This is a genomic window from Nocardia sp. NBC_01377 (assembly GCF_045040005.1).
Classification (GTDB): domain Bacteria; phylum Actinomycetota; class Actinomycetes; order Mycobacteriales; family Mycobacteriaceae; genus Nocardia; species Nocardia noduli.
Genome location: NZ_CP109566.1, coordinates 286,580 through 517,265, shown reverse-complemented (window position 1 = coordinate 517,265; position 230,686 = coordinate 286,580). Strand labels below are relative to the sequence as shown.

Below are 230,686 nucleotides of genomic sequence, written 5' to 3'. Positions count from 1 at the left end.
GCGATGGCGCGCAGCGCGCTCGCGGTGAGCGCGTGCAGTTTGGGCGCGGGCGCGCGTTCCTCGCCCGCCAGGCGTTCGGCGGTTTCCAGGATCGCGCAGGCGGTGGTGTAGCGGCCGTAGTCGTCGATGATGTCTGCGGCGAACGCCTCCATCGTCTGCACCTGGGTGACCACATCCAGCGTGCGTCCCGGATGGAGTTGCACATCGATGTAGGCGAAGGGCTCGAGTCTGGCCCCGAATCGCGACTTGGTGCGCCTTACCCCCTTGGCCACCGCTCTGACCAGGCCGTATCTGCGCGTGAGCAGCGTGACGATGCGGTCCGCCTCGCCCAGTTTGTGCTGGCGCACCACCACTGCCTCGTCCCGATACAAACGCACGGGGCCATCCTCCCACGCTGCGGCGACAACGCCCGAGAAGGGAGTGGCGGAGGGGCGATCGCTATCCGGCCCGGCTCTGGGGCCGGGCGCGGAAATGCGCGCGCTCCCCCTGTTTGCCGAACAGCGAGAGGAATTCGACCGCGTCGTCGTCGGCCGCGCCGAACCAGTGCGGCTGACGGGTGTCGAATTCGGCCGCCTCGCCGGGGACGAGGATCAGATCGTGCTCGCCGAGCACGACGCGCAGCCGCCCGTTGAGGATGTAGATCCACTCGTAACCCTCGTGGGTCTTGGGCTCGGGCTCCCTGCGGGCGCTTCCGGCCTCGATCACGATCTTGTACGCCTGGATGCCGCCCGCCCGACGGGTCAGCGGGACCATGGTCATGCCGTGGTTGGTCACCGGACGCAGGTGGATACGCGGATCACCGGTGGTCGGCGCGTCGACGAGTTCGTCGAGAGTGACCCCGTGCGCGCGGGCCAGCGGGAACAGCAGTTCCAAGGTGGGTTTGCGGGCGCCGGATTCCAGCCGCGACAGCGTGCTCACCGAGATTCCGGTACGCGTGGACAGGTCGGCCAACGTGGTCTCGCGCTGTTTGCGCAGTGCGCGCAGGCGTGGCCCGACCGCGTCCAGTGCTCGGTCGAAGTCGATATCCATGACATCCACTTTGCCATATCAGCAAAGAAGGTTGCCATCTTCGAACTATGTCACGCATGGTCGTCCCAGGAGGTGGTCCCGATGACCGATCAGTTGGAAAATAGCTATGACGTGGTGATCGTCGGTGGTGGCGCGGCGGGTTTGAACGGCGCGCTGATGCTGGGCAGGTCGCGACGTTCGGTGGTGGTGATCGATGCCGGTCGGCCCAGGAACGCACCGGCCGAAGGGGTGCACGGACTTTTGGCCCTCGACGGGATCGCGCCGTCGGAGTTGCTGGAACGCGGGCGTACGGAAGTGCGCGGCTACGGCGGGCACATCGTCGACGGTGACGTGGTCGCGGTCGAGCGGGGTGAGGAAGGTTTCACCGTGACGCTGGCCGACGGGCGCGCGGTTCGGGGGCGCAGGGTGTTGGTGGCGACCGGGCTGATCGACGAGGTCCCCGATATCCCGGGGCTGCGGCAGCGCTGGGGCAGGGATGTCGTCCACTGCCCGTACTGCCACGGATGGGAGGTCCGGGACCAGGCGATCGGGGTGCTCGGCACCGGGCCGATGTCGGTGCACCAAGCGCTGCTGTTCCGGCAGTTGAGCGCGGATGTGGTGTATTTCGGCAATGTGGCGCCGCCGACCGCCGAACAGGCCGCGCAGTTGGACGCCAGGGGTATTCGGGTGGTCGACGGCGATGTCGCGTCGGTGGAGATCGCGGACGACCGACTCGTCGGCGTTCGCCTCACCGGCGGAACGCTCGTCGCGCGTGACGCGGTGGCCGTGGCGTCCCGGATGGTCGCGCGCGCCGGATTCCTCGCTCCGCTCGGCCTGGTGCCCGTCGCCCATCCATCCGGTATGGGTGAGCACATTCCCACCGACCCGACAGGACGTACCGAGACGCCCGGGGTCTGGGTGGCGGGCAATGTCACCGATCTGTCCGCACAGGTCGGCGCTGCGGCCGCGGCGGGGGCGATGGCGGGGGCGCAGATCAATTTCGATCTGGTCAACGAGGAGATCCAGCAGGCCCTGATCCCGCAGACGTAATCGCTTTCCCGACAGTCGGATTCAGTACCGGTCGGCGCTCGGACGCACAGACCTCACAACCCTGCGCACGGCTACGACACCGGAGCATGTCAGGACTTCTGTCCCGCCAGGAGCCCGCCCACCAGCAGCATCAACGAATGCATGGCCTGGGCGCGGGCGGTTTCCTTGTCGGGGGCGTGGGCGACGATCAGCCCCGCCTCCGACACCGCGCTGAGGATGAGCTGGGCCAGGGTCCGCAGTGGGGCGTCGGCGATCAGGCCGTCGTCGCGGGCCCGCTCCAACTGGGAGACGATCAGGCCGAGGCCGTAGCGGGCTTCCAACTCGCGCCACTGTTCCCAACCGAGGACGGCGGGGGCGTCGAACAGGGCGATGCGGATCATCTCGGGCCGCTGGCAGATCCCGAGGAAGACGTCGAGTCCGACGGCGACGGAGACCAGCACGTCCTCGGTCTGCGCCGCGTCGATCGCCCGCTCGATCTCGGCGGTGTTGTCCGACTCCAACTGTTCGAGGACGGCGAGGAACAGTCCGCGCTTGTCGCCGTAGTGGTGGTGCAGCGCGCCACGGGTGACCCCGGCCTCGGCGACCAACTGCTCCGCCGAGGTACCCGCGAAGCCGCGCTCGGCGAACAGGCGGCGACCCGCCTGTTCGAGCGCGGCCCTGGTGGTGCGGGAGCGATCCTCCTGGCTACGGCGTGGCATGCAGCCGAGTGAACTCCAGAATCCGCCGGGTGAGCAACTCGGGCCGGTCTTCCGGGAGGAAGGTGTACGAGTCGTCGACGAGGGTCAGGGTCGCGTCCGGCAGGTCGCGGGCCAGGCGTTCGGCGAATTCGATCGGGAAGATCCTGTCCTCGCGCGCCCAGACCAGCAGGACCGGAACCCGGACGTCGGCGAAATGCCGCGCCGCCTCCAAGGTGTAGCGACGGCGCGCGGTGATCAGGAAGCGGCGCAGGTCTTTTCGGATCGCTGCCGAACCGCGGCTCGGCAGCAGGTAGGAATCGGCGATCTCGGGCGGCACCGGCCGCTTGGCCACCAGCCCGAAGGCCAGTGGCAGCCGATGCAGCGCCCGGATCCGCATCAATTCGGTGAACGGCCGGATCGAACCGGGGATTCGGGCCAGTACGCCGAGAGCCGTGAAGGGCTGCGGCAGGAAGGCCTCGTAACTGTCGACCGAGGCCAGCACGACGCGGCCGATACGTTCCGGCCTGCGGGTCAGCAGCACCTGGGTGATCGCTCCCCCGGTGTCGTTGGCGACCACCGTGACGTCGGTGAGGTCGAGCCGTTCCAGGAAATCGGCGAGCAGGTCGGCGAGACCGTTCGGGGTGAGATCGGCGTCGGGCACGGGGACGGTGTGCGCGCCCAGCGGCAGTGTCGGGGTCAGACAGCGATGACCGGCGGCGGCGACGGCGGGCACCACATGACGCCAGAGATCGGCGTTGACGAGCAGGCCGTGCACGAACAGCACGGGCGCGCCCGCTCCGGTGTCGTGGTGTTCGATGCGGCCGCCGGGCAGGTCGATCTCGTGGGCGGCGCCGAGCGCGGGACTGATTGCCATGGTGTTCGCCTCTCGCAGTGGTGAGCCTTCCCGGTGATTTTTACATACATACGGAATGTATGTCTATGCTCGCGCAGGTCGTGACCACAACACGGGTTCGACACGTTCCGGATACGGACGGTGCGTTTCCGGCCCGGAACGCGATAACCGATGTGGACGATTGACCAGATGCGCGCTACCGTTCACATCCACAGGCCGAACAAGGGAGATCGGATGACCGCGTCCGAACGTGGGAGGCTCATGGCGGTGCCCGCCCCCACCGACCACCCGGCAACGAGCGCCTTCGCCGCACCGCACCGGGGGCTCGCGCGATTCGCCGCCGACCTGGCCGACGGCACAAGCACCTCGACCGAGGCCGTCACGTCCGCCCTCGACCGCATCGAGGCCAGCCAGCCGACGCTCAACGCCTTCCGCGTCGTCCGGCGCGAGAAGGCGCTGGCCGAAGCCGCCGAAGCCGATCGCCGGATCGCCGCGGGCGAACGCCTTCCCCTGCTCGGCGTGCCGATCGCGGTCAAGGACGACACCGATATCGCGGGCGAGCCGACGGCATTCGGCTGCGGCGGCGAATTCGCGCCCAAGACCGAGGACGCCGAATCGGTGCGCAGACTGCGCGCGGCGGGCGCGGTGATCGTCGGCAAGACCAATACCTGCGAACTCGGCCAACTGCCCTTCACCAGCGGCGCCGCCTTCGGCCACACCCGCAATCCCTGGCACGCCGAACGCACCCCCGGCGGGTCCTCGGGCGGCTCGGCGGCGGCCGTCGCGGCCGGATTGGTCCCTGCCGCACTGGGTTCCGACGGCGCGGGCTCGGTCCGCATCCCTGCGGCGTGGACGAATCTGGTCGGCATCAAACCCCAGCGCGGGCGCATCTCCACCTGGCCGCTGCCCGAGGCGTTCCACGGCCTCACCGTCAACGGACCGCTGGCCCGCACCGTCGCCGACGCCGCGCTACTCCTCGATCTCGCGGCCGGTCCGCACGCGGGCGATCTGCACACCCCCGCGCCGGTCACCGTCTCCGAGGCCGTGGGACGCGATCCCGGCAGCCTGCGGATCGCGCTCTCCCTGCGCATCCCCTTCACCGCCACCAGAACCGCGCTGGACCCGCAGGTCGAAGCCGCGGTCCTGCGCATGGCGACGACGCTGCGCGCGCTCGGCCATTCGGTGACCGTCGCCGACCTGCACTACGGCCTCATGATCGGCGCGTCGTTCCTGCCCCGGTCCATGGCCGGAATCAGCCGGGTCTGCGACACCATGCCCGGCGCGGTGGTCGATCCGCGCACCCGCGCCAACGTCCGCTTGGGGCGGCTGTTGAACGGACCGGCGCTGTTCGCCGCCCGCCAAGCGGAACCGTTGCTGCACAGGCGAATCGGATCGTTCTTCCGCGACTACGACCTGGTGCTCGCGCCGACCACCGCCACGCCGCCGCCCCGCGCGACCGATATCGACGGCATCGGCGTGAACGACACCAACAACCTCATCACCGCCGCGTGTCCCTACACCTGGCCGTGGAACGTGCTCGGCTGGCCGAGTGTGAACATCCCCGCCGGGTTCACCGACGACGGATTGCCCATCGGCGCCCAGCTCATGGGCACCGCGAGTTCGGAACCGCTGTTGGTCTCGCTCGCGGCGCAGGTGGAATCGGAGCTGCACTGGGAACGCCGCCGCCCCGAACCCTGGTGGTGACCTAGAAGCCGAGTTTGCCCAGCTGTTTGGGATCGCGCTGCCAATCCTTGGCGACCTTCACGTGCAGATGCAGGTAGATCCGCACGCCGAGGATATGTTCGATCTGCTGGCGGGCGTTGGTGCCGACCTCCTTGAGCCTGGCACCGCCCTTGCCGATGACGATCGCCTTCTGGCTCGGGCGCTCGACGTAGAGCAGGGCGTGCACGTCGAGCATGTCCTCGTTCTCCTCGCGCGGCAGCACCTCCTCGATGACGACGGCCAGCGAATGCGGGAGTTCGTCGCGCACGCCCTCGAGCGCGGCCTCGCGGATGAGCTCGGCCATGAGGGTTTCCTCCGGCTCGTCGGTCAGCTCGCCGTCGGGGTAGAAGGCGGGACCTTCCGGCATCTTCGAGGCGATGACGTCGACGAGTACCTCGACCTGCTCACCCTTGACCGCCGAGACCGGCACCACGTCGGCGTCGGGACCGAGCAACCGGGACAGCCCGAGCAACTGGGCGGCGATCTCGTCGCGGCTCACCTTGTCGATCTTGGTGACCACGCCGAGCACGGTGGTCTTGGGCGCCATCTGCTTGATCTGCTGCACGATCCACCGATCGCCAGGACCGATCTTCTCGTCGGCCGGGATGCACAGCGCGATGACGTCGACCTCGGAGTAGGTGTCGCGCACCAGATCGTTGAGGCGCTGCCCGAGCAGGGTGCGCGGACGATGCAGGCCCGGGGTGTCGACCAGGATCAACTGCGTGTGGTCGCGGTGCACGATGCCGCGGATGGTGTGCCGCGTGGTCTGCGGACGCGAGGAGGTGATCGCGATCTTCGCACCGACAAGGGCGTTGGTCAGCGTCGACTTGCCGGTATTGGGTCTGCCGACGAAACAGACGAAACCCGAACGGAATTCGGCGGTGTCACCCGCGCGACCGTCAGCCACCCCGCACCTCGGCGGTGACCGCTGTGGCGGCTGTCGAATCGTCGGGCTCTTCGGAGTCGTCGACGATCTCGAAGACCGCGCCGTCGCGATCGGTGAACACGATCCTGGCCGCGGGCGAGACCTCGCGCACCGCACCGACACCGGCGTCGGAGAACCTTCCGCCGACCACCGCGGCCGCTTCGAACCCTTCCGCGCCGCTCGAGATCGCGGCGGCGACCGCGGATTGCAGTGCGGTCAGCCGCAACGCGTCCAGCGTCACCTCGCCCGCCGCGTAGGTGCGGCCGTCGGTATCGCGGATCGCGGCACCGCTCACGCCGCCGGTCCGCGCGAGCGCACCGCGAGCAAGAACCACCAGCTTGTTGTCCTCGGCATCCAATTCAATCATCGGTGTCTCCGTCCTCGTGACGATCGGCCGGGCTCTCCCGATCCGATCCATTGCCCTTCCGCTTGCCGTTCTTCTCGCCCGCCGCGCGCTCGTCCTCCGACTTCTCGCGCACGCGCTGCGGCGCGCGCCGCACGACGACCGTGTGCACCCGCATCCGCCCCCTGGCGTCCGCGGCGCCCTCGCCGCGCAGGACCAGTCCGTACGCGACCACCTTGGAACCGGGCAGCGGCACCCTGCCCAGTTCGTGCGCGAGCAGGCCGCCGACGGTGTCGACGTCCTCGTCCTCGATCTCCAGGCCGTACAGCTCACCCAGATCTTCCACCGACAGCCGCGCCGACACCCGGTAACGGCCCTCACCCAGATCTTCCACCGGCGGGGTCTCGTCGGTGTCGTATTCGTCGGCGATCTCCCCGACGATTTCCTCCAACACATCCTCGATGGTGACCAGACCGGCGATACCGCCGTATTCGTCCACAAGCAGCGCCATGTGATTGCGACGGCGCTGCATCTCGTCGAGCAGATCGTCGAGTGGTTTGGAATCGGGCATGAAGACGGCGGGGCGCATCACCTCGCGCACCCGCACCTTCCTGCTCCGATCCGCGTACGGCACAAGATCTTTCAGGTAGACGACACCCAGGATGTCGTCGACGTTCTCACCGATGACCGGAATACGCGAATGGCCGCTGCGCACCGCGAGCGACATCGCCTGCGACGCCGTCTTGTCCGCTTCGATCCAGACCATCTCGGTGCGCGGCACCATGACCGCGCGCGCGGCGGTGTCGCCGAGTTCGAAGACGGACTGGATCATCCGCCGCTCCTCGTCGGCCACGACGCCGCGCTCACCGGCCATCTCGACGACTTCGCGCAATTCGATCTCCGAAGCGAAGGGCCCGTTGCGAAATCCCTTACCCGGGGTGATCGCGTTACCGATGAGAATGAGCAGACGGCTGATCGGACCGAGCACCATGCCGATGAACTGCAACGGCAGCGCCGCGACGAGGGCAAGGGAATAGGCGTGCTGACGGCCCAGGGTGCGCGGGCCGACCCCGATCACGACGTAATCCACCAGCACCATCACCACGGCGGTGATCAGCAGCGCCCAATTGTCGTTCCAGATCTCGATGAGGGCCGCGGCCAGCAGCACGGTGGCGCTGATCTCGCACAGGATGCGCAGCAGCACCATGAGATTCACGTAGCGTGGACGGTCGGCGACGATGCGGCGCAGACGCACCGCGCCCGACCGCTCGGCGCGCACCATATCGTCGAGGCGGGCCGGGGAGACGGTGTTGAGGGCGGAATCGATGCCGGCGAACAAACCGCCCACCGGGACGAGCAGGCACGCGAGAAGAACGAGGGTCAGTGAACTCACGCCGGGCCCAGAGCGTCACCCGGTGTGGTGAAACCAGCCTTGCCGAGCAGACGGGCGTCGCGTTCGGCGAGTTCGGCGCGGCGATCGGCCTCGCGCAGGCTCTCGTACCACTCCTCGAGCAGCTGGGCCTGCAACGCGAACATCTCCTTCTCCTCCTCGGGCTCGGCATGGTCGTAGCCGAGCAGATGGAGGACGCCGTGCACGGTGAGCAGCGCGAGTTCGTGATCGAGCGAATGCCCGACCTTGCGCGCCTGGGTGGCCGCGAACTCGGGGCACAGCACGATATCGCCGAGCATGGACGGACCCGGTTCGGGGCTGTCGGGCCTGCCGCCCGGTTCGAGCTCGTCCATCGGGAACGACATCACGTCCGTCGGACCCGGCAGGTCCATCCAGCGCATGTGCATATCCGCCATGGTGTCGAGGTCGACGAGCACCATAGACAGTTCCGCCGCCGGGTGCACGTCCAGGCGGGCGATCACGAAACGCGCGACGCTGACCAGGCCTTCTTGGGGTACGTCGATCCCCGACTCGTTGGCGATCTCGATGCTCACCCGCACAGCCTATCGGCCGCCATCGGACCGGGTCCGCCCGCAACCCCGCCACGAACCGCACCGCGTCGAGACCCCCGCGACAACGCCGCTTCCGGCCGTACCGCGCTGGCCGTACAGACGCCGACGGCGCCCGGATGATCCGGACGCCATCGGGTACCGCGTCTTCGATTACCGCCGGTCACCGCGGCCCGCGGCACGACGCTGCGCCCGGTTTCCCGGGTAGTGCTCGCCGACGGCGGGGCGGGTATCGGATTCGAACTTCTCGTAGGCGTCGACGATATCGGAGACCAGCCGGTGCCTGACCACATCGCTGCTGGTGAGCTGGGCGAAATGGATGTCCTCGATACCGGTGAGGATCTCACTCGCCGCCCGCAGCCCGGACCTGGCGCCGGTCGGCAGATCGACCTGGGTGACGTCACCGGTCACCACGATCTTCGAGCCGAAACCGAGGCGGGTCAGGAACATCTTCATCTGCTCGGCCGTGGTGTTCTGCGCCTCGTCGAGAATGATGAAGGAATCATTCAGGGTTCGGCCTCGCATGTATGCCAGGGGCGCGACCTCGATGACACCGGCCGCCATCAGCTTCGGAATGGCCTCCGGATCCATCATGTCGTGCAGCGCGTCGTAGAGCGGGCGCAGGTATGGATCGATCTTCTCGTTGAGCGTGCCGGGCAGGAAGCCCAGCCGCTCTCCCGCCTCCACGGCGGGACGGGTCAGGATGATCCGGTTGACCTGTTTGGTCTGCAATGCCTGCACGGCCTTGGCCATGCCGAGGTAGGTCTTGCCGGTGCCCGCCGGACCGATGCCGAACACGATGGTGTTGGTGTCGATGGCATCGACGTAGCGTTTCTGGTTCAGCGTCTTGGGCCGGATAGTCTTGCCGCGCCGGGACAGGATGTCCAGGCTCAGCACCTCCGCCGGGGATTCGGAGGTTCCGTCGGTCAGCATCGACACCGTATGCCGCACCGCTTCCGGCGTCACCACCCGATTGCGGCCGGTCAGCGCGACGAGCTGCTCGATCACCCGCTCGGCCAGCGCCACGTCGGCGGCCTTGCCGGTCAGGGTGACGGAATTGCCGCGCACATGGATGTCCGCGTCGAGCAACTGCTCGAGTTCACGGAGATTCTGGTCCGCCGAACCGAGGAACGGGAACACGGATTCGGGAGCGAGTTCGATACTGGAACGCACGGTTCGCGCTGCGGGGCCCGAGCCCCCACTGTCGCCTGCACCGGTGCCTGCTGCGGGTGTGGTCGGGTCGCCGATCTCGCCTTGTGTTCTCAAAAGTGGCTATAGCCTGCTTCCTGTCTCGATCCTTCGTTGCCCAAAGTTTAACGCGCCCCACCGACACAACACAGTGAATAATCGGGTATGAGCAGCACAGGACGGGCACCCGGGCGCACACGGACGGGTTCCCGTACTCTCGACGCCGAGATTCGATCGTGAGGCTTGGCGTGCTCGTACCCTGGGACATTCGGCGCACCGTTCGGTTTCTCGCCGTGGTGCACATCCCCTGCCATCGCTGTCGCCGCGCCGCCGAACACGGACTTCGGCAGTTGGTCACCGGATTCGGCGTGAACGGGAAGTCGTGGGGTGAGATCCACACCAGAAGCGCGCTGGAATGCCGCTCCTGCGGCGCCATATCGGAGATTCCGCGGGAGTACTTCCGCCAGTTGCTCAGACGCGCGGCGGCGGCGCGGACCGCGCCGTGGGTGACGGTGACGCCCTCCCGCCGGTATCCGAACGCTCGGGGGTCTACCAGCGGGTGGTGAGCGCGCCCAACGCGCCAAGCGCCACGGCCCCGGCGGTGGAGGTACGCAGCACCGTCGGCCCCAGCAGAACCGGGGCGGCCCCGGCCTCGGTGAGCGCCGCGATCTCGGAATCGTCCAGACCGCCTTCCGGGCCGACGACGAGGATGACCTCGCTCGCCCCGGCGAACGGTAGTTCGGTGAACTTGCCCGCCCCCGATTCGTGCAGCGCGGCCACGATCGCGCCACCGGATACGGCGGTGCGGACCAGATCGACGATCTCGCGGGTCCGATGCAGATCCGCCACCTCGGGAATGTAGGGGCGACGGGACTGGCGCGCCGCCGAACGCGCGGCCGCACGCCATTTCTCCACCGCCTTGGCGGCTTTGCCCTCCCAGTTGGCGATGCAGCGGGCGGCCTGCCACGGCACGACGGTGTCGACGCCCGCCTCGGTCATCAATTCGACGGCCAGTTCCGAGCGATCCGATTTGGGTACCGCCTGGATCACCGTGACGGCGGGCGTCACCCGTTGCGCGACAGTGCGATTCAGGATCCGCAGATCGAGCCGGTCGCGCTGGGTCGCGACGACCTCGGATTCGGCGAGCAGTCCGCGTCCGTCCGACAGCGTGATCGGCTCACCCACCCGGATGCGGCGCACGGTGGCGGCGTGACGGCCTTCCTGACCGTCGAGGACCGCCACCGCGCCCGTTTCCGGGATGTCGTCCAGATAGAAGACCGTGGCGGCCAACGGGTCAGCGTCCGCTGAACGAGGCGCGCAGCCGGGCGAACAGTCCGCTGTTGTGTTCGGACTGCGCCGTCATGACCTCGGCGCGGTCGCGCTCGCGCATGCCCTTGTACTTGCGCAGCAGATCGGACTGTTTGCCGTCGAGTTTGCTCGGCACCACGATGTCGAGGTGCGCGAGCAGATCGCCGCGCGCGCCCGAACGCAGGCGCGGCATGCCGTGGCCGCGCAACACCGAGATCTCGTTGGGCTGGGTACCCGGCTGGATGGTGAGTTCGGTCGGGCCGTCGAGGATGGTGTCGATGACCACGGTGGTGCCGAGCGCGGCGTCCACCATCGGGACCCGGATCGTGCAGTGCAGGTCGTCGCCGTCGCGCACGAACACGTCGTGCGGTTGCTCGACGATCTCCACGTAGAGGTCACCCGCGTGACCGCCGCCGGGACCGACCTCGCCCTGGGCGGCCAGGCGAACCCGCATCCCGCTGGCGACACCGGCCGGAATCGGCGCGGCGATCTCCCTGCGCGCGCGCACCCGACCGTCACCACCGCATTTATGGCAGGGATCCGGGATGGTCTCACCGGCGCCGCGGCAGGTGGGGCACGGACGCGCCGTCATCACCTGACCGAGGAAGGAACGCTGCACCGACTGGACTTCGCCTGCGCCACCGCAGGTTTCGCAGCGCACCGGCTTGGAGTTGCCGTTGGTGCCCGCACCGGTGCAGACGTCGCAGAGGATCGCGGTGTCGACGGTCAGGTGTTTGGTGACGCCGACCGCGCATTCGGCGAGGCTGAGCCTGGTCCGCAACAGCGAATCGGCGCCCGCCTGCACCCGGCCGCGCGGTTTGCGCTGGCCGCCGGAGGTGTTCATCCCCCCGAAGAAGGCTTCGAAGACGTCGCCGAGACCACCGAAACCCGCACCGGAGAATCCGCCCGCGCCACCGCCGCCGGATTCCAGCGGATCACCGCCCAGGTCGACGATGCGCCGCTTCTCCGGGTCCGTCAGCACCTCGTAGGCGGTCGACACCTCCCTGAACTTGGCCTGCGCCGCCTCGTCGGGGTTGACGTCGGGATGCAGTTCACGCGCCAGCTTGCGGTAGGCGCGCTTGAGTTCCTGGTCGGTCGCGTTCTTGGCGACGCCGAGCAGTCCGTAGTAATCCCGTGCCACGTGAGTCTCTTAGTCCTTGGTCGCTCTCCACCGCCGACCTGCCGGCCGGGCGTGGGCTCATCCTTGTCTGCTCCGTTCCGACCGGATACACACGGCGGCACGAACACACACCACCGCCGTCGGCATTAGTCGGATGCACTCAACTTTATCCGGCCGGAAGTTCGAGAGTAACAGCGCCTTCGATCGACACTGTCCGGCCGTGCCCAGCGCTACCTTCACGCTACCTCGGCGGCGCCGAGATCAGCGTTCGGCCAGCACCTCGCCGATGTAGCGTGCCACGGCCGCCACCGAGGCGATCGTGCCGGGGTAGTCCATCCGCGTCGGGCCGAGTACGCCCATACCGCCGAGAATCGCGCCGGAAACGCCGTAGCCGGTCGAGACCACGGAGGTGCCGCGCATCTGCTCGACCTGGGTCTCCTCGCCGATGCGGACGGTCACCGTTCCCGGTTGCTGGGCCGCTGCCAGCAACTTGAGCACGACGACCTGTTCCTCCAACGCCTCCAGCACGTGGCGCAGCGATCCGGGAAGGCCGAAATCGGCAGCGTTGCGCGTCAGATTGGCGGTGCCGCCGAGCACGAGACGCTCCTCCGGATGTTCGACCAGGGTCTCCACCAGCACCGTCGACACTCGGATCAGTACGTCGCGCAGGGTGCGCGGGGCGTGTTCGGGAAGTTCGGCGACCGCCGCCGACGCGGCCGCGAGCCGCTTTCCGTCCATCGCGCCGCCGAGCATGCCGCGCAGCACCGCGAGATCCTCGTCGTCGATGAGCGCGCCGAGTTCGACGAGTCGCTGGTCGACGCGGCCGGTGTCGGTGATGACCACCAGCAGCAGGCGTGCCGGATTCAGCGCGACGACCTCGATGTGGCGGACCGTCGACGCGGAGGCGGTCGGATACTGCACGACGGCCACCTGCCTGGTCAGCTGCGCGAGCAGCCGCACGCCACGGCGCAGCACGTCGTCGAGGTCGACGCCCGATTCCAGGAATTCCATGATCGCCCGGCGCTCGGGACCCGAGAGGGGTTTGACCTCGGAGATCCGGTCGACGAACTGGCGATAGCCCTTGTCGGTGGGAATACGCCCCGAACTGGTGTGCGGCTGGGTGATGTAGCCCTCCGCTTCCAGCACCGCCATATCATTGCGGATGGTCGCGCTGGAGACGCCGAGATTGTGGCGGTCGACCAGGGTTTTCGACCCGATGGGCTCCTTCGTCGCCACGTAATCCGCGACGATCGCGCGTAGGACCTCGAAGCGCCGGTCCTCGGTGCTCGACATCGGGCCTACCTCCTCGCTCATCGGTGCGTCGCAGAGAAATCGACGCGCCCGGGCGGGGATTCTCGTCCGCCGATGCCCGGTTCCGTCTGAGTATCCAGTCTAGTTGCCCTTACACCAATAGCCCGATCATCGCGCGTGGGCACCTCCGGCTCCGGAGACCCGCTGCCGGGTGATCGATCGCCTCGATCACCCGGCAGCGGACCCCGGTTCTCGACTACCCGTGGCTCAGTTGCCCACGGCCAGTTCGACCACCGCGGCGACCTCGGCCGGTCGCGACACCAGGGACGCGTGCGAGGCGTCGATCTGGCCGGTGGTTGCGCCCATGCGATCGGCCATGAAGCGCTGCGAGGACGGCGGGATCACCCGGTCGCCCGCCGAGACCAGATACCAGCTCGGCGTATCCGCCCAGGACGGTGCGACGGAGGGCTCCAGATTCGCCGCGATCGCGATCGAACGCTGGTGGGCGATCATGTCGGCGGCGGTGGCGTCGCTGACGTCCTGCGCGAAGACGTCGTGGAACCGGTCCGGCGCGACGTAGCCGTCCAGGTTCTTACCCGCGATGCCCTGCGGATCGTCGACCACCGCCACTTGCAGCGCGGGCGGCAACAGCTGGCTGCCGGGGAACCGGAACGGATCGAGCGCCAGCTGGGCGACCTCACCCCGGACCGGGGCGAACGCCGCGATGTAGACCAGGGATTCGACATCGGGATCGTGGATCTGGGTGATGACGAATCCGCCGTAGGAGTGACCGACCAACACGATGGGCCCGGAGACGGTGTCGAGCGTCCGCTGTACGGCCGCCGCGTCGTAGGCGGGGCCGCGCAACGGATTCTCCGGGGTGAGGACGGTGTAACCGTCGGAGCGCAGCTGCGCCGCCACACCGTCCCAGCTCGTGGTGTCGGCGAAGGCGCCGTGCACGAGGACGATGGTCGGCTGCGGCGACGCCTGCGCGGGGGCGGCGGCGGCGAGCGCCGCGGTCAGCGACAGTGCGAGCGCGGCGAGGGTACCGCGTAGCGCTGACCCGAATTTCGTGGCGACGGTCGGCATAACAGAACTCCTCGGGTGAGTGTGTCGTGCGACGGGTGTCAGCTGCCGGGCGGGACGTCCGGCAGGTTCTTCTCCAGGAATTGCAGTGCGGTATCGGCCAATTCACGCCAGCCGTGATCCGCGGACATGGAGTGGCACCGATCGGGCAGTACGACCAGTTCGGTGACGCCGGGATTGCGACTCTGGAGTTTGTGCGCGGCGCGGACGGTGGCCACGGGCACCGTGCGATCCAGTCCACCCGCGAACATCAGCAGCGGACCGCGTTCGGCGGCGGTGTCGACCTGTGCCTCGCTGCCCGGGACGAAATTCGCCACCGCCGCCTGGAACAGCGGTTTCGCGGGTGCGGGGATCGCGTAGTCGGCGAAGAGCTGATCCGATTCCTCACGCGGTACCCCGTTGGCGAACGAACGGTGATAACTGTCCGCGCTGTGCGCCCAGGTCTTGCCGCGCAACCAGGGTTTGCCGAGCACGGGTAGCGCGCTGCGTAGTTGGGCGGGCGGCAGCGCGAGCACGCCTTTGAACTGCGCGGGCGCGATGGCGACGCAGGCGGCGGCCGATCCGGCGGCGAGCAGTTGCTGCGCGATCAGCCCGCCGAAGGAATGTCCGATCACCACCGGCGGTGTCGGCAGCGCGGCGATGAGTTCGGTGTAGTGCGCGGTGACCTCGGCGACGCCGCGATTGTTCAGCTCGTCCGGGTTCGCCCTTGTCGCCTCCGGCGTCGGTCCGTCACCGGGCCATCCGGGCGCCTGTGCGCGATATCCCGACGCGCTGAACAGTTCGACCCACGGGTCCCAGCTACTGCTGTGCATCCACAATCCGTGGATGAAGACGACCGGACGTACTCCTGACACGGACACGAAATCTCCTCGAGCTGAACTCGACCGACAATCGGACGTCGATCGAGCATAAGTCGCAGGGGGAAACGGCGTTGACTGTGCGAGACGGCTGTGACCGGAGGTACACCATCGGGAGTGACGACGTGCGGATATGTTTCGAAACGAAAATGTTCGCGTGGTCCGGCGCATTCCGAGCATTCCGCCGTGTAGGCGGGTCGGAGGTCCTGCGGGACCTTCGCGCGGCCGCTCCGAACACAAGTCGGGTCACCGCCGCGTCGCCCGGGCACAGGGAGCCTACCGGGCCTCGGGTGGCACTCCGAGGAATGTCACACCGCGCCGAACCGGAATATCCCGTGTGCCCGAACGCCTGTCGTGAGGACTAGCGCATGCTCTTGGCGTGCTTGCCCGCGAGCGCGTCGAGACCGAGCATCGCCAGCAGCGACTGGCAGTCGTCGGCGTTCTCGGAATGGCTGGCGACGGTCCTGGCGGCGATCGCACTCTGACGGGCGGTTTCCGCCTTCTCCGCGGCCCGCGCCTCGGCGAACTCGTTCTGCTCGTGGATCAGGGACATGTGACGTGCCGGTGGCATAGGACTCCTCGGGGTTGTTCGGAGCCTATACGGGTTCACCGGTACCGCATAGTGGCGCACGCCCAGAGTCGCGCACGTCGACTGCGGATATGTCACCACGCCGCGCGGTGTCCACCGGCTCCTCGCTCCCCGTTTCGAGGCTTCGCACGTCGGCGGGAACGTTACAACGTCCGGCCGGATCCGTCACGGCGACGGCTGCCACGAGCGCGGGGAGACGGGCCGGTCAGACGAGGAGGTCTCGCACGACGCCGTCGGCGAGAAGCCTGCCCGCGTCGGTGAGGATCAGGTGGGTTCCGGTGCGGCGGGCCAGGCCGTCGCGTTCGGCCCGGTCGACGGCGGGGGCGGCCTCGGGGGCGAGGTCGGCCAGTGGGAGGCCGGTGCGCAGGCGCAGGGTGAGCATGACGCGTTCGGTGTAGCGCTCGTCCTCGGTGAGGGTTTCCCAGCCCGCCGCGGGCAGGTCGCCGGTGGCCACCCGGTCGACGTAGCGGGCCGGATGTTTGACGTTCCACCACCGCACACCGCCGACGTGGCTGTGCGCGCCCGGCCCCGCGCCGAGCCAGTCGCCGCCGTCCCAATAGCCGAGGTTGTGCCTGCACCGGGCCGAATCGCCCGCCGCCCAGTTCGACACCTCGTACCAGGTGAGCCCGGCCGCGGACAGTCGCGCGTCGATGCGTTCGTAGCGGGCGGCGAGGACGTCCTCGTCGGGCGCGGGCAGTTCGCCCCGGCGCACCCGGCGGGCCAGGGCGGTGCCGTCCTCGACGATGAGCGAATACGCGGAGACGTGGTCGACGCCCGCGGCGAGGACGGCGTCGAGGCTGGCGTCCAGATCGGCGTCGGACTCACCGGGGGTGCCGTAGATCAGATCCAGGTTGACGTGGTCGAACCCCGCCGCACGCGCCTCTTTCGCCGCCGCGACCGCGCGGCCGGGGGTGTGGGTCCGATCGAGTACCGACAGCACGTGCTGGGCCGCCGACTGCATGCCGAGGGAGACGCGGGTGTATCCGGCCGCGCGGATCCGGTCGAAGAAGGCGGGTGCGGTGGATTCCGGATTCGATTCGGTGGTCACCTCCGCGCCCGGGGCGAGGGTGAAATTCGCGCGGACGGCGTCGAGTACCGAGGCGAGACCGTAGCCACCGAGCAGCGACGGGGTGCCGCCGCCGACGAAGACCGTCTCGACCGGCGGCGTCGCGCTCGGCAGGTCGCCGAACCGGGCAGCGGCCGTCGCGAGTTCGCCACGCAGACCTTCCAGCCACGACTGCGGCGAGGCCGACGTGCCCAATTCGCCCGCGGTGTAGGTGTTGAAATCGCAGTATCCGCAGCGCGTGGCGCAGAACGGCACGTGGATGTATATCCCGAACGGTCCGCCGCCGAAATCACGCAGCGCCGGGGTCGTCGGCTCGGCGTTCGTCGATGTCGCGGCGGGTGAACTCACCCCTCCAGTGTGACTGTCCCGGCGCGGGCCGCTGTTTCCGGGCGGACGTGCTGGACCGCCCGTGTGACGAAGGCGATACACCGACCGAAATCACGCCACACATCGCTTATCGGACATAACGGATGCATCACCACCCGGGTTCAGGCAAGCAACTATGACAGCCGTCACAAATAGACCCGGCGGTACAGGGCATTTCCCCCACTTTCGCGGGAAATACTGGCAGGGCGGTCGGATCGGGCGTTCGTACATGGCACAATGGGCCCCATGCGCGGATCAGGAGTACGGCTTGTGGCACGACGCCACGTCGACTTCAAGCGCGTCTGCAGTGCCAGTTGTCAGTCCGGTTGTCACCGGTAACTCAGCGGCGCGCATTCCCGGGTTTGCCCGGAATTCTCCGATATCGCATCGGTCCGCTGACACCGCGGGAGCGAGTCAGCCCCTCGCCCCTTCAGCACGGATGTACCAACACCAGCAGGAGCGACCCCCATGACGTCGAGTACCGACGCCGGTCCCAGCGATCAGTCCACGCCCGAATCCGGGCCGGGACAGCGCGCGCGTCCGGAACGTCCCGCCTCGGAGCGGCGCGTACGACCCGACCGTCCACGACGCGAGACCCCCGCGGGCCCGCGCGAGCGCACCGGGAAGCCGGTCCGCCGCCGAGCCGAGGGCCAGTGGGCGCTGGGCTATCGCGAACCGCTGAATCCGAACGAACAGTCCAAGAAGGACGACAACCCGCTCAACGTGCGGGCCCGCATCGAGAACATCTACTCGAAACAGGGTTTCGACAGTATCGACAAGGGCGATCTGCGCGGCCGCTTCCGCTGGTGGGGTCTCTACACCCAGCGTGAACAGGGTTACGACGGCACCTTCACCGGCGACGAGAACATCGACCTGCTCGAAGCCAAATACTTCATGATGCGCATCCGCTGCGACGCGGGCGCGCTCAGCGTCGAGCAGTTGCGCACCCTCGGCGGCATCTCCACCGAATTCGCCCGCGACACCGCCGACCTCTCCGACCGCGAGAACGTCCAGTACCACTGGATCGAGGTCGAGAACGTCCCGGAGATCTGGCGGCGCATCGAGGCCGTCGGCCTACAGACCACCGAAGCCTGCGGCGACTGCCCGCGCGTGGTGCTCGGATCCCCGCTCGCGGGCGAATCGCTGAACGAGATCATCGACCCGACGCCCGCGATCGATGAGATCGTGCGGCGCTACATCGGCAAGAAGGAATACTCCAACCTGCCGCGCAAGTTCAAGACCGCGATCTCGGGCCAGCAGGACGTGGTGCACGAGATCAACGACATCGCCTTCGTCGGTGTGGAACACCCCGAACACGGACCGGGCCTCGACCTGTGGGTCGGCGGCGGCCTGTCCACCAACCCGATGCTCGCGCAGCGGGTCGGCGCCTGGGTTCCGCTCGACGAGGTCGCCGATGTGTGGGAGGCGGTCGTCTCGCTCTACCGCGACTACGGCTACCGCAGACTGCGCACCAAGGCCCGCCTGAAGTTCCTGATCAAGGACTGGGGTATCGAGAAGTTCCGCGAGGTGCTGGAAGAGAAGTACCTGAAGCGCAAGCTGATCGACGGTCCCGCGCCCGAGCAGCCGTCCAAGCCGATCGACCACATCGGCGTCCAGAGGCTGCGCAACGGTCTCAACGCCGTGGGCTTCTCCCCCATCGCGGGCCGGGTCTCCGGCACCGTGCTGACGAAGGTGGCCGACGCCGTCGAGCGGATCGGCTCCGATCGCGTCCGGTTCACCCCGTACCAGAAGCTGATCGTGCTCGACGTGCCCGACGAGGCCGTCGACTCGTTGATCGCCGAACTGGAACCGCTCGGCCTACAGGGACGTCCGTCGATGTGGCGGCGAAATCTGCTGGCGTGCAGCGGTATCGAATTCTGCAAGCTGTCGTTCGTGGAGACACGGAAGCGTTCGCAGGTGCTCGCGCCCGAACTCGAGCAGCGACTGGCCGATATCAACGCCGGCCTCGACGTGCCGATCACGGTGAACATCAACGGTTGCCCCAACTCGTGCGGGCGCTCCCAGATCGCCGATATCGGGTTCAAGGGACAGCTGGTCGACGACGGCGACGGGAATCAAGTCGAGGGTTTCCAGGTTCATCTCGGCGGCAGCCTCGGACTCGACAGCGCCTTCGGGCGCAAACTGCGTCAGCACAAGGTGACCAGCGTCGAACTCGGCGACTACATCGATCGCGTGGTGCGCAATTTCGTCAAGCATCGCGAAGAGGGTGAGCGGTTCGCCCAGTGGGCCGTTCGCGCCGACGAGGCCGACCTGCGGTGAGCACGGCCGGTGTGACGGGAGATCAATTGTGACAACGAAACTCGCGCAGAAACTGTCCGAGGACGAATTGCGGGGCATCGCCGAGAGCGGAGCGGCCGAACTCGGGTCGGACGCGTCGGCGGTGGACCTGCTGCGCTGGACCGAACAGACCTTCGGCACCAGCTACATCGTCGCCTCGAATATGCAGGACGGGGTGCTGGTGCACCTGGCCGCCGAGATTCGCTCCGGCGTCGACGTGCTGTTCCTCGACACCGGCTACCACTTCGCCGAGACGATGGGCACCCGTGACGCGGTGGAAGCCGTGTACGGGGTGAACGTGGTGAACGTGACGCCGGAAGCCACGGTGGCCGAACAGGATCGACTGCTCGGTAAAGATCTCTTCGCCCGCGACGCCGCCGAATGCTGCCGCCTGCGCAAGGTGGTTCCGCTGAAGAATTCGCTCAGCGGTTACAACGCCTGGGTGACCGGGATCCGCCGGGTGGAGGCCCCCACCAGGGCCAACGCCCCGCTGATCTCCTTCGACGAAGGCTTCGGGCTGGTGAAGATCAATCCGATCGCACCGTGGTCCGACGACGAGATGCAGTCCTATATCGAACAGCACGGCATTCTCGTCAATCCCCTGGTGGAAGAGGGATATCCGTCCATCGGCTGCGCTCCGTGCACACGGAAGCCGGAGCCGGGATCCGATCCGCGAAGCGGCCGCTGGGCCGGCCTCGCCAAGACCGAATGCGGGTTGCACCAATCATGACCGGAACCATCAGCGAACGTTCACTCGGCATCAGCGAATTCGACACGCTGGCCGCTCTCGAATCCGAGTCCATCCACGTGTTCCGCGAGGTGGCCGGTGAATTCGAGCGGCCGGTGATCCTGTTCTCCGGCGGCAAGGATTCCACGGTGCTGCTGCACCTGGCCCTCAAGGCCTTCTGGCCCGCGCCGCTGCCCTTCGCCCTGCTGCACGTCGACACCGGTCACAACCTGCCCGAGGTGCTGGAATTCCGGGATCGGATCGTCGAGAAGTACGGCCTGCGACTGCATGTCGCCAAGGTCGAGGACTATCTCGCCGACGGGCGTCTCACCGAACGGCCCGACGGTATCCGCAACCCGTTGCAGACCGTTCCGCTGCTCGACGCGATCACCGAGAACCGTTTCGACGCGGTCTTCGGCGGCGGCCGTCGCGACGAGGAGCGCTCCCGCGCCAAGGAGCGGATCTTCTCGCTGCGCAACGCCTTCGGCCAGTGGGATCCCAAGCGTCAGCGTCCCGAGCTGTGGAATCTGTACAACGGCAGGCACGCGCCCGGCGAGCACGTGCGGGTCTTCCCGCTGAGCAACTGGACCGAACTCGACATCTGGCGCTACATCGCCCGCGAGGATGTCGACCTGGCCAGCATCTACTACACCCACGAGCGTCCGGTCTACCAGCGCGACGGCATGTGGATGACCCCCGGCGTCTGGGGCGGTCCCCGCGACGGTGAGGCGCTCGAGACCCGTTCGGTGCGTTACCGCACCGTCGGCGACGGATCCTCCACCGGAGCCATCCTTTCCGACGCGGGCGACAACGAGGCGATTCTCGCCGAGGTGGCCGCGTCCCGACTGACCGAGCGCGGCGCGACCCGTGGTGACGACCGGGTCTCCGAGGCCGCGATGGAAGACCGTAAGCGAGAGGGTTATTTCTGAGATGTCCGACCTATTGAGACTGGCCACCGCCGGTTCTGTCGACGACGGTAAGTCCACCCTGGTCGGACGGCTGCTCTACGACACGAAATCCGTACTCGCCGACCAGATCGACGCCGTCACCCGCGCGTCGGTGGACAAGGGTCTGGCGACCCCGGATCTCTCGTTGCTCGTCGACGGCCTGCGCGCGGAGCGGGAACAGGGCATCACCATCGATGTCGCCTACCGCTACTTCGCCACCCCCGCACGGTCTTTCGTGCTCGCGGACACCCCCGGGCATGTGCAGTACACCCGCAACACCGTCTCCGGAGCCTCCACCGCGCAATTGGTGATCCTGCTCGTCGACGCCCGCAAGGGTGTCATCGAGCAGACCCGCCGTCACGCGGCGGTGCTCGCACTGCTCGGCGTGCCCAAACTGGTTCTCGCCGTGAACAAGATCGACCTGGTCGGTCAGGACGAGCCGACCGACGAGGCCCGCACCGCGGCGCAGGCGGCCGTGTTCACCGCGATCTCCGCCGAATTCAACACCCTCACCACCGCGCTCGGCTGGACCGCCGAGGACGTACTGGAGATCCCGGTGTCGGCGCTGCACGGTGACAATGTCGCCTCGCGCTCGACCAACACCCCGTACTACGACGGCCCCTCGCTGATCGAACACCTGGAGTCGGTCCCGGTCGACGCCGACAGCACCGGCGCGCATTCCATCGGGCTGCGTTTCCCGGTGCAGTACGTCATCCGGCCGCGCACCGCGGAATACCCGGACTACCGCGGCTACGCCGGGCAGATCGCCGCCGGGTCGGTATCCCCCGGCGACGAGGTCGTCGTACTGCCCTCCGGTATCCGCACCACGGTCGCCCGCATCGACACCCCCGACGGCGAACTCGCGGTGGCCCAGCCGGGCCGCAGCGTGACGCTGATCCTGACCGACGATGTCGATATCTCGCGCGGCGACGTCATCGCCTCGGTCGCCGACGCTCCCGAACCCATCGACACCTTCGACGCCACCGTCTGCTGGCTCGGCGACAAACCGTTGCGCGCGGGCGCCCGACTGCTGCTCAAGCACGGCACCCGGACCACCCAGGTCATCGTCGGCACGCTGGTCGAACGGTTCGACGAACAGCGCCTGGCCGCCGAGCCGAGCCCGGAATCGTTGGCACTCAACGATATCGGCCTGATCTCGATCCGCGTCGCCGAGCCGATCGCGGCCGACGACTACCGAGTCAACCGCCATACCGGCAGCTTCCTGCTCATCGATCCGGCCGGCGGCAACACCCTCGGCGCCGGACTCGTCGGTGACGTGCTCAGCGCTGTCGAGGTCGGCGCCGGGGTCTGAGGTGCTCACCTCGATCGGCATCGTCACACCGGGCGCGCGAGCGTTCGGCGACGCCGCCGGGGTGGTGCGTGATGCGGCGATCCCCCGGTCGGCGCGTACCGACCGGCCCGCCCTGATCGCGGTGGCGCACGGCAGCCGTGACCCGAGATCCGCGGCGACGATGGCGGCCGTGGTCGCCGATATCGCCTCGGTTCGACCCGACATCGATGTCCGCCTCGCCTTCCTCGATCTGAGCGCGCCCTCGGTCGACCGGGTCGTCGACGCCGTTGCCGCACAGGGACATACGCACGCCGTGGTCGCCCCGCTGCTGCTGGGCAGCGCGTTCCACGCCCGAATCGACCTGCCCGCGCTGCTGGACGCGGCGCGAGCGCGGCATCCGCGGTTGCGCCTCACCCAGGCCGACGTCCTCGGACCGGACCCGCGCCTGGTCGACGCGCTACGAGATCGGGTGCGGCAGAGGCTGGATCCCGAGACTCGTCCCCGCCGTGTCGGTGTCGCGGTCGCGGCCGTCGGCTCCTCGAACGCGGCCGCCAACACGCGTACCGCCGATGTCGCACGCCGTCTGGCCGCCGACACCGGCTGGTTCACCGAAATCTGCTACGCCACCACCGAACCCACGCTCGGCGAGGCCGCCGCACGCCTGCGGGCGCGCGGCGCGGACCGGGTGCTCGTCGCCCCGTGGTTTCTCGCCCCCGGCCTGCTGACCGACCGATTGGCTTGCGCGGCAACCGATCTCGTGCACGCCGACGTCATCGGGGCGCACCCCGCGCTCATCGACATCGCCTGGGACCGCTACGACGTCGCACGGGTGGACGCCATGGCACTCACCGCCTGATCCGTCCGCGCGACTACGCGGCTCGGCGAGCCCCGCTCTTCTCAGCACCCTCGGGCGCGAACAGTTTCACCGGCCCGCCGAACGCCCGTCGATGGATTCGTGGGTCGGTCATCACCGTGATCTCGACACGAACCTTCGCTCGCCGCACCGCTTCGGCGACTCCCGAGGTCAGCGAACGCGATTCACGTTCGGCACGGTTCTCGGGAACGGACCCTGGCGACACGTCAACTTTCCGCCCGGCCGAGCAGACGATCGGCGATCGACCTCGCCGTACTCACCTTGGTTTCCGATCCCAGCTGACAGGCCATATTGGCCGCGCTGACCACGGCGTCCAGTTCGAAGGCGAGGGTGGCGGGGTCGACGGGGGGTAGTTCGCCCATGTCCCGCGCCTTGCGGATCTCCCCGGCGAGGAAGACCAGCCATTCCTCGTGGTCGGCGGCGAGGGCGTCCCGGACCGGGCCCGGCCTGCTGTCGAACTCGATCAGGGCCGCGGTGCGGAAGCAGCCGCCGGGGAACGGGGGTTCGGTGATGTGGTCGAACCATCGGTCGACGAGCGCACGCACGCGGGCCACACCGCGCGGTTCCCCGAGGCTCGGAGCGATGATCTGCTCGACGAAGACCTCGCGCGCGGCGTGCACGGCCGCGAGTTGCAGCGCTTCCTTACTGCCGAACAGGGTGGCGATACCGCTCTTGCTGATGCCGAGGTCGGTGGCGAGTCTGCCGATGCTGACCCCGTTCAGCCCTTCGACCGTCGCGACATCCGCGGCATGTCTGGCGATGGACGCCCGGGAACGCGCGCCTTTGACCAGCCGCTGATCGGTGACGTGCGGCGCGGAAGCTGATGTCGTCTCGACCATGGAGTCCATTGTCCCACCGATGCCTTGCATATATGAACGTTCGGTCGTATTTTATTGTACGAACGGTCGTACTTTTAATTGCCGCAGCATTCGCTCCCTAAGGACAGACATGGCCGAAGTGTCCACGCGGACCACCGCTCCCCCGGCGTCGAAGGCTGCCACGCGCACCCTGCTGATCGCCTGCGGCGCCGCGTTCATCGCGTTCCTCGACCTCTCCGTGGTCAATATCGCCTTCCCCTCGATCGCCCGCGACTATCCCGGCACCGCGACCACCACACTGACGTGGGTGGTCAGCGGATACTCCGTGGCCTTCGCGGCACTGCTCACCCCGGCCGGGCGCATCGCCGACACGCTGGGCCGTCGCCGCGTATTCCTCATCGCCCTGGCCGGATTCGCGCTCACGTCACTGCTGTGCGCCCTCGCCCCCACCGCGGGCTGGCTGATCGCGGGCAGGCTGCTCCAGGGCTCGACGGCGGCGCTGATGATGCCCGCGGCGCTCGGACTCGTCCTCGACAGCACTCCCAGAGAGCGGATCGGCGCGGCGATCGGCGCGTGGACCGCCGCGGGCGGATTCGCCGCCGTGGTCGGACCCGCCATCGGTGGCGCGCTGGTCGAGGTCTTCGGCTGGCGCTCGGTGTTCGTGATCAATGTGCCGGTCGCGTTGGGCCTGATCCTGCCCGCCCTTCGCATTCCGGTCTCCGACACCGGGCCACGCCGCGGGGCGATGCCCGATCCGCTCGGTACGCTCGCGGTCGCGCTCGGACTCGGCGGTCTGGTCGCCGGGGTGACCGAGGGGCAGCGCTGGGGCTGGGCCTCGGCGGGCACGATCGCCGCGCTCGGCGGGGGCGCGCTCCTGCTGCTGTTCGCCCTGTTCCGCTCGACACGTCACCCCGAACCCGCCATCGCGGTGACGCTGTGGCGCAGCGGGTCGTACGCGCTGGCCAACGCGGCCTCGTTCGTCTTCGGGGCGGCCATGTTCACCTGGCTGCTCGCCGGGCCGCTGTTCCTCGACGCCATCTGGGGCTATTCGGTCCTGGCCTCGGCGGGCGCGCTCACCATCGGCGCGGTCGCGTCGATGATCACCGCCACGGCGGCGGGCCGGGTGACCGATCCGGGTCGGCGACGCTGGGTGGGTGTCGTCGGGGCGTCGATGTTCGCCGCCTCCGCGATCTGGCTGAGCACCGACGCCTTCGGTCCGGATGCCGCGTTCTGGTCGGCATGGGTCCCGGCGGGTGTGCTCGGCGGCGGCGGGGTCGGCATCGCGGTGACCGTGCTCGGCACCGCGGCGGCGAGTGCCCTTCCGCCGCAACAGTTCGCGGCCGGTATCGGTATGAATCTGACGGCGCGTCAGGTCGGTGGCGCGTTGGGCGTCGCCGTCTTCGCGGCGATCCTGGCCGCGCACGCGGACGATCTGCTCGCCGCGTTCCACCTCGTCTTCGCGGTGTGCGCGGGTATCGCCGTGGTCGCCGCGATCATCACCGCGATCCCGTCCCGCGTCCCCGCCGGCACCGAACAGGAGTAACGATGACCGACAGTATCTTTCGCACCGAAGCCGACGATCCGATGCTGGTGCCCGCCGACGCGGCCCGCGAACTCCTCGACGGCGCGCCGTGGCGACGTTTCGCCGTCATCGGCGATTCGGTCGCACTCGGGGTAGGCGATCCCAGCCCCGGCTATCTCACCTCGGGATGGTCGGACCGGGTCGCGGCCGTACTCCGCTCGGTGAATCCCGAACTGGCCTATCTCAATACCGGCCGGGTCGGCGCGACCATCGGCGAGGTCATCGCCGAACAGCTCGGTCCCGCACTGGATTTCCGGCCCGACCTGATACACGTCACCTGCGGGGGCAACGACCTGTTCGCGCGCGGCGGCCCGGAGGAGATCCGGAAGGATCTCGATGCCCTCTTCGCGGCGTTGTCCCGCAGCGGAGCGCAGATATTCACCTTCATTCTCGCCGACGTGTGGGAGACCGAGCGGATGGCGCCGATGCGTCCGCTGCGGGACCGGATGGCCGAGTTGAACGACATCCGTGCGCGAGACGGCCCTACGCTACGACATCGCGGTCGTGGAGTTCTGGGATCACCCGTTACGGCTGCGTCCGGATCTGATGAGCGCGGACCTGATCCACTTCACGTCGAGCGGGCACGCGGTGGTGGCCGGTGAGACCGTGCGCACGCTGAGCGGGCTGTTGCCGAGTAGTACCGCCGCGAAGTGACACCCCTGTCTCGCTGAGCGCAGGGCAATCCGCGAACTCGCCGACACGCGGGTGGCACCGAGGGCTCGGTGCCACCCGCTCTTTGCGTCTACTCCGGCGCTTTACCGGTGCTCGACACACCGGTGAGCCCGACAGCGCCTGACGGCGCGCACGATCGCCGCACCCTCCGGATGCGATTTCGCCTCCCGGCACGACGGTCGGCACGTGCGAGACACAGCGCCGGTGTCACGAACGCGGCCGGATCAGGGCAGCACCTGCGGCACCACACCCGGTGCCACCGCGCCGACGAGGAGACCGATCGCGGTGCCCCACAGCGCACCGCTGGCCGCCCCGAGGATCGCGCACGGAATCAGGAGCGGGCCGCACGAAACACCCGACAGGAAGCCCGATCCGGCGGCTCCGGCCAGCGCACCCGCCGCCGCGCCGTTGACCAGCGGATCGGAATTGCGCGCCTCCGGGTTCGTCGCGACCTCCTCCAACGACAGACCACTCGCCACGGGTTCGGCGACCTGCCGCGCCACCGGCGCGGGCGCCTGGACGACCTGCCCCGGATCGGCGGCGGCGATACCGGCGAAGGCGACGACGGCCGCGATCGGCAGCACCGCCGCGATCAGTGTGCGCGCTGCGTTCCTGAAAGTCCCACGGACCATGTTGTTTCTGTTCCTCCCCGACCCCCGGCGTGAAATCCGCGCGCTCGATGAATCATCCGAGCAGTACAGAACGAAACATGTTCGATTCATACCGAGGAGCCGATTCGATGATGTATTGAGTGCCCGGACGACGTCCGCGAGCGACACTCTATCGCACAGTTTTTCCATTCACGGGCGTATAGGGGCAGCCGATCGGCAAACGATGAGATCGTCCGATTCGCCGGAATTCTCCGATGACATCTCGACATCCGACTGACACACCCTTGGTTCGTCTACCGGCATCGTAGATCGTCACCAGGTTGCCAGGACACTTACTTCCGGTCGTCCTCACTCGTGCCACCACGGCCGGGCACGCCCGACCGAGGGACCATCCCGCTCCTACGGTCAATTCGTGGCGAACAACGAAAGCGATTCCGTTTCCATTCGGCGACAGAATATTTCGGCACCGTCCTCGCGCACGCCCGGAACGGTGCGCGTAGTCCTTTGTTCGATATGTCCGAGTCAGCGTCGATACCGTTCGATCAACTCCGCACCGAGTGCCGCGAGTTCGTCCCGAACCGCCTGCGGCCCCAGGACTTCGACATCGGCGCCCCAGCCCGCCAATTGCCTGGCGACCATATTCGCGCTCGGCGCGGTCACACGCACGCGCACGCGACCGTCCTCGGCCGGTCCGTCCACTTCGCAATGCCTGCCCTGCTGATCACGCAGCACCGGGAGCAGTTCGGCGGAGACGAGCGCGGTGGCCGCGACCGCGCCGCGGCGCCGTTCCATATCCCCGACCACTTCCTCCCACGCGGTGGCCAGATCGAAATCCGCGGGCCGAGCGGCGGTTTCGTCGGTGATCACGGCATCGACCACTCGATCGACGCGGAAAGTTCGCCTGCCTCGGTCGGTCCCGGCGATCAGGTACCAGATGGCGTCCTTGTCGACCAGCCCCCACGGATCGACCAGCCACTCCGAACGCACACCGGAACGCTCGTACACCAGCCGCACCCGGCGGCGGCGCACCACCGCGCGCTGTAACAGGGTGACCACGCCGGGCCGGGTCCGGTCGTGCTGCCCCCAGCGCGCGGGGTCGACGACCACCGCTTCGGCCGCCGCTTCCGCGTCGGCGCGGAAGGTCCGCGGCAGTGCGCGCACCAGTTTGCGCAACGCGGACCGCACCTCCGGCTCCGCGCCCGCCGACGAGCCCGCCAGCAGGAACAACGCCCGCGCCTCCGGTTCGTTCAACCCGCTCAGATCGGTCCGCGCACCGCCGACCAGCGACCAGCCCCCACCCCGGCCGGGCTGCGGATATACCGGGACGCCCGCCGCGGACAGGGCCTCCAGGTCACGGCGCGCGGTGGCCACCGAGACCTCGAGTTCGGCCGCGACCTCGGCCGCGGTCACCCGACCGCGCGATTGCATCAACAACAGGGTCGCCACCAACCGGTCCGCTCGCATACCCCGATTCTTCCGGTAAAAGTGCTCATTCCGTGCACACTTTGGCTGCGATTCTTATTCCACCAGCGAGAACAACGAACCGAAGGAGCTCGACATGCTTCGTGGAATGGCGACAACCACCTACTACGCCGACGATCTGGAGGCCGCCAAGGATTGGTACAGCGAATTCCTCGGCCTAGCGCCCTACTACCACGTCCCCAACGGGTACTACGAATTCCGCCTCGGCGACTACCAGCACGAATTCGGCATCATCAACCGCGCCTACGCGCCGCCGAGCGCCCGCAACGAACCGGGCGCGGGCGGAATCGTGTACTGGCACGTCGACGATCTGGCGGCCACCTTCGAACGGCTGCTCGCCATGGGCGCGAAGGAGTACCAGCCGATCACCGCCCAGGGCGACGGCGAGGGTTTCGTGACCGCCTGCGTGGTCGACCCGTTCGGGAACACCCTCGGCATCATGTCCAATCCGCACTACCTCGAGGTGGTCGCGAAGACCGGCGGCGTGTAGACGCGAACGGCGACACCGCCCCGGCGAATCGAGGCGGGATCAGCCGGGGAACCAGCGTTCGAGCACCTTGGCGACACCGTCGTCACGGACGTCGTCGGCGACTTCGTCCGCCAGTACCTTGATCTCGTCGGGCGAGTTCCCCATCGCGACCGAATGCCCTGCCCACCTGAGCATTTCGCGATCGTTGTAGCCGTCGCCGATGGCGAGGGTGGCCTCGCGCGGGACGCACAGCGCGGTGCGGAGGCGTTCCAGCGCCCAGCCCTTGGAGACACCGCGGCGCGAGACCGTCACCCAGGGGCCGAATTCACCGTGCACCCAGCTCGCGCCGGGCACGTAGAGCGATTTCAGTTGTCGCAGCATCTCTTCCAACGAGCCGTCCGGCCACCAGCCGTTCAGCCGCGGGGTCGGCTCGCGGCTGAGTTCGCCGTGATCGACCAGCAGATAATCGCCGATCGAGAATTCCCCCGGACTGCTTCCGGTGGCCCAGGTCCCGACGCCGACCTTCTCCACCGCGAAGATCATGTCCGGGAACAACTCTCGCAGCGCTGCGACAGCCGGGGCCGGATCGAAGGATTGCACCGCGACCGGTTCGTCGCGCGCCACGTCGATGTGCACCGCGCCGTTGGAACACAGCGCGTGCCCGTCGACCAGTCCCAATTCCTCCAGGACCGGCCGCGTCGTCAGCAGCGTGCGCCCCGTCGTGACCACCACGTGCGCCCCCGCGTCGACGGCACGATGGACCGCGCCCGCCACTCGCTTACTGATCGGCGAACCGGTCTCCATCAGGGTTCCGTCCACATCCAGCGCGATCAGGCGCGGCCCTCCCCCGACAACATCCACCAGCCCATTGTGCAACGCGCATCCCCGAGTCGTCACCGGTACGAGCGCACATCGGGCGCCCACCCGCCACGGTCGCAGGCGCGGAGGGTGAAAGTGGCGGTCGGCCTGTACGAATCATCGGATGGAAGCGGGTCGCGTCGGGGAGGGATCGGGCCGGATTCGAATAGTTGCTCACCGAGCAGCGAGGGGGTTCCCCGGCAAGCCCGTCTCCCGTGTCATTGTCCGCACTCGCCTCTACCACCCCTCCCACCGCCCGCGCCGAGACAACCCGTGCCCGGTGCCATCGCCAGCGCGCACTCGCCACTCATTCCGCGACCCGCGTCGAGGCGAATCGTGCGCCACAACATCGCTTTTCGCGCGTCTCCACCCCTCGATCCGTCAGCCGTCCTGAGACAAATCCGTGCGCAGCATCATCGCCCGCGCGCGCCACCGCCACCCATGCCGCCGCGTGCCCCGCCGCCACCGGGGCCGCCGAATCCGCCGCCGAGGCCACCGTGGGAGCCGCCCACCGAGGAGGACGGGCCACCGTTGCCGACGCCGGCGGATGAGCGGCTCGACGGGCCCCCGGGGGATGCGCCGCCTCCCGGGTTTCCGGCACCCGCCGAAGTTCCCGGCCTCGATCCGCCGGGGCCGCCGCCTGCGGCTCCGCCCGGCGCTGTTCCGCCGGACGAAGCGCCCGGTGAACCGCCGACCGACGCGCCACCACCGGGGTGATGGCCTCCGGAGGCACCGCCGGGAGCTCCGGAACCCGCTCCGCCCGAATCGGATCCGGCCGAGCTCGGTCCGCCGCTGCCACCGGACGCACCGCCACCGGACGTCCCGGATCCGCCGCTGCCACCGCTGGACCCGTCACCGGATGCGCCACCCTCGGAAGGGCTGCCGCCGGACGCACCCGAACCGGCACCGCCGGAACCCGCACCGCCCGAACCCGCACTGTCGGAACCGTGCGCTCCGTTCGATGAGTCACCGTCACCGGAAGACGCACCCGACTCGCCGGAATTCTGCTGGCCGTCGCTCGCTCCGCCGCCCGAATCCGCGGCCGCGCCTGTCCCCGATGACGCTCCGCCACCGACACTTCCGGCTCCACCGGACGCACCACCGCCGCCCGTGCCCGACGGCGCGCCGCTACCCGCGCCCGAATCGGGTGCCGTCTGTGAATGCCGGGGCGTGCCGGAACTATCCGTGCTCTCGCCGGGCAGGCTCACGTGTGGGACCTGCCGCTCGTCCGGCCAGGAGATCGGCTTACCCGATACCGAACGCGCGGTGTTCAGGGCGTTGAAGGGCAACGGATTCACGAAATGTGCCGGATCGGCGTACAGCCTGCCGTCGCGCAGATGCGCGCAGCAGGACCGGGGGTCCGGGCGCGCGGCGCGACCCGATTCGGCTATCGAGGGACCCATCGGGGCGGTGCGCGCTAAAGCGGCGAGACCCGGTCCGTTGCCGACCGGTGCGGCCGTGGTCCCCGCGAGCGGAAGTCCCTGCCGGACGACCCGGTCGAGGGCGGAATCACCGTGCGGGTCGTAGAGCAGACCGTCGGCGAATATCTCTGCGCCGGGCAGGATTTCCAATACGGGGGACATGTCCTGCTCCCCGGCGCCGCCGAATACCGTCGCCGCCGACATGGCGAGCGCGGAAGCGACGGCGGCGCTGGAGAATACGCCGATCTTCGGGGTGCGATGTCCGCCGATATCGGCGGGCGCGAAGACGCGGGCGGCGAAATGCGCCGCTCCCGCCGCGCAGCACTGGCCCGGATCCGCCGACATCACCACCGGTCTGCCGAGTTCGGCGACGGTGCGGGCGACCTCGGCGGGCCTGGCCGCCCCGCCGACGACCAGGATCCGGTCGATATCGGCCATGGTGCGGCCGCTGGCGCGGACGCAGGATCGCACGAGGTCGAAGGATTTCCTGATGTGCGCGATCCGCAGATCCCGAGCGTCACGTGGCGCTATCGACGAGGCCGTGCCGTCCGGTGTGGCGCCGCGCGCGTAGCGGGCGATGATGGCGCCGAGCGGCCTGCCGCCGAATTCGTGTGAGCGCACCGGTTTTCCGACGATCGGATGGTCCGGCCAGTCCGGGCCGACGCGCACTACCGCGACGTCGAGGCTGTTGGCGCCGAGGTCGTAGACCAGGACGAACCCGGATTCGAACGGGCCGCGCTCGCGGTCGAGCCACTCGGCCGCCGCCACGGCTTCGGGGACGAGCAGAACGTCGCGCGCCCCGGATAGATCGAGCGCCTGGCGTAGCAGCGCGACCTGTTTGTCGGAGTACACCGCCGGATAGGTCGTCACGACGCCCGCGCTCGGCTCGGAGGCGGCGATGAGTTCGTTGGTCACCGCCGCGACGAGATTCGCGGGCGAGTAGATCCGCCCGCCGACGCTCACCGGCTCCGGATCGAGGCTCAGATCCGCGAATTCGGTGACGGCCGTCTCGAATCGGAGCGTGCCCCCGCCGCCGCTGTTGCCGGTGTTGTCGTAGATCAGTGCCGTGCGCCGTGTCCGCACCCACGGTCGTAGGCGTTCTCCGCTCAGCGTGGCCGATACGGAGTTCACTGAACCAATGCTGAAACCCAGCCCTGTAGTCATCGCTATCCCGTCAACGCACCGTGACCACGTCCATCACATGTCCACCCATGTGGCCGCGGTCGTCTTCCAAACAGCTCACACAGGTTAGCTGCCACTCGGTGATCAGGGATGCGATTTCGGTATGAATCCTGCGAATCCTGTTGATACGAGCATGAAGATACTGGTAGATCGGTTTCGAGCGGTGAGATCATGGCGACCGGCTCGCAGGAAAACCGATGTGCCATACCGGATTCCGCTACTTCTCAGCCATTGAATTCCGCACTCCGCAGGATTCGCAAACCGTCACGGAGTCGACGTCGGGAATAGGACAGCACGCACCGACCGGTTGGTAACCACACCATAGCTTGCCCGTCGATCTTCACGATCCGGACAGCGAGACCCGAACGATGGACGGGATCGAACGCGACATCATGTCGAGGATTCGGCCACACGGGTGGCCGGAGCCAGGCACACGAAAACCGGCACTCGTCGCCCCGGGTGCGGCACGGAATCCGGAGAGGAGAATTCCGTACCGCACCGGGACGACGAGTGCCGGTGCGTGATCAGGCGCGAGACAGCGACAGCAGTCGCCGCAGACCGCGCGCGGGCCGCAGGACGGCGCCGCTCGCGCGCACCGCGGGACGGCGAGCGCGGACCAGACTGTCGAATTCCGCCGCGCTGCCAATCGGTTCGCGCAGCAGTCCGGCGTTGAAGTCCTCGGCGAGCGCGCGCACCGTCTCCTGCGCGCAGGATTTGTTGGTGCCGATGAAGCCGGTGGGACCGCGTTTGATCCACCCGGTGACGTATCCGCCGGGAAGTACCGCGCCACCGGGCTTTTCGAGGACCCGCCCCGCGAGATTCGGGATGATCCCGGCACGGTCGTCGAACGGCATACCCGCCGACGGCACTCCTCGATAGCCCACGGAGGTCAGCACGAGTCCGGCGTCGAGACTGTCGGTGTCCCCGGTCGCGAGCGCGCCGACGCGACCGTCCTCGCCGAGGACGAGTTCGTTGCGCACCACCTCGATACCTGTCACCGCGTCGGGACCGAGGATCTCGACCGGCGAGGACAGGTAGCGCAGGACGATGCGTTTGCGTGCGCCGAAGGGCCGGTTCCGCACCGCGTGCAGCAGTTTCAGCTTCTGTTCGACCTGGTAGGGCAGTTCCACACCGTAGTCGGGCAGCTCGCCCTCGATCGCGATATCCACGTCGGCGCCGAGCAGACCGACGAATTCCGGCACGGTGAAGGCGGATTCGGCTGGACCGCGGCGGCCGAGGATCACGGCCTCCTCGATCCGGCTCGCCCGCAGGGCTCGCAGCGCGTGGGGGGCGATATCGGTCCGCGCCAGTTCTTCGGGATCCGCGGTCAGGATCCTGGCGACGTCCAGCGCCACATTGCCGTTGCCGACGATGACCGCGCGCGGGTTCGACAGGTCGAACTCGTCGGCGGCGTGGTCGGGATGGCCGTTGTACCACGCGACGAAATCGGTGGCGGAGACGCTACCGGGCAGACCTTCGCCGGGAATGCCCAGTTTCCGGTCCGACGAAGCGCCGACCGCGTAGATCACCGCATGGAAATGCGCGAGCAGTTCGTCGTGGGAGATGTGCTCGCCCACTTCGACATTCAGGTACGAACCGAATCCCGGCTGCGCCGAGATCACGTCGAACAGGCCGGCCACCTGCCGCGTTCGGCCGTGATCGGGAGCGACACCGTGCCGGGCCAGGCCGTAGGGCACCGGCAGCCGGTCGAAGACCGTCACCGAGACATCGGGCTGGGTGAGCAGTTCGTCGGCGGCGTACATCGCCGACGGTCCCGAGCCGACGATCGCCACCCGCAGCGGTTCCCCTCCCGCGTCGATCTCGGCGGCGGGCACCGGCATCGCGAGCAGCGGGCGCGGCCGGGACCGCCGATAGAAATCGGCGTTGATCTCGATGAACGGCTTCTGCTCTTCGGTCAGCTTCTTCGATGAGGTGATGGCGTCGACGGGGCACGCGCTGGCGCACGCGCCGCAGTCGACACATGCCTGCGGGTCGACATAGAGCATCTCCGCCGACAGGAAGTCGGGCTCGTCGGGCGTGGGATGGATGCAGTTGACCGGGCAGGCGTAGACGCAGGACGCGTCGCTGCAACAGGATCGGGTGACGACGTAGGGCATATCGGTGTACCGCTCAGGCTGCCTTGCCGCGCAGCGGCTCCGAGCGGTAGCGGGTGGTGTGGCCGTCGATCTTCAACAGCTTCCACACGCCGCGCGCGATGGGGTTCATCAGGCCGATATTCCTGGCCAGGGTCCGCACGTCGCCGAAGAAGTCGGCGAATTCCCGCTTGGCTTCCGGGGTTCCGTAGAACAGTTCCTTGCGGACATGGTCCGGGATGTCGAATTCCTTCCAGAACGACCGCGGCGGGGTGTAGATCGACCGGCCCAGAATCCACATGACGATCGGCATCGCGAGGGAGAGCACGAATTTATTGGCGGCGTTCTGATCCGGCACGTGCTGCTCGAGGAATTCGTGCGCGAACGAGATGTGGCGGGCTTCCTCGGCGACGTGGATCGCCATCACACCGCGCATGATCGGGTGCACTTCCTCACCGGAGCGCAGGATCGCCTTCTGGATGTGGTCGATGGGCTCCTCGCCCGCGAGCACCGCCATGAAGAACAGGTTCGGGAACAGCGCGGCCACCGGGGCGCCGAGGTACTTGAATTTCGAGACCAGCGGACCCATGCCCGGCACGTCGAGGCCGATGCGGTTCACCATCTCCTGGAACATCAGGGTGTGGTTGTGCTCCTCGATCATCTCGTGGGAGCAGTAGCGGAATTCCGGCGAGCCGTTGGGCAGCCCGAAATTATGCGTCACCATGCCGCTGATCAGGATCGACTCGAATTGCAGACCGACCTTGGCGACATTGGCCTGGCGGTACTTGCCGATGGCGATCTTCTGCTCGTCCGGGAGCGCGCGGTACCAGGGGTGGCGGCCGAGCGCGTCACCGGAGACCGGAAGGATCCAGCGATGCGGGCCCGCGTCGACGTCGAAGTCCGGGTGATCCCAGTCGATGTCCTCGAAAGGATCGAAGTGCCGGTTGACGGAGCCTTCCGACAACAGCAGCAGTTTGGATGCGTATTCCTGAGCCTTCGCCAGATCGGGATCGATGGCGGACGTCACGGCTGCGGACATCGTCGTCACTGCCTCTCCTCATGGGACCGATTTTCTGTGTCCAATAGTTACACCAACATCGAGAGGCGTCAACCCGGCTGTCACGGTGCTGCGAGGGCGATTACCACATATCCGCCGGTCAAACCCATGGTCGAGCTGCTTGCAGGGGTGTTCGCATTCAGCTAGCGCAGGCCCGAATCAGCGATTCCGGCACCGAGTCTGCGCCGACTGGTGCACTCGCGCACCCGGCTAGGAAGTGCCTTCCACACGTAATGGGTCACTCCATGTCGGAAACCCGCCCCTCTCCGCAGGCCGGGGCGTCCCTCGAGATGACGCCTCATACCGGAGGGTTGCGCCCGCACGGCCTTCACATCGATGCCCACTCCCGGCTCGAGGGCAGTCGGATACGCGGCTTCCCACACCCCGGCGACGAGGACCGAGCGCGGCACGTAGGTGGCGCCGACGAATCGGGTGACCAGTACTCACCCACTCGCATCGCTTCTACAGGCGCACCGATGTCCGGCTGCTCACCATTCGGCTCGATCGGCATGCCGAACTCGTGGACCACCCGAGCGTGTACGCCGTGAGCCCACCGCTGCGCGGGGCAATGCGTGGTGCGATTCCGCCCGCCGCCTACCGGAGGCTGCTCACGTCCGATGAAACTGTCGGAAGCGCGCGGATCGAGCAGCGGTGCCTTCCGGCATCCGGGCGGTGGCGACGACTGCCGGACTACTGCGCGGGCAGCTCCGGGATACGGGTGGCGCGCGCGTACACCGTCTCACCGTCGGCGAGGCGAAGCGCCTCGGCGTCGCCACGGGTGACCTGGGCGGCGAACAGATCGCCGGTCGCCGCGTTGCGCAGTTCGACACGCACCTCGAATCCGAGGTGCACGACGCGTTCGACGGTGGCGCGGGTGACGCCCGCCGACTCGGCGGTGCCCTCGTGTTCGGCCTGCGCCATGCTCGGGTCGCGGCCGACGCGGATGTCGTGCGGGCGCACAAGGTGGCCGTTGAGGCGGGCCACCGCGCCGAGGAACGACATCACGAATTCGTTGGCGGGGCGGTCGTAGACGTCTTCGGGACTGCCGACCTGTTCGATACGGCCCTTGTTCATCACCGCGATCCGGTCGGCGACGTCGAGCGCCTCCTCCTGGTCGTGGGTGACGAGCACGGTCGTCACGTGGACTTCCTCGTGCAACCTGCGCAGCCAGGTGCGCAGGTCGGCGCGCACCTTGGCGTCGAGCGCGCCGAAGGGCTCATCGAGCAGCAGCACCTGCGGGTCGACCGCGAGCGCGCGGGCCAGGGCCATGCGCTGACGCTGGCCGCCGGAGAGCTGGGCCGGGTAGCGGTGCTGGAAACCGTCGAGCCCGACGATGCCGAGCAATTCGTCGACCCGCTTGTTGACCTCGTTCTTGGGGCGCTTGCGGATCTTCAGGCCGAAGGCGACGTTGTCGCGCACGGTCATGTGCTTGAACGCGGCGTAGTGCTGGAAGACGAAACCGATATCGCGATTCTGCGGCGGGATGAAGGTGACATCGCGTTCGGCGATGACGACCGTGCCCGAATCCAGCGATTCGAGTCCGGCGATGGAACGCAGCAGCGTCGACTTGCCCGAGCCCGAAGGGCCGAGCAGCGCGGTCAGTTCGCCGGAGGGAATCTCCAGGGAGACGTCGTCGAGGGCGGCGAAGGAACCGTAGTTCTTCTTCGCGTTCGTCACGGTAATCATTTGGCGCCCCGCTTACGCTCGAGGAGGGTCATGAACAGAAGGACTACGAGGGCCATGCCCATCAGCAGGGTCGCGGCGGCATAGGCGCCGAAGCTGTTGTGGTCGTTGATGTAGCGGCCGTGCACCAGCAGTGTCAGGGTCTGCGACTGACCCGGCAGCGCGGAGGAGACCATGATCACCGCGCCGAATTCTCCGAGCGCTCGGGCCACGGTCAGCACCACGCCGTAGGTCAGACCCCAGCGAATCGCGGGCAGGGTGATCCGCCAGAAGGTCTGCCACCGAGACGCGCCGAGGGTGGCCGCGGCCTGCTCCTGGTCGTCGCCGATCTCGTGCAGTACCGGCTCCACCTCGCGCACCACGAAGGGCAGGGTGACGAAGATGGTCGCGATCACCATGCCCGGCAGGTTGAAGATCACCTTCAGACCCGCGTCCTCGAGACCGCCGAACCAGCCGCCCGCGCCCCACAGCAGGATGAGCGCGACGCCGACCACGACCGGCGACACCGCGAACGGCAGGTCGACGATGCCCTGGACCAGATTGCGGCCGGGGAACCTGCCTCGGACCAGGGCTATCGCGGTGACGATGCCGAACACCACATTCAGCGGCACCACGATGACCACGATGAGCAGCGACAGCTGGAAGGCCGAGATGGCGGCCGGTGTGGTGATGGAATCGAAGAACGCGCCGATACCGTCCTCGAAGGTGCGCCACAGGATGATGATCAGCGGCAGCACCAGCAGGATGAACAGATAGGCCAGCGCGACCGTGCGCAGCGAGATGCGCGTCAGCGCGGAGAGTTTCATCGGCTCGCCTGTTCCTTACGCGCGCTGCGGTCCGCGAGCAGCCGCAGTCCGAGCAGGCTCACGAACGAGATCGCCAGTAGCGCCACCGACACCGCGGCGGCGTTGATCGGGCGATCGATCTCGATCTGTTTCTGGATGTATTGCGAGGCCATCTCGGTCTTGCGCGGGATCGCGCCGCCGATCAGGACCACCGAACCGTATTCGCCGATGGCGCGGGCGAAGGCGAGACCGCCGCCGCTGATGATCGCCGGTGTCAGCGTCGGCAGCACGATGCGCCGGAACGTGGTCCAGTTGTTCGCGCCGAGTGACAGCGCGGCCTGTTCCACCTCGCGGTCGACCTCGATCAGCACCGGCTGCACCGAGCGCACCACGAACGGCAGGGTGACGAAGGCCAATGCCACGATCAGACCCGGCTGGGTCGCGTTGAGGTGGATGTCGATCGGGCTCTGCGGGCCGTAGAGCGAGAGCAGCACGATGCTGGCCACGATCGTGGGCAGCGCGAACGGCAGGTCGATCAGCGCGTTGACGATGCTCTTGCCGGGGAACTCGTCGCGGACGAGCACCCAGGCGATCAACGTGCCCATGAGCACGTTGATCAGGGCGACGACCACCGAGACGAGGATCGTGATGCGCAGCGAGTCCAGCGCGGCGGGTGCGGTGATCGCGTCCCAGAAGCCGGACCAGCCGTCTTCGAAGGAGGTCACGGTCAGCGCGGCCAGCGGCAACAGCACGATGATGCTGAGCCACAACACCGCGGTGGCGATGCCGAGCGGGCCCACCGAACCGCTGACTCGTAGCCAGGACGGCAGTCGCGGGCCGGTGCGGGCCGGCGGCGGCTTGCCTACGACGGGAGCGATGGATCCGCTCACTGTTTCGGTGTCGTCGGGATCGGGCGCAGGCTCGGTCTCGGCGGTGCTGCTATCAGTCACAGTCGTTCAGTATCCCGTGTTCGTCCGCGGCGGCCCCGGCTCCCGCGTATTCACGCGGGAGCCGGGGATCCGCCGCTCACTCCCCTGACGGCTCGGAGAACCGAGCTACTTGGTCGCCTTGTCGTAGATGACGGCGACGGAGCCGGTGTTCGGTGCGAACAGCTCCTTGTCCACGGTCTTCCAGCCACCGAGGTCGTTGATGGTCCACAGCTTCTGCGGGGTCGGGAAATCCTTGGCGAAGTCCTTGGCGACGGTCGGATCGACCGGACGGAAACCGGCCTCGGCCCAGGCCTTCTGGCCCGCCGGGGTGTAGAGGAAGTCGCGGAACGCGACGGCCTTCTCCGGGCTCTTGCTGTTCTTGAGGACGGCGACCGGGTTCTCGATCTTGAAGGTCTGCGGCGGGATCACGTGCTCGATCTTGTCGCCCTTGCGCTCGGAGAACAGCGCTTCGTTCTCGTAGCTCAGCAGCACGTCACCGGTGCCCTGGAGGAAGGTCTCGGTGGCCTCGCGACCCGACTTGGGCTGCACCTTGATGTGCTCGGGCGAAACCAGCTGGCCCAGGTAGTCCAGACCGGCCTGCGGGTTCTTGCCGCCGTCGGACTTGGCCGCGTAGGGGGCGAGCAGGTTCCACTTGGCCGAACCCGAGCTGAACGGGTTCGGGGTGACGACCTCGACGCCCGGCTCGAGCAGGTCGTCCCAGTCCTTGATGCCCTTGGGGTTGCCCGGGCGGACTACGATCGCGACAACCGAACCGAACGGGATGCCCTTGTTGGCGTCGGCGTTCCAGCTCGCGTCGACCAGACCCGCGTCGACCAGGCGGGTGATGTCGGGCTCGACCGAGAAGTTGACGACGTCGGCCTCGGCGCCGTCCTTGACCTTGCGCGACTGGTCACCCGAGGCGCCGTAGGAGCCGTTGACGACGACGTTCTTACCCGCGTCGGTCTTGTTGAACTCGGGGACGACCTTGTCGAAGCCGGGCTTGGGCACAGCGTAGGCGTACAGGTTCAGGGTGCCACCGCTCCCGTCGGCCCCACCGCCGCCCACCGTGTCACTGGCTCCACCGCCGCATGCGGTGAGGGCTGCTACCGCGACCGCGGTGAGCGCGGCGGCGACATAGCGGCGGCGCGGACCGATCCAAGATTTGCGAGACATCGGGATGAACCCTTTCCTGCGGATCGTCACCGGGACAGATGTGGTGACAGACAAAAGATGTGTCGGATAGACCTACCGCGCGAACGACGGCAGTGGCGCGACTCGGCCCCGGCGGGCCGTCGGGACGAACAGGTCTGCGAAAAGGTGCACGCCAGTCTACGGAGTAGAGGGCGCAGACATGCTCGGTCGCCGATCAGCGACAGAGAATGTCGGCGACCGCGAGGTTACCGACAGCGATCAACGCCAATTCATGGCGGACCAGCGGGACGGCACTCGAAGACACCGGCTGACTGTAGCAGAGCTTCAACCTCGAGTTCGAATTAGAAAGATTTCTGTATCAACCGTCGATTTCATCCCATGACCTGTGGCGCTGTCACGCGTCGGGGAGCGGACGACGCAGTTCCGTGACGGCGATCCTGGCCACTTCCGCGATAGCGGCGTCGACAACGGGCAGCACCGGGTCCGCGCGCGCCGCGCGGGTGAACACGGCGACCGCGACCGGATATTCGCCGGGGAACTCCACCACGGCAACCTCGTTGCGGATGACCCCGATGGTGCCGGTCTTGCCCGCCACACTCACCCCGCGATGCGGGAACGCCGAGGCGATCCGATGCGACCACGGCTGCTTGCGCATGACCGATCTCACGAAATCGGTCTGCTCGGGCGAGAGCACCGCCCCGGTCCAGATCGCGCGCAGCAGGCGCGTCATCTCCTGCGGCGTCGTCGCGCTCGTGTACGAGGGGTCGTAGGCCGAGACCGACCACGCCTCGTCGTTGTCCGCGAGCGCGGCGAAGGCCTCGGCGGTGCTGTGGGTGTCGGTATCGCGGACCAGGGTGCGGTACTGATCGGCCGTGCCACCGACCACCCGCGTCTCGGTGAGACCGACGTCGGCGAGCAGTTCCTCGACCGCGCCGAGACCGATCTCGCCGAGCAGGACATCGGCGGCCGCGTTGTCGGAGACGGTCATCATCGAGGTCGCCAGATCTCGACGGCTCATCGTCACCGGATCGCGCAGCACCGCGATACCGGTCGGCCCCGGTGTGCAGTCCGAGGGCAATACCGTGAGCCGGGCCGCCGGATCGATACGGCCCGCGTCGACCCCGCGGCAGAAGGCGACGAACAGGGGCAGTTTGTAGATCGACGCGCTGACCACCCGCGAGTGCCCGTCGACCGAGATCTCGCCGGTGGAATCGTCACATCGGCGAGCGTGCAGCCAACCCGAGCACCCCGCGTCCGCGAAAACCGCCCGTATCCGATCCTCGACCGTGTTCACCGCACCCGCTCCCGGTAGAGCACCCGGTCGACGGCGTCGGCGCTGGTCTGCGCGCCGGTGCCGCGCACCACGCGCACCCGCAACGCGATCGCCCGCGGGGCCATCCGCAGCCAGCTCACCCCCGGCGTCGACGTCGGCGGCGCGGTCGTGAAGCCGAACGCGCCACCGGCCGCGACGGCGGCGAACAGCGCGCGGTCGTCGCGCACGGTGACCATCGGCGCGTCCAGGCCGCGCTCACGCAGCAGATCGACGACGGTGTCGTAGGCGGGCGGATTCGCCGCACGCGGCGCGTGCGCGAAGGCCAACCCGGACAGCATGGGGAAATTCGGATGTTCGGCGCCGACACCGCGGTGGTCGGCGGGCGCGACCAGCCAGCGCGGCAGTTTCACGACGGGCCCGGCCTCGACGCCGTCCAGCAGGGCCGGATGTTCGACGACCGCGACATCGCACAGTCCCTCGCGCACCCTGGCCACCAGGTCGACGGTGCTGTCGACGGTGGTCGACACCGTCGCGCCCGCGCCGGACATCGTGCGCAACGCCGTCACACAGGCGGTGACCACCCGATCGGGCAGCGCCGAGGTCGCGCCCCAGTGCACCGCGCCGCGCGCGTCGGCGATCCGGTGCGATTCGGCCAGCAGTCGTGCCGCGTCGTCGACCAGGAGTCGCGCGCGCGGGAGCAGTCGAGTCCCGGCCGAGGTGAGTACCGCGCCCTGGCGGGTCCGGTGGACCAACTCGACGCCCAGATGACGTTCCAGCCGCCGCAACCCCTGCGACAGCGGCGGCTGGGTCATCTCGAGTGCGGCCGCCGCCCTGCCGAAATGCCTCTCGTCCGCGACGGCGACGAAGAAGCGGAGGTGGCGGATCAGATCCATAGGGCCATTGAACCAAGGCGGCCGGGGTCGACCGGCTCGTCACGAGAGCGGCGACCGGCACGGCGGCCGATCCATCGGCACGGGCCTGCGACGATAGCGAGGCCGACTCGTCGGGACCGTTGTGCGATATTGGCCCTCGGCCGCGTCGCGATGGTGGGCTGCGGCGGTGACTCTCTCAGTATCGGCCCGCTTCCGGCCGCGCCGTCGGCGCCTCGTCGCCGTCGCACTCGCGGTATCGACGATGGTGACCGCCGCGTGCGGTTCCGACAGCGATTCGGCGACCACCGATTCGGCGACCACCGGCCTCGCCACCACCACGATCTCCGCCGCACCGTCCTCGGCATTCGCCGAGCTCGAATCGAAAGCCGTTGCGCGACTGGGTGTTTACGCGATCGACACCGGCGACGGCCGCGTCGTCGCCTATCGCGAGGGTGAGCGCTTCCCGATGGCGTCCACCTTCAAAGGTCTCGCGTGCGGCGCACTGCTACGCGACCACCCGCTGTCGTCGGGCTTCTTCGACCAGGTGATCCACTACGCCGCGAGCGAGATCGTCGACGCCTCGCCGGAGACCTCGAAACACGTCGACACCGGGATGACCGTCGCCGCGCTGTGCGAGGCGGCCATCACGCTGTCCGACAACGCCGCGGGCAATCAACTGCTGAAACTCCTGGGCGGACCGGAGGGTTTCACCGCGTTCCTACGATCCCTCGGCGACACGACTTCCCGGCTGGACCGTTGGGAGACGGAGTTGAACACCGCGATTCCCGGCGACGAACGCGACACCACCACCGCGGCCGCGCTCACCGCCGACTACCGCGCCCTGGTGGTGGGCGATGTCCTCGCCGCACCCGAGCGCGAGCGGTTGGCGTCGTGGCTGATCGCCAACACCACCGGGGGTAAACGCATTCGCGCGGGCCTTCCCGCCGAGTGGCGGGTCGGCGACAAAACCGGTTCTCCCGCTTACGGTTCCGCGCTCGACGTCGCCGTGACCTGGCCGCCCGGACGGGCGCCGCTCGTCATCACCGTGCTGACCACCAAATCGGAGCAGCAGGCCACGGCCGACAACGCGCTGGTCGCCGAGGCGACCCGGGTCACGTTGCGGGCCATGGGATTTCCGTCGAGCGAGCGGTGAACTGGCGCTCAGATCACCGAGCCGACGTCCTGGACCACGAGATTGTCCAGCGCCCGTTCGGCCACCGCGGCGATCGTCATGGACGGGTTGCACGCGGCGGTGTTACCCGGCATGAGCGCACCGTCGAGGACGTAGAGGCCGCGCTGACCGAGCACCCGACCGTCGAGATCGCAGACCGACCCCATGCTCGCGCCGCCGAGGGGGTGCCAGGTCGAGGGGAACAGCGCATTGGTATCGATCAGTGTGCTGCCGGGACCGGCGATCGTGTTGACAGTCGGCCCGATGTGATTGACCTGGATATCGCTGTCACCCTCGTAGGGCCAGCGCAGGACCGCGTCATCGATGGCGGCGTCGTAGACGAAATTGCCTCGTCCGGTGCTGACCCCGTAGCCGACGAGGATGGTGCTCTTGGGATCCACGCCCAGCGGCGGCAGCGACGCCTGGATGACGGTGTGCGCCGCATAGGGGTCGTCGTCCCAGAGTTTGCTGCCGTAGACCACCGGGCCACCCTGTGAGGTGCCGAAATCCTGGGCGAAACTGTTCCACGCGTAGATCCTGTCGGCGTTGGAACCCCAGTTCTGACCGAGCGCGTCCGGCAGGCCGGAGATCTTGCCTTTGGCCCCGGCGCGCATCAGCAGCCTGGTGGTGTTCATGGTGCCTGCCGCCATCACCAGCGTGCCTGCCGTGATGATCTTGTTCTCCAGCACCTTGCCGGTGGTGTCGAGCCGCTCCACGAGGACGGTCCAGCGGCCATCGGCCGCGCGCTCGACATCGGTGACCTGGTGCAGGGTCTCGACCTGCACCTTGCCCGTGGCCTCCGCGGCGGCGATGTAGGTGACATCGACGGTGTGCTTGCCGCCGTTGTTCACCCCCATCGCGCCGTCGCCGTTGGTGTAGGACGCCCGCATCTCACCGCGCAGTTCGGCCAGGGCGTAGTTCCAGTCGATGGGCATCGGAATCTTCTCCAGCGGCAGCCCGACCGCGCGCACCCGTTCGGCGAAAGCGCGCGCCGCCGCGTACTGCGGGCTCGCGATCAGTTCGTCGGGCGCGGTCGCCAGGCCGAGCATCTTCGACACCCGAGGGTAGTGGACGCGGTCCATCCGCTTCCAGTCCAGTTCCTGCGGGAAGTGGGTGTTGAACACGGCCTCGTTCGGTTGCAACGACATGCCCTGGTAGACCAGTGAACCGCCGCCGACGCCGGAGGCGCACAATGTCGTCATGTTCTCGCCCGGCACCGCTTCGATCAGTCCGGTGTAGGGCTCGAACAGCAACGGGGTACCGAACAGATTCGGGCTGGATTTGTACCACAGCAGCCGTTTGTCCAGGACGGAAGCGCGGGGGAAGGTGTCGGCGTTCGGACCGGTCGGCCACCGCAGACCGCGTTCGAGCACCAGTACCTGAACGCCCGCCTGGGCCAGTCGCAGCGCGGTCACGCCACCGCCGAAGCCCGATCCGATGACGACGACGCGGTGCTCCTCGCGCGTGAGCGGGACACTGTTGACCCGAGCCGCGATACCGTTCGTCGAACCGGAATTACCGGCGGCGGCGACCATGACGCCCGCCGCGACAGCTCCGGTCAACAGTGACCGGCGCGTGATTGAAGACATGGACACACTTTCGCGAAAGGGAGCGGGCGTCCGGAAAGACCGGAAAGCGCCAAACCGAAATCAGTTTCGGCGTCTGATACCGCACCGGACAGAAGGGTGCGGGTCGGTCTGCGCGGAATCGGGCGCATCCTGTTCGTCATCGCCGTCGTGCGCGACCCCGATGATTTCGTGGAGTCCTCGGCAACCCATCCGCCCGCGATAACACGCGGCAAAATCATTGCTGGCCAAGGAGATTCCTTCCACACTGACGAAATCCGAGGTCATTACCGGACAGTAATGTCCGGTGGTTTGGTTAGTCTGCGGGAAGATAACGATTGCGTCAAGAGGCAAACCTGCCGGTTCGCACACCGGCGCGACGCTCGTCGGTATCGGCGAACCCCGATACCAGGCGGAATGCTTGCGCAGCAACATCTTCGCACCCGCGCACACTTCGGGCGAGACAGCGACAAGCTCCCTGAATCGACGCCGGGGTGAGATATTCCGCCGTGGATCGGCGCACTGCGCGAGGACTCAGCGCACCTGCGGGCAGAACTGGGTGCGGAGGAAAGTATTCAACTCCGTCGCGTTCTCCACGGTCACACCCGCCGCGATCTCGCGCGTCAGAATCGTTTCCCAGGTCTGCGCCCCCGTGGTGACGGCCCGGCAATCCATCAGTTTCGTGTACGCCAGGGCCTCGATCGCCTGGCGCGAGAGGGCGGTACCGCCCGCCGCGGCGTAATCGGTCCGGATCGCGGCCATGTACAGCAGTTGGGTGACCGTCTCGTTGACGCCCGCAGCGGCCAGTTCGGCGGAAATCGCCTGGGACGAGGGCAGTGCCACAGTGCTCGACGAACCGGCGGCGGGCCTGGACTGCGAGCCCGCGTCCGCGTCACCACAGGCCGATGTCGCGAATCCGGCCAGGAAGACGGCCGCACAACAGATGGTCGCGGCGCGTGACCGAATTATCGGCACCACACGTCCCCTCTCGCGGTGCGTTCCGCCGACAGGTTCGACGTCACGATAGAACGCACCCTAAACGCTGCGCGGAATCCTCGCGGTCGAATCGGGAGGGATTGCGAGTACCCCGGGAAGAATTCAGCGAAACGTCGTCTTCAGATAACTCGTCACGTCATCCAGGTCGGGGGTTCGGTTCACGTATCCGAGGTAGCCGTCCGGCCGGACCACGTACACGGCACTGTTCACTGCGGCGTAGACCCGAGCGAAATCCGTTCCGCTGTCCCGGATCACCGGCAATTGCATCGTCTCGACCGCCGCACCGGGCGCCGCGACGAGATAGCTGTCGAGCCGTCCGTGCGCGGCCACACACGCGGCGGCGGCCAACCGCTCCATCGCACCGAGACCGTCGAGATCGACCTCCTCGCCCGCGTAGAGCAGCAGCGTGTGCTCGGGACCGGCGAGCAACGAGAACAGATCGACGGCGAAAGCCGCGACCGCGCAGGTCAATCCGGCGGCGTCGACACCGGCGACCGCCGCCGCGAGTTTCCACGCCAGACCGTGCGCGTCCTGGATTCCGGTGTTCATCCCCTGCGCACCGGTGGGCGGATGGATGTGGGCCGCGTCGCCCGCGACGAAAACCCTGCCACGACCGTAGGTGTCGACCATCCGATGACTGATGCGGAACACCGAGGACCAGCGCAGGTTCGCGGCCGTGACCGGCTCAGGCGACAACCGGTCCAGCACCGCTTGGATATGGCGCAGTTCCGGTTTCTTCCCGCCCTCGAATCCGTGCTCGATCCGGCCCGCAGTCGGCGCGAGGGCGAGCTCGTCGGGAACCAGCATCGACACCCGGTACCTGCCGCGCCCGGGCAGCGGTATGCACACCAGCAGATCGTCGGCGCCGCCGTCGACCCGACGCGTCGACCGGATGCCGTATCCGCGCGGCTGCGACCAGTCCAGTTCCACGTCGCCGAGGCATGTACTGCTCGGCGAATGCCGCTCCCTCGAAGGACAATCCGAGTGTCTTACGGACGACACTGTGCGCGCCGTCGCAGCCGACCAGCTACCGGGCGCGCACGGCGCGCTCACCGTCGGCGTCGGCGAACACCGCCGTGACTCCGTCGCCGTCCTGTTCGAATGTGGTGAGCCGAGTGCCGCGTTCGACGGCGACACCCGCCGTCGCCAGTCGATCGCACAGAATCCGCTCGGTCAGATACTGGGGGAGCCCGACGAACCGGTACGGAATCCCCGGCGGCAGTGTCAGTTCCAGACGCGCCACCTCCGCGCCGTCGACGTAGACGATCTGTCGTCGCATCTGCTCGGCGGCGTCGAGCACCTCGCGCAGCACGCCGAGTCCTTCGAACACCTCGAGGGTGCGCGGCTGGATACCCACCGCCTTCGCGTACAGCGGCGGCTCCGACAACGCGTCGATCACCCGGCAGCGCACGCCGCGCCGGGCCAGTCCGACGGCCGCGGTCAGTCCGACCGGACCGGCGCCGACGACGATCACCTCTGTGTCGACCATGCGAAACCGCCTCGACTCGAGCATTCCCTGGGTGGAGCGGTGAGTTTACTCGGCGATATGCCGAAAGTTAGCTGAACATCCGCCGCGGCGCGGCGGCCTCCGCGCCGTGACAGGGCGCGACTCCTACCGGGGGTGGAGAACGAACCCTCTCGCGGCACGATGTCGGCGGCCCCTCGCGTCGATACGCTCGGTCACGTGCGGTCGCCGATCGGAAACACGGCGACGTGACCTGGACGAAGGCGGGCGAGGTGGGCAGGATCGACACGGGGCAGGTATTCGGACACGGCGTCATCGCGAACCTGCTGCAAGCCGGTGACCCGGACGCGGCGGAGGCGGTGGTCTTCCTGCACGGCTCACCGGGCAGTGCCGCGGATTGGACCGAATTCGTCGCGCACACCGGGGATTTCGCCCGAGCCGTGGCCTTCGACATGCCCGGATTCGGCGGCGCGCGCACCTTTCCCGGATTCGACCATCGCGTCGAAGGCGACTACCTGACCTACCTCGAGAAGGTCACCGACGGTCTCGGGATCATCCGGGCACACCTGGTCACCCACGATTTCGGGGTGCCGTGGGGATTGGCGTGGGCCGCGGCCCATCCCGACCGACTCGCCTCGCTGACACTGATGAACGCGGGCGCGATGCCGGACTACCGGTGGCACATGTACGCGCGCGTCTGGCAGACCCCGGTTCTGGGCGAACTCGTCCAGAAGGTCAGCAACCGTGCGGGTATGCGCCTGCTGCTGCGCCGCGCGAACCCCCGGCTGCCCATCGAGTTCATCGACCGGATGTACGACAACTACGACGCGCACACCCGCGCGACCGTGCTCGCCCTCTACCGGGCCGCGCGCGATCCCGCGGCCATGCTCACGCGATCCCTGGCCACGCTGCCCACCGCCGTCCCGACACTGGTGCTGTGGGGCGGCGCCGATCCGTGGCTACCCGCCCGCCACGCCCACCTCCAGTCCCAGATCTGGCCGAACAGCCGGATCGAGGTCATGCCGGGTCTCGGACACTGGCCCTTCGCCGACGATCCGGCCGCCGTCGCCGACCTGCTCCTGCCCTTCCTGCGCGAGGCTCACGGCGCCTCCGCGCCGTGAGGCCGAGGCGGGCGCCGTCCACCGCGGTCGAACCCGCGTCCGCCCCGGCCGCCGGATCGGTGCGAATCCTCGCCAAAACTACTGTGCGCGTTGAGTATCGGCGGTACCGTTGACCGAGGATCTCGGGAGAGCGGTGAGGGTGTGCCGACCTACTTCCACCTCAACAGGGGCAGACCCCTCACGCGGGGAGCCGTGCTCGGACTCGGCGACCATCCGGCGACGCGGTCGGCCTTCCCCACGGGTGTCTCCCCGCACGGCAGGCGCTACCTCACCGGGCACTTCCGCGTCGACGTCGTCGACCGGACCGGAATCACCCACGTGGTGGCCGACCGCGACACCGGCCTGGAACTGCTGTGGGACTGGGTTCGCCTGAACCGGTATCCGAACGCGCCGTCCCGGTTCCAATCGATCTTCGCCTTCGAAACCCGCGAAGACGTCACCGAATTCGTCACCCGGTACGGCGGATACGACGCCGGGTTGTGGCTGGTCGAAACCGACGTCGAAGGTTTCCGCGCCGACATGTCGCTGATGCGGGCGGGTCCGATGCAGAACTGCCTGCGATGGGCCGACCTGTACTGGTCGCAGCAGCCGCGTCCGCGGTCCGGGCGCGAAGCCGAATTCTTCGGGCGCACACTGTGGGAAGTGTTGCTGACACCACCGGTCACCGTGCTGACCAGGGTGGAACTCTGAGGGCCGCAGCCCCTCAGAGGCCGAGCGCCCGGGCCAGATGCGGCCAGGAATCGTGGAAATCGGTCTCGAACTGTCCCCAGGTGTGCGCGCCCTCGGGTCGGTCGACATGCACGGCGGCCACGCCGACATCGGCGAGTCTGCCCGCGAACGCGGCCGATCGCGGGATCGTCGGCGAGCCAATCGGTGTAGAGACTGTAGGCGCCACCGATCGGCATCACCAAGCCTGTAACCCCTCACATTTTCGAGATACCGCGCGGCGGGACCGGTGAACAAACACTCCGGCGGGGTCCTTCGACGGGTGGAGGTCGTCGGCCTCGCCAGGCAGACTGGGAGCCGACGAGAAACCAGGGACAGAGGGGGAATTCGATCCCATGATCACCAGCCCGGACCGGATCAGGACGCGCATGCCTGGAATCAGCACTCGGGCGTGGGAGCACCCCGCCGACCGGACCGCGTTGGTGACGCTGCGCTCGCTCACCGGTTTCGACTCGGTCCTGCGCACGCTGTCGGGGCTGTTGCGGGAACGTCAGCACCGATTGATGTATCTCGCCACCGCCGTCCGGGTCGACGAGCGGCAGTTCCGGTCACTGCACCAGTTGCGCGAGGACTGCGTCGGCGTTCTCGACGCGCGCACCACACCGGAGATGTTCGTCTTGCAGAGTCCCGAGGTGAACGCCTTCACCATCGGGATGGACGCGCCGTTCATCGTGCTCACCACCGGGCTGATCGACCTGATGGACACCGAGGAACTGCGTTTCGTGATCGGCCACGAACTCGGGCACGCGCTGTCGGGGCACGCGGTGTACCGGACCATGCTGATGCATCTGCTGCGGATCTCGGCCTCGATCGGCTGGATGCCGTTGGGCGGCTGGGCCTTACGCGCGATCGTCGCGGCGCTGATGGAATGGAGCCGCAAATCGGAACTGTCCGGTGACCGGGCAGGCCTGCTGTGCGGGCAGGACGTCGAAGCCTCCGTGCGGGTGCACATGAAGACGGCGGGCGGCACCTGGGTCGAGGAGATGAACCACGGGGCCTTCCTGGCCCAAGCCGACGATTACGACCGCTCCGGCGACCTGCGCGACGGAGTGCTCAAACTGCTGAACCTGGAGTTGCAGTCGCATCCGTTCTCGGTGCTGCGCGCCGCCGAACTGCGCCGCTGGATCCAGTCCGGTGAATACGACCGCATCGTCGGCAGCGACTATCCGCGCCGCGACCAGGACAGGAACGTCAGGATCAGCGACGAGGTCAAGGCCGCCGCCCGCGCCTACAAACAGAATTTCGACCAGTCCGAGGACGCGCTGGTGCGGACGGTGCGCAACCTCGGCCGCGATGTCGGCTCGGTGGTCGACAGCGTCGGTCAGGAAGTCGGCGACACGGTGACCAAGATCGGGAAACGTCTCAACGACTGGCGCGGCGGCATCAACGAGTGAGCAACCAGGCCAGGACGACCAGCACGAGCAGGCCGACCAGCGCCAACTGAACGCGCGAGCGCGGCATCAACGGGCCCCGCTCGGCGCGTGATCACGGATCTCGACGGCGGCGGGGGCCAGCATGGCCCGTTCGGCGGCGGCGATGGCCTGCGCCTCGACCCGGTCGCGGCCGATCAGACGCGAGACCGTGCGCAAGGCGCGGTCCAGCGCGAAAGCGATGGCGAAGCTGATCGGGACGATGCCGACCAGAACCACCAGGAACTGCGGCAGGAACGGCAACCCCGCGATCCAGAGCTCGAAGCCGTCCCACCAACCTGCGATGCGATGCACTCCACCAGCCTAGTCGGCGAACCTGAGGATCAGGACACGCGACCGGATCGGGCCCGCTACGGCGGAGTTCGGCGCGCGCGGTGGACGGCGAGCCCCCGGCGACTCAAGATGGGGTATGGCGTCAACCGATGATCTGACAATCGATGAGCCCGACGACCTGCCCGTGCCGAGTGTGCTGACCGGGGCCCACCACGGCGCCTTCCCTCCGATCGACGACTACGCGTTCCTGTCCGATTGCGAGACGACCTGTCTGATCGCGAGCAACGGGGCGGTCGAGTGGATGTGTGTGCCCCGCCCGGACTCCCCCAGCGTCTTCGGCGCGATCCTCGATCGCAGCGCGGGACATTTCCGGGTCGGCCCGTACGGCACCAATGTCCCCGCCGCCAGGCGTTACCTGCCCGGCGGGATGATCATGGAGACCACGTGGCAGACGGCGACCGGCTGGCTGATCGTGCGCGACGCGCTGGTGCTGGGCACCTGGCACAACAACGACCAGCGCAGCAAGACCCACCGTCGCACCCCGATGGACTGGGACGCCGAACACATGCTGCTGCGCACCGTCAAATGCGTCAACGGCACGGTGGAACTGGAGATGAGCTGCGAACCCGCCTTCGACTACCACCGCGCGCCCACGCGCTGGGAGTACACCGGCAAGGTCTACGAGGAAGCCACCGCGGTCAGGGGCGATGATCCCAGCGCCGGTCCGGCGCTGGTGCTCACCACCGACCTGCGTCTGGGCGTCGAGGGCTGCGAAGCCCGCGCGCGCACCCGCATGAAGGAGGGCGATCAGGTCTTCGTGGCGCTGACCTGGTCGGAACTGCCCGCGCCGAAAACCTTCGCGGACGCGGCCGAGAAGATGTGGGCGACCACCGAATGCTGGCGGCAGTGGATCACCCTCGGTAATTTCCCCGACCACCCGTGGCGCAACTACCTGCAACGCAGCGCGCTGACCCTCAAGGGCCTGACCTACCGGCCGACCGGCGCGCTGATGGCGGCGGCGACCACGTCGCTACCGGAAACCCCGGGTGGTCAACGCAACTGGGACTACCGCTACACCTGGGTGCGCGATTCCAGTTTCGCGCTGTGGGGTCTGTACACCCTCGGTCTCGATCGTGAGGCCGACGACTTCTTCGCCTTCCTCAACGACGCGACCACCGGCGACAACGGCGACGCGGTACCCCTCCAGGTGCTCTACGGCATCGGCGGCGAACGCGATCTCATCGAGATCGAACTGCCCCATATGCGCGGCTACGACGGCGCGCGCCCGGTCCGGATCGGCAACGGCGCCTACAACCAGAACCAGCACGACATCTGGGGCACCATGCTCGACGCGGTGTACCTGCACGTGAAATCCCGAGGTCAGGTGCCGGAGAACCTGTGGCCGCTACTGGAACGCCAAGTGCACGCGACCATCTCGCGATGGCGCGAACCCGATCGCGGCATCTGGGAGGTGCGCGGCGAACCGCAGCATTTCACCTCGTCGAAGGTGATGTGCTGGGTCGCACTGGATCGCGGCGCGAAACTGGCGGAGATGCACGGCCAGATCGAGCGCGCCACCGAGTGGTACGGGATCGCCGAGGAGATCAAGGAGGACATCCTCGCCAATGGCGTCAACTCCGAGGGCGTCTTCACCCAGGTCTACGGCGGCGACACCCTCGACGCCTCGCTGCTGCTGGTGGTACTGCTGCGATTCCTCCCGCCCGACGATCACCGGGTACGCGCCACCGTCCTGTCCATCGCGGACCGGCTCACCGAACGCGGACTCGTCCTGCGCTATCGCACCGAGACCACCGACGACGGGCTGACCGGATCCGAGGGCACCTTCACCATCTGCTCGTTCTGGCTGGTGTCGGCGCTGGTGGAGATCGGCGAGGTGCGAAGGGCACGGCATCTGTGCGAGCGGCTGCTCGGCTTCGCCAGCCCGCTGCGGCTCTACGCCGAGGAGATCGATTCGCGCAGTGGACGTCACCTCGGCAATTTCCCGCAGGCGTTCACCCATCTCGCGCTGATCAATGCCGTCACCCACGTCATCAGGGCCGAGGAGTCGCACCCCGCGGGCAATTTCCAGCCCGCCCACACACCGGCGAACCACCCGCGCTGACGCGGCTCACACGCCGATCAGCCGGTCGGCGCGATCCCGGACGCCGCGCAATTCGCCCATCTTGCCGTCGAGTTCGGCGATGCGGTCCTCGCGGCGGTCGCCGTATCTGCCCGACGCCTCCTCCGCCGCGCGCAGGGCATCGTCGGCGGTGCGCATGGTCTCAGTCGCGATATCGGTGAAATGGTCGCGCAGCGAACGTTGCATGGCGCGCAGACGATTACGCGATTCCTTGCTCACCTGGAAGATCACGTCGTCCATCAGCCGCGCGACCGCGACCTTGGCCTCGGCCCGGCGACGCTGGATGCGGTTCTTGCGGTCGTCCCACAGCGCGTTCACGCCGAGCAGCACACCCGCGCCCGCCGAATACCAGTTCACCAGCGACATACCGAGCAGGCTGGTGGCGAGACCGACCATCAGGATGCCGCCGTAGGAGCCGCGCAGACCGGACAGGAACTGCTGCGTCACGCCGGCCTTCGCGCTCTCGAGCGGTTCGAGCGGGGCGACCGAGCCGAGCACCTCCCCCGGATTCTCCAGGCGCAGATCGGCTAGTGCCGGAGTCCTGTTGTCGGCCGGGAACTTCGAGGCGACCTGCTCGCACAGTTCCACCGAGCGGTAGTGCGCCATCACGAAATTCTCTTCGACCGCCTCGCAGATCCGCGCGTCGAGATCGGTGGCGAATTCCTTCCAGCCACGGGCCGGATCGGTCTGCACGATCTCGGCTTCGGCGTCGCGCACCAGGCTTCGTAGCCGGTGGCGTAGATCGTGTTCGATATCGGCCATCAGCTCGGTACTGCCGTCGACCAGGGTGACCTGCCAGTTGGCGGTCCGCTGACGCAGCTGTTCGGCCTGATCGCGGGCCGCGCCGAGTTGTTCGGTGATCTGCGCCTTGCGACGCGGATCACGCAGCGCCTCGGCCTCGCTGTGCAGCGTCATGGCCAGGTGGTCGCTCACCAGCCGGATATCGCGGACGGCCGATTCCAACGCGACCGTATCGGCGCGCGCCACCACGTAGTCGCGCAGGTGATCGATCAGCTGCGGCATCCCCGATTCGATATCGCGCTGGTAGTTCCCGGCCCCTTGGTAGTTGCCGGACGAGGTCGCCTGCCGGTGCAGCAGCGCGGAGACCGGCGCGACCGCGAAACTCAGGCCCGCCCCGTCGAGCAGTTCCCGGTCGCGCTGCTGGATATGGGCCCAGTGCGGGTACATGTCGATCTTGTTCAACACGCAGATGACGGTCGGGCACAGCTGCCGCACCCGTTCCAGATACCCGAGTTGTTCGGCGCCGAGTTCGCGGCCCGCGTCGACCACGTACAGCACCGCGTCCGCGGCGGCGATCATCGACCAGGTGATGTGCTCGTCGACGGGGGCGCCGGGTGCGTCCATCACCACGACGCCGTCGGCCAGCAGCGGGCTCGGCTCGGTGAATTCGGCCCGGATCACGCCATCGGCGCGCAACGCGGGCTCGGGGTCGAGCGGATCGACCGGCACCCGTTCGGTGCGCCCGCCGCCGATCGATCGCACCAGCGTCGCGGTCGATCTCGATCCGTATTCGGCGATCACCGGCACGCTCAGCGCGCTGTCGGTGGCGCTGACCTGCGCCCCGACCAAGCCGTTGACCAGGGTGCTCATCCCGTTCTTCGGTTCGCCGACGACCACGAGGCGCACCCGTGGATCACCGACGCGCGCTCTGACCATGGCCAGGCGGGCGGTGAGATCGTCGCGACCCGCCGCCCGTGTCATCTCCCGCAGTTCGTCCAGGATCCGGATGAGTGGCGCCATCGCGTCCGGGTGTTTCACCGTCGCGGACTCCAGCCCGGCTGCGGCAGACAAGCCTCCTCCTAACCCTGGTCGACGATCTCGGTGAGACGGCACCTGTTGGCGTGTCCCGACGTTCGCACCGCTGTCCCGCTAGAACAACAGGTGGTGGTCCAACGTGCCGTGGACCGCGTCCGTATCGCCGTACAGTCCGGCTTCCGGTAGCAGACCGGTCGACAGGCCACTTGCGGCGAAAACCGCCGAGTGGTCCGCTTCCGGCACGAACTGTGTGGCAGTGTATCCGTGCGAAGAATCCAGCTGATCACTGACGGGCCGTCCGTTGGGAGCGACGGGCAGTGGTTTGACCGGGGTGGCCGGAGCCGGGGTCGGCAGATCGGGCGTCGGGATCTGCACCGTCGGCACATCGACGCTCGGCACATCGATATCCGCCGTCGGCAGCGGTGCCTGCGTCGGAATATTGTGCGGACTCGACGGCTGCGTCTGGGTCGGGAGCGACACGCTCGGCACCTCGGCACTCGGCACCTCGGCCGAGGGACGGGTGTGGGTCGGCGCGCTCGGCTGGGTGGTGCCCGCGCCGCCGGTGACCGTCCCCGCACCGCTACCGCCGGTGCCCGGCGTCGTCACATCGTCGTCCGGGGTGCTCGGCTGCGTCGTCGGACGGGTGGGCTGGGTGGTGACCGTCACGCTCGGCGCGGTGGTGTGGCCGTCGTGGTCGGAATCCGGCTTCGGCCGTCCACCGAGGCCCGGCGGGGTGGTGATCGTCGATCCGGGCAGCGTGACGGTGTCCGGATCCGTGGTCGTGCGGTCGGGCAGCGTCGGGCTCGGCACGGTCTGGGTGATCGTCGTCGGAACCTTGGCCACCGGCGACGGTGGCGAGTAGGTGGAATCGGCGCCTTTATCGGTCGGCGTGTGCACCACGGGGGTGGTCGGCACCGGCCGCACCGCCTGCTCGAACAGCACGGGAACCGAGGCGGCGGGCGCGGTCAGCGGCGACGGCCCCGTCGGCGCGGCGATCACGTTCGCGATCGGCGAATTGGCGGCATCGGGCTGAATGGTGGTCTGCAACGGGGTCGCGACCACCGGGGCGGCGACTGCGGCGGGCGCGGCGACGGCGGGCGGCGCGGGCGCGGGCGCGGGGGCCGACATCGCGACCGGCGCGGGGGCGACCGGAGCCGGGGCGGGCGCGACGGCCGCGGCGGGGGCCGCCGGGGCGGACAGCGGCGCCGGACCGGTCGAACCGGCGAGTCCGTTGGTGCTGCCGCCGATTCCGTGCTGATCCTGCCCGGTACGACTCGTGCCGGGCGTCGACTTGCTGTCGAGCCAATCGGACAGATTGTCGATCTGCTCACCGACATTGGTGCCCGCGGCGGTCTTGATCGACAGTTCGGCCGAGGCCTCGACCTTCATCTCGGTGGTCAGATACGCGCCGTTGGGTCCGATACCGAAATCGATCTCGAGTTCGGTGTACAGCGACATCCCCGCGTCGACACCCACGTAGACGCCGAAATCGCCGATGCCGTCGAACAGTTCGGCCGCGTCGACGGCGTCGACCGGTGTGGTGCTCGCCCACGGATTGAACGACGAATGGCCGAAACCGTACGGATTCGCGTTGCCGTCGACCGTATCGGTCAGTTCACCGACCCGATCCGGCGCGGACGCGTGATGCCTGGCGAAGTCGAACAGATCCGAACCGGGGTTCAGGAATCCGCCGGTGTCGGGCAGGCCGAATCCCAGGCCGGGCCCGGCCGAGCCGCCCACTCCGCCGCCGTCGCCCTGGCCCGCCATCCAGTCCGGCACCGTCGCTTCGGAGCCGTCGGACGACCAGGACCGCTGGTCGCTGTCGTACCCACTGGCATCGGCGTCGAGGAAGCTCGGCGCGCCGGGGAAGTTGTCGGTCCCGTACCCGACGACCGTGTCCTCTTCCGGCGACCCGAACAGCGCCGCCTGCCTGTCACCACTCGCCGCACCGGGCGACGGTGCGGCGAGGACGGTTTCGTCGTGGGAGACGATCGATGGTCGATGCGGGGCGACCGGCACCGAATTCGGTTCCGGGTCCGGGAAGGTCACCACCGGACTCGGCAGATCCGGTTCGGGGTCGTGGTTTCCGGACCAGCCGGTGCTCCAACTGTCCAGACGCTGGCCACCGGGTGTTTCGGAGGTACCGCCACTGGAGGCGATCAGCGCGCCGCCCGTGACGTAGGCGCCTGCTCGCGCCACCCGGGCGGCGCCGGTCGCGACGCGATACGCGGTATCTCCGGACGGGTCGGCAGCCTCGGCTTCGTCGCCGTCGAAGGGCAGGTCACGCGTCATGCAAGCTCCACATCTCGGTTCCAGCATCCTCACCGTGCCGGACCGACCGAGTGAAGATCACCATACGATATTTCCGGAATTCCCAGCTGTCACATTCTCGGGCAAACCTTGCCACGGCGGAAAGACGAACGGTAGCCCCATTTCCGTGGGTGTCACCATCCGGCCACCCCTGCGAATAATGGCTCTCACCAGCCACGATGAGACGCTCGGTCGGGGCCGCGCCGCCAGGGATCTTGCCCGGTGAGGCTGAGAGAATTCTGATGGTCGCCCGAGAACCGGCTGAAGATCGACATGTTCGAAGGTCGTTCCAGCCGGTCTCGCGACGCGGAGACGTGCTACTTCTTGTCTTTCGGCTTATCCGAATCGGAGGACAGCGCGGCGACGAACGCCTCCTGCGGAACCTCGACGCGACCGATGGTCTTCATCCGCTTCTTGCCCTCCTTCTGCTTCTCCAGCAGCTTGCGCTTACGGCTGATATCGCCGCCGTAGCACTTGGCGAGCACGTCCTTGCGAATGGCGCGGATATTCTCGCGGGCGATGATTTTCGAACCGATGGCCGCCTGGATCGGAACCTCGAACTGCTGGCGCGGGATGAGTTCGCGCAGTTTGGTGGTCATCTTGTGGCCGTAGGCCTGCGCGGCGTCGCGGTGCACGATCGCGCTGAACGCGTCGACGGCCTCGCCCTGCAACAGGATGTCGACCTTGACCAGCTGCGATTCCTGTTCACCCGACTCCTCGTAATCGAGGGAAGCGTAGCCGCGGGTACGCGATTTGAGCAGGTCGAAGAAGTCGAAGATGATCTCCGCCATCGGCATCGTGTAGCGCATCTCGACGCGGGTCTCGGACAGGTAGTCCATACCGCCGAGTTCGCCGCGCCTGCCCTGACACAACTCCATGATCGAACCGATGAACTCGCTCGGCGAGATGACGGTGCATTTCACCACCGGCTCGAAGACCTTGCGGATCTTGCCCTCCGGCCAGTACGACGGATTGGTGACGACATGTTCGGCGCCGTCCTCCATCTCCACCCGGTAGACCACGTTGGGCGCGGTGGAGATCAGGTCGAGGTCGAATTCGCGTTGCAACCGCTCGCGGGTGATCTCCATGTGCAGCAGTCCGAGGAAGCCACAGCGGAAACCGAAGCCGAGCGCCACCGACGTTTCCGGGGCGTAGGTCAGCGCGGCATCGTTGAGCTGCAACTTCTCCAGCGCGTCGCGCAGATCCGGATAATCCGAACCGTCGACGGGGTAGAGCCCGGAGTAGACCATCGGCCGCGGTTCGCGGTACCCGGTGAGCGCTTCGGTCGCACCGCCGCGCGCGGCTGTCACGGTGTCACCGACCTTCGACTGGCGCACATCCTTCACGCCGGTGATCAGGTAGCCGACCTCGCCGACACCCAGACCCTGGGTCGGCTTCGGCTCCGGCGACACGATGCCGATCTCGAGCAGCTCGTGGGTCGCGCCGGTGGACATCATCTTGATCTTCTCGCGCGGGGTGAGCTTGCCGTCCACCACGCGGACGTAGGTGACGACGCCGCGGTAGGTGTCGTAGACGGAGTCGAAGATCATCGCGCGGGCCGGTGCGTCGGCGTCGCCGACCGGCGCGGGCACCTGCGTGATCACATGATCCAGCAGAGCAGACACGCCGACACCGGTCTTGCCGGAGACCCGGAGGACCTCATCGGGCTCACAGCCGACCAACCGCGCCAGCTCGGCCGCGTAGCGGTCCGGGTCGGCGGCAGGCAGGTCGATCTTGTTCAGCACCGGGATGATCGTCAGTTCCTTCTCCATGGCCAGATACAGATTGGCCAGGGTCTGCGCCTCGATCCCCTGCGCGGCGTCCACCAGCAACACCGCGCCCTCGCATGCCTCCAGCGCGCGCGACACCTCGTAGGTGAAGTCGACGTGCCCGGGGGTGTCGATCAGGTGCAGCACGTAGTCGGTGCCGTCCACCTGCCACGGCAGCCGCACGTTCTGCGCCTTGATGGTGATACCGCGTTCCCGCTCGATATCCATCCGGTCCAGGTACTGGGCGCGCATCGCCCGCTCCTCGACCACACCGGTGAGTTGCAGCATCCGGTCGGCCAACGTCGACTTGCCGTGATCGATATGCGCGATGATGCAGAAGTTCCGGATCCGCGACGGATCGGTGAACGTGGTGTCGGCGAAGCTGGCGGGCACTCCACTCCTCATGGGTATCGGCAAACTGCCGTCTATCGTCCCATGAGCACCCCGTCGCGCCCGTCGGCGGTATCGCCGTCGCGCAGGTCACCCTCGTCGTGGAATGCGCCGCGAGCCCGAGGCTTCGGCCCTCGGCCGGGCCGGAGTCCGTCCCGAATCCCGATCCCCACCAGGCGAATCACGTCTCGGATGAGAAGTCGTGACTACGCCGTTATCCTCCTTGGATGGCCCGTACCTGGAACACGATCGGCAAGCAGCTCGGCATCATCGCCAAGGAGCAGGGGCCGAAGATCGTCAAGCAGCAGGGACCCAAGCTCGTCGACAAGCTGGTCGGTAGCCTGACCTCCCGCCGCGGCCCGGCCGTCAAGGTGCGGCCCGCCGCGTCACGGCCCGTCCCCACCCGCGAACGGGCCAGGCAGATCGTCTACTGCCCGCAGATCGACGGCCGCGCGGATCCCGGTGAGATCGTCTGGACCTGGGTCCCCTACGAGGAGGATCCGAACAACGGCAAGGACCGCCCGGTCCTGGTCGTCGGACGTGATCGGCGGACCCTGCTCGGCCTCATGCTGTCCTCGAAGGAGGATCGCGCCCACGACCCGAACTGGGTCGGCATCGGCAGCGGTAGCTGGGATCACGAGGGCAGGCCGAGCTGGGTGCGCCTGGACCGGGTGCTCGACGTGCCGGAGGCGGGCATCCGCCGCGAAGGCGCGATCCTGGCGCGCAAGACCTTCGACGTCGTCGCGCACCGCCTGGTCGCCGAGTACCACTGGAGCTGACACCGAAGACGACAGGAGGCCACCCGCGCACGGATGGCCTCCTTGGACTTTCGGTTCAGCTGACGATGTCGCGGGTGCGGCCGAACAGCAGGCCGTAGACGAGCGCGCCGAGGACGCCGCCGATCAGCGGGAAGATGATGAAGGCCCAGACCTGACCGGGCGCTCCCTCCTGGTAGAAGGCGACGCCGAGGCTGCGCGCTGGATTGACCGAGGTGCCGTCCACCGGAATCGAGATCAGGTGGATGACCCCGAGCGTGAAACCGATCGACAGACCGGCCAGCGGGACGTCGGAGATCTGATCGGTCGAGGCGAGCACCACGAAGACCAGCAGCGCGGTCAACATCACCTCGACGATGATCATCGAGGCCATGCCGTACCCGTTCTGCACGACCACCTCGCCGAGCGGTCCGCGTTGGGCCGACGGGCTGTGCGCGCCCCAGCCGTTGGCTCCGAGCCCGTCGACCTTGCGGTTGTAGGACGGCAGATTCTTGGCGAGGGCGAACAGCACCAGACCGGACAGGAACGCGCCGACCAACTGTGCCACCACGTAGCCCGCCGCCGTGACGACCGAGATCCGCCCGAGCAGCAGCTGGCCCAGCGTCACCGCCGGATTGACGTGGCAGCCCGAGATCGGGCCGATCGCGTACACCAGGAACAGCAGTGTGAGACCGAAGGCGAGGGCGACGCCGAGCGCGCCGACCCGATCACCGGCGAGCACCGCCGTGCCGACGCCGCCCATCACCAGAACGAAGGTGCCGAGCGCCTCGGCGCCCCATTTCCTGGCATCGGCGATGGGGCCGTCTTCCGCGATTTCCTCGACGAATTCCTGAGCCGTAGGAGACATACCCAGAGGCTATTGGTTTCCCGTGCGAACACGGGCGCACAACACGCTAGGCCAGACGGGTGATTTCGACGAGGACTTCGAGGTCGGTGGACCCCCCACCGGAGAACACTCCTTTGAGCGGTGTGACGTCCGCGTAGTCGCGCCCGACACCCACCGACACGTGCTGTTCGTTGATGCCGATGTTGTTGGTCGGGTCGTAACCCCACCAGGCACCCGTCCACGCCTCGATCCAGGCGTGCGACTGCCCCGCCACCGTCTCGCCGATCTCGGCGGCCGGATTCGGATGGACATAGCCGGAGACATAGCGACTCGGAATTCCCATGCTGCGCAACAGCACCAGGGTCAGATGCGCGTAGTCCTGGCAGACGCCCTTGTGCTCGGCGAAGGCCTGGACCGCCGAGGTGTGGACCGAGGTGGTTCCGGAGATGTACTCCATGTTCTCGTGCACCCATTCGGCCGCGCGGATCACGGCCTTCGCGGGTGGCACGCCCTTGGCGAGTTGCCTGGCGACGCCGTCGAGTTTGCGATCACGCGGCACATATTCGGTGGGCGAGAGCATTTCGTCGAAACGGTCGACGAGTTGTTCGTCGTGTATTTCCTCCCAGGACAGTTCCTCGGCGGGCCCGGCGAACGGCTCGGTTTCCACGACCGAGGAACCGGTGACCTCCAATTCGATATGCGGGGCGTGCAGATCGAACGCCGTCACCGCGGTGCCCCAGTAATCGGTGTAGCGGTAGGAACGGGTCGACGGCACCGTCTCGACCCGATTCAGGATGACGTTCTGTCTGCTGTCCGCGCGCGGGGTGAGCCTGGCCTCGTTGAAAGACCGGGTGACCGGGGCGTCGTACACATATCCGGTGGTATGAACCACACGCATCCGCCAACTCATAGCTCGCCTTCCACCTGCACTCGGCTGTCCTGGCTGCTGCGCAGGTCGGTCCACGCGACCCACGGGGCCGCGTGGAAATACTGCAACGCGATCGCCTCGCTCACCTCGCGGCAGGTCTTCTGCAACGACAGCAGGCGATTCTGCAGATCTTCCAACAGAACTCCCGGCGGCAGGAACTCGAGTTCGCTGCGGGCCCGGCCGAGGAGTCGTTGCGCCTCGTGCCGAGCGCCCACCCGACTGCTCGGACGCTGATCCAATTCGGCGAGGCAATTCTCGGCGACCCGCACCGAATGGAAGACCGAGCGCGGGAAAAGCCGGTCGAGCAGGATGAATTCGGCGACCAGATTCGCGTCCAGCGCACCGCGGTGGGTGCGCAGATACGTGTCGTGCGCGCCCGCCGAACGCAGCACGGTCACCCAGGCGGGCGAGGAGGTCCGGTCACCCGCGCGCGAGAGCAGCAGGCGCACGGTCATATCCACGCGTTCGATGGAACGGCCGAGCAGCAGGAAGCGGTAGCCGTCGTCGCGGCTCAGCGTCGAATCGGAGAGTCCGGCGAACATGGCCGCGCGGTCCTTGATGTAGTGGAAGAACTCGTGCGGGCCGAGACTGCGCGCGGCCTTCTCGGTGACCGCGAGGCCGATATAGGTCGCGTTCAGGCATTCCCACATCTCGCTCGAGGTGACCTCGCGCGCGCCCCTGGCGTTCTCGCGGGCGTTGGCGATCGAGTCGATGATCGAACCGCCGTGCTCGTGGCTGAAGGCGACCAGATCGGTGACCGACCACACATCGAGGACACCCTCGGGCGGTTCGATGCCGAGCACCCGCAACAGCACCCGGGAGGTGCGGTCGGGATCGACGGTGGCGTCCTCGAGCAGTTGGTGCACCGCGACGTCGAGGATGCGGGCGGTGTCGTCGGCGCGCTCGACGTAGCGGCCGATCCAGTACAGGGATTCGGCGTTACGAGCCAGCATCAGCGCACCTCGTCGTTCGTCTCGTGCCGCTGTCCGCGCGACTGCCGCTGGGTCTGTGTCTGCGTCTGGCTCTGTGTCTGCGTGGCCGACAGCCGGTCGGCCTGCTGTTGCTGCTGCTGTTGCTGATTGGCCTGGTGCGCGGTGAGGTCACGGCCGAGTTCGAACGCGTCGGACTGCGGCGGATCGCTCACCAACTCCTCACCCGCGAGTTCCCGTTCCTCGGGCGAGGTGCGCCCGGTCAGTACCCAGGTGTCCTTGCTGCCGCCGCCCTGGCTGGAATTGACCACCAGCGAACCTTCCGGCAGCGCGACCCGGGTCAGGCCGCCTGGCAGCACCCAGATGTCCTCACCGTCGTTCACCGCGAACGGGCGCAGATCCACGTGGCGGGGTACCAGCTCGTTGCCGATCTTCGTCGGCACCGTCGACAACTGCACCACCGGCTGCGCGATCCAGCCGCGCGGATCGGCCCGCACCTTGCGGCGGACCGCGTCCAGTTCCCGCTGGGTCGCGTCGGGGCCGATGACGATGCCGTATCCGCCGGAACCCTCGACCGGTTTGACCACCAATTCCTCGACGCGATCGAGCACTTCGGCGCGTTCGTCGTCAAGCCAGCACCGGTAGGTGTCGACATTCGGCAGTACCGGCTTCTCGTTGAGGTAGTACTGGATGATCGTCGGAACGTAGGCGTAGATGAGTTTGTCGTCGCCGACGCCGTTGCCGACCGCGCTGGAGATCACCACATTGCCCGCGCGGGCCGCGTTGAGCACGCCCGCGACGCCGAGTACCGAATCCGGCCGGAAATGCATCGGATCGAGATAGATGTCATCGATGCGGCGGTAGATCACGTCGACCTGACGTTCGCCCTCGGTGGTGCGCATGTAGACGAAATTGTCCCGGCAGAACAGGTCGCGGCCCTCGACCAACTCCACACCCATCTGCCTGGCCAGCAGCGAGTGTTCGAAGTAGGCGGCGTTGTAGACGCCGGGGGTCAGCACGACCACGGTCGGATCGGCCTCGTTCGGCGCCGCCGACGCCCGCAGCGCCCGCAGCAGGTAGGCGGGGTAGTCGCCGACCGCGCGCACCCGGTGCGAGAAGAACAGGTCGGGGAACACCCTCGCCATGGTGCGACGGTTCTCCATGACGTAGGAGACACCCGACGGCGAGCGCAGATTGTCCTCGAGGACACGGAAGTCACCGCGTTCGTCGCGGATCAGGTCGATACCGGCCACGTGGATGCGCACCCCGTTGGGCGGCACGAGCCCGGCGGCTTCCCGGTGGAAGTGCTGGCACGAGGTGACGAGCCGTTTGGGGATCACGCCGTCACGCAGGATGTTCTGCTCGCCGTAGACGTCGGCGAGGAACAGTTCCAGTGCCACGACGCGCTGCTTGATGCCGCGCTCGAGCTTGTTCCATTCGGCCGCCGCGATCACCCTCGGCACCAGATCGAGCGGGAACGGGCGTTCCTGCCCGGACAACGAGAAAGTGATGCCCTGATCGATGAACGCACGGTCCAACGCGTCCGAACGGCGCTCCAGATCGCCGACGTCGAGCGGCGCGAGAGCTTGGAAAATGCCGCGGTAGGGCTGGCGCACGCGTCCGGAACCATCGAACATCTCATCGAAAGCACCTGCGAAACGCCCCGGTTTATAGCCTTCGAACAGGCCTGACGTCTGGGGTCTACCGTTTCCGTTCACACTCCCATTGGACCCGTTCGGGTTCGGTGGGGCGGATCGGACCGAACGTGTTGGGGAAGCGGGAGTCATGCAAAAATCGTGCAACACCCAGCTGCAATGCTGTGTGTGACACAGGTAAATTTCTTGCATCACCTGTGCGGCGCACACTGAAAGTCCGGTTAACAGACCTGTTGGTCAGTAGCGGCGGGCATATCGCCGACACCGCCGCGACCTGGTCGGCGGACCGCCGATTTCTTCTGCCGGTCCCCGTGCTGGTACCCTCGATCTTCGGCGTTGCGTTACTCGATTACTCCGGGTGTGTCGCACGCGAAAGCTTAGTCGGAAACAATTCTGCCCAGCACACCACTCAGCGACAGGAACACGAGGAAACAGGCGTGGCCAACATCAAGTCCCAGATGAAGCGGATCCGTACCAACGAGGAGGCGCGCAAGCGCAACCAGTCGGTCAAGTCCGCGCTGCGCACCGCGATCCGTAGCTTCCGCGAAGCCGCCGATTCCGGCGACAAGGAAGCTGCCGCCGCGCGCCTGCAGTTCGCCAGCCGCAAGCTGGACAAGGCCGCCTCCAAGGGCGTCATCCACGCCAACCAGGCCGCTAACAAGAAGTCGGCCCTCGCGCTGGCCCTCAACAAGATCTGAACACCCCGGTATCGCTCGATACCGATCGCAGTGGCGTAGCCGCCGTGGCCTCGATGACCACGGCGGTTTTTGTCGTGCCTCGCACCATCTACCGGGACATATGCGCCCTACCTCGGACGAGTTCACCCGGTAGTAGCCAGGATGTCGGTGCGGACCGCTACGATTCCGCGCATGGTAACCGTGTACGCGAATCAGACTGTGGTCAGAGCCGAGGATCTGCCGGATGTCATCCGGGCGGCCGAGGTGTTGGGGTTCGGGCTGAAAATCGAGAATGTCTTGGTCCCGGACGAGGACGGCGGCTACTCGCTGGAGTGGATCGTCACCCGGGACGAGGATGTGCCCGCGTACGAAGAGTGGGAAGGCCGCTACGAGGACGTGGAAGACGACGAGGAGTTAGTGCTCACCGCCGCCGAATGAACCACGCCTACGGTGCCGGGTCGGGGTCCGATCCGACCCAGCGCCACCCGGGAATCCGGATCGGCCACGCGGTAGACGGATGATCCGCTGATCGAGTCCTGTACGGCATCGAGACCGAGGGCCCCGCAATCGGGTGGGCCGCGCGATGTGCGGCACGACGAATTTCTGTCGGAGGCCGTGAAGATCGCTGGCGCACGCCGAGTACTCAGTTCACACAGGGCACGCTGTCGCCGCTGATCGTCGCGACGGGTTTACCGGCATTCGGTGTCGGAAGGGCGGATTCGGTGCTCGGTGTGGGCGTTGTGGCGACCGACGTGGTGGTCAGCTCCGCGGGCAGGGTGAAATCCCCGCCGATGACGACTTCGAGTCGATCCGGCGACACGGCCGAGGACTCGGCGACCGCGAGCCCGCCGAGGGTATCGGCGAGTTGCCGCGCCTCCGCCTCGGCCGCGGCGCCGGAGTAGTAGACGGTGGTCGCCGAACCCGCCCCAGCACCCGCGTTGCCGATGGTGCCCGGTGGATAGCCGCGCGTCTCGAGCGCGGCGGACACCGTGGCCGCCATACCGTTCGAACCGCCCGCGTTGACGACGTCGACGACGCGGGTAGGTCGGACCGGCGGGGTCGTCGGCTCCGGTTCGCCGAAAGCGGCACGCACCTCGCGGCGGATGGCGGCCGCGTCGATGATGTTCACATCCTGGCCGTCGACCACGTCGTAGCCCAGCACCGGCAGGGTGCGGAATTCGACGGCGGGGCTCCGGGCCGAACCCACCGTCCGGAGGAAATCGCTGACATTCCAGCCGTCGGAGAGCACGACATTGCGATGCGCGACGTCCATCAGCGACGAGAATTTGCTCACGTCGGTGAAGGTGCCGGATTTGCGCAAGTCGAGGGCCACCGAGGTGAGGAAGGCCTGCTGTCGGTGGGTGCGATCCAGATCGCCGTTCTCCAAGCCGTGCCGCTGCCGGACGAAGGCCAACGACTGCGCGGGATCGAGGCGATGGCGACCCGCGGGAAAGTCCGCCCCGGAATACGCGGCGTCGCGCACCGGCCGGTTCAGGCAGACCTCGACGCCGTCCAGCGCCTTCGCCAGGTCGTAGAACCCGGACAGGGTCACTTCGGCGAACCGGTCGATCGGCACCCCGGTCAGATTGCGGACCGCCTGGATGACCGAGGCGCGACCCGCCTCTCGCCCGGCGCGCTCGAGTTTCACCCGGTCGGTTTCACCCGCCGCGGACAACTGCTCCTGAACCACGGCCTTCTTCAGACCGTATGTCTCCTTGATCTTCGCGTGCGTATAGCCGGGAATTCCGGTCACGGCGACGTAGTCGTCGCGGGGGATGGATACCGCGGTGGTCTTCGACATGTCCGCCGGAATATGTACCAGGATCAGGGTATTGGCGTTGTAGCCGCCCTGGTCGCCGTCACCCGCGTGAAGTTGATCGAGGATCTCCTTCGGCAGATCCCTGCCGCTCTGGTCCTTCCTGCTGTCGAGCCCGATGAGCAGAATATTCATATCGCCGTCGAGCGAGCGTGGCGTGTCCTCGCCGAGCGCGTCCGACCGCAGGAACCCGTCGTCGAAACTGCTCTCGGTCGCCCATCCCACCGCCGTCCCCGCCAACACGACCGCCGACAACGTCCCCGCCACGAACCTGACGGTCGTCGTGGCGATCCGACGCGCGGACCATCGCCGCGACGACCTCGGTTCACGCACACGACGCACTCGACCGTGCCGCACGGCACGGTCGGAGGTATCGATTCCCGAAATCGGAGTGGTCGGCTCATCCATGGTCGTTTTCCAGTCTGGCACAACACATGTTGCCGATCATTTGCCATGTAGCGCCCCGTTACGCCGCTAGCGATCACGACGCACGTGCGCGCGGCCGCCGACGATTACCCGAGGGCGGGTCTTTCGGGGATGTCCTCGCGGCGTAGCGATTCGCGGCGATCTCGGGACGAGCCCGGATCAGCTCGCCCCGCGCAGTTCGAGAATTCTGGCCAGGGCCGACTCCACGGCATAGCTCGCATCGGCGGCGCCACCTTTGACGTCGGCGTTCAATGTCGCGACCACCTGGAGGGCGGCGCCGATGGTGGCCGGTGTCCAGCCGCGGGCCTGGGCTTGGGCTTTCTTCACCTTCCACGGGGGCATGCCGAGTTGCTGTGCGAGAGCGAACGGGTCGCCGCGGCCGGCCGATCCGACCCTCGCGATGGTGTGCACCGAATCGGCGAGCGCGTCCGCGAGCAGCACATGCGCGACACCTCGGTCGTTGGCCCACCGCAGGGCTTCCATCGCGGCGGACCGCTCCCCCGCGACCGCGAGTTCGGCGACGTCGAATCCGGAGACCTCGGCTTTGCCCGAGTAGTACCGCCGCACGGCCGCGATGTCGACCTTGCCCCCGGTATCCGAGGCCAGCTGGGAACAGGCGGCCGCCAATTCACGTAGTTCCGAACCGACCGATTCCAGTATCACCTGCACCACGTCGCCGGACGCCCGCACGCCCGCCGCGCGGAATTCCGCGCGCACGAACTCGGTGCGCTCGGCGGCTTTGGTGAGTTTCGCGCAATCGTGGGTCATCGCGCCTGCCTTCTGCAACGCGGGCGCCATCGCCTTGGCGCGCCCGCCCCCGGAATGCACGACGACCAGGACCACACCGTCCGGCGGATCCGATGCCGCCGCGGTGATGACCGCGACCGCGTCCTTCCCCGCCTCGGCCGCCGATTCCAGCACGATCACGCGGTCCTCGGCGAACAGCGACGGGCTCAGCAGTTCGGCCAGCTCCGCGGAATTCGCGTCACCGGCGCGTAGCCGGTCGACCGGCACCGCGTCACCGTCCGGCGCCACCGCCCGGACCTGCGCGACAATTCCCGCGATCGCGCGTTCGATCAACAGTTCTTCATCACCGAGCACCAGTTGGACCGCCGAGGGACGTTCGCTCACGGCAGCGATCCTACGGTCTTGTACCGACAGTTCCCCGACCCGACTCGTTCCGTGTCCCTTCCGGCTCGAGCTCGGCGGGTGACCACGGCCTACCGATTGCCGACACATAGCCGACCTGCGGCGCGGGCAACCCGATCGGCGGGAGATCACCGCATTATGGGCTTTGCGGCGAGGGAATCGGGCACCGCCGCGCGCGCTGACGCCGGAATCGACTACTCGGCCGCAGGGCCGCCTCGGTGCTTTCGGTCGATTGTTCGGCGAGCCGACAGCACGACGAACACCCGGCCCGCCCGGTCGGCGGGAAGTCACGACCTGCGGGCCAGTGGCCGATCCGACGACAAGGATGTCGCCGTCACGGTCGGTTCGGGACACGATGGCACCGAGGTTCCGGAGTTCGGCGAGGATCTGCGGATGCGGATGGCCGAAGGTATTTCCGGTCCCCGCCGAGACGACGGCCAGTCGCGGGCGGACCGCCGCGAGAAATGCCGCGGTGGTGGTGCGCGATCCGTGGTGCGGGACCTTGAGGATATCGGCCCGCAACGCGTCGGCGTCACGCCTGAGCAGCCGTTGCTGCGCCGTGTCCTCGATATCGCCGGTCAGCAGAATTCGGCCGGCCGGTGTGGTCGCGGCGATGACGAGAGACCGGTTGTTGGCGTCGTCCGCGCCCAGTGCCCGCGGTCGCGCCGAGGTGGCGGAGGCCAGCACATCCAGGCGTAGGTCACCGAATTCCAGCAGGTGGCCCGCCGAGAGTTCGAGGACGGTGATCGATTCGCGTGTCGCGATCGCACGCACGTCGGCCGCGTTCCCGACGACACCGCGCGTATCGGTGCCCGTTGCCGAGCCGTCGCCCGGCGACGCGGTGGACCGTGCGACGGAATCCGCTGCCTGCCCGTTCAATTCGTGCGGGGCCACCGCGATGGCCGCGACCGAGCGGCCGTGCAGGGCTCCGTTGAGGCCCGCGATGTGGTCGGCGTGCGGGTGGGTGAGGACGAGCAAGACGATGTGCTCGATTCGTAGGCGGTCCAGGCACGCGTCCACCGTGCGCGGATCGGGGCCGACGTCGATCACTATCGCCGTGTGGTCACCGAGAGATAGTGCGAGCGCGTCCCCCTGTCCCACATCACAGGCTGCCAGGACCCAGTCACGCGGCGGCCAGCCCGGATGCCAGGTGCGAATCGGGACGAGGACCACCGCGCCGCCGAGGACAGCGGCGCCGATGAGTTTTCGTATTCTCGCCGAACGCAATCCGCATACCAGGGCGATGACGATCGCGGCGGTGAGGAAACCGCCGACGGAACCGCCCGGCACCTCGACGGTGGCCCCGGGAAACGCGGCCGCGTGTTCGGCGACCGTGAGCATCCACCACAGGGCGGGCCCGGCGAGGCGCAGGACGATCTCGGCCACCGGCGGCCAGACCGGCGCTGTCACGGCGCCGAGCGCGCCGATCACCGTGACCGGCGCGACCGCCGGTGCCACAAGGATATTCGCGGCGACCGCGACGAGACTCAGCTGTCCGGACAGCGCGACGGTGATCGGCATGGTGACCACGAATGCTCCCGCCGAGACCGCGACGATCTCCGCGGGCAGCCGCCACCAGCCACGCGCGCACAGCCAATCCGCCCACCCCGGGGCCAACAGGATCAGCGCCCCCGTCGCGAGCACCGACAGCGCGAACCCGGCGCTCACCGCGAGTTCCGGCCACAGGGCCAGCAGTCCGATGACCGCCGCGCACAGGGCGGGCAGCGCTTGCTTCCTGCGCCCGGTGACCAAGGCCAGCACGGTGATCGCGCCCATCGCCCCGGCGCGCAGCACGCTCGGATCGGGGCGGGCGATCACGACGAACATCAGCAGTGTCAGCGCCGCGAACGCCGCCGTCGTGCGTGGACCGGCGGTCAGCAGTCCGACCACGAAGAGGACCACCGTGAGCACGATCGTGAAGTTCGCGCCGCTCACCACCGTCAGATGCTGCATACCCGCGAACCGGAAATCCTCGCGCACCGATTCGTGCAGTGCCGACGTATCACCGACGACCAGCGCGGGCAGTAGTCCCGCCGAGTCCGCGGGCAATGCCTCCCCGGCCGCGTCGACCAGATCCGCACGCGCGTGAACCGCCGCCCGCTGCCACCACGGCAGAGCGCCGACCGTGCGCGGCGCGCCTGTCGCGTGCAGGGTCACCACGGTCAGGTCACGATGGCGTGGCTCCTCCACACGTGCCCGGAACTCGATCCGCTGCCCGGGCAGCACCCGCTTCCAATCGTCTCCCCCGCCCAGGATCACCACCGAACCACCCGCCCGATACGCCACCTCCCCTCGCCGGAACTCCTCCAGGTCCGCCCGCACCACCCAGCGCCTTTCACCACCGAACGAGCTGCCGCGCACCGCCTTCGGATCATCGGTTGGCGTCACCACCACCAGCACCGAACCGCCCACCGCCGCCCGCAACGGATGCACCTGCACCCGGTGCTCACGCCATGCTGCCGCCACCGCGAACCCAGTCCCGAGAACCACCGCCGCCAACAGCACCACCGCGATCGAGCGCCGCCGATCCACATCCGTCCACAGTGCCCGTCCCCTCGACCACAACGTCTCGTCCGTTCGCCCTCTCGACCGAGGGCCACTGTCGATCCGACCTGCCGGGTGACCGCCACCTACCCCCGCGGTGCCGGGACGATCCCGACCCCGGGTCGCCGAACGTCCCTCTCCCGGCCCAGCGATTCCGGGCCGATCCGATGGATGCTCACCGACCACCTCGGGACCTGCTCTCCGGTCCACCGAGCGACCTCCGACGGCCTCGGGACGCATACCTCGTCCCATCGAGTACTCTCCGCTTACTCCAGCAGCATTGCCCGGCCGATCCCCCGAGCGAGCATCGACCACCTGGGGATCTGAACCCCGGCCCGCCGAACGATCACTGCCTGCCGCTCCGTCAGTTCCGGGCCGGTCCGCCGAGTGATCCACTCCCGTCCGCGGTTCGATGACCCCTTCGTCGTAATGCCGAGCCGATCCAGCCAGGTGCCCCCTCGCCGGTGGTTCGGACGGCGCGCGGCGATCCGCGACCGGAACCAACTCACGGCCCGCTACCACCACGACGAGGAGGCCGATCGCGATGGTGACGGCCAGAACCCAGCCGCCGAGCAGTGCCGCGATGGTCGCTGCCCAGCAGCACACCGCGGCGGGGAGCAACCTGGCGTCCAGTGGGTCGGTCGGATCCGTATCTTCGTTGTCGGTGTTCGCGGCAGGCGATCCGAGGCCGCGGGTGCGGAGTCGGGCGGTAATCCAGGTACGCGTGCGGTGCCAGCGGGCTTTCGCCGTTGTCGCGCTGCGGTTTCGGGTGAGGTGGCCTCCTTCCTCGCCGCAGACTCCGATCGGGTCGGTCGGACTCATATCGTGACCAGGTCACGCAGGCGGGCGAGGCGGGTGGGGCCGATGCCGTCGATGTCGCCGAGTTGTTCGATATCGCTGAACCGGCCGTTGGTGGCGCGCCAGGCGATGATGGCGCGGGCGGTGACCGGGCCTACGCCTGGGAGTGCGTCGAGGTCCGTTTCGGTGGCGGTGTTGAGGTTCACACGGCCGGTGGTGCCCGTCGTGCCAGATTGGGGCTTCGGGACGTTCGTCGGCCGTCCACCGGCGTTGATGGTCGTGCTGCCCAGCTGGGGTTGCCCCGGGTCGGTCGACATCTGTCCGACCAGCACCTGGTCGCCGTCACCGAGGCGCTGGGCCAGGTTCAGCGTGGTCAGGTCCGCGCCCGGACGTGCGCCGCCCGCCGCGGCGATCGCGTCCGCGACCCGTGAGCCCGCGGGCAGGCGGATCAGGCCCGCGGTCTGGACGAGTCCCACCACGCTGACGACCAATTCGCCCGTCGCCGGATCGGAGCCGGGTGCGATGACGGCGTCCGACCCCGTCGCACTCGCGGGCGCGGTGGGACTCGGCGGTGGCGTTCCGCCTGCCGCGACGGCGGTCGTGGTCGCGCGCAGCGCCGGAACCGGTGGCACGGCCTGTGCGACCGGACGGTCCCTGATCACCACGACCGCCGCGATCACCACGGCGAACAAGCCGACCAATGCCAGGGTCACCACACCGCGACGGCCCGGGTCCGTCCTCGCGCCTCGAAAACGATCCGGCACCATCCGTTCCCACCGTCCCTTTCCCCGCTCGGGTTCGTCCAGCCAATGGGGTGCGCGCACCGATTCCAGACCTTCATCCGCCGCTGTGAGGTGGTCACCGACCGGGGCGAGCAGTCCCTGCTCCGTGGCGGAAACCCATGCGCTCGAGGATGTTTCCTCCGGTGCGAAATCGCCGAACACACGGCTCGGGCGGCTCCCGGACAGTCGAGCGCCGTCGACCGCGAGACCGGCTTCCGGCTCGCCCGACTCCACACCTTCTCGCGGAACCCCTCCGCCTTCGGCGCTGTCGGCACCTGAACCGACAACAGCCCGTGCACCAACCGGTGCCCCGGCCCGGCGAGCAATACCCGCGACTTCGGCAAGATCGAATGCATCGCGGACGCGGCCATGCCTATCAAGTCCGGTGATCGACAGCGGAACGTCGACGGCTTCGGCGATATCCGCCTCGCCGCGGACTGAGCCCCCCGGTGCGCCCATGTCCGCTTCGCCCGCCGGGTCGTCCTGAGCTGAGCATCGTGCCCGCCGGTTGTTCGATCCGTCGTCCCACGGCACGCCGAAATCGGCGGTGGCGGCGGGCGGCGCTGTGGCATTCGCGCTGGATGAAGCGGGTAACCGGTCGAGATCCCAGTTACCCGAACTCGATTCGGACCGGCCGGGGTCGGACGCGCGCCGACGAGACGCGTCCTCCGGAGATCTCCGATCGGGGAGTTCGGTCCACTTCGTGAATTCGCTTACGGCCGAATCACTCCGGGAAACCCCGGGGCGCGGTGAACCACCACCCCCGATCGCGGGGGTCGGTAGTCCGACAGCGGTGGTTCGGCCCGCTCCGACGCGGGCGGTGAGTGCGCCCAGTCGGCGGCGGATGCGCTCGCGCTCGTCATGTCGTGGCATAGGGCGAACGTAGGCGCGCGGGAATCCGGATCGTGGTCGCCGACCTGGGCTTCAGGAAAGTCTGTGGACAACTTTCGAGCTGTGGAGAACCCGGTCAGACGCGCCGCATCACCGAGACGACCTTGCCGAGGACGACCGCGCGGTCACCGTCGATGACCTCGTAGGCGGGGTTGCGCGGTTCGAGGTAGACGTGACCGTTGCGCCGCCGATAGACCTTGACGGTGGCCTCGTCGTCGATCATGGCGGCGACGATCTCACCGGAATGCGCTTCGTGCTGTCTGCGCACGACCACGATGTCACCGTCGCAGATCGCGGCGTCGACCATGGAATCGCCGCGTACGCGCAGCCCGAAAACCGTGCCGCGGCCGACGAGTTCGCGGGGCAGCGTCAGGCTGTCGTCCGAGTGTTGCTCCGCCAGGATCGGCGTGCCCGCCGCGATATCGCCGAGAACGGGCACGGCCACCGTCGACTCGTCGGATTCCACGCGCGGCTCCCGCAGGAACGTGCGGACGTCGATCGGCCGCGACACGGTCGCACTGCGACGCAGAAAACCGCGCTCCTCCAGGCTTTTCAGATGTTTCGATACCGACGACGCGGAACGCAGCCCGACCGCGTCGCCGATCTCACGCGTGTTCGGCGCGTATCCGTACCGTCGCACCCAGTCGCGGATCGTCGCGAGGATGTGCTGCTGGCGCGGGGGGAGCGTCGAGGTGTCGAGATGCTCGAAGTCGTGGTCGTATCCGGTCACCCGCAAAGATTAGAGGGGCCCGGTCGCGCGGGCTTGCGCGCCACACCCGGAACGAACCCTCAGCGCAACCGCTTGGCAAAGCAGTTCGACCGCGGCAGCACCTCGTACGGCGGGAAGATGGGGATGCGCTGGTATCCGCTGCGCTCGTAGAAGCGCACGGCGGCGGGCTGGAGATGGCCGGTCTGCAGGATCAGTCGCGGCAGTTCGAGTTCGCGCGCGGCGTCCTCGGCGGCGGCGAGCAGCAGTGACGCCGCCCCCGATCCCCGGTGTTCGGGGCGGACGAACATCCGTTTGAGTTCGAGTTCGCCCGCGTTCCAGCGCACCGCCGCGTGCCCGGCCGGGCCGTCCGAGTAGACGACGAATGTCCGGTGCACCGTCGCCGGATCGACGGCGTTCGGCTTCGTCGGCAGGGTGCGCGCCAACGCGGCGTAGCGCGGGCCGACCTCGGCGGCCATCTCCTCGCGCAGGGTCACCGCGTCCGGGTGGTCCCACTCGACCGTGGACAGGGTCAGCGCGGGACGGATCGGCGGCGTCGCGGAACTCGTCATACGCGCGACGTTAAACCGTGCCGCCGCCCCGGACACCGGTTGCGCTCAGCGAGATTTCGGGCCCGCACTACGCGCATCCGCCCGGCACGACGACCACGCCGATCGCCCCCACGCCGAGATGCACCGCCAGGGCCGGTCCGAATTCGGCCACGATGAGTTCACCGATCCCCGGTGACAGGTCGCGCAACTGCCCGGAAATGGTTTCGGCCGCGTCGAGTGCGCCGAGGTGCTGCACCGCCACGGCCGCGCCCTCGGCTCCGGCCGCCTCCACCGCGGCCGCGACGAGTCGCGCGTACGCCTTGGATCTGGTGCGCACCTTCTCTCGCAGTTCCAGACGACCTTCCACGATCTGGAGCAGCGGCTTGGTCACCAGCTCACTGCCGAAGAAGGAGGCCGCGGTACTGAGACGACCACCGCGACGCAACTGCTCGGTGCGGTTGACCAGCACGAAGGTCCGCGCCCGCGTCGCCGCGGCGACCGCGGCCTCGAAGACGCTGTCGAGGACCGAACCCGCGCGGGCGCGACGGGCGGCGGCCAGCGTCGGTAATCCGGTGGCCAGCCCGGCTCCCAGGGAATCGACCAGCAGTACCTTGTCCGAGGCGTCCATATCGCGGACGGCCTGCCTGCCCGCCTCCCACGTCCCCGAGAGCTGACGGGAGATGTGCACGGCGACGACGCCGTCGCCGCCGCTGCGTTCCAACGCCCGCTCGTAGACCTCGCGCAACTCCCCCGGTGACGCGGCGGAAGTGGTGACGGAGTCGGCGGCGTAGTCGATATCGATCGGATCGATACCTTCACGCACGGTCCGGTCACCGACCAGGACGTGCAGCGGGACGACGGCGATGGCCAGCTCGTCGGTGAGTTCGGCAGGGAGACTGGCGGACGAATCGGTGACGACCACGACGGCCACGGACTACCGAACCTCCTGCAAGGTCTTCACCATCGCGTTGGCCACCGCGCTGTGCCCTGCCCAGCCCCAGTGGATGCCGTCCGGGTTCGCGTCACCGGAGAAGATGTTGTCGCGCACCGCTTCTCCGAGGTCGACCAACGGCACCGAGGTGCGTTCCGACCACGCCTGCAAAGCCTTCACCGCACGCGGGCGACCACGATGCACCCGCCCGTAGGCGTCGCAATTGTGTACCGAGGGCAGCACCGCCACGAACGGGAGTTCCGGTCGCAGCTGGGCCAACGCCTCGCGTGATTGATCCAGGTAGTCGACGCTGATCCGGGGCGGCAGCGCCACCGGCCTGCCGAGTTTGGCCAGTTTCGGTTGCAGCCAGTTGTAGGTGCCGCGCACCACCCGGCGCAGCCACGCGGGCCGCACGTAACGGATCAGTTCGCGCAGCGCGGTCGGCAGCGGGGAGGGCAGCGTGTCCATGCCGCCGACCGCGAAGACCACCGCGCCGGCTTTCGGCACGCTTGCCCAGATCCTCGGATCACCGATCAGTGCCCAGTACGCGTCACGGCAGGTCCAACCGATCCGTCCGACCAGTTCGACATCCCAATCCAACTCGGCCGCCACCAGATTCGGCCAGATCTTCGGATGGTCGGCGGGCAGTCCGCCTTTGGGGCCGAAATAGGCCAGGGAGTCGGCGACGACCAGCAGCACCGGTCGGGGGGCGGGCCCATCGGCGGACGCGGTCTGTTCGTTCTCGGCCGGGACGGCGGTCGCGGAATCGGCCGGGCTCGCCGACGCAGCGGAGACGCCGACCGAGGCGGCGGTATCGACGGACGGCTCCGCCGTGCTTGCCGCGACATCGGCGGATACCGGGACGGATTGCCCCGGCGCGCCCGGATCGACCGTGGCCGTGGCATCGTCGGCCGTGGCCGTCGCGCCGCCTTCCGGAAATGCGGGCGAGGCGTTCGCTTCGGCAGGTGCCGACGGCGCGGCAGTATCGGTCCCGCCCTCCGACGCATCCGACTCGGGGGACGACGACACGGCCGGAGCGATCGACTGCCCTGCCTCCGGTCCATCCACGACGGAGATCCCTACCGGTGCCGAATCCCCCTCCGACCCGAGATTCTCAGCAGCCGAGTCCTGCTCGGACACCGCGAGTTCCGCGTCCGCCGAGGCGACTTCGGGCGACGACACGGACTCGTCGGAGCTATCGGCCGTCGTATCGGACGCCCCCTCGGATCCCCGCGAGGACTCGTCGGCCGCTTCCACATCGGAATCCGAACCTCGTCCGGCATCCTCGGCCGCGACCGGCTTCGGCGCCACCGGACCACCGAACAGCGCGTCCGGAAGCTGCCGTTGCGCTTTGGCGGTGACCTGTTTGAACAGTTCGTCGGGGACCGACCTGATCGGCTCCTCGGAGCGTGACGAGGACGCCGACCGCTTCGGTTCCTCGGCCCGCGGCGTGGGCGCGGGGCCGAACAGTGCGTCGGGAAGTTGTCGTTCGGGCTTGGCCGTGGCCTGCCGGAACAGTTCGTCGGGCACCGACCGGATCGGCTCTTCAGAGGACATCGGGAGCTACCTTCGCCGCTGCGTTCCACACATCGAGACGCCACCCGGGCTGGTCGATACCTGGACCGTGGCTGCTCAATTGCACCCAGCTGGTGTTGGCGAGCCCTCCGAGGGCGGGCCAATTCTGCGGCGGCAGGTCGAGCAGCGCAGCCGTCAAGGCGGCGATCAGCCCACCGTGCGCAACCAGGATGATAGTCCGGCCCGGCCAATCCTGCCGCTCGGCGAACAATTCCCGCACCAGCGGCAACGCGCGCGCGCCGACTTCGAGTTTGCTCTCCCCGTTCGGCGGTCGATAGTGCGCGTCGAGCCGCCAGGCCACGCGCGCGCCGGGGTAGTCGGAATCGACCTCGAGGTGGGTCAGACCCTCCCAGTCACCGAGCGCCGTTTCGCGCAGCCTCGGGTCGAGCACGACCGGTATCTCGGCGTGCTCGGCCAGGGCGAGCGCGGTGTCGTGCGCTCGCTTCAGATCCGAGGCGATCAGGGCGATGGCATTGCGCGAAACCAGCTCGCGCGCGGCCTCTTTCGCCTGCCGTCGGCCGAGTTCGGTGAGTTCGGTGTCGATCTGCCCCTGCATCCGGTCGACCGCGTTCCATTCGGTCTGCCCGTGGCGCAACAGGATGAGCGTGCGCACGCTCGCGTACTTACTCACTGCTGTTCCTCCGTGATGAACGAGCTGGTCGATCTGTCGGCTCGCACACTCACTCCGCGCTGTCCTCCGTCGATCCGTCGACATTCACAGCCCCGTCGACATTCACAGCCCCGTCGACATTCACAGCCCCGTCGACATTCGCGGCTCCGTCGACATTCGCGGGCGCGTCGCCGTTGACTCGCGGATCGCCGAGGCCGTCCACCGGGACCACGGGGCAGTCCTTCCAGAGGCGCTCGAGCGCGTAGAAGTTGCGTTCGTCGTGGTGCTGGATGTGCACGACGACGTCGACGTAGTCGAGCAGCGCCCAGCGTCCCTCGCGGGTGCCCTCGCGGCGCACCGGCTTGTGCCCGGCCTCGCGCAACCGCTCCTCGACATTGTCGACGATGGCGTTGACCTGGCGTTCGTTCGGCGCGGACGCGATCACGAAACAATCGGTGATGACCAGTTGCTCGGAGACGTCGAGCACCACCACATCGGAGGCCAGCTTCTCGTCCGCCGCTCGCGCGGCGACCTGCGCGATTTCGACCGCCTCGACAGTTGCCGTCATACAGCTACACCTTCCGCTCTGCCGGCACGTACAGGTGCCGCTTCGATATGTACTGCACCACGCCGTCGGGGACGAGGTACCACACCGGCCGGTTCTCGGCGGCGCGGCGTCGGCATTCGCTCGACGAGATCGCCAACGCCGGGATCTCGATCATCGTCACCGCGTCGCCGGGAAGATCACGTAGATGTTCCCGCAGATGATCGGTGTTCAGCTCATACCCCGGTCGGCTCACCCCGACGAACTTGGCCAGTTCGAACAGTTCGGCCCAATCCTGCCACGTGAGGATGTTGGCCAGTGCGTCCGCTCCGGTGATGAAGTACAGCTCGGCGTCGGGATGCTGGGTGCGCATCTCCCGCAGGGTGTCGACGGTGTAGGTGACCTTGCCCCGGTCGACGTCGGCCCGGCTGACCGAGAAACGCGGGTTGGAGGCGGTCGCTATGACCGTCATCAGGTAGCGATCCTCGGCCGGACTGACCTGTTTGTCCGCCTTCTGCCACGGTTGACCGGTGGGGACGAAGATCACCTCGTCCAGGTCGAACCGATTGGCGACCTCGCTGGCGGCGACCAGGTGACCGTGGTGGATCGGGTCGAAGGTGCCGCCCATGACGCCCAGCTTGCGGCCGGACCGCCCTGTCTCTTGCATGAGTGTCGAGCTTAACCGGTGCCCCGGTCGGCGGCCGGGCCGCCGTCTTCCGGCCCGGCTCAGCCGCCGACGATCTCGCGCATGCCGGGCTTCAGGGCGGAATCGAGCTTCGACCAGGGGACGGTGATGACGATATCGCCCGCGGCGTGGCTGGAGATCTCGCCGAAATGGATTTCCATTCCGCCGGGGGTGGCCAGCCAGAGCCGGTAGCTGTACTCGTCGGCCTCGATACCGCTCTTGGAGTAGGAATCACCCGCCCGGGTCTTGGGCACCTCGATCGCGGCCTGGTCGGCCAGCAGGCTCAGGCCGTGGTCCACATCGGCGAACAGATCGTCCAGGGTGATCTCGTCGCCGGTGCGGGCATCGACGACGTAGCTCTCGTAGGCGTTGTTCGGGTGGGCCGCGCCTTCGCTGTAGGTGCTGATCACGAACAGTGAGCTGATGGCCCGGCTGCCGAGGTAGGTGACCTGGCCGCTGCCGGGCTTCAGGGTGAAGGTCTGCTCGACCTGGTCGATCCACTGTCGCGCCAGCCCGCGCATCGCGGTGTTGAACGCGTCCCGCGCGACCTCGGTCCCACCCGAGACCTGCGGCACGTCGAGTTCGTATCCGGGGCCGGTGAGTCGCAGTGTGGTGGCGCAATAGCCGCCCGGCGCGGTGGCCGTCGGCACGCCTGCGGGCGGTGCCGCGGCGGCACCGGATTCCAGCCCGGCCGCGCACGCGGTCATCGTCGCGGTCAGTACGGCCGCGACAGCGAGCGCGGCAGCCAATTTCTTCATGTCCGGACTCCGGATTCTCGATGTGCCGAGTCGGTCTCGGCGACAGGTCGAGAATGCGGCGCACCGCCAACGACTCCCTTACGAAAACCCAACGGTGCTGGTCGGTCAGTCGCGACCCGCTTCCATATCGGCGAGTTGACGGCGGGTGTTGGTGAGTTCGACCGCCACTTCGGGGGTCGGATCGAGTTCCTCGAGTTCGGCGAGGATCCCGTACATGGCGTTCAGGCCCGACCCGGAGTGCGTGGATTCGCCGCAGTGTCGCAGCCAGGCGGCCGCGCGCAGACAGCGGAAGCGGGGGCCGACGCGATCGAGCTCGCCCCAGAGTTCGGCGGCGTGCAGGTAGGCCGAATACGCCCGGTCGTCCTCGCCGCAGGTGTCCAGGGCCGAGGCCGCCGACCAGGCGAGTTCGGCACGGAATTCCGAACGCCCCGCGGCGTCGCGGACCAGGCGCGCGGCTTCGACGAATTGTTCCGCGGCCGCACGGTACCTGCCGAGCAGTTTCAGCGATTTGCCGTATTGCCCTCGCAGAACGGCCATTTCGATATCCGGATACGGCGCCGATCCCGCCGCGAGCGACCGCTCGAACTGTGCCGCGGCCTGTTCGTGCCTGCCCGCGCGGTGATAGGCGCGCGCGGCGACGAAACTCAGGTGCGACGCGTCGGCGGCGGAGATCCCCTCCCATCGCGCCGCCGCGCGCAACGCCACGTCGGCGAGTTCCCGTTCGCGTCCCGACTGCCCCGCGACCACCATCACCAGCTGTGATCCCAGCCTCGCCAGATGTTCGGCCGGAAGCGTCCCGTCGCCGATCAGCAACGCGCGGCGCAGATGCCGCTCCGCCGGGCCCGGATCGTCGAGCAGATGCGTGGCGGCGAGATCGGCGAGCGCCAGTGCGTCACATGATTCCTCGGCCGTCCCGGCGCCCCGCACGTCGGCGGAGTCACCCGGGCCTTCCCCGTCGGCAGCGCTCTCATCGGCAGCGGATTCACCGTGAGTGTGGTCTCCGGCAGCATTGCCCCCGGCAGCCGTTGTCTGCGCCATGGGTGGATCGTGGTGAGACCACCCAACGGTTTCCTTAACGAATGCTTATAGACCGAGCGTCGGACGACCTCGGTGCGTGACGGCCGGGCAGCCGAGGGGGGAAACGGCGCGGACCTCGTACTGTTATCGCCGCTCACCGCGCGAACGCAACGATTCACGGACGTTTGGATTTGGGGAGTTTGCGCACGATCGCCTCGTAGGACTGGTCGACGAGTTCGCGGATCTCGTCGTCGGGCACCTTCCCGGCCAGGGCGATCCGATTCCAGCCGTACCGGCCGATATAGGCCGAGGCCGTGACGTCGTCGGGATACACGAAGACCAGTTCGTCGGCCTCGGCTCGCGACGCGCCGCATTTGAGGCCGACCGAGTCGGTGCCGAGAAAGGCGAAGATCTTGTCGCCGACCTTCGCGACGACATCGCCTTCCCACGGCTCGTCCTTCCGGGCACCGGGTTTGCCCAGGCAGTACGTCAGCAGTTGTCTCTCGTGCACACCCGCCTCCTCTATACCGGCAGCAGCCGGGACACCACCTCTGTCAACTGTCTCGCCGAACGGCATTCGTGCATCTCGATGACCAGCCGGTACTTGTCGGCAGCCGAATCGCCCGAACCCCACTGGTTCACCGGTTCCGGATTGAGCCAGTGCGCGTGTTTGGCTATGTCGACCATGTCCTCTAGGACGAGCAGTTCCGGATCGCGGTAGTTGGTCCTGGCGTCGCCGAGGATCAGCAGCGCGGACCGACTGGTGACCGCCTCGGGGAATTCGGCGGCGAAACTGCGCAGCGCGCTGCCGTAATCGGAATGCCCGTCGTATCCGACGACCTCCGATTCGGTGAAGATCCTCGCCATCGCCTTGTCCAGCTGGGTGTGCGGATCGAAGAACCGGGTCACCTCGTCGGTGTTGTCGACGAAGGCGAAGATGCGCACCCGCGAGAACTGTTCACGCAGCGCGCTCACCAGCAGCAGGGTGAAATTGCTGAATCCGGCGACCGATCCCGAGACATCGCACAGCAGAACCAGTTCCGGACGTCCCGGACGCGGTTTGCGGTTGACCAGGTCGATCGGCACCCCGCCGGTCGACATCGATTTGCGCAGCGTCTTGCGCAGGTCGATCTCACCGCGCCGGGAATGCCTGCGCCGCACCGCGAGCCGGGAGGCCAGGATGCGGGCGAGCCGCTGACTGCTGCGGCGCAGTTCGATCAGTTCCCGTTCCGAGGCGCGCAGGAAATCGACGTCCTCGGCCTGGCGCGCGACACCGTATCCGGCGACCCGCTCGCGACCGATCCGTTCCGCCACGCGTCTGCGGGTCTCCGCCTCGACCTTAGTGCGGAAACCTTCGATCCGGCCGCGCGCGACGCGACGGGCGACCTCGGTGTCGAATTCACTGAGATCGGAGCCCGCGGCCAGCCCGGCCAGGATCTTGGCGAGCAGCGTCTGCGGCTGCACTTCCCGCAACGCCTGGTACGACGAGAAGGACGAGCCCCGCGAGGACTGGTACTGGCCGAGCTGGTCGACCAGCAGGGCGGCCATCTGATCGAGTTGCTGCTCCGCGTCGTCCATGGCGAGCAGTTCGGCGAGCATTTCGCGCAGTGCCGCGATATCGATGTCACCGCTGTTGGTGTGCGGCATCTCGATATCGTCGACGTCGGCGCTGCGCTCCCCGATCGCCACCGGGAACCACAGGTCGAACATGCCGTCGAAGGTCGCGCGGTGCGTGGTGCGGCGCAGCAGCGCGCAGGCCAAGCCCTCGCGCAGCACCTCGCGGTCCATGAGGTCGAGGACGGTCAGCACCCGGCCCGCGTCCACCGTCTCCGACGGTCCGACCGGGATACCCCGGGTCCGCAGCGCCTCCACGAATCCGACGAGATGACCGGGCAGCCCGTGCGGCGGCGCCTCCGCCGTGAGGGCCTCCAGGCCGGAACGGTCGACCATCGCTCAGGCCGGCTTCAGCTCGGCCAGCGCGCGCTGGTGGTCGCTGCGGTGCTTGAGGACGACGCCGAGGGTGGCGCGCACCGTGGTGTCGTCGAGATCGTGCAGGCCGAGGGCGAGCAGCGTCCGGCCCCAGTCGATGGATTCGGCGACCGAGGGCAGTTTCTTGAGCTGCATACCGCGCAGCACGTGCACGATCCGCACCAGCTGCGCCGAGACGGCCGCCGACAGCTCGGGCACCCGGCTCGCCAGGATGCGGCGTTCCAGTTCCTCGTCGGGGAAATCCAGGTGCAGGTACAGGCAGCGGCGCTTGAGCGCTTCGGACAACTCGCGGGTCGCGTTGGAGGTGAGCACGACGAACGGTCTACGGCTCGCGACGATGGTGCCCAGTTCGGGGACGGTGACCGCGAAATCGCTGAGCACCTCCAGCAGCAGACCCTCGATCTCGACGTCGGCCTTGTCGGTCTCGTCGATGAGCAGCACGGTGGGATCGTCACGGCGGATCGCGGTCAGCAGCGGCCGCGAGAGCAGGAACTCCTCGGTGAACACATCGGCTTTGGTCTCCTCCCAGTCGTTCTCGCTGGAAGCCTGGATGCGCAGGATCTGCTTGGCGTGGTTCCACTCGTAGAGCGCGCGCGCCTCGTCGACACCCTCGTAGCACTGCAACCGCACCAGTTCCGCGTTCGCGGTCTGGGCCACCGCGCGCGCCAGTTCCGTCTTGCCGACCCCGGCCGGTCCCTCGATCAGCAGCGGTTTACCGAGCCGGTCGGCGAGGAACACCGAGGTGGCGGTGCCCTTGTCGGCCAGGTAGCCGGTGCTCGCCAGCCGCTCGATCACATCGTCGACCGAGCTGAAGATCGGCTCCTGGGTCACGCTCTCCTGCGAAGCCACGTGCTGTCCTTCCGTTCAAAGCAAGCGGGAGGACCGACCTCCCGGTTTTCGGAGGCCGGAAACACCCGGAACCTCCGCCTCATCCGGCGGTCGCCGGATGGATCCGCTCATACCGGCCGGATCTGGCCGTCGCCCCACACGATCCACTTGGTCGAGGTCAGTTCCGGTAGCGCCATGGGGCCGCGGGCGTGCAGCTTCTGGGTCGAGATGCCGATCTCGGCGCCGAAGCCGAACTGCTCACCGTCGGTGAAGGCGGTGGAGGCGTTCACCATGACCGCGGCCGCGTCGACCCGGTTGGTGAACTCGCGCGCCGCGGCGAGTTCGCCGGTCACGATGGCCTCGGTATGCCCGGTCCCCCACCTGTTGATGTGCTCGACGGCGGCGTCGAGGTCAGCGACGACCCGAAGCGCGATATCGAGCGAGAGGTATTCCTCGCCCCAGTCCGCGTCGTCGGCGGGCACCAGTCCCGGCAGGTCACCGTGCACGGTGACGCCGTACCGTTCCAGCGCCTCGATCAGACGCGGCACCGCGACGGTGGCGATGGCGTCGTCGATCAGCACCGTCTCGGCGGCGTTGCAGACGCTGGGCCTGCGGGTCTTGGCGTTGATCAGGATCTGCTCGGCCATCTCGAGATCTGCCGCGGAGTGCACGTAGACGTGGCAGTTGCCGGTGCCGGTCTCGATGGTCGGCACCTGCGCGTCGCGCACGACGGCGTTGATCAGGCCCGCACCGCCGCGCGGGATGACCACGTCGACCAGGCCGCGGGCCTGGATCAGGTGGGTGACGCTGGAGCGATCCGCGCTGGGCAGCAGCTGCACCGCGTCGGCGGGGATGCCCTGCGCGGTCAGCGCCGCGCGCAACACCTCGACCAGCGCGGCATTGGAATGCGCGGCCGAGGAGGAGCCGCGAAGCAGGGCCGCGTTCCCGGATTTGAGGGCGAGACCGAAGGCGTCGACCGTGACGTTCGGTCTGGCCTCGTAGACCATGCCGATCACCCCGAGCGGCACCCTGACCTGTTTGATCTCGAGGCCGTTCGGCAGCGTCGAACCGCGCACCACGGTCCCGATCGGATCGGGCAGCGAGGCGACCTGACGCAGACCGGAGGCGATGCCGTCGACGCGGGCGCTGGTGAGGCGGAGCCGGTCCAGCAGTGACTCTTCGGTGCCCGCGGCCTGGGCGACGACGATATCCTCGGCGTTGGCGGCCAGGACGGTATCGGCCTCGGCCAGCAGGGCGTCGGCTGCCGCGTGCAGCGCGTCGTTCTTCTGCGCGGTGGTGAGCTGGGCGAGCACCCTGGACGCGACGCGAGCCTTTCGCGCGGCATCGTGCACCACCTCGCGGGTATCGAGCTCGGTCGTCGTTCCTGCCGTCATGGGTTACAGCCTACTGTTGCGGCCCGTCATCGATTCCACCGCTGCACCATCGACCGGGGTCCGGTCCGGTTCGTGTTCGGCGCCGCCGGACCACCGTCCGCGACTAGCGTCGGCGTTCATGACCACCGCAGACCGCGTGCCCGCGATTGCCGTGCTCGGCAGTATCAATATGGATCTGGTGACCACGACCGGCCGCGTGCCGGAGCCGGGCGAGACCGTCCTCGGGACCGGATTCGCCATGGTGCCGGGTGGTAAGGGCGCCAACCAGGCCATCGCGGCGCGACGGGCCGGTGCGACGGTGGAATTCCTCGGCGCGGTGGGCGAGGACGTCTTCGCCGCCGAACTTCGCTCGACGCTGACCGATTCCGGTGTCGGTGTCGAGCGGCTGCGGACCGTGCCGGGTCCGAGCGGGGTCGCCGCCATCGTGGTCGACGCGGACGGAGAGAACAGCATCATCGTGGTCGGCGGGGCGAACGCGGAGCTGACCGCACTCGACGCCGACGACCTCGCGGCGATCGAGAACGCCGATATCCTGCTGTGCCAGTTGGAGATTCCGATATCGACCGTCGCGGCGGCGGCCGCGCACGCGAAGGCGCACCGGACCACCGTCGTGCTCAATCCGTCGCCGGTGGCCGAACTGCCCGCCGAACTGTGGGCCCATATCGATGTGGCCGTGGTCAATTCGGGTGAAGCCGCGCGTCTGGCCCCCGTAGTGGGTTCGGTGCCGCATGTCGTCGTCACCCGCGGCGCGGACGGCGCCGAATACCGAGGACCCGACGGCGGCTCGCATTCGAGCGCGAGTCCGGTGGTCGATGTGGTCGATACCACGGGGGCGGGCGACAGTTTCACCGGCGCGCTCGCCGCCGCGTGGCATCGCGGACCGCGCGCGGCACTCGCCTTCGCGTGCGCGGCGGGTGCGCTGGCGACCACGCGACTAGGCGCCAGCGTCTCCATTCCCACCGCGGCCGCGATCGACGCCGCACTCGCCGGTCGACACCGATCGGGCGCGCGATAACCCTTTCGCGAATGCGGCACGCGGTGTCGAAATCGACGATATCCGCGATACTTCCGCGGAAGCGGCCGCACGAATCGGCCCGCGGTGGTTGAATCACACCGAATGTGTGCTCTCGGGTAGCTATATCCAGTGAAGGGAGTTCAGCGTGATTCCCACTGTCGCGGAGCAGGTGCAGTTTCGCGTCGATCGTTTCCAATACGGCCGGGTGGTCGGAGAATGGGGTGGTCGCCACATCGCACACGGCCGTCAGCCGGGGCCGGACGACATCCTGCTGAACAGAGCCGATTATCTCGCCATCGCCGACGACGTCCGAATCGCCGAGGCGATCCGCGAATCCACCGCGGCGCCACCGCGCGCGGACGCGCAACAGGCGCTGGAGTTGTCATTAGCTGAACATATGCGAGCACCCGCCGGTGTGCTGTGCCAATCGGGCTGGGAAGCGAATATCGGCCTGTTGCAGACAATCGCGACGCCGCGCACGCCGGTCTATATCGACAGCCTCGCGCATATGTCGCTGTGGCACGGCGCGAAAGCCGCTGGGGCGCCGCTGCATCCGTTCCGTCACAACTTCCCCGGCCATCTGCGCGAGGAGATCCGCACCTACGGGCCCGGCATCATCGCGGTGGACGCGATGTACAGCACCACGGGCAGCCGCAGTCCGCTGGCCCAGCTGTGCGATGTCGCCGAGCAGACCGGAAGCCTGCTGGTCGTGGACGAATCCCGCACCCTCGGCACCGACGGGCCACTCGGCGCGGGCGCGGTGGTGGCGCTCGGTCTCGCCGAACGGGTGCCGTTCCGCACCGCGAGCCTGGCGGCCGCCTTCGCGGGCCGCGCCGGATTCGTCTGCGTGAACGGCCTGGACTTCGTCGACTATTTCAAGATGGAGTCCTATCCCGCGGTGTTCTCGGCCGGGCTGCTTCCGCACGAGATCGCCGGTCTGGCCGCGGCGCTGGAGGTGGTGCGCACCGACGACTGGCGTCGTGAGCGATTGCGCCAGATCTCCACGCGCGTACGTGACGCGTTGCACGCCTTCGGATTCGATGTCGGCGGTGTCGGTTCGCATATCGTCGCGCTGCCGGGCGGCCCGGATCTGCGCGCCATCGCGATTCGCGACTTCCTCGAGGAGCGTGGCATATTCGGCGCGGTTCTCTGCCCGCCCGTCACCCCGCGCAATCGCACGCTGATCCGCTTGGCCATGCACGCCGATCTCACCGACGCCCAGGTCGACCGGATCATCCAGGTGTGCGGCGAGGCACGCGACACCTTCGGCCCGCTGCCCGCCGCGCCCAAACACGCGCGGGCGACCGGACCGGTCCCGGTGCAGGTCACCGAAGCGACCCGCTGACTGTTCGGATCGCTCGACTATCCGTGCCGCGCTGCGGAAATACCCGCCGACGCCGTCGGGGCCCCTTATCGTTGACGATCATGCCCACCATGCCGGAGCGCATACCCGCGGACGGTGATCCGACCGCGTCCGTCGAGAAGATCGATGCCGAAATGGTCGCCGTGTCCTTTGTCGACAACGCGGGCATCACCCGGGTCAAATCGGTGCCGATCGGGCGACTCGCCCGCGCCGCCCGATTCGGCATCGGGGTGTCTCCGTGCTTCGAGACCTTCGCCTTCGACGACCTGATGACGGTGGGCAGCTACCTCGGCGGTCCCGACGGCGATCTGCGCCTGATCCCGGATCTGGGCGCGCTCACCGAGATCGCCTGTCAACCGGGCTGGGCATGGGCGCCCGCCGAGAAATACACCCAGGACGGTACTCGTTTCGCCGCCTGTCAGCGCGGATTCGCGGCGCGTCAGGTCGAGGCGGCGCGGGCGGCGGGGCTGCGGCTGTCGATGGCGTTCGAGACCGAATGGGCGCTCGGCGTGGCCGACGAGGCCGGTTTCGTCCCCGCGTTCGACGGCCCCGCCTACGGAATGGTCCGGCTCGGCCGGGTCGGCGAGTACGCGCGCACGCTGGTCGCGACGGTCGAGCGGCAGGGTATGTCGGTCGAGCAGTTCCATCCGGAATACGCTCTGGCGCAAGTCGAATTGTCGATCGCGCCGAACGATCCGGTCGCCGCGGCGGACGACGCGGTACTGCTGCGCCACACCATCCGGCAGGTGAGCGCGGATTTCGGGTGGCGGGCGACATTGGCTCCCTCGATCGACCCCGACGGCGCGGGTTCCGGTGCGCACCTGCATTTCTCACTGCACTCCGAGGACGGCCCGTTGTTCGCGGGCGGGCCCGGCCCCTACGGTATGCACCCGACCGGCGCTGCCTTCCTGGCCGGGGTTCTGCGGGAGTTGCCCGCCCTCGTCGCGATCGGCGCGGGCAATCCGGCGAGTTTCCTGCGGCTGCGTCCCTCGCGCTGGGCGGGGATCTGGCACTGCTGGGGTCGTGAGGCGCGCGAGGCGGCATTGCGTTTCGTCACCGGTGTGCGCGGCACCGAGGATTGGGCGGCCAACGCCGAGGTCAAGTGTTTCGACGCGACCGGCAATCCGTATCTGATCGTCGGCTCGGTGATCGCGGCCGGACTCGCGGGCGTCGCCGAGGAATTGACACTGCCCGGCGAGGTCACCGGCGATCCCGCGACGTTCGGGCCCGAGAGCGAGGTCACCCGGCTGCCCGCCGACTCGGACGAGGCGGCGGGCAGACTCGCGGATTCGACGGTGCTCACCGCCGCGATGGGGCCGGAACTGCACGACGCGTTGCTCACCGTGCGACGCGCGGAGGCCGAACGCTATCGCGGCGCCACCCCGCGTGAACTCGTCGAGTTGACCCGCTGGCGGTTCTGACATGATCACCGACACGATCGCGCTCACCGACCACCACTGCCACGGTGTCGTCGACGCCGACCTGGACCGTCCGCGTTTCGAGCGTCTGCTCGGCGAGGGCCCGTGCGGCACCTTCGATTCGTCATTGGGCCTCGCGGTGCGCCGATTCTGCGCGCCGGTGCTCGATCTGCCCGCCCACGCCGCGCCCGACGAATACCTGAACCGCCGCGCCGAACTCGGCTGGCGCGAGGTGACGACACGGCTGCTGCGTGGCGCGGGGGTCACCCGATGGCTCGTGGACACCGGATGCTGCCCCGAACCCGACGGCGACCCGGGAGCGTCGTCGTTCACGGTGCCGGTGCATCCGGGCGCGCGGCACCGTATCGGGGTCGACAGCCCCGCCGTCGACCCCGGGTCGCCGTTCGTCGCGCGCCGCGACGCCCAGCTGGCGCGATTCCGTGAACTGTCCGGTGGCGCCGTCGACGAAGTGGTGCGCCTCGAGCAGGTCGCGGAATACGTCATCGCGCAGCGGCGACATTCGCCCACGCTGTTCGCCGAGGTCGAGAACGCGTTGCGGGAGCGCGCCGCACACGCGGTCGCCTTCAAGACCGTCGCCGCCTATCGCTGCGGACTCGATTTCCCGCTGGTCGATTCACCGCCGGCGGCCCTCACCCCCGTACACCGCATCGCCGATCCCCACCTGATCGGATGGCTGATCGGCCTCGGGGTACGGCTCGGCGCGGAATTGGGGCTGCCGCTGCAATTCCACACCGGTTTCGGTGATCGCGATCTGCGACTCGACCACGCCGATCCGCTGCTGCTCACCGATTTCCTGCGCGCCACCTCCGAGGGCGGACCGACCGTCGTGCTGCTGCACTGCTGGCCGTTCCATCGCCAGGCGAGTTATCTCGCGCATGTCTTCGACCATGTCCGCATCGATCTGGGACTGACGATTCCGTATATCGGCGCACGCGCGGGATCGGTGCTGGCCGAAACTCTCGAACTCGTGCCGTTCCGGTCCCTGTGCTATTCCTCGGACGGTTTCGGTCTGCCCGAACTGCACTACCTCGGCGCGATGCTGTGGCGGCGCGGAATCGGTCGGCTGATCGACGAATGGATCGCCGACGACGCGATCACCGTCGCCGATGCCGAGACTCTCGTCTCGGCCATCGCCTCGGAGAACGCGCGACGGATATATCCGTCCGCGGGCGGCACCGCGAATCGGACCTGAATTCGTCTCGAAGATCCTTTTCCCGCAATACCGTTCACCACGGTCGGCATCCGGTCGCACCGGAAATTCGGATGCTTTTCCGGCGTCGGCTCTCTACCGTGGAAATCGTTGTAGAACGAGAGGACCGAGACGATGTTTCCCGTCGAGCTGCCCGGTGCACGGGCGCAGACGCTGATGTGGGCCCAGGAGCACGAGATCGATCAGGCCGCGTTGCGGCAACTGCGGAATATCGCGGAACTGCGCTGGGTCCACGGCGTGCGCGTGATGCCGGATGTGCACCTCGGCAAGGGAGCCACCGTCGGATCGGTCATCGCCATGCGGGACGCGGTCTGCCCGGCTGCCGTCGGCGTCGATATCGGATGCGGGATGGAGAGCGTGAAAACCGATCTCACCGCCGCCGATCTGCCCGACGATCTGGGTTCGCTGCGCAGCCGCATCGAGGCCGCGGTGCCGGTCGGTTTCCAGTCGCACCGCGATCCGGTCGACGTCAGCAAGGCAGGCGCTCGATTCGCCGCGTCGCACGGTGAGCTCGCACGCGGCAACAACGCCTGGCGGCGTTTCTGGGACGCGTTCGACACGCTCGATCCGGGGGTGAGCGCGCTGGAGAGCAGGGCGCGCAAGCAGCTGGGCTCACTCGGTGGCGGCAACCATTTCATCGAGGTGTGCCTGGACGAGACCGACGCGGTCTGGATCCTGTTGCACTCCGGGAGCCGCAATATCGGCAAGGAACTCGCCGAGCGGCATATGGCGGTGGCACGCGCACTCCCGCACAACACCGACCTGCCCGATCGCGACCTGGCGGTCTTCGTGTCCGGAACCCCGGAAATGGACGCCTACCGCCGCGATCTGACCTGGGCGCAGGAGTACGCGGCGCGCAACCGCGCGGTGATGCTCGCCCTGGTCTGCGGCGCGGTGAGCGACGAATTCAGCGGGCGGACAGTGCGTTTCGACGATCCCATCTCCTGCCACCACAACTATGTGGCGGAGGAGGAGATCGACGGCGTGCCGATGCTGGTGACCCGCAAGGGTGCGGTCAGGGCGGGCGCGGGCGATCTCGCGTTGATCCCGGGCTCCATGGGAACTCGCTCCTACGTCGTGCGCGGTAAGGGGAATCCCGCCTCCTACCGGTCCGCGTCGCACGGTGCGGGCCGCCGGATGAGCCGCAACGCCGCCAAGCGCCAGTACACCGTCGCGGACCTGATCGCCCAGACCGAGGGGGTCGAGTCGCGCAAGGACGCGGGCGTGGTCGACGAGATCCCGGCCGCGTACAAGGATATCGACGCCGTGATCGAGGCCCAGCGCGATCTGGTCGACGTCGTCGCCACCCTGCGCCAAGTGGTCTGCGTCAAGGGCTGACCGCCTTCGGCCCCCGCCGCGCGACGTCTGGTCGCGCGGCGGGGTCTATCCGCCTGATCGTCGTCGTGGAAGCCGGGTCCTTCCTGTCGTACGGCCATCGGTCACACGGCCGCCGAATGGTCGTCGGAACCGGTCGGGTGCGGACACCGGCCGTTCGAGGCGAACCACGCCGCCCCGTACCCGTGTCGGTGGGGTGGGGCACGATGGAGGCCATGACTTCGGCGAGCGAGACCACCGTGATCGACACCGCCGCGCCCGACCTGCGGGAACGGGCGGAAGAACTGCTACGCGAACTGGCCGGGCCGGACGCTCGGCTGCGTGAGGACCAGTGGACCGCGATCGAGGCGCTGGTGGTGCAGCGGCGGCGGGCACTGGTCGTGCAGCGAACCGGGTGGGGTAAATCGGCGGTGTACTTCATCGCGGCCAAGTTGCTGCGCGGTGCGGGTCGCGGACCGACGGTGATCGTCTCCCCGCTGCTGGCGTTGATGCGCAACCAGGTGGCGGCGGCCGAACGGGCCGGGGTCGTCGCGGCGACGATCAATTCGGGCAATGTCACCGAATGGGACGATATTCACGCGCGGGTCGCGAGCGGCGAGATCGACGTACTGCTGGTCAGCCCGGAACGGCTCAACAACCCCGATTTCCGGGATCAGGTGCTGCCGAGGCTGGCCGCCGACGCCGGACTGGTCGTCATCGACGAGGCGCACTGCGTGTCGGACTGGGGCCACGATTTCCGTCCCGACTACCGCAGGATCCGCACCCTCATCGCCGACCTCGGCTCGGATGTGCCGGTACTGGCGACCACCGCGACCGCCAACGACCGGGTCGTCACCGATGTCGCCACCCAGATCGGCGCGGAATTCGATCCGGCCTACACCGGGTCCACCGGGCCGAGCGACCGGACGCTGGTCCTGCGCGGCACGCTCGACCGGGAATCGCTGCACCTGTCGGTGGTCCGTTTCGGCGACGCGGTGGAGCGCACCGCCTGGCTCGCGGGTCACCTGCGCACTCTCGACGGTTCCGGCATCGTCTACACCCTCACCGTCGCCGCCGCGCACGATCTGGCCGACGTGCTGAACGAGCACGGTCACACCGTCGCCGCCTACACGGGGCAGACCGATCCGGCCGAACGGGAGGCGCTGGAATCGGCCCTGCTGAACAACGAGGTCAAAGCGCTCATCGCGACCTCGGCGCTCGGCATGGGATTCGACAAACCCGACCTGGGATTCGTGGTGCACGTCGGTGCGCCGTCCTCGCCGATCGCCTACTACCAGCAGGTGGGGCGCGCCGGACGCGGTACCGACCGAGCCGAGGTGGTGCTGCTGCCCGGCCCCGAGGACGCGCGGATCTGGAGTTATTTCGCCTCGGTCGCCTTCCCGCGCGAGCACATCGTGCGCACGGTGCTCGACGCCCTCGAATTCGATCGCCCGCTGTCGACCGCCGCGCTGGAACCCCTGGTCGAATTGAACCGCTCCCGGCTGGAGATGGTGCTCAAGGTGCTCGACGTGGACGGCGCGGTGCGCCGGGTGCGCGGCGGCTGGATCTCGACCGGGCAGCAGTGGACCTACGACGCCGATCGCTACGAACGCCTGGCCGCCGCCCGCGAGGTCGAGCAGCAGGCGATGATCGATTACCAGGCCACCACCGGCTGCCGGATGAATTTCCTGCGCCGCCAACTCGACGATCCCGGGCTGCCCGCCCTCGACGCCGAGACGCCGGGCTGCGGCCGTTGTGACAACTGCACCGGCACCCGCCCCGACGCCACGGTCGATGCCGCCTCGCTCGCCTCGACCCGGGCCCGGCTGGATCGTCCCGGCCTCGACCTCGCGCCGCGCAAGCAGTGGCCGACCGGTCTCGGCAAACTCGGTATCCCGCTGTCGGGCAAGATCACCGGTGGCGCCGACACGGGCCGCGCACTGGGCAGACTCACCGATCTCGGCTGGGGCCAGCGGCTGCGCGCCCTGCTCGACGCACCGGACGACCCGATACCCGACTCCGTCTTCGACGCCTGCGTCACGGTGCTGCGCGAATGGAAGTGGGCCGCCCGACCCATCGCCGTGATGGCCCTGGAGTCCTCCACCCATCCGGTGCTCACCGCGACGCTGGCCGCGCGCCTGGCCGAGGTCGGCCGCCTGCGTGACCTCGGCACCCTCCCGACCCGTCCCGGCCGCCCGCCGGTATCGGCCGCCAATTCCGCCCACCGCGTCGCCGCGCTGCACGACTCGTGGGAGGTCCCCGACCTGTCCGCGATCGAGGGACCGATCCTGCTGGTCGACGCCCTCACCGACACCGGCTGGACGCTGACCCTCGCCGCGCATGCCCTGCGCGCCGCGGGCGCCGACGCCGTACTCCCCTTCGCCCTCGCCACCGTGACGTAGCTCGCCGCGATATCCGGCTCGGCGAGGCCGGAACGACTATCGTCGGTCGGGTGGCAGGCAAGTCGGCGACGCCCGCGATCGAGTTGGATATCGGCGATCGGACGGTGCGGATCTCGAATCCGGATCGGGTGTATTTCCCCGAGAGCGGGGCGACCAAACTCGACCTGGTGCAGTACTACCTGAGCGTGGGTGACGGGATCGTCAACGCGCTGCGGGAGCGGCCGTGCATGCTGCACCGGTTCCCCAAGGGGCTGGCCGGTGCCAAGGTGCATCAGAAGCGGCTGCCCGCCGGTGCGCCGGAGTGGGTTCCGACCGTGCGCGTGTACTTTCCGCGCTATGGCAGGCACGCCGACGAACTGTGCGTCGGCGGACTGGCCGAGGTGATCTGGGCCGTGCAGATGTCGACGGTGGAGTTCCATCCGTGGAATTCACGGCGTGCCGACACCGAGCGGCCCGACGAATGGCGTATCGACCTCGACCCGATGCCGGACTGTCCGTGGTCGCGGGTGCAACGGGTGGCCGGGGTCGTCCACGAGGTGCTCGACGATCTCGGCGCGGTCGGCTGGCCGAAGACCTCCGGCGGTAGAGGTCTGCACATCTACGTCCGGATCGCGCCGGAGTGGAGTTTCGCCGAAGTGCGAAGGGCCGCTCTGGCTTTCGCGCACGAGGTGGAGCGACGCGCACCCGATGACGTCACCACGACCTGGTGGCGCAAGGATCGCGATCCGAAACTGCTGTTCGTCGACTACAACCAGAACGCGCGTGATCACACCATCGCCGCCGCCTATTCGGTGCGCGGTGTCCCCGAGGCGACGGTCTCGACCCCGGTGAGCTGGGACGAGATCCCGAATATTGATCCGCGTGATTTCACGATGAAAACCGTTCCGGCGCGCTACGCGGAACTGGGTGATCTGCACGCGGGCATGGACGACGCGGTATTCGCGATCGACCCACTGCTGGCCTGGGCCGATCGTGATCGGCTCGAGGATCCGCCCGACGATCGGGGGTGATCGATCACCGGTTCGAGTGCCCCGCGCACGGCGGCGACGAACCCCGCGGACCAGCGACGCGACCACGTTCGCACGCCGGGTTGGTGCTAGATTTTCGATGGCGGGCATCGGCCCGTCCAGGCCGGCCCGGGGGTGCGCTGACCGGCCGCGATCGGTGTTCCGCGAGGAGGTCCGCAGTATGAGCGAGCCAGTTGTCCCGGTGGCGATCGGCCCCGACCGACCCGCGCCGACCCTGGTGGAGAAGGCCGTGGTCGAGGGGGGTGCCGTCGTCTCCGATCTCGACGAGGCCAGGGGGCTGATCTGGGTGGGCAAACCGGCCGATTTCCCGCCGCTGCCCGAATCGGTCGAATGGGTGCAACTTCCGGCGGCCGGGGTCGAGGACTGGTTCACCGCCGGCGTCTTCGACCGCTACCCGAAGGTTCGATTCACTTCCGCCGCAGGCGCTTTCGCGGCGAGTGTCGCGGAGCACGCGTTGATGCTGCTGCTCGCCGGAGTGCGGTATCTGCCCGAGCATCTGCGGGCGGACAGCTGGCGGCAACAGGATTTCTTCCCGCATGTCGGATCGCTGCGCGGCAAGACCGTCACCATCGTCGGCGCGGGCGGTATCGGCCGCGCGCTCATCCCCATGCTGACACCGTTGGGCGCGCACGTGATCGCGGTGACCCGGTCCGGCCATCCGATCACCGGTCCCGATATCCCCGACTCCGTCGAGACGGTCTCCACGGACCAGCTCGGCAAGGTCTGGTCCCGCACCGATCACGTCGTGGTCGCCGCACCGGCTACACCCGAGACCAGGCATCTGATCGACGCCGACGCGCTGTCACGGCTCAAGCCGTCGTCCTGGGTGATCAATATCGCGCGCGGTCCGCTGATCGACACCGACGCGCTGGTGGCCGCGCTGTCCTCGGGCATCATCGGCGGCGCGGGTCTGGACGTCACCGACCCCGAACCGCTTCCCGACGGTCATCCGCTCTGGACATTGCCGAATGTGATCATCACGCCCCATGATTCGAATCCGCCGCAGTTGCGTCTCGCCGCTTTCGCCGACCACGTCGCCGCGAACGTGAGCCGTTTCGTCGCGGGTCGGGAATTGCTGGCGCCGATCGATCCGAGGCGCGGCTACTAAGCCTCTTTTCAATGTGCCATTGACAACTGGCACATTGATCGCTGATCCTTGAGGCATGACAAGGTCAACGAGGACCTCGGTCCCCGCCATCCCCGCGGCGCCCTCGCTGCGCGCCGTCGTCGCGGCCAGGGCGGCCGAGTACGGGCTGCGGCCGCTGAACTGCGCGATTCCGCTCAACACCCCCGGCATCTGGTTCGCCCGCACCCTGATCGCCACGATCATGGCCGCTGCGGGCCCGACCCTGCCGGGAACCGCGGTCACCCGGGTCGGGGCCGGAGCGGTGCGCGGCGAATGGGTGCGTGCGCCGGGCGTACCGTTCGGCACGAAAGTCGTCTACTACATCCACGGCAGCGGTTACGTGCTGTGCTCGGCCCGCACCCACCGCGGACTCGCCGCACGACTGTCGAAACGGATGGGTCTTCCGGTATTCCTCACCGACTACCGACTCGCGCCGGAACATCCCTTCCCCGCCGCCGCCGATGACGTCGAAGCGGGCTACCGATGGCTGATCGACCGCGGCACCGACGCGAAAGATATTGTCATCGCCTGCGATTCGGCGGGCGGACATCTCGCGCTCGACCTGCTCATCGAGAACGGACGCCGTCGCGGCCCACAGCCCGCCGCCGTCACGATGTTCTCGCCGCTGCTCGATCTCACCCTCGGACTAGCGGCGGAGCAGGAACGGCGGCAACGAGATCCGGTCATCTCGGCGACCGCGGCGGCGCGGCTGCCCCGTCAGTACACCGGAGGCCTGGCCGACGACGCGCCCCGGCTGCGGCTGACCATCCCCGACGGGATCGAACTGCCGCCGATCCTGGTCCAGGCGGGCGGCGCGGAAATGCTCAGCGCCGACGCCCGAGCGCTGCACGCCATGGTCCGCGCCGCGGGCGGGGTGTGCGAACTCGAGATCTGGCCCGGTCAGGTGCACGTCTTCCAGGCGCTGCCCCTGCTGACCCCGGAGGCGGACCAGGCCCTGGCCCGTGCCGCCGACTTCCTGCGCGCCGCCCTCGTCGCGCCGACCGTCTCGGAAAAGGTGATTTGACGTGTTCGGAGTGGAGAAATTCCTGCCGCCGGGACTGTTGCCGTTCGGCATCGGCTCGGCACGGCGCAGCCATCGGGCGCGCGCCGTGGTGACCGGTGCGGGCAGTGGGATCGGACGCGCCTTCGCCCGGGAGATCGCGGCTCGCGGCGGACAGGTGATCTGCGCGGATATCGACGAGGCGCGCGCCGACACCACCGTCGCGCTCATCGAACGCGAGCATCCGGGCCGCGCCCACGCCCTGCGCTGCGATGTGGCGCGCCGCGAGGACGTACGGGGACTCGCGAATTTCGCCGAAGCCGTCTTCGACGGTCCGGTCACCCTCGTCGTCAACAACGCGGGTGTCGGCATCGGCGGAAAACCGGTGGGCGAGATCGGATTCGTGGACTGGGAGTGGGCGCTCGGCATCAACCTGTGGGGTGTGGTGCACGGATGCGAGGTCTTCGCACCGGTGCTGCGGGCCGCGGGAAAGGGCGGAATCATCAATGTCGCCTCGGCCGCGGGGTTCGCCGCCGCACCGTCGATGGCCGTCTACAACACCTCCAAGGCGGCGGTGATGTCGCTGTCGGAGACCATGGCCGCCGAACTCTCCGGAACCGGTGTCGCGGTGACGGTGCTGTGCCCGACCTTCGTCAAGACCAATGTCACCCGTGACGGCCGGATCACCGACGGATCACAGCGACTGGCGGACGCGCTGATGCGCTGGACCGGTTTCACCCCGGAATACGTCGCGAGGACCACGCTCGACGCCAACGACCACGGCAGGCTCTACGTCCTGCCCCAACTGGACGCACACGTGGTGTGGCGACTCAAGCGCTACTTCCCCGCCCGGTACACCTACGCCCTCGGACTCCTCGAACGGTTACTGCCGCACGACGATTCCACCGAAGACGACCGCGCGACGGTCACCGAGCAGACAGGAGCCCGACATGGCCATCGCGATGGACTTCGATGACATGCTGCGCAAGATCAAGGACCGGCAGTGGGCACTGGCCGATATCGAGTGGGACGCCCCCGGCGTCGAGACCATCTCGCCGGAGCTGCACGCCAAACTCAAGCCGTTCATGGCCGATCTCATGTGGATCGAGAATGTCGGCGCGCGCGGATTCGCCGCCATGGCCAGGAAGGCCCCGACCGAGACCCTCCGCGAGATCTACCGCTATTTCCACGCCGAGGAGCAGAAGCACGCCAATGCCGAACTGGCGCTGATGCGCCGGTGGGGCATGCTCGACGGTGACGAGATCCCGCAGCCGAACGTGAACGTCAAACTGGTCATCGACTTCCTCGACAGGTACTCCGACGACATGTCGCTGTCGTTCCTGGGCACGGTGATTCCGATGCTCGAGGTGACCCTGGACGGCGCGCTGGTCAAATTCATCATGGACGAGATCGAGGATCCGGTCTGCCAGGAGGTGTTCAAACGCATCAATGCCGACGAATCCCGGCATCTGGCCGTCGATTTCGCGGTGATGGATGTGCTCGGGCACGCGCAGATGCGCAAACTGCTTGTCGACCTCGTCGGCGGCTGGGTCAAGCCGACGTTCCTGATCGGCGTGCTCAGCTACGTACCGCTGCTGAACAAGATGCGCGACAACATCGTGGCGATGGGCGTCGACGAGGAGAAGCTCTACACCGCGCTCAAGCGCTACGGCAATGTCGGCGAGCGCAGCGAATTCGCCCGCAGGCTGCCCATGTATCAGATCGTGAAGATGCACGGCAGCTGGGTCATCGATCGCGACCACCCGTACCACCTGCTGGCCGACGCGCTGGTCAAGATCACCGCGCGGGTGCCGAAAGCGGTGCTGCGCAAGGACCCGACGTGGTCCAAGGAACTCACCTACGAGCCCGCGACGTGACGCGCCGCACACGGAAGGAGACCACCGTGGCGAGCGCGGCGGTAGTTCCCGAAGCGGGGACACTCGATGTCGCCGTCATCGGCGGCGGATTCGCGGGGATCGGCACCGCGATCCGTTTGAAACAGCGCGGCATCGAGAATTTCGCGATCTTCGAACGCGGCACCGCGATCGGCGGCACCTGGCGCGACAACACCTATCCCGGCGCTGCCTGCGATATCCCCTCGCGGCTGTACTCCTACAGTTTCGCGCCGAATCCCGACTGGTCGCACACCTATTCGGGCAGCGAGGAGATCCTCGGCTATATCGAGTCGATGGCCGCCGAATTCGGGCTGCACCGTCATTTCCGGTTCGCGCACAATGTCACCGGGATCGTGTTCGACGAATCGGCCGGGCTGTGGGAGGTGAGCGTCGAAGGCGGCGTCGACCCGGTGCGAGCGCGGACCGTGGTCCTCGCGTCGGGGCCGCTCGCCAACGCGAGTCTGCCGCCGATCCGTGGGATCGAGACGTTCACCGGGCACATGATCCACAGCGCCCGCTGGGATCACGACTACGACTTCACCGGCAAACGCGTCGCGGTCGTCGGCACCGGCGCCAGTGCGGTGCAGATCATCCCGGAACTGGTGAAGAAGGCCGCGTCGGTCACGGTGTTCCAGCGGACGCCGGGGTGGGTGCTGCCTCGGGTCAACCGGCGGACCACTCCGCTCGCCAAACAGCTGTACCGGCATGTGCCGGGGGCCGAAACCCTGTCCAGGCAGCTGTGGTTCTACGGGCACGAATCGGTGGCGCTCGGCGTGGTGTGGAACACGCCGCTGACCCGGGTCGTCGAAATGGTCGGCAGGGCGCAATTGCGGAGGCAGGTGAAGGACCCGTGGCTGCGGCGTCAGCTCACCCCGGATTTCCGGGCGGGCTGTAAACGTCTGCTGATGACCGACGACTACTACCCCGCGCTACAACGCGACAACTGCGCACTGATCACCTGGCCCATCGCCCGCATCAGCGAACAGGGCATCCGCACCGCCGAGGGCATCGAACACCGGGCCGACTGCCTGGTCTTCGCCACCGGATTCGACGTGTCCAAGACCGGGACGCCGATTCCGGTGGTCGGGCGCGACGGGCGGGTACTGGCCGATGAATGGTCCGGTGGCGCCTACGCGTACAAGAGCGTCGCGGTCTCGGGGTACCCGAATCTGTATTTCACCTTCGGCCCGAATTCGGGTCCGGGCCACAATTCGGCGCTGGTGTACATGGAAGCCCAGATCGACTACCTGGTCGGCGCGATCGGCACCGTCCTCGATCGGAATCTCCGCCTGCTCGACGTGCGCCGTGAGCGTCAGGACCGCTACAACGCCGCGATCCAGCGCAGGCTCACCGGCACCACCTGGAATTCGGGCTGTCGCAGTTGGTATCTCACCGAAGACGGTTTCAACGCGACCATGTACCCGGGTTTCGCGACCCAGTACGTCGGCCAGTTGCGCGCGCTGAACCTGGACGACTACCACGTGGTGCCGTCCGAGACGAGTCCACGGCGACCGATCGCCGCGGTTTCCTGAGTCGCCGTCGTTTCGTGAACGACCACGATTCGCCGTATGCCGGAGGCCCGCGGCCGGGACGATAGACTCGGTCCTTCGAGGATCGAGTCACCCGGCCGCGGGACCGGAGCCGGACAGGTGCGAGGAGGTGAATGCGCCGGTGGAGTACCGGATCGACGATCTGGCTCGTGCCGCGGGTACCACCACGCGCAACGTGCGCGCCTACCAGGAGCGCGGGTTGTTGCCGCCCCCGGTGGGCAAGGACGGTCGCGCGAGCATCTACGGCGATGTCCATCTCGAACGGCTGCGCCTGATCGATGCCCTGTTGCAGCGCGGCTTCACCACCGCGCATATCGGCGACTTCATCACCAGCTGGGAGACCGGCAAGGATCTCAGCGAAATCCTCGGCCTCCAGCACGCCGTCACCGCGCCGTGGGCGCCGGAGGAGACCTTCGAGGTCTCCCGCGAACTGATCGGCACCATCCTCGGCACCGATTCCGACGAACTGGTCCAGCGTCTGTGCGAGATGAAACTGGTTCGGATCGACGGCGACACGGTCACCTTCACCGACACCCAACTGCTGGCCTCGTTCGCCGAACTGCACGAATACGGCCTGGAACTGCGCACCCTCATCGAGATCTACGCCAAGGTCGCCGACCGCATCGACGACATCACCGGCATCCTGATCACGGCCGCCAAGGAACACATCGTCGACGAGCACGGTCCCGGCTGGCTCCCCGAGACCAGCACCGAGATCGCCGACACCACGACGATGCTGGAGAAGATGCGCGAACTCGCCGTCGCCTCGGTCCACAGCACCCTGGCCCGATCACTCGACGTCACGCTGCGCCGCGAACTCGGCGACTACCTCGCCACCGCGGCCGAACGCGAGCGCGCCAGGGCGAACGATTCGGTCCGCCCGGGCGAATAGTCCTACGGCACAACGAATCCACGAATGATCGCGACCTCGGCCGATTGTTGGATGACCTCTTGTGCCAGCGCCCGATACTGTTCGGCGCCTCGGGATGTGGGGGCCCACGCGGTGATGGGCTCGCCTGCGATGCTGGCGTCGGGGAAGCGAACGGTCCGCGAGATCATCGTGTCGTAGACCCGGTCACCGAAGACCTCGGCGATACGCGCCAGCACCTGACGTGCGTGCAGCAGGCGCGGATCGTACATCGTGATCACGATGCCGAGCAGGCTCAGTTGCGGGTTCAGCCGGTCGCGAACCTTGCCCATGGTGTCCGTGAGCAACGCGAGTCCGCGAAGCGCGAAGAACTCGCACTCCGTCGGGATGATCACACCGTCCGCGCAGGCAAGCGCGTTCACGGTGAGCAAACTCAATGCGGGCTGGCAATCGATGAGGATGTAGTCGTAGCGTTCCCGGAGCGGCCCGAGCACCCGCCCCAGCGTCTGCTCCCGCGCAACCTCGTTGACCAGCTGAATCTCCGCCGCGGATAGATCGATATTGCTCGGTAGTAGATCCACATTGTCGACGCAAGTCTTCATCAACACCTCGTCCACCAGTGTCTTCGGCCCTACGAGCAGGTCGTACACCGTCGAAGTCAAAGCATGGTGAACCACACCGAGACCGGCGGACAGCGCGCCTTGCGGATCCAGATCGACCAGCAATACCCGCCAGCCCTGTTCCGCCAGCGCGGCACCGAGATTGACGGTAGAGGTGGTCTTACCCACGCCGCCTTTCTGATTACACAGAGCAATGATCTGCGCTGCACCGGTTGGCAACTCGGCCATCTCCAAAGGTTTGTCCGCACTGACTACTGTCACGATCTGCCGACTCTCCTGTTCGTCTGTTCCACCGCCGCTGCGACTGCAAGGCAAAACACCAAACTACGGGCAGATTGCTGAAAAGTCGCCAGAACAATCGAGTGTCGGCCGGAAAGATTGCCGACCAACGACGAATCCCCGGTCACCGCCAACCACTATGCCGCTTCCCGCGGATCATCTCCACGGCGAGGTCCAGCCGACCCCCGCCCGACAGTGAACTCCTCGAACTGTCCCCGCCACTGCTCAACGGCTACGCCATCGAGCGCGGCCCCCTCCAATTCAGTTGTGTCCCACACAAACACAACCTGATCACGCGGTGGTCGCTCGCTCCACTTCCAGCGGCCTGACCAGCAGAATCATCCGCCACGAAGTACGGCTGGAATATCAGCGTGAACGATGTCGTCGCCGCGATCCCGAACCAGCGCGCGTGTTTGTTGCCCGCCACTCCGAGGCAGACTCCCGACAGGGCTATGAACACGACGATCCAGCTCGCCCGATAACAAGTGCTCGTTTCCGGCTCAGGATTCGAGCACCCCGAAATGATCACTGTCGCGCCGATATTGTTTCCAATCAGCCGGAACACCTGGTTCGAGCCGATCGAGTCTCGATTCTCGCTCGAACTGTGAGCAATCCATCGGTAAGCGGATCGGCCGGCTCGGTATCATCACGTGGCGGACCGTGTATTGATTCTCCTGAATGTCCGACAGTGCCGACGACTGCAGATCCGGCTCGAATCCCGCAAGACCGGGCAGGCCGACCTCAGCCTCCGCGCACCCCGGGCAGAACTACTCGCCACCGCATCCACTCGCCCGCAGGCCGACCGACCGAGCAGACAGCGACAACCGACACGCGACGACAGCGCCCGTGGCCCCCGGCGGACAGCACCGGGGCGGGCCGTCGTGTTCGTGCTTCGAGCTGTCGATCAGCGGAGAACTCTCGACCCGGACTCGATCTCGCCCGCCACCCGCCACCCGGCAGACGACGATCGAGTCCGGTGACAAGCTAGGCCGCCGACCTCCCTATTCCCGGATGGCCCAGCAACTCTGCCTGCAATGCCACGTGTTCGGCACACAGGTATCGGTATCCCGGCCGGATGAATGCCGGGTCCAATCGCTGCTTGAAGGTCAGATTCTCCTGTCGCCAGCAATCGCCGCACACCAACGTGTTCATGGGGCACCTCATTCCGCTCGCATGGCGCGATATCTCTACTTTCCCAATCTTCTGCTCCCCCATCCCGATAGCGGCCCAACCGTTATGTACTTCGTCGTGTGGTCGCGAACCTGCCGGGGACCGGATCGGGGTGGGCGCGGCTCGCCGTCTCGGGTAAAAGCCCTGACCACAGGCCCGGGAGACGTACGCTGCCTGGTGACCGCTGTCTCCGTAGGACGGATGGAGTCACCATGATCCGAATCGGACAACCACCCATGCCGCTCGTGCGCGCCGTCGATTTCGTTCGCCACACGTTGACGGTTCTGCATCGCAAACTCGTGCCGGGCCCGATCGCGCTCATGGAGGTGATCGCGGCGGGCTGGCTCACCCAGGCCCTCTACGCGGCCGCGAATCTGGGGATCGCCGACGCGCTGGCCGAGGGTCCGCGCACCGGCAGGCAATTGGCGCGCGCGGTGGGCGCGCAGGAGGACGCGGTGCACCGGCTGATGCGGTTGCTGATCAGCCACGGCATCTTCACCAGGGATGCGCGCGGCCGCTACGCGTTGACCGCGCTGGCCCGTCCGCTGTGTGCCGACAGCGAGGTCTCGCTGCGGGACGCGGTGCTGTTCTTCGGTTCCGAGTTGCACCGCAGGCACTGGACCCACATCACCGAAGCGGTGCGCACCGGTGAAGCGGTCGGCGCGAAGATCGACGGCAAACCGTTCTTCGAATACGTCGCCGACGACCGCGAGACCGGCGAGATCTTCGATCGTGCGATGACCAGCATCAGCACCCTGACCATGGGACCGTTGCTCGCCTCCTACGATTTCGGCCGCTTCGGCACCGTGGTCGACGTCGGCGGCGGCGAGGGCCTGCTGCTCGGTGAGATCCTGCGTGGCGCACCGCGATCCCGCGGCATCCTGTTCGATCTGCCCGAGGTGGTCGCGAAGGCCCCCGCCACGCTCGCGGAATTGGGTGTGGCCGATCGGTGCGTCGTCGAGAGCGGCTCGTTCTTCGACCGGGTACCCCCGGGCGGAGACGCCTACCTGCTCAAACACATCGTGCACGACTGGGACGAGGAGCAGATCGGCCAGATCCTGCGGGTACTGCGCACGGCCATGACCCGGGATTCCCGGCTGCTGCTCGTCGAACTCGTCCTGCCCGAGAACACCAGGCCGCACCCCGGCAAGTACATCGACCTCGAGATGCTCATCAACACCGGCGGCCGCGAACGCACCGAATCCGAATACCGGGATCTGCTCGCCCACGCGGGTTTCACGCTCGAGCGCTGCGTCCCGACGATTTCCCCCGACAACATCCTCGAGGCCCGCCTGACCTAGTTTCCCGTCAGGAGGAGGGCCTGGGTGATCAGGGTGAGGTAGAGGGCGAGGATGAACAGGACGGCGGGGACGACGGGGTAGTCCGGGTCGTCCGAGCGGAGGAATTTCGCCGCGGTGGCGGCGGGAATCGGTAAGAGCGCGGCGGGGATCCAGGCGAGCGCGGCTTCGGCCGGGGCGTGGTCCCAGGGGCGCACCAGTGCGAGGTCGGTGGCCACCGCGACGGCGGCGAACAGGACGGACGCGACGGTACTGCCCCGTGCGCCGAGGGGGTTGGAGTAGAGGAGTTCGCCGGGCCGCTCGGTGCGGGCGGTCTTGCGGGCGAATTCGAATTGCAGGAACGCTCCCGCGAAGATCACGGCGACGGCGGCGGATCGCCAGCGGGCCGCGACCTCGCCGGTGTCGACGGCCGACAGCACGATGTAGGCGGTGACGAGTAGTTGGACCGGGTAGGTGACGACGAGGTTCAGCAGGATATTCGTGCGCACCGGGTCCGAAAGCCGTTCCAGCGCCCACAGGAGCAGCCCGTAGGCCAGTACGGCGGCGATCATGAGCGCGGACAACGCCGACAGCACGGCACCGGCGGCGACGGACACGACGGCGATCACGGCCATCCCCGCCCGCAGCTCACCGGCGCTGACGGCCCCCGTGACCAGCGGCCGGTCCGGATTGTGGACGCGGTCGTATTCGAGATCCTTCTGCTCGTCGACCATGCGCAGGTAGAGCAGGACGACGGCGACGATCGCGATACGCAGAACCGTCGCGCCGGTGGGATGCCAGGACCGCTCGGGCCGCGACACCAGCGCCGCGGTGCCTTCCAGCGCCAGCACCCACAGGATGCCGTACAGCAGGTAGTGCGGCTTGTACATCACCTTCGTGAACCGGGCCAGGCGCAGCACGGATTCCCAGGGTCCATGGGACGGGGCTGTTCCGGTCGCGGACGGTGTCACAGGGTCCATATGTCCCAGCTGGTGAGTTCGGCGGCCGGGGTGCGGCGGGCGGGCGGGGCCGCGGGGCCGGGGCGCAGATGGGCGACCGGGAGCATCGCGACCTGGGCGACCTCGTCGAACGGAATGGCGAGCAGGTCGGCGATCTCGCGTTCGTAGGCCAGGTGCGCGGTGGTCATCGTCGCGCCGAGGCCGCGTTCGTGCAGGGCGAGCAGCAGATTCCACACCGCCGGGTAGATCGACCCGTAGTAGCTCGCGCCGCGCAGCGTGGACGGGTCGGCGGGCGGGCGGCCGAGTGAGCAGACCACGACCAGCGCGGGCACCTCGTGCAGGTGGTCGGCCAGATAGCTGCCGGAGGCCAGGTCGGCCAGCTGGTCGGGGCGGGGTGTGCGGGCGGAAAGGTATGCGGCGAAACCTTTTCGGTAGTACTCGGCGATCTGCTGTTTGACGGCGGGATCCTGAACCACCACGAAACGCCACGGCTGGCGGTTGGTGCCGCTGGGCGCGTGCACCGCGATATCGAGGCAGGCCAGCAGATACCGGCGATCCACCGGACGGGTCAGGTCGAGCCTGCGCCGGAACGCCCTGGTGGTGGTCAGCAGTTCGAGACCGTTCATCCGCCCGCCTCGTCGGGCACGAGTTCTTCCTCGGCGAATTCGAGATCGATGCGGGCCGCCACCGTCGCGGCCTGGCGGATCTCGCACCGCACCACGGTCGCTTCCACCCCGGAGTCGGTGATCTCGGCGTGGCAGTGCACGGGCCGGTCCAGTTCGACGAACTGGTCGAACGCGCTCGCCACGCAGACCAGCTTCGGCGTTTCCTCGAGCACCATACTGAGCGCGGTCTGCCTCGCGGCCTCGATGAGCAGGCTGCCCGGCACGTGGTCGAGCTGATGGTCGAACAGGAACGGATGGGCGAGGTCGGCGACCACCTGGGCGATCGCCCGGTCGCCGTCGATCTCCGGCGGGCCGATGACGACATTGCGCCAGTTCTCGCGGCCCACCAGGGCGGCGGGGGCGCGCTCCCCCAGTGCCGACGCGCCGACGAACGGTCCCAGGCCGAGACTGTCCCGGAAACCGGTGCGCAGGGCCGCCCAGTGGTTCGCGGTGGTCCAGGAGAAGGACCCGTCGACGGTCGCCATCGGTGTGTCACCGCAGGCGATATCGAGCACCATGTCGAGGCCGTGCAGTACCTCGCCGCGACGGTGTTCTCGCGGGACCCGCACCGTCATCACCAGGTCGGCGGGCGCGATGCCGACCTCCCACGCGGCGGTGTCGGACCCGGTCGCGTTGAAGGTGCGCACCAGGAAGGCCGCCTCGGTCGGCACACCGTAGTACTCGTGCGTGAGCGCGATGGCGGCCTGCCTCGCCGCCTCCATCACCAGCAGCGGATCGTGACGCAGGGCGAGCGCGCCGGAATGATCGCCGTAATAGGCGTGCATTCTGGGCAGTTGGGCTCCCACCACGAATTCGTCGTCGGCGACCGCGTGCATCGAGGTGACGAACACCTCGGCGACCGCGCAGCGGTGCGCGAGCACCCGCGAGATGGTGCGGTCATGGGTTGCCGCGACGGCAGCGGTGTACGTCATGGTCGAGCCTCCAACCAGTCGTTCGCGGCCACCGGCCGCAGGGTCTGCGACTGCGCTCCCGACCGCATGGGCAGCACGTAGGAGCCGAGCACGATCACCGACCACGGATCGAGGTCGGCGCCCGCGTCCCACGCGGAATACAGCAGCCGCGCGCAGTCCTCGTCGGCGCTCGGCTCCTCGACGCCGAGATCGCGTGCGATCCGCGCCAGCGCCGACGACCGGTCGAAACTTCCCGAGGGGGTGGCCGCGTACAGCTCGGCCGCGATCCGTCTCGCCTCGGCGTGGGTATCGCCGTCGGTGCCGAGCCCCGTCAGCAGTTCGGCGCGGGTCGGCTCGTCGAAGTAGATGGCGAGTTCGCGCAGGACATCGGCGGGATCGTCGGGGGAATGCACCAGATTCAGCAGGTAGTTGTGCAGTCCGAGCAGGTGCCGGAGTTCACCGGGGCGACGTTTGCGCGGATCGGTCGCGCCCTTGGCCTCGGTGAGGCGCACCGGCAGCGGCAGTTCACCGTCGGCGCCGGATACGACGAGTACCAGCGCGTCGGAGATGTCGACCAGCAGATCGGCCAGGCGGCGGCGTTCCGGTGACGCGATATTCCACGCGAAGTACCACAGGGCGCGGGCCAGATGCCGGTCGACCGGAACACGATATGCCGCGACGACCCCGAATCCGTTGGCGCTCAGCCACTCCAGCGTCGGTTCGACGGCACGGGCGACGATCGCGTCGGGTTTGAGCAGCAGCAGCGAATGCCGTCGGGAGAAGGCCGCGGGGTCGAGGCCGAGTCTGCTCAGATGCTCGACCGATTCCAGGACGTAGGTGTCACCGATATAGGCCTCGACCTTGTCCGGTGACGGCGTGAGCCGCGACAGCACCGTCCGCAGCGCCCCCGGCGTCACGTGGCACCGCCGACGTCGTTGGCTGCCAGCACATCTTCGATGGTAGGCAGCGGCATCCCCAGATAGCCGGTTTCCAGGCAGTAGTCGAGCAGCAGCCGCAGATATTCCTTGCCGGTGGGCGGTGACGGCCTGCCGAGCATGATGCGCGCGCGGGAGGTGTCGAAGTTCAGGCGCCGCGTGAAATAGCTGGCGTAGAGCGAGCCGATGCGGCGGTAGTACTCGCGTTCGATCGGATCGAGATCGGCCTCGTCGAAGGTCGCCGACGGGACGAAGGTCGCCACGTCGAAGGAGGGGTATTCCGCGAGTACGTCGGAGATTTCGCGCAGTGAGAGCGTGTCCGCGCCGACGGCGTGCATGGTGCGGCCGACCGCGGATTCGAAATCCAGTACCGCGGCGGCGATCACATCGGCGACGTGATCGACCGGCGCCAGCGACAGGGTCGCGTCGTAGCGGCCGGGTAACGTCCGCAATTTGCCTTCGACCATGAGTTTCACGACGGTGTAGAGATTCTTGTATTCGCGGATGGCGCCCGTGGTGGCGTCACCGGTGACGATGCCCGGTCGCACGATCGCCCAGTCGAGTCCACGTCCGCCCGCCGCGCGCACCAATTCCTCGGCGCGGAACTTGCTCTCCTCGTAGCGGTTTCCGAAGGTCCCGCCCGCCTCGGGCGCGTCCTCGGTGACGGTGCCGCCGCGCATTCCGCAGACGTAGGCGGTGCTGACGTGGACGAGCGGCACGTCCCACTCTGTGGCCAGTTCGATGGCATGCGCGGTGCCGCGCACGTTGAGTTCCTCGTAGGAGCTGGGCGGCGCGTCGAACGCGGTGGTCGCCGCCGAGTGCACGATGATGCCGACGCGCTCGGCGAGATCCTCGGTGTCGCGCGACGACATCCCGAATCCGGGGGCTCGGATGTCACCGGCCACCGCGGTGCCCGCCTCCAGGATCGTGCCGTCGTTGCGGACGATCTCGGAATTGCTGTGCAGCACCGCCGCGACCGGACGGCCCGCGGCGGCCAGGCGTGCGACCACCTCGGCGCCGACCAGACCGGTCGCGCCCGTGACGAGGACGGTATCGCGCCCGCTCACGGCCGCACCTGTGCGGACAGGCTGTCGGTCACCAGGGTGACGACCTCGCCGACCCGCCTGACGCCGATCAATTCCTCGGGCCGGTATTGCGGTAGGCCGAAGGTGCGCTCCAGCACCACGGTCAGTTCCACCAGCCGCAGTGATTCGTACCCGAGATCCTCGATCAGGCGCTGTTCGTCGGCGAGATCGGCCCGCGGCTCCGGGGCCATCGCCGCGACGATGCGGCGGACCTGCGCCGCGGTCGTGGTGGCCGGGGTTCCGGGCACGGTCATATGGCCTCGCCTTCCCTGAGATGCGGCTGCTGCCCGCCCGTGGTGAGCAGATCGCGGGCTTCGTCCAACGGTAGATCGGTGTTCAGGTAACCGGCGACGCGCAGCCAGTCGTAGCCGATGGCGAGTGTGCGCTGCCACTGCTCGCGGGAATCGAAGGAGGCGGGGAATCCGGCGGCGGGGTCCGAGCCGCCCGCGACCCGGCGCACCCCGGCGACGAAATCGTCGAGGATCGCCAGACCGGCGACGGTGTCGTCACCGACGTCGATGAGTTCGGAGAACCGCACCCCACGCGCGGCGTCGAGCCCGGCCAGGATCTCCGCGCGACGCGGGTCGTGGGCGGGCAGCATCGCGCGCACCGTCTCGACCGGCGCCACATCGGCGGGCAGCGGGTGGATACCGTAGGCGGACAACAGCACTCGCACACCCATGGCGACGAGCCGATGGGCCGCGATATCGGCGACCGCGCCCTGCGCGTCCTTCACCGCACCGGCCAGATCCTCGCGCGCGTTCTCCAGGACCACGTTGGACCACACCAGGTTCAGCGCGCATTCGGTGAATCGCGGGGCGGGCAGCGGCGCGAGGGTGGCGATCACGCTGTCGTCGCGGGCCGCGCCGGTGAGCCCGAGTATCGGGGCGTGCGCGGTCGGCACGGGGGTGTAGGGGCGCGTGGTCTTGCACATCGCCAGGGCGGGCTCGACGGGGCCGCCGCGCCGCCATTCGAGACCGACGAACCCGAGTCGCACGAATTCGGCCAGTTCCGCGCCGATCGCGGGGTGGCGGGCGAGGATGTCGCGCACCGAATGCCGGAACACCACCGAACGCCAGGCCCGCGCGGCGGCGTCGGAGAGCGCGAAGACCTCGTGATCGTCACGCAGGACGTGCACGCGGCCGCCGATCGGCCACGTGGTCACCCCGGGCCTGCGGGCGAAGATCACCCGGTGCGGGTCGTCGGCGACACCTTCCACGCCGAGATCGGTCGCGAGTTCCCACACCTGATCCCAGTCGCGTGCCGGGTCGACGAGCGCGCGGTAGCGGTCGACGATCGGATGCGCGCCGATCCGATCGAGTTGCCGCGGAAGCCATTTGGTCTCGAGGTAGGTCTCGCCCCGGCCCGCGGCCCAGCCCTTGACGGCCTGGGTCAGGCCGTCGCGCGCCCATTCGGCCGCCTCGGCCTCCGCCCCGAACGCGCGCAACGCCACCGCGAAACGCAGCGCCTGCACGGCACGGGCGGACCACCAGTCGGCGATCAGGGTGGTGAATTCCGGGTAGGGGGTGATCGCGCGCAGCGCGTCCAGATCCACCGTGCCGGGACGGATCACCGTGGCGCGCAGGAATCGCTGGCAGCGGTTGAGTAGATCTTCGTCGGGGCGCCGCGCCACCTGCTCGAATTGGCGCCGCAGTTGCGCCTGCGAACGGGTGCGCACCTCCACCCGGCGTCCGTCGATGAACAGCACCGTCGGCAGGGTCGGCATCTCCTCGTCGCCCGGGACGACGGCGAGGAAATCCACGTCGGAGCCCTCGTTGCCGAATCCCTCGGCGAGCGATCCCTCGAACACCACGGCCGAATCAGGCGGGACGGCGACGCTTTCCAGCGCCCTGTCGAGTAGTCGCGCGACGCGTTCGACGGGCAGCGCCGGGCGCGGCGCGGCGTCGGCGCGGTCGAGGGCGTGGTCGTCGGGGCGATGCACGACCACGCCCTCGAGACCACCGTCGCGATACACCTGCCACATATGCCGTCGGCGCGGTTTGCCGCTGGAGGTCCGGCGGATGGTGCCGCGTGGTCCGGTGACGATCTCGACGGTCTGCGCCGGACCGAGTTCGCCGCGAATCACCTTGCGCGCCTCGGCGATCCAGTTACCGGCGGCGGCCTCCGCGAACAGCGCGACACCCTGGGCCCCGGCATCGGTGATGGCGACGGCGGCGAGTTTGCCCTTGGTGATTCCGGTTTCCTGGGCAACGCGGGATTCGATGTCCTCCATGAAGACCGAACGGCCGCGCACCTTGAGACTCGACCCCATTCGGCCGAGCACGAAAACCTCGCCGCGATAGAGGAATCCGGCGTCACCGGAGAAGAGGGAGCCCTCGGAGATACGGGTGGACGACCCCGCGCTCGGCGCACCGGAATAGCCCATCGCCACGGATTCACCGGTCACGACCAACTCGCCGAGGGTGCCGTCCGGTAGGGGGCGGCCTTCCTCGTCGACGACGGTCACCGTCGATTCCACGGTCGAGTAGCCCAGTCCGGTGATCCAGCCCGCGCCTTCCACCCGGTGCGCGTCATCGAGCGGGGCGTGTTCGAGGACCGGGACGGGACGCCCGAAACGCAGATTGGGGTTGTCGATGCGCAGCGCGGTGATCGGCTGACCGCGCTGCGACGAAGTCACCATGAGCGTCGCCTCCGCCAGTCCGTAGGCGAGGGTGTAGGCGGAGGCGGAGAAGCCGAGCGGGCGGGTCAGCTCGGCGAAGGATTGCAGATCGGCCACCTCGACCGGTTCCGAGCCGACCGCGAGGGTGCGCCACCCGGACAGGTCGAGGTCCGCGATCTGCTCCGGACGCACCCGATGCGCCACGTAGCCGAGGGCGAACGACGGCGAGGGCGAATGCTGGGCGCGCGACATCGCGCGCAGCCAGCGGGCCGGATCGCGGACGAACTGGTCGGGGCGCATCAGGTAGAGGTCGCCCTGGTTGGTCACCGTGGTGAGGAACGCGCCGACCAGGCCCATATCGTGATACAGCGGCAGCCACGACACCATGGCCTCGCCGGGCCGCCAGTCGATCAGGCCCGAGATCATCGCGATATTGTTCGCCAGATTCCGCCAGCTCACCCGCACACCGCGCGGCGTCCCGGTGGACCCGGAGGTGAACTGCAACAGCGCGCATTCGTCTGGCTCGCCGAATTCACGGTGTTCCGGCGCGGGCGGCAAAGCCTTCGCGTCGATCACCAGCGGTTCGTCGGTGCGCCCTGCCTGCGTCACGGCCTCGCGCACGAACGATTCGAATTCCGGCGAGGTCACCACCAGACGTGGCTGGGCCGAGGTGATGATGCCCGCGATATGCGCGATGATCTGCGCGAGGTCGCCGAACATCGGCGGCGCGACGGGAGTGAACACGCCACCACACGCCCACACCGCGTAGAAGGCCGCGAGACAGGGGAACCCCGTCGGCATGATGACGCAGGCCCCGTCACCGCTGCCGAGTCCGGCCGAGCGCATGAGCGCGGCGACGGACCAGGTCTGGTCCGCGAGTTCGGCATAGGTGCGCAGTTCCCACCCGTCCGCCTCGTCGGCCAGGTGAATACCCGCGTCGTGCGCGGGGCTCGATAGCCAATCCCGCACTACCGCAATATCTTCAGCAGAAAAATCGCTTTCAGGAATCATCGCGCCGGTCTCCTTCGGACAGCACAGTAACCGTTCCGTTGGTCCCGTCGACCCGAATTCGCATACTGGTCCGTATCTTTTTCGTGACGTCCTTGATCTGCACCACAGTCGGCACTCCCAGCTCACGCGCCACGATCGCCACGTGCGTCAGCGGGCTTCCCCGCTCGATCACCAGGGCCGACGCCGAGGGCAGCGCGGCGACCCACCCTGGATCGGTCCGGTAGGCCACCAGGATGCCGCCCGCGACGTCACGCGGCTCGTCGACGATCACCGCCTCGCCCTCGACCACCCCCGACGCCGACGGAGTTCCGGCGAGCACCGTGCCGACGGTCGCGGCCGGGGTGTCGGTGACGGGCACCCAGCCCTGTTCGGCCATGGCCACGCGGCCGAAGTCGACGCCGACGGTCCGGAACCGCGGGGGCGCGACCAGATCGGCGTCGCGGGCGCGCTGCGCTTTGCGCGCGCCGACCAGACCGCGCAGCGCCTCGGAATCCGCGCCGTCGTAGCACCCGCGCAGCTCGCTGTTGGTCAGGTAGAACACGTCGGCGAAATCATCGATGACACCGCGCGCGACCAGATCGCGGCCCATCACCCGGATCATCCGTTTGACCATGCCGAACGCCCTGGTACGACAGAAACGCAACCGCTCGCGATGCGCGGCGCACCGGGATGTCTTGGCGCGCAAGCGTTCGTAGATCCCGCGTCGCGCACCGCCCAGGTGCGCGTCGAGGTAGACGTCCGCCTCCTCTTCGCGATTCGCGGGCGCGGTGGCTTCGGTGGCTTCGGTGGCTTCGGCGACCCGCCCCAGCGCGCTGCGCAACATGACGAACAGGCTCGACGGATCCTCGCGGAGATCGGGTGTCTCCAGTTTCAGTTCGTCCAGGCTGCGATATCCGTACCGATCCAGGTAGTCCTCGATCGCGGCGAGCAGATCCGCCCGGCCCGACTCCCGCAGTGCCGGATAGACGAGATCGGCCGGGGTGGTGTTCACCAGCGCCGTCGCCTCGGAGTCGGCGCGCACCAGACGTGCCAGATCGGTCATCGCGCGTGCCGGTTCGGCCGATTCGACATCGGCGCCCGGTCCGACGACCGAGTACAGGAACCATTCCGGGGCCTTGGGCATGAACAGTTTGGTCAGCAGATACATCAACCCGGTGCAGGTGAGCAGGATGGCGTCGAGCACCATCAGCGGCCCCCAGCGTTCGACCAGATCGCGGTCCACCGCGCGATAGGCGGTGTAGGCCTGCTCGCCGGTCAGCGTCCGATAGTCCAAGGCGTCGTACTCGTCGTAGACGCGGTAGAACTCGTCGGTGAACTCTTCCACCATGGCGTCGATGCCGAAGAGCTGTCGCACGTAGGTAACCGTGGTCACCGCGCGCGAGCGCAGTCGCGCGAGCGGATTGCCGAAGGTGAAGGGACGCAGCGTTTTCGCGATATCGTCCGCCAGCGGCTCGTCGACACCGAGCGCGGCCTCGAGCACCTTGCGGTTCAGGGGATAACCGGGTGCGATGCCGACCATCCGATACCAGTGCAGCAGGTTGTAGTAGACGCGCCCGTGGAAGTAGCCGAGCAGCACCGGGGTCCACGTGTCGGTCTGGCGCAGTTGCGCGGGCGGCACCCGCAGGGATTTCGCGTAGCCGCGGTAGACGCGGCCGTAGATATCGGCCGCGGTGGTGTAGGTGAGCGGCGAGGTGATACCGCTGAAACTCTCGATGATGTTGGAGTTGTCCCAGATTCGTGTCTCGCCGTCCGGGACCGCTTCACCCGCGCCGCGCAGTTCGGCCGCGCGCGCCGCCCCGGATTCGGGGCCGACGGTGGTGATCGGGCGCGCCTGTAGCAGCCAGATCCCGGTGTCGTCGATCGCCCATTCGATGTCCTGGGGTGTGCCGCGTTCCTTCTCCACGGTGCGGCCGAGAGCGGTCAGTTCGGCGATCTCGTCGGCCGAGAGCACCGCGCGTTCGCGATCGGCCGCGTCCACCTCGCGTATCTCGCAGCCCTGCTCGCCCGCGGGGGCGTAACGGCGGTCCTTGTCCCCCAGCACGGTGTCGAGCACGACTCCGGTGGCTTTGTCCACGACGATCGAATCCGCGTCGACCGCGCCCGACACCAGCCCCTCGCCGAGACCGTAGACCGCGCTGATCACCAGTTCGCCGAGCGCGCCCGTCGTCGGATTCGCGGTGAACACCACCCCGCTCGCCCGCGCCGTCACCAGCCGTTGCAGTACCACCGCCGGGCCGCTCGCGGGCGGCAGATCCCGGGCGAAGGCATAGCGGATCGCCCGCTCGGAGAAGGCCGAGGCCCAGCAGGCGCGGACCCGGTCGACGACGGCGTCGGCACCGCGCACGTTCAGGTACGAATCGAACTGACCCGCGTAGGAGTGATCGGCGCCGTCCTCGGCGTGTACCGAGGACCGGACCGCGAGCGGGCCGTCGAACCGCGCGCCCGCGTCGAGGATCAGGGTCAGGACCGGATCCTGGATCGGCGCGGCGGCGATTCCGGCGCGGACGGTCTCGCCGAGGGCGATGGCGGCTTCGGAATCCTCGGCGGCGGCGAAGGCGGCCACCTTCTCGGACAGTCCGCCGTCGGCGGCGAATCGCTCGAAGACATCGGTGCCGAGCGCGACCCATTCCGGGACACGGAACCCGCCGTCGCGCACACCGTGCAGCCCGCGGGCCTTACCGCCCGCGAGCGCGTCGACCAGCGCCGCTTCGGACCATGGACCGAGTACCTGCACGGCGTAGCTCCCATCATCCCCGATCACGGACCGGACACGGCGTCCTGGCCCGTTCCGGTCCGAACGGGAACCGGGGGTCGTTGGATATATCCGATATTCGACCGTGGCGTTAGCCTCGATCCCCACAGCGCGTTCACGACTTTCACCGAGCGCCCCCCGAGACCCGATATGCTCGTGCCGTCTCGGTGGGCACGGTGAGGATGTGATCTGACGTGGGTTGGACGTTCACTCCGGACGAGTTCGCCCATGTCTGGCGCGAAACCGAGTTGGATCGACATCCGTACCCACTACGCATTCTAGAGTCACCGCGCACCGAAGACGCGGCCGAGAAGTTGCGTATCCGGCTCGCCGAACGACTGCCGCGCGGCGGCGATCCCGATCTCACCGCGTGCTTGCGCATCCTCACCGCCCCGCAGACCCGGATCGTCGCCATCGGCGGCGCGCACACGCCGGGCAGTGAGATCCGCCTGCTCGCCTGCGCCGTGTTCGACCGCGCGGTACTCGCCGTCCAGGAGCCCGGCTCCCGGCCGGATTTCGGTGGCACCGTGCGCATATCGATCGGACACAGCAACAAACTCGGCGCGCGCATCGCGACCTTGCTGCCCAGAGCACCCGCGGGCAGACAGCCCGCCCGTACCGCCGAGACCGCGGCGGTACGCGACAGCGAGGCCGTCGCGCCGAGACCCGCCGTCACGCCCATCCGTCGGTTACTGCTGAAACCCCATACCGCGGAAGGACATATCCGCATCGAGGCCCGCCTCGACCGGACCGACCCCGCACCGCCGATCCACTACACCTGGATCGATGTGGAAGGCGACGGACGCTATCTGATCAAAGCGGGCGATATGGTGCACGTCGTGCCCGCCTCGAGCGAGCAGATCGGCGCGCAATTGCAGAAACGCATTCCCGCACAAGCACGCTGACCACCACCGGAGCGGCGCTATTGCTGACCGCGCGTACGCCTTCCGGTTAGTCTGGGTCGGACCGACCGATCCCCGGGGGTGTGCGCATGACGATCGAGACAAGCCGTGCCGATATCGCACGGTTCAAACAGAACGCGCAAGCGGGCACGGTCGCCTTCGATCCGGACGCCGCGCGCCGCTGCGCCGAGATGTACGAGCATCAGGCCGACCGGCTGATCCAACTGCGCCAGCGCCTGGAATCGGTCGCCGATACCGCAGGCTTCGGCGGTTTCGTCTCCGCCCGGGAGCTACAGGCCGGATTCGGGAACAAGGCCCGCGACGCGGCGGCACTGCTCGACCACTACATCGAGGCCGCCTACCGCATGAAAGAGGCCTTCCTGATCAGCGCGGGACTCTACGACGAGGCCGACGCCGCGAACGCCGCCGCGCTGCGGGCCGTCGGCGCACAGGTGTCGTCGTGAACGCGCGGGCGAGGACACGGGAGGCCCGGTCATGAGCGGGAACGACCCCACCTACATCAACTCGATGGAACATTTCGAGTCCATGGCGCACGAGCAGATCTACGCCGCGACCCGCGAGATCGACGCCGCCGCGATCCTGCGCGCCTCGGGCACCTGGCTGGAGGCGGCCGGCACGCTCGCCACCTCGTTCCCGCTCACCCGCGGCAGCGCCGACCGGGTGATGAACGCGATGGCGTGGGAAGGCGCGGCCGCCGAGGCCGCCTACGCGAGCACCCGCAGTTTCGCCGCGTCGGTCGACGAGCTGACCGCCGTCATGGGGCAGGTCGGCGCCAGGCTCGGCGCGGTCGCGGCGGCGGCCGAAGCCGTGAAACTCGCCGTCGTTCCGCCCGGCGGCAGCGGGCCGATCGGCGCCATCGCCCGCCTGCTGGAAGCCGCGCACGTCATCGACGCGCAGGCCGCCCAGGAGGCCTTGCGGCAAGAAGCCGTCATGGCGATGAACATGATCTACAAACCCGCCTACAGCAGCGCGGGGACCGGTGTGCCCGCACTGCCCGCCGCGCCGTTGTTACCCGGCGAGCAGGCGCAATCGCCGGGCGCGCCGCAGTATCGGGCCGATCCGCCGCAGGTGCCGGTCGACCCCGATGATGTTCCACCGCAGAAGGTTCCGCGGGGCGAGGGGCCCGTGACGCCGGGGGATCCCGCGCCGGAGTCGTCCGGTCCGGAGTCCCGGTCGCCGGAGACCGCGCCGGGGCCGGGGCCGGGGCCGGGGACCGCGCCGGATCCGGAGCCGACGACACCGCCGACGAGTGTGCCGGGCGCGCCGCCGACGTCGGAGGTTCCGCCGACCACCGATGTTCCGCCGCCGCCGACGTCGGAGGTGCCGCCATCGACGTCGCAAGCGCCTGCCCCGGAGACTCCGCCGGTCGCTCCGCCTACTCAGGAAACGCCGTCGCCCACGCAGGAAGCGCCCTCGCCCACCCAGGAACCACCGGCTGCTCCGCCCACGGCGGAAGCGCCGGTCGTGCCGCCTACGCAGGCAGCGCCTCCGTCACAGGATCCACCCGTCGCCCCTCCGACGCAGGACCCGCCTGCCGCCCCGCCTACGCAGGAAGCGCCACCCACACAAGAACCACCCGCCGCACCGCCCACCCAGGAAGCGCCACTACCGCAGCCCACACCAGAACCACCCGTCGCTCCGCCGACACAAGAGGCGCCCGCACCGACTCGGCAGGAACCGCCTCCTCCGCCACCCGCGCCGCCGACACAGCAAGCGCCTCCGCCCACACAGGAGGCTCCCGCTCCACCCCCCACCCAGGAAGCACCGCCGCCACCCGCACCCGCACCCGCACCCGCACCCGCACCCGCACCCGACGGTTCCACACCCCTGCCCGACCCCGGTGGGCAGCCGGGAGTCACCGGACCGATTCCGGAGGATCACGGGCAGACGCCGCCTGCCGAGTCCACCAGCAATCAACCGGGCGTCATGCCCACCGAACCCGGAAGGTAGTCGCCGCCCACATCATGCGGCGGTGAACGTGGAACGCGGCTGCCGTCGTCGTCAGCGCACCGACGGCGCCATCTCCCGCTCACCGGTCGGCGACGATTTCGAGAGTCCCGCCACTCGACGTAGGCCGGTGTTCAGCATCACCTACGCGCGGCGGCCCCGATGCGGCGTAATCGTTGAGGACCGCCTCGAACAATCGCGGATCACAGCGATGTGGCCGCGGGCGATTCGCGGCGGAGCGAGAACCGTGTCCCCGGACGGTGACGGACGTGCCCCCGAGCTCGGGATCCTCATCGACCAGCGCGAGGGCGAGAATCACACCGGCCGTGAGCTACCGGTACCGCGGCTCGCTCGGTCACGAAAACATCGACGCGAGATCACGGACACGACGACCGTCGACCGCGCGGCCCCGGGAGCTCATCCGCCTCGGACAGATCCCCCGGGAGTACCCGGCTCGCCACGTCGGCGATATCGCTCAGTCGCTGCCGCGGTGTGCCGGAACGGCTGGAGTGGATCAGGCCCTGAGCGACCAGGACGACGGTGGCGCTGTGCACGGCCACGGCCTGCGTGTCGAAGGAATCATCGACTCCGACAAGGACTTCGAGCCGGGCGGCGACGCTGCGTTCCATGGCGGCCGTGGTCCGCGCGCCGATGGTGACGACTTCGGGGATCCGGTTGCTCAGTTGGGCGATGCTGTTGAGCATGAGGCAGCCGCGGCGATCGGGGCGGGCGGCGCAATCGTCGATGACCGCCTCGAAGAGTTCGCGGACAGCCGCGCGCGCGGAACCGGGCGCGGCGGAGACGACATCGTGGACGAATCGGGCGCGACCGTCGCAGTAGCGCTCGAAGGCCGCGAGGAAGAGTCCGCGTTTGCTGCCGTAGGCGGCGTAGATACTGCCGTTGCCGACGCCGGTGGCGCGCGAGACGTCTTCGACCGAGGTGTCGAAACCCCGGGACCAGAACAATTCGGTGGCGGCGTCGAGCAGGATCGACTCGTCGAATTGTCGAGGCCGTCCCATTCGCTCACCGTACCAATCCACCTGCGAGATCGACCACACTCCTTGTTCTGGAGTGGTGCCTCCACAATACTTGGTCGCCATGGCCTCCCACTTCACCGCACCGCACCGCCGACGTGTCGGCATCCTGGTGTTCGACGGTGTCAAGATGCTCGATTTCGCCGGGCCCGCGGAGGTTTTCGTCGAGGCCAACCAGACGGTTCCCGACTACGAGGTCGTCCTGCTCTCCGTCGACGGCCGCGCTGTGCAGACCTCCATCGGCGCGCGCATCGAGGTGGGTGGGAAGGCCGCGGAGGCGGAGGCCTTCGACACCGTCGTCATTCCCGGCAGCGAACTGCCGCCGTCGTCGTTCGTGACCCCCGAGGTGATCGCGGCGGCCAGGCACCTGTCCTGGCACACCCGCAGGCTGGCCTCCATCTGTAGCGGCGCGTTCGTGCTGGCCGAACTCGGCGTCTTCGACGGCCGCCGCGCCACCACGCACTGGAAGTTCGCCGCCGACCTGGCGCGCCGCTATCCCGCGATCGCCGTGGATCCGGACGCGATCTTCGTCCGCGACGGGAATCTGTACAGCTCGGCCGGTGTCGATCTCGCCCTCGCGCTGGTCGAGGAGGATCACGGCGCGGATGTGGCCCGCCGTGTCGCGCAGGCGCTGGTGGTCTACATGCAGCGCGCGGGCGGGCAGTCCCAGTTCTCGGCGTCGCTGAGCGGTCCGGCGCCGCGCAGCCCGCTGCTGCGGTCGGTGGTCGACCTGATCTGCGCGGATCCGGCCTACCCGCATACCGTGCAGACCCTCGCCACCCACGCCAGGGTCAGCGTCCGGCACCTGACCCGCCTGTTCCGGGCGGAGCTGGAACATTCCCCCGCCGAGTACGTCGCCTTCATCCGCTTCGGTGTCGCCAGGGATATGTTGCACGCCGGGCACAATGTCACCGAGGCCGCGATGGCCGCCGGGTACGGCAGCAGCGAGGCCTTGCGACGCGCGTTCGTGGCCCGGCTCGGTATCTCCCCGCGCAAGTACCAGCAGCGGTTCCGATCCACCCGATCGACGGCGGTTTCCGAGCCCGCCTTCGCGCATCCGATGACGGCGGTGTCCTGATCGGGGGCTTTCGAGGCCGGTGACGGGGGCGCGACGCGACGGTCGCGGCGCAAGCTGAACGCGCAGCCATCCGCACCGCTGCGAGCGATCGAGAAAGGGAACCCCATGTCGTCATCGACCACCATCGTTCTCGTCCACGGCGCCTTCGCCGACGCCTCCAGTTGGCAGCCCGTCACCGAACTCCTGCTCGCCGAGGGGCACCGTGTCCTCGCCCCGCCGGTCTTCAACCGCAGCCTGGCCGAGGACGCCGCCTATATCCGGTCCTTCGTCGAACAGATCGACGGACCGGTCCTGCTGGCCGGACATTCCTACGGCGACGCGGTCATCACCGTCGCCGGAGTCGCCGAGAACGTGGCCGGACTGGTGTACGTGTCGGGTTACGCACTCGAGGAGGGTGAGAGCCTGGGGCAGCTCCAGGGCGGTTTCCCCGACTCCGATCTGGCCGCCCGTCTCGTCTACGCGCCGTATCCGGTCGCGGGCGGCGAACCGGGCACCGACGTGTCCGTCGCGATCGACGCCTTCCCCGAGGTGTTCGCGGCCGGGCTCGACCCGGACAAGGCCCGCGCGCTGGCGGTCTCGCAGCGGCCGCTGTCGGCGATCGCGTTCAGCGAGCCCGCCACCGCGGCGTCGTGGAAGACCACACCGGGCTGGGGCATCGTCTCGAGTGCCGATCGCACCATCAATCCCGAGGTCGAGCGGTTCGGATACAAGCGCGCCGGGCTGCGATCGGTCGTGGAGATCGACGCGCCGCACCTGGTGATGCAGACCCACCCGGCCGAGGTCACCGCCGTCATCACCGATGCCGTCGCCGAACTGGGCTGATCGGGTTCGCCGTCGGCAGCTCTCGCGACCCCCGGCCTTGACTTGGAGTGCACTCCAGGTCATAGCGTAGTCGGCGGAGTTGTCGACAGCGAAGGAGATCATCCGATGGAACTCGGCATTCACGTCCCCATCTTCGATATCGACGGCGGCACCGCCGCCATCGCGGGCGAACTGGCCGGGGTCGGCGTCGCGGCGGAAGCTGCGGGAGCGACCTGGCTGTCGTTCATGGACCATTTCTTCCAGATCGAGCCGACCGGACTTCCGGCCGAGGCCAATATGCTCGAGGGCTACACCGCCCTCGGCTTCCTGGCCGCGCACACCTCGACCATCGAACTCGGACTGCTCGTCACCGGGGTCACCTACCGGCATCCCGGACTGCTCGCGAAAACCGTCACCACGCTCGACGTACTCTCCGGCGGGCGGGCCGCCCTCGGCATCGGCGCGGCGTGGTTCGAACGGGAACATCTGGGGCTCGGCGTGCCGTATCCGCCGATCTCCGAACGATTCGAGCGTCTGGAGGAGGCACTGCGCATCTGCGCGCAGATGTGGGATCCGGAGAACAACGGACCGTTCGAGGGCACGCACTACCAACTGGCCGAAACCCTGTGCGCGCCACAGCCGTTGCACCGCCCGACGGTGCTCATCGGCGGCAGCGGGGAACGCAAGACCCTCCGCCTGGTCGCGCAATACGGTGACGCGTGCAACCTGTTCGGCTCCTCCCCCGCCGAAGTCGAGCACAAACTCGACGTCCTGCGCCGTCATTGCGACGATGTCGGCCGCGACTACGAGACGATCCGCAAGACCATCCTCGCCAACAACCCCCGCCCCACCCCCGAGACCCGCGACGAATTCATCCGCGCCATGGCCGATTACGCGAAACTCGGTATCCACAGCGCCATCGTCAGCCCCACCACCGACGAACCCGCCGCCTGGATCGACGGCATGGCCCCCGCGGTGACCCGATTGGCCGAACTCGGCTGATTCGCGGCGCGGGAATCCTGCCGGTCGGCAGCCCGAGTTCCGCGGCTGCCGTCCGGTCTCGACTACGCTGATTCCGTTGCGGCAGAAGTGATCCGCGCGGCATCAACGAGTGCGATCACTGCGCCGTTGTGCGCCACCAGCACCGGTCCCGCGTGCTCTGCGATCCGCCGTGCCGCACGTTCTACCGCATCCGTCGTGCCGATCACGGGTAGCGGCGGGTCCAGGTGCGCCTGCACCGGATCGTCGTCGGGTGCGTCGGCGAGCCGCGAACCGGTTGCGGTGCCGAGGATTTCGGCCACTACGATCGGACCGGGCAGTTCACGCGTCAGCAGGACCGGGAGCGCCGACAGCGTACCGAGTAGTGCCCGCGCCTGAGCGACGGTCGAGCCGGAGGGCACGACCGGCGGCCGGTCACCGGCCGCACCGATCACCTCGGCGACAGTCGCCCCGGATACCGGTGTGATCAGCGGGAATCCCAATCGCCCGAGCCAGTCGTCATCGAAGTACTTCGACAGATACGACCGACCGGAATCCGGCGCGATCACCACGACCACGTCCTCGGGCCCCAGTGTCCGCGCCACCCGCAGCGCCGCCGCGATCGACGTACCGGACGAGCCGCCGAGCAGCAAACCCTCCAGTCGGGCCAGCCGGTGCAGCAGCGGCAGCGCTTCGGCGTCCGGAATCCGCTCGATGTGGTCGACCACGTCCGGGTGGTACGAGATCGGCCACAGATCTTCCTCGGTCTCGGGATGCAGGTAGTGCCCGACGGATTCGACATACCAGGCCCGGCCGTCACCCCCGCCGTAGACCGAGGAGTCCGGGTCGGCCCCGATGACCCGCACCGCGCCCCCGGAGACCTCCTTCAGAAACTCCCCCGCTCCGGTGATGGTGCCGCCGGTCCCGACCCCCGCCACGTAATGCGTCACGCGCCCACCGGTCTGCGCCCAGATCTCGGGCCCGGTCGTGGCGTAGTGCGCGGCGGGATTGGCCGGGTTGTCGTATTGCCCGGCGAACCACGCGCCGGGAATCTCCGCGGCCAATCGCAGTGCGACACTGCGCAGATGCTCCGGATGGCCGACCGGACGTCCACCGACGGTGACGATCACCTCGGCTCCGTAGGCACGCAGTAACGCGATCTTCTCGCCGCTGGACTTATCCGATACGACCACGATCGTCCGGTACCCCCTGGCGACGGCCACCGCGGCCAACCCGATCCCGGTATTACCCGACGTCGCTTCGACGACGGTGCCGCCCGGCCCGAGCTCCCCCGACGCCTCGGCTGCCTCCAACATGGATAGCGCGGCCCGATCCTTGACGCTCCCACCGGGATTGAGATATTCCAGCTTCACGTAGACGGCGGCCACGATACCTTCGGTCACGCGATTCAGCCGGACCAGCGGAGTATTGCCGATCACACCGGCGACGGAGTCGAAAACCCCGGCCGTGCGTGGTTGGATGGCGGTCATACGGCACCCTTTCCTTTGTCGCCGGCACTCACGCGCTCGCGTCCCATACCTGCGTGCGGGCGGGCTCGTCACCACAGATGCTGCCGACCCAACGCCCACTCTCACACCAGCCTCTCGAGCCGAGGGCATCACGCGACAGAGTTGCGGTCACCGCGATCCGATTCGGCGAGGTCGACGACACCGGAACTCCCCCGCCGGGCGGCATGGACCCGCCGTTCCCGCCGACGGAGCCGCCCGAGGACTGTTCACCCCACATCCCTGTTCCGGACGCCGGATACCGGTTCGACAGATCAGATGTCGGTCAATCATCAAGAATGCGAGCGCCCTTGCTCGCCGTCTCCGACATGCGCAATCTGCTCGGACGGACCAGGTCAACACACCTGCTCAAATGCTGCCGCGCCGCGGTGAACGGCGGCGTCGACATGTGGAGCCAGTACCGCGCCCCAGCGGATCCCTATGCAGCGGCTCGGAGCCGGGCGGTGAAGTTCAGTACCGCCAGGCTGTTTCGCGGGCTTCGAGGCGGGCGCGGTCCACCATGGTGGTGACTTCGGCACAAATAGAGTCGGTGCGGGACGGGGTGGCTTCGATGCGGTCGCCTTCTCGGATGCGGTAGCGGCCGTCGTCGATGTAGTCGACGATCACGATCTGGGAGCCGCGGTCGGTGGAGCCGTCGAGGGCGGGGCCGGTGTCGACGCGAATTTCCGCATAGGTGCGGAACGGGCGGGTGAGGAGGCGCGTCGCTTGTTCGCCGATGGTGCGGCGGGTGGCGCCTCGGTCGGCGGGGCGGTCGAAATCCTCGCGAGCGATGTCGATGGCGGGCGCTCTTCCCGGGCCGATATCCGGTAGTACCGAGAGAAGGCGTTTCACTGTGGCCTGGGCCGAGCACAGGTCGACGCGAATGGTTGCGCCCGTGCCGAATTCGAAGCCGGGTAGTTGTGCGGCGACCGCACCGGCGTCGGATTCGATGGCGGCGCAGGCGCGGATCATGCGGTCTCGACCGTCGCGGCGATAGCCGAACATCTCGACGCGGATATCGGGGTGGGCCATCGCGTGTAGTGCGTGGTACAGCGAATCATCGTCGCCCATGCGTTCGGCCAGAACGCGCGCGGCGTCCCGGCGTTGCCGGTCGAATTCGACCTGGGTTTCGACAGCGGCTCGGAAGGTGAGCGGGAACGGCATTCGGTCGCGGCCCAGCGTCTCCCACGCGACCCAGAATTCGAGCGGGGTGAGATCCCAGGTCATTCCTGATCGCCGATCACCGGGGGCACGGACAGAGTTTCGGGGCCGAGTAATTCCTCGTGCACGCCGCGCAGGTAATCGGGGGCATTGTGTTCGCTCTCGTCGTCCTTCCCGGTGCCGCCTCGGCCACCGCCCATTCCACCCACGCCGGACATACCTGCTCGCCCGGTCGATGCCGCGGTACCGCTCGTGCCCGCCGAGGTAGGGTTCGCGCTCTTGCCCGACCCCGGGACGCTGCCACCGGCTCCGGGAGTGCCCGATCCGGCCCCCGGACTTCCGGAACCCGAAGGCGAGCCGCCGCCGTGAGACCCGCCGGACCCGAGGCCCGAAGGGGTCGACGGCGCGGCGCTCGACGGTGTGGTGGGTGCGGCGCTACCGGGTGTCTGCGCGGCCGCCGGTTCGGTCGACTTCGACGAATTGTCGTTGGACGTGTCGTTCGAGTCGCCGTCGGCGTTGTTGTCCTCGTTCGGGTTTTCGGCGCCCGGATCTTCGGTTTCGGGGTTCTCGGCTCCGGATTCGCCGCTGTCGGGAGTATTGCCCTCCGGCCTGTTCGAGTTTCCGGAACCGCCGCCACCGCCCGGTACCTCCGACCCGTCGTCACCCTTGTCGCCGCCGGGAACCGAGCCGGATGTCGTGGGCGAGGGGACTTTCGGAACGTTGTTGTCTGCCTGTGCCGCCACCGGCGCGTATACCGTGCGCATCACTTCGTTCGCTTTGTCCTCGGCGTCCTGCGCGCGACGAGTATCCGCGCCCGAGATCATGCCGGACACGTCGAGGATCTTGTCGCCGACCGTGCTCACGACATTCGCGAGTTTGCCGTCGGCCCGCGCCTCGGAGGGATGGGGCACCTGGTAGCTGACCTGCTGGAAGCCGGTGTAGGCCTCTTCCATCTTGTTCGCGATCAGTGATACCGCCTGGTCGACCTTGTGCACGTCGCTCAGGTAGCCGCGCACGGCCGCCAGCGCGCTGTTCGCGGCATTGCCCGACCAACCGCGCTCCATCTCTTTCGCGATATTGTCGTGAAAGGCGGTCGCTTTGGCCGTGGTATCGGTGGCGAGCGCTTTCCAGGCCGCGACGCTGGAACTCATCTCGCCGAGCCCGATGGAATCGATGAAACTCATGATCCGCTCGTGCGGCATGCCGACGAAGGTCTCCATCACCGGCGGGACGACCTGTGAGGTGTACTCCCCCGAGAAGCTCTGGGAAAGCTCGCTGTTCGCGGTGTACAACCGATTGCGCGAATCGTTGCCAGTGCTCTGCGCCGCCGATTCCGTTGCGGTAGGCGAGATATCGCCGTCGAACAGGCCGGTTACCCTATCAACGAGGTAACCAGGACCACCCGCCGTCAACTCCGACACGAACTTTCCGAAAGTCACACTTCCCCCGATTACGCCACTTTGTTGGTCTGCTGTTTGATCGCCTGCTGCGTCGCCTCGTCGCAGGCTTTGTAGGCGGCACCGGCTTTGCGGTACATATCTGCCATCGCTTCGAGAATTCCGATGTGCTCGCTGACTGCGGCAGGATACGAACCCGAACCCGCTCCGCCTGTAGCCAGGTCTTGAAACTTGCTCCCAAGCGTCTTTGCAGAGGTCAGATTTCCGAAGGAGTCGACAAAGACGAGGTTGCGGGTACGGCTTGACAGATTACGAAGCTCACTACAGTAATCATCACACCATTTCGCACAACGCTCGGCTGCGTCGAACTCGATGATCAGGCGACCTGATGACGCCTCACCAGCGAGGCGCTGGAACTCTTTACTTAATTCACCAGGACTTGCCATTGCATTTCACCTCAGTCCCACGTCAGTTAGCGAGGTATCGAGTCGATAATTTTGGAAACTGCTCCAAGCGTGAATACACAAGGGTCTGCGGTGGTCTTACTGTCGACATATTTTTTTGCTGAAACCGTGACCACGCCTTTGCTCGTATCGAAAGAGAATCCACATTCGACCGGCGGCGAATTGTTGCCCAAGTAGTATTGGAAGGCAGCCCTGTCGCCGACCTTGGTATCGTGAAAGTCATTGAAGTAATCATTAGTCCGGAAATCTTCCAGAGACTTCGAACTGGAGCTGATCAAGATGAAGTGGCCCCATCGGCCATCCGTGTTGGCGGCATCCCATTCGCAACCGATGAACGCCTCCCTCGGTGTACCGAACGGATTCGAATCCTTCGTGGCCGGATCCGCACCCGTCGAAGCGATCACACTCTCCGGCAACGTACAGGGATCGAAGAGCTGCTCTTTGGTCAACGGCGCACCACTGACCTCCGGCTGACCGCTCACCGACTCCGAACACCCCGCGACCGCCAACACAGCGCACAGACCCGCGACTACACCGAGCACACGCACGGAAACCCCCGCCTCTCCAATGGACTGCGCTTCACGATAGCAACGCCCGAGCGTGGACAGCCGCCCACTCTCGACTCGCCCCACCGTGCCCGACCGGTCGTCCTCGCATCCGCTACCTCCAACGATCCTTCTTCTACTTGGACGTGAGGCAACAGCTTTCGGTTCCATCGTTTCGCCGATTACCGACGCGGGCTTTCCTCCACGCTGACCAGGTCGTCGGCGTGAATCACCGGTCGACGCATGGTTTCCGGGAGTTCGGCGCTGGAGCGGCCGAACATGGTGGCCAACTCGGTGCTGTCGTATTCGACGACGCCGCGGGCGACGACGCGATCGTCGGGTGAGACCAGGTCGACCACGTCACCGCCGTGGAAGCGACCGCGCACGCCGACGATGCCCGCGGCGAGCAGGGAATGACGGCGGTGGGCGACGGCGAGCACCGCGCCCTCGTCGATGAGTACCGCGCCGCGACTGTCGGCGGCGTGCCTGACCCAGAACTTCCTGGCGGACAGGCGAACCGGGCGTGCGGCGAAGGCCGTGCCGACCGAGCCGGCGGCCAGGGCGGTGGCCGCGTCGGCGGCAGCGGCGAGGAGCACGGGAACTCCGGCGTCGGCGGCGAGGCGGGCGGCGGACAGTTTGGACGCCATCCCGCCGGTGCCGAGCGCGCCGCCGCTCCCGGCGATCACGCCGTCCAGGTCGGCGCTGCTACGTACTTCGGGGATGAAGGTGGCCGCGCCCTTGCGCGGATCGCCGTCGTAGAGTCCGTCGACATCGGAGAGCAGGATCAGGGCGTCGGCTCCGACCAGGTGTGCCACCAGGGCCGCCAGCCGGTCGTTGTCGCCGAAACGGATCTCCTCGGTGGCGACCGTGTCGTTCTCGTTGACCACGGCGACCGCGCCGAGCGAACGCAACCGGTCCAGGGTGCGCTGGGCATTGCGGTGGTGCTCGCGACGGGAGAAGTCGTCGGCGCTCAACAGCACCTGTCCGACGGTGCGGCCGTAGCGGGCGAACGAGGTGCCCCACGCGTGCGCGAGGGCCAACTGTCCGACGCTGGCCGCCGCCTGCTTGGTCGCCAGATCCCTTGGCCGAGTGGATAATCCGAGCGGTGCGAGCCCTGCCCCGATCGCGCCCGACGACACGACGACCACGTCGGATCCGGCGCGCATGCGTGCCTCCACGGCGTCGGCGAGCCGATCCAGCCGCTCGGTGTCGAGCCCGCTCTTCATGCTGGTCAACGCCGACGACCCGATCTTCACCACGACACTGCGCGCGGTCGCTATCGCCTCGCGCGCCGCACCGACGCCGGATTCCGAATTAACCTGTGTCACCTTCGAACTCCCTGCGCCCCGAGAGAATCCACCGTCGAGCCGGACCCCGGCAGACCTGCGGCCCACCGGAACACCGCGGCAGGCACGGCTACTCCTCGTCCTCTTTCACCAGACCGCGACGCACCCGCGACGCGTGTTTGCGCTCGGCCGCGCCGATGCGGTCGGACTGTTCCAGACGAATATCGGTACCGCGACCGGTGGGCACCATATCGATACCCGCGGAAATCTGCGGCTCCCACTCGAAGGTGACGTGGCCGATGGTGACCGGAGCGCCGGGGACAGCGCCCTGCTTGACCAGTTCGTCCTCGACACCGAGTCGAGCCAGCCGGTCGGCCAGGAAGCCGACGGCTTCGGCGTTGTCGAACTGGGTCTGTCGCACCCAGCGCTCGGGCCGGGTGCCGCGCACGATGAAACCGCCGGGCTCCTGCGGATCGGCGATGACACTGAAACCGGTCTCGTCCACCGCGATCGGACGAATGATCGGCCGTTTGGGCGCCGCCTTCGGATGGTCCTCGCGATATTGCAGCACCATCTCGGCGAGCGCGAAGGTCAGCGGCCGCAGCCCCGCCCGGCTCACCGCCGAGATCACGAACACCGGCCAGCCGCGCGCGGTGAATTCCGAGGTGACCATGTCGGCCAGCTCCGCCGCGTCGGGCACATCGGCCTTGTTGAGGATGACCACGCGCGGACGGTCGGCCAGGTCACCGAGGTCGGCGTCGGCGCTCAGCGCGGGTTTGTAGGCCGCGAGTTCGGCTTCCAGCGCGTCGACGTCGGAGACCGGATCCCGGCCCGGTTCCAGCGTCGCGCAATCGACCACGTGGGCGAGTACCGCGCAACGCTCCAGGTGGCGCAGGAAGTCCAGCCCGAGACCGCGGCCTTCGCTCGCGCCGGGAATCAGCCCGGGTACGTCGGCGACGGTGAAGGTGGTGTCACCGCTGGCAACGACACCGAGATTGGGAACGAGGGTGGTGAAGGGATAGTCCGCGATCTTCGGTTTGGCGGCCGACAGCACCGAGACCAGCGAGGATTTACCCGCGGAAGGAAAACCGACGAGGCCGACGTCGGCGACCGACTTCAGTTCGAGGACGAGTTCGCGTTCGTCGCCGTCCTCGCCGAGCAGCGCGAAGCCGGGCGCCTTGCGCGCCTTCGAGGCCAGCGAGGCATTGCCGAGGCCGCCGCGGCCGCCGCGCGCGGCGATGTACTGGTTGCCCGCACCGACCAGGTCGGCGACGATCATGCCGTCCTTGTCCACAACGACGGTGCCGTCCGGCACCTTCAGCAGCAGGGGTTCGCCCTGTTTGCCGTCGCGATTGCTGCCCTCGCCAGGTTTGCCGTTACCCGCTTTGGCGTGCGGGTGGAAGTGGAAGTCGAGCAGCGTGTGCACGTTCGGGTCGACCTCGAGGATCACATCCCCGCCGTTACCGCCGTTACCGCCGTTGGGCCCGCCCAGCGGCTTGAACTTCTCCCTGAGCACCGACGCGCAGCCGTGGCCGCCCTTACCCGCGCGCACGTGAAGCACGACGCGGTCGATGAATTTGGACATACGCCGAATCATCCTCCTTCTTGGCTCGGTGCTGCGCGAGGCAGGGTCGATCGGATACGCGATGGTCTGACAACGATGGGCCACGGCCATGCCGCGGTGGAAACGCGAAAGCGGGCCAGGGTTCTGCGACCCTGACCCGCTCTACGCTGTCGAAGTGGTTTAGGCGGTCAGGCCTGAACCGGCTCCGGTACGACGATGTTGACGGTCTTGCGTCCACGCTTGGTGCCGAACTGGACCGCGCCCGCCGCGAGGGCGAACAGGGTGTCGTCACCGCCACGGCCGACGTTGACGCCGGGGTGGAAGTGGGTGCCGCGCTGGCGAACCAGGATTTCGCCCGCGTTGACGGCTTGACCGCCGAAGCGCTTGACGCCGAGTCGCTGGGCGTTGGAATCGCGACCGTTCCGCGAGCTGGACGCGCCCTTCTTATGTGCCATAGCTGTTTCTCCTCGGAAGTCTTACTTGATGCCGGTGACCTTGATGACCGTCAGCGGCTGACGGTGACCCTGGCGCTTGTGGTAGCCGGTCTTGTTCTTGAACTTGTGGATGCGGATCTTCGGGCCCTTGGTCTGCTCGACGACCTCGGCCGCCACGGAAACCTTGGCCAGGGCGGCCGCATCCGTGGTCAGCTCGGCGCCGTCGACGAGGAGAACCGGGGACAGCGCCACGGACGAACCGGGAGCCCCCTCGATCTTCTCGACCTTCACCAGGTCACCGACCGCGACCTTGTACTGCTTTCCGCCGGTCTTGACGATTGCGTACGTTGCCATCGGTCGGCTTCCTCCACTCGATGTTCACTCGTGCTTAGTCACGTCGCAGGAGGCGACGTGACCGTGTCTTGGCTGGTTGCTGCACAGGGGGCGTGACGGAACTCCACCACGTATGCCCATCGCCAGGCAGCGACCGTCCAAGGCTACCAGACCCATGTCCTACAACCAATTCGGCCTCTGGCAACCGCATAGCGATCGCGGGGCGAACCCCGCTGACCCTCGAGAACCCCTCGAAATCCGAAGGGATCACGGTCGGCTCGGCGTTCACCGGATATCCCGGCGAGCGCCGCGCCATGCGAGACGGGTGAATTCGTGAGATCCGCCACTTCGCGGCAAACAGCCACGGAGAGACCGGAAATCGTCACCCACCGTCCCGCGCGTTCCGGTCGACCGCCGATCGACGGCCGGCCGGAACGCCACTCAGGCGTCGACGGGAGGCCCTGCCGGACGTCCGACGGCCCGGCGACGCGGTTTGCGCGCCACCACTTCCTCGGGAACTTCCTCGGCGAAATCGACGACGGGAGCGGCGGGCTGGTCGTTGCCCGACACCACGAACACCGCGCCGCTGCTGTCGGCGGCGGGCGCCGCGGCGGACCGCGCGACCCGCCTGCGACGCGCGGGACGCGCCGCCGGTTCGTGCGAACCGTTGGTCTCGGCGGGAGCGGTGGCCCGCACCGCCTCGACCGGTTCCGGCTGTTCGATCACGACCGCGTCCGCGCCCTCGCGCAACGCGTTCGCCGCCACCTCGGCCACTTCCGCGGCCTCGGTCCCGGCCGCGGTTTCCACCACGGCGATGACCTCGGGCTGCTCGACCTCGGCGACGTCGGCGGCCGCGTCGACCGCTTCGACGACCTCGGCCGGGGACTCGACGGTTTCGGCCACCGCGGCCGTCGAGGCCGCGGATTCGACTCCACCGGTCGACGACTCGGCGAATTCGGCCGACTCGTCGTCCTCGTCCTCGCCGTGATGGGCCGCCATCGCCAGGGCGACCGGATGCGCCCGCTTGACGGCGGCGTCCTCCTCGACCGGTTCGGCGGCGGTATCGGCGACGGCGGGGGCGGCGGGCGCCGGAGCGCTCTTGTCCCGACCCCGACGCCTGCGTGAACCCGTTTCCTTACGACCCGCGTTGTCCTCGGCCGTCGACGGCTCCACCGGATAGGTGTGCACGAGGATGCCGCGCCCGTGGCAGTGTTCACAGGTCGTCGAGAAGGCTTCGACCAGTCCGGTGCCCAGTTTCTTCCTGGTCATCTGGACCAGGCCGAGCGAGGTCACCTCGGAGACCTGGTGCCTGGTGCGGTCACGGCCGAGCGCCTCGGTGAGACGGCGCAGCACGAGATCCCGGTTGGATTCGAGCACCATGTCGATGAAGTCGACGACGATCATGCCGCCGATATCGCGCAGCCGCATCTGGCGCACGATCTCCTCGGCCGCCTCCAGGTTGTTCCTGGTGACCGTCTCCTCCAGATTGCTGCCGCCGGAACCGGTGAATTTGCCGGTGTTGACGTCGATGACCGTCATCGCCTCGGTGCGGTCGATCACCAGCGTGCCGCCCGAGGGCAGCCACACTTTGCGATCGAGCCCCTTGGCCAACTGCTCATCGATGCGGTAAGTCTCGAAGACGTCGAGCTTGTCGCCGTCGTGGCGCGACACCCGCGCGAGCAGGTCCGGCGCGACGGTGCCGATGTACTTCTCGACCGTGCTCCAGGCGCGATCGCCCTCGATGACCAGCCTGGAGAAATCCTCGTTGAACAGATCCCTGATGACCTTGACCAGGAGATCGGGCTCCTCGTACAGGGTCTTGGGCGCGCCGTTCTCCTTGGCCGCCTGCTCCTCGATGGTGCGCCAGGTGGCCTGCAACCGCTCGACGTCGCGGGCCAGTTCGGCCTCGGCGACGCCCTCGGAGGCGGTCCTGATGATCACGCCCGCGTCGGAGGGCACGATATCGCGCAGGATCTCCTTGAGACGTTTGCGCTCGGTGTCGGGCAGTTTGCGGCTGATACCGGTGGACGTGCCGCCGGGCACATACACCAGGAACCGTCCGGCGAGGCTGATCTGGGTGGTCAGGCGCGCGCCCTTGTGGCCGACCGGATCCTTGGAGACCTGGACGAGCACCTGATCGCCGGGCCGCAGCGCCTGCTCGATCTTGCGTTCCTTACCGCCGAGACCGGCGGCCTCCCAGTTCACCTCACCGGCGTAGAGGACGCCGTTGCGGCCGCGGCCGATGTCGACGAACGCCGCTTCCATGCTCGGCAGCACGTTCTGCACCTTGCCGAGATAGACATTGCCCGCCATCGAGGCGGACCCGGTGCTGGTGACGAAATGCTCGACCAGGATATTGTCCTCGAGCACGGCGACCTGCGTGGCGGTCGGGTGGTCGGGGAACGCCTTCTCGCGCACCACCATCACCCGGTCGACCGCTTCGCGGCGAGCGAGGAATTCCGATTCGGTCAGGATCGGCGGGCGACGGCGACCGGCCTCGCGACCGTCGCGCCGACGCTGACGCTTGGCCTCGAGCCGGGTGGACCCGCTGATGCCCTGTACCTCGTCGGAGGAAGTCGCCGCCGCCGCGGCGCGGCCACGGCTCTTGTTCCTCGGTTCGCGCTCGTGCACGACGGTGTTGGGGGGATCGTCCTCGGAGACCGGTTCGCTCTCCGCGCCCTCGCCGCCGACCTTGCGGCGGCGCCTGCGACGACGACGGCGGCTCGAACCCTCCGGCGCGTTCTCGTCGTCGTCGGTGTCGGTGTCGTCGGAACCCTGTTCGGCGCCTGCGTCGGTGTGCTCGGCGGCCGACGCGTCGTCCTCGGAATCGGTGTCGGCGTTGTCCTCGTCGTCACCGTCGGCGTCGGAATGCTGTTCGCCCCGACCGCGGCCACGGCCACGGCGGCCACGACGCCTGCGACGCGGCTGACCGTCGGCGTCACCGGACTGATCGGCGTTGTCACCGTCGTCCTCGGTGGTGTCCGCCTCGTCCTCGGCTTCGACGACGGGCGGCTCCTCGGTCCGGCGGACCTCCCGCTCGGTACGGCGCTGCTTGCGCACCTGCTCGACCGCCGTGGCGTCCGGCGGTAGGAACAGCGGCGCGGCCACCGACGCGGATTCGAAGACGGGAGGCGCGGTGACGTGCGGCTCCTCGGTGACGGCGTGGGTGAACAGCTGCACCGACGGCTGATGCGCCGGTGTCTGATCGGCCTCGGCCTGTCCGGCGTGCACCGGATCGGGTCGGGAGAACATGAGGCCGCGCGCGGTGGCTGCTGCCGCCTGGCGTGTCTCGGTCTCCTCCGCCGTCTCGGGAGCGGGCGCCTCGGTCTCCGGGGACTCGAGACTGTCGCGGACCGACTCCGCGACGGCTCGATCCACGTTCGACTGCGCGCTACGCGCGTCGGCACCCAACTCGGCGAGCTTGGCCAGGATTCGTTTGCTCGTCACTCCCAGCCGCTTGGCAAGCGCGTGAACTCGGATTCGCTCCGGCAATTGATCGGCATCCTGTGATGTTGTTTCCAGCGGCTCTTGATCGGCCACGAAGTCTCCTCGAGGCCCCCGGGCGCGTCCCTCCCGGTACGGAGTGACGCGGCCGACGCGGGGGCGCTGTCCGTTCACCTCGCGCCGGCGGCGCAAGGTCGTATGGTCTCGCCCCGCGTGCCCGGTCAACACCATATTTCTCGTCTGTCGGGCTGACTGGTCACGCGGCGCCTGGCTTGGCTGAACTCCGCGGATCGAGCGTTCATCCAGCGTGCCGACGCGAACAGCCGCACCACTCGAGCAGGTGTGGATATCCGTAGCAGCGATGATCGGCATCGAAACCGCGGTGTCATCCGGTTGCCTCGGTCACCGATAGTCCGCGTACCTGCGCGAACAGTCGGAACCGTTGGTAACCGCTTCCAGTATCCCACATCGTGCGCAGACGGTTCGCCATCGGCGCACGACTGCGTCCGGGACAGCCCCGCCCGTACTCGGTCCGGTGGCGGGGCGGGAAGGGCGATGACCCCCGTCTTCTCCGGCGCGTTCAGCGGTGGCCGGAATCAGGGGACGGGGGGTGGATCAGACCGGGAACTGCGGGAACCAGAGGGTGATCTCGCGCTTGGCGGATTCCGGCGAATCGGAGCCGTGAACCAGGTTGTACTGCGTTTCGAGACCGAAGTCGCCGCGGATGCTGCCGGGGACGGCCTTCTCCACCGGATCGGTGCCGCCCGCGATCTGACGGAATGCCGCGATCGCGCGGGGGCCCTCGAGGATGGCCGCGACGACCGGACCGGAGGTGATGAACTCGATCAAGGAACCGAAGAACGGCTTCTCGGCATGCTCGGCGTAGTGCTCCCCCGCCAGTTCCTCGGATACCTGCTTCAGCTCGAGGGCGGCGATCTCGAGGCCCTTGCGCTCGATTCGGGCCAGCACCTCGCCGACCAGGCCACGGGCCACGCCGTCCGGCTTGATGAGTACCAACGTCTGCTCAGTCACGGCGCACAGCCTAACCGGCGACCGTACGGTGTACCGAACCAGCGCGCTCCCCGGCCGCTAGCCCAGCGGGCGGACGCGCTGACTCGGCAGCAGTCCCGCCTCCATCCGGCGCTTCACATCATGGCGCAGGACCAGGATGAAACCCCAGACGACGGCGAACACGATGCCGATGACACCGATGGACAGGTGGAAGATCGCACCGGCGATGAGCAGCACCTGCAACCCGAGATCGTAGGCGAGCGCCCACGGCCTGCCCTGCAACCCGGCCCCGAGGAACATCAGCACCGCGAGTACGACGATATAGATGCCCGAAGCCCAGGTGACGCCACCGCCGACGTCGGCGACCACCGGCAGCGCCAGCAGCACCACGATGGCCTCGAGCACCAGGGTCCCCGCCATCACGCCGCGGAAACCCTTCCACGGGTCGGTGGTCGGCGGCGCGACCGGCGGCGCGCCGTTCTCACCTTCCGGACCGCCGGTCGCGCCGAATTCGCCGCCTGCTGGACTCACATCGGGTCCTTTCCGAACAGGGCGCGGGCCGCACCGGCGGTGACCACCGATCCGGTCACCACCACGCCCGCGCCGGAGACCATCTCGCCCTCCTCGCCGACCTCTTCGGCGATGGCGATCGCGGTCTCGACCGCGTCCGGGAGGGTTTCGGCGGTCACCACGCGCTCGTCACCGAAGCGCTGGACCGCGAGAGTGGCCAGGCTGTCGACATCCATCGCGCGGGGGGATCCGTTGTCGGTGACGACGATCTCGTCGAAGACCGGTTCCAGTGCCTCCAGAATGCCCGCCGCGTCCTTGTCCGCGAGCACACCGACGACGCCGACGAGTTTGCGGAAGTCGAATTCTGAGGTCAGCGTCGCGGCCAGGGCGCGCGCGCCCGCCGGATTGTGGGCGGCGTCGATGAAGATGGTCGGCGCGCTGCGCATCCGTTCCATCCGGCCGGGACTCGCCACATTCGCGAAACCGGCGCGCACCGCCTCGATATCGAGCCGGCGGGACGCGCCCGCCCCGAAGAACGCCTCCACCGCGGCCAGCGCGAGCGCGGCGTTGCGGGCCTGGTGCTCACCGTGCAGCGACAGGAAGATCTCGTCGTAGACCCCGCCGAGCCCCTGCAATTCGATCTGCTGACCGCCCACCGCGATCCGCCGGGCCAGTACCCGGAATTCCGCGCCCTCGCGGGCGACCGCGGCATCGACCTCGACGGCGCGGCGCAACAGCACGTCCATCGCCTCCGGCTCCTGCTGGGCGATCACCGCGACCGTGTCGCGCGGTACCAGGCTCTCCGGCGCGCGTTTGATGATCCCGGCCTTCTCCCCCGCGATGGTGGCGAGATCGTTGCCGAGGAAGTCGGTGTGGTCGAGCCCGATCGGTGTGATCACCGCGACCTGGCCGTCGACCACATTGGTCGCGTCCCAGGTGCCGCCGAGCCCGGTCTCCACGATCGCGACGTCGACCGGTGCCTCCGCGAACGCCGCGAAGCCCATCGCGGTCAGCACTTCGAATTTGCTCATGGCCGGACCGCCGGCCTCGGCGGACTGCCGGTCGATCAACTCGACGTAGGGCAGGAGTTCCCGATAGGTCTCGACGTAGGCGGCCGGGGTGATCGGATGGTTGTCGATGCTGATCCGCTCGGTCGCCAATTGCAGATGCGGGCTGGTGATCCGGCCGGTGCGCCGGTGCAGCGCCGTGAGCAGCGCGTCGATCATCCTTGTCACCGAGGTCTTGCCGTTGGTGCCCGCGATATGGATCGACGGGTAGTTCTGCTGCGGGGAACCGAGCAGATCCATCAGCGCCGCGATCCTGGCCAGCGACGGCTCGATCTTGGTCTCCGGCCAGCGTTTGTCGAGTTCGGCCTCGACCAGCGCCATTTCGGCGAGATCCACCGGAGACGGGCCGGTGCCGAGCCAGGTCGACCCGCTGTCGTCGTGGTACCGGCGCTCCGGCTCGTCATTCACTTCGAGGCCAATTCCGCGAGCCTCGCGCCGATACGGGCAACCTCGGCGGAGGCGACGTCGCGGCGGGACCGGATCTTGTCGACCACCGGTTCCGGGGCCTTGGCCAGGAACGCCTCGTTGCCGAGTTTGGCGTCGGTGCCGGCCAGTTCCTTCTCCGCAGCGGCGAGATCCTTCTCCAGGCGGCGTCGCTCGGCCTCCAGGTCGACCGCGCCCTCGGTGTTCAGTCCGACCACCACGGTGGTCAGGCTGAGCCTGACCTCGACCGAGGCGCTCGTGTCCTGACCGTCCTCCAGATCGGTGAGCCGTGCCAGCGAGGTGACCGCCTCGCGCAGGCCGGTGAGTCCGGCCTCGTCCAGACCGGTCAGCCTGGCGCGCACCTTCTGCTTGTCGGCCAGACCCTGATCGCTGCGGAACCGGCGGACCTCGGTGATCAACTCCTGCGCGTCGGCGACGCGCTGGGCGGCCACCGTGTCGGCGGGCACCCCGGAAGCCTGCGGCCACGCCGCGATCACGATGGATTCGCCGCCGGTCAGCGCCTGCCAGAGCGATTCGGTGACGAACGGGATCACCGGGTGCAGCAGTCGCAGCACCGCATCGAGCACCGTGCCGAGCACGACGCTGGTCGATTCGGCGCGCGCGTCGCCCGCCGCGAACTGGACCTTCGCGAGTTCCAGGTACCAGTCGCACAATTCGTCCCAGGCGAAGTGGAACAGCGCCTCGCACGCCTTGCCGAACTCGTAGGCGTCGAAAGCCGAGTCCACCTCGGCGAGCACTTCCTCGAACCGGTCGAGGATCCAGCGGTCGGCGTCGGTCAGGGTGGCACGCTCGGGTAGATCGCCGGGGCGCGCGCCGTTCATCAACGCGAATTTGGTGGCGTTGAACAGTTTCGTGACGAAGTTGCGCGAGGCGAGCGCGTGCGATTCGCCGACCGAGAGGTCACCGCCGGGCTGTGCGCCACGGGCCAGGGTGAAACGCAGGGCGTCCGCGCCGAAGGACCGGATCCAGTCGAGCGGGTCGATACCGTTGCCGCGCGATTTGGACATCTTCTTGCCGTGCTCGTCCCGGATCAGCCCGTGCAGGAACACGTCGCGGAACGGCACCTGCACCGCGTCGGCGGGCTTACCCGCGGTGATCGCGGAATCCTCGGAGACGAACGTCCCGAACATCATCATCCTGGCCACCCAGAAGAACAGGATGTCGTAGCCGGTGACGAGAACGCTTGTCGGATAGAACTTCTCCAGTTCGGCGCTGTTCGCGGGCCAGCCCATGGTGGAGAACGGCCACAGCCCGGAGGAGAACCAGGTGTCGAGCACGTCCGGGTCCTGCACCCAGCCCTCGGGCGCGGTCTCGTCCGGCCCGACGCACATCACTTCGCCCTCGGGGCCGTACCAGATCGGGATGCGGTGACCCCACCACAGCTGGCGCGAGATGGTCCAGTCGTGCATGTTGTCGACCCAGTCGAACCAGCGCGGTTCCTGGCTCGGCGGGTGGATCACGGTGTCGCCGTTGCGCACCGCGTCGCCCGCCGCCTTGGCGAGCGATTCGACCTTGACCCACCACTGCATGGACAGGCGCGGCTCGATCGGCTCGCCGCTGCGCTCGGAATGGCCGACGCTGTGCAGGTAGGACCGCTTCTCGGCGGCCACACGGCCGAGTCCGGCGAGTTCTTCACGCACCGCGACCCTGGCCTCGAAGCGGTCCATACCGTCGAATCTGGTTCCGGTGTCGACGATTCGGCCGCTCTCGTCCATGATGCTCGGCATCGGCAGGTTGTGCCGCAGCCCCATCTCGAAGTCGTTCGGATCGTGGGCGGGGGTGATCTTCACCGCGCCGGTGCCGAATTCCGGGTCGACGTAATCGTCACCGATGATCGGGATCTGCCGACCGGTGATCGGATGTTCGATGGTGGTGCCGATCAGTGCCTTGTATCGGGGGTCTTCCGGGTGCACCGCGACCGCGGTGTCGCCCAGCATGGTCTCCACCCGGGTGGTCGCCACGATCACATGCGGTTCGGCGTCGTCGAGCGAGCCGTAGCGCAGGGAGACGAGTTCACCCTCGACGTCCTCGAACTTCACCTCGATATCGGAGATCGCGGTCCGCAGTTCGGGCGACCAGTTGACCAGCCGCTCGGCGCGATAGATCAGGCCCGCGTCGTAGAGACGTTTGAAGATCGTCTGCACCGCGCGCGACAGCCCGTCGTCCATGGTGAACCGGTCGCGGCTCCAGTCGACGCCGTCGCCGAGCGCGCGCATCTGCCATTGGATCTGTCCGCCGGATTCGCGCTTCCAGTCCCAGACCTTGTCGATGAACAGTTCGCGGCCGAAATCCTCTTTCGTCTTCCCGTCCACCGCGAGCTGTTTCTCGACGATGGTCTGGGTGGCGATTCCGGCGTGGTCCATGCCGGGCAGCCACAGCACTTCGTAACCCTGCATGCGCTTACGGCGGGACAGGGTGTCCATCAGCGTGTGGTCGAGGGCGTGGCCCATGTGCAGACTGCCGGTGACATTCGGCGGCGGGAGCACGATGGAGTATCCGGGCTTGGCGCTGCCGGGATCGGCGACGAAGTACCCCGCGGCTACCCAGCGCTCGTACATCTCGGCCTCCACCTCGCTGGGGTTCCAGCTCTTGGGGAGGGCATCGGCACGATTACGCGAGTTGTCAGGGGCTGCGCTGGTCACCCCGGCATTCTAGTTGCCGTGGTCCTGAGCTCATAAAAGGCCCTCGCACGGGTTAGGCGGAGTCTTCGGTGGATGAGGGACACCGAAGACTCCGCCTACACCCCTGAGCTTACCGGCGATAGGGATGTAAGCATCGAATCCACAAGCAATTCTCAGCTTCTGGTGAATCTCACAATACCGGCGCCCCCCATGGCCCATCGGTTGCGCGACGGTCGTGGTGGCCGTCCGATCAGCGTCGATCCGGTTCGCCACGACGGGCGGGTCGGCCACGGTGCGATTTCGGCCACATTCGACGCCGGATCCGCGAGCCCGGGGACAGTCCGACCTGGTAGCGCGGGCCCTGCCCGCCGGAGCCGATCCGAGCGGCCCGACACCCCGGCGGTCGGATCCGGTTGCGCGCTCACCGAATCCGCGACGGGCGTGCGCGCACCCGCTGAGTTCTGCACGCGACCTCCGTGTCCGAATCATCCCGATAATTCAGGGGTTTCCCTGTTGCCGAATCGGGTGGGACCGGTGACTCTGGGAAATATGAGCCCCCCGCTTGACGCCATGCCCGCCTATTCTCCGGAACCGCGACTGTCCGTCGCGCCCGCGCGGACCCTCGCACCGGATTCGGTCCACGATCTGCGTGGCGATCCGGTCGAGGAACTGCGCTACCCGAACGCCGCCGCGCTGGTCTTCGCGGGTGTGCCGGGGGCGGGCAAGAGTACGGCGCTGCGCCTGTTCTTCGGGGCCACCGCCGAGGCCGAGACGGCGCCACACGGGCCGGGCGGCGTGCTCGTCCTGGATTCGCATCACGCGCGAAATCGCTGGCGGCGCAAACTCGGCTGGCTGCCCTACCCGCTGTGGCGACCCGTCGTGCACGTCGCGCACTACGCGGGCATCAGGGCAGCCTTGCGGGACGCGCCGGGCCCCGTGGTGATCCACGACTGCGCCACCTTCGGCTGGGCGCGCGCGATGATCCGTCGCTGGACGGCCGGGTTCGAGCGCGAACTACACCTGGTGATGGTCGACGTGCCGCCGCTCGACGCCATGGCCGGTCAGCACGCACGCGGGCGGAGGGTGAACGGGGTGTCCTTCCGCCTGCACGTGCGTCGCTGGCAGCGTCTGATCGATTCCGTGACGGCCATGGACCCGGACGCGGTGCGGTCCGCGTCGGTGGTGGTCGTCGACCGGTCGGCCGTGAACGCCATCCGGCGCATCACTTTCGGCGGATGAGCCGACCCGCGCTCACCGGACCAGGACGGTGAGCGCACCGGGAACCGCGCGCAGCGTCGCGGGCAGCATGCCCGCCGGTTCACCGTCGGCGGTCGCGGGGGCCGACGGCGCGGACAGCGTGACCTGCTCGACCCGGTAGCGCTTGGTGGCCGGGTGGTCGATCCGCTTACCCGCCGACAGGGCGGGCAGCAGTTTGAGCATTTCCAGCCGCGACACCTTGCCGACCACGGTCAGGTCGAGCAACCCGTCGTCCATCTCGGCGTCCGGGCAGATCAGCATGCCGCCGCCGTAGGTCCTGGAGTTGCCGACCGCGACCATGACGGCCTCGGTCTCGAGGACGGTGTCGCCCGCCGGATTGTCCAACGCCCCCGGCGCGACACCGGACAGCTCGATCCGATACGGCACCGCGAGTCCGCCCGCGAGTTCGGCGAGGGCGGCGAAACTGTAGCGCGACGGCCCCTTCGGCCAGCGCATCTCGTTGGCGCGCAACGTGACTCGGGCGTCGAATCCGGTGCCGGTGACCGTGGCGAACCACATCGGCGCGATACCCGTCGATTCGATACGTCCCAGGTCGACCACCCTGGTCCGGCCCGCGAGCACCAGATCCGCCGCGGCCACCGGATCATCGGTCGGCACCCCGAGCGCACGGGCCAGATCGTTGCCGGTGCCGCTCGGTATCAGGCCGAGCGGCACCCCGGTCTCGGCGATGGCCTCCAGGATCACACAGACCAGTCCGTCACCGCCGACGCAGATCACCGCGTCCGGGCGTCCGGCCGGGTCGGTCAGCGAATCACGCACCAGGCGTACGGATTCGGCGGCCGACGGGGCACGGATCTCGGTGATCTCGACGCCGCGTTCGGCAAGTCTGGCCACGGCGGCGGTGGCGGTGTCGTGCCCTTTGCCCAGTCCGGAGAGCCGATTGGTCACGACCAGGGCGCGGCGAAGGGCGCGTGGCGACTCCGAATAGACCTCTGTCATCGGATCAGCTTCCCAGGATTGAGGATGCCCGCGGGGTCCAATTCCTGTTTCACCGCGCGCAACACCCGGACACCGAGTTCGCCGATCTCGTCGGGCATCCACGGCCGGTGATCGGTGCCGACCGCGTGGTGGTGGGTGATGGTGCCCCCGCCCGCGAGGATCGCGTCGCCGACCGCCCGCTTGGCGATGGCCCACTGCGCGATCGGATCGTCGGTCTGCGCGGCGACGATCGTGAAGTACAGCGAGGCGCCGGTCGGGTAGGTATGCGAGATATGGCACATCACCAGCGGCGGCGTGCCCTGCGCGGCCAGCGAATCCGTCAGCGCTGCCGTCACTTTCGCCTTCAGGTCGGCGAGGTTGGACCACGTGGTCGCGGTCTCCAGCGTCTCGCACAGCACCGCGAGGTCCAGCAGCGCGTCGCGCGTGTAGGGGGCGGCGAAGCGACCGTGCTCCCACTGCCGCGCCGGGGTCTCTCCGAGCGCGGTGCCACCCGCCGCGCTCAGCAGCGCTTCGGCCTCGGCCTGCCGCGCCGCCACGTGCGCGGCGGTGCCCTCGTAGGTGGTGACGGCCAGACACCCCGATACCGCGTTGCCGCCGATATCGCCGGATCGGGCCAGGTTCAGGCCGGTCTCGGCCTCGTCGGACAGGCGCAGCACCGTCGGCGCCGCGCCCGCCTGCACCACGGTGCGCATGGCGGCGGCCCCGGTCGCGAAATCCGGGAACGACCAGGCCTGATATCCGACGGTCTCGGGTCGGGGATGCACCCGCACGGCGACCTCGGTGATGACGCCGAGCACCCCTTCGGAACCGAGGAACAGTTCACGGAGGTCGGGGCCCGCGGCGGAGGCGGGCGCTCGGCCCAGTACCAGGGTGCCGCTCGGCGTGGCGACCGTCAGCCGCTGCACCATGTCGTCGAAGCGGCCGTACCCCGCCGACGCCTGCCCGGACGAGCGGGTGGCCGCGAAGCCGCCGATGGTGGCGAATTCGAAACTCTGTGGGAAATGCCCGAGTGAAAGCCCTTGCGCGGCGAGCAATTCCTCCGTTCGCGGGCCGGTGAGCCCAGCTCCGAGTGTCGCGGTGCCACTGACGGGATCGACATGGGAGATCGAGTCGAGACGTCGTAGATCGAGTGCGATCACGGTGTCGAAGCGGCCGCGCACCGGGTCGACGCCACCCACCACGCTGGTCCCGCCTCCGAAGGGCACCACCGCGACGGCGTGTTCGGCGCACGAGGCGAGCACCGCGACCACCTGCTCGTGATCGGCGGGGGCGATGATGGCGTCGGGAGCGTCCTGGGGACCGTCGGCGCGGCGTCGCAGCAGGTCGGGGGTGCTCTTACCGCCCGCGTGCAAGAGGCGGTCGCGGTGATCGGTCGACACATTGCCCGCACCGACCACCGCGACCAGCCCGTCTCGTTGCGCCGGTGTGAGCACCGACTCGCGGAGCGGCACGTCGCCCTCATCGCGGCGCGCCACCGGGTCGCCGGACACCCCGAAAACCTGCGAGAGCAGGTCGCGGATCTGCGCCGGAAGTGGCTGATGTCCGGCCTGAATTCCCCAGGCGTCCCACACCATACTCGCTGACGGCGGCGCCGCACCCTGGTTTGCCACGGGAACCGAATCCGCGCCGGTGCGCTTCGTCTCAACCATGCGTTACAGTTTGACATAGAACGTCAAGTAGTAATGATTCGACACGTACACGCGGCACCGAGGTGCCACCGATATCCGGCGGTGAACATGCCAACCCCCGACGCGGCCGAGAACGAAACCCCGCTCTCCGCCGTCGATCTCGCGATATTCGACGCGGCGCGCGCCTGCGTCGAGGAATTCGGCGTCCGCAGGACCACCCTGACCGAAGTGGCCCGGCGCGCCGGGGTGAGCAGGCCCACCGTCTATCGGCGGTGGCCCGATACCGGTTCGCTGGTTACCGAACTCCTGGTCCGTGAGCTGCGCGCGATCATCGCCGAGACCATGCCCGCGGGCGGAGCGGCCCGCGCCCGGCTGGTGCGCGGCATCGTCGCGGGCGCGGCGACGATCCGGTCTAATCCGCTGTTCGGCAAGATCTTCCGCACCGACACCGATCTGATGCTCACCTACGTGTTCGGGCGACTCGGACGCAATCAGCGCACCCTCGTCGAATTGTTCGCCGCGGTGATCGGCGAAGGACAGTCCGACGGGTCGATCCGCGTGGGTGATCCGACCCGGCTGGCCACCATGCTGTTGCTGATCACCCAGTCCGCGGTCCAGTCGGCCGCGACCGTCGCGGAGCTACTGCCGGGACCCGAACTCGACGCCGAACTGGGCCACGCGATCGAAGGCTATCTACGCCCGGAAACCACCCGCCGTCGATGACGGCGACACCACCGACGACCGGCACCGGAAGGGAATGGCGATGACCGCGAAGCCGACGACCGAAAAGGCTCGGGCCCAGGGGGATTCCGACCCGGGGAATTCCGCGCTGAACGCCGATCGGCGGGCCCGCGAACTGCGGCAGCTCGGCGACGACGCCGACATCGATCTGCTCGTCGTCGGCGGCGGTGTCACCGGTGTGGGCGCGGCGCTCGACGCGGCAGCGCGCGGACTGCGGACGGTACTGGTCGAGCGGCACGATCTCGCGTTCGGCACGAGTCGCTGGAGTTCCAAACTCGTGCACGGCGGATTGCGCTATCTCGCGGGCGGTCACGTCGGCATCGCGCACGAGAGCGCGGTCGAGCGGGCGATCCTGATCGGTTCCACCGCACCGCATCTGGTGCGACCGCTGCCCCAGATCGTGCCGCTGCTGCCCGGCCTCGGACGCGCGAGCCAGGCCCTGATCCGGACCGGCTTCCTCGCGGGCGACGTCCTGCGCCGCGGCGCGGGCACCCCGGCGGCGATCCTGCCGAGATCCCGCCGGGTCGCCGCCGCCGAGACCTTGCGGCTGGCCCCCACCGTGCGCCGCGCCGGTCTGCGCGGCGGTCTCCAGGCATGGGACGGCCAGCTCGTCGACGACGCCAGACTCGTGGTCGCGCTGGCCCGCACCGCGGCGAGCCTGGGCGCGACGGTGCTGACCCGCGTCGAAGCCGTCGACGTGAAAGGCGATTCGGCCACCCTGCGCGACACGCTCACCGGCGAAACCCTGTTGGTCCGGGCCCGCGCCGTGGTGAACGCCACCGGCGTATGGGCCGACCAGGTCGATCCGAGTATCGAATTGCGGCCTTCGCGCGGCACCCACCTGGTTTTCGACGCCGCCGCGTTCGGCGGTCTCTCCGCCTCGCTCACGGTGCCGGTGCCGGGAAGTACCAGCCGTTTCGTCTTCGCCTTCCCCGCGGCGCACGGCCGGGTGTACCTCGGCCTGACCGACGAGGACGCGCCGGGCCCGGTCCCCGACGAACCGCGCCCGACCGAGTCCGAGATCGACTTCCTGCTCGACACCGTCAACACCGTATTGCGAGAGCCGTTGCGACGAGCCGACATTCGCGGCAGTTACGCGGGCCTGCGGCCACTGCTGAAGACCGGCGACGGCAGTACCTCCGACATCTCCCGCGAACACGCGGTGCTGACCTCGCCCGCCGGGGTGATCACGATCGTCGGCGGCAAGCTCACCACCTACCGCAGAATGGCCGAGGACGTCGTGGACGCGGCCGTCGACGCGGCGGGACTGATCGCCGAGCCGTGCCGAACGGCACGTCTGCCCCTGGTCGGCGCGGTCTCCGGATCGGCGCGCGACCGCGTCGACGCCCCGCCCACGCTGATCGAGCGCTACGGCAGCGAGGCGACGACCGTTCTGGCCGCGGTCGCGGACAATCCGGCGCTCGGCGAACCCGTCGCCCCCGGAATCGATGTCAGCGCAGCCGAATTCGCGTTCGGCATCAGCCACGAGGGCGCGCTCGACATCGCCGATCTACTCGACCGCCGCACCCGCATCGGTCTGATCGCGAGCGACAGGGACGCGGCACTGGCGGCGGCCGAGGCGGCCTTCGCCGCGCAATCCGGGTGATCAGCTCCAGTTGGTCAATTCGGCGAGCATCGCGGTGCGTGGCCAGCGTTCCAGCCCGTGTTCGGCCTCGGCGGCCCTGACCGCCCGCATCTCGGGCGCTTCGGCCGACACCGGGATGTAGTGGAAGCCCAGGCGCTCGTAGTACGGGCCGTTCCACGGCACCTCGGTGAAGGTGGTCAGGGTGATGGCGCGCATCCCCTGCGCCTTGGCCCAGCGCGCGGCGGATTCGATCAGCTGTTTGCCGATGCGCTTTCCCGCGTGGTCGGGATGGACCGAGACCTGTTCGATGTGGGCGTTGCCGTCGACGATGCCAAGGACGAGGTAGCCGATCGGCAGATCGGCGTCGTCGGCCCAGACCCACGCGCGCCCGGCGTCGAGGAATTCGCGCAGGCGTTCCAGGGTGGGCGGATCGTCATCGGCGACCGCCGTCATTCCGATCGTCGCGAACGGTTGCCCGGCGGCGCGCTCGATCTCCTGCAAGGCGGGCAGATCGGCCTCGGTGGCCGGTCGAATCATCTGCATGCGGGAAGTATTCTCCCTTCACCGCGCCGGTGTCGCCAGGATTCCGTCGATCAGTGCCCGCACCGCCCATGTCGCGCGGGTGTCACCGTCGCCCGAGCGGCGCACAGGCGCCGTCACCGGAACGCGGTCGGCGACCGGTTCGGCCTGCCCGAGTCGGCGCGTTCCGGATTCCGGTGCGCGCGCGGCGTGATCGGCGCTCTGTTCGGCGGCGGCCGCGGTGATGTGCAGATACAGCAGTTCCACCGCCCAGTCGACGGTCCGCTCGTCCACCCCGGCGTCGGCCAGCAGTCCCCGCATCCGGTCGATGAGCCGCAGCGCGTTGGCGCCGGTGGGGGTCGCGGCGAGGGCGACGAAGGCCAATCCCTCGTGTCTGCTCATGACGGCGACCGTCGATTCGATCACCGCGATCAGCCGCTCGCGCCAGATGCCGTCGTCGGGTTCGGCGACCGAGCCGAGCACGTGATCCAGCATGGCAGCCATGAGATCGTCGCGATTGGCGACATAGACGTAGAGCGAGGCCGCGCCGGTGTCCAACTCCTGGGCCACCCGCCGCATGGTGAGTGCGGCCAGCCCCTCGGCGTCCAGGACGCGCAACCCGGTGTCGATGATCACCTCGCGGCTGAGCGGGGCCTTCGACGGCCGAGCCCTGCGGCTGACCGGCGCGGGCCTCACGCGGCTGACTGGCATAGGTTCGGCCATCCGGTGACGACGACGGCTTCGGGGGTCTCGATCGGGTCGGTCCACTTCGCCATGGGCCGAAGCCTACGCCCGAACGAACGCCGTTTGACACGAACGTTGTTCGGAATGTCACCGGGGCCGGTGTCGTGTCGCTCCATGTCGCAGTGGTTATTGCCCCACCGACTCGTCGCCCAAACCTCGTGCTCGCCGCGCCGTTCCCCCGGCCACCGGATCCGTAAGCCCGGATGGTTCGCCCCCCGCCACTATGCTGGACGCGACAAGTGCGCGGGAAGGAGGCACGGGTGCGCAAGAACCCGTCGACCGTCGGTATCGCGCCGGGTGACGGCCTGATCGCTCGTTTCGGCTCGGTCGTCGTCTACCTCGCGGGTGAAACGGCGTCCACCGATCGGATTCTCGGGGCGATCGAAGCCGTCTCCGACGCGGAACATCCCGGTGCGGCTATCGCCCAGCGACTGGCCGCGGTGGTATTCGGCAGCGGTTCGGAGCCGCCGCCTTTCGGCGTCGTCGCACCCACATCCGACGGCACCGTGATCCTGCTCCGCGGTCCCGTGATCGCCGAGATCCACGGGGCCGAAGGGGTGCGAAGGATCTCGGGGGCGCGCGCGTTCACCTGGGTTGACGAAATCGTGCGCGAACCGGTTCGCCGCATCACCGTCGGCATCGATGCCGACGGCCCGCCGTCGGCGCTCGCGCGCACGGATCTGCGCGCGGGCGTTGTCCCCGGCGGCGGCTTCGAATTGCGCGTCGGCCCGCGCCGCGCGAACCAACCCACCGGGCCCACGTCGGATGCGGGCGAACCGGGGCACGAAGCGGCGCAACCGATGCCGGGACGGCGCACCGAGGAACCGGCAGGCACCGCACCCGCGGGTTTCGACACCGTGGACGACACCCCCGGCGCGGATCGCACCGAACGCACGGGCGAACGCACCCGGGCCCATCACACATCGGCTACGAACCACCCTTCGCCCGCCGCCGAACCCGCCCGGACCGGGACGAATTCGACCGACGAACCCGTGCGGCCGCGCCGCGTCGGCGAAGTCGCCGCCGTACCGAAAACCCCCGCGCGGCCCGCCCCCGAGGACATCGGCACGCAGGCCATGCCCGGCGGCTGGTCGGGCACACACCATTCGGCCGCGACACCGCACACCGGGCACGACGTGCCACCCGACGATTCGATGACCCGCCCCGCGCGGCCGGGCACCGGGGCCTCGGTGGGCGCGCTGGTCTACGACGACACGGCCTATCCGCTGGACCGGCCGTACGTGATCGGGCGCAGCCCCATGTCCGACGACTCGGTACGCAACGCCGTCGCCTCGCCGCTGGCCGTCCCTCGCGACCGGCACGTCTCGCGCATCCACGCCTACGTCACGCTCGATCGCGGCAAGGTCTTCGTGCGCGACGCCGGGACACCGGCGGGCACCTTCATCGCCGCCCCGGGGGCCGAGACATGGACCCGCATCGGAACCGCGACGACCGAACTCGCCCCCGGCTGGAGTATCCGCATCGGCGAGAAGATCCTGACCTACCGCGCCGACGACCAGCGGGTACGACTGCTGAAGTGAACGAACCCGCCCCGGTGGCATACGTGTCCGACACCACCCGTCCGAGCGGGGCACCGGGATCTACGATGCCAAGGCGAACACCGATGCCCGCGGCGGTACAGCGGGTATGGAGAGGACGATGGGACTATGCACCGACACGGGCCGACCGAGGATATCGATGAATCCGCGCTGACCGTCACTCCGCCGAAGACACAGGCCGCGGGCGTCACGGCGGTAGCCGTCTCGTTGAAACGCGCGGTGCGGGAGATGGGTGTCGTGCGGACCGCGCGGACCTTGGCCCGGGTCAATCAGGTACACGGTTTCGACTGCCCCGGCTGCGCGTGGCCGGAACCCACCGGGCATCGTCGTCCCGCCGAATTCTGCGAGAACGGCGCGAAGGCCGTGGCGGAGGAAGCGACGCTGCGCACCGTCACCCCGGAATTCTTCGCGCGGCATTCGGTCGAGGAACTGTCGCGCAAATCCGGGTACTGGCTCGGACAGCAGGGACGGCTCACCCACCCGATGGTGCTGCGTCCGGGTGACACCCACTACACACCGATCGACTGGGACGACGCCTACCGTCTGATCGCCGACGTCCTGCGCGGGCTCGATTCGCCCGACCGCGCCCTGTTCTACACCTCGGGACGCACCGCGAACGAGACGGCCTTCCTCTACCAACTGCTCGTCCGCAGCTACGGAACCAACAATCTGCCCGACTGCTCCAACATGTGCCACGAATCCTCTGGCGCGGCCCTGGTCGGTTCGATCGGCATCGGCAAGGGTTCGGTGACGATCGATGATTTCGACGCCGCGGATCTGATCATCGTCGCCGGTCAGAATCCGGGCACGAACCATCCGCGCATGCTCAGCGCCCTCGCTGGCGCCAAGGCCTCGGGCGCGAAGATCGTCGCGGTGAACCCGCTGCCGGAAACCGGACTGCTCGGGTTCCGCGATCCGCAGACCGTCCGGGGCGTCACCTCCGGTGTCCCCATCGCCGACGATTTCCTACAGATCCGGCTCGGCGGTGACATGGCGCTGTTCCGCGGGATCGGCCGACTGCTGTTCGAAGCCGAGGATCGCGCGCCCGGCACGGTCGTCGACCGCGCCTTCGTGGACGAGCACTGCGCCGGATTCGACGAGTACGAGAAGCAGTCGCGCGCGGTCGATCTGGATACCGTGGTGGCCGCGAGCGGCCTGCCCCTGGCCGATATCGAACGCACGGCGCGACTGTTCGCCGCGTCGAAGAACATCATCATCTGCTGGGCGATGGGGCTGACCCAGCAGCACCACGGTGTGGCCACCATCGAGGAGGCCACCAACCTGCTCCTGTTGCGCGGCATGATCGGCAGGCCGGGCGCGGGCGTCTGCCCGGTGCGCGGGCATTCCAATGTGCAGGGCGATCGCACCATGGGCATCTGGGAACGAATGCCGGACAGCTTCCTCGACGCGCTCGACCGCGAATTCGGCATCACCAGCCCGCGCGCGCACGGTTACGACACCGTCGACGGTATCCGCGCCATGCGTGCGGGCAAGGCTTCGGTATTCGTCGGCATGGGCGGCAATTTCGTCTCCGCCACCCCCGATACCGAGGTGACCGAGGCGGCGTTGCGCGGCTGCGAACTCACCGTGCAGGTCTCGACCAAACTCAACCGCAGCCACCTGGTGCACGGTCGGACCGCGCTCATCCTGCCGACACTGGGACGCACCGACAAGGATGTGCGCGCCGGGGTGAGACAGCAGGTGTCGGTGGAGGATTCGATGTCGATGGTGCACCTGTCCACCGGCAGGCTCGATCCGGTCAGCGATCAGTTACGCAGCGAAGTCGCCATCGTGTGCGATCTCGCGCTGGCGTTGCTCGGCCCGGACCATCCGGTCCCGTGGGCCCGATACCGCGACGACTACGACGAGATCCGCGATGCCATCGCACGGGTGGTCCCCGGCTGCGACGAATACAACAGGCGCGTTCGCGATCGTAACGGTTTCGTACTGCCGCATCCCCCGCGTGATTCCCGCGAATTCCGGACCGGCACGGGCAGAGCGAATTTCGGGATCAACGAGTTGAGCTGGGTGCCGGTACCGCCGGGACGGTTGATCCTGCAGACGATGCGCAGCCACGACCAATACAACACCACCATCTACGGCCTCGACGATCGCTATCGCGGCGTGCACGGTGGCCGCCGCGTGGTCCTGGTCGATGTCGACGATATCGCCGAAATGGGTTATACCGAAGGTGATCTGGTCGATCTGATCTCGGAATGGACCGACGGCGTCGAACGCCGGGTGGAGGGTTTCCGCATCGTCGGCTATCCGACACCGCGCGGCAACGCCGCCGCCTACTACCCCGAGGCGAATCCGCTGGTACCGCTGGATCATGTTGCGGCACGATCTAATACGCCGGTATCCAAGGCCGTGACGATCCGACTCGAACCCCATGTGCACGTGGAGGCGCGGTCATGACCGCGGTCCGAAACCCGACCGCTGACGAAGCGACCACGGCCGATGGTCCGTCGCCGGTCCCGCCCACCACCGGGGTCCGGTCATGAGCAGGGTGACCGCGCGCCGTCCGACGCTGCGGATCTCGCCGAACGGTGAAGTGCGCAGGCCCGACACCCTCGCCGTGGAGGAACCGCTCGAGATCCGCATCGCCGGACAATCGCTGACGGTCACCATGCGCACACCCGGCGCGGATATCGACCTGGTGCACGGTTTCCTGTTGAGCGAGAACATCATCGGCTCCATGGACGACGTCGTGAGCGCGCGCTACTGCGCGGGCACGGACGCGGACGGACACAACACCTACAACGTCCTCGATGTCGAACTGCGCGGGCCCGCCACGGTGCGGCCACGCAATTTCCTCACCACTGGGGCCTGCGGTGTCTGCGGCAAGACCGCGCTCGACGAGGTCCGCTCACACACCAGATATCCGATCCCCGCACACGCCAGCGCTGTCGACACCGCGGTGCTGGCGGGTATGCCGGAGAGTCTGCGCGCCCGCCAGTCGGTCTTCGACGCCACCGGCGGACTGCACGCCGCCGGACTCTTCACCGTGGGCGGGGAGCCGCTGGCGGTGCGTGAGGATATCGGCAGGCATAACGCCGTCGACAAGGTGATCGGGTGGGCGCTGCGCGAAAACCGGATCCCCGCACACGATCTCGTGCTCATCGTCAGCGGGCGTGCCTCGTTCGAACTGGTCCAGAAGGCGGTCATGGCGGGAATACCCACGCTCGGCGCGGTGTCGGCACCGAGTTCGCTCGCGGTCGATCTCGCGGTCGAATCCGGACTGACCCTGGTCGGATTCCTCCGGGGCGACACCATGAACGTCTACAGCGGCTCCGACAGTCTGGTGATCCCGGGAACCGCCGCCGCGCAGAGCGTCTGACCTGGGGAAATACTGCCGATCGTTGCCCACGGAGCGCTGTCGGAATACGGTGAACGCACCGATCCACCCGGTGCCGAGGAACGGAGCGACCGATGCGGATCTCGCTGGAGGGCAAATCGGGGGGCATACGCGTGCGCATGCGCTTCGAACAGAATCGCGGGCGTTGGCTGGCCGTACGAATCATCCTGGGCGTGTTGGCATTCCAGGGGATCGTGATCGGATTGTGGGCCGTCCTCGCACCGCACTCGTGGTACTCGAGTTTCCCCGGTTTCGGCATGCACTGGGTCGCGGTGGACGGGCCGTACAACCACCACCTCGCCGCCGATGTCGGCGCGTTCTTCCTGGCGCTGGGCGCGGTATCGCTGTACGCGCTGATCCGTACCGGGGTGGAGAGCGCGAGAGCCGCGGGCATCGGATGGACGGTGATGGCACTGCCGCACCTGATCTATCACGCCTTCCACAAACCCGCCGAGATGGGGGCCGTGAGTTTCACCCTGAGCGTCATCGCGGCCGCCGCGCTGCTCGCGCTCGGCGTGGCCCTGCTGGTGGTGGTGCCGCGCGGCCCCAGGGTCGCCGATCCCGATCCGATCGACCTCCGCTTCCCGCGCCGCGGGGAATGAGGGTCAGCGCCACCCGCCGATGGAGGTGAGGTGGCGCAGGGTGCGTACCACGGCTGGAGCGCACAGATGATCGTCCTGCGGCCCGAGCCACGCCATTTCGGCGATTTCCGCGGCCGGGGCCGGAACACCCCGGCCGGGCGCGCGGAAACAATGCATTTCGACGAGGATGCCCGGGCGACCATGGGCGGGAGCCGTGATGGTCACCTCGGGCGTGATGCGCTGTTCATCGATCTCGACGCCGAGTTCCTCGCGGACCTCGCGGACGAGCGCTCGCGCCAGGGTCTCCCCCGGCTCGGGTTTGCCGCCGGGCAGGTAGAAGGCGTCACGACCCTCGGTACGGACTGCCAGCAACCTGCCGTTTTCGACGCATAACCAAGCAACCGACGTGAGCGTTCGTTCCGCGGTCATGATCTGCAGACGCTACCCGGAAATCAGGCTTCGAGCGCCTCGAGCAACGCCGCCCGCTGACGGGCGCCCAGACCACCGATGCGGCGATCCTCCGGAATCTCGGCCTGATCCATCAGCTTGGCCGCTTTGACCGGTCCGACGCCGGGCAGGGCCTTGATCACGGCCGCGACCTTGGTCTTCTTGACCAGATCATCGGACTCGGACTTCTTGAGCAGGTCCGCGACCGAAACCTTGCCCTCTTTCACCTGACCGATCAATTCGGAGCGCGCCTTGCGCACCGCGGCCGCTTTGGCCAACGCCTCGGTGCGTTGCTCGGCGGTCATTGTGGGCAGTGCCATGTCTCCTCCGCTTTCACTCGTCACTCGAACATCTGGTTGACCGGGTCGAGTAAACAGCACCATGTCGACTGCACCCCGCCGACACACCGGGTGAATGTTGCGATGAGTTTTCCGAGTCGAGACCGTCGTAATCGATGAAGCATCCGCCGACTACGGGCGAATCGGACGAAAGGAATGCAGGCCATGGAGCTGTCACTCACCCGATTCCTCACCATAGACGCCACCCACGAGGGCCGGGACGGCGGCCCGCGACAGGATCGCGGCGACGGCGTCACCGATCCGGCGTAACGCCTGGACCTCGGAGAACGACAGGATCATCGAGAGTACTTCGCTATTGGACGACCGGTTCAACGGAGAGCCGGAGGGATCGACGAGGATCCCGGCGCGGGGCACGACCTCAGGGTTGCCACGCAGTCCACGGCGAGACATTTCGAAGAGATAGACGACGGTCCCCCCTTCGGGCGGGATCCGATCCATCGCACACGGGACACTGCTAACCTCGGAACTAGAACAGGTTCCAATTCAGTGGGAGTTCCGATGGCACAACAGATCCGCGACGTGGTCGAGCAGTACGTGAAACTGGTCGGCTCGGGCCCGACCGAGAACATCGTCGCGTTGTACGCGCCCGACGCCGTCATCGAGGACCCGATCGGCACCGAGCCCAAACGCGGGCACGCGGCGATCCGGGAGTTCTACGATGTCCTCGCGCAGCTCGATCGTGAGACCGAACTGCACACCGACACCCTGCGCGTCGCCGGAAATCACGCCGCGTTCCTGTTCACGCTCGTCACCAGATTCGGCGATCAGCGCCTGACCCTGAGCCCGATCGACGTCATGGAATTCGACGACGACGGCAAGATCACGCGAATGCGCGCCTACTGGGGCCAGGACGACATGAGCAGCGAAACCGCCTGATCACTGCGATCACGCCGGATCGAGGACCGCGCAGGCCAGATCCGGCATCAGGTCGAACGCGTCCGCCTCACCGGCTGCCACGAGCAGCCGGTCGACGCAACTCGCGCCCACCACCAGACGCAATCGGCGCCCGGTGCGCCCCGCCGTCACGCGGGCCTCGACGAGAACGCGCAGGCCGGCGATGCCGAAGAAGCTCACCCGCGACAGGTCGACGGTCACGATCTGCGCCGCGTTGTTCAATGCTCCGATCAGCGAGGTCCGCAACTCGTCCACGGTGTAGTGGTCGACCTCCCCGGCGACCGCGCAGAGAGTCACGGTCTCGCCGGGTGTGGTCACCGAAACATGGAGCCGGTCGGCGGGACCGGACGGTCGCGATCTCGTCGCGGAAATTCTGGTGGTGATGACGGTCGACATACGGACCCCGGTCCGGTCGCGCGCGGCAACAGAGAGAATTGCTCGCGAAGGTGGTTCGTCCCGGCATCACGTTCACCCGAGACCGGGCTGGTTACTCAACCCTCATCAGGGGTACCCCATTCGGCGCCGCCGCACACCTTTTGCTGTCGAACGTCCCCGAACGACACGAACGGCCCGGATATCCGTGCGGACATCCGGGCCGTTCGGTAAGGACAACGATCAGGCGGACTTCTCGCGACGCTCAGCGCGCTGCGCCTTACGGGGCACGATGGTCGGGAGCACGTTCTCGGTCACCGTATCGGCGTTGACGACCACCTTGGCGACATCGTCACGGCTGGGGATGTCGTACATCACCGGCAGCAGGACTTCCTCCATGATGGCGCGCAGACCGCGAGCGCCGGTGCCGCGCAGGATCGCCTGATCGGCGATGGCCTCCAGGGCGTCCTGGGTGAACTCGAGTTCGACGCCGTCCATCTCGAACAGCCTGATGTACTGCTTCACGAGGGCGTTCTTCGGTTCGGACAGGATCTTGACCAGCGATTCCTTGTCCAGATTCGTCACCGAGGCGACGACGGGCAGGCGACCGATGAACTCGGGAATCAGACCGAACTTGATCAGATCCTCCGGCATCACCTCGGAGAAGTGATCGGTGGTGTCGATCTCCGCCTTGGACCTGACCTCGGCGCCGAAACCGATACCGCGGTGGCCGATGCGGTCGGAGATGATCTTCTCCAGGCCCGCGAACGCGCCCGCCACGATGAACAGCACGTTGGTGGTGTCGATCTGGATGAACTCCTGGTGCGGGTGCTTGCGCCCACCCTGGGGCGGCACACTCGCCTGGGTGCCCTCGAGGATCTTCAGCAGCGCCTGCTGCACGCCCTCACCGGAGACGTCACGGGTGATGGACGGGTTCTCGCTCTTGCGGGCGATCTTGTCGACCTCGTCGATGTAGATGATGCCGGTCTCGGCCCGCTTGACGTCGTAGTCCGCGGCCTGGATCAGCTTGAGCAGGATGTTCTCGACATCCTCGCCCACATAGCCCGCCTCGGTCAGCGCGGTCGCGTCCGCGATGGCGAACGGCACGTTCAGCATCTTCGCCAGGGTCTGCGCCAGATACGTCTTACCGCAGCCGGTGGGGCCGAGCATCAGGATGTTCGATTTCGTCAGTTCGACGATCTCGCCCCGGCTGTCGCGCCCCTTGTCACCCGCCTGGATGCGCTTGTAGTGGTTGTAGACGGCCACGGCGAGCGTGCGCTTGGCGGTGTCCTGCCCGATGACGTAGTTCTCCAGGAAATCCCGGATCTCCGCGGGCTTGGGCAGTTCATCGAGTTTGACCTCGCTGGACTCGGCCAGCTCCTCCTCGATGATCTCGTTGCATAGATCGATGCACTCGTCGCAGATGTACACCCCTGGTCCCGCAATGAGCTTCTTGACCTGCTTCTGGCTCTTTCCACAGAACGAGCACTTGAGCAGATCGCCGCCATCTCCGATGCGCGCCATCTCGTGGGTCCCTACTTCCTTGTCCGCGTGCAACCGTCCGTCCAGGTTGCCAGCAATCCGCCGAACTCGGGTGTAATCACGAACACTTCGAGCGTGTAGGGCGGGTCGAGCGATGCCGTCAACCGGGAGCAAAGGTCCCTAGGTCGACCGTACCCGGTGTGGTGGAAGGAGGTCGACAACTCGAGCATGTTTCTCGCCGGTGTTGTGCCAGTTCTCACGGCATTGGAACACGTTCCACCATGGAAGGGCCAGATCCGGCGTCCGGCCACCCGCTTCGCGACCCATTCCCATCGGAGTCGTTCCGATCGGTCGGTTTCTCTCGAAGCGGACCGGCCGAACAGTCTGCCACCTGGCGTCCTGCCCGGCCGGATTTACCTGCAACATAGCAACTTACGAGCACTCCCGCTCATCGGGCGAGACGATTCCCACCCCGCGGGAACTTTCGCGGGCTATTTCTGCGCACTCAGCTTGCGGTAACCGAACACCTGATCGACGATCCCGTATTCCTTGGCATCCTCTGCCGTCAGGATCTTGTCGCGGTCGGTGTCCTTGCGGATGGTGTCCGCGTCCTTGCCGGTGTGGTTGGCCAGCGTGGTCTCCATGAGCCTGCGCATGCGCTCGATCTCGGCAGCCTGGATCTCCAGGTCCGACACCTGCCCCTGGATGCCACCCTCCAGCGCGGGCTGATGGATCAGCACGCGGGCGTTGGGCAGGCAGGCCCGCTTACCGGGCGCGCCCGCCGCGAGCAGCACGGCGGCGGCGGAGGCCGCCTGACCGAGGCAGACGGTGACGACGTCGGCGCGGACGTACTGCATGGTGTCGTAGATCGCCATCAGCGCGGTGAACGAACCACCGGGCGAGTTGATGTACATGGTGATGTCGCGATCAGGATCCTGCGACTCCAGCACCAGCAGCTGCGCCATGATGTCGTTGGCCGAGACATCGTCGACCTGCGCGCCGAGGAAGATGATGCGCTCCTCGAACAGCTTGTTGTACGGGTCCGAGGTCTTCACGCCGTAGGTGGTCTGCTCGGTGAACTGCGGCAGGATGTACCGCGAATGCGGGCCCTGCGGGGCCATGCCGGAAACGCCGGCGCGTGGGTCGATCGAATTGGCCATCTTCGTCTCCAAAGTCTGTGTGGGTGAACGGGTCTGCACAGTCCGTCGGCGACTGCCCGCTGGGTCGTCGCTCGGGCGGGACCGGCTAGTTGCCCACGCCGTTCGCCTGGTTCGCGTGGCTGACCACGTGGTCGATGAAGCCGTAATCCAGCGCCTGCGCGGCGGTGAACCAGCGGTCGCGATCGGCATCGGCGGTGACCTGCTCGACGGATTTGCCGGTGTGCAGCGCCTGCAACTCGTTCAGCTCACGCTTGGTGTGCACGAACTGCTCGGCCATGATCGCGATATCGGCGGCCGAACCACCGATACCAGCCGACGGCTGGTGCATCATGATCCGCGCGTGCGGCAGCGCGTAGCGCTTGCCCGCGGTTCCGGCGGTGAGCAGGAACTGCCCCATCGACGCCGCCAGACCCATGCCGACGGTGCGAATATCGCATTCGGCGAACTGCATGGTGTCGTAGATGGCCATACCCGCGGTCACCGAACCGCCGGGCGAGTTGATGTAGAGCGAAATGTCCTTGACCGGATCCTCCGCCGACAACAGCAGGATCTGCGCGCAGATCTTGTTCGCGATGTCGTCGTCGACCTGGGTACCGAGAAAGATGATCCGCTCACGCAGCAGGCGCTCGTATACCGAATCACTGAGGTTGAGTCCAGCAGTGGGGGAACTCATGACGACCCCTGCCTTGTTCATTGTCACGGATACCTGCCTTCTCTTCTCACCGGCTTGTCATTGAAAGCTACACAGCGTCCACTTGCCACACAGCCATCACCTTCGCTGTCACAAACAGTAACGAAGCCGGGCGGCGCCGAACTCCCGGCACCGCCCTTCTTCGCTCACAGCGCAATGGCCCATCCCCGCACGCGCGGGGGCACGGTCGACACCCGCTGGTTCGCCCGTGCGTCCGAAGGGCCGACTCGCTGCGGAGCCGCGCGACCCGGTCGACGTTCGGCCGCGACGCGCGTTTCGTTCCCGCGTGACCGAATTATTCTGCCTTCACGGCTTCGGTCTCGGTTTCGTCCGAGGAAGTCACGGCGTCGATGATGTCGTCGGAATCGTCGGGCGCGCCGAACATCTCGGCGGTGTCGACCGCGTTGCCCTCGGAGTCGGTGACCTTGACCTGGCCGACGACACCGGCCAGCGCCTTACCGCGACGGACGTCGGCGAAGATCGCGCCGAGCTGGCCCGCCTGCTGGACCTGCTGGATGAACTGCTCGGGCGACAGGCCGTAGCGCTGCGACTGGAACAGGATCCGCTCGGTCAGCTCTTCCTGGCCGACCTGGGTGTCCTCGGCCTCGGCGATGGCGTCGAGCAGCAGCTGGGTCTTGACCGACTTCTCGGCCGCTTCCTTGGTGTCCTTGTCGAACTCCTCGCGGCTGCTGCCCTGGGCCTCGAGCGCCTCGGCGAGGCGGGCCTCGTCGTGGTCGAAGCCGTGCACGGCGTCGTGGGTGACCGCGTCGATCTCGGCCTGTACGACGGCCTCGGGCAGCGGCACCTCGACCTTGTCGAGCAGGGTCTCGAGCACCTTGTCGCGGATCTCGCCCGCCTGCTCGACCTTCTTGGTCCGCTCGACGCGGCTCTTCAGGTCGTCCTTCAGCTCGTCGAGGGTGTCGAATTCGGAAGCGAGCTGGGCGAATTCGTCATCGGCCTCGGGCAGCTCGCGCTCCTTGACGCCCTGCACGGTGACCTTGATGACCGATTCCTTGCCCGCGTGCTCACCGGCGACCAGGTTCGAGGTGAATTCGGCGGACTCGCCCGCCGACAGGCCGATGACGGCCTCGTCCAGGCCCTCGATGAGCTGGCCGGAGCCGACCTCGTGCGACAGGCCGGAGGTGGCCGCGTCGGTCACTTCCTCGCCGTCGACGGTGGCCGAGAGATCGATGGAGATGAAATCGCCGTTCTGCACGGCGCGCTCGACACCGGTCAGGGTGCCGAAACGCTGACGCAGCGACTGGAGCTGCTCATCGATATCGGAATCCTCGACGGTGAACGCGTCGACGGTGACCTCGATGTCGTCGTAGGACGGCAGCGTGATCTCCGGACGTACGTCGACCTCGGCGCTGAAGGCGAGTTCCTGGCCGTCCTCGATCTTGGTGATCTCGATCTCGGGCTGGCCGATGACCTTGATCTCGGAGGTGGTGACGGCCTCGCTGTAGCGGCCGGGCAGGACATCGTTGACGACCTGCTCCAGAATGGCGCCACGGCCGAGACGGGCCTCGAGGAGCTTGGCCGGGGCCTTGCCCGGACGGAAGCCGGGAATACGGACCTGCTTGGCGAGAGCCTTGTAGGCACGATCGAAGTCCGGCTTCAGTTCCTCGAAGGGCACCTCGACATTGATCCGGACCCGGGTCGGGCTCAGCTGCTCGACGGTGCTCTTCACGGACATGCTCCTTGTTCGTTGTTCGGTTCGGTGTTCGTGCTTGTCGTCATGCTGGTCAACGACGGCGGTACCTGCGCCCCGTCCCCACCGTGCACCCCGGGATCCGGAATGAAGTGCGGAGCGACGCCACGTGCTGACCGGGTCGCGGACGTTCCTGGTCCGCGCACCCTGATGTACGCATCCCGACCAGGGTAGTTGACCGGTCGCGAGGGCATGCAATCGGTCACGGCGTGGACGGCGACGCCACGGACCCGCCCGGGTTCACGCGGGGCGCGAGGATCAGTTCCCGACCTTGACCGCGTCGGTCACGAAGACCAGCGTCTCATTGGGCTTGACGCCGTTGCCGCCCTTGCCGTAGCCGAGTTCGGGGGGAATGATCATCAGCCTGCGCGCGCCCTGCTGCACACCCTCCAAGCCCTGCTCCCAGCCGGGGATGACCTGTCCGGAGCCGAGCGTCAACGGGAAGGGCTTGCCGCGATCGAACGAGCTGTCCAGCTTCTTCTTGTCCGACCAGGTGATCAGCGAGTAGTTCATGGTGAGCTGCTGGCCGGTGGCGGCGCCGGGACCGCTGCCCGCGACGAGATCCTTCACGATGAGCTGCTTGGGCGGATCGCAGTTGTCGGGGAGCGTGATCTTCGGATTCTCGCCGTAGCCGCCCTCCACCTTCACATCGTCGGCGGTGCATTCGCGGCCGAAGGTCGTGGCTGCCGCGGCGGCGGTCGAGGAGCCGCGCGCCGAGGTCGTGGCGGAGGTCGCCGCCGCACCCGTGTCGTCGTCCGACCCGCACGCGGTGAGCGCGACCGCGGCCGCGGCGACGACGCCGACTCCGATGATCCTGCCGAGTTTTCGCATGCGGCGGACCTTAGGCCACCGGGCCACGCCGCGCCCATCCGCCCTCATCGATTCGCCACGCTGCCCGACCGCGCCCGGCTCGGTAGAGTTGCCGTGAATCTCCATCCGGTGTCGTCGCTCTGACCATCGAGGTTCGCGATCGGCACGACGTCCGACCGTCGACGGCGAGTCTCGCCGACGACGTCCGCAGTGAGGAGAGTCCGTAGATGACCCGAGTGACCGACGCCGGGAAAGACACCTCGGCCGACAACGTCGACAACGGTGGCGGACGGACCATCCCACCGCGCCCCTATGTACTGGGCGATATCCCGGGCCCGCTGAACCGGGCCGAACTCGCGTCCATGGACGCGTGGTGGCGTGCCGCGAACTATCTCGCGGTCGGCCAGATCTATCTGATGAAGAATCCGTTGCTGCGTGAACCGCTGCGGCCCGAGCACATCAAACCGCGGTTGCTCGGCCATTTCGGCACCGTGCCCGGTTTGAATCTGGTCTGGGTGCACGCCAATCGGGCGATCCGGCAGCGCGGGCTGAACGCGGTCTTCGTCGCCGGACCGGGTCACGGCGGCCCCGGCCCCAACGCGTGCGCGTGGCTGGAGGGAACCTATTCCGAGCTCTACGGCCATATCTCACGCGATGCCGTCGGGATGGGCGCGCTGTTCGCCCAGTTCTCGTTCCCCGGCGGGGTGCCGAGCCACTGCGCGCCGGAGACGCCCGGTTCCTTCCACGAAGGTGGCGAGCTGGGGTACTCGCTGCTGCACGCGTTCGGTGCGGCACTGGACAATCCGGATCTGACCGTCTTCTGCGTGGTCGGCGACGGTGAAGCCGAGACCGGACCGCTCGCGGGCAGCTGGCACTCCGCCAAATTCCTGAACCCGCAGCGCGACGGCGCGGTGGTGCCGATCCTGGCGTTGAATCAGTACAAGATCGCCAATCCGACCCTGCTCGCCCGCATCCCCGAATCCGAACTGCTCACGCTCATGCGCGGATACGGATACGACCCGATCATCGTGGCCGGCGATGATCCCGCCCGAGTCCACCAGGACATGGCGAGCGCGATGGACAGCTGTCTGGATCGGATCGAGAGGATCAAGGCCGCCGCGCGAGCGAATCCGGACGAGCGAGCGTACTGGCCGATGATCGTGCTGCGCACGCCGAAAGGCTGGACCTGTCCCCCCGTCGTGGACGGCGAGCAGGTGGAGGGCACGTTCCGCGCCCACCAGGTTCCGCTGCCCGCCGCCCGGACCGACGACGCCCACCGCGTGGTGCTCGAAGAATGGTTGCGGTCCTATCGGCCCGAGGAACTCTTCGACGAGAACGGCCGACCGGTCGGTGAACTGCTCGACCTCGTGCCCGTCGGCGGGCGCCGGATGAGCGCCAACCCGGTCGCCAACGGCGGAACGCTGGTCCGCGATCTGCGGCTGCCGGATTGGCGCGACTACGGCGTCGAGGTCGACGCGCCCGGAGCGGCCGACCACGAGGCGACCCGGGTGCTCGGCTCCTGGCTGCGCGACGTCACGCGCGACAACCCCGACAATTTCCTGACTTTCGCGCCCGACGAACTGGCGAGCAACCGCCTCCAGGACATTCTCGAGGTCACCGGCCGCGACTGGCAGGTCGAGATCGATCCGAACGACGTGAAACTCGACCGGCGGGGCCGGGTCATCGAAGTGCTCTCCGAGCACATGTGCCAGGGGTTGCTGGAGGGATATCTGCTCACCGGCAGGCACGGGGTCTTCACCTGCTACGAGGCGTTCATCCACATCATCGACGCCATGTTCAATCAGCACGCCAAATGGCTCGACGCGAGCGCGGCGGTGCCGTGGCGACGTCCGGTGCCGAGCCTGAACTACCTGCTCTCATCGCACGTGTGGCGCCAGGATCACAATGGCTTCACCCATCAGGACCCGGGTTTCCTCGACGTGGTGCTCAACAAGAAACCCGAGATCGTGCGCGTGTACCTGCCGCCGGACGCCAATACGCTGCTGTCGACCTACGACCACTGCCTGCGGTCACGCCACTACGTCAATGTGGTGGTCGCCGGAAAACAGCCGCAACCGGATTGGCTCGGCATTCAGGACGCGGCGGCGCACTGCGCGCGAGGAGCCGGGATCTGGGAGTGGGCGGGTAACAACGACGACCTCGGCACCAGCCCCGATGTCGTGCTCGCCTGCGCGGGTGACGTGCCGACGCTGGAAACCCTCGCCGCTGCCGCGATCCTGCGGGATCGCCTGCCCGATCTGCGTGTGCGCGTGGTCAACGTGGTCGACCTGATGCGGCTGCTGCCCGCCGACGAACATCCGCACGGCCTGCCCGACAGTGAATTCGACACGCTCTTCACCACGAACCGCCCGGTGATCTTCGCGTTCCACGGGTACCCGTGGCTGATCCACCGGCTCACCTACCGCCGTACCAACCACTCCGAGATGCACGTGCGCGGATACAAGGAGAAGGGCACCACCACAACACCTTTCGACATGGTGATGCTCAACGACCTGGACCGCTACCACTTGGTCATGGATGTCGTCGATCGCGTTCCCGGCCTGCGGGAGAAGGCGGCGGGACTGCGCCAGGAAATGGTCGACGCGCGCTGGAAGGCCAGGGCGTGGACTCGCGAACACGGCGCGGACGTCCCGGTGGTCTCGCAGTGGCGCTGGCCCGACCCCGCGTGTTGAGCGCGTAGATACGGAGGCATACCGCGCTATCCGGTCGCCTCGTGCGAGAACTCGATCCTCGCGAGCCCACCTGTTGAAATCGGCTTGCCGCAGAGGTCGCGTAACGGCGACCATCGCAGGATGCTCTTGACGATCACCTGTACCCGACCGGAGGACGCGGCGTGGCCCGCGACCGATCTGGGGTTCCTGCTGCACAAGAACCCCGACCGGGTGCAGGCGTTCGAGCAGTCCTACGGCACCGCGCACGTGCTCTATCCGGAGGCGACCGAGTCCCGGTGCACCGCGGCGCTCGTCCTCGAGGTCGACCCGATCCGGTTGGTGCGCGGGCGTGAGCGCAACACACCGGATTTCAGTCTCGGCCAGTATGTGAACGACCGCCCGTACGCGGCGTCGTCACTGCTTTCGGTTGCGCTGGGCCAGGTCTTCCGCACGGCGCTGCGTGGCCGTTGTGAACATCGCGAGGAACTGGCGCGCACCGCGCTGCCGTTGCGGCTGGAACTGCCGTCCGTGCCGTGCAAGGGCGGCGCGGATATCGCCCATCGGGTCTTCACACCGCTGGGCTGGACCGTCCACGCGACCCCGCTCCCCCTCGACCCGGCCTTCCCCGACTGGGGCGACTCACACTACCTGCGACTGGAACTCACGGGCACGATGCGCCTCGCCGACGCGCTGTCGCACCTCTACGTCCTGCTGCCGGTGCTCGACGGCGCGAAACACTACTGGGTGGCCGCTGACGAGGTCGACAAACTGATCCGCGCGGGCGCGAGCTGGCTCGGCGACCATCCCGAACGCACCTGGATCACCCGCCGCTACCTGGCCCGTCGTCATTCCCTGGTCAGGACCGCCTTGGCCCGGCTCGCCGAAATCGATGAGGTGGAGCCGGAAAGTCTGGACGCGGTGGACGAAGTCGACACGGCGGAGAGAGTCGACCACGTCGATGAACTCGGCACCGTCGGCCGGGCAGGCCCAGAGGCGCGATCCGAGACCGGCGATGCGGGCAGCGGTGTCGAACCGACCGACGCCGCCGGAGATACCGGGGCGGCTCCCGACAACGGGACGCCGGAGGTACCCGCCCCCTCACTCGCCGTCGCACGCAGGACCGCGGTTCTGGAAGCGTTGCGCGCCGCCGGCGCCACCCGGGTGCTCGATCTCGGCTGCGGCGAGGGCTCGCTGCTGCGAGAACTGCTCGCGGACAGGACATTCACCGAGATCGTCGGCGTGGACGTGTCGACACGCGCGTTGAATATCGCCGCACGCCGACTGCGGCTGGACCGGCTTCCCGAGGCCGTCTCGCGGCGGCTGGAACTGATCCAGGGGTCGCTCACCTACACCGACGCCAGGCTGCGCGGATACGACGCGGCGGTGCTCATGGAGGTGATCGAACACGTCGATCCGCCCCGGCTCGGCGCGCTCGAGCACGCGGTCTTCGTGACAGCGGCACCGGCGACGATCCTGGTCACGACGCCGAACGCGGAGATCAACGTCAGATTCGACGGTCTGGCCGTCGGCGAGTTCCGCCATCACGATCACCGATTCGAGTGGACCCGTGCCGAATTCGTGGAGTGGGCGGTGACTGTCGCGGCCCGCACGGGCTACACCGTGCGCTTCGTCGCCATCGGGGTTCCCGATCCGGAATTCGGATCCGCCACGCAGATGGCGGTTTTCACCGAGACGAGCCGCGCAGATACCGACAACACCGAAGGAGGTCACCGATGACCGAAGTGTCCGTCCCGGAACTGTCCCTGGTCGTCCTCGTCGGCTCGACCGGTTCCGGTAAATCGACGTTCGCGCACAAGCACTTCCGTGCCACGGCCATCGTCTCCTCCGATACCTGTCGTGGCATCGTGAGCGACGACGAGAACGATCAGAGCGCGACTCCCGAGGCCTTCGCGCTCCTGCATCACATCGTCGGCGTCCGACTGCGACGTGGACTGCGCACGGTGGTCGACGCCACCAATGTGCAGCCGAAGGCGCGCCAGGAACTCGTCGCGCTGGCGCGTGCGCACGATGTGCTGCCGGTGGCGATCGTCCTGGACGTGCCGGACGCGGTGTGCGTGGAACGCAATGCCGGGCGCGCCGAGCGGTCGCATCTGAGCCCGCACGTGGTGGCGCGTCAGCAGCGCGAACTGCGCCGTGGCCTGCGTGGGCTCGAACGCGAGGGTTTCCGGAAGGTCCACGTGCTGCGCGGAGTCGACGCCATCGCCGCCGCGACGATCGTCGACGAGAAATCGTGGAACGACAAACGGGATCTCGCCGGGCCGTTCGACGTCATCGGTGACGTGCACGGCTGCCTGGCCGAATTGCAGACCCTGCTCGGCGAACTCGGGTACGACATCGCGCGCGACTCCGAGGACAGGGCGGTCGACGCCGCGCACCCGGACGGGCGCACCGTGATCTTCGTCGGCGACCTGGTCGACCGCGGCCCCGACACCCCGGGCGTGCTGCGGTTGGCGATGGGCATGGTGGCGTCGGGAACGGCGCTGTGCGTCACGGGTAATCACGAGAACAAGCTGGTCAGGGCGCTGGACGGCAAGAAGGTCCGCGTGGCGCACGGTCTCGCCGAATCCCTCGCGCAACTGGAGTCCGAGGACGACGATTTCCGCGAGGCCGCGCGCGAATTCTGCCGCGGCCTGATCAGCCACTACGTACTCGACAGGGGCAGACTCGTGGTCGCGCACGCCGGGTTGAAGCAGGAGTACCACGGCCGCGCGTCGGGCCGGGTGCGCGCCTTCGCGATGTACGGGGAGTCCACCGGCGAGACCGACGAATACGGCCTTCCGGTGCGTTACCCGTGGGCGGAGGAATACCGCGGCCGTGCCACGGTCCTGTACGGCCACACCCCGGTCACCGAATTGCGGTGGGTGAACAACACGCTGTGTCTCGACACCGGTGTCGTGTTCGGCGGAACGCTCTCGGCGCTGCGGTACCCGGAACGGGAATCGGTGTCGGTGCCCGCCGAACAGGTCTGGTACGAACCGGTGCGGCCCTTGGCGGCCACGACGATCGCGACACCCGACGGCGTCGTCCACCGCGATCCCGGCGTACTCGATCTCGAGGACGTCCTCGGCAGACGCGTGGTCGAAACCCGCCACCACGGCCGGGTCGGCGTGCGGGAGGAGAACGCGGGCGCGGCGCTCGAGATCATAAGCCGATTCGCCATCGATCCGCGCTGGCTGATCTACCTGCCGCCGACCATGGCCCCGTGTGCGACGTCGACGCTGGACGGTTTCCTCGAACATCCGGCGGAAGCGTTCTCGTATTTCCGCACCCAGGACGTCCGGCAGGTGGTGTGCGAGGAGAAGCACATGGGCTCGCGCGCCGTCGTCGTCGTGACGCGATCGGCCGGTACGGCCCGTGATCGATTCGGCATCGAGGACGGCAGCACCGGCGCGCTCTACACGCGGACGGGTCGGCCGTTCTTCGATGACGCCGCGCTCACCGAGACGATCCTGAGTCGCGTTCGCGACGCGGCGGAGAAGGCGGGTCTGTTCGAGGAGACGAATTCGGAATGGCTGCTGTTGGACGCCGAACTCATGCCGTGGTCGGCCAAAGCCGTGGGATTGCTGCGCGGTCAGTACGCGGCGGTGGGAGCCGCCGCGCGCGGGTCACTCGACGCGACCGCGCGGGTACTCGCGGCCGCGACCGCGCGTGGCATGGACGTCGCGGATCTGGCGGCGCGGACCGACGAGCGCGCCGCCGACGCGCACGCGTTCACCACCGCCTACGGCCGCTACTGCTGGCCGGTGGACGGTCTGGCCGGATTGCGCCTCGCGCCGTTCCAGATCCTGGCGGCCGGTGGTCCGGCGGGCGGCGGTGAGGTGTACGCGCGCCGCGATCACCGGTGGCATCTCACGCGGATCGATCGCCTGGTCGAGGCCGACCCGGAGCTGTTCGCCGGAACGGGCCGCGTTTTCGTCGACCTGTCCTCACCAGACAGCGAGGCGGCGGCCGTGGACTGGTGGACCACCCTCACCGATGCCGGTGGCGAGGGAATGGTGGTGAAACCGTTCGACTCCATGGTCGACGGCGCGCCGGGACGGGAAGCGGAGGGCGCGCACCCGGGCCGACTGGTCCAGCCCGGCGTGAAATGCCGAGGCCGCGAGTACCTGCGCATCATCTACGGCCCGGAATATCCGCGCGAGCCCAACCTCGAGCGCCTGCGCCACCGCGGCCTCGGACGCAAACGCTCGATGGCGCTGCGCGAGTACGCCCTCGGCCTGGAAGCCCTGGACCGCTTCGTCGCGGGCGAACCACTGTGGCGGGTGCACGAAGCCGTGTTCGCGGTTCTCGCGATGGAATCCGAGCCGGTCGACCCCCGCCTGTAGGACGGGAGCACGGGTCGTCCCGGCGAATGGCCGCAACGGGCGTTCGCCGGGACGCGACCGCTGAGTCGAGCGGAGTGCTGGCGGATAACCGGTGGTCGCCGCCGTATTTCCCGGATTCCGACATCCGGACAGCAGATTGCCGACGCACGGTGGCGAAGGTTACAGTGGCGTTAGCAGGGCCGCTTGCAACTGTTAGCTCGATGGCTCTGCCCGCGTTGGAACAGACAAAGGAGTCTGCCATGTCGGCTGCGAGCACCGACGGCCCTGTGTTCGGCGGCGATCTCCGCCGACCGGCCCATATGCTGATCGATGACCGGTTCACCACGGTCGCCACCAAATTCTTCTCGATGTTCCGCCGCAGGTCCCAGGGCGGCGGCGCGCTCGCTGTCTACCTGCACGGCGAACCGGTTCTGGACATCTGGTCCGGCTGGGCGGACACCGATCGTCCGTGGCGCTCCGACACCATGGCGCTGTCGTATTCGACGGGTAAGGGCGTCGCGGCGACCATCGCCAATCGCCTGATCGAACGCGGCGTAGTGGAACTCGACGCGCCCGTCGCCACGTACTGGCCCGAATTCGCCGCGAACGGCAAGGGCGACATCACCGTGCACGAGGTGCTGAATCACCGGGCCGGATTGCAGCGCACCCGCGGACTGCTCGGCGACCCGGACGATCTGCTCGACCACGACCGGGTCGCGGCGGCCATGGCCGCCTCCGCGCCCGACCCGATGCGACTGCGCGCGTCGGGCTATCACGGATTGACGTTCGGCACCCTGGTCGCCGAGATCGCCCAGCGGGCAACCGGGCGCGATTTCCTCGACGTGGTCCGGACCGAACTCACCGAACCGCTCGGTGACGACGACTTCTGGTTCGGCGTGCCCCACGATCAGCGTCATCGGATCGCCCGTCTGGGCCCGCGCCTCGGTATCGCCGGCGTGCCGTTCGACGTGCTGATCGCCCCGTTCGCGGCACTGGGCCCGGTGCGTTCGGCGCGGGGCGCGGTCTACAACGGCTGGGCGGACATGAGCCTGGGCATGCGCCCCTACGACGCCATGATGCCCGGCTGGAACGGCACTTTCACCGCCCGCGCGCTGGGCAGGATGTACGGCGCCATCGCCAACGACGGCCTCGTCGGGCACCGTCGCCTGCTGCGGCCGGAGACGACGCGACTCATCGCCCGCATGCCCGCCAACAGCCAGTACGACTACGTCCTCGGCGCGGCGCCGCAATTCGCGCGCGGGTATCACCGCGCGATCGTCGGCCCGAGTCTCACCCGGCGCGCCTTCGGGCATTTCGGGATCGGCGGGTCGGGCGGTATCGCCATCCCCGGCGTCGGACTGTCGGTCGGCTTCGTCACCAACCGCCTCGGCACGATGGCCATGTCCCTCGGCGACGCCCGCCTGCCCATGTTGGCGGCCGCGGCCGAGCAGGCGGCGCGCGGCGCGGGTGACGCGGTGGTGCACGATATCGCCGAGCAGGTCGCGGGCTGACGCGAGGCCGGACACGGTCGTGTCCGGCCACAATCGATCCGCCTGTCCGTCGGTTCGCGCACATACCCGCGGCACATCCCGCTCCGGGACGGTCCCGGCACTGATAAACTGCCGTGCTTCAAGGACTTTGGTGTCGACCGAGATCGAGGGGGCCGAACCCAGTGCGACCGGACGAGGCGCGCGGTGCGGGAGCCGGGGTGTACGACGCGGCGGCGGCGGGTGAGTTCGGAATGCCGGAAGGTTCGGCGCGACGACTCGAAGCGGCATGCGACGCGTTGATCGAAGGATTGCGGCAGGCCAGGGCCGCCGGGGTCGAATTGACCGAGGTTTCGGGATTTTCGGAGCTGCCTTCGGGAAGATCGCTGGCACGGGGATTCGAGGACAAGGGCGCGAGGTATCGCGAGGTTCTCGCCGGATTGCAGGAGGCGGCATTGCGTTTGAAGGCGGGATATCTCGCTGCGGCGAATCTGTTCGACGAGGCCGACGCGGCCAATCGGGCCGCGCTGCGGATCGCGGCCGACGAACTGGACGAGCTATGACGCCGCCGGGCTGGCGTGAGGGCACGGACCCGCCGTACGTGCCGGACCGCGAAGCGTTCGACGCCTACACCCACGCGGAGATCTGGCAGTTGGTACGCGAGGCATTGGATCCGGCGGCGCTCGGGCGGACCGCCGAGAGCTGGCAGACCGGAGCGAACACCCTCGAGGACCTGTTCGAGGCGTTCGCCGCCGCGGTGCGACAGGAATTCGCGGACTGGAGCGGTCAGGCCGCGACGGCCGCGCGGGAATCCACCGAGGCGTTCGTCCGCGCCGGGGCGGCCGCGCAGGAGGTGTGCGTCGCCGTGCACCGACTGATGGAACTGAATTCCTCTGCGGCCCAAACGGTCCGGGACGCGATCCCCGCGCCCGCCGCGCCCTACGCGCCCGACCCGGACCCGGTCCGCGAGGCCATCGACGGCGGACCGCGCAAGATGGCCCACGATATCGCCGCGGCGAGCGCGTTGGCCGACGCGCAGGACACGCTGACCTTCCTGTACAACTCGACCCTGGTGGCATCCGGTGATGCCGTTCCCGCTTTCGATACGCCCGTTCGTGGAGAGATCGCGCGGTGAGGTGGGTTTTCACCCCGGACGAGTTCACCTATGTCTGGTCGGTAGAAACGGGGCTCGACCGTCGGCCCTACCCGATCGATATGGCGCACCGAGGCACCGTCCGCAGTGAGAACGACTGGGAGAAGCTCAAACTCGCCGAGCGCTTCCGACGCAACAGCGATCCCGATCTGACCGGCGCGCTCACATTGTGCGCGCGCAACGATGTCACCACCCTGACCGTCTCCGGCGATCGCTACACCCCCGAGGGCCGGGCCGAGGAACCGATACTCGCCTTCGGTGCCACCCACCTGAACTGGGGCACGGTCCTGGTCGCCGGCCCGTGCGACGTCACGGTCATCGCCTGTCACGCTCGCCGGGTGCCGCAACACCTGGTCGCCGCGATGGGCGCGGCCCCCGCCGGTCGGCTCGCCCCCATGCGCGAACCGCGCGCGGCCGTGCTCTACGACGATCCCAACAACTGGGGACAATCCGACGACGCCGAACGCGCCGCCGTCTTCCGCAAGGCGTTGCACCGTCCGATCGACGCGCGCGGCTTCATCACCGTGACGGTCGCGCCGGAGGAGCCGATGTCCCCGCCGACCCGGCACCGCACCTGGCTCGACTTCACCGACGACGGCCGGTATCTGCTGACCACGACCGCCGATCTGAGTCTCACCCCCGTCACCGACACGGCGCTGCACACCCAACTCGCACGCTTGGCCGTCATCCGCTGACGCGGTGTCGATCGGCCCGACACATTGTTACCGGTCGGTTTCAAGATCGAATGGGGGCGACCGGGTTTCGGCATCGAATTCGGACCGCAATTCACGGTGAAGGCCGGTGCCGCACACCGTCGCCGCTCCCGGGGACTACCACGCCCGGGGGCGCTGAGCTGGCAGGAACGTACGTCCAGCGAGCCGTCGAGGTCCGGTCGGCGTGAACATGAAATGACCGCGAATCGAATTCATTCGGGGCGTGTCGCTCGCGGCACGCCGAGTTCTCTCGAGATCACGGCTAATCCACAGTTTCGCTGGCGCCGGTGTATCGACTATTAATGGGCATGTGCCGTTCCCACGTGTGATCACTTGCCAAGCCTCGAATCTCCCCCGGCGGGAGTCGAGGTGACGATAGAGCATCCCATCGAGGACGAAGTCGGTCAGCTGGCGAGGCGGGTCGAGAAAGCCAGAGGCCGACTGGCATACCAGTTCGACCCCGCGCTGACCCAGGCGCTCTCCGAAGACGAACTGCACGCCGAACGTGATCTCGCCGAGAAGATTCGCGGCCAGGATCGTGCGCAGCGCTGGAAACAGGCGCAAGCCGCCGCCGGGGCCGCCGACCGCGCCCGACAGACCACCGAGGAAATCGAGAAGGCCGACATCAGAGATCTACTGGTCGCCCGCAAGGCGATAGCCGCACAACGACGGGAATCGAGTCCGCACGCCAAACTCGCGTCGCTGTACCGGCATCGGGCATGGTCACTGCGCGCGCTGGCGGGCGTGGTCGGCGCGGGCATGCTCTGGTCGGCCGTCAACGTGCAGCACAACATCGCACCCGGTGGCCCGAGTGATCCGCTGTACTGGTTCAGCTACCTGATCGAGGCGATGATCAGCGTCTGCTTGATCATCATCATGATCGGTACGAACAAGGTCTCCGAATGGGGTGTCGTCGACAACCGCGGCCAGGTCGTCGCGGCCGAAGTCGCGCTGCTCGCGCTGACCGTCGGCCTCAACACCTATCCGTACATCCGTGGTGAGCGTTGGTTCGACGCGGGTGTGCACGCGGTCGCGCCGGTGATGATCGGTGTCGCCCTGCTGATCCACGACGCCGCCAGCGCGCGCTACGGGCTCGCCATCGCGCGCGCCACCGATCAGGTCCGCGATCTGCCCGATCCGGCCGAGGTCATCCGCAACAGACTGCCCGATCTGGCCACCTACCGTCCGATGGCCATGGAACTGGGCATTCCGCGTCCCGTCGTGATCGAGGCCGAAGCGGAACCCGATCGCGAGCCCGCGGTCGAAACGGCCGAGATGGACGAATACGACGAGGTGGACCAGGAACAGTCCGCCGAACAGTTCGCCGGCGACGAGGACGACGCGCCGACCGAGGCGATCGTCGTCGAGCCCGCGCCCGCCGAACCGGCCCGGCCCGCCGCGGCACCGGCGGCCGAGAAGCCCGCACCCCAGCCCGAGAAGCGCCGCGCCCCCGCCGCTTCCGAGAAGGCACCGGCACGCGAGATCAACGGCGCGGTCCCCAAGATCCTCGAGGGACGTCCGTTCGCCACGACCAAGCCCGAGGTCCCGGAACCGCCCAAACGGCCGTCGACGACGCCGCCACCGGCCTCGAAGCCCGCCGTGGCGGCGGTCGCGGAGACCAAGCCGGTCAAGGCCGTCCCGCCGCCCGCCGCCGAGCCCGCCGAAAAGCCCGCGGAGAAACCCGCCGAGAAGCCCGCAGTCAAGGCGGCCGCCGCCCCCGCACCGGCCGCCGCCCCCGCACCGGCCGCCGCCCCCGCACCGGCCGCCGCTCCTGCCACCTCGGCGAGGAGCGGCCTGCGCAAGGTGGCACCGGCGAAGTCTCGCGCCAACGGCAGTTCGGGCGATTCCCGGTCCACCGCGGCGTCGGCCAAGAACGGCAAGGAAACCCCCGCCGTCCCCGTCAAACCGGATCTCCAGGTCGTCCCGGCACCCGACCCGATCCACGACACCGGCCAGTTCCGCATCGCCGAACTGCTCGAACAGGAACTCGCCGAACTCCAGGCCGAGCGCCGTCGCGCCCGCACCAGTAGGCAACGCTGACCGGTTCGACGAACGCCGATGAACGGCAAGGACCATCGCGCGCCGGATGAGCTGCGTCGCACCCTGGGGCTGAACGACGCGGTGATGGTCGGGCTCGGCTCGATGATCGGGGCGGGGATATTCACGGCGCTGGCTCCCGCCGCCCGAGCGGCCGGGTCGGGGCTGCTGCTCGGCGTGGCGATAGCGGCCGTCGTCGCGTTCTGCAATGCCACGTCCTCGGCGCGATTGGCCGCCAGGTACCCGTCCTCGGGCGGAACGTACGTGTACGGACGCGAGCGGCTCGGGGAATTCTGGGGGTACCTTGCCGGGTGGTGTTTCGTGGTCGGCAAGACCGCGTCGTGCGCCGCGATGGCGCTGACCGTCGGCGTGTACCTGTGGCCGGAACACGCGCACGCTGTCGCGGTGGCGGCGGTCGTCGCGGTGACCGCGGTCAACTATCGCGGCGTGCAGAAGTCGGCCCTGGTCACCCGGGTGATCGTGGCGATCGTGCTCGCGGTGCTGGTCTCGGTGCTCGTCGCGGCGTTCACCAGCGCGAACGCGGACACCGCACGACTGGAATTCGCCTCCGACATCACCGTTTTCGGGGTCATGCAAGCGGCGGGTCTGCTGTTCTTCGCCTTCGCCGGATACGCGCGGATCGCCACGCTCGGTGAAGAGGTGCGCGATCCGGTGCGCACGATTCGGCGCGCGATCCCGCTCGCACTCGGCATCGCCCTGCTCGTGTACGCGGCCGTGGTGATCGCGGCGCTGCTGGTACTCGGCCCCGAGGGGTTGTCACAGGCGAGCGCACCGCTGACGGAGGTGGTGCGGGCGGCGGATGCCGCGTGGCTGCGACCGGTCGTGCGATTCGGCGCCGTGGTGGCCGCGCTCGGATCGCTGCTCGCGTTGATCCTCGGCGTCTCGCGCACCGTGCTGGCGATGGCTCGCGACCGGCATCTGCCCCACGCGTTGGCGGCGGTGCACCCGCGGTTCACCGTCCCGCACCGTGCCGAGGTCACGGTCGGCGCGGTGGTGGCGGTCGTGGCCGCGACCGCCGATGTCCGTGCCGTTATCGGGTTCTCGTCCTTCGGTGTCCTGCTCTATTACGCCGTCGCCAACGTGTCCGCGTGGACACTGACCGCCTCCGAGGGACGTCCGGTGCGGGCGATACCGGTGGCCGGATTGCTGGGCTGTCTGGTCCTCGCCTTCACGCTGCCGCTGCCGTCGGTGCTGACAGGCGCGACGGTCGTCGCTCTCGGCGCGGCGATCTACTCCGCTCGCAAACGAATCTCACGTTCGAGCGCGGCGCCCCGATAGCCCGGTCGGCGAATCTCTCGGCGCCACGGGCAGGAGTTCGGCGATGAGTCCTTCGACCACGGCGCGTATCTCGTCGCGGATCGGCCGCACCCCGGCGAGATCTCGTCCGGCGGGGTCATCGAGTTTCCAGTCGCGGTAGTCGGTGCCGGGAAAGTAGGGGCAGGCGTCCCCGCACCCCATAGTGATCACGACATCGGAGTCCCGCACGACATCGGGGGTGAGGACCTTCGGTAGTTCGGCCGTGATGTCGATGCCGATCTCGGCCATCGCCGCGACGGCGACCTGGTTGATCCGGTCGGCGGGCATGGATCCGGCGGAGCGGACCCGGATGCGGTCGCCCGCGAGATGGGTGAGGAACGCGGCGGCCATCTGTGATCGGCCCGCGTTGTGAACACAGACGAACAGCACACCGGGCGTGGAAACCATGCGAGAAACAGCCTTCGGGTCGGAGGTGGGGCCGGGTTCGACGCGGGGTTCGTCGGCCGTGGCGACGTCGTCGCCGGTGTCGGCCGCCGCGGTGGTGACGGGAGTGGCCGGATAGAGCAGCGTCGTCAGAGCGAGCCCGATCCCCGCCCCGACGAACTGGGCGGCGACGAATCCGGGTACCGAGGTCGGGGCGATTCCGGCGAAGGTGTCGGAGAAGACGCGGCCGATGGTGACGGCGGGGTTGGCGAACGAGGTCGAGCTGGTGAACCAGTACGCCGCCCCGATCCGCCCGGCGACCGCGGCCGCCGACAACGCCGCACGCCCGCTGCGGGCAAGGGCGAAGATCACCACGATCAGCCCCGCGGTGGCGACGACCTCGCCGAGTAGATGACCGACGGTGACCCGGTGCTCGGTCGAGATCCCGATCGCAGGCAGGTCGAACATCGCGTTGGCCAGCATCGCGCCCGCGACCGCGCCCAGAATCTGCGCGGCGATGTATCCGCCGAGCGCCGGGTATCCGTCGATCGCCGTGGCGGTCCCGTGGCGACGCCCGGTCAGCCAGTCCGCCACGGAGACGACGGGGTTGAAATGCGCGCCGGACACCGGCCCGAACACCAGGATCAGTACCGCGAGCCCGAACACGGTCGCGATCGAGTTCTCCAGCAATCGCAGCCCCGCGTCACCGGGCGACAGCCGCTCGGCCGCGATCCCGGACCCGATCACGACCGCGACCAGCGACCCGGTGCCGACGAATTCGGCCAGCAATCGCCGTGCCGAATCTCTCACCGGGACACCCCGGCGGGGTTCGCACCGTCGAGCAGCCGGGAAGGCCTGCCGAGGGTGGCGGGTTCTATCCGGTAGTACACCCAGGACCCGCGCCGCTCACTGCTGAGCAGGCCGCTTTCGCGCAGCACCTCGAGGTGGTGCGAGATGGTCGGCTGGCTGACGTCGAACCCGGCCGAGCTATCGCAGACGCAGGCTTCTCCGCCCGCGTGACTGGCCACCAGCGACAACAACCGCAACCGCACCGGATCGGCCAGGGCCTTGAACATCGCGGCCGCCTCGGTGGCCGCCGACGCTGTCAGCGGCTCCCGGATCAGGGGTGTGACCTCACACGCGGGTGAGGTCACGTCGGTCAACGGCAATGGATTCGATATCCATCGATATTGATGGATATCGAATCCGAGGGCAAATGAACACCCGACGAACACACCCCGGCGCGGCTCGGTCAGCGGCAGCAGGTGGCGCCCGAAGCGACGGCGTCACTCTTGGCATCGGCACCGCAGCACGCCCCCTCCGCCGTGGCCTCCTCGGCGGTGCCGCAGCACACCGCGACGGCCTGCGCGTCGTCGACGGAGGCGAACTCCGGGGCGGTGCCGAAGGATTCGGAATCGGCGAGCACGGTGTACACCTCCCACCGCTCGGCATCGGGGCCGGTGACCCACACCTTGTCCTGGGTGGCGAAACAACATGTGGTCGCGATCTGCTCCTCGGTGAACAACCCCGCCTCCGACAGGCGGGCGATCTCGCCGTGGACCTCCCCCGAGGTCTCGACCTCGACGCCGAGATGGTTCACGGTGCCGCCCAGGCCCGCGTTCTCGAGCAAGACCAGTTTCATCGGCGGCTGCGCGACAACGAAATTCGCGTAGCCGGGCTTGCGCTTGGCCGGTGCGACGTCGAACAGCGTCGAATAGAACGCGACAGCCCGATCGAGATCGTCGACATTGAGGGCGAGTTGGATGCGAGACATGACGATACCTCCACTTGTGAGACATATGTCGAAGAACTGACAGCTCCGAGTATCACCACTTCTTCGACATATGTCAATAAGGTTGGTAGTATCGATGTCATGCCCAAGGCGTTGCCCGTGATCGACATGTCCGCCCCCGTCTGCTGCGCCCCCGTCGCCGCGGGCCCGATCGATGACGCCGCCGCCCTCGAGGTCGCACTGCGCCTCAAGGCGATCGCCGACCCCGTCCGGGTCAAACTCATGTCCCTGCTGCTGACGAGCGCGTTCGGCGAGGAGAACAGCGGCGACCTCGCCGCCGCCGTCGCGGTATCGGAATCCACCGCCTCCCACCACCTGAAGGTGTTGCGCGAGGCCGGACTGGTGGAATCCGAACGACGCGGCATGAACACCTTCCACCGGGCTCGCCGCGACGCGCTGTCCGCGCTCTGCGTGGTCCTCGACCCGAACTGCTGCCGCTGATACGGCCACCCCGGATTCGCCCGCCGCAGCGGCCAATCCCGGTCCGACACTGCGGGATCGACGCGTGAGGTCCGTCCCCGCGATCCGCACGCCACGCGGGCTGTGCCTTTACCACGAATAGCTGCCTGGATCCCACCCCGGGAGTTCCGCGCGACCTGTGATATTCGTAACCTCCGAAGGGGTTGCGACGGTTCGGCGATGGAAGGGGCTCGATGAAACCGCAGTACGCGTACCGGTGGGTCAACAATCACGGGGTGATCCGCCTGTTCAAGAAGGCGCTGATCCGTCGTGGCGACGTGTTCGCGCGGTTGAACTGCAGCGCGGAGGGCATCGAGAATCCGTACGCGCTGATCGAGGAGATGCGCGGCACGGGCGGATTACCACGGACCTTCCCGGTGTGGACCGCCTTCGATCACGAGATGGTCCGGGATATCCTGCGCGACAATCGCTTCGGAGCCGGGGTGCCGACCGTGCTCGGCATGCCGAGACTCGTGCGACGTCTGCTCGCGCGCAGGCCGGTCCCACCCAACCCGGTGGACGCACCGTCGATGCTGGTGATCGACCAGCCCGAACACACACGGATGCGAAAACCGGTCACCGCCGCCTTCACCCCGCGTGCCGTCGCCCGACTCAGCGATCGGATCGAGACGGTCACCGAAGAACTGCTCGCCGCGCTCCCCGACGACGGCCCGGCCGACCTGATGGCGCAGTACGCGGCCCAGGTGCCCATCGCCATCATCTCCGAGATGCTCGGCTTCCCCGATTCCGACCGCGAGATGTTCCTGCACTGGGGCGACGACATCAGTCCGCTGTTCGACATCGGGATCTCCTGGCAGACCCACCAGCGGGCGATGGAATCCTCGGAGCGGCTGCACCGCTATCTCCTCGAGCATGTCGAGCGCCTGCGCGTCGAACCCGGCGACGACATCCTGAGCAGTCTGGTCACCGCAGGCGATCTGTCCACCTACGAACTGTGCGCGTCGGCGACCCTGCTGATGGCGGCGGGCTTCGAGACCACCGTCAACCTCATCGGCAAGGGCGTCATCTGGCTGCTCCGCCACCCCGATCAACTGGACCGGCTGCGCGTCGAACCGGAACTGTGGCCCAACGCGGTGGAGGAGATCCTGCGGATCGATCCGCCGGTGCAGACCACCGGCCGCACCACCCGCACCACGCTGGAGATCGGCGGCACCCGATTGCACAAGGGCTCGATCGTGATGCTGTCGCTGGCGGGCGCCAACCGTGACCCCGCCGTATTCACCGACCCGGACCGTTTCGACATCACCAGGGAGAACGCCAAGAATCACCTGTCGTTCAGCAGCGGCATCCACGTCTGCCTCGGAGCCGGTCTGGCCCGCATGGAAGCCGTACACGCCCTGCGCGCCCTCTTCGAGGCGTTCCCCGACCTGCGACTGACCGATCCGCCCACCCGTCGCCCCCTGTTCACCCTGCACGGCTACAAACACCTCCCCGTGCACACCGGTCCGCGCGTGCGCGGACGCCAGCCCATCGGCTGACCCACACCCGCGGGGTGAATCGGCAGCCCCGAACCGGATACGTCGCGGTTCGGACTCCGCGGCAGCCCTCCGGAATTCGGTCGACCCGCTCGGCCCGGACCGCGCTCAACGGCGAGCGCCGACCCGGCCCTTCGTCGGGCGCGGCGGATGTCGCCGACTACTCGGAGCCGGATTGCCGTGACTCACGAGGGCGAAACCCACTCTTCGCGCGGAAATGCCGCGACGGCATCCGCTTCGGCGACGTCGCAGCGCGCAGACTCCTCAGAGCCGGCCACTTTTCGTTCACCGAGCACTGCCGGGCACTTCCTCAGCCGTCCCCGACTCGCTCTCCCGCAACTGCCCACCCAATCCGCCGGGCATCGTTCGTGGGGCCTGGCTGCGGGTGCGCATCGAAACAGATCACCAGGGAAACTCGCCGATCTCGAGCTCCCGCCACACCGCACAGTCCACCGAACCATCCGCCGGAACCTCGTATGCCGCGTCGTCGTCATCCCAGTAGTACCGCTCGCGGGCTTCCCGATGCAGGTCGAAATTATCTTGAACGGCACCGCATGCCGCGCAGTGGGACGCGATCCCGTTCACCGAGGGTGCCAGACAGTCGGCGATGTCAGCCTTGTCCGCCGCGACGAGTAGGCACTTCGCCACTTCCACGGCCTGGTCGCCGGTCTTGTAGTCCCGCAGGCGTTCACTGGTCAGTCCCAGGACGCACACGGTCGATTCATGACACTTCCAACATCCCCAGGTCAACCCGACAACACGCACCGCGACCTCAGCCATCGAATCCTCCCTGATCAGCCTCGACACCGAGGTTGCCAGGTCGCACCCACAACAAGCACGAATAAACTGCTGAACAAAATCTGACGAAAACAGACGTTCACGGCACCTTGCGACGGGGCATCATCCGGTCGCGAAAGCCGGTCGATTCCGGTATCGAGCGGTGACCGCCCCGACTTGCCGAAGGTTGTCGCTCGGCCCCTGATCAGGGCCGGAAGAATCGAAACTGTGTCGGGGTGACAGGATTTGAACCTGCGACCCTCCGCTCCCAAAGCGGATGCGCTACCAAGCTGCGCTACACCCCGTGACCTCGTCGCGGATCGGCCGACGTCGAGGATGAATTACTGCGTGGAGCGGGTGACGGGAATCGAACCCGCACCATCAGCTTGGAAGGCTGAGGTTCTACCATTGAACTACACCCGCAGGCATACGACACCGATGGGATCGCCACGATGCCGTGTGCGCACCGACTGTACCGAATCCCCCCGGCAAAATGCCAATCGCCCCCTTTCCGGCGCCCGTGTGGCAGATCGTCGGGATGTCCGATGGCGTAGATAGGTCACAAGCCCCCGGATCGGGCGCGGGTGTGTCACGCTGATTCACACTGGGGATCACGGGGTGCACACCGGACACCGGGCTGAGAACAACTCTGTTCTCAGCACACGATCGGCGTGTCACGGCGCGACTCTCCAGCGAACCGGAATTGACGTGTAACAACCGGGCGCCCGAAACGATCACACATCCGATCGCCGCTCGCCAAGGACCGAAAACTCGTTGTTAAACGCCGTTTTTCAGGCCCGAGTGGCTTGCTAGGATCCTTTTTGCCGGACGGGGGTATCTGGAAAGGGGGCGGTGAACGTGCACCGAGCTCGGTGGGCCCAACCGCATAGCAGTAGTGATCGGGGTGAGGCCGGCACCTGTGCTCGCACAGGGCACCCGGGTACCGACGTCACCCGCGCCGGGTGAGTACGATGCCAGCGGACATCGAACCACCCGTCGGCGCGATGGCGCGCGCCTGGGCACGTGCGGTCTGCGCGGAGCCCGGCTCCCACACGTCACCGCAGCACTTGGAACCGGTCCTGATCCAGATCGTGGGCAGGCTACTCGAGCTGGCCAGATCCGAACCGTTCCCCGTCCCCGAGGCGAGGCAGCTCGGCGCGCTGCTCGCGGAACCGCCCTTCGAGCGGACCAGGATGCTGGCCCAGGCCAGTCGTTGGCTGCTCGGTTTCCCCTCTGGCAGACCGGGATCGCTGGTCGCCACCCGCTGGCCGTTCATCGCCAGCCAGGCCATCGACAGCTATGCCCAGGCCCTCCAGGAACGTGCGCTCGACCAGCAGAAGCACAAGATCTCCGCGCAGGTGTCCCAGCGCGTCCAGGAGATCGCCGCGCTCCAGCATCGGCTGCGGCACGAGGCGACCCACGACGCGCTCACCGACCTCGCCAACCGCACCCTGCTCCAGGACAAGGTGGCGCGCATGGCGGCGGACCCGAACAGCGATGTCGGGCTGCTGCTCATCGATCTGGACCGGTTCAAGCAGATCAACGACGGATACGGGCACGCGGTCGGCGACGAGGTGCTCGTCGAACTGGCCAACCGGCTGCGTGAGACCTGTCCGCCCGACACGGTGATCTGTCGTTACGGCGGTGACGAATTCGTGCTCGCGGTCAACCGCGATTACCACACGGTGGCCGAGATCGCGCACCGGATCGTGCTGGCACTGCGCGATCCGGTGTGGTCGACCGCGGGGCCGGTCCCGGTATCCGCCAGCGTCGGCACCGCCCACAATCCGCCCGGTACCCGGTGCGATTTCACGGATCTGCTTCGTCGCGCCGATCGAGCGATGTACTCGGCCAAAACAGCGGGTGGCCGCCGCTTCGCCTTCTCGGACTCCGACGACCCGGAGATCGACGCCGTCGCAGGTTGATCTCCGGTACGAATGCCATCGACGCCGCGGGCGCGCTGCCGCCGCCGTACCGGGCGGGAGTAATCGACTACCGCACGGACTGTTTCGGCCCGCAGTGGCACGCTGAGCCCCATTCAATGCCCGTCCGCCGGGCAGCACCACCGCTTCGATCCGCGCCCAACGACGACCGCTCGCGTTCGACCGCTCACGGACATCACCGCCGCCACGCGACCGCGCCTCGGGCGACCGTCACCCGGGCTGACAGCCCGGACACCAGAACAGATTTCGACCTTCCAGCACCGCGTGCACCACCATCGCACCGCAGACCCGGCAGGCGGCGCCCGCGCGCCGGTAGACGTAGGTTCTCGGCCGGTCCGGCGCGTAGGACGGCTCGCCGTGATCGTGTTCGGCCCGCACCACGTGCATGAGACCGGTCGCCACGCCCACGGGCATCAACTCCACCAGATCGGCCCAGATCGCGCCCCACTCCTCGGCGCTCACCCCGCTACCCGGCCGGTACGGCGAGATCCCGTGCCGGAAAAGCACTTCGGCCCGGTAGACGTTGCCGACACCGGCGATCACCGCCTGGTCCATCAGCAACGCGCCGATCGGCCTGCGCGAGCGGCGGATCCGTCGCAGGGGTTGCTCCGGATCGGCGTCCGCGCGCAGCGGATCGGCGCCGAGCCGACCGGCCAGCGCTTCCACCTCGGGTGGGGTGAGGATCTCGCAGGCGTTGGGGCCGCGCAGATCGGTCCCGAAACCGGAGTCGCCGCGCTCACCCGCACCGATCATCCGCATCCTGACCTGACCGACCGGTGCGGCCATCGGCAGATTCGAGTCGTAGAACTTCCCGTAGAGACCGAGGTGGATATGCACCGTCACACCGGACTCGTAGTGGTGCAGTAGATGTTTCCCGTGCGCCTCGGACCCGGTCAGCACCCGCCCGTCGATCAGCGCCGCGCCCTCGGCGAACCTGCCCTGCGGGCTGGACACCCGCACCGCTGCGCCGACGAACCGCTCGCGGTGCAGCAGCGCCAGCCGATGCAGGGTGTGCCCTTCCGGCATGCGGATCAGCCGATGGCGGGCGGAACGCCGGTCTTCTCGTATTCGGCGAGGATGTCGATGCGGCGCTGATGACGTTCCTCGTCCGACCACGAGGCCGACAGGAACGCGTCGACGATGGCGAGGGCTTCCTCGGTGCTGTGCATCCGGCCACCGACACCGATCAGCTGGGCGTTGTTGTGCTGACGCGCCAACTGGGCGGTCTCGACGCTCCAGGCAAGCGCGCAGCGAGCGCCGGGCACCTTGTTGGCGGCGATCTGCTCGCCGTTGCCGCTGCCGCCGAACACCAGGCCGAGGCTGCCGGGATCGGCCACCGTGCGCCGGGCCGCCTCGATGCAGAAGGCGGGATAGTCGTCGAGTGCGTCGTACTCGAGGGCGCCGCAGTCGATGACCTCGTAGCCCGCCTGCTCGAGATGGGCCTTGACGTGATTCTTCAGTTCGAAACCGGCGTGATCGGCACCCAGGTATACGCGCATGGAGGCGATTCTCTCAGGCTCGTTAACGGCGGCGACGTGAGGGGATGAATAGAGTGCATGACCATGCAGTCCGATGACCTTCCACTGTCGAAACCGCACCCGGAACCCGATGGCGAACAGGGCGGTTCGAATCTGGTGACGGGTCTGGCCGGCTGGAATCCGGCGGTCGGCCCGCCGGGATGGGTGCCGGGATACCAGACGCCCGCGCCGACCGGCGGTCCCCCGGCCGGGCCGACCCAGCACACCCGAGGCCTCTCGCCGTTCGGCATGCCGGCGCGGCACATTCTCGAGATACCGCTGCTGACGGTCGTCGTGGTGCTCACGGCGCTGTTCTTCGCGCTCGGAGTGCTGCTGACCGCGCTCGGCTCGATCCCGTTCCAACTCTCGGCCCCGCTTCTCCTCGCGCCGCTGATCCTGTGGTTACAGCGCGGCATGCTCTTCGCGAGCCTGCGCACGAGCGGGGTGAAGATCACGCCGTCCCAGTTCCCCGACGCGCACCGGATGGTGACCGAGGCCGCGGCCCGGTTCGGTATGACGACGGTCCCCGACGCGTACGTGGTGCTCGGCAACGGCGCGATCAACGCCTTCGCCTCGGGGCACGGATTCCGGCGTTTCGTCGCGGTCAACAGCGATCTGTTCGAAATCGGCGGCGCCGCACGCGATCCCGACGCGCTGGCGTTCATCATCGGGCACGAGGTGGGACATATCGCGGCGGGCCACGTCTCCTACTGGCGCTGGCTCGGCATGTACACGGTGCCGTATCTGCCCATCCTCGGCGGATCGTTGCAGCGCGCGCAGGAGTACACCGCCGACAACCACGGTTACTGCTTCCGCCACCGGGGCGCCTCGGGCGCGATGCGCACCCTCGCCGGGGGCAAGTACCTCAACGCGCTGGTCGGGTACGACGAGATGGCCGATCGCGCGCCCGTGGAACGCGGCTTCTTCGTGTGGCTCTACAACGGTCTCGTCAGCCATCCGGTGCTGACCTGGCGCATGTGGGCGCTGCGCGACCGGAGCAGGCACGGGAACCTGCTGTGGCGGCCGAATCGTAAGGTCGTGCTTCCGCCGAACGCCGGGTTCCTGCCGCCCGCAGGTGCTTTCCCGCCGCCGGGCGGCAATTTCCCTCCGCATGGCGCGGTTCCGCCGCAGGGCGGGCCTCCGCAACAGGGCGGGGTTGCACAGCAGGGCGGGATTCCGCGGGGCGGCTATCCGCCGCACGGGACCTACCCGCCGCCGAACCAGTACCCGTAGTCGGGCTTATCCCAGTCGGGAGCGGCCCAATTCCGAGAGCGGCGGGGCAGTCTCGGCGCGGCGCGCTCCCCGGCACCCACCGTGGTGTGGCGGCACCGCCGCCACACCACTACCCGGTCAGTGGAATTCCGGGTTCTCGGTCCTGGTCCGCTTCAACTCGAAGAAGTGCGGGTAGGACGCCAGCGCGACCACGCCGTCCCACACCTTGCCCGCGTCCTCGCCGCGCGGAATGCGCGAGAGCACCGGACCGAAGAAGGCGATCCCGTTGACGTGGATCGTCGGCGTGCCGACATCGGGGCCGACCTTGTCCATACCGGCGTGATGACTCACCCGCAGCGCCTCGTCGTATTCGGTGCTCTCGGCGGCCTTCGCCAGATCGGCAGGCAAGCCGACCTCGGCGAGCGAGTCGGCGATGACGGCGGCCAGCGATTCGGCGCGCGTCGGACGCTCGTACTCGTCCTTGCGCTCGTGGATGCGGGTGCCCAGCGCGGTGTAGAGCGGGGACAGCACCTTGTCGCCGTGCTGTTGCGCGGCGGCGATCGCCACGCGCACCGGACCCCATCCGGTCGCCAGCAGTTCTTTGTACTGATCGGGCAGGCCCTCGCGATCCTCGTTGAGCACCGACAGGCTCATGACGTGGAAGTTCGCGTCGATATCGCGGACCTTCTCGACCTCGAGGATCCAGCGGGAGGTGATCCAGCACCACGGGCACAGTGGGTCGAACCAGAAGTCGGCAACGTCTCTCTTCGCCGTGTCGGTCACGGGTGGTCCTCTCGATTCGCGTGCTAGGAGGCGGCGATCACAGCGCCGCTATATGGAGCAACCATGTCGTCCCACGATTCGTTCCCACGCCGCGGATTTCTCGCCGATGTCCGGATCCGCGATCGGGCGCGAACGATGTCAGTAAGCTCGATGGGCAGGAAACCGGTTCCCACGAGTCCCGAACGCGGGGCTCCGAGACAAGGAGTCCGCAATGACCTCGCAACGTCGTTTCGTCATCGTCGGTGGTGGCCTCGCAGCGGCCAAACTCGCCGAAGCCCTGCGGGACAACGATTTCGACGGCACGGTGACCGTCTTGTCCGCCGAGGAACATCTGCCGTACGAGCGGCCACCGTTGTCGAAGGAACATCTGCTCGGCAAGAAAGCCCTCGACGAATTCACCGTCGATCCGGCCCAGTGGTACCGCGACCACCACATCGATCTCCGGCTCGGCACCACCGTCACCGCGATCGACCGAACCGCGAAGACCGTCACGCTGCCGGACGGGTCGACCCTCGATTACGACAAACTGGCGCTCGCGACCGGTTCGACACCGCGTAAGCCGCCGCTGACCGGCATCGACGCGCCCAATGTGTACACCTTGCGCACGATCGGCGATTCCGACACCCTCATCGAACTGTTCAACCAGAGCGACAGCCTCGCCATCGTCGGCGCGGGCTGGATCGGCCTGGAAGTGGCCGCGGCGGCACGCGGCGCCGGACTCGACGTCACGATCGTCGAATCCGCGGAGCAGCCGCTGCTCGGCGCGCTCGGACCGGAGATGGGGGCGGTCTTCGCCGACCTGCACACCTCTCACGGCGTCGATCTGCGGCTGGGCACCCAGGTCACCGAGATCACCACCCACGACGGCGGTGAGGCCCAACTGGCCGATGGTTTGCGGCTCGGCGACGGCAGCACCGTCACCGCGGACGCGATCCTGGTCGTGGTGGGCGCGCGGCCGAATATCGAACTCGCGGCCGATGCCGGTCTCGCGGTCGACGGCGGCGTACTCGTGGACGCGAATCTGCTGACCAGTGATCCGGATATCGTCGCCGTCGGCGATATCGCCGAACAATCCCATCCGCTGCTGAATCGCCGGATCCGGGTGGAGCATTGGGCCAACGCGCTCAACCAGCCCGCCGTGGCCGCCGCGACCATGCTCGGCAAATCGGCGTCCTACGACCGGTTGCCCTATTTCTTCACCGACCAGTACGACCTGGGAATGGAGTACACCGGATACGCCGCGCCGGGCGATTACGACCGGGTGGTGGTGCGCGGCGACACGTCCACGCGGGAATTCGTCGCGTTCTGGCTCGACTCGGACAACCGGGTGCTGGCCGGGATGAACGTCAACGTGTGGGATGTGACCGACCGGATCAAGGAACTCGTCGCCGCCGGTGACCCCGTCGATCCGGAAGAACTGGCCGATACCTCCACGCCTCTGTGATACATATCACTCCGCGTGATCGGCGGGTACGTCGAGAGCGCGGGGCCGGTTCCGACCTACCGTCGAGAGCGTCTCGTGGACGCGCCGACCGGCAAGGAGCCGAACCGTGAAATACATGCTGCTGAAGACCTACAGCGAAGCCGCGAACTGCGACATCCCGATCAACGAATGGTCGCCCGAGGACATCGTGGCGCATATGGAATTCCAGAAGGCGCTCGGCGAACAACTCACCCGCTCCGGCGAACTGGTCGACGCCCAGGGACTGGCAGGCCCCGACGAGGCCCGCGTGGTGAATTCCGACGGACGTTCGGCGCCGGTGGTCACCGACGGTCCGTTTCCCGAGACCAAGGAATTCCTGGCCGGATATTGGATTGTCGATGTAGACAGCCCGGAGCGCGCGATCGAGATCGCCGCGCAGGCCTCGGCGGCGCCCGGTCCCGGCGGTGCCCCGATCGGGGAACGCATCGAGGTGCGGGCGGTCATGAGCGCGCCCGCCGGCCAGTAACCGGCCCCGCACCGGTGACCGAGATCGTTTCGCGGGCGTCGGAGGACCTGCTGCGTGAGTTCGCGCCGCATGTCCTCGGCACCCTGGTCCGGCGTTTCGGTTATTTCGACACCGCCGAGGACGCGTTGCAGGAGGCGCTGCTGGCCGCGGCGACGCAGTGGCCAGGTGACGGCGTGCCGGAGAATCCGCGCGGCTGGCTGATCCAGGTGGCGCAGCGGCGCATGGCCGACGCGATTCGCGCGGAGGTGGCACGCAGGCGCAGGGAGAGCACCGTCGCCGATCGCGAGGTGACCGATCAGGAGACGATCGACCGAGACGACACCCTGGCCACCTATTTCCTGTGCTGCCACCCCGCGCTGAGCTCGGCCAGTTCGATCGCGCTGACACTGCGCGCGGTCGGCGGGCTGACCACCGCCGAGATCGCGCACGCCTTCCTGCTGCCGGAAGCGACCATGGCGCAGCGGATCTCGCGCGCGAAGAAACGCTTGTCGACGCTGGACCGGCCGTTCGCCCGGCCCGGCGACGCGGCATGGCGGGAACGCCTCGGCCCGGTCCTGCACGTGCTGTACCTGATCTTCACCGAGGGACACACCCGCAGCGCCGGACCCGATCTGCATCGCACCGATCTGTCCGGCGAGGCGATCCGGCTGACCCGTGCCGTCCACCGTTTGCTACCCGATGACACCGAGGTGACCGGTCTGCTGGCCCTGATGCTGCTCACTGACGCCAGGCGCGCGGCCCGCACCGGTCGGTACGGGGAGTTGATCCCGCTCGCCGAGCAGAACAGGGCGCTGTGGAATCGGGCCGATATCGGCGAGGGGATCCGGCTGACCACGGGCACACTCGCCCACGGCCTGTCCGGTCCGTACCAGGTGCAGGCGGCGATCGCGGTCCTGCACGCCAAGGCATTACGGGCCGACGACACCGACTGGCCGCGCATCCTCGACCTGTACACCCTGTTCGAGCACTTGGCTCCCAACCCGATGGTGACGCTCAACCGTGCCGTCGCGGTCGCGATGGTGCACGGCCCGGCCGCCGGACTCGCCGTCGCCGACACCCTGGACAAATCGCTGGCCGACAACCATCGGCTCGACGCGGTGCGCGGTCACCTGCACGAGATGGCGGGCGACCGGACGGCCGCCGTCGACGCCTACACGGCCGCCGCGCGACGCACCACCAGCACCCCGGAACGCGACTACCTGACCCTGCGGGCCGCGCGGCTGCGCGAGCGACACCCCGGCTGACGGCACAGGGCGGCCGCGCGACGCGCGACGCGAACGGGCAGACTGCTCGCGTGGCAGACAAAACCAGTGCGGGGGTACTTCTGTTCCGTCGCGGCGCGGACGGCACCGAAGTCCTCATCGGACATATGGGTGGGCCGTACTTCGCCCGCAAGGACGACGGCGCGTGGTCGATCCCGAAGGGCGAGTACGTGGCGGGCGAAGAGGACGCCCGCGCCGCCGCGAGCCGCGAATTCACCGAAGAGCTGGGACTTCCCGTGCCCGAGGGCGAATGGATCCCGCTCGGCGACGTCCGCTACGGCAGCGGCTCCCACAGCAAGACCGTCACGGTGTGGGCGGTCGAGGGCGATCTCGATCCGAGTCTGGTGGTGCCGGGCACGTTCGAGATGGAGTGGCCGCCGCGGACCGGGCGGATGGCCGAATTTCCGGAGATCGATCGCGCCGACTGGTTCGACCTGACCACTGCCAACGACAAGCTGGGCAAGGGCCAGCGCCCCTACCTGGACCGCCTCGCGCGGATACTGCGCGGCGAGTAGCCAGTCAGCCCCAGGTGCGGCCGGTGATGAGTTCGTAGGCTTCGGCGTACTTGCGGCGCGTCACCTCGACGATATCGGCGGGGATCTCGGGGCCGGGCGGTTCCTTGTCCCAGCCGGTCGAGGTCGCCCAGTCGCGGACGAACTGCTTGTCGAACGAGGGCTGGGTCCGGCCCGGTTCCCACTGGTCGGCGGGCCAGAAACGCGAAGAATCCGAGGTCAGCACCTCGTCACCGAGGGTGAACACGTCACCGTCCCAGCCGAATTCGAATTTGGTGTCGGCGATGACGACCCCGGCCTTCGCCGCGTGCTCGGCACCGCGCAGGTAGATGTCGAGGGTGGTGTCGCGCAATTTCTCCGCGACCTCGCGCCCCTCCTGATTCACCACGTCGGCGAAGGTGATGGGTTCGTCGTGACCCACCGAGGCCTTGCTCGTCGGCGTGAAGATCGGTTCGGGCAGTTTGTCGCCGTCGCGCAGGCCGGGCGGCAGCGCGATCCCGGACACGGCGCCCGTGCTCAGGTACTCCTTCAACCCGCCACCGGTCAGATATCCGCGGGCGATGCATTCGACCTGGATCATCTTCAGCGGTTTCACCCGGATGCCGCGGCCTGCGAATTCGTCCGGCACGTCGGTGGCCGAGACCACGTGATTGGGCACATCGGAGAAATAGTCGAACCACCAGTTCGACAGCTGGGTGAGCAGCGTGCCCTTGCCCGGTATCGGCGTCGGCAGGACCACGTCGTACACCGAGACCCGATCGGAAGCGACGAGCAGCAGGGTGTCGCCGTCCTCGTACAGGTCGCGCACCTTCCCGGCGTGCACATGCTTCAACGTCGAGCCTCCGAATCCGTTGCTGATGAACCTGCGCTGCACACGAACAATACCGCCGTGGCGGCAACGGCTGGACGACGTGGCCCCCGTTCGGACCGATAGTGTTGGCGGAGAAAGTCCCGCACGAGCGGCCACGCAGTGGTGGCATTGTGGGTGCTGCCCGTGCCGTTCTTCGACCACGAAGGAGACTCATGTCCGCACCCAACCTGACTCGCGAACAGGCGATCGAACGCGCAGCGACAGTGCAGGTCGAGAACTACCGCATCGAACTCGATCTGACCGACGGTTCGGGCAAACCGGGCGAACAGACCTTCTCCTCGCGCACCACCGTCACCTTCACCGCGACGCCGGGCGCGAGCACATTCATCGATATCGTCGCCCGCCAGGTGCGCGGCGCGGTACTCAACGGCGACCCGGTCGATGTGTCGGGCTACGACGAGTCGACCGGACTCACGCTCACCGGCCTGGCCGAACGCAACGAACTGGTCATCGAGGCCGACTGCGAGTACTCCCACACCGGTGAGGGCCTGCACCGTTTCGTCGATCCGACCGACGACGCGGTCTATCTCTACTCGCAATTCGAGACCGCCGACGCCAAGCGCATGTTCGCCTGCTTCGACCAGCCCGATCTGAAGGCCACCTTCGATATCTCGGTAACCGCCGCGCCGGACTGGAAGGTCATCTCCAACGGCGCGACCGTCGAGCCCGCCGAGACCACCGCCGCCGAACCCGGCCACCACCGGTTCCGCACCACACCGCGTCTGAGCACCTACCTGGTCGCTCTCATCGCGGGTCCGTACGCGGAGTGGACCGACGTCTACACCGACGATCACGGCACCATCCCGCTCGGCATCTACTGCCGCGCGTCACTGGCCGGACATATGGACGCCGAGCGCCTGTTCACCGAGACCAAACAGGGTTTCGGTTTCTACCACGCCAATTTCGGCGTGCCCTACGCCTTCGGCAAATACGACCAGCTCTTCGTCCCCGAATTCAACGCGGGCGCGATGGAGAACGCGGGCGCGGTGACCTTCCTGGAGGATTACGTCTTCCGGTCCAAGGTGACCAGGGCCTCCTACGAACGTCGCGCCGAAACCGTGCTGCACGAGATGGCGCACATGTGGTTCGGCGATCTGGTCACCATGAAGTGGTGGGACGATCTGTGGCTCAACGAGTCCTTCGCCACCTTCGCGTCGGTGCTGTGCCAGTCCGAGGCGACCGAATACACCAATGCCTGGACCACCTTCGCGAATGTGGAGAAGTCCTGGGCCTACCGCCAGGATCAGCTGCCCTCGACCCACCCCATCGCCGCCGATATCCCCGATCTGGCGGCCGTCGAGGTCAACTTCGACGGAATCACCTACGCCAAGGGCGCTTCGGTCCTGAAACAACTCGTCGCCTACGTGGGACTCGAACCGTTCCTCGCCGGACTGCGCGCATATTTCGCCGACCACGCCTACGGCAACGCGACCTTCGACGACCTGCTCGCGGCGCTGGAGAAATCCTCGGGCCGCGACCTGTCGACCTGGGGCGCGCAATGGCTCAAGACCACCGGCCTCAACATTCTGCGTCCCGATTTCGACGTCGACGCCGACGGTCGCTTCACCCGGTTCTCCGTCGTCCAGGAAGGCGCGCATCCCGGCGCCGGTGAGCAGCGCGTCCACCGGCTCGCCATCGGCGTCTACGGCGAGCGGGACGGAAAACTGGTGCGCACCAACCGGGTCGAACTCGATCTCGAGGCGGCCGAGCGCACCGATGTGCCCGAACTGGTCGGCGTGGAGCGCGGACAGTTCGTCCTCGTCAACGACGACGACCTCACCTACTGCTCGGTGCGGCTCGACCCGGATTCGCTCGACGTCGTCCTGCATCGCATCCACGAGATCGTCGAACCGCTGCCGCGCACGCTGGCCTGGTCGGCGGCGTGGGAGATGACCCGGCAGGCCGAGATGCGGGCGCGCGATTTCGTCGCACTGGTCCAGCGCGGCGTCGGCGCGGAATCGGAAATCGGTGTGGTGCAACGCCTCCTGATGCAGGCGAACACCGCGATCGGCAGCTACGCCGATCCGGGCTGGGCGGCCGACAAGGGCTGGTCCGAATTCGCCGACACCCTGCTGGCGGCGGCCCGAGCGGCCGAACCCGGTTCGGATCACCAACTGGCGTTCGTCAACTCGCTGACCGCGGCGAAACTCGATCCGCGCCACACCGAGGTGCTGCGCGCACTGCTCGACACCGATCCCGCGGCGGCGGGGCTGAACGGTCTCGACATCGATACCGACCTGCGCTGGCGCATCGTGACCGCGCTGGCCGCCGCGGGCGATATCGACGGCGACGGCACCGAAACCCCGGTCATCGACCAGGAACTCGCCAACGATCCCACCGCGGCGGGTAAGCGGCAGGCCGCGGCGGCGGCCACCGCGCGCCCGATCGCCGAGGTCAAGGAACAGGCGTGGGCCACCGTGATGGGCGACGACGCCGTCCCCAACATCACCGCTCGTTCCATCGTCGGCGGGTTCGCCCCCGCGGGCCAGGGTGAGTTGCTCGAGTCCTATGTCGAGCGGTACTTCACCGATGTGCCGGGTGTCTGGGAGCGTCGCTCGAGCGAAGTGGCGCAGACGGTCGTCATCGGGCTGTACCCGTCGTGGGCCATCAGCGACGAGGCGGTCGCCATCGCCGACAAATTCCTGTCGGGCGACCACCCGCCCGCCCTGCGTCGCCTGGTCAGCGAGGGTAAGGCCGGCATCGAGCGGTCGCTGCGTGCCAGGGCCGCGGACGCCGAATAGGCACGAGGACGCGAAACGGGGTGAACCGGAAACGGCTCACCCCGATGAGCACACGAACGTGTACGGGTAAGAGCGGGTTTCAGCGCCTGAATTCGCCGACCATGACCTCGATCGCCGAAAGCAGTCCGTCGATCAGTTCGCCACGCTTGAACGATTCCCGCGCGGCGGTGGCGCCGAGCTGGCACATGCGGTCCTTGGCGCGTACCGGCACATCGATGCCCGCGCGGACCTCGATGGCCTTGTCGTTCGGCGAGACGGCGATCAGGACCGAACGCGCCGCCTCGGGCGTCGCGGGGAAGATCGCGTCCGCGCCCGTGGCCGAGTCCGACCCCAGATCGCCGATGTAGACGTTGAAACGCGTCTTCGTCGCCCTGGTCGCCTTGGTGAGCGCGTTGTCGATGGCGAGCCGTTCGTCGTCGCTGAACGGCACCTCCTTGAACACGTCACCGGCCTCGTGCACACCCGAGACCCGGCCGCTGCTGGTGAGGGCGTATCCGTGCGGCAGGTCGGATTCGACCACCGCGGGCCAATTAGAATTCGCCACTTGCCCGGCCTCCGATCAGATCCGCCGCGGCGGCTTCGATGGCCGCATGACCGCCATGCGACGCTTCGCCGTGGTGGCCGTGTCCGGTCACCTCGTCGGTGGCACTCCACAACACCGGCGGCTGGGTCCACTTCTGACCGAGGTCGAAATGGGCCGGTTTGTCACCAGCGAGTGGCTTGCCGAGATACGACAATCCGGCGATCGCGCCATAGATCACCAGCGGGATCGCGCCGAAGATCAGCACTGTCTCGAGAATGCTCACGGATCAACGGTATCCGATCGCCTGTAGTAGATCATCCACTGGTCGTACCGCGACGCGATCGTGTCTGTTCAGACCAGCCACGCGGCGGCATCCGGAGGCAGCTGACCGTTCTTCAGCGTCGCGCTGGCCAGCAGCAATTCACCGGGCGGCAGCGGGATCGGGGCGGTGGTGGCGTTGAGCACGCAAACCAGCCCCCCGGACCGCCGGAAGGCGAGACACCCCTTCGGGCTGCCGTACCACTCGATGCGCTCACCGGCGAACTCGGGGCGCGTCCCGCGCATCTCGATCGCCATCCGGTACAGCGACACCGTCGACCCGAGTTCCTCAAGTTGGGCCTCCACGGTCAGCCGCGCCCATTCCGCGGGTTCGGGCAGCCAGGACTGCGCCGCGGCGGTGAAACCGAACGGCGGGGTGTCGCCCTCCCACGGCAGCGGCACCCGGCAGCCGTCGCGCCCGCGATCGGTATGCCCCGAGCGCTCCCAGACCGGATCCTGTAGGACTTCCTCGGGCAGGTCGTCCACATTCGGCAGACCCAATTCCGATCCGTTGTAGAGGAAGACCGAGCCGGGCAGGGCGAGTTCGACCATCATCATCGCCTTGGCCCGTTCGACCCCGTCGACACCGCCGCCGTACCGGGTGACCTCGCGTTCGATGTCGTGATTGGACAGCGTCCAGGTCGGCGTCGCGCCCACCGGGGCCACCGCGGCGAGCGAGTGGTCGATGGCCGCGCGCACCGATTCGGCGTTGAACGCGGTTTCGGCGAGGCGGAAGTTGAAGGCCAGGTGTAGCTCGTCCGGGCGGACGTACTCGCCGAAGCGGACGTTGTCGTCGACCCACACCTCGCCGATGGAGACCGCGTGCGGATATTCGTCGAGCACCTTGCGGAAACGACGGTGGATCTCGTGCACGCCCGGGTTGTTGAAACGTGGATCGTCGTCGTCGTGCACCAGCATCTTGGTCGAGACGTTCGCCATGTCGGGCAATCCGGGCGGTTTGGCCATACCGTGCGCCACATCGATGCGGAATCCGTCGATCCCGCGGTCCAGCCAGAACCGCAGTGTCTGCTCGAAGTCGGCGACGACCTCGGGGTTCTCCCAGTTCAGATCGGGCTGTTCGGGCGCGAAGATGTGCAGGTACCACTGGCCGGGCGTGCCGTCGGGTTCGGTGACCCTGGTCCAGGCCGGTCCGCCGAAGATACTGGGCCAGTTGTTCGGCGGCTCCGAGCCGTCGGGCCCGCGACCGTCGCGGAAGATGTAGCGGGCGCGTTCTCCGCTGCCCGGTGCGGCCGTGCGCGCCGCGACGAACCACGGGTGCTGATCACTGGTGTGGTTGGGCACCAGGTCCATGGTGATCTTGATACGTCGCTCGTGCGCCTCGGCGATCAGGGCGTCCATCGCCGCCATCCCACCGAACAGCGGATCGATATCGCGCGGATCGGCGACGTCGTAGCCCCCGTCGGCCATCGGCGAGCGCATAACCGGACAGATCCACAGCGCGTCGACGCCGAGTAGTTCCAGGTAGCCGAGCTTTTCGCGGATGCCGCCGAGATCACCGACGCCGTCGCCGTCGGAATCGGCGAAGGATCGCGGGTAGACCTGATAGAACACGGCCGAGCGCCACCACGGTTGCGCGTCTCCGTCGGCCGGTTCGGTGCGATCCACCGGCGCCGGCACGGCTGGTGTGTGTGTCACATCCGTAATAGTGCCAAAGAATTTCGGTGAATTCCGTCAGGCAACGCCATGTTCACAGCATCCCGGCAAACCGTCAGCGTGTGCGTCGCCCTTTCGAAAAGCCTGCTACAGCCCAGCAATCGAACCGAACGGTCGAATCCGTACTGGTGGACCAGCGAATTCACCGCCACCGAACCGACGCGACCCACGTCACTTTCGGCAGCGGATGTCGCGTGCGCCACTCTTGCGCGCGCCATCTCAGAAGGGCGAGTTCATCAGAGAATTCGCGGCCATCTCCATGTAATCGAGCATCGCCTTGCGGTGTTCGTCGTCGAGTACATCGGGCTCGATCTCGGCGATACCGATGCGCATACACCGCAGCCAGGCGTCGCGCTCGATCGGACCGACCTTGAACGGATTGTGCCGCATCCGCAGCCGCGGATGACCGCGTTCGTCGGAGTAGGTGCGCGGGCCGCCCCAATACTGTTCGAGGAACATGCGCAGCCGCCGTTCGGCCGGGCCGAGATCCTCCTCCGGATACAGCGGACGCAGCACCTCGTCGGCGGCCACCTCGCGGTAGAAGGCCGCGACGACGCGCTGGAAGGTATCCGCACCGCCGACCGCGTCGTAGAATGACGTCGCCGTCTGCTCGCCCGTGCTCATCTGGTCCTCTCGATAGCCGGATGCACCGCCGTCCATTGTGCCCGCACGGCTGGTCGGGGCCACGCGGGCCGCCTCACACGGCTACCCGAAGGCACTTCAGCGGCAGTTAACCGAACATTGTGCGAAATCACCGTGCAATCGGCCTCTTTCCATGGTCAACTGATTGCAGGTTCAGCGGAATATCACATGATCTTGTCGATGACGAAATCGGGGTCCCCATGAAGCAGCGGCACGGCCGATCACACGAGGCCAGGGCGCACCGACAACTCCAGCCCGCCGACGTCCACAATCGTGGGTCGGGGGCTACTCCGCTGCATATCCTGTCCGACCATCATCCGGGCTCCCATCGCCCCGGTGAGACCGTTCATCACGGTCCACATCTGACTTCGGTCTCTTCCGAGACCATCAACGCCCAGACCATTCACTGGTTGAAGCGCCGGGTGCTGCTTCTCAATGCCACCTACGAGCCGCTCACCGCCCTGTCCGCACGCCGCGCCGTCGTCCTGCTCATCTGCGACAAGGCCGACGCCGTCCACCACAACGAGGAAAATCCGGTCGTGCATTCGGCCGAAGCGGCCGTCCCGGTCCCCTCGGTGATCCGCCTGCGCAACTACGTCCACGTCCCCTACCGCGCCCGCGTGCCGATGACGCGGGCCGCCCTGATGCACCGCGATCGCTACCGCTGTGGCTATTGCGGCGCGAAGGCCGAGACCATCGACCACGTCATCCCGCGTAGCCGCGGCGGCGAGCATTCCTGGGAGAACTGCGTCGCCAGCTGTGCTCCCTGCAACCATCGCAAAGCCGACAAAATGCTCAGCGAGCTGGGCTGGACGCTGCGATCGCCACTCGTCTCCCCGAAAGGCCCGCACTGGCGGCTGCTGTCGACCACCACCGACCTCGACCCCGTGTGGTTGCAGTACCTCGGCGAGGGCGCGGCCTGAGTCTCACGTGTATTCGATGACCAGCGTCGCCCAGGTGCCCGCTTCCAGCGCCTCGAAGACGTGCGGGGCGTCACCCGGGTAAGAGATGTAGTCACCCGGCCGCAGTTCCACCGGTGCGTCGGACGGGCCCGCCAGCGCACGGCCCGTGGCGAGCAGGATGTGTTCGACCACGCCGGGGGTGTGCGGGTCCGAGTCGCGGGCGTGGCCGGGCTCGGCGGTGATGCGGAACATGTCGCGGCGGGTGTTCGGCGGACCGGCCGCGAGCAGTGTGGCGCGATAGTCGGATCGCTCGGCCGCGACCACCGGCCCCTCCCCCGCGCGAATGACCGATACGGCGGGCCGCGGCGGGTCCAACAGCCGGGAGAACGGCATGTCGAGCGCGACGCACAGCGCCCACAGCGTCTCCAGACTCGGGTTACCACTTCCCGATTCCAATTGGGACAGTGTGGATTTCGCGATGCCCGCACGATTGGCGACCTCAGTGAGCGACAGCCCCGCCCTGGTTCGTTCCCGGCGCAGCGAGGCCGCGATCGCCGCCTGTGGCGTCGCCGTCGAGCCGTCCCGCGTCATTCCCACTCCCGTCGTGTTCGGAATCCGGTCCAGGAAACCACATTGACGAATCGTCCGCGTGCGTTCACCATAAGCTACATGCGTTCGATATGGCGAACACTCGGTCGGGACACGGTCTCGGGAATCGCGGCGGTACTCGTGGCCGTCGCGATGATCGGCGTCTCCTACGGTGCGACGGCCGTCGGCGCGGGATTCCCGGTCTGGCTGCCCGTCGTGCTCGGCGTCGTCGTCCTCGCCGGTGGTGCGGAATTCCTGTTCATCGGGATCATCGCCGCGGGCGGTAGCCCGGTCGCGGCCGTGCTGGCGGGACTGGTCGTCAATGCGAGACATCTGCCCTACGGGCTGTCGCTGCCCGAGGTGACCGGCCGCGGCTGGCGTCGCCTGCTCGGGGTCCATGTGATGAACGACGAATCCGTCGCCATGGCGCTGGCCCAATCCGATATCGAACGCAAACGCGCCGCGTACTGGCTCTGCGGGGTGGGAGTCCTGCTCGCCTGGCCCGGCGGCGCGGCCCTGGGCGCGCTGATCGGCAGCATCGTCCCCGACACCTCGGCCTTCGGGCTGGACGCGGTCTTCCCCGCGGTACTGCTCGCCCTGGTGATCCCCGCGCTGCGCGACCGGGACACCTTCGGCGCGGTCTGCGCGGGAGTGGTAGTAGCGCTCGCGACCTCCACATTCCTGCCGCCGGGGTTACCGGTGCTGTTCGCACTCTCCGGTGTGCTCGTGGCGGCGTTGACGCTGCGTCGCGGTGAGCGGGGCGAGGCGGTCGACGGCGGTCCTACGTCGGTCTGCGAACCCTCCGCACCCGTCGGGCGTTCCGCACCCCACGCCGAGCCGCGTGCGCCGTACGTCGGCCGCACCGAAGTGGCTACCGATTCCTCAACACTTGTCGAATATTCCACACGGCGCGGAGAGCGACGCGCACCGTTCGATCGTGATGCCGAGCCGGCCGGCTCCGACTCCTCGGCACGTCTGGAACGTTCCGCGCGACGCGGTGAGACCGCATGATGCCGACCGCGGGGATAGTCGCGCTCGCCGTCGGCACCTTCGCTTTCCGCTTGGCCGGGCCCGCGTTGCGCAGCCGCATCCGGTTTCCCGAACGTGCCGAGCGACTCCTGGAGATCGGGGCGGTGGTCCTGCTCGCGGCGTTGGTCGTGGTCACCACGCTGCCCTTCGGCACCGCGCAACTGGGAGTGGCGCTACCCGCCGGGGTCGTCGTCGGCGGTGTTCTCGCATGGCGGAGAGCGCCGCTGCTGGTGGTGATCGTGGCGGCGGCGGGGTGTACGGCGGCGCTACGACTGTTCGGAGTCGCTTGAGTCGGCGGCTCAGCTGCGAACCCCTCGGGATCGTTCCGACCTGAAATCTGAGCGGCCTACTCAGACAACTCGCGATCGTGCTGGCCTGGAAGCCGAACGGCCCGCTCAGGCAACTCGCGGTTCCGGGCTCCGGCGACCCTGGCGAACCACCGACAACTCCCCGATCAGCTCGGGGTCAGCGGGATCGCTCCGCCGCGACGACGGGCGACCGAGCCGTAGCGCGCGTCGATCCGCAACCATGTGTTGGTCGCCCGGACGCGGACGATCTCGCTGGGCGGGATGCGTCGAGCCTCGGTTCTGTCTCCCGAATGCGGGATGAAATCCATTGCGGTCAGGGCGAAGACGACACGCATCGGCACTTCGACCGAAACCGGGTCGGCCGACACCGTGAGCACCGTCTGATCCAGCAGCGAGGCGGGCGGGCCGTGCGAGCTGCCGTGTTCCTTGGCGAGTTGGGCACCGCGTTCCGCCAATTCGACCAGCGTGCGCGCGGGCACATCGTCGATGTGGGCGAATCCGTCGCTCGGCGGCAGCGCTCCGCGCCAGGCCGAATCCATCGAATAGCCGAGGTCGATCGGACTTCCGGAGCCGAGTCCGGCCAGCACCAGATCGGCTCCGACGGTGACATCGTCCACACCCAGTTCGGCCGACACCGTCCGCACGGCCAACGCCTCGAAACCGGTTGCCACCCACGCCGAGACAGAGGTGTCGCCGCGCCTACGCAACCGCACCACCGCCGCGACGTCGAGCCGGATCGCCCGGCTCAGGAAGGTGGCCAGATTCTCACGCTCGGCCGGATCACTGACATACAGCACCCGCTGCTCGGCCCTCACGGCAACTCCGCCCTCACGGGCGTCGCCGCCCTCACAACAACACTGTCGTCACGAAATCCTGAGCTCAGCTCACCTGTCCATCCACTCGGACAGATAGTCCCGCTCACCGTCGGTGAGCCTGCGCAGCCGCTGGGTCTCGATATCGAACGCCGCGATCTGGGTCGAGGCGACCACCGCGGGCGCGGAATCGGGGGCCGCGCCGTTGGCGCGCACCTCGTAGCCGACCGTGAAATCGACGGCACGCAATTGCTCGATCCACATGGCGATATCGAGCGGGGTGTCCTCGTGCCGCAACTGACCCCGGTAACGCACCCGCAGATCGGCCAGCACACAGCCCGCGCGCAGGGATTCGGTGGGACGTCCGTCCTCGAACAGCCACGGGATCCTGGCCTCTTCCAGCAGGGTCACCATGCGCGCGTGGTTGACGTGCTGGAACACGTCCATATCCGACCACCTGACTTCCACCCTGGCGTGAAAGCGCTTGGGTAGCAGCAGAGCGCTACCGTTGGCTTTTCCTTTACCGTTCACCGAACTCGTCACGTGGTACCTCCGATCGGGCGCCGATCTCGCGCCACACCCGTCTGCGACGTTGCAGAACAGGTATCACGGCGAGATCCTTCGGCACCGAATTCGATCATTTCCGGTCGCGGTGACCTGGGCGTTCGCTCGGGTCTCGACCGATTCGCGGCACCCAGTATCGCAATCTTCGCCACCGGTGATCGTCGCGGGGGCGAAGGACACGTCGAGTGCGTCATCCGCGCGACGTCGCGCTACCCGCAATTCTTGTTGAACCCTAACATCATTCGGCGTATTCGGCCGGGTGCGCCGCCGCGGCGCACCCGATCGATGAGGTCAGCGTTCCGACTGCGCGCCCACGCCGCTGACCATGCTGCGCACCTGTCGCGCCGCGACGGACAGCGTCGCGAGATCGTGCGTTCCGGATTCGAACAATTCCGACAGCGCCGCCCGCGCGCGGCCCAACCTGGACTGGTTCTTCGACTCCCAGTAGGCGATCTTCTCGTCGGCCGTCTCCTCCGGATCGCCCGCCGACAACACATCGAGGGTCAGCGAACGCAGCGAGCCGTACATATCGTCGCGCAGCGCCAGCCTGGCCAGCGAATGCCAGCGATCGCCGCGCTCGAGATGACTGACCGCCTCCAGCAGCCAATCGATCTTGAGGTGGTCGTTGAGGGCGTAGTACAGCGAGCCGACCTCGTCCCGGTCACGATCGGTGATATCGGCGATATCGAGCACGTCGAGCAACGGGAAGAGGTTCAGCAACCCGAAGACCTCGGTGGCGAGATCCGTCGGCGCACCCTGGGCGATCAACTCGGCGGACTGGCCGGTGAGCGTCGCCACATGGTGTCCGCGCAGCCAGCCCGGCACCTTCGGCGCGAGTTCACGCACACCGCCGCTGTAGCGATTGATCTCCGCGCCGACCGGAATCGGCTGCGGACGGTTGCTCAGCAGCCACCTCGACGCCCGGTCGAGGGTCCGTTTAGTCTCCATCTCGAGCGCGTCGCGGACCGAGGTCGAGGTATCGGCCGCGCGAATGCGTGACCACATGGCGTGCAGATCGAAGATCTCGATGGCGGCGGCGAAAGCGCGCACCGCGTCCGTCGCGGTAGCTCCGGTCTCCTCGTTCAGCCGGTGCGCGTAGGTGATGCCGCCGTAGTCGACCATCTCGTTGGCGATCATCGTGGTGACGATCTCGCGGCGCAGCCGATGCCTCTTGATGGCCGCGCCGAATCGTTCCCGCAGCGCGGACGGGAAGTAGTCCGCCAGCCTGCCCGAGAAATAGTTGTTGTCGGGCAGATCCGAGTCGAGCAGGTCGACCTTGAGCGAAAGCTTCACATGGGCCATGAGATTCGACAGTTCGGGCGACGCGAGTCCGGTCCCCTCCTCGCGCCTGCGCTTCAACTCCACCGTGGAGGGCAACGCCTCCAATTCGCGGTCGAGTCCGCGTCGTTCCTCCAGGTCCTCGATGAGCCGCTGGTGGACATTGAGCATCCCCGGCGCCTCGAACCGCGAGATTCCCATCAGGAAGTTCTGGGATACGTTGTCCCGCAGCACCATACGTGCGACCTCGTCGGTCATCGAGGCGAGCAGCGGGTTACGCTCGGGTTCGGGCAGCAGCCCCGCGCTGACCACACCGTCGAGCAGCACCTTGATATTGACCTCGTGGTCGGAGCAGTCGACACCGGCCGAATTGTCGAGGGCGTCGGTATTCATCTTGCCGCCCGCGCGGCAGAACTCGATGCGCCCGAGCGCGGTCGCGCCGAGATTGCCGCCCTCGCCGATGACCTTGACCCGCAGCTGGTTTCCGTTGACGCGGACCGGGTCGTTGGACTTGTCGCCGACATCGCCGTTCGATTCCGACGACGCCTTGATGTAGGTGCCGATGCCACCGTTCCAGAGCAGGCCGACCGGCGCGAGCAGGATGGCGCGCACGAGTTCCGGCGGCGAGAGCGAGGTGACGTCGTCGGCGAGGCCGAGCGCGATACGGGCCTGCGGACTGATGGGCACGGATTTGACCGTGCGATCCCACACCCCGCCGCCCTCGGAGATCGCCGAGGTGTCGTAGTCGGCCCACGACGACCGCGGCAGTGCGAACATGCGCGCCCGCTCCGCGTACGACCTCGCGGGCTCCGGGTCCGGGTCGAGGAATATGTGCCGGTGGTCGAAGGCGGCGACCAAGCGGATGTGCTCGGACAGCAGCATGCCGTTGCCGAAGACGTCACCGCTCATATCGCCGATGCCGACGACCGTGAAGTCCTGAGTCCGGGTGTCGAGATCCATCTCGGCGAAATGCCGTTTCACGCTCTCCCACGCGCCCTTGGCGGTGATGCCCATCGCCTTGTGGTCGTAACCCGCCGAACCACCGGAGGCGAACGCGTCACCGAGCCAGAACCCGTAGCGCTGCGCGATGTCGTTGGCCGTGTCGGAGAACGTCGCGGTGCCCTTGTCCGCGGCGACGACCAGGTAGGTGTCGTCGCCGTCGCGGCGGACCACCCGTGGGGGCGGCAGCACGGCGCCGGTCACCCGATCGACGTTGTCGGTGATATCGAGCAGACCCGAGATGAAAGTGCGATAGCACGCCACCCCCTCGGTGCCGAACGCCTGACGGTCGGCCACGGGATCGCCGCTCGCCTGCGGCGGCTGTTTCACCACGAAGCCGCCCTTGGCGCCGACCGGCACGATCACGGCGTTCTTGACCGCCTGCGCCTTGACCAGGCCGAGGATTTCGGTGCGGAAATCCTCCAGCCGATCCGACCAGCGCAATCCGCCGCGCGCCACCGAACCGAATCGCAGGTGGACGCCCTCCACGCGCGGCGAATAGACGAAGATCTCGTACCGGGGCCGAGGTTTGGGCAGTTCGGCGATCTCGCGCGGTTCGACCTTCACCGAGATGAAGTCGCGCGACATCCCCTCGGTGTCGGTCACGTAGTAGTTGGTGCGCAGCGTGGCCTTGATCAAACTGAGGATGGCACGCAGGATACGGTCGGCATCGAGGCTGACCACCTCGTCGATGCGTTCACGCAGCCGGACCTCCAGCTCCGCGGCGTGTTCGGCCGCCACGGAGTCGGGATCGAACCGCGCCGCGAACAGGTCGACGAACAACCGAGCCGCGTCCGGGTAGGTGAGAAGTACCCGCGCGATATTGGTCTGGCTGTACGGAAAGTCGGCTTGCTGAAGGTATTTCGCGTAGGTGCGCAGGATCGCGACCGACCGCCACGGCAACCGCGCCCGCAGCACGAGTTCGTTCAGCCCGTCCGCCTCGGCGCGACCGTGCCAGACCGCTTCGAAGGCGTCGGTGAACCGCTCGCGCAGCCCGCGCACCTCCGCTTCGAGCACGTCGGCGCGGGCCGAGGATTCCAGCAGTTCGGCGTCCAGATCACGGTCGAGGGAGCTGCGCAGCAGTTCGGGACGCGCCAGCAGACCGAAGTCGTAGATCCAGCGCTCGAGAATCCGGCCGCCGGGGGAGGTCTCGAGTTCGATCCGGTACGGGCGCTCGTCGACGACCTCGACGCCGAGGCTCTGCAATACCGGAAGTACCTGGCTCAAGGAGATCCCGGTGCCCCCGATGTAGAGGCTGAACCGCCACGAGCCCGGCTCCGAATTCGGTCTGCGGTACAGGTTCTGGACGATCGACCCCTCGGTCAGCCGTTCGAGCCGCATGATGTCGCCGAGCGCGCGCGCCGGGGCGAAATCCTGTTTGTAGCCCTCGGGGAAGGCGTCCGCGTACCGCTTGACGACGGCGGGAGCGAGTACCGGCGCGGTATTCAACTGGTCGTTGAGGTGATCGTCCCAGGTGTTGCTCGCCTCGGCCAGCAGCCGCTGGATCCGCAGCCGGTTCGGCTCGGAGGTGTCCGCCGCGGCCGTCTGCTCCGCACGCGGCGCGCCTTCGGCATCGGGCAGCCGAACGGTGAAATAGACGCTGGCGAGTTCGCTTTCGCTCACCCGCGCCGAATAGTCGATCGAATCGCCGCCCAGTTCGCGGACGAGGATGTCCTGCATCTCCAACCGGACGTGGGTGGTGTAGCGATCACGCGGCAGGTACACCAGGCAGGCCACGAAGCGGCCGTAACTGTCGGCGCGCATGAACAGCTTCACCTGCCTGCGCAGGCCGACGTTGAGCACCGCGGTGGCGGTGTGGCGCATGGTCTCGGTATCGGAGGAGAACAGCTCCGTGCGCGGGAACGACTGGATGACCTCCAGCATGGCCTGCCCGGAGAACGAGTCCAGGTCGAAGCCGCTCTCCTCGATCACCGAACGCACCCGGCGCTCGATCACCGGGATGTCGAGGACGTTCTCGTGGACCGCGGTGACGGTGAAGACCCCGATGAAGAGATGGTCGCCGACGACCTCGCCCGATTCGTCGAAATCCGCGACGCCGATGAAATAGGGGTACACCGAGCGGTGCACGGTGGCGGGCACCAAACCCTGGGTGAGCATCAGCAGCGGCCGATCGCCGCCGTTGATCGGCACGCGGAAATCGGTGCCGACATCGGGCCGCAGCACACCGAGGCAGGTGCCCGGCAGGGCATTCGAGATCATCTGCTCGTGATTCTCGCCCAACCGATGGCGGGCGTAACCGAGCACGGTGAAATTACCGCTGGCCAGCCAGCGCAACAGATTCGCGGTATCGATCAGATCGTCGGCGGGAAACGGCGCGCGACCCGCCGCGGCGGCCTCGGTCAGAGTGTCGGCGAGGGTGCTCTGCACCTGCTTCATGGCATCGGTGTCGCTGTTGACCTGGCGCACGTCGGTGACGACCATCGGCAGCGCCTGCTCGATGCGATCCAACGTCTCCCTGGTGGTCGACGCGTGCAGTTGCAGGTGCATCCAGGACTCGCGCATCCCGGGATCGCCGTTGCCGTCCACCTCGTGCGGCGCCGCGTGCAGCAGCCGGGCCTCGGCGTCGCGCTCGACCTCGAAGATCGGATGGATGACTTCGCTGACGCTGACGCCCATGCGGCTCAGGGACGAGGTGATCGACTCGACGAGTAGCGCCATATCCTCGGTGACCAACTGGATGGCGGCGCCGAGGCCCGATCCGTCGTCCGGGTGATACACCCGGACCAGTACCCGGCCCGGGGGCCGGGTGATCGCCAACTCGAGGTGCCGTCGGAAGATCTGGGTGATCCCGGTGATCGCACAGTCCACATCGCCCGCGTCGACGTGGCGGAAATACGCCTCCTCGAGGGCCGCGAGATCTCCGCGCAGTGACTGCGGCAGACCCGCGGACCACGCCGCACTGGACAATTCGGACGAGACCGTCATTTTTTCGCCAACTCCTCGGATTCGGTTCCGTAACAAAGCGACGCCGGTCCGAGAGTAGCTGCGCATCGGAGACAAGCGGGTGAAATCCCTTTGAATCCCGGGGTGTTCACCACGGTTGCGATATTCGCCGCGCAATTGCCGAGGTCGTCCACTCGGCTCAGCACTCGATGGGACCCGGCGACCGTCATATCGGCGCGTCGGGCATGGGAACTACCCAGATCTCGGACAGCACCGGCGCATGCACGTAACCCACCCTATCGAGATTCGGCGGGGATGGCCGGGCGTCCGTATTTCCTTCGGCATCGGAGCCGATCGACGGCACTTCGCCGCAAATCCTTCGAAAAATGGCCGATCGACGGGGCGATGCGAACAGCAATCGCCCCGTCGGATCCCGATCTCAGTCGCGGGTCAGTTTGCGGTGTGTAACCCGATGCGGGCGAGCCGCTTCCGCACCGAGCCGCTCGACCTTGTTCGCCTCGTATGCCTCGAAGTTGCCCTCGAACCAGAACCACTTGGCGTCGTTGTCCGAATCGCCCTCCCACGAGAGGATGTGGGTGCAGGTGCGGTCGAGGAACCAGCGGTCGTGCGAGATCACGACGGCGCAGCCGGGGAACTGCTCCAGCGCGTTCTCGAGCGAACCGAGGGTTTCCACGTCGAGGTCGTTGGTGGGCTCGTCGAGCAGGATCAGGTTGCCGCCCTGCTTGAGGGTCAGCGCCAGATTCAGGCGGTTGCGCTCACCACCGGAGAGCACCCCGGCCGGCTTCTGCTGATCCGGGCCCTTGAAGCCGAACGCGCTCACGTAGGCGCGCGACGGCATCTCCTGATTGCCGACCTGGATGAAGTCGAGCCCCTCGGAGACCACCTGCCAGACGTTCTTCTTGGGGTCGATACCCGCACGATTCTGGTCGACGTAGCTCAGCTTGACCGTCTCGCCGACCTTCACCTCGCCGCTGTCGGGCGATTCGAGTCCGACGATCGTCTTGAACAGCGTCGTCTTACCGACACCGTTCGGGCCGATGACACCGACGATACCGTTGCGGGGCAGGGTGAACGACAGATCCTTGATCAACTGACGATCGCCGAAACCCTTGTCCAGATGCGACACGTCGACGACGACGGTGCCGAGGCGCGGGCCCGCGGGAATCTGGATCTCCTCGAAATCCAACTTCCTGTGCTTCTCGGCCTCGGCCGCCATCTCCTCGTACCTGCCGAGACGAGCCTTGTTCTTCGCCTGGCGCGCCTTGGCGCCCGAGCGCACCCAGGCGAGTTCTTCCTTGAGCCGCTTCTGCAGCTTCTGGTCCTTCTTGCCCTGCACCTCGAGGCGCTGAGCCTTCTTCTCCAGGTAGGTGGAGTAGTTGCCCTCGTACGGGAACGCCCGGCCCCGGTCGAGCTCGAGAATCCACTCGGCCACATTGTCGAGGAAGTACCGGTCGTGGGTGACCGCGAGCACGGCGCCCTGGTACTGGGCCAGGTGCTGCTCGAGCCAGTTCACCGACTCGGCGTCGAGGTGGTTGGTCGGCTCATCGAGCAGCAGCAGATCCGGCTTGCTCAGCAGCAGCTTGCACAGCGCGACGCGACGACGCTCACCACCGGAAAGCTTGGTGACCGGCTCGTCCGGCGGCGGACAACGCAGCGCGTCCATCGCCTGCTCCAGCTGGGAATCGATATCCCACGCGTCGGCGTGGTCGAGATCCTCCTGAAGCTTGCCCATCTCGTCCATGAGCTCGTCGGAGTAGTCGGTGGCCATCAATTCGGCGATCTCGTTGAAGCGGTCCAGCTTCACCTTGATCTCGCCGAGGCCCTCCTCGACATTGCCGCGAACCGTCTTCTCCTCGTTCAGCGGCGGCTCCTGCTGGAGGATGCCGACGCTGGCGCCCGGCGCCAGGAACGCCTCACCGTTGTTCGGCTGATCCAGTCCGGCCATGATCTTCAGCACGCTGGATTTACCGGCGCCGTTCGGGCCGACGACACCGATCTTGGCGCCGGGAAGGAAGTTCAAGGTCACATCGTCGAGTACGACTTTGTCGCCGTGCGCCTTGCGAACCTTCTTCATCTGGTAAATGAACTCAGCCATATACACAAGCCTATCGGTCTGGGGAACGGTGGAATCAAGCAGCGCCACCCACCGCGCCGTGGTCGATTCGGGCCGAGCGCCGGAGTGCCTCCGGATCGGATCGGCCCTGCTCACATGGTGGTGTCATGCGAGGTCAGGCGTCGACCGGCTCCGGTGCGGCGCTCTGGGTAGATGCGGAAGGCACGGCCGCTGCGGTCTCCCCCAGTCCATGGCCGACGCGTGCATCCGGTTCAGCGCTCGATCCGTGACAAGTATTCCGTATCACGCCCTGGGGGTCGGACCCGGTCCCGCTGTCGGATCGACGGGCGATCCTGGCCGTGCACCGTCCCAGATCGGGGCCGACGGCACTGGCCCGCATCTCCAGATCGCGGCGTTCGACACCGTCGCGTGTGCGATATTCGTGTGAGCGCAACTGTCCGTAGACGACGACCGGATCGCCTCGCCTGATGGACTCCTCCACCCCGGCCACCAGCCGTCGCCAGCAGCTCACGGTGAGGAACAGGGTTCCGTTGTCCACCCAGGTGCCGGTGGCCTGATCGAAACGGCGGGAGTTACTCGCCATCCGGAAGGTCAGCACCTGCTCTCCCGTGTTCAGATCACGTTTGGACGGGTGAGTGACCACGGTGCCGACGACTGTTATGTTAAGCACTCCACTTCTACCCTGGAGTTATGACACGGACTGCACGAAACGATGTGACTTGGCTTGCCGAGATCAATGCCGCTCTCGCGGCCCAGGTAGCAAGCATCGATCCTGCTCAGTGGGTGTACGGCTACGTGCGCATCTCCCGTGATGACAAGGACCGTGCCGAGGGGGTGCAACTCCAGGCCAAGCATCAGGTCACCTATGCCACCCGCAAGGGGTTGGCGTTGGCTCAGATCTTCTGCGACAACGATCTTTCGGGGGCCGACGCCGAACGCGCAGCGCTGCGGGAAGTGCTGCGGTTGGTGACAGCAGGCCCGACGAAGGTGATCCTTGCTCGCGATGTATCGCGATTGACCCGTGACTACGACCTGGGCAACGAGTTGATGAAACTCGGCCGGGATCGCGACGTGCGGTATGTGTTTGTCAAAGACAGCGATTACGACCTGACGATTGGGTCCGGGCGTAAGAACTTCATGGTCAAGGTTGCCGAAGCCGCCGAGTACCGCGAGACCAACACTGAGAACCTATTGGACCGCAGGAGCGAGGAAGCCGCGAAAGGACTGATGCACGGCGGTTCGCGCCGTTTCGGGTACGGGAAGGTGGTCGGCGTGCATCCGATCACCGGTACCGAGATCCTGGACCGGTACGCATTGCGCGACGAAGAGGTAGCAGTGTTGCGCGAGGGTGCCGAGAGAGCGATCAACGGCGAGACTCAGACGACAATCGTCACCGACTGGAACGAACGCGGCATACCGACCACCGAAGGTTATGAGTGGCGCGTGGGCGCTCTGTCTCGTCAATTGCTCCGAGAGTCCTACGTCGTCTACGACCTGGGCGAGCACACCGACGCCAACGGGAAGCGCTGCGAATGCCTGAACAATCCAGAGGGCAACGGTATCCGTGTACACGCGCGCACCGGCACCCGCCACCGCGCCCAGTGGCCCGCTGTGTTCACCCGTGCCGAACATGAGGCCGTCAAGGCAGCATTCGCCGCACACCGTCGCGCGAAGGCCGAAGACCCGACCAAGCCCCGACAACGCGATGCGAACTACTGGTTGACGGGCTTGACGCAGTGCGGCGGAATCTGGCCCGAGATGAGCGCACAACCGGGGAAGGACTGCCGCTCCTGGATGTTCGGATCGGCGATTTCGGGTACGAACAAGAACGGCAGCCGTTTCCACCGCCGCCGCTACGTGTGCCGGAGTTGGGACGGGCGCAGGATCAAGTGCGGGTGCGCGAAGGTATACCGAGATGCAGGCGGGTTGGAAATGTTCGTCGCCGAACAAGTGATCGCCGAATACGAGAACCCGGAGATTCTGGCCCGGGTGGATCGCGGGAACGACAACGCGGGCCGGATCGCACAGTTGCAAAAGCGTATCGAGGTCACGGCCACGAATCTGGACACCGAGATCGACAGTCGCGCCGCAGCACTGTCCGGTGGCGGGGACGAGTACGACTTGCGGGTGATCGACCGCACCATCACCGGACTGAAACAAGCCCTGAAAGACCTTCGCGCCGAGCAAGACTCGTTGCGCAGCGCCGCGGCGCTGGCGATGCTCGCCGATATCGGCACCGCTGGGGAACTGCGCACGGTATGGGCTACCAAGGGTTCGCGGTGGCGTCACGAAGCCACCGCGCGGTTGGTGGAGAAAGTCATCGTATATCCGGCGAAGGTCCGTGCCGCCAGTTGGACCGACCAGACCGGCAAGGTGTGGCGGTTCGACACCTCGTCAGTCGAGATCGTCTGGCGGCAGTTCTGAACCGCTCGTGTCAGCTCTGGTCGCGTCGGTCGTCGTGGTCGAGGGTGTCGAGCGCGTGGCGTAGGAACAACGCCAACGACTCGATCACGTGTGGGTCGTTGATGTAGGGCGTGAGCCCCTGCCGCGCCCGACTCTCGGCTACCAACCGGCGCGTGGCCTCACTGGTCGGACCGATCAGCGACAGTCGAGGACCGTCACCGCCCGTGCCCGTGCCGCGCCGGGTCGCCGCCCGCGCACCACCCTCCGACTTGCCGCCGTTGATTGATGCGTCACGGGTTGTCGTGCCATCCGTTGCCGGATCTTGCGGCGGTGTCGACGCTTCCGGGCCATCGGCTGGGGTGTCAGGTTCGATGCTCGCAGGGTTTCGCGGTCTGCGTCCGCTTGGGCGCGCTGCCTCGGATCGGCTGGTGCGCGTGCGAACTTTTCTGTCGGGTGACATGGGTGTCCTCTCAGTACCCCTGTCCCCGCCTTCTGCTGATCCTCCGGCGTCCAGTATGCCCCCGGTTGTCGAACCGTCCAGCGGTGTCGAGGTTTCGGAGTCACCGGCCGCGGCATCGGGTCCACTCGAGCGAGCTACTCCAGACCCGATAGAGCGCGCGCGGACTTTCCTGGTGCGTGACATGGACGTCCTCTCGTTTGTCATCACACAGCCCGCTGATCTCGTCCCCCATCGAGTATGCCCGAAGATCGACAGCGTCCCGGGCAACCGACGCCGCACCCGCCCTACGCAGGGCCGATCGGACCCGCCCCGCGCCGTGCCCGCCGCTGATGCCGTCCGCCGTCGCCGCTGTCGCGGCGGCGGCCTGGTCGGCCCACACGGTTCACCCGGTCACTTCACTACTGCACCTAAACGTGCGCTCGCAGCACACCCTCAGCTACCCACACCCAGTTGTACTCACACCCCGCACATCCACCCCCCTCCTCTACGCCTCACTCACGCAGCCGCTCTCACCACTGTCCGTTCCGAGTTTTGTTGGTGTGCGAGTTGCTCGTGAGCTGCGGTTCGCCATCTTGGTCTGGACGATGTTTGATGGTGGTGTCCAGGTCTAGTTGGCGGATTGTGGCTGCCTGAACCGCTTGTCAGTTCGTTGGCTGTTCCAAATCGCGCCGCGGAACTCCTGCATGTCGGGTGACCATTCTCGGATGATCACGGGGCGAAGTGTGACGTGGTGCAGGACGGCGTCACCCATCCCGCGGCGGTCTTTCAGCGCGAACCATGCCGCGGATCGGATGGTCCGTTCTGCGCTGGGTAGTTTCATTCGTCCGACCTGGCTGGGTTTGCGGTTTCCTCGTGCGGTGGCGAAGGTGTTCGGCGGCGTGGTCGGTGGTCGCCAGCAGTCGGTCGCGATCCAGTGCGCAATGGCGTCTTGTTCTGCCTGTGGCTGGTAGTCGTGGTCACGCAGTCTCCGACGAACCTCGGCAACGAACCGCGTGAGTTGGTCCCCGCCGCTTGCGGCGAATTGTCGCCAGCGGGGCGCGGCGATCAGCGGGGCGAGATCGACCGCTTCGGGATAGAGGCAGGCGAATAGTTTCGACGCGGTGAAACTCGACAGTTCAGCGCCCGCGGGCATGAACTGGAAGCTGCGTTCTCTCCAGATCTGTTGTTGCCGGTGTAGTCCGCTGGTGGGGCGGAATATTTCCCATCGATGGGCGCAGATCATGAAGGCGGTCAGCACGGCGTCGTAGGTCGCGCCCGGGCCGAAGTGTTGGACGAGGCGCAGGTGTTTGCGCTGGGCCGCGATCACCTCCCGGTTTCCCCGCAGCGAGGGACCGTGACTGTCGTTGTCGGGTGGGCCGATCCAATAGTGGTGCCGGGTGCAGACGTAGCGATGATGCGGCAGGATCCGCCAGACCGGTCCGCCCGGGTGGCGTGCGTCGCAGCGTGGGCAGCCCGGTTGCGGACGATGCCGAAACAGCGGCCAGTGCTCCGCGGTGGCCCGAAGCTCGGGCAATGCTCCCGCCAGATGCTCGGCTGGTCGGCCGGTCAGTGCCGACATTCGTTCGGCGGTCACGATCCGCCGGGCCGCTGTCGGGCCGGGAACGCTCACGCTTTTCCAGAGTTCGTCGCCGTCGAGGTGGTTCAGCGCAGCCAAGCGCGCCAGGTAGGAGGCGACGATCTCATGATGGGCGGGGGCGGCGGTGCGCGGCAGGCGCCGCGGAAGCGCGCGCCTCACCGGGGCGCTGCCGCAGACGTCCTCGATGTCGATGCCGCGATCGGTAGGTTGCTGCGTTGTGCGGCGTAGTCGACCGGGACCAGGTCGAGCAGGTTGCTGGTGATCTTCTCGGTGCCGTCCTCGATCGCGAGGATCGCTGCGCCGCGGATGATTTGGGAAAGGCTGCCGATCATGCCACCGCTGCGGCGGTAGAGCTGCTCGGCCATCGAGGCCAGCGTTCCCGGGATGTGGTCGCGCAACCGCAGCGTCGACTCGACCGCCGCGACCAGGGCTTGCCATTGCGTGCGTTGCTCGGCGGTGCCGTAGGCGAACGACGTGGCCGGGACGACGGTGAACCGCCCAGCGATCTGACGGCCGCGGGGACCGGCGAACAATCCTTGTGCTTCGACTTCGACCCCGGCGTAGATGAACGTCGCCGGAAGTCGTTCGGCGAAATATTTGAGTTGATCGGAGGCTTCCGCGCCGGAGCGGCTGGTCAGGGAGATGTTGTGGATCTCGTCGACCAGGACCAGGTCGACGTGAGTGTGCGCGGCGACCGAGCAGACGGCATCGGTGATGTCGGTGACGTTGGCGCGGGTCGGGAAGTCCAGGCCGAGGAAGCGCGCGAACTCGACGGCCAGCATCCGCGGTGTGGCCGCCGGTGGAACGGTGACGTAGATGATCGGCAACCGCTCACCTTGGCCGGGATAGCGTCGGCGGACCGCGATTTCGTGTGCGCGTCCGAGTTGAGTGAGCGCGGTGGTCTTGCCGGTTCCCGACATGCCGCTGATCACCATCCCGCGTCGGGCCGAGATCTGACGGCGGTTGAGTTGGACCAGCAGCCGTCCCGCCGAGATCACTTCCTGGATCGTCGGAGTGTTCACCAACGGGAGATCCGCGTGGTAGTCCAACAATCGGTCCTCGTGTGCGGCGCGATCCTGCGGTGTCATGCCCAGCAGTTGCGCGGCAGTGAGCAACGGTGGCGGCGCGGGGGTGTGCCCGACGAAACGGCCCCATCCTTCCTTGGTCGTCAACGGGCTGTCAGGCGGGATCGCAGTGATGGTCTTCGCGGACGACGCCGGGGTGTAGGCGGACTCGCGTCGGCGGACCGGTTTGCGGGTTCTGCTCGTCATCTCCACTTCTCGGCTTCAGTGGCGGCGTCGAAAATCCCGAACGGGATCACCGTCGCCTCAACAGATTCGATCGAGGTCGGTTCGACCGGTTCAGCATCGGATGTCGGTGGGCGATGTGTCGCGGCAGCGACCCTGCCGCGGGCAGCGGCTCTGCGGCCGGCGCGCTCGTTCGGCCGAACCGGTCCGTTCTCGCTGCGGGTCAGCAGATCATCGAGGGCGCGAGCGATGTTGGTCTCGTCGGTGTCGTCGACGCCGCGTTGGGCGAGCAGTCGGCGAGCTTCGCGCCAGGTGAAGTCAGCGAACGGTGCACTCACCATCGGCTTGTGCGTCCACTCGGCGGTGACCCAGCCGTTGGGGGTGCGGACGAACACCTGCGACAGATCGTAGGGGTCGTAGTGCACCTCCCAGAGATCCCTCTTCGCGGCGTTGCCCGAGGGCTGACGTCGGTGTGGCTCCAGCGCTTTCGCGTCGTAGGTGCGGTAGTCGAGGCGGATGCCGTAGTCGTTGATCGCCCGCCAGGTCACCGGCAGCAACTCGAGGTAATCGAGCCCGGTCAGCATCACCGGCAGATAGCCCGCCGCCGCGACCATCGCCGCATAGGCGTCGTTGGGCGACAACGCTCTGCGCGGGAAGTCCGGATCCCGCAGGCTGTCGTGCGGGCGCGGCTGCCAGCCCGCGATCACCCATTCGTCCAGCAATTCCTGCAACTCCGGGATCGTCCAGACCGCCTGCTCGTCGACGCGTTCCCCGCGGCGGCTGGTGTTGGCGCCGGTATAACCGGGCAGGTGCTGACACCACAGAGTGTTGATCGATCCGAACGTCGCTTCGACGATCGCCTTGTCGGTCGGGGTGCGTTTGCGTGCGCGCTGGATCGAGATGCCCAAGCGTTCGCAGGCCCGGGTGAAAGTCTCGGAGATGAAGACGTTCCCGCCGTCGATCGTGATCGTGTCCGCCACGATCACCGGCTTGGCTGCCGCGCGCGCCATCCGCTCATCGACCGACATCAGCCGATCGTGGGGCAGCCGTGACGCCGACATCGCCAACGTCGCCGACCATCCCGGTCGCATCGGCTCGGGAACCAGCATCCGCGCCAGCAGCAGCGCCGCATCGACCGCCTTCGTTCCGACCGGTCGCAGCACCGCCGCGCAGATCGTGCGGGTCGCGACGTCGACCGCGATCGTCAGGTCCGCGCGCGAGAGGACCCCGGGCTCCAACACCACCATCACATCCAGCGGTGTCGAATCGATCTGGATCTGCTCACCAGGCCGAGCCGCCAACGTCGGAGTAAACGGCCGCGCCGGACGATTCGCTGCCTGCCGCCGCGTCACCGCCGAGGCGAAGCTGTGCCGCCCCGTCGATAACGCCTCGATCAACGCATAGAAGGTGCTGCGGCCCGGCAACGGGACCACGTCTGGACCGTGCTCTTCCTCCAGAGCCTTGCTCACCCGCCGGATCACCCGCGACCGCGTGCCTGTCGAAGCACCGGTCTGCGCGTCCAACTCTCGGCGGACCGCAGTGACGACTCGCTCATCGACCCGACCGACCGCCGTCGACTCGCGCAGCACCCGTTGGTCGACCAGTCCCCAGAGTCCTTGCTCTGCATAGTTGGCGCGCAGCCGCTGGAGTGTCCGGACACCGACCCGCCGACCCGCGTCGGTCAGCTCGGCCGCCTTTGCCGTGTCCCGCTCATGCTGTGTCCGCGTCAGCGGATCGTAGGTCGCGCGGCGAGCCCCGTCCGGCGCGACGCCGGTGGTGATCTCGATGATGTGTTGTTCCCACTCACGGGCCGTAGCCAGGGCCGATTCGGGTAGCGAGTCCAGGATCCCGAATGGTGTCATCGGCTGCCGCGGTTCGGATCCGACGACTTCGAAGTCCGCCGAACCCATCAGATAGGCGGCGAGCACGACGGTCTCGACGCCGTCACCGGCCCGCAGCCGGACCGAGGTCCCGCTCACAGCGACTACTTGATGCTCGGTGTTGTCGAACACTATCCAGTCACCGACCCGGAGCACCGAATCCCTCTGGGCCATCATCGCATCGCCGTCACGATCGTCTCCCCGCGCAGCGGCAGGGAAAGGTCTGCGTTCAGTTCGTGTTGCCAGATCAGATGAAAGAGCACCGGCAACACCGCGATGCGATCCCCCACCGCCGTCGCGCCGTCCATCAGTGTCAGCGGATCAGCGAACGCAGCACGAAGTCGCTCGGCGATCTCGGAGATCCGATGACGAGGATGCCGATACCCGCTCAGCCATCGAAGGTTCGCGGTGACGATCGGGTCCGGGGCACCCAACAGCCGATACTCCCACCCGACGAGCTCGCAAGCACGGCGAGTCGATTCGAACGCCGCCAAGTCACGCGGCCCGCGCCGATCCACCGGTCGACAGTCGATCACCACCCCGGTCCCGTCGACCTTGCGGACAAAATAGTCCGGGGCGTGTGACCGCGGCCGAGGAGCCGGTTCCTCGGCCGACCAGAACAGCCAGAACGGTTGCGAGGCAATACCCACCACCGCCGGGTCGAAGTCCAGCGCCACCAGCTGGTCACGTTCCAGCCAGGACTCGAACCCCACGTGCCGCCCCGTCGTTGCCGACCACCACTGACCAGATAAATGCCTCTGGCCCCGATAAGAACGGAACCGACGCACCGGCCGCAGCGATTCCAACCGCAGCGACCACGCCTCCGCCAACGGAACCCGCACCTCGCCGACCGCATCGGCCGAGTAGGACAACTCGAACACCGACAGCGCGTATCGCGCGCCCCCTTCAACCACGTTCAGCCCCGCCGACGTCACGGGCTGTGATTCTCAACCACCCAGCAGCACAGCGCAACGCGTACCACCCAGCTCGCCCACGAACCTCCGAACACCGCCGACCTCCGGTCGGCGAAGCGAAGCGACGCGGTGGACCGAAAATCGCACCGACTCCTGTACCGGTCAGCCGATCACTTCGCGTACTCTGCTCGCCAACAAAACCTGGACTTCGCCACTCACTCGCCAACTACATCTGGACTTCGCCAACTAAAACTGTAACGGACAACCACCTCACCTATACCCCCCACCCCTATCTCCTTAAAGTTCAACAGCCAGACATCTTGCATCTCGGTATTGCGGCGCGGCCGAATCCAGGTTTCCTCAGCTATATTGGAGGGTTATCCCCGTTCTTCCCTCGAATCCCTTTGGGCGTGTTGACACGTCATGGAGGTGAGTATGGTCGCGACGATGCACAAGGTCGCCGCAGGCAACGGCTACGAGTACTACCTACGCAACACCGCCGCCAACGACACCAGCGCACGCGGACGCGCGTCACTGGCCGAATACTACGACGAACACGGCGAAGCCCCCGGAACCTGGTCAGGCACCGGCCTTACCGCACTCGGCATCGACGCGGATGCCGAAGTCACCGAAGATCAGATGCGAAATTTGTTCGGAGAGGGGATTCATCCGAACGCCGAATTGGTCCGCGAACGCGCGACAGCGGTCCACCAGGCAGCCGGGGTGGGGCCTGCCGACGCCGCTCGGTTGGCCGAGAAGGCAACCCGGCTCGGCAGCCGTTACCCCGTCTACACCTCCCATTCGGGTTTCCGTGCGGCCACGGCCCAGGCATACCGCGACCACAACACCCGTGAGGGAGTGTGCGTCACCGCGCCGATTCCCGACGCCGTGCGCGCGCGGATACGCACCGAAGTCGCCACCGATATGTTCACCAGCGAGTACAAGCGCGGCCCCCTCGATGCCCGCGAACTGTCGGGGTGGGTAGCCAAGAACTCCCGCCCGGACCGCACTGCGGTGGCCGGATACGACTTCACATTCAGCCCTCCCAAGAGCGTTTCAGTGTTGTGGGCCATCTCGACACCGCCGTTCGCGGACATGATCGCCACCGCTCACCGCCGCGCCTACAGCGACGCGTTGACCTGGATGGAAGGCAACGCGTTGTTCACCCGGTTGGGTCGCAACGGTGTCCGTCAAGTCGATGTACAGGGTGTGATCGCCGCGAGGTTCGATCACCGCGACTCCCGCGCGGGTGATCCCGACCTGCACACTCACGTCCTGATCGCCAACCGCGTGCGCACCGAGGACGGGAAGTGGCGCACCATCGACGGCGCGACCCTGCACGAAGCCGCCGTCACCGTCTCCGAAATCTATGACACCCGCCTGGAACACCACCTCGAAACCGCACTCGGAATACGGTTCGCCACCCGCCCCGACCGCACCTCCGAACAGGTCCGGGTCCGTGAAATCGTCGGCATTCCGTTGCCGTTGATCCATCATTGGTCCCGGCGCGGGACCGCGATCACCGACCGGCTCGATACCCTCACCGCCGCGTGGCAAGCCGCATTCGGGCGTGAACCCGGCCCCGGCGAAATCCACCGACTCGCCCAGCGCGCGACCCTGGAAACCCGACCCAACAAGCACCTTCCCGGCTCGCGGACCGAGCAGCGCGCGGCATGGCGGGCTGAAGCCGCCGCCGTGTTGGGCGGCCCCGATGCGGTCGACGCGGTGATCATGCGGGTTTTGTCGGTGCCATTCGCACCGCGTCCGGTACCCGATCGCGCGTTCATCACCCACATCAGTGATCAGGCATTGGCGGCGGTATCGGACAAACGCGCGACCTGGCGCGAATTCAACCTCCGCGCCGAAATCGAACGCCAACTCCGCGGAACCATCGCACCCGCGGACTGGCCGCGCGTCGTCGAACAGGTCCACACGCACACACTCGCCCCCACCTCGGCGGCGGTCGCGCGCGGTGACCCCGACCTCACCGAACAACCCGACCTGCGTGCAGTCCCGACATGGCTACGCCGCCGCGACGGCACCCCGCTCCACACGCGCGCGAACTCCCGGATCTACACCACCGAATCCACGCTTGCCGCCGAAGCCGAACTCATCGCACTCGCCGTCGAACCAGGCGGACGCACCCTTCACCCCGCACACGTCGCGATCGCGATCTCCGACTACAACACCGCACACCCCGACCGACCGCTCAACACCGGTCAGGTCCGCGTGATCGAATCCTTCGCCGCCGCCGGAATGGCCGTGCACACCGCCAACGCCCCCGCCGGAACCGGCAAGACCACCGCCATGGCAGTACTCACCACCGCATGGCACGCGGCCGGCGGCACCGTGTTGGGTATGGCCCCTACCGCCGCCGCAGCCGCGAACCTGGGCGAAGCGATCGGAGCGCGTGCCGAGACCGTCGACAAACTCCTCAACGTCATCGACCGCCACCACCCGAGCATCGATCTAGGCGACTACCCGCCGCCTCTGCCGCAATGGGTACTCGACATCAACGACACCACCCTGATCATCATTGATGAACACATCCAGATCCCCACCACCAAACGCCTACAACTGATGCGGTACCTCACCGGTCAGGGCGCAACCGTGCGATGCCTCGGCGACGACCACCAACTCCCTGCCATCGACGCCGGAGGCGTACACGCCGACATGGCCCACGCCTCACCACCCGACCCATCGACCCTCACCGAAGTTGTCCGCTTCGCCCACCGCGGAGAAGCATTGGCGTCCAAAGGAATCCGTGCCGGTGATCCCCTCGCACTCGCGTGGTATCTCGACCACGGCCGCATCCACGCCGGGCACTTGGGCAGCGTCTACGAAGACACTTACCGAGCGTGGGCCGCCGACACCGCCCACGGCGCGCACGCGGTCATGCTCGCCCCCACCCACGACATCGTGACCGCACTCAACGTCCGCGCCCGCGCCCACCGCCTCGCCCACACCGGCACACCCATCGATGCGCCGTTCGAGGCGCACGTATTCCTCGCTGACCAGCTGGTTGCCTCAGCTGGTGACACCGTACGGACCCGCCGTAACGACCCCCGCCTCCGCGTGAATGAACACGATTGGGTGCGCAACGGCCACACCTGGACCATCCGCGAAATACACCCCGACCAATCGGTCACTGTCACCCGACAAGCGCACGGTGCAGACACCACTGCCGCCGTGCGACTGCCCGCCGAGTACGTGCGCGAGCACCTGCACCTCGGCTACGCCGCCACCATCGATTCCGCCCAGGGCATCACCGCTGACACCTGTCACGTCGCCTTGTCCGGGCGTGAATCACGCCAACAGTTCTACGTCGCGATGACCCGCGGACGCCACGCCAACCACGCCTACATCGCCACCGCCCTCGGTGGCGCCGAAGGCGACATCTACACCCAACCCGCCCACCACCCCCGCACCGCCGTCGAACACCTGCACCACATCCTCGACCGCGACAACACAGCCAAATCGGCCCACACCGAACTCCGCGACGCCCTCGACCCCACACGCCGCATCGGCCCCGCCGTCGACCTCTACCTCGACACTCTCGGCATAACCGCCGAACACGCCATCGGCGCAGCGCGACTCGACACCATCGACCACACCGCCGAACACCTCGCCCCAGGACTCACCGACAGCCCTGCCTACCCAGTCCTGCGCCAACATCTCACCATGCTCGCCCTCGGCGGGGCCGACCCGATCACCGCACTACGCGAGGCGATCAACGTCCGCGAACTCGACACCGCGACCGACCCCGCCGCCGTACTGGACTGGCGACTCGACCCCACCGGCCAACACTCCACCGGACCCGGGCCACTCGCCTGGACACCAGGACTACCCACCAATACCAACGCGGTCGCCCCTGCCACCCTCGCACCGGTGCGAGCCCGTCAACAGATCGTGGCCGAACTCGCCACACAGATCAGCGACACCGCCCGAACCTGGACACCCGCCACCGCCCCCCGATGGGCGCGAACCCTGCTCAGCGCGGAACCCGAACTACTGGCCGACCTCACGATCTGGCGCGCTGGACTCCACATACCCGACACCGACTACCGGCCCACCGGACCCACTCGACACACCGCGATCGAAGCCGCTCACCAGCAACAACTACAACGCCGTCTCCTCGAAAACGACGCCGACACCCGCCACCCCCAACACCGATGGGCCGCCACCGTCGACCGCATCGACCCCCGCATCAGCACCGACCCCGCATGGCCGATCATCGCCACCCACATCGACAACGCCACCCACACCCGACCCGACATCGAACAACAACTCACCCATGCCGCCCAGCAACGACCGCTCCCCGACGAGATGCCCGCCGCCGCACTCTGGGCACGCCTGGAGATAGACGAAACCGACACCAACACCTACCAACCCGACTACGCCACAACCTCACACAGCCAGACCGAGCCCGCACCCTCTGACCCACACCCCAATCCCGAGCCATCCGAGCCGGTCGGACTGGCGATCGCCGACGCTATCGACGCCGCCGCCCTCGGCAACCACATCGAATACGCCACCGACGACCCCGACACCGGCCACTACGGCCACCAAGAGCCCGACACCGGCCACGAAATCGATTGGTGAACACGCCATCTAAGCAGTGACGACATCGCCAGCTAAGCGGACAAGGCCATCGCACGCGCCAGAAGTGGATACCTCGGCTTTCGCGGTGCTTAGTGGCGCGGATCTTGCTCGCGCTATCCAGCCCTCCCGCACACGGCGTCGAACGCCTCCTGACCTACGTGCAGCGGGTCAAGCACGGACGCTGGTTTGCGACTCGACCTCAGACATCAGCATTCGCAGCGTCAGCGAGTGTTTCTCCGGGGGAAGCGCGTCCAGAGCGCTTCGAGCTGTGGCTATCCCACCCGTGCGGTCACCGGCGCGGGCGAGCATCAACCCTTGGTGCATGTCCAGATGGGTCGCGAAGCGAGGTAGTTGTGACGGCAGGTCTCGACGCGCGTCTTGTTGTGCTCGGACCGCGAGTTGTTCGTCACCGAGACGTGCGGCCAGCAGCGACAAGAAGACATTCATGCGCCACCACGGGACCGCGTAGTCGGAAGTCTGTTCCTCGGAATACGATCGGTCGAATTCGCGACGTCCGGCGTCGATCAGCTGACGGCCTGTGCGGCTGTCTCCTCGAAGCACTGCCGCGTGAGCCTTTCCCCACAGGGCATTGAGCCGTCCGAGGCTGTGCCGCTCGGAGATCGCCAACGCTTGATCGGCGAAGGTTTGCGCCACCGGCAGTGAAGCGCCTTCGTAGCCGAGCGCGATCGCGGCCCTGCCCCGCACCCACACCCGAATCTCGGCGTCTTCCGAGCGGTCCGCTGCCTCGGCGGCCATCGAATACCAGGAGATCGCCTTGTTTCCGTCGGAGCCGGGATAGGTCTTGGCGAACAACGTCATCAGCCGTGCCGCCACGGCCCACATGCGGGGGGAATCCAGCTGCTGTTGCAGTACGACCAAGTCGGCGGCCAACCGGCGTTGGATATCGGCCGCGCCCTGGGACATGTAGTCGGTGCCGTACTGCAAGAGCTTGGCTTCCCATTCGTCCACGCCAGGACCGGTAGAATGCAGTACCTCGGAAAACCCTTGTGCCAGTAGGTCGGATGCGACCACAGGTGCTACGGAAGTAGCGGCCAGGTGGGATAGGAATTCGCGTCGTTTCACGTCGCCCTCCAACATGCTCAATGGGCAGTCGAGCACGGTGGCCAGGTGCCGCAGCCAGAACGCTGACGGCTCGGACCTGCCCGATTCCCACTGCCTTGAAATGTACTCGCGACTCATGTTGAACCCGGACACTCCAGACAGTTCGGCCGCGAGCTTGCCTTGACTCCACCCCTTGCCGAGACGCAACTGTCTGATCAGTTCCCCGACCGCTGACGACATACACCCAGCCTGCCACCACTCGGTACCGCATGTCTCCTCACCGACCAGATGCCACCCCCCGTGCCACTAGTGACCTTGGGCAACCAACTGTGACCGCGCCTGGTCCTTTTCGATGCCACCCCGGTGCCACTTAAAGACCGTTCCGCCAGCGACAAGTCTGTGAGACAGCCCCGCCGTCGGGCCGAGGTCGACTCTCCGGCGGCGGGTGCCTACCACGTCGAATCGAGCAGGAAGGCGCTTGGGAATGGGATGGCCCAGCGACGACGAACACGACAACCCGACCGCACAGCAGCATTACTACTCGCATCTGGTGTACCTGCGCAGTTACCCCGACGAACGCAACGCGATCCGGTTGGCCCGACTCGAGGACGAAGGCCCGCCACCACCGGAACCCGCTGACGGAGCGCGAGGCTGGCTGCGATGGCATACCCGTCACCTGCCCAGCACGGACGAATTCGCCGGGTTGCTGTCCAGACTGGAAGCCGAAGGGCTGTTGAGCAGCAACGATGTTGCCAGTTACGCGGACAAGGCCACCGCGGACTCCGTTGCCGAACTCATCGCGCATATTCACGCCGTCGACGACATCACCCAAGCCCGACAACAGGCGGAGTGCTCATGACCGCCGATACCCCGAGCTCGCGGTGTGAGTACTACCGGCGCACCTGTCACCTACCCGCGACCGTGGACCCGAACACAGGACGAATCAGTGTCCGCGCCGGTCTGGTGTGGGCCATCGAGCTACCCGCCGCATTGGCGCAGATGGTGAAAATGGATCTGGACCGCCGCCAGCACGGAGGCGGGCCGATCATCTCCCACCCGCGCGACGCCCGGTGGACGTTTCTCGTCCGCTCCGACATCCCCGCCCGGGTCGCTGCCCGCGATATGCCGTTGTGGCGTAACAGGGTCAAGATCCTGCGAGAGGGAGACGACATCACGTTGCCCTCACCATCGGATCGAGGCCACTTCTACCGGGCGTGGATCACCCCCGCGCACAGTTCGTTCCGACCCTCCGGGTTGGCCGTGCTCGACTCGATACGAGTCTGTCTCAACGCCTGCGCACGCGCCGACGCCACCACCCGCACCTACGCCTACGCCTACGCCTAACCCGACGACGCTCGACTCAGGAAGCCCGATCCACCCGATGAGGAGTGCATTCCGTTGCCTACCAACGCAATAGGGTTGATCAACCTGGAACACAGCCACTCAGCGGTTGTCGACCACCTACTCATCACGAGCTTGGCACGCCACCACGGATACCACCTCGCCCACACCCTCACCATCGACGCCGACACCTACATGCCGACCGCGTTGATCGTGGGAACCGCCCACAAACACCACGCGAGCATCATCCTCGCCCCCACACTCGGGCACTTCGGCGCCAGCCCCAAAGCCGTCGCCCTGACCTGCACACTCATCATCCCCGACCTCACCCTCCCCGCGTCAGGCAGCTGGAAACCCAACCCGTGACGCACACACGCCGATACTTGCCCGCAGCGCCCAGCCCCGGCCCTGAGACCCCCAAGAGCTGGCTTCCCTTCAGCTGCGGGCAGGCCGAGCCCCCGGACTAGACCTTCCCGGTGTCTTCCGATGTGCCCAGGAAGAAAACACCACGGTCCGAGGCAACTCGCCACCCAAACTTCCCGCACCGTGCCCGGACCCCGACGCCAAGTTTCGGGCACGCAGCGGGAACGGCGGCCCCCGGCTGCTCGTACGTGCCCGTGCGATCACCGGGGAACCCGCCGCGCCAATGCTGTTCCTACGTCGTTCACCAAATAGATCGCGAGTTCCGCGACTCGCACCGAAATTCCCTCGAGTCCATAGACGTTCGCGAGGGAACCAAGAAGAAATCAAGAGAGAGAGGGCTGCCATCATGGGCAACACCATCCGCGAAGACGTCGCCGCCGCTGCGGTGGAACGCACCGGGAACGATACGGAATCCCACAATCGAGAAATCCGGGACCGGATCGACACGTTCCGGGGCGACGCCAACGCCTCCATGATGGGCGGCTGGACGTAACCAGCTGCTCTACAATCCAGACCGAGCCAACGGTGTCAGGTCACTTGTCATCGTCCATGCAACCACTTGACGCTGATGTCCTATGACACCGTGGAAATCACCCCCAGTTCCGCTGCTCGCACATCGCCATTTCAGGATGCCTATACCGATGGTCGAGAAGTCCCGGGGTCTGTCACTTGGAAGAGGGGTTCGGCTTTCTCGGGTTCCGCATCCAGCGTCGCCGCAAGAAGGGCACGAACAATATGAGTTTACACCTACCCGTCGAAGAAGGCGCTCGCCTCGATCACGGCGAAGGTGCGGGCTCTCACCAACAGGACACGTCATCATGGCTTGCTTATCCACTCGGACGCTTCAACCCGGTACTCCGAGGATCGTCCGTCACGGCGTGTCGAAAGCGACGTTCGGCTTCCTCGATGCCTTCGTCTGGCATCGGGTCACCCGATGGCTGCACAAACGACACAAACGATCACCGGACGGATCTCTACGGCGTTTCCTGACCGGCAGGCCAGGCAATCGCCCGCAAGAGAACGGGATCATGATGTTCGACACCACCACGGTCCCGATCACTCGGTATCGATGGCGGTCGAGCAACATCCCCACACCATGGACCAGCGCGGAAACGTCAGTGTCGGCATAGCAGTGGCAGTCGGTGGAGCGCCGGATGCGGTGAAAGTCGCACGTCCGGTGCGGGGGCGGGCCGGGGAAACGGACCGAGAGCAATCCCGACACCGCGCCCCGGTCCGACCCCTACATCATCGGCACCGACCGCTCCGCAATCGGCAACCCTTGTCGACCGGTCGACAAGGGTCACTGCCCTTGTCTACTTGCCCTGTGAGGACGATGGGGGAACGCGGCCCCCGATCAAAAACGGTGTCGCCCTCGGCGGCTACGAGGCGTCATCGATGAACAAGGCCCTCTCGGCGGCGTTGCAGAAGATCTCCGAGCCGATGCTGAAGTCTCTGACACGGGACCGGAGTAAGGAGTTGTCGGCACATGCGGAGCTGACATCGAAGACCTGCGTGGCGGTCTTCGTCGCCGGCCCGCGCAGTCCTTGGCAGCGTGGAACCAACGAGAACACGTATTAATACACAGTGATTCTCGCCGGGGACGTCTTCGACGGAAGTCGTCATCGGTTGGGCTGCCTGGTGACTCCGAGAACACGTGCGGTGACGCCTTCCGTTGATGTGTCCACGGCAACCCCCAGGGCGAGCGCCCTGACCGGGAGTGACTTGATAGAAGCCTGCTGAGCCGTCGACTCGCAATAGGTCTGTCCCCTGGTCAGGGCCTCGCCGCTGTCCCGTCGTCGCGCGTTGGCCGAAGAAGGGACTTTCGATGGTGACGGTGGGGATCGATCCACACAAGCACGTTCATGTCGCGGTGGCTGTCGATGCCGCCGGCAGACCGATCGGCAAAACCACTGACCGTGAAGAACGACGGCATGCTGATCACCGCGGTGCTCAGATGGATTCGAGCACTCACTGACGAAACGGTCGTCACTTGGGCGATCGAGGACGGCCGCGGTTTCGCCCGACGACTCGCCGATGGTCTGCTCCTTGCCGGGCACGAAGTGGTCTGGGTGCCGACCAGGCTGGGGGCAGGCGCACCGAAGACTGCACGCGGCGACCGGGTCCAAGTCCGACGCGATCGACGCCACCGCGATCGCTCGCGCGGCGATCGCCACCCCGAACCCGGACCGGCATCGGATCGATGACCACGTGCGACAACTCCGCATCCTGGTCGACTACCGCTCCGACAACGTCAAACGCCGAACGATGGCGATCAACCAGCTCAAGGCGCATGTGCACATCTGGATCGACCACACCCCCGGCGACCTGGCCCGCGCCAAGGCCTTGACCGACCTCACCACGAGGCTGGACACGGCAGGGCTGGGCAGTCATGTCCATCGCGTGCTCACCGAGATGATCGCCGAGGTCGTCGACTACAACCGGCGCATTCATGACCTCGACACCACGATCAAGAACCTGGTGGAACCGCTGGCGCCCGCGCTGCTGGCAATCGTCGGTATCAGCCATATTTCGGCGGCAGTGCTGATTTCCGAGATCGGCGATATCACTCGATTCTCCAGTTCGGCCAAACTCGCCCGCTACACCGGCTGCGCGCCGGTCCCGGTCTTCTCCTCCGACAAGGAACGACACCGCCTGCACAGAGGCTGCAATCGACGGCTCAACAGTGTGCTCTACACAGCAGCCATCGTGCAGAGGCGGTTTCACCCCTCCGCTCGGGAACTCCTCGCGCGCCACGAGCCCAGCAAGAGAGCCCGCAGCGCTCGCCGGATCCTGCAACGTCATCTCATCGACGTCATCTACCGAGCGATGGCCCTCGACCAGACTTCCTGGCAACACCACATCACCCGGCACAGACCGGCTGATTGACATAGAAGCGTCAACGGCCTCCTGCGCCAGTTCTTTCCCCAGGGCAACGACCTGTCACCTGAGTTAGGACAGGTTAGTGTGCAAGTTCGCCGGGCCCGGCCCGGCGGCGCTGTGGATTTTGGCGAGGGCTTCGGCGAGGTCGGTGGGTAGCGGGTCGGCGGCGGTGAGGGTTCGGTTGCCGGCGCGGATCTCGATGGTCCGGTAGCGGCGGGCGGTCTGCACGAATTTCTTGATGCTCCATCCGGTTCGGGTTTCGATCCAGTGGCTGACGGCGAGCGCGGCGAACACGATGGTCAGGTGGGCGTCGATGGATTCGCGTTTGTGGTGGTAGATCGGTCTGGCTTGCAGGTCGTGTTTGGACATGCGGAACGCTTTCTCGATCCGCCAGAGGTGGTGGTAGGCGCCGATCACGAACTCGGCGTTCTCGCTGGTCAGGTTCGTGGTGTAGCCCTTCAAACCGGCCAGGGCCCGGGTTTTGGCTTCCAGGGTGCGATCGACGGTTTTGGTGGCGCCGGTCAGCTTCACGAACCGGTTCTTCTTCACCGGCGCCTTCCCGTCGACCGCTTTCTGCGCTTTGGCGATCTGCTCATCGATACCGCGTAGGGTGCGGCGCGCGCGGTCGCCCCGGTACTGGTAATAGATGACGGTGTCGGGGATCCCGCGCGCTTTCTCCCGGCCGGTCGCGGCCCAGGGCTGGGTGAACACATGTCCGTCGGGTATCTCTTTGCCGGGGTGGCGGTTTCGCCAGTCGGTGACCACTTGTGGTTCGCGGGGAATGCGGGTGCCGAGGATGAACGACAGCCCGGCCGCGGCGATGGCGATCTGGTTGGCTTCGGAGATCATGCCGGCGTCGGCGACGACGGTGACATCGGTGAGCCGGTGCGCTTGCTTGAACGCCGTGATCACCGGCAACATCGTCGCGGTCTCGGCTTTGTTGCCCTCGAACGCTGCCACCGACAGCGGGAACCCGCGCGCGTCGGTCAGCAGGCCGATCGTGATCTGCGGCTCGAGCCGGCGTTCCTTGGAGAAGCCGGGCTCGCGGAATCCGTCGCCGGTGTCGGTTTCGAAGTAGAGCGTGGATACGTCGTAGAGCACCAGCGACGCCGGCCCGAGCCCGGCATGCGCCGCGCACGCGGCCGAAAGCGCTTGACGGAACTGGTCTTTCGCGTAGCCGGGTAGCCGCCGGGTCAACGTCCGATACGACACGGTGTCGATACCGGTCTCGGCGAGAACACGGGCGGAATCGGCTTTGCTGGTCGGTTCGATGATCCGGGCCAAGACCAGATCCCGGAAAACCTGATCGTCGGTCACGCTCGCGAACCCCAGCACCCGGTAGGCGGCATCGAGCGCATCCCACAGATGCGCGGCACGGGAACTCACGATCTCCAAAGTCCCCGAAGGCAATTCGGCGGTCCCGCCCTGACCGGCCGGACCAGCGACGCCGAGGTCGAGTTCGCCCTGGCCGCCGGCCAGGCGCTGGTTCGCCGCGGCCCGCAACGCTTCCAGCTCTGCGTCGTCGTGCGCCGAGCCGACATGCTCGATATCGCGGGCACCACGGCGCGTAGACCATACGATCTGCACCGCTGTCGCCCCCGACGCGGTCCTCACCGTCCGCACGTAGGCCACCCGGCCCACCCTACGAAGATCGAGTTAGTGCGCAAATTCAGGCCCCCGTGACAGCGAACCCGCTGATCACCAGCCCACAAACGCTCCCAAGATCAACATCTGTCCGAAGTCAGGACATCACCCGGCACAGACCGGCTGATTGACATAGAAGCGTCAACGGCCTCCTGCGCCAGTTCTTTCCCCAGGGCAACGACCTGTCACAATGGATCGCAAAGAACCTCGCGGCTGTCGCGCATACCCTCAAACACCCGGCCTCGGAAGGTTCTCCGATGGCGCACTCCGACCGAGGCGAAGACCTATCACCTACAATTGCTTAAGAACAAACTCTTTCGTCCAACAGTTGAATACGCCTCCGCCTTCCGGCGAACGCAGTCACCGCAGACATGTCCCAGGGGTTCCCCGATCCTCGCGTTGCACGATCAATATTACGGGCGGGGTGGGTGCAATCCTCGTACTGGCCGTCATTGAGAGGCACTGGTTTTCTGTACTCGCAGTCTCGAGCCAACCACACCGATCGCAGTTGCTGTGAAACCGCCGCCAAACAGCTATACCACTAGTTCGTCGCTCCTGTATCGAATTTCTTCGGCACCGGACGTTGAATATGTGCGAAGCATTCGATGGTGTCCGAGCGCCGAGTGCACATAGTCCGTTTTAGCGTGGAGGGTCGCCATGTTCGAAAATGCAAGGATCGAGCCGGACTTAAGTTCTACTGTCCTCCCAAGGTCAGGCCGACTCAGGACCGCCAACAACTTCCCCAAAGCATCGATGGCTCCGATACTGTTACATATCTGCTTGATCGTCGATTCACTGCGTAGATACGTCTCAATAGTCGGCAGCTTCGCTGCGCACTGAATTCGCCCAGTCGCCGATTCTGCGAAAATTGGACCCAGAATAGACCATCTCCGATCGTCTATCGGGAGATCCGACTGATAAAAATCATCGGCAAATGTTGACGCCGACTGAATAACATGTGACACAGGGAATCGATATAGCGGCTCTTTCAGCAGTTCGAACGTCTCCCGAGATAGAGCCGATGCCACTTCATCGGCCGCGACTATTCGGATAAATACTGAGTAATTCCTCGAAACCTCCATACAAAGCAGTATGGCGAACTCAGGTCGGAATGACCAGTGTGACCACCGACTCTTTGTGACTGGACCAAAGTACGTGCGAAATCCTGTCTCCGCAATCCTAATTCTGTTTGCGATCGAGGAGGAGGAACTCATGACGTCTTCAACGAGGCTTTCACCCTCGGCACCAAATGAGAACGGACTACCGTTTGCACGTGCTACAGCAAGCAAACCTTCAACGGCAATCGCCATATCTGGCGACTGCGCCTTATGTGCAGAAACCAGCAAACTGTCGGCATTCATATCTAGAAGCGAAAGTCGTGCCGATGCTAGTCGGTCCAACCATCGGACCGAAAAAGCTGCTTCATCCAGATAGAAGGTGCCGTGCGACCCATATTTTGTCACGGAGGGTCTCCTAACGTTGACATTGAAACCTAGAATTAGCGCACAGGCGCTCCCGTATGCCAGCACGCAGGAATACGGGGTTCACCACTGAGAATCTCCCCAATTCTGTAATAATGAACAGGAATAAGCCTACCGCACGGGCTCGACCAAGTTTGCGTATTTCTTCTATCCACTTATGCCAGAATGGTCCGGAAGCTCCGACGCCGCAGTTCCTGTCCACGCCCCTCGGACACTGTATCGAGATACGTAGGCCATTGCTTAGCAGCTATTGGGCCCTGTAGCGCAATATGAAATCTGCTGCGGGTAGTCGACAGTCACACGCCCAAGGTGATTTGTTCTCAAAGCTCCATTAATGTACGATTCGTCGCACAACCTCACCGAGAAGGGCTCCAGGAAGGATGTTCATCATAGCAACACGTGATATCAATGAGCAGCGCGACAGCAACGCAATTGGACCAAACTTGCTGGATCGCGTATTTGTTCAACCAAATAATGGATGCGTACCATCGCTTGATGCGATCCTCAGCAATCTCGATCCGCGTTTGTGGCCTGATGAATACGTGTTTACACTTGCTGGCCCTGCACTTCCGGACTGTGAAATTGCCGCTTCGATTCAGGAGTATGAAGGTCTGAGCATTATTATTCGCCGCCAAGACGCCGATAGCCTCGGTATCGAATACGATTACGTGGCGGCACGCATCACACTGATGGTTAATTCATCGTTGCACACTGTAGGTTTAACCGCAGCTATCAGCGCCCGCCTTGCAGAGTCGCGAATCTCCTGCAATGTCGTCTCCGGATTGCATCACGATCATCTATTCGTACCATCCAGCAGAGCAGCAGAGGTTCTCATGCTTCTGCGAGATACAAGCGAGACTGCAACCCGACGAATTATCGAATCAAAATAGAAAATCGAACCTCCAGACTATCGTCTCTCCATGGGTTGACACATCATTGGATTGTACGAGGAGTAAATCGATACGTGAATATGCGTAGTCTTGGTGAACCTACAAGAGAATAGCCTGCCCATGACCTCTTTCCCATTCCATGATCTCGCATTTGGGTTTTAGTCAGTCTAATCGCCTCTCCTGTAGGTAAGCCGCCCTTAAGCAGCGAGTAGAAACACGCCGCAAACCGGCTACTGTCCCCGTCTCGAATCGACCAGTACGATCCGATATACGAAGAGCCTGCTTCGACCCACGCTCGCGCCATTCCGTTATTTGTCCAGCGGAATACTCCCCGTTTGCTTCCGTAAAGACGGCCAGATCCGCACCCATTTGCAAACACCAACCGCGGCATTCGCCCGTCGCACCATGCAACCATTGCTCGCGCTTCCACGTTGCCGTCGGCCACGATAATCCCGCCGATGTGGCGGTCGGAGGCTGAACCGTATGTATGGCCCGAAAAATGGATAATATCCCATGATTCTGTCGTCAGCAATTCTCTTATCCGACTCCTCGTGAGATCACGGCCGCTCACGACTTCGGTTCTGA

198 protein-coding genes, 2 tRNA genes and 5 pseudogenes (2 of these 205 cut by a window edge) are annotated in these 230,686 nt (G+C 67.5%); 78 read left to right on the top strand and 127 right to left on the bottom strand.

Annotated elements, in window-relative coordinates; genetic code table 11:
- Positions 1-377, bottom strand: the 5' portion of a protein-coding gene (gene recO, locus OG225_RS02285; RefSeq protein WP_405180196.1) for a DNA repair protein RecO. Its footprint begins 403 nt before the window's first position; only the first 377 of its 780 coding nucleotides appear in the window; it begins with the start codon at positions 375-377; the stop codon falls past the left edge of the window.
- 61 nt (positions 378-438) lie between these two features.
- On the bottom strand, positions 439-1,029 hold the full coding sequence (locus OG225_RS02280) for a helix-turn-helix domain-containing protein (protein WP_216911754.1): 591 nt from the start codon (positions 1,027-1,029) through the stop codon (positions 439-441).
- Positions 1,030-1,110: 81 nt separating this feature from the next.
- Between OG225_RS02280 and OG225_RS02275 the strand changes: the two genes are divergently transcribed.
- Positions 1,111-2,058 (top strand): NAD(P)/FAD-dependent oxidoreductase, encoded by a 948-nt coding sequence (locus OG225_RS02275; protein ID WP_405180195.1) that lies wholly within the window; start codon positions 1,111-1,113, stop codon positions 2,056-2,058.
- An 89-nt stretch (positions 2,059-2,147) separates the two neighbouring features.
- Here the strand turns inward: OG225_RS02275 and OG225_RS02270 are convergent, their stop codons facing one another.
- A complete protein-coding gene (locus OG225_RS02270) occupies positions 2,148-2,756 on the bottom strand; it encodes a TetR/AcrR family transcriptional regulator (RefSeq protein ID WP_405180194.1) in 609 nt (202 codons plus the stop codon).
- Positions 2,743-3,609 (bottom strand): alpha/beta fold hydrolase, encoded by an 867-nt coding sequence (locus tag OG225_RS02265; RefSeq protein ID WP_405180193.1) that lies wholly within the window; start codon positions 3,607-3,609, stop codon positions 2,743-2,745. Before OG225_RS02265 ends, OG225_RS02270 begins: the two co-directional genes overlap by 14 nt.
- 240 nt (positions 3,610-3,849) lie before the next feature.
- Here OG225_RS02265 and OG225_RS02260 point away from each other — a divergent pair, with 240 nt between their 5' ends.
- A complete protein-coding gene (locus tag OG225_RS02260) occupies positions 3,850-5,292 on the top strand; it encodes an amidase (protein ID WP_405183167.1) in 1,443 nt (480 codons plus the stop codon).
- Position 5,293: 1 nt separating this feature from the next.
- Here OG225_RS02260 and era read toward each other — a convergent pair whose 3' ends face one another.
- The 12 genes from era to hemW form a co-directional block, all read right to left on the bottom strand.
- Positions 5,294-6,217 (bottom strand): GTPase Era, encoded by a 924-nt coding sequence (era, locus tag OG225_RS02255; protein WP_405180192.1) that lies wholly within the window; start codon positions 6,215-6,217, stop codon positions 5,294-5,296.
- Entirely contained in the window at positions 6,210-6,602 is a 393-nt protein-coding gene (locus OG225_RS02250) for a cytidine deaminase (RefSeq protein ID WP_405180191.1), read from the bottom strand. Before OG225_RS02250 ends, era begins: the two co-directional genes overlap by 8 nt.
- Positions 6,595-7,971 (bottom strand): hemolysin family protein, encoded by a 1,377-nt coding sequence (locus OG225_RS02245; protein ID WP_405180190.1) that lies wholly within the window; start codon positions 7,969-7,971, stop codon positions 6,595-6,597. Before OG225_RS02245 ends, OG225_RS02250 begins: the two co-directional genes overlap by 8 nt.
- Complete coding sequence (gene ybeY / locus OG225_RS02240) at positions 7,968-8,522, bottom strand: rRNA maturation RNase YbeY (protein ID WP_405180189.1); 555 nt, start codon at positions 8,520-8,522, stop codon at positions 7,968-7,970. The genes OG225_RS02245 and ybeY overlap by 4 nt, the downstream gene beginning before the upstream one ends.
- A gap of 168 nt (positions 8,523-8,690) precedes the next feature.
- Entirely contained in the window at positions 8,691-9,785 is a 1,095-nt protein-coding gene (locus tag OG225_RS02235; protein WP_109523970.1) for a PhoH family protein, read from the bottom strand.
- A gap of 489 nt (positions 9,786-10,274) precedes the next feature.
- A complete protein-coding gene (locus OG225_RS02230) occupies positions 10,275-11,015 on the bottom strand; it encodes a 16S rRNA (uracil(1498)-N(3))-methyltransferase (RefSeq protein WP_405180188.1) in 741 nt (246 codons plus the stop codon).
- A 4-nt stretch (positions 11,016-11,019) separates the two neighbouring features.
- Positions 11,020-12,174: a molecular chaperone DnaJ gene (gene dnaJ / locus OG225_RS02225; protein WP_109523765.1), complete on the bottom strand. Its 1,155-nt coding sequence runs from the start codon at positions 12,172-12,174 to the stop codon at positions 11,020-11,022.
- Between the two features lie 240 nt (positions 12,175-12,414).
- Positions 12,415-13,446, bottom strand: coding sequence for a heat-inducible transcriptional repressor HrcA (gene hrcA, locus OG225_RS02220; RefSeq protein ID WP_109523766.1), 1,032 nt, complete (start codon positions 13,444-13,446; stop codon positions 12,415-12,417).
- Positions 13,447-13,671: 225 nt separating this feature from the next.
- Positions 13,672-14,493 (bottom strand): alpha/beta fold hydrolase, encoded by an 822-nt coding sequence (locus OG225_RS02215; protein WP_405180187.1) that lies wholly within the window; start codon positions 14,491-14,493, stop codon positions 13,672-13,674.
- 38 nt (positions 14,494-14,531) lie between these two features.
- Positions 14,532-15,350 carry an alpha/beta hydrolase gene (locus tag OG225_RS02210; RefSeq protein ID WP_405180186.1) on the bottom strand — a complete coding sequence of 273 codons (819 nt, stop codon included), beginning with the start codon at positions 15,348-15,350 and terminating at the stop codon, positions 14,532-14,534.
- A 358-nt stretch (positions 15,351-15,708) separates the two neighbouring features.
- Positions 15,709-15,918 (bottom strand): hypothetical protein, encoded by a 210-nt coding sequence (locus tag OG225_RS02205; RefSeq protein ID WP_109523768.1) that lies wholly within the window; start codon positions 15,916-15,918, stop codon positions 15,709-15,711.
- Positions 15,919-16,141: 223 nt separating this feature from the next.
- Positions 16,142-17,299 carry a radical SAM family heme chaperone HemW gene (gene hemW / locus OG225_RS02200; RefSeq protein ID WP_405183166.1) on the bottom strand — a complete coding sequence of 386 codons (1,158 nt, stop codon included), beginning with the start codon at positions 17,297-17,299 and terminating at the stop codon, positions 16,142-16,144.
- Positions 17,300-17,836: 537 nt separating this feature from the next.
- On the opposite strand from hemW, the gene OG225_RS02195 reads away from it, so the two are divergent.
- The 5 genes from OG225_RS02195 (at position 17,837) to OG225_RS02175 (ending at position 23,487) form a co-directional block, all read left to right on the top strand.
- On the top strand, positions 17,837-19,648 hold the full coding sequence (locus OG225_RS02195) for a nitrite/sulfite reductase (RefSeq protein WP_405180185.1): 1,812 nt from the start codon (positions 17,837-17,839) through the stop codon (positions 19,646-19,648).
- A 28-nt stretch (positions 19,649-19,676) separates the two neighbouring features.
- Positions 19,677-20,396 carry a phosphoadenylyl-sulfate reductase gene (locus OG225_RS02190; protein ID WP_405180184.1) on the top strand — a complete coding sequence of 240 codons (720 nt, stop codon included), beginning with the start codon at positions 19,677-19,679 and terminating at the stop codon, positions 20,394-20,396.
- Positions 20,375-21,322, top strand: a complete 948-nt coding sequence (gene cysD / locus OG225_RS02185; protein ID WP_405180183.1) for a sulfate adenylyltransferase subunit CysD — start codon at positions 20,375-20,377, stop codon at positions 21,320-21,322. The genes OG225_RS02190 and cysD overlap by 22 nt, the downstream gene beginning before the upstream one ends.
- 1 nt (position 21,323) lies before the next feature.
- Positions 21,324-22,652, top strand: a complete 1,329-nt coding sequence (locus tag OG225_RS02180; RefSeq protein WP_405180182.1) for a sulfate adenylyltransferase subunit 1 — start codon at positions 21,324-21,326, stop codon at positions 22,650-22,652.
- A 64-nt stretch (positions 22,653-22,716) separates the two neighbouring features.
- Positions 22,717-23,487 (top strand): sirohydrochlorin chelatase, encoded by a 771-nt coding sequence (locus tag OG225_RS02175; protein WP_405183165.1) that lies wholly within the window; start codon positions 22,717-22,719, stop codon positions 23,485-23,487.
- A 224-nt stretch (positions 23,488-23,711) separates the two neighbouring features.
- On the opposite strand, the gene OG225_RS02170 is transcribed toward OG225_RS02175, so the two are convergent.
- Positions 23,712-24,344, bottom strand: a complete 633-nt coding sequence (locus tag OG225_RS02170; protein WP_405180181.1) for a TetR/AcrR family transcriptional regulator — start codon at positions 24,342-24,344, stop codon at positions 23,712-23,714.
- A gap of 109 nt (positions 24,345-24,453) precedes the next feature.
- Here OG225_RS02170 and OG225_RS02165 point away from each other — a divergent pair, with 109 nt between their 5' ends.
- Together OG225_RS02165 and OG225_RS02160 are read left to right on the top strand one after the other, a co-directional pair.
- Complete coding sequence (locus OG225_RS02165) at positions 24,454-25,866, top strand: MFS transporter (RefSeq protein ID WP_405180180.1); 1,413 nt, start codon at positions 24,454-24,456, stop codon at positions 25,864-25,866.
- 2 nt (positions 25,867-25,868) lie between these two features.
- Entirely contained in the window at positions 25,869-26,507 is a 639-nt protein-coding gene (locus tag OG225_RS02160; RefSeq protein WP_405180179.1) for an SGNH/GDSL hydrolase family protein, read from the top strand.
- A gap of 294 nt (positions 26,508-26,801) precedes the next feature.
- Here OG225_RS02160 and OG225_RS02155 read toward each other — a convergent pair whose 3' ends face one another.
- Both OG225_RS02155 and OG225_RS02150 read right to left on the bottom strand, forming a co-directional pair.
- Positions 26,802-27,209 carry a hypothetical protein gene (locus OG225_RS02155; RefSeq protein WP_405180178.1) on the bottom strand — a complete coding sequence of 136 codons (408 nt, stop codon included), beginning with the start codon at positions 27,207-27,209 and terminating at the stop codon, positions 26,802-26,804.
- Between the two features lie 501 nt (positions 27,210-27,710).
- Positions 27,711-28,652 carry a helix-turn-helix transcriptional regulator gene (locus OG225_RS02150; protein ID WP_405180177.1) on the bottom strand — a complete coding sequence of 314 codons (942 nt, stop codon included), beginning with the start codon at positions 28,650-28,652 and terminating at the stop codon, positions 27,711-27,713.
- 94 nt (positions 28,653-28,746) lie between these two features.
- Between OG225_RS02150 and OG225_RS02145 the strand changes: the two genes are divergently transcribed.
- Positions 28,747-29,160 carry a VOC family protein gene (locus OG225_RS02145; protein ID WP_405180176.1) on the top strand — a complete coding sequence of 138 codons (414 nt, stop codon included), beginning with the start codon at positions 28,747-28,749 and terminating at the stop codon, positions 29,158-29,160.
- Positions 29,161-29,199: 39 nt separating this feature from the next.
- Here OG225_RS02145 and OG225_RS02140 read toward each other — a convergent pair whose 3' ends face one another.
- The 11 genes from OG225_RS02140 to OG225_RS02090 all read right to left on the bottom strand — a co-directional run bounded on the left by OG225_RS02140 (position 29,200) and on the right by OG225_RS02090 (position 42,465).
- Positions 29,200-30,000 carry an HAD family hydrolase gene (locus OG225_RS02140; protein WP_405180175.1) on the bottom strand — a complete coding sequence of 267 codons (801 nt, stop codon included), beginning with the start codon at positions 29,998-30,000 and terminating at the stop codon, positions 29,200-29,202.
- A 410-nt stretch (positions 30,001-30,410) separates the two neighbouring features.
- Positions 30,411-32,549 carry a hypothetical protein gene (locus tag OG225_RS02135; protein ID WP_405180174.1) on the bottom strand — a complete coding sequence of 713 codons (2,139 nt, stop codon included), beginning with the start codon at positions 32,547-32,549 and terminating at the stop codon, positions 30,411-30,413.
- A gap of 575 nt (positions 32,550-33,124) precedes the next feature.
- Positions 33,125-34,717 carry an FAD-dependent oxidoreductase gene (locus OG225_RS02130; protein WP_405180173.1) on the bottom strand — a complete coding sequence of 531 codons (1,593 nt, stop codon included), beginning with the start codon at positions 34,715-34,717 and terminating at the stop codon, positions 33,125-33,127.
- 13 nt (positions 34,718-34,730) lie between these two features.
- Positions 34,731-35,732: a diiron oxygenase gene (locus tag OG225_RS02125; RefSeq protein WP_405183164.1), complete on the bottom strand. Its 1,002-nt coding sequence runs from the start codon at positions 35,730-35,732 to the stop codon at positions 34,731-34,733.
- 708 nt (positions 35,733-36,440) lie between these two features.
- Positions 36,441-37,436, bottom strand: coding sequence for a sulfate/molybdate ABC transporter ATP-binding protein (locus tag OG225_RS02120; protein ID WP_405180172.1), 996 nt, complete (start codon positions 37,434-37,436; stop codon positions 36,441-36,443).
- Entirely contained in the window at positions 37,433-38,239 is an 807-nt protein-coding gene (gene cysW / locus OG225_RS02115; protein WP_405180171.1) for a sulfate ABC transporter permease subunit CysW, read from the bottom strand. Before cysW ends, OG225_RS02120 begins: the two co-directional genes overlap by 4 nt.
- Positions 38,236-39,048, bottom strand: a complete 813-nt coding sequence (gene cysT / locus OG225_RS02110; RefSeq protein ID WP_254190028.1) for a sulfate ABC transporter permease subunit CysT — start codon at positions 39,046-39,048, stop codon at positions 38,236-38,238. Before cysT ends, cysW begins: the two co-directional genes overlap by 4 nt.
- A 225-nt stretch (positions 39,049-39,273) precedes the next feature.
- A complete protein-coding gene (locus OG225_RS02105; RefSeq protein WP_405180170.1) occupies positions 39,274-40,320 on the bottom strand; it encodes a sulfate ABC transporter substrate-binding protein in 1,047 nt (348 codons plus the stop codon).
- A 193-nt stretch (positions 40,321-40,513) separates the two neighbouring features.
- Positions 40,514-40,603 (bottom strand): Ms4533A family Cys-rich leader peptide, encoded by a 90-nt coding sequence (locus OG225_RS02100; RefSeq protein WP_332873269.1) that lies wholly within the window; start codon positions 40,601-40,603, stop codon positions 40,514-40,516.
- Between the two features lie 90 nt (positions 40,604-40,693).
- Complete coding sequence (locus OG225_RS02095; protein ID WP_405180169.1) at positions 40,694-41,593, bottom strand: serine hydrolase; 900 nt, start codon at positions 41,591-41,593, stop codon at positions 40,694-40,696.
- Positions 41,590-42,465, bottom strand: a complete 876-nt coding sequence (locus OG225_RS02090; protein ID WP_405180168.1) for a LysR family transcriptional regulator — start codon at positions 42,463-42,465, stop codon at positions 41,590-41,592. Before OG225_RS02090 ends, OG225_RS02095 begins: the two co-directional genes overlap by 4 nt.
- A 241-nt stretch (positions 42,466-42,706) precedes the next feature.
- Between OG225_RS02090 and bla the strand changes: the two genes are divergently transcribed.
- Positions 42,707-43,597 carry a class A beta-lactamase gene (gene bla, locus OG225_RS02085; protein ID WP_405183163.1) on the top strand — a complete coding sequence of 297 codons (891 nt, stop codon included), beginning with the start codon at positions 42,707-42,709 and terminating at the stop codon, positions 43,595-43,597.
- 8 nt (positions 43,598-43,605) lie between these two features.
- On the opposite strand, the gene OG225_RS02080 is transcribed toward bla, so the two are convergent.
- The 4 genes and pseudogenes from OG225_RS02080 to OG225_RS02065 form a co-directional block, all read right to left on the bottom strand.
- Complete coding sequence (locus tag OG225_RS02080) at positions 43,606-45,204, bottom strand: GMC oxidoreductase (RefSeq protein ID WP_405180167.1); 1,599 nt, start codon at positions 45,202-45,204, stop codon at positions 43,606-43,608.
- Between the two features lie 60 nt (positions 45,205-45,264).
- Entirely contained in the window at positions 45,265-45,615 is a 351-nt protein-coding gene (locus tag OG225_RS02075; RefSeq protein ID WP_405180166.1) for a hypothetical protein, read from the bottom strand.
- Between the two features lie 99 nt (positions 45,616-45,714).
- A complete protein-coding gene (locus tag OG225_RS02070) occupies positions 45,715-46,155 on the bottom strand; it encodes a hypothetical protein (protein WP_405180165.1) in 441 nt (146 codons plus the stop codon).
- Between the two features lie 123 nt (positions 46,156-46,278).
- A pseudogene (locus OG225_RS02065) lies at positions 46,279-47,665 on the bottom strand (FAD-dependent monooxygenase).
- 224 nt (positions 47,666-47,889) lie between these two features.
- Between OG225_RS02065 and OG225_RS02060 the strand changes: the two are divergent.
- The 3 genes from OG225_RS02060 to OG225_RS02050 all read left to right on the top strand — a co-directional run bounded on the left by OG225_RS02060 (position 47,890) and on the right by OG225_RS02050 (position 50,882).
- Complete coding sequence (locus OG225_RS02060; RefSeq protein WP_405180164.1) at positions 47,890-48,762, top strand: alpha/beta fold hydrolase; 873 nt, start codon at positions 47,890-47,892, stop codon at positions 48,760-48,762.
- Between the two features lie 141 nt (positions 48,763-48,903).
- Positions 48,904-49,452 (top strand): hypothetical protein, encoded by a 549-nt coding sequence (locus tag OG225_RS02055; RefSeq protein WP_405180163.1) that lies wholly within the window; start codon positions 48,904-48,906, stop codon positions 49,450-49,452.
- 371 nt (positions 49,453-49,823) lie between these two features.
- On the top strand, positions 49,824-50,882 hold the full coding sequence (locus tag OG225_RS02050; RefSeq protein ID WP_405180162.1) for a M48 family metallopeptidase: 1,059 nt from the start codon (positions 49,824-49,826) through the stop codon (positions 50,880-50,882).
- Between the two features lie 66 nt (positions 50,883-50,948).
- Here OG225_RS02050 and OG225_RS02045 read toward each other — a convergent pair whose 3' ends face one another.
- On the bottom strand, positions 50,949-51,212 hold the full coding sequence (locus OG225_RS02045; protein WP_405180161.1) for a hypothetical protein: 264 nt from the start codon (positions 51,210-51,212) through the stop codon (positions 50,949-50,951).
- 115 nt (positions 51,213-51,327) lie between these two features.
- On the opposite strand from OG225_RS02045, the gene OG225_RS02040 reads away from it, so the two are divergent.
- Positions 51,328-53,313, top strand: coding sequence for a glycoside hydrolase family 15 protein (locus OG225_RS02040; protein WP_405180160.1), 1,986 nt, complete (start codon positions 51,328-51,330; stop codon positions 53,311-53,313).
- A 6-nt stretch (positions 53,314-53,319) separates the two neighbouring features.
- Here the strand turns inward: OG225_RS02040 and OG225_RS02035 are convergent, their stop codons facing one another.
- From OG225_RS02035 to lepA, 3 genes are all read right to left on the bottom strand, one after another.
- Entirely contained in the window at positions 53,320-55,143 is a 1,824-nt protein-coding gene (locus tag OG225_RS02035) for a hypothetical protein (RefSeq protein WP_405180159.1), read from the bottom strand.
- A 78-nt stretch (positions 55,144-55,221) separates the two neighbouring features.
- On the bottom strand, positions 55,222-57,399 hold the full coding sequence (locus OG225_RS02030) for a hypothetical protein (RefSeq protein WP_405180158.1): 2,178 nt from the start codon (positions 57,397-57,399) through the stop codon (positions 55,222-55,224).
- Between the two features lie 335 nt (positions 57,400-57,734).
- The gene (lepA, locus tag OG225_RS02025) at positions 57,735-59,591 is read right to left on the bottom strand and encodes a translation elongation factor 4 (protein WP_216913786.1); all 1,857 of its coding nucleotides are present in this window, start codon (positions 59,589-59,591) and stop codon (positions 57,735-57,737) included.
- Between the two features lie 212 nt (positions 59,592-59,803).
- On the opposite strand from lepA, the gene OG225_RS02020 reads away from it, so the two are divergent.
- Entirely contained in the window at positions 59,804-60,355 is a 552-nt protein-coding gene (locus tag OG225_RS02020) for a type II toxin-antitoxin system PemK/MazF family toxin (protein ID WP_216913779.1), read from the top strand.
- A gap of 55 nt (positions 60,356-60,410) precedes the next feature.
- Here OG225_RS02020 and OG225_RS02015 read toward each other — a convergent pair whose 3' ends face one another.
- The 4 genes from OG225_RS02015 to OG225_RS02000 are packed head-to-tail and all read right to left on the bottom strand — an operon-like array spanning position 60,411 to position 64,672.
- Complete coding sequence (locus OG225_RS02015; RefSeq protein WP_405180157.1) at positions 60,411-61,199, bottom strand: aquaporin; 789 nt, start codon at positions 61,197-61,199, stop codon at positions 60,411-60,413.
- A 46-nt stretch (positions 61,200-61,245) separates the two neighbouring features.
- Positions 61,246-62,088, bottom strand: coding sequence for a transglutaminase family protein (locus OG225_RS02010; protein WP_216913775.1), 843 nt, complete (start codon positions 62,086-62,088; stop codon positions 61,246-61,248).
- Positions 62,085-63,059 (bottom strand): alpha-E domain-containing protein, encoded by a 975-nt coding sequence (locus OG225_RS02005; RefSeq protein ID WP_109523803.1) that lies wholly within the window; start codon positions 63,057-63,059, stop codon positions 62,085-62,087. The genes OG225_RS02010 and OG225_RS02005 overlap by 4 nt, the downstream gene beginning before the upstream one ends.
- Positions 63,059-64,672, bottom strand: coding sequence for a circularly permuted type 2 ATP-grasp protein (locus OG225_RS02000; RefSeq protein WP_405180156.1), 1,614 nt, complete (start codon positions 64,670-64,672; stop codon positions 63,059-63,061). The genes OG225_RS02005 and OG225_RS02000 overlap by 1 nt, the downstream gene beginning before the upstream one ends.
- Positions 64,673-65,127: 455 nt before the next feature.
- Here OG225_RS02000 and rpsT point away from each other — a divergent pair, with 455 nt between their 5' ends.
- Both rpsT and OG225_RS01990 read left to right on the top strand, forming a co-directional pair.
- Entirely contained in the window at positions 65,128-65,388 is a 261-nt protein-coding gene (rpsT, locus tag OG225_RS01995; protein WP_109523805.1) for a 30S ribosomal protein S20, read from the top strand.
- Positions 65,389-65,559: 171 nt separating this feature from the next.
- Positions 65,560-65,805, top strand: coding sequence for a hypothetical protein (locus OG225_RS01990; protein WP_216913771.1), 246 nt, complete (start codon positions 65,560-65,562; stop codon positions 65,803-65,805).
- A gap of 205 nt (positions 65,806-66,010) precedes the next feature.
- Here the strand turns inward: OG225_RS01990 and OG225_RS01985 are convergent, their stop codons facing one another.
- The 17 genes and pseudogenes from OG225_RS01985 to OG225_RS01905 form a co-directional block, all read right to left on the bottom strand.
- Entirely contained in the window at positions 66,011-67,591 is a 1,581-nt protein-coding gene (locus OG225_RS01985) for an LCP family protein (RefSeq protein ID WP_405180155.1), read from the bottom strand.
- Between the two features lie 177 nt (positions 67,592-67,768).
- Positions 67,769-68,740, bottom strand: coding sequence for a DNA polymerase III subunit delta (gene holA / locus OG225_RS01980; RefSeq protein WP_405183162.1), 972 nt, complete (start codon positions 68,738-68,740; stop codon positions 67,769-67,771).
- Positions 68,741-69,190: 450 nt separating this feature from the next.
- Positions 69,191-71,542, bottom strand: a pseudogene (locus tag OG225_RS01975) (ComEC/Rec2 family competence protein); the annotation flags it as partial.
- 578 nt (positions 71,543-72,120) lie between these two features.
- Positions 72,121-73,116, bottom strand: a complete 996-nt coding sequence (locus OG225_RS01970; RefSeq protein WP_405180154.1) for a ComEA family DNA-binding protein — start codon at positions 73,114-73,116, stop codon at positions 72,121-72,123.
- Between the two features lie 733 nt (positions 73,117-73,849).
- Complete coding sequence (gene lexA / locus OG225_RS01965) at positions 73,850-74,503, bottom strand: transcriptional repressor LexA (RefSeq protein ID WP_405180153.1); 654 nt, start codon at positions 74,501-74,503, stop codon at positions 73,850-73,852.
- A gap of 59 nt (positions 74,504-74,562) precedes the next feature.
- Positions 74,563-75,051: a GNAT family N-acetyltransferase gene (locus OG225_RS01960; RefSeq protein ID WP_405180152.1), complete on the bottom strand. Its 489-nt coding sequence runs from the start codon at positions 75,049-75,051 to the stop codon at positions 74,563-74,565.
- 67 nt (positions 75,052-75,118) lie between these two features.
- Positions 75,119-75,961, bottom strand: coding sequence for a DegV family protein (locus OG225_RS01955; protein ID WP_405180151.1), 843 nt, complete (start codon positions 75,959-75,961; stop codon positions 75,119-75,121).
- A gap of 3 nt (positions 75,962-75,964) precedes the next feature.
- Positions 75,965-76,660 carry a diglucosylglycerate octanoyltransferase gene (gene octT / locus OG225_RS01950; RefSeq protein WP_405183161.1) on the bottom strand — a complete coding sequence of 232 codons (696 nt, stop codon included), beginning with the start codon at positions 76,658-76,660 and terminating at the stop codon, positions 75,965-75,967.
- Positions 76,661-77,507: 847 nt separating this feature from the next.
- Positions 77,508-78,167 carry a histidine phosphatase family protein gene (locus OG225_RS01945; protein ID WP_216913758.1) on the bottom strand — a complete coding sequence of 220 codons (660 nt, stop codon included), beginning with the start codon at positions 78,165-78,167 and terminating at the stop codon, positions 77,508-77,510.
- Positions 78,168-78,216: 49 nt separating this feature from the next.
- Positions 78,217-78,714: a ribosome silencing factor gene (gene rsfS / locus OG225_RS01940; protein WP_405180150.1), complete on the bottom strand. Its 498-nt coding sequence runs from the start codon at positions 78,712-78,714 to the stop codon at positions 78,217-78,219.
- 4 nt (positions 78,715-78,718) lie between these two features.
- Positions 78,719-79,357 (bottom strand): nicotinate-nucleotide adenylyltransferase, encoded by a 639-nt coding sequence (nadD, locus tag OG225_RS01935; protein ID WP_254190275.1) that lies wholly within the window; start codon positions 79,355-79,357, stop codon positions 78,719-78,721.
- Positions 79,358-79,416: 59 nt separating this feature from the next.
- Complete coding sequence (locus OG225_RS01930; RefSeq protein ID WP_405180149.1) at positions 79,417-80,133, bottom strand: RsiV family protein; 717 nt, start codon at positions 80,131-80,133, stop codon at positions 79,417-79,419.
- Positions 80,134-80,238: 105 nt separating this feature from the next.
- Positions 80,239-81,171 (bottom strand): hypothetical protein, encoded by a 933-nt coding sequence (locus OG225_RS01925; protein WP_405180148.1) that lies wholly within the window; start codon positions 81,169-81,171, stop codon positions 80,239-80,241.
- Between the two features lie 154 nt (positions 81,172-81,325).
- Positions 81,326-81,661, bottom strand: coding sequence for an MmcQ/YjbR family DNA-binding protein (locus OG225_RS01920; RefSeq protein ID WP_405180147.1), 336 nt, complete (start codon positions 81,659-81,661; stop codon positions 81,326-81,328).
- Positions 81,662-81,672: 11 nt separating this feature from the next.
- Positions 81,673-83,100: a vWA domain-containing protein gene (locus tag OG225_RS01915; protein ID WP_405180146.1), complete on the bottom strand. Its 1,428-nt coding sequence runs from the start codon at positions 83,098-83,100 to the stop codon at positions 81,673-81,675.
- Between the two features lie 3 nt (positions 83,101-83,103).
- Complete coding sequence (locus OG225_RS01910; protein WP_405180145.1) at positions 83,104-83,988, bottom strand: AAA family ATPase; 885 nt, start codon at positions 83,986-83,988, stop codon at positions 83,104-83,106.
- Positions 83,989-84,095: 107 nt separating this feature from the next.
- Positions 84,096-85,361 carry a glutamate-5-semialdehyde dehydrogenase gene (locus OG225_RS01905; RefSeq protein ID WP_216913746.1) on the bottom strand — a complete coding sequence of 422 codons (1,266 nt, stop codon included), beginning with the start codon at positions 85,359-85,361 and terminating at the stop codon, positions 84,096-84,098.
- 118 nt (positions 85,362-85,479) lie between these two features.
- On the opposite strand from OG225_RS01905, the gene OG225_RS01900 reads away from it, so the two are divergent.
- The 13 genes from OG225_RS01900 to OG225_RS01840 all read left to right on the top strand — a co-directional run bounded on the left by OG225_RS01900 (position 85,480) and on the right by OG225_RS01840 (position 101,595).
- Complete coding sequence (locus OG225_RS01900; RefSeq protein WP_405180144.1) at positions 85,480-86,376, top strand: ribokinase; 897 nt, start codon at positions 85,480-85,482, stop codon at positions 86,374-86,376.
- A 145-nt stretch (positions 86,377-86,521) separates the two neighbouring features.
- Positions 86,522-87,721: an aminotransferase class I/II-fold pyridoxal phosphate-dependent enzyme gene (locus OG225_RS01895; protein ID WP_405180143.1), complete on the top strand. Its 1,200-nt coding sequence runs from the start codon at positions 86,522-86,524 to the stop codon at positions 87,719-87,721.
- Between the two features lie 80 nt (positions 87,722-87,801).
- Positions 87,802-89,160, top strand: a complete 1,359-nt coding sequence (locus OG225_RS01890; protein ID WP_405180142.1) for a glutamine synthetase — start codon at positions 87,802-87,804, stop codon at positions 89,158-89,160.
- Position 89,161: 1 nt separating this feature from the next.
- Positions 89,162-90,370, top strand: coding sequence for an amidohydrolase family protein (locus OG225_RS01885; protein ID WP_405180141.1), 1,209 nt, complete (start codon positions 89,162-89,164; stop codon positions 90,368-90,370).
- Between the two features lie 132 nt (positions 90,371-90,502).
- Complete coding sequence (locus OG225_RS01880; RefSeq protein WP_405180140.1) at positions 90,503-91,726, top strand: RtcB family protein; 1,224 nt, start codon at positions 90,503-90,505, stop codon at positions 91,724-91,726.
- Between the two features lie 212 nt (positions 91,727-91,938).
- Entirely contained in the window at positions 91,939-94,104 is a 2,166-nt protein-coding gene (locus OG225_RS01875) for a RecQ family ATP-dependent DNA helicase (protein WP_405180139.1), read from the top strand.
- A gap of 50 nt (positions 94,105-94,154) precedes the next feature.
- Positions 94,155-95,114, top strand: a complete 960-nt coding sequence (gene ligD, locus OG225_RS01870; RefSeq protein ID WP_405180138.1) for a non-homologous end-joining DNA ligase — start codon at positions 94,155-94,157, stop codon at positions 95,112-95,114.
- A gap of 178 nt (positions 95,115-95,292) precedes the next feature.
- Positions 95,293-96,240: a D-isomer specific 2-hydroxyacid dehydrogenase family protein gene (locus OG225_RS01865; RefSeq protein WP_405180137.1), complete on the top strand. Its 948-nt coding sequence runs from the start codon at positions 95,293-95,295 to the stop codon at positions 96,238-96,240.
- Between the two features lie 55 nt (positions 96,241-96,295).
- Positions 96,296-97,282 (top strand): alpha/beta hydrolase, encoded by a 987-nt coding sequence (locus OG225_RS01860; protein ID WP_405180136.1) that lies wholly within the window; start codon positions 96,296-96,298, stop codon positions 97,280-97,282.
- 10 nt (positions 97,283-97,292) lie between these two features.
- Positions 97,293-98,234 carry an SDR family NAD(P)-dependent oxidoreductase gene (locus OG225_RS01855; RefSeq protein ID WP_405183160.1) on the top strand — a complete coding sequence of 314 codons (942 nt, stop codon included), beginning with the start codon at positions 97,293-97,295 and terminating at the stop codon, positions 98,232-98,234.
- Entirely contained in the window at positions 98,215-99,135 is a 921-nt protein-coding gene (locus OG225_RS01850; RefSeq protein ID WP_405183159.1) for a ferritin-like domain-containing protein, read from the top strand. The genes OG225_RS01855 and OG225_RS01850 overlap by 20 nt, the downstream gene beginning before the upstream one ends.
- A 26-nt stretch (positions 99,136-99,161) precedes the next feature.
- The gene (locus tag OG225_RS01845) at positions 99,162-100,685 is read left to right on the top strand and encodes a flavin-containing monooxygenase (RefSeq protein WP_405183158.1); all 1,524 of its coding nucleotides are present in this window, start codon (positions 99,162-99,164) and stop codon (positions 100,683-100,685) included.
- Between the two features lie 127 nt (positions 100,686-100,812).
- A complete protein-coding gene (locus OG225_RS01840) occupies positions 100,813-101,595 on the top strand; it encodes a MerR family transcriptional regulator (RefSeq protein WP_232839546.1) in 783 nt (260 codons plus the stop codon).
- A 2-nt stretch (positions 101,596-101,597) separates the two neighbouring features.
- Here OG225_RS01840 and OG225_RS01835 read toward each other — a convergent pair whose 3' ends face one another.
- Positions 101,598-102,455: a ParA family protein gene (locus OG225_RS01835; protein ID WP_405183157.1), complete on the bottom strand. Its 858-nt coding sequence runs from the start codon at positions 102,453-102,455 to the stop codon at positions 101,598-101,600.
- Between the two features lie 999 nt (positions 102,456-103,454).
- Positions 103,455-103,622, bottom strand: coding sequence for a hypothetical protein (locus tag OG225_RS01830; protein ID WP_157978344.1), 168 nt, complete (start codon positions 103,620-103,622; stop codon positions 103,455-103,457).
- A gap of 230 nt (positions 103,623-103,852) precedes the next feature.
- Between OG225_RS01830 and OG225_RS01825 the strand changes: the two genes are divergently transcribed.
- A complete protein-coding gene (locus tag OG225_RS01825) occupies positions 103,853-104,941 on the top strand; it encodes a methyltransferase (protein WP_405180135.1) in 1,089 nt (362 codons plus the stop codon).
- On the opposite strand, the gene OG225_RS01820 is transcribed toward OG225_RS01825, so the two are convergent.
- From OG225_RS01820 to OG225_RS01785, 8 genes are read right to left on the bottom strand one after another with little or no spacing between them, the layout of a single operon-like run.
- Entirely contained in the window at positions 104,938-105,837 is a 900-nt protein-coding gene (locus tag OG225_RS01820) for a hypothetical protein (RefSeq protein ID WP_405180134.1), read from the bottom strand. The genes OG225_RS01825 and OG225_RS01820 overlap by 4 nt on opposite strands.
- 47 nt (positions 105,838-105,884) lie before the next feature.
- A complete protein-coding gene (locus tag OG225_RS01815; RefSeq protein WP_405180133.1) occupies positions 105,885-106,502 on the bottom strand; it encodes a nitroreductase family protein in 618 nt (205 codons plus the stop codon).
- Positions 106,499-107,473, bottom strand: coding sequence for a ScbA/BarX family gamma-butyrolactone biosynthesis protein (locus OG225_RS01810; RefSeq protein WP_405180132.1), 975 nt, complete (start codon positions 107,471-107,473; stop codon positions 106,499-106,501). Before OG225_RS01810 ends, OG225_RS01815 begins: the two co-directional genes overlap by 4 nt.
- Positions 107,470-108,369, bottom strand: coding sequence for a nucleoside-diphosphate kinase (locus OG225_RS01805; RefSeq protein ID WP_405180131.1), 900 nt, complete (start codon positions 108,367-108,369; stop codon positions 107,470-107,472). Before OG225_RS01805 ends, OG225_RS01810 begins: the two co-directional genes overlap by 4 nt.
- Entirely contained in the window at positions 108,366-109,454 is a 1,089-nt protein-coding gene (locus OG225_RS01800; protein WP_405180130.1) for an SDR family oxidoreductase, read from the bottom strand. The genes OG225_RS01805 and OG225_RS01800 overlap by 4 nt, the downstream gene beginning before the upstream one ends.
- Positions 109,451-109,726 carry an acyl carrier protein gene (locus tag OG225_RS01795; protein ID WP_405180129.1) on the bottom strand — a complete coding sequence of 92 codons (276 nt, stop codon included), beginning with the start codon at positions 109,724-109,726 and terminating at the stop codon, positions 109,451-109,453. The genes OG225_RS01800 and OG225_RS01795 overlap by 4 nt, the downstream gene beginning before the upstream one ends.
- Entirely contained in the window at positions 109,723-113,061 is a 3,339-nt protein-coding gene (locus OG225_RS01790; RefSeq protein ID WP_405180128.1) for an AMP-binding protein, read from the bottom strand. The genes OG225_RS01795 and OG225_RS01790 overlap by 4 nt, the downstream gene beginning before the upstream one ends.
- A 31-nt stretch (positions 113,062-113,092) precedes the next feature.
- On the bottom strand, positions 113,093-115,864 hold the full coding sequence (locus OG225_RS01785) for a phosphoenolpyruvate synthase (protein ID WP_405180127.1): 2,772 nt from the start codon (positions 115,862-115,864) through the stop codon (positions 113,093-113,095).
- A 185-nt stretch (positions 115,865-116,049) separates the two neighbouring features.
- Here OG225_RS01785 and OG225_RS01780 point away from each other — a divergent pair, with 185 nt between their 5' ends.
- The 3 genes from OG225_RS01780 (at position 116,050) to OG225_RS01770 (ending at position 118,728) form a co-directional block, all read left to right on the top strand.
- Complete coding sequence (locus tag OG225_RS01780; protein WP_405180126.1) at positions 116,050-116,760, top strand: ESX secretion-associated protein EspG; 711 nt, start codon at positions 116,050-116,052, stop codon at positions 116,758-116,760.
- Between the two features lie 86 nt (positions 116,761-116,846).
- A complete protein-coding gene (locus OG225_RS01775; protein ID WP_405180125.1) occupies positions 116,847-117,221 on the top strand; it encodes a hypothetical protein in 375 nt (124 codons plus the stop codon).
- Positions 117,222-117,252: 31 nt separating this feature from the next.
- Entirely contained in the window at positions 117,253-118,728 is a 1,476-nt protein-coding gene (locus OG225_RS01770) for a hypothetical protein (RefSeq protein WP_405180124.1), read from the top strand.
- Positions 118,729-119,102: 374 nt separating this feature from the next.
- Here OG225_RS01770 and OG225_RS01765 read toward each other — a convergent pair whose 3' ends face one another.
- Complete coding sequence (locus OG225_RS01765; RefSeq protein WP_405180123.1) at positions 119,103-119,744, bottom strand: TetR/AcrR family transcriptional regulator; 642 nt, start codon at positions 119,742-119,744, stop codon at positions 119,103-119,105.
- Between the two features lie 79 nt (positions 119,745-119,823).
- On the opposite strand from OG225_RS01765, the gene OG225_RS01760 reads away from it, so the two are divergent.
- The 3 genes from OG225_RS01760 to OG225_RS01750 all read left to right on the top strand — a co-directional run bounded on the left by OG225_RS01760 (position 119,824) and on the right by OG225_RS01750 (position 122,640).
- Entirely contained in the window at positions 119,824-120,837 is a 1,014-nt protein-coding gene (locus OG225_RS01760) for a GlxA family transcriptional regulator (protein WP_405180122.1), read from the top strand.
- 105 nt (positions 120,838-120,942) lie between these two features.
- Positions 120,943-121,659 (top strand): alpha/beta fold hydrolase, encoded by a 717-nt coding sequence (locus tag OG225_RS01755; protein WP_405180121.1) that lies wholly within the window; start codon positions 120,943-120,945, stop codon positions 121,657-121,659.
- A 105-nt stretch (positions 121,660-121,764) separates the two neighbouring features.
- Entirely contained in the window at positions 121,765-122,640 is an 876-nt protein-coding gene (locus OG225_RS01750; RefSeq protein WP_405180120.1) for an LLM class F420-dependent oxidoreductase, read from the top strand.
- Between the two features lie 62 nt (positions 122,641-122,702).
- Here the strand turns inward: OG225_RS01750 and OG225_RS01745 are convergent, their stop codons facing one another.
- The 14 genes from OG225_RS01745 to OG225_RS01680 form a co-directional block, all read right to left on the bottom strand.
- Positions 122,703-124,106 (bottom strand): PLP-dependent cysteine synthase family protein, encoded by a 1,404-nt coding sequence (locus OG225_RS01745; protein ID WP_405180119.1) that lies wholly within the window; start codon positions 124,104-124,106, stop codon positions 122,703-122,705.
- A gap of 486 nt (positions 124,107-124,592) precedes the next feature.
- Positions 124,593-125,348, bottom strand: a complete 756-nt coding sequence (locus OG225_RS01740; RefSeq protein WP_405180118.1) for an ESX secretion-associated protein EspG — start codon at positions 125,346-125,348, stop codon at positions 124,593-124,595.
- Positions 125,345-126,703: a PPE domain-containing protein gene (locus OG225_RS01735; RefSeq protein ID WP_405180117.1), complete on the bottom strand. Its 1,359-nt coding sequence runs from the start codon at positions 126,701-126,703 to the stop codon at positions 125,345-125,347. Before OG225_RS01735 ends, OG225_RS01740 begins: the two co-directional genes overlap by 4 nt.
- 29 nt (positions 126,704-126,732) lie before the next feature.
- Positions 126,733-127,125, bottom strand: coding sequence for a hypothetical protein (locus tag OG225_RS01730; RefSeq protein ID WP_405180116.1), 393 nt, complete (start codon positions 127,123-127,125; stop codon positions 126,733-126,735).
- A gap of 26 nt (positions 127,126-127,151) precedes the next feature.
- Complete coding sequence (locus OG225_RS01725; protein WP_405180115.1) at positions 127,152-127,859, bottom strand: DUF3558 domain-containing protein; 708 nt, start codon at positions 127,857-127,859, stop codon at positions 127,152-127,154.
- Positions 127,860-127,870: 11 nt separating this feature from the next.
- Complete coding sequence (gene proB, locus OG225_RS01720) at positions 127,871-129,016, bottom strand: glutamate 5-kinase (RefSeq protein ID WP_405180114.1); 1,146 nt, start codon at positions 129,014-129,016, stop codon at positions 127,871-127,873.
- 88 nt (positions 129,017-129,104) lie between these two features.
- Positions 129,105-130,559 carry a GTPase ObgE gene (gene obgE / locus OG225_RS01715; protein WP_405180113.1) on the bottom strand — a complete coding sequence of 485 codons (1,455 nt, stop codon included), beginning with the start codon at positions 130,557-130,559 and terminating at the stop codon, positions 129,105-129,107.
- A 167-nt stretch (positions 130,560-130,726) separates the two neighbouring features.
- A complete protein-coding gene (rpmA, locus tag OG225_RS01710; RefSeq protein ID WP_109523840.1) occupies positions 130,727-130,993 on the bottom strand; it encodes a 50S ribosomal protein L27 in 267 nt (88 codons plus the stop codon).
- A gap of 21 nt (positions 130,994-131,014) precedes the next feature.
- Positions 131,015-131,326 (bottom strand): 50S ribosomal protein L21, encoded by a 312-nt coding sequence (gene rplU, locus OG225_RS01705; RefSeq protein ID WP_109523841.1) that lies wholly within the window; start codon positions 131,324-131,326, stop codon positions 131,015-131,017.
- A gap of 420 nt (positions 131,327-131,746) precedes the next feature.
- Positions 131,747-134,845: a translation initiation factor IF-2 N-terminal domain-containing protein gene (locus OG225_RS01700; protein ID WP_405180112.1), complete on the bottom strand. Its 3,099-nt coding sequence runs from the start codon at positions 134,843-134,845 to the stop codon at positions 131,747-131,749.
- A gap of 519 nt (positions 134,846-135,364) precedes the next feature.
- Positions 135,365-135,781 carry a nucleoside-diphosphate kinase gene (gene ndk, locus OG225_RS01695; protein WP_405180111.1) on the bottom strand — a complete coding sequence of 139 codons (417 nt, stop codon included), beginning with the start codon at positions 135,779-135,781 and terminating at the stop codon, positions 135,365-135,367.
- 57 nt (positions 135,782-135,838) lie between these two features.
- Entirely contained in the window at positions 135,839-136,180 is a 342-nt protein-coding gene (locus OG225_RS01690; RefSeq protein WP_405183156.1) for a DUF4233 domain-containing protein, read from the bottom strand.
- A 107-nt stretch (positions 136,181-136,287) separates the two neighbouring features.
- Entirely contained in the window at positions 136,288-137,658 is a 1,371-nt protein-coding gene (locus tag OG225_RS01685; protein ID WP_405183155.1) for a bifunctional folylpolyglutamate synthase/dihydrofolate synthase, read from the bottom strand.
- A gap of 83 nt (positions 137,659-137,741) precedes the next feature.
- The gene (locus OG225_RS01680; RefSeq protein ID WP_405180110.1) at positions 137,742-140,423 is read right to left on the bottom strand and encodes a valine--tRNA ligase; all 2,682 of its coding nucleotides are present in this window, start codon (positions 140,421-140,423) and stop codon (positions 137,742-137,744) included.
- A 528-nt stretch (positions 140,424-140,951) separates the two neighbouring features.
- On the opposite strand from OG225_RS01680, the gene OG225_RS01675 reads away from it, so the two are divergent.
- Positions 140,952-141,641 (top strand): hypothetical protein, encoded by a 690-nt coding sequence (locus OG225_RS01675; protein WP_405180109.1) that lies wholly within the window; start codon positions 140,952-140,954, stop codon positions 141,639-141,641.
- A gap of 12 nt (positions 141,642-141,653) precedes the next feature.
- Here the strand turns inward: OG225_RS01675 and OG225_RS01670 are convergent, their stop codons facing one another.
- Positions 141,654-142,619, bottom strand: coding sequence for a YegS/Rv2252/BmrU family lipid kinase (locus tag OG225_RS01670; protein ID WP_216913588.1), 966 nt, complete (start codon positions 142,617-142,619; stop codon positions 141,654-141,656).
- A complete protein-coding gene (locus tag OG225_RS01665) occupies positions 142,616-144,268 on the bottom strand; it encodes an FAD-binding oxidoreductase (protein ID WP_405180108.1) in 1,653 nt (550 codons plus the stop codon). The genes OG225_RS01670 and OG225_RS01665 overlap by 4 nt, the downstream gene beginning before the upstream one ends.
- 87 nt (positions 144,269-144,355) lie before the next feature.
- On the opposite strand from OG225_RS01665, the gene OG225_RS01660 reads away from it, so the two are divergent.
- Entirely contained in the window at positions 144,356-144,970 is a 615-nt protein-coding gene (locus OG225_RS01660) for a TetR/AcrR family transcriptional regulator (protein ID WP_405180107.1), read from the top strand.
- A 40-nt stretch (positions 144,971-145,010) separates the two neighbouring features.
- Positions 145,011-146,594: a glycerol-3-phosphate dehydrogenase/oxidase gene (locus OG225_RS01655; RefSeq protein ID WP_405180106.1), complete on the top strand. Its 1,584-nt coding sequence runs from the start codon at positions 145,011-145,013 to the stop codon at positions 146,592-146,594.
- Here the strand turns inward: OG225_RS01655 and OG225_RS01650 are convergent, their stop codons facing one another.
- Complete coding sequence (locus OG225_RS01650) at positions 146,595-147,116, bottom strand: GNAT family N-acetyltransferase (protein WP_232839555.1); 522 nt, start codon at positions 147,114-147,116, stop codon at positions 146,595-146,597. It lies immediately after the preceding gene.
- Positions 147,117-147,134: 18 nt separating this feature from the next.
- Entirely contained in the window at positions 147,135-147,788 is a 654-nt protein-coding gene (locus OG225_RS01645; protein ID WP_405180105.1) for a TetR/AcrR family transcriptional regulator, read from the bottom strand.
- A 308-nt stretch (positions 147,789-148,096) separates the two neighbouring features.
- Here OG225_RS01645 and OG225_RS01640 point away from each other — a divergent pair, with 308 nt between their 5' ends.
- The 4 genes from OG225_RS01640 (at position 148,097) to OG225_RS01625 (ending at position 153,355) form a co-directional block, all read left to right on the top strand.
- On the top strand, positions 148,097-149,377 hold the full coding sequence (locus OG225_RS01640) for an FHA domain-containing protein (RefSeq protein WP_405180104.1): 1,281 nt from the start codon (positions 148,097-148,099) through the stop codon (positions 149,375-149,377).
- A 126-nt stretch (positions 149,378-149,503) separates the two neighbouring features.
- Positions 149,504-151,813, top strand: coding sequence for an FdhF/YdeP family oxidoreductase (locus tag OG225_RS01635; protein ID WP_405180103.1), 2,310 nt, complete (start codon positions 149,504-149,506; stop codon positions 151,811-151,813).
- Positions 151,814-151,895: 82 nt separating this feature from the next.
- Positions 151,896-152,735 (top strand): formate dehydrogenase accessory sulfurtransferase FdhD, encoded by an 840-nt coding sequence (gene fdhD, locus OG225_RS01630; protein ID WP_405180102.1) that lies wholly within the window; start codon positions 151,896-151,898, stop codon positions 152,733-152,735.
- Positions 152,736-152,827: 92 nt separating this feature from the next.
- Entirely contained in the window at positions 152,828-153,355 is a 528-nt protein-coding gene (locus OG225_RS01625; protein WP_405180101.1) for a hypothetical protein, read from the top strand.
- A 3-nt stretch (positions 153,356-153,358) separates the two neighbouring features.
- Here OG225_RS01625 and OG225_RS01620 read toward each other — a convergent pair whose 3' ends face one another.
- From OG225_RS01620 to OG225_RS01610, 3 genes are all read right to left on the bottom strand, one after another.
- Positions 153,359-153,763, bottom strand: a complete 405-nt coding sequence (locus OG225_RS01620; protein ID WP_405180100.1) for an NUDIX domain-containing protein — start codon at positions 153,761-153,763, stop codon at positions 153,359-153,361.
- 23 nt (positions 153,764-153,786) lie between these two features.
- Positions 153,787-154,101: an integration host factor, actinobacterial type gene (gene mihF / locus OG225_RS01615; RefSeq protein ID WP_109523852.1), complete on the bottom strand. Its 315-nt coding sequence runs from the start codon at positions 154,099-154,101 to the stop codon at positions 153,787-153,789.
- Between the two features lie 192 nt (positions 154,102-154,293).
- Complete coding sequence (locus tag OG225_RS01610; protein WP_405180099.1) at positions 154,294-154,530, bottom strand: hypothetical protein; 237 nt, start codon at positions 154,528-154,530, stop codon at positions 154,294-154,296.
- A gap of 108 nt (positions 154,531-154,638) precedes the next feature.
- Here OG225_RS01610 and OG225_RS01605 point away from each other — a divergent pair, with 108 nt between their 5' ends.
- On the top strand, positions 154,639-155,016 hold the full coding sequence (locus OG225_RS01605) for a nuclear transport factor 2 family protein (RefSeq protein WP_405180098.1): 378 nt from the start codon (positions 154,639-154,641) through the stop codon (positions 155,014-155,016).
- Between the two features lie 9 nt (positions 155,017-155,025).
- On the opposite strand, the gene OG225_RS01600 is transcribed toward OG225_RS01605, so the two are convergent.
- The 6 genes from OG225_RS01600 to OG225_RS01575 form a co-directional block, all read right to left on the bottom strand.
- Positions 155,026-155,352, bottom strand: a complete 327-nt coding sequence (locus OG225_RS01600; RefSeq protein WP_405180097.1) for an STAS domain-containing protein — start codon at positions 155,350-155,352, stop codon at positions 155,026-155,028.
- 297 nt (positions 155,353-155,649) lie between these two features.
- A complete protein-coding gene (clpX, locus tag OG225_RS01595) occupies positions 155,650-156,930 on the bottom strand; it encodes an ATP-dependent Clp protease ATP-binding subunit ClpX (RefSeq protein ID WP_109523855.1) in 1,281 nt (426 codons plus the stop codon).
- Between the two features lie 449 nt (positions 156,931-157,379).
- Positions 157,380-158,048, bottom strand: a complete 669-nt coding sequence (locus tag OG225_RS01590; protein WP_109523856.1) for an ATP-dependent Clp protease proteolytic subunit — start codon at positions 158,046-158,048, stop codon at positions 157,380-157,382.
- Positions 158,049-158,133: 85 nt separating this feature from the next.
- Positions 158,134-158,721 (bottom strand): ATP-dependent Clp protease proteolytic subunit, encoded by a 588-nt coding sequence (locus OG225_RS01585; RefSeq protein ID WP_405180096.1) that lies wholly within the window; start codon positions 158,719-158,721, stop codon positions 158,134-158,136.
- A 313-nt stretch (positions 158,722-159,034) separates the two neighbouring features.
- On the bottom strand, positions 159,035-160,429 hold the full coding sequence (gene tig / locus OG225_RS01580; RefSeq protein ID WP_368858165.1) for a trigger factor: 1,395 nt from the start codon (positions 160,427-160,429) through the stop codon (positions 159,035-159,037).
- Between the two features lie 279 nt (positions 160,430-160,708).
- Positions 160,709-161,281: an FKBP-type peptidyl-prolyl cis-trans isomerase gene (locus OG225_RS01575; RefSeq protein ID WP_405180095.1), complete on the bottom strand. Its 573-nt coding sequence runs from the start codon at positions 161,279-161,281 to the stop codon at positions 160,709-160,711.
- 206 nt (positions 161,282-161,487) lie between these two features.
- On the opposite strand from OG225_RS01575, the gene OG225_RS01570 reads away from it, so the two are divergent.
- The 9 genes from OG225_RS01570 (at position 161,488) to OG225_RS01530 (ending at position 174,946) form a co-directional block, all read left to right on the top strand.
- Positions 161,488-163,953 (top strand): phosphoketolase, encoded by a 2,466-nt coding sequence (locus tag OG225_RS01570; protein WP_405180094.1) that lies wholly within the window; start codon positions 161,488-161,490, stop codon positions 163,951-163,953.
- A 120-nt stretch (positions 163,954-164,073) separates the two neighbouring features.
- The gene (locus OG225_RS01565) at positions 164,074-165,669 is read left to right on the top strand and encodes a 3' terminal RNA ribose 2'-O-methyltransferase Hen1 (RefSeq protein ID WP_405180093.1); all 1,596 of its coding nucleotides are present in this window, start codon (positions 164,074-164,076) and stop codon (positions 165,667-165,669) included.
- Entirely contained in the window at positions 165,666-168,278 is a 2,613-nt protein-coding gene (locus tag OG225_RS01560; RefSeq protein ID WP_405180092.1) for a polynucleotide kinase-phosphatase, read from the top strand. The genes OG225_RS01565 and OG225_RS01560 overlap by 4 nt, the downstream gene beginning before the upstream one ends.
- Before the next feature lie 239 nt (positions 168,279-168,517).
- A complete protein-coding gene (locus OG225_RS01555; RefSeq protein WP_405180091.1) occupies positions 168,518-169,768 on the top strand; it encodes a serine hydrolase domain-containing protein in 1,251 nt (416 codons plus the stop codon).
- A gap of 161 nt (positions 169,769-169,929) precedes the next feature.
- Positions 169,930-170,307 carry a hypothetical protein gene (locus tag OG225_RS01550; protein ID WP_405180090.1) on the top strand — a complete coding sequence of 126 codons (378 nt, stop codon included), beginning with the start codon at positions 169,930-169,932 and terminating at the stop codon, positions 170,305-170,307.
- Complete coding sequence (locus tag OG225_RS01545) at positions 170,304-170,879, top strand: WXG100 family type VII secretion target (RefSeq protein ID WP_405180089.1); 576 nt, start codon at positions 170,304-170,306, stop codon at positions 170,877-170,879. The genes OG225_RS01550 and OG225_RS01545 overlap by 4 nt, the downstream gene beginning before the upstream one ends.
- Positions 170,876-171,592, top strand: a complete 717-nt coding sequence (locus OG225_RS01540; protein WP_405180088.1) for an ESX secretion-associated protein EspG — start codon at positions 170,876-170,878, stop codon at positions 171,590-171,592. The genes OG225_RS01545 and OG225_RS01540 overlap by 4 nt, the downstream gene beginning before the upstream one ends.
- Positions 171,593-171,979: 387 nt before the next feature.
- Positions 171,980-173,650, top strand: coding sequence for a hypothetical protein (locus tag OG225_RS01535; protein WP_405180087.1), 1,671 nt, complete (start codon positions 171,980-171,982; stop codon positions 173,648-173,650).
- Between the two features lie 18 nt (positions 173,651-173,668).
- Positions 173,669-174,946, top strand: a complete 1,278-nt coding sequence (locus tag OG225_RS01530) for an APC family permease (protein ID WP_405180086.1) — start codon at positions 173,669-173,671, stop codon at positions 174,944-174,946.
- Here the strand turns inward: OG225_RS01530 and OG225_RS01525 are convergent.
- The 4 genes and pseudogenes from OG225_RS01525 to OG225_RS01510 all read right to left on the bottom strand — a co-directional run bounded on the left by OG225_RS01525 (position 174,920) and on the right by OG225_RS01510 (position 177,122).
- Complete coding sequence (locus OG225_RS01525; protein WP_405183154.1) at positions 174,920-175,372, bottom strand: arsenate reductase ArsC; 453 nt, start codon at positions 175,370-175,372, stop codon at positions 174,920-174,922. The two genes, OG225_RS01530 and OG225_RS01525, sit on opposite strands and share 27 nt — an antisense overlap.
- Positions 175,373-175,657: 285 nt before the next feature.
- A pseudogene (locus OG225_RS01520) lies at positions 175,658-176,158 on the bottom strand (aquaporin); the annotation flags it as partial.
- Entirely contained in the window at positions 176,155-176,529 is a 375-nt protein-coding gene (locus OG225_RS01515; protein WP_405183153.1) for a metalloregulator ArsR/SmtB family transcription factor, read from the bottom strand. The gene OG225_RS01515 and the pseudogene OG225_RS01520, both read right to left, overlap by 4 nt.
- A gap of 71 nt (positions 176,530-176,600) precedes the next feature.
- Positions 176,601-177,122 carry an ArsI/CadI family heavy metal resistance metalloenzyme gene (locus OG225_RS01510; RefSeq protein WP_405180085.1) on the bottom strand — a complete coding sequence of 174 codons (522 nt, stop codon included), beginning with the start codon at positions 177,120-177,122 and terminating at the stop codon, positions 176,601-176,603.
- A 99-nt stretch (positions 177,123-177,221) separates the two neighbouring features.
- Here OG225_RS01510 and OG225_RS01505 point away from each other — a divergent pair, with 99 nt between their 5' ends.
- Together OG225_RS01505 and OG225_RS01500 are read left to right on the top strand one after the other, a co-directional pair.
- Positions 177,222-177,581 carry an Rv2640c family ArsR-like transcriptional regulator gene (locus OG225_RS01505; protein ID WP_216913467.1) on the top strand — a complete coding sequence of 120 codons (360 nt, stop codon included), beginning with the start codon at positions 177,222-177,224 and terminating at the stop codon, positions 177,579-177,581.
- Between the two features lie 212 nt (positions 177,582-177,793).
- Positions 177,794-179,098, top strand: a complete 1,305-nt coding sequence (locus OG225_RS01500) for a cytochrome P450 (protein WP_405180084.1) — start codon at positions 177,794-177,796, stop codon at positions 179,096-179,098.
- Between the two features lie 399 nt (positions 179,099-179,497).
- Here OG225_RS01500 and OG225_RS01495 read toward each other — a convergent pair whose 3' ends face one another.
- The 3 genes from OG225_RS01495 to OG225_RS01485 all read right to left on the bottom strand — a co-directional run bounded on the left by OG225_RS01495 (position 179,498) and on the right by OG225_RS01485 (position 180,295).
- A complete protein-coding gene (locus OG225_RS01495) occupies positions 179,498-179,875 on the bottom strand; it encodes a hypothetical protein (protein WP_405180083.1) in 378 nt (125 codons plus the stop codon).
- A gap of 228 nt (positions 179,876-180,103) precedes the next feature.
- Positions 180,104-180,177 (bottom strand) — tRNA-Pro (locus tag OG225_RS01490).
- Positions 180,178-180,221: 44 nt separating this feature from the next.
- Positions 180,222-180,295: transfer RNA gene (locus tag OG225_RS01485), tRNA-Gly, on the bottom strand.
- Positions 180,296-180,843: 548 nt separating this feature from the next.
- Between OG225_RS01485 and OG225_RS01480 the strand changes: the two genes are divergently transcribed.
- The gene (locus OG225_RS01480) at positions 180,844-181,797 is read left to right on the top strand and encodes a GGDEF domain-containing protein (RefSeq protein ID WP_216913473.1); all 954 of its coding nucleotides are present in this window, start codon (positions 180,844-180,846) and stop codon (positions 181,795-181,797) included.
- Between the two features lie 228 nt (positions 181,798-182,025).
- Here OG225_RS01480 and OG225_RS01475 read toward each other — a convergent pair whose 3' ends face one another.
- Together OG225_RS01475 and OG225_RS01470 are read right to left on the bottom strand one after the other, a co-directional pair.
- Positions 182,026-182,841: an Fpg/Nei family DNA glycosylase gene (locus OG225_RS01475; protein WP_405180082.1), complete on the bottom strand. Its 816-nt coding sequence runs from the start codon at positions 182,839-182,841 to the stop codon at positions 182,026-182,028.
- A gap of 5 nt (positions 182,842-182,846) precedes the next feature.
- On the bottom strand, positions 182,847-183,314 hold the full coding sequence (locus OG225_RS01470; protein ID WP_405180081.1) for a ribose-5-phosphate isomerase: 468 nt from the start codon (positions 183,312-183,314) through the stop codon (positions 182,847-182,849).
- Between the two features lie 63 nt (positions 183,315-183,377).
- Here OG225_RS01470 and OG225_RS01465 point away from each other — a divergent pair, with 63 nt between their 5' ends.
- On the top strand, positions 183,378-184,565 hold the full coding sequence (locus OG225_RS01465; protein WP_405180080.1) for a M48 family metallopeptidase: 1,188 nt from the start codon (positions 183,378-183,380) through the stop codon (positions 184,563-184,565).
- Between the two features lie 117 nt (positions 184,566-184,682).
- On the opposite strand, the gene OG225_RS01460 is transcribed toward OG225_RS01465, so the two are convergent.
- Entirely contained in the window at positions 184,683-185,327 is a 645-nt protein-coding gene (locus OG225_RS01460) for a disulfide bond formation protein DsbA (RefSeq protein WP_109523871.1), read from the bottom strand.
- A gap of 211 nt (positions 185,328-185,538) precedes the next feature.
- Between OG225_RS01460 and OG225_RS01455 the strand changes: the two genes are divergently transcribed.
- The 4 genes from OG225_RS01455 (at position 185,539) to OG225_RS01440 (ending at position 189,053) form a co-directional block, all read left to right on the top strand.
- Entirely contained in the window at positions 185,539-186,771 is a 1,233-nt protein-coding gene (locus OG225_RS01455; RefSeq protein ID WP_405180079.1) for an NAD(P)/FAD-dependent oxidoreductase, read from the top strand.
- A gap of 106 nt (positions 186,772-186,877) precedes the next feature.
- Complete coding sequence (locus OG225_RS01450; RefSeq protein ID WP_405180078.1) at positions 186,878-187,276, top strand: YciI family protein; 399 nt, start codon at positions 186,878-186,880, stop codon at positions 187,274-187,276.
- A gap of 23 nt (positions 187,277-187,299) precedes the next feature.
- Positions 187,300-188,520, top strand: coding sequence for an RNA polymerase sigma factor (locus tag OG225_RS01445; RefSeq protein WP_405183152.1), 1,221 nt, complete (start codon positions 187,300-187,302; stop codon positions 188,518-188,520).
- 50 nt (positions 188,521-188,570) lie between these two features.
- On the top strand, positions 188,571-189,053 hold the full coding sequence (locus tag OG225_RS01440) for an NUDIX domain-containing protein (RefSeq protein ID WP_405180077.1): 483 nt from the start codon (positions 188,571-188,573) through the stop codon (positions 189,051-189,053).
- A 4-nt stretch (positions 189,054-189,057) separates the two neighbouring features.
- Here OG225_RS01440 and OG225_RS01435 read toward each other — a convergent pair whose 3' ends face one another.
- The gene (locus OG225_RS01435) at positions 189,058-189,882 is read right to left on the bottom strand and encodes a phosphoribosylaminoimidazolesuccinocarboxamide synthase (RefSeq protein ID WP_405180076.1); all 825 of its coding nucleotides are present in this window, start codon (positions 189,880-189,882) and stop codon (positions 189,058-189,060) included.
- A gap of 191 nt (positions 189,883-190,073) precedes the next feature.
- Here OG225_RS01435 and pepN point away from each other — a divergent pair, with 191 nt between their 5' ends.
- The gene (gene pepN / locus OG225_RS01430) at positions 190,074-192,662 is read left to right on the top strand and encodes an aminopeptidase N (protein ID WP_405180075.1); all 2,589 of its coding nucleotides are present in this window, start codon (positions 190,074-190,076) and stop codon (positions 192,660-192,662) included.
- Between the two features lie 79 nt (positions 192,663-192,741).
- On the opposite strand, the gene OG225_RS01425 is transcribed toward pepN, so the two are convergent.
- From OG225_RS01425 to OG225_RS01410, 4 genes are all read right to left on the bottom strand, one after another.
- Complete coding sequence (locus OG225_RS01425; protein ID WP_405180074.1) at positions 192,742-193,206, bottom strand: DUF5130 family protein; 465 nt, start codon at positions 193,204-193,206, stop codon at positions 192,742-192,744.
- Positions 193,193-193,468 (bottom strand): hypothetical protein, encoded by a 276-nt coding sequence (locus OG225_RS01420; RefSeq protein WP_405180073.1) that lies wholly within the window; start codon positions 193,466-193,468, stop codon positions 193,193-193,195. Before OG225_RS01420 ends, OG225_RS01425 begins: the two co-directional genes overlap by 14 nt.
- A gap of 68 nt (positions 193,469-193,536) precedes the next feature.
- Entirely contained in the window at positions 193,537-195,159 is a 1,623-nt protein-coding gene (locus OG225_RS01415; protein ID WP_405180072.1) for an alpha-amylase family glycosyl hydrolase, read from the bottom strand.
- A 237-nt stretch (positions 195,160-195,396) separates the two neighbouring features.
- Positions 195,397-195,801 (bottom strand): globin, encoded by a 405-nt coding sequence (locus tag OG225_RS01410; protein WP_216913492.1) that lies wholly within the window; start codon positions 195,799-195,801, stop codon positions 195,397-195,399.
- Positions 195,802-196,019: 218 nt separating this feature from the next.
- Here OG225_RS01410 and OG225_RS01405 point away from each other — a divergent pair, with 218 nt between their 5' ends.
- The gene (locus tag OG225_RS01405; RefSeq protein WP_254190239.1) at positions 196,020-196,742 is read left to right on the top strand and encodes an HNH endonuclease; all 723 of its coding nucleotides are present in this window, start codon (positions 196,020-196,022) and stop codon (positions 196,740-196,742) included.
- Positions 196,743-196,745: 3 nt separating this feature from the next.
- On the opposite strand, the gene OG225_RS01400 is transcribed toward OG225_RS01405, so the two are convergent.
- Positions 196,746-197,312, bottom strand: a complete 567-nt coding sequence (locus tag OG225_RS01400) for a helix-turn-helix domain-containing protein (RefSeq protein ID WP_216913495.1) — start codon at positions 197,310-197,312, stop codon at positions 196,746-196,748.
- Positions 197,313-197,390: 78 nt separating this feature from the next.
- Here OG225_RS01400 and OG225_RS01395 point away from each other — a divergent pair.
- Positions 197,391-198,041: pseudogene (locus tag OG225_RS01395) on the top strand (AzlC family ABC transporter permease); the annotation flags it as partial.
- Positions 198,042-198,316: 275 nt separating this feature from the next.
- On the top strand, positions 198,317-198,628 hold the full coding sequence (locus OG225_RS01390) for an AzlD domain-containing protein (RefSeq protein ID WP_405180071.1): 312 nt from the start codon (positions 198,317-198,319) through the stop codon (positions 198,626-198,628).
- A gap of 164 nt (positions 198,629-198,792) precedes the next feature.
- Here OG225_RS01390 and OG225_RS01385 read toward each other — a convergent pair whose 3' ends face one another.
- From OG225_RS01385 to OG225_RS01365, 5 genes are all read right to left on the bottom strand, one after another.
- A complete protein-coding gene (locus OG225_RS01385; protein ID WP_405180070.1) occupies positions 198,793-199,461 on the bottom strand; it encodes a hypothetical protein in 669 nt (222 codons plus the stop codon).
- A 69-nt stretch (positions 199,462-199,530) separates the two neighbouring features.
- Positions 199,531-199,989 (bottom strand): acyl-CoA thioesterase, encoded by a 459-nt coding sequence (locus tag OG225_RS01380; protein WP_405183151.1) that lies wholly within the window; start codon positions 199,987-199,989, stop codon positions 199,531-199,533.
- 324 nt (positions 199,990-200,313) lie between these two features.
- Entirely contained in the window at positions 200,314-205,245 is a 4,932-nt protein-coding gene (locus OG225_RS01375; protein ID WP_405180069.1) for an NAD-glutamate dehydrogenase, read from the bottom strand.
- Between the two features lie 397 nt (positions 205,246-205,642).
- The gene (gene ettA, locus OG225_RS01370) at positions 205,643-207,319 is read right to left on the bottom strand and encodes an energy-dependent translational throttle protein EttA (RefSeq protein ID WP_405180068.1); all 1,677 of its coding nucleotides are present in this window, start codon (positions 207,317-207,319) and stop codon (positions 205,643-205,645) included.
- Positions 207,320-207,452: 133 nt separating this feature from the next.
- A complete protein-coding gene (locus OG225_RS01365) occupies positions 207,453-207,968 on the bottom strand; it encodes a single-stranded DNA-binding protein (protein WP_405180067.1) in 516 nt (171 codons plus the stop codon).
- Between the two features lie 20 nt (positions 207,969-207,988).
- Between OG225_RS01365 and OG225_RS01360 the strand changes: the two genes are divergently transcribed.
- Positions 207,989-209,722, top strand: a complete 1,734-nt coding sequence (locus OG225_RS01360; protein ID WP_405180066.1) for a recombinase family protein — start codon at positions 207,989-207,991, stop codon at positions 209,720-209,722.
- A gap of 10 nt (positions 209,723-209,732) precedes the next feature.
- Here OG225_RS01360 and OG225_RS01355 read toward each other — a convergent pair whose 3' ends face one another.
- The 5 genes from OG225_RS01355 to OG225_RS01335 form a co-directional block, all read right to left on the bottom strand.
- The gene (locus OG225_RS01355; protein WP_405180065.1) at positions 209,733-209,867 is read right to left on the bottom strand and encodes a hypothetical protein; all 135 of its coding nucleotides are present in this window, start codon (positions 209,865-209,867) and stop codon (positions 209,733-209,735) included.
- Between the two features lie 901 nt (positions 209,868-210,768).
- Complete coding sequence (locus OG225_RS01350) at positions 210,769-211,896, bottom strand: TniQ family protein (protein WP_331758286.1); 1,128 nt, start codon at positions 211,894-211,896, stop codon at positions 210,769-210,771.
- A complete protein-coding gene (locus OG225_RS01345) occupies positions 211,893-213,008 on the bottom strand; it encodes an ATP-binding protein (protein ID WP_331758288.1) in 1,116 nt (371 codons plus the stop codon). The genes OG225_RS01350 and OG225_RS01345 overlap by 4 nt, the downstream gene beginning before the upstream one ends.
- Positions 213,005-214,963: a Mu transposase C-terminal domain-containing protein gene (locus tag OG225_RS01340; protein ID WP_405176979.1), complete on the bottom strand. Its 1,959-nt coding sequence runs from the start codon at positions 214,961-214,963 to the stop codon at positions 213,005-213,007. The genes OG225_RS01345 and OG225_RS01340 overlap by 4 nt, the downstream gene beginning before the upstream one ends.
- 74 nt (positions 214,964-215,037) lie before the next feature.
- Positions 215,038-215,799 carry a TnsA-like heteromeric transposase endonuclease subunit gene (locus OG225_RS01335; RefSeq protein ID WP_331764093.1) on the bottom strand — a complete coding sequence of 254 codons (762 nt, stop codon included), beginning with the start codon at positions 215,797-215,799 and terminating at the stop codon, positions 215,038-215,040.
- Between the two features lie 414 nt (positions 215,800-216,213).
- On the opposite strand from OG225_RS01335, the gene mobF reads away from it, so the two are divergent.
- Positions 216,214-220,380, top strand: coding sequence for a MobF family relaxase (gene mobF / locus OG225_RS01330; RefSeq protein ID WP_405180064.1), 4,167 nt, complete (start codon positions 216,214-216,216; stop codon positions 220,378-220,380).
- Between the two features lie 168 nt (positions 220,381-220,548).
- Here mobF and OG225_RS01325 read toward each other — a convergent pair whose 3' ends face one another.
- Positions 220,549-221,682, bottom strand: a complete 1,134-nt coding sequence (locus OG225_RS01325) for a helix-turn-helix domain-containing protein (protein WP_405180063.1) — start codon at positions 221,680-221,682, stop codon at positions 220,549-220,551.
- Positions 221,683-221,926: 244 nt separating this feature from the next.
- On the opposite strand from OG225_RS01325, the gene OG225_RS01320 reads away from it, so the two are divergent.
- From OG225_RS01320 to OG225_RS01295, 6 genes are all read left to right on the top strand, one after another.
- Entirely contained in the window at positions 221,927-222,301 is a 375-nt protein-coding gene (locus OG225_RS01320) for a hypothetical protein (RefSeq protein WP_405180062.1), read from the top strand.
- Positions 222,298-222,786 carry a DNA-directed RNA polymerase subunit beta gene (locus OG225_RS01315; protein ID WP_405180061.1) on the top strand — a complete coding sequence of 163 codons (489 nt, stop codon included), beginning with the start codon at positions 222,298-222,300 and terminating at the stop codon, positions 222,784-222,786. Before OG225_RS01320 ends, OG225_RS01315 begins: the two co-directional genes overlap by 4 nt.
- A gap of 54 nt (positions 222,787-222,840) precedes the next feature.
- Positions 222,841-223,149: a hypothetical protein gene (locus OG225_RS01310; protein WP_405180060.1), complete on the top strand. Its 309-nt coding sequence runs from the start codon at positions 222,841-222,843 to the stop codon at positions 223,147-223,149.
- A gap of 403 nt (positions 223,150-223,552) precedes the next feature.
- Positions 223,553-223,699, top strand: a complete 147-nt coding sequence (locus tag OG225_RS01305) for a hypothetical protein (protein ID WP_405180059.1) — start codon at positions 223,553-223,555, stop codon at positions 223,697-223,699.
- A gap of 82 nt (positions 223,700-223,781) precedes the next feature.
- Positions 223,782-224,336: a group II intron maturase-specific domain-containing protein gene (locus OG225_RS01300; RefSeq protein WP_405180058.1), complete on the top strand. Its 555-nt coding sequence runs from the start codon at positions 223,782-223,784 to the stop codon at positions 224,334-224,336.
- 265 nt (positions 224,337-224,601) lie between these two features.
- Entirely contained in the window at positions 224,602-224,784 is a 183-nt protein-coding gene (locus OG225_RS01295) for a hypothetical protein (protein ID WP_405180057.1), read from the top strand.
- Positions 224,785-224,977: 193 nt separating this feature from the next.
- Here OG225_RS01295 and OG225_RS01290 read toward each other — a convergent pair whose 3' ends face one another.
- Positions 224,978-225,178 carry a hypothetical protein gene (locus tag OG225_RS01290; RefSeq protein ID WP_405180056.1) on the bottom strand — a complete coding sequence of 67 codons (201 nt, stop codon included), beginning with the start codon at positions 225,176-225,178 and terminating at the stop codon, positions 224,978-224,980.
- Positions 225,179-225,252: 74 nt separating this feature from the next.
- On the opposite strand from OG225_RS01290, the gene OG225_RS01285 reads away from it, so the two are divergent.
- Positions 225,253-226,092 carry a transposase gene (locus OG225_RS01285; protein ID WP_405180055.1) on the top strand — a complete coding sequence of 280 codons (840 nt, stop codon included), beginning with the start codon at positions 225,253-225,255 and terminating at the stop codon, positions 226,090-226,092.
- Positions 226,093-226,155: 63 nt separating this feature from the next.
- Here OG225_RS01285 and OG225_RS01280 read toward each other — a convergent pair whose 3' ends face one another.
- Positions 226,156-227,673: an IS1634 family transposase gene (locus OG225_RS01280; RefSeq protein ID WP_405183150.1), complete on the bottom strand. Its 1,518-nt coding sequence runs from the start codon at positions 227,671-227,673 to the stop codon at positions 226,156-226,158.
- 188 nt (positions 227,674-227,861) lie between these two features.
- Here OG225_RS01280 and OG225_RS01275 point away from each other — a divergent pair.
- Together OG225_RS01275 and OG225_RS01270 are read left to right on the top strand one after the other, a co-directional pair.
- Positions 227,862-228,009, top strand: a pseudogene (locus OG225_RS01275) (IS30 family transposase); the annotation flags it as partial.
- 1,582 nt (positions 228,010-229,591) lie between these two features.
- Positions 229,592-230,101 (top strand): ACT domain-containing protein, encoded by a 510-nt coding sequence (locus OG225_RS01270; protein ID WP_405180054.1) that lies wholly within the window; start codon positions 229,592-229,594, stop codon positions 230,099-230,101.
- A gap of 43 nt (positions 230,102-230,144) precedes the next feature.
- On the opposite strand, the gene OG225_RS01265 is transcribed toward OG225_RS01270, so the two are convergent.
- Positions 230,145-230,686: the final stretch of a CHAT domain-containing protein gene (locus OG225_RS01265; protein ID WP_405180053.1), read on the bottom strand. 1,426 nt of this gene lie beyond the right edge of the window; only the last 542 of its 1,968 coding nucleotides appear in the window; its start codon lies off the right edge, out of view; it ends in the stop codon at positions 230,145-230,147.

Excerpts from the sequence above, each read along its gene's own strand:
- OG225_RS02260 (WP_405183167.1), top strand. The coding sequence starts at position 3,850 with ATGGCGGTGCCCGCCCCCACCGACCACCCGGCAACGAGCGCCTTCGCC.
- OG225_RS01455 (WP_405180079.1), top strand. The coding sequence starts at position 185,539 with ATGACCTCGCAACGTCGTTTCGTCATCGTCGGTGGTGGCCTCGCAGCG.
- OG225_RS01885 (WP_405180141.1), top strand. The coding sequence starts at position 89,162 with ATGATCACCGACACGATCGCGCTCACCGACCACCACTGCCACGGTGTC.
- OG225_RS01325 (WP_405180063.1), bottom strand. The coding sequence starts at position 221,682 with ATGTCGTCAGCGGTCGGGGAACTGATCAGACAGTTGCGTCTCGGCAAG.
- OG225_RS01655 (WP_405180106.1), top strand. The coding sequence starts at position 145,011 with ATGACCGCGAAGCCGACGACCGAAAAGGCTCGGGCCCAGGGGGATTCC.
- OG225_RS02250 (WP_405180191.1), bottom strand. The coding sequence starts at position 6,602 with ATGATTGAATTGGATGCCGAGGACAACAAGCTGGTGGTTCTTGCTCGC.
- rplU (WP_109523841.1), bottom strand. The coding sequence starts at position 131,326 with ATGGCAACGTACGCAATCGTCAAGACCGGCGGAAAGCAGTACAAGGTC.
- OG225_RS02155 (WP_405180178.1), bottom strand. The coding sequence starts at position 27,209 with ATGGTCCGTGGGACTTTCAGGAACGCAGCGCGCACACTGATCGCGGCG.
- OG225_RS01685 (WP_405183155.1), bottom strand. The coding sequence starts at position 137,658 with ATGGCGCTGGTCGAGGCCGAACTCGACAAACGCTGGCCGGAGACCAAG.
- OG225_RS01470 (WP_405180081.1), bottom strand. The coding sequence starts at position 183,314 with ATGCGCGTATACCTGGGTGCCGATCACGCCGGTTTCGAACTGAAGAAT.
- OG225_RS01400 (WP_216913495.1), bottom strand. The coding sequence starts at position 197,312 with ATGACGCGGGACGGCTCGACGGCGACGCCACAGGCGGCGATCGCGGCC.
- OG225_RS01745 (WP_405180119.1), bottom strand. The coding sequence starts at position 124,106 with ATGACCGCCATCCAACCACGCACGGCCGGGGTTTTCGACTCCGTCGCC.
- OG225_RS01900 (WP_405180144.1), top strand. The coding sequence starts at position 85,480 with ATGACCACCGCAGACCGCGTGCCCGCGATTGCCGTGCTCGGCAGTATC.
- lepA (WP_216913786.1), bottom strand. The coding sequence starts at position 59,591 with ATGAGGAGTGGAGTGCCCGCCAGCTTCGCCGACACCACGTTCACCGAT.
- OG225_RS01880 (WP_405180140.1), top strand. The coding sequence starts at position 90,503 with ATGTTTCCCGTCGAGCTGCCCGGTGCACGGGCGCAGACGCTGATGTGG.
- OG225_RS02150 (WP_405180177.1), bottom strand. The coding sequence starts at position 28,652 with ATGCGAGCGGACCGGTTGGTGGCGACCCTGTTGTTGATGCAATCGCGC.
- OG225_RS01610 (WP_405180099.1), bottom strand. The coding sequence starts at position 154,530 with ATGTCTCGCCGTGGACTGCGTGGCAACCCTGAGGTCGTGCCCCGCGCC.
- OG225_RS01925 (WP_405180148.1), bottom strand. The coding sequence starts at position 81,171 with ATGGCGCAGACAACGGCTGCCGGGGGCAATGCTGCCGGAGACCACACT.
- OG225_RS01500 (WP_405180084.1), top strand. The coding sequence starts at position 177,794 with ATGAAACCGCAGTACGCGTACCGGTGGGTCAACAATCACGGGGTGATC.
- OG225_RS01990 (WP_216913771.1), top strand. The coding sequence starts at position 65,560 with ATGGTAACCGTGTACGCGAATCAGACTGTGGTCAGAGCCGAGGATCTG.
- OG225_RS01590 (WP_109523856.1), bottom strand. The coding sequence starts at position 158,048 with ATGGCCAATTCGATCGACCCACGCGCCGGCGTTTCCGGCATGGCCCCG.
- rpmA (WP_109523840.1), bottom strand. The coding sequence starts at position 130,993 with ATGGCACATAAGAAGGGCGCGTCCAGCTCGCGGAACGGTCGCGATTCC.
- OG225_RS02000 (WP_405180156.1), bottom strand. The coding sequence starts at position 64,672 with ATGTTCGATGGTTCCGGACGCGTGCGCCAGCCCTACCGCGGCATTTTC.
- OG225_RS01725 (WP_405180115.1), bottom strand. The coding sequence starts at position 127,859 with ATGGAACCGAAAGCTGTTGCCTCACGTCCAAGTAGAAGAAGGATCGTT.
- OG225_RS01320 (WP_405180062.1), top strand. The coding sequence starts at position 221,927 with ATGGGATGGCCCAGCGACGACGAACACGACAACCCGACCGCACAGCAG.
- OG225_RS02105 (WP_405180170.1), bottom strand. The coding sequence starts at position 40,320 with ATGTCTCGCAAATCTTGGATCGGTCCGCGCCGCCGCTATGTCGCCGCC.
- obgE (WP_405180113.1), bottom strand. The coding sequence starts at position 130,559 with ATGTCCAAATTCATCGACCGCGTCGTGCTTCACGTGCGCGCGGGTAAG.
- OG225_RS02120 (WP_405180172.1), bottom strand. The coding sequence starts at position 37,436 with ATGATTACCGTGACGAACGCGAAGAAGAACTACGGTTCCTTCGCCGCC.
- OG225_RS02015 (WP_405180157.1), bottom strand. The coding sequence starts at position 61,199 with ATGTCTCCTACGGCTCAGGAATTCGTCGAGGAAATCGCGGAAGACGGC.
- OG225_RS01635 (WP_405180103.1), top strand. The coding sequence starts at position 149,504 with ATGCACCGACACGGGCCGACCGAGGATATCGATGAATCCGCGCTGACC.
- nadD (WP_254190275.1), bottom strand. The coding sequence starts at position 79,357 with ATGCAAGAGACAGGGCGGTCCGGCCGCAAGCTGGGCGTCATGGGCGGC.
- OG225_RS01670 (WP_216913588.1), bottom strand. The coding sequence starts at position 142,619 with ATGACAGAGGTCTATTCGGAGTCGCCACGCGCCCTTCGCCGCGCCCTG.
- bla (WP_405183163.1), top strand. The coding sequence starts at position 42,707 with ATGGTGACCGCCGCGTGCGGTTCCGACAGCGATTCGGCGACCACCGAT.
- OG225_RS01375 (WP_405180069.1), bottom strand. The coding sequence starts at position 205,245 with ATGACGGTCTCGTCCGAATTGTCCAGTGCGGCGTGGTCCGCGGGTCTG.
- pepN (WP_405180075.1), top strand. The coding sequence starts at position 190,074 with ATGTCCGCACCCAACCTGACTCGCGAACAGGCGATCGAACGCGCAGCG.
- OG225_RS01360 (WP_405180066.1), top strand. The coding sequence starts at position 207,989 with ATGACACGGACTGCACGAAACGATGTGACTTGGCTTGCCGAGATCAAT.
- OG225_RS01505 (WP_216913467.1), top strand. The coding sequence starts at position 177,222 with ATGCCCAAGGCGTTGCCCGTGATCGACATGTCCGCCCCCGTCTGCTGC.
- OG225_RS02130 (WP_405180173.1), bottom strand. The coding sequence starts at position 34,717 with ATGCCCTACGTCGTCACCCGATCCTGTTGCAGCGACGCGTCCTGCGTC.
- OG225_RS01825 (WP_405180135.1), top strand. The coding sequence starts at position 103,853 with ATGATCCGAATCGGACAACCACCCATGCCGCTCGTGCGCGCCGTCGAT.
- fdhD (WP_405180102.1), top strand. The coding sequence starts at position 151,896 with ATGAGCAGGGTGACCGCGCGCCGTCCGACGCTGCGGATCTCGCCGAAC.
- cysD (WP_405180183.1), top strand. The coding sequence starts at position 20,375 with ATGCGGGTTGCACCAATCATGACCGGAACCATCAGCGAACGTTCACTC.
- OG225_RS01270 (WP_405180054.1), top strand. The coding sequence starts at position 229,592 with ATGTTCATCATAGCAACACGTGATATCAATGAGCAGCGCGACAGCAAC.
- OG225_RS02170 (WP_405180181.1), bottom strand. The coding sequence starts at position 24,344 with ATGGTCGAGACGACATCAGCTTCCGCGCCGCACGTCACCGATCAGCGG.
- OG225_RS01865 (WP_405180137.1), top strand. The coding sequence starts at position 95,293 with ATGAGCGAGCCAGTTGTCCCGGTGGCGATCGGCCCCGACCGACCCGCG.
- OG225_RS01650 (WP_232839555.1), bottom strand. The coding sequence starts at position 147,116 with ATGCAGATGATTCGACCGGCCACCGAGGCCGATCTGCCCGCCTTGCAG.
- OG225_RS01405 (WP_254190239.1), top strand. The coding sequence starts at position 196,020 with ATGAAGCAGCGGCACGGCCGATCACACGAGGCCAGGGCGCACCGACAA.
- OG225_RS01585 (WP_405180096.1), bottom strand. The coding sequence starts at position 158,721 with ATGAGTTCCCCCACTGCTGGACTCAACCTCAGTGATTCGGTATACGAG.
- OG225_RS02050 (WP_405180162.1), top strand. The coding sequence starts at position 49,824 with ATGATCACCAGCCCGGACCGGATCAGGACGCGCATGCCTGGAATCAGC.
- OG225_RS02205 (WP_109523768.1), bottom strand. The coding sequence starts at position 15,918 with ATGCCACCGGCACGTCACATGTCCCTGATCCACGAGCAGAACGAGTTC.
- OG225_RS01660 (WP_405180107.1), top strand. The coding sequence starts at position 144,356 with ATGCCAACCCCCGACGCGGCCGAGAACGAAACCCCGCTCTCCGCCGTC.
- OG225_RS02090 (WP_405180168.1), bottom strand. The coding sequence starts at position 42,465 with ATGGATCTGATCCGCCACCTCCGCTTCTTCGTCGCCGTCGCGGACGAG.
- OG225_RS01770 (WP_405180124.1), top strand. The coding sequence starts at position 117,253 with ATGAGCGGGAACGACCCCACCTACATCAACTCGATGGAACATTTCGAG.
- OG225_RS01465 (WP_405180080.1), top strand. The coding sequence starts at position 183,378 with ATGCAGTCCGATGACCTTCCACTGTCGAAACCGCACCCGGAACCCGAT.
- OG225_RS01575 (WP_405180095.1), bottom strand. The coding sequence starts at position 161,281 with ATGCGAAAACTCGGCAGGATCATCGGAGTCGGCGTCGTCGCCGCGGCC.
- OG225_RS01765 (WP_405180123.1), bottom strand. The coding sequence starts at position 119,744 with ATGGGACGGCCTCGACAATTCGACGAGTCGATCCTGCTCGACGCCGCC.
- OG225_RS02270 (WP_405180194.1), bottom strand. The coding sequence starts at position 2,756 with ATGCCACGCCGTAGCCAGGAGGATCGCTCCCGCACCACCAGGGCCGCG.
- mihF (WP_109523852.1), bottom strand. The coding sequence starts at position 154,101 with ATGGCACTGCCCACAATGACCGCCGAGCAACGCACCGAGGCGTTGGCC.
- OG225_RS01475 (WP_405180082.1), bottom strand. The coding sequence starts at position 182,841 with ATGCCGGAAGGGCACACCCTGCATCGGCTGGCGCTGCTGCACCGCGAG.
- OG225_RS01810 (WP_405180132.1), bottom strand. The coding sequence starts at position 107,473 with ATGACGTACACCGCTGCCGTCGCGGCAACCCATGACCGCACCATCTCG.
- OG225_RS01665 (WP_405180108.1), bottom strand. The coding sequence starts at position 144,268 with ATGGTTGAGACGAAGCGCACCGGCGCGGATTCGGTTCCCGTGGCAAAC.
- OG225_RS01525 (WP_405183154.1), bottom strand. The coding sequence starts at position 175,372 with ATGGTTTCCACGCCCGGTGTGCTGTTCGTCTGTGTTCACAACGCGGGC.
- OG225_RS01560 (WP_405180092.1), top strand. The coding sequence starts at position 165,666 with ATGACCGAAGTGTCCGTCCCGGAACTGTCCCTGGTCGTCCTCGTCGGC.
- OG225_RS01875 (WP_405180139.1), top strand. The coding sequence starts at position 91,939 with ATGACTTCGGCGAGCGAGACCACCGTGATCGACACCGCCGCGCCCGAC.
- OG225_RS02160 (WP_405180179.1), top strand. The coding sequence starts at position 25,869 with ATGACCGACAGTATCTTTCGCACCGAAGCCGACGATCCGATGCTGGTG.
- OG225_RS02030 (WP_405180158.1), bottom strand. The coding sequence starts at position 57,399 with ATGACGCGTGACCTGCCCTTCGACGGCGACGAAGCCGAGGCTGCCGAC.
- OG225_RS02075 (WP_405180166.1), bottom strand. The coding sequence starts at position 45,615 with ATGTTGCTGCGCAAGCATTCCGCCTGGTATCGGGGTTCGCCGATACCG.
- OG225_RS02080 (WP_405180167.1), bottom strand. The coding sequence starts at position 45,204 with ATGTCTTCAATCACGCGCCGGTCACTGTTGACCGGAGCTGTCGCGGCG.
- OG225_RS01300 (WP_405180058.1), top strand. The coding sequence starts at position 223,782 with ATGACACCGTGGAAATCACCCCCAGTTCCGCTGCTCGCACATCGCCAT.
- OG225_RS02215 (WP_405180187.1), bottom strand. The coding sequence starts at position 14,493 with ATGCCGACCGTCGCCACGAAATTCGGGTCAGCGCTACGCGGTACCCTC.
- OG225_RS01390 (WP_405180071.1), top strand. The coding sequence starts at position 198,317 with ATGATGCCGACCGCGGGGATAGTCGCGCTCGCCGTCGGCACCTTCGCT.
- OG225_RS01545 (WP_405180089.1), top strand. The coding sequence starts at position 170,304 with ATGACGCCGCCGGGCTGGCGTGAGGGCACGGACCCGCCGTACGTGCCG.
- OG225_RS02165 (WP_405180180.1), top strand. The coding sequence starts at position 24,454 with ATGGCCGAAGTGTCCACGCGGACCACCGCTCCCCCGGCGTCGAAGGCT.
- OG225_RS01760 (WP_405180122.1), top strand. The coding sequence starts at position 119,824 with ATGGCCTCCCACTTCACCGCACCGCACCGCCGACGTGTCGGCATCCTG.
- hrcA (WP_109523766.1), bottom strand. The coding sequence starts at position 13,446 with ATGTCGAGCACCGAGGACCGGCGCTTCGAGGTCCTACGCGCGATCGTC.
- OG225_RS01915 (WP_405180146.1), bottom strand. The coding sequence starts at position 83,100 with ATGGTCGACCGTTCCGGCCTGGAGGCCCTCACGGCGGAGGCGCCGCCG.
- ettA (WP_405180068.1), bottom strand. The coding sequence starts at position 207,319 with ATGGCTGAGTTCATTTACCAGATGAAGAAGGTTCGCAAGGCGCACGGC.
- OG225_RS01740 (WP_405180118.1), bottom strand. The coding sequence starts at position 125,348 with ATGACCTGGGATCTCACCCCGCTCGAATTCTGGGTCGCGTGGGAGACG.
- OG225_RS01345 (WP_331758288.1), bottom strand. The coding sequence starts at position 213,008 with ATGACGAGCAGAACCCGCAAACCGGTCCGCCGACGCGAGTCCGCCTAC.
- OG225_RS01565 (WP_405180093.1), top strand. The coding sequence starts at position 164,074 with ATGCTCTTGACGATCACCTGTACCCGACCGGAGGACGCGGCGTGGCCC.
- OG225_RS01605 (WP_405180098.1), top strand. The coding sequence starts at position 154,639 with ATGGCACAACAGATCCGCGACGTGGTCGAGCAGTACGTGAAACTGGTC.
- OG225_RS01570 (WP_405180094.1), top strand. The coding sequence starts at position 161,488 with ATGACCCGAGTGACCGACGCCGGGAAAGACACCTCGGCCGACAACGTC.
- OG225_RS02195 (WP_405180185.1), top strand. The coding sequence starts at position 17,837 with ATGACGTCGAGTACCGACGCCGGTCCCAGCGATCAGTCCACGCCCGAA.
- OG225_RS01755 (WP_405180121.1), top strand. The coding sequence starts at position 120,943 with ATGTCGTCATCGACCACCATCGTTCTCGTCCACGGCGCCTTCGCCGAC.
- OG225_RS02010 (WP_216913775.1), bottom strand. The coding sequence starts at position 62,088 with ATGAGTTGGCGGATGCGTGTGGTTCATACCACCGGATATGTGTACGAC.
- OG225_RS01815 (WP_405180133.1), bottom strand. The coding sequence starts at position 106,502 with ATGAACGGTCTCGAACTGCTGACCACCACCAGGGCGTTCCGGCGCAGG.
- OG225_RS01530 (WP_405180086.1), top strand. The coding sequence starts at position 173,669 with ATGAACGGCAAGGACCATCGCGCGCCGGATGAGCTGCGTCGCACCCTG.
- OG225_RS02125 (WP_405183164.1), bottom strand. The coding sequence starts at position 35,732 with ATGTCCGCAGCCGTGACGTCCGCCATCGATCCCGATCTGGCGAAGGCT.
- OG225_RS02280 (WP_216911754.1), bottom strand. The coding sequence starts at position 1,029 with ATGGATATCGACTTCGACCGAGCACTGGACGCGGTCGGGCCACGCCTG.
- OG225_RS02040 (WP_405180160.1), top strand. The coding sequence starts at position 51,328 with ATGGCGTCAACCGATGATCTGACAATCGATGAGCCCGACGACCTGCCC.
- OG225_RS01620 (WP_405180100.1), bottom strand. The coding sequence starts at position 153,763 with ATGACCGCGGAACGAACGCTCACGTCGGTTGCTTGGTTATGCGTCGAA.
- OG225_RS01775 (WP_405180125.1), top strand. The coding sequence starts at position 116,847 with ATGACGATCGAGACAAGCCGTGCCGATATCGCACGGTTCAAACAGAAC.
- OG225_RS01495 (WP_405180083.1), bottom strand. The coding sequence starts at position 179,875 with ATGGCTGAGGTCGCGGTGCGTGTTGTCGGGTTGACCTGGGGATGTTGG.
- OG225_RS01860 (WP_405180136.1), top strand. The coding sequence starts at position 96,296 with ATGACAAGGTCAACGAGGACCTCGGTCCCCGCCATCCCCGCGGCGCCC.
- OG225_RS01830 (WP_157978344.1), bottom strand. The coding sequence starts at position 103,622 with ATGAACACGTTGGTGTGCGGCGATTGCTGGCGACAGGAGAATCTGACC.
- OG225_RS01750 (WP_405180120.1), top strand. The coding sequence starts at position 121,765 with ATGGAACTCGGCATTCACGTCCCCATCTTCGATATCGACGGCGGCACC.
- OG225_RS02020 (WP_216913779.1), top strand. The coding sequence starts at position 59,804 with ATGGCCCGTACCTGGAACACGATCGGCAAGCAGCTCGGCATCATCGCC.
- OG225_RS02145 (WP_405180176.1), top strand. The coding sequence starts at position 28,747 with ATGCTTCGTGGAATGGCGACAACCACCTACTACGCCGACGATCTGGAG.
- OG225_RS02275 (WP_405180195.1), top strand. The coding sequence starts at position 1,111 with ATGACCGATCAGTTGGAAAATAGCTATGACGTGGTGATCGTCGGTGGT.
- OG225_RS01930 (WP_405180149.1), bottom strand. The coding sequence starts at position 80,133 with ATGAAGAAATTGGCTGCCGCGCTCGCTGTCGCGGCCGTACTGACCGCG.
- OG225_RS02005 (WP_109523803.1), bottom strand. The coding sequence starts at position 63,059 with ATGCTGGCTCGTAACGCCGAATCCCTGTACTGGATCGGCCGCTACGTC.
- OG225_RS01480 (WP_216913473.1), top strand. The coding sequence starts at position 180,844 with ATGCCAGCGGACATCGAACCACCCGTCGGCGCGATGGCGCGCGCCTGG.
- OG225_RS01555 (WP_405180091.1), top strand. The coding sequence starts at position 168,518 with ATGTCGGCTGCGAGCACCGACGGCCCTGTGTTCGGCGGCGATCTCCGC.
- OG225_RS01730 (WP_405180116.1), bottom strand. The coding sequence starts at position 127,125 with ATGGCAAGTCCTGGTGAATTAAGTAAAGAGTTCCAGCGCCTCGCTGGT.
- OG225_RS01890 (WP_405180142.1), top strand. The coding sequence starts at position 87,802 with ATGCCCACCATGCCGGAGCGCATACCCGCGGACGGTGATCCGACCGCG.
- OG225_RS01295 (WP_405180057.1), top strand. The coding sequence starts at position 224,602 with ATGAACAAGGCCCTCTCGGCGGCGTTGCAGAAGATCTCCGAGCCGATG.
- OG225_RS01905 (WP_216913746.1), bottom strand. The coding sequence starts at position 85,361 with ATGACGGCAGGAACGACGACCGAGCTCGATACCCGCGAGGTGGTGCAC.
- OG225_RS01795 (WP_405180129.1), bottom strand. The coding sequence starts at position 109,726 with ATGACCGTGCCCGGAACCCCGGCCACCACGACCGCGGCGCAGGTCCGC.
- OG225_RS01985 (WP_405180155.1), bottom strand. The coding sequence starts at position 67,591 with ATGGATGAGCCGACCACTCCGATTTCGGGAATCGATACCTCCGACCGT.
- OG225_RS01315 (WP_405180061.1), top strand. The coding sequence starts at position 222,298 with ATGACCGCCGATACCCCGAGCTCGCGGTGTGAGTACTACCGGCGCACC.
- OG225_RS02180 (WP_405180182.1), top strand. The coding sequence starts at position 21,324 with ATGTCCGACCTATTGAGACTGGCCACCGCCGGTTCTGTCGACGACGGT.
- OG225_RS01690 (WP_405183156.1), bottom strand. The coding sequence starts at position 136,180 with ATGGCGGGGACCCTGGTGCTCGAGGCCATCGTGGTGCTGCTGGCGCTG.
- rsfS (WP_405180150.1), bottom strand. The coding sequence starts at position 78,714 with ATGACGGCAACTGTCGAGGCGGTCGAAATCGCGCAGGTCGCCGCGCGA.
- OG225_RS01410 (WP_216913492.1), bottom strand. The coding sequence starts at position 195,801 with ATGAGCACGGGCGAGCAGACGGCGACGTCATTCTACGACGCGGTCGGC.
- mobF (WP_405180064.1), top strand. The coding sequence starts at position 216,214 with ATGGTCGCGACGATGCACAAGGTCGCCGCAGGCAACGGCTACGAGTAC.
- OG225_RS02265 (WP_405180193.1), bottom strand. The coding sequence starts at position 3,609 with ATGGCAATCAGTCCCGCGCTCGGCGCCGCCCACGAGATCGACCTGCCC.
- OG225_RS01625 (WP_405180101.1), top strand. The coding sequence starts at position 152,828 with ATGCGGATCTCGCTGGAGGGCAAATCGGGGGGCATACGCGTGCGCATG.
- clpX (WP_109523855.1), bottom strand. The coding sequence starts at position 156,930 with ATGGCGCGCATCGGAGATGGCGGCGATCTGCTCAAGTGCTCGTTCTGT.
- OG225_RS01960 (WP_405180152.1), bottom strand. The coding sequence starts at position 75,051 with ATGACGAGTTCCGCGACGCCGCCGATCCGTCCCGCGCTGACCCTGTCC.
- OG225_RS01305 (WP_405180059.1), top strand. The coding sequence starts at position 223,553 with ATGGGCAACACCATCCGCGAAGACGTCGCCGCCGCTGCGGTGGAACGC.
- OG225_RS01510 (WP_405180085.1), bottom strand. The coding sequence starts at position 177,122 with ATGTCTCGCATCCAACTCGCCCTCAATGTCGACGATCTCGATCGGGCT.
- cysW (WP_405180171.1), bottom strand. The coding sequence starts at position 38,239 with ATGAAACTCTCCGCGCTGACGCGCATCTCGCTGCGCACGGTCGCGCTG.
- OG225_RS01675 (WP_405180109.1), top strand. The coding sequence starts at position 140,952 with ATGAGCCCCCCGCTTGACGCCATGCCCGCCTATTCTCCGGAACCGCGA.